Origin of the sequence: Aeromicrobium tamlense (genome assembly GCF_013408555.1) — a bacterium.
GTDB lineage: Bacteria > Actinomycetota > Actinomycetes > Propionibacteriales > Nocardioidaceae > Aeromicrobium > Aeromicrobium tamlense.
Window position 1 is genome coordinate 110797 of record NZ_JACBZN010000001.1, and the last position, 224326, is coordinate 335122.

Genomic DNA, 224326 nt, shown 5'->3' on the forward strand with positions numbered 1-224326 from the left:
GGGACTTGAGACGGCGCGTAGTCTCGGGAGGTGACTTTTGCGCGCTATGTGGCCCTGGGCGACTCGTTCACCGAAGGTGTCGGCGACGACGATCCGGCCCTGCCGAACGGCGTGCGGGGCTGGGCCGACCGGTTCGCCGCGGCCCTCGATCGGGCGCAGGGCGGCGGCCTCTCGTACGCCAATCTCGCGATCCGTGGACGCAAGCTGATGCCGATCGCGGCCGAGCAGCTGGAGCCCGCCCTGGCGCTGCGTCCCGACCTCGTCACGATCTACGCCGGCGCGAACGACATCATGCGGCCGAAGGTCGACCTCGACGCGATCCTGGCCGAGTACGACCGCGTCATCGCGCGCCTCGTCGCCTCGGGTGCGCGCGTCGTGATGTTCACCCCGGCCGACCCGGGCGGCTCGCGGATCTACGCCGTCGTGCGGGCCCGCTTCGTCCGCTACCGCGACGCCGTCCGCGAGATCGCCGAGCGCCACGGCGCGACGCTGGTGGACTACTGGAACCTCACCGACTACCGCGACGCGCGCCTGTGGGACACCGATCGGATGCACATGTCGCCCGCCGGCCACCAGCGCATGGCGATCGCCGTGCTCGACGCCCTCGGCGTGGACCACGACCTCGAGCCGCTCGTGCTGGCCGACCCGTCCCCGATGACGGCGCTCGAGCGCGTGAAGGCGCAGCTGCAGTGGGCCGTGGAGTACCTCGGCCCGTGGATCAAGCGCCGGGTCACCGGGCGGTCCAGCGGCGACGGTCTCGACCCGCGCTATCGCGAGCTGACCCCGCTCAGCGAATCAGCCGCGTAGCTCCTGCTCCACCGGGGTCCAGCGCCGGCCGCGTGCCTTGACCACGGTGGCCGCGAGGCGCCGCTCCAGGGCCTCGGCCTCCTGCTCGATCGCCTTCTCGGCGTCGGTGCCCACGTCGGCGAGCAGCCGCACGGCCACCGTGCCATCGTCGCGGATGGCCCAGCCGCCGACGATCCGGCCGTCCTGCCAGACGGTGGGACCGGCGTTGCCCGTGGTGTCGAAGACCCGCGGACCGTGCTCGCCGAGGTACCAGGAGCGGTGCTTCCACCCCATCGTCGTGGGGTCGAGCGCCGGCAGCAGCGCCACCCACGGACCGGGATCGGGCGTGGGGTCGAGGTCGTCGGCCAGGACGAGTCCGGTGCCGTCGTCGAGCTCGACCTCGGCCGTGTCGAGGGTGGCGAGCGCGGCGGTGGTGTGGCCCTTGGTCCAGCCGGTCCACCACTGCAGGTCCTCGGGGCGGGCCGGACCGAAGCGCGAGAGCCAGCGACGGGCGACGAGCGAGCGAGAATCGGCCGCGTCGGGCAGGTCGCCCACGTCGGGCAGCCAGCGCCGCATCGACGCCCAGCGGAACTGGGTGGACGCCCACGTGCCGGTGGGCCGGGCGCGCACGACGTGGCCCTCGGCCGACATGACGGTGAGCAGCCGGCTGGCGATCGACTGCTGCGTGGCGTACTTGGTGCCGGCGCCGATCTCGATGCGCGTGGACAGCAGCGGGTCGGCGGCGGCGAGCTCGGCGCTGCTGAAGACCTCGAGCCGGTCGAACGCCGCGAGCGCGGCGGCGTGGGCCGCGGCCAGCCACTCGTCGGGCGCGTCGATGCCCGAGTCGGCGATCATCCCGCGCAGCTTGCGGTACTCGGGCCCGGCGACCGAGTGCTGCGTGGAGGCGATGTAGGCGGGGGAGTCCGCGGTGGGCACCGCGAAGACGGTGCGGCGCATCGCCAGCACGCGCACGAGCGAGCGGTCCTCGTAGAGCGCCCGCTCGACCTCGGCGATGCTGGGCTCGCGCAGCCGCGCCAGGACCGACAGCACCATCGAGGCGGGATCGGTGCTGTGCAGGGCGGTGACCGCCGCGGTCACGTCCTCGGGTGAGTCGACCGGTGCCGCCAGCGCGTGCCTGACCGCGAGTCGGCGCCGCCGCTCGGCCTCGTCCATCCGCATGGGCCGACGCTACTGGCTCGCACCGACGGGGATGGGCCCCGTGGTGGACGTCGGCCATGATGGGGCCATGGTCGACGAGTCGGAGGAGCGCGCGTGATCTCGCGGGTCGGGGTGGTCAGGTACGTCACGCCGCTGCGTGAGGGCGGCAGCCTGCCCGGAGTGGTCGAGGGCGACGACCTCGGGACGTACGTCTGCAAGTTCTCCGGAGCCGGGCAGGGCGTCCGGGTGCTCGTCGCCGAGGTCATCGTGAGTGGACTGGCCACGCGGCTGGGACTGCTCACGCCTCGCCTCGTCGCGCTCGAGCTCGACCAGGCCATCGCGCGCTACGAGGCGGACGAGGAGGTGCAGGACCTGCTGAACGCCAGCATCGGCCTCAACCTCGGCGTCGACTTCCTCCCGGGCTCCTTCGGGTTCGACGGCGACATCGATGCCCGCGGCACCGATCACGGCATGATCCTGTGGCTCGACGCGTTCTGCGCGAACGTGGACCGCAGCTGGCGCAATCCCAACCTGCTCGTGTGGCACGGCGACGTGTGGGTCATCGACCACGGCGCCTCGCTGTACTTCCACCACGCGTGGAGCCGCGGGGTCACCGACCCGGCCCGCTTCGCCGCTCAGCCCTGGGACTCCTCCGACCACGTGCTGCGTCCGCACCTCGCCGAGGTCGCGGAGGCTGACGTCCGGGCCCGGCGCGTCCTCTCGCGTGAGGTCTTCGAGGAGGTCGTGTCCGAGGTCCCGGACGAGTGGCTGACCACGACGCCCGACGTCACGCCCCAGATGCTGCGCGAGGCGTACGTCGAGTTCCTCACCGCGCGGCTCGCCAGCACCGCCTGGCTCCCGGAGGTGGACGCATGAGCACCTACGCGTACCAGTACGTCGTCCTGCGCTGCGTGCCACGCCCCGAGCGGGAGGAGTTCGTGAACGTCGGCGTCGTCCTCTACTGCCAGGAGGCCGACTTCCTCGCCGTCGAGTGGGGGGTGGACCGGGAGCGGATCGCCGCGTTCGCCCCCGGCCTGGACCTGGATCGCGTCTGCGCCGCCCTGGAGTTCGTGAGCGGCGTGTGTGCCGGCGACGCTCGGGGCGGCGAGGCCTCGGACCGCCCGCTGGGACAGCGCTTCGGCTTCCTCAAGGCGCCGAAGTCCACCGTCGTCCAGCCCGGACCCGTGCACGGCGGCGTCACGGAGGACCCCGCGGCGGAGCTGTCCCGCCTGAGGTCGCAGCTGGTGGGCTGACCGTCAGGCCAGGGCGTCGCGGACGGGGATCAGCTTGGCGTCGGCCTCGGCCAGCTCGTCGGCGGGGGAGGAGTCGGCCACGATGCCGCAGCCGGCGAACAGCCGCGCACCGCGGCGGTCGGGCGCCACCTGCGCCGAGCGCAGGCCGATGCCCCACTCGCCGTCGCCCGACGCACCGATCCAGCCCACCGGGCCGGCGTAGCGGCCGCGGTCGAGCTGCTCGATCTCGGCGATGACGCGAACGGCGTCGGCCGTGGGCGTGCCGCCCACCGCGGCCGACGGGTGCAGCGAGGCGACGAGCGCCAGCACGCCGGCGTCGTCACGCAGCACGCCGGTGACGTCGGTGGCCAGGTGCATGACGTTGGGCAGGTGCAGCACGAACGGCGACTCGGGCACGTTCATGCCGGTGCAGTGCGGGGCCAGCGCGTCGGCGACGGACCGGACCGCGTACTCGTGCTCCTCGAGGTCCTTGCTGGAGCGGGCGAGCGAGGCCGCGAGCGAGAGGTCGCGGGCGTCGTCGCCGGTGCGGCGGATCGTGCCGGCGAGGACGCGCGACGTGACGAGGCCGCCCTGCAGCCGCACGAGCATCTCGGGGGTGGAGCCGAAGAAGCCGTCGACGTGGAAGGTCCAGCAGCTCGGGTAGGCCGAGGCGAGGCGGGCCAGCGGCGACCGGACGTCGAGCGGCTCCTCGAAGGAGGCGTCGACCGAGCGGGCCAGGACGACCTTGTCGAGCTCGCCGGACTGGATGCGCCGGACGGCGGCCTCGACCGTGGCCGCCCAGTCGTCGCGGCGGCCCGGCTCGTCGGCGAACAGGGTGCCGGAGGGATCGGTTGGCGTGGACGTGGAGAGCGCGGGGGACGGACCCAGCGAGAGGCCGATCGTGGTGACCCAGCAGCGGCCGTCACGGCGGCCCACGACGACCTCGGGCACGGTGAGCACCGAGCCGGGTCCGTCGGCGAACGTGAAGCTGCCGAACGCGACCAGTCCGCTGCCGGGCAGCTCGACCTCGTCGCGCACGACGGAGGCGTCGACGACCTCGGCCCACCAGTCGTCGGCGGCGTCGAAACGGTCGTCCCCGTCGGGGGAGTAGGAGGCCGCACGGCCCCAGCCGACGATGCCGTCGCCGCCGTGCACCCAGGCCAGGGCGTCGGAGGTGGGCGGCAGCAGGGCCAGCAGCGCGCCGGGATCCTCGATCTCGCGGGACCGTACGACGAGTGGCTCGGGCCGTCCGTCGGTCGCCAGCGTGCTCACCCGATCCACCCTACTCGCGGCGCGATGAGGGCGTGCGCAGCACTGGGCGCGACGTTCGCGGGGCCGTGGGCGGCGATTGGGCCCGCAAACGTCACGCCCGGCGCTTCTCCGCGCCCCACGCGCGCGCCCGGCGAGGCCCACCGTGAGAAGGTGGCGCCATGAGAGCAGGGCTGGACAAGGATCCTCGCGACGTCGCGCGCATGTTCGACACGGTGGCGGCGCGGTACGACCTCACGAACGACGTCCTCTCCCTCGGCCAGGACCGTCGCTGGCGCAAGAAGGTCGTCGCCACCGTCGATCCCCAGCGCGGCGAGCGCATCCTCGACCTCGCCGCCGGCACCGGCACCTCCAGCGCCCCGTTCGCCGAGGCGGGCGCTCACGTCGTGCCGTGCGACTTCTCGATCGGCATGCTCGAGGTCGGCAAGCAGCAGTTCCCGGGCCTCGACTTCACCGCGGGCGACGGCATGGCGCTGCCCTTCGCCGACGGTGTGTTCGACGCCGTGACGATCTCCTTCGGCCTGCGCAACATCCACGACCCGCTCCAGGGCCTGCGTGAGCTGCTCCGCGTCACGCGCCCCGGCGGCCGCATCGTCGTGTGCGAGTTCTCCACCCCCACGTGGAAGCCCTTCGAGGCGCTCTACTCCAACTACCTCATGCGGGCGCTGCCGCCGATCGCGCGACGCGTCTCCTCGAACCCGGAGTCCTACGTCTATCTCGCCGAGTCGATCCGCTCGTGGCCCGACCAGCGCGGCCTCGCGGTGCGGATGACGGAGGCCGGATGGGGCCCCGTGACGTGGGAGAACCTCTCCGGCGGCATCGTCGCGGTGCACCGCGCCGAGCGCCCCGTCTGACCCCTCCACCTCGGCGTGACGGACGCCACGCCGCGTAAGTGTTACCTAACTCACATCGTGCCCCTCGGTGTTACTAGAGTGAGGTCCACTGAGCCTGTGAAGATCTTCACAAGGTTCGTCCGAGGGTGACTGGAGGTGCCGTGAACGAGTACATCCCGATCTTGGTGCTGGGTGGCATCGCGTTCGCGTTCGCGCTGTTCAGCGTCGGCATCGCGCCGTTCACCGGCCCGGCTCGCTACAACCGGGCCAAGATGGATCGCTACGAGTCCGGCATCGAGCCGAGCCCGCTGCCCGAGGGCGGCGGCAAGGTCTCCATCAAGTACTTCTTCACGGCGATGATGTTCATCGTCTTCGACATCGAGATCGTGTTCCTCTACCCGTTCGCCGTCGCCTTCGACGAGCTGAGCTGGTTCGCGTTCTTCGCCGTCATGCTCTTCCTGCTCAACATCACGATCGCGTACGTCTATGAGTGGCGTCGCGGGGGAATGGACTGGACCTGATGGGCCTCGAGGAAAAACTCCCCAGTGGCGTGCTGCTCTCGACCGTCGAGGGCCTCGCCGGCTACTTCCGCAAGGCGTCGTTCTGGCCGGCCACGTTCGGCCTGGCCTGCTGCGCCATCGAGATGATGACGTTCGGCGCGCCACGCTACGACTCCGGCCGCTTCGGCATGGAGGTCTTCCGGCCGTCGCCGCGCCAGGCCGACCTCATGATCGTCGCGGGTCGCGTGAGCCAGAAGATGGCTCCCGTCCTGCGCCAGATCTACGACCAGATGCCCGGCCCCAAGTGGGTGCTCGCGATGGGCGTCTGCGCCAGCTCGGGCGGCATGTTCAACAACTACGCGATCGTGCAGGGCGTCGACCACGTCGTCCCGGTCGACATGTACCTGCCGGGCTGCCCGCCGCGTCCCGAGATGCTCATCGACGCGATCTTCAAGCTGCGCGACTCGATCCAGCACACGCAGCTGGGCGCCGACCGCAACGCCGAGATCCGTGAGCAGGAGGCCGCCGCCCTGGCCGCCCTGCCCACCTCCTCGCAGACGGGACTTCTCCGATGAGCGATGAGACCCAGGACGCGTCCCACGAGACGCGGGCCGAGCTGCAGAAGAGCGACGCCACCGAGCTCGAGGTCATCGAGGTCCGTGAGGGCGCCTTCGGCGTCCACGGCACCGGCGACACCAGCGGCTTCGGCGGACTGCGCCGTCCCGTGGTCATGCCCGGCGCCTCGCAGCCGCCCTACGGCGGCTGGTTCGACGAGGTCGCCGAGCGGCTCGCGTCGGGCGAGGGCCTGCACGACGCGATCGAGAAGGTCGTCGTCCACCGCGGCGAGATCACGTTCTTCATCCGCCGCGAGTCGCTGCTCCGGGCCGCCTGGCACCTGCGCGACGACGCGGGCCTGCGCTTCGAGCTGTTCAGCGGCGTCAGCGGCGTGCACTACCCGGGAGACACCGGGCGCGAGCTGCACGCGGTCTACCACCTGCTCTCGATGACCCACAACCGCCGGATCCGGCTCGAGGTCACCGCGCCCGAGGAGGACCCCACGGTCCCCAGCGTCGTCGCGGTCTACCCCACGGCCGACTGGCATGAGCGCGAGGTGTGGGACATGTTCGGAATCGTCTTCGACGGTCACCCGCACCTGACCCGGATCCTCATGCCGGACGACTGGCCCGGCCACCCGCAGCGGAAGGACTACCCGCTCGGAGGAATCGACGTGGAGTTCAAGGGCGGGTTCATCCCCGCCCCGGACAACAGGAGGTCGTACAGCTGATGACCGAGACCACCACCGACCCGTACGCGGGCACGTCCGAGTCCACCTCCGGCCCCGTCTTCAACGTCACCGGCGGCGACTGGGACACGATCGAGGCCGACGCCCTCGAGGGCGACCGCCTCGTCATCAACATGGGCCCGCAGCACCCCTCCACGCACGGCGTGCTGCGCCTCATCCTCGAGATCGACGGCGAGCAGGTCCGCGACGCCCGCGCCGGCATCGGCTACCTGCACACCGGCATCGAGAAGAACATGGAGTTCCGCACCTGGACCCAGGGCGTGACCTTCTGCACCCGCATGGACTACGTCGCGCCGTTCTCCACCGAGGCCGCGTACGTCGGTGCGGTCGAGCGGCTGCTCGACATCGAGGACCAGATCCCCGAGCGCGCCACGGTCATCCGGGTGCTCATGCTCGAGCTGAACCGCATCTCCAGCCACCTCGTCGCGATCGCCACGGGCGGCATGGAGATCGGCGCCCTCACCGTGATGACGTGCGGCTTCCGCGACCGCGAGGAGATCCTCAAGGCGTTCGAGCTGATCACGGGCCTGCGCATGAACCACGCGTACTTCCGCCCCGGTGGCGTGGCCCAGGACCTGCCCGACGGCTCGATCCAGCACCTGCGCGACCTCGTCACCCTGCTGAAGAAGCGCCTCCCCGAGTACGCGGCGCTCTGCAACGCCAACCCGATCTTCAAGGGCCGCCTCCAGAAGGTCGGCCGCCTCGACCTCGCCGGCGTGCTGGCGCTCGGCATCACCGGCCCGATCCTGCGCTCCACCGGCATGGACTGGGACCTGCGCCGCACGCAGCCCTACTGGGGCTACGACACCTACGAGTTCGACGTCGTCACCCGCGACGAGCCCGACGCCTACGGCCGGTTCATGATCCGCCAGCAGGAGATGTGGGAGTCGCTGCGGATCGTCGAGCAGTGCATCGACCGCCTCGCCGGCACCGAGGGCCAGCCCGTCATGGTCGCCGACCGCAAGATCGCGTGGCCGTCGCAGCTGTCGGTGGGCGCCGACGGCCAGGGCAACTCGCCGCAGCACATCCAGCACATCATGGGCGAGTCCATGGAGGCGCTGATCCACCACTTCAAGCTCGTCACCGAGGGCTTCCGGGTGCCGGCCGGCCAGGCCTACTTCCCGATCGAGTCCCCGAAGGGCGAGATCGCGTGCCACGCGGTGTCCGACGGAGGCACCCGGCCGTTCCGGGTCCACTTCCGCGAGCCGTCGTTCGTGAACCTGCAGGGCGTCTCGGCGATGAGCGAGGGCGGCATGCTCTCCGACGTCATCGTCGCGGTCGCCTCGATCGACCCCGTGATGGGAGGCGTTGACCGGTGACCGAGCAGATCTCCGAGACGCTGAGCGAGACCACGCTGGCCGAGCTCCGCGAACTCGCGGCGCGCTACCCGCAGTCGCGCAGCGCGCTGCTGCCGATGCTGCACATCGTGCAGTCCGTGCAGGGTCGCGTGACCTCCGAGGGCATCGAGGCGTGCGGGCAGATCCTGGGCCTCACCGAGGCCGAGGTCAGCGCCGTCGCCACCTTCTACACGATGTACAAGCGCCGTCCGATGGGCACGCACCACGTCGGCGTCTGCACCAACACGCTGTGCGCCGTGATGGGCGGCGACGAGATCTTCGAGCGTCTCTGCGGCCACCTCGACGTCGGCAACGACGAGACCACCGAGGACGGACAGGTCACGCTCGAGCGCGTCGAGTGCAACGCGGCCTGCGACTTCGCCCCGGTGATGATGGTCAACTGGGAGTTCTTCGACAACCAGACCCCCGACTCCGCGATCGACGTCGTCGACCGGCTCCGCGCCGGCGAGACCGTGCAGTCCACACGCGGCGCCACGATCACCTCGTGGCGCGAGGCCGAGCGGGTCATCGGCGGCTTCGAGGACGGTCTGGTCGACGAGGGCCCCGCCGCGGGTCCCGCCTCGCTCGTGGGTCTCGAGATCGCCGACCAGCGCGGCTGGGCGGCCCCGCCGCTCGACGCGTCCGGCTCCGAGGCTCCGCCCGAGTCGGCCACCGAGGCCGTCGTCGAGGCGGACACGAGCCGCGCCGAGTCCGAGACCGTGGCCGACCAGACGGACACCGACGTCGAGGGTGGCGCCGACCTGCAGGAGAGCGAGGACACCGAATGACCGACGTGCTGACTCCGGTCCTCACCGCCAACTGGGCCGACGACCGCGCCTGGACGCTCGACGCCTACACGCAGCGCGGCGGCTACCGCGGCCTCGAGAAGGCCCTCACGATGGACCCCGACGCCATCATCGAGGAGGTCAAGGACGCCGGCCTGCGCGGTCGCGGCGGCGCCGGCTTCCCCACCGGCATGAAGTGGGGCTTCATCCCGCAGGACAACCCGAACCCGAAGTACCTCGTGGTCAACGCCGACGAGTCCGAGCCGGGCACCTGCAAGGACATCCCGCTCATGATGGCCAACCCCCACGTGCTCGTGGAGGGCGTCATCATCGCCTCGCGCGCGATCCGCGCCCACACCGCGTTCATCTACGTGCGCGGCGAGGTGCTGCACGTGATCCGCCGCCTGCGCGCCGCGGTGCGCGAGGCCTACGAGGCCGGCCACCTGGGCCGCGACATCCACGGCAGCGGCTACGACCTCGACCTCATCGTCCACGCCGGGGCCGGCGCCTACATCTGCGGTGAGGAGACGGCGCTGCTCGACTCGCTCGAGGGACGCCGCGGCCAGCCCCGCCTGCGTCCGCCGTTCCCCGCGGTGGCGGGCCTCTACGCCTCGCCCACCGTGGTCAACAACGTCGAGTCCGTCGCCTCGGTGCCGGGCATCATCGCCGGCGGCGCCGACTGGTTCGCCTCGATGGGCACCGAGAAGTCCAAGGGCCACGGCATCTTCAGCCTCTCGGGTCACGTCGCGAAGCCGGGCCAGTACGAGGCCCCGTTGGGCATCACGCTGCGCGAGCTGCTCGAGCTCGGCGGCGGCATGCGCGAGGGCTCGGAGCTGAAGTTCTGGACCCCCGGCGGCTCGTCCACGCCGCTGCTCACGGCCGAGCACCTCGACGTCCCGCTGGACTTCGAGGGCGTCGGCGCGGCCGGCTCGATGCTGGGCACCCGCGCGCTGCAGATCTTCGACCAGACCACGTCGGTCGTGCGCTGCGTCCTGCGCTGGACCGAGTTCTACAAGCACGAGTCCTGCGGCAAGTGCACCCCGTGCCGCGAGGGCACCTGGTGGCTCGTGCAGACGCTCCGCCGCATCGACGAGGGCAAGGGTCAGTCCGGCGACATCGAGCTGCTGCTCGACCTGTGCGACAACATCCTGGGCCGCGCGTTCTGCGCCCTCGGCGACGGCGCCACGAGCCCGATCACGTCGGCGATCCAGTACTTCCGCGAGGAGTTCGAGGCCGGCATGACCACGCCGAGCCGCGAGCTGTTCCCGCCCGCCGCCTCGACCCTGTTCGCGAAGGAGGCCGTCCGATGACCGTCACCGAGCCGAACCCGACCGACACGACGCCCGTCGACCTGGTCACGCTGTCGATCGACGACGTCGAGGTCAGCGTCCCCAAGGGCACGCTGGTGATCCGTGCGGCCGAGCTCATCGGCACCGAGATCCCGCGGTTCTGCGACCACCCGCTGCTCGCGCCCGTGGGCGCCTGCCGCCAGTGCCTCGTCGAGGTGCCCGACGCCGGCAACGGCCGCCCGATGCCGAAGCCGCAGGCCTCGTGCACGCTCGAGGTCGCGCCCGGCATGGTCGTGCGCACGCAGGTCACGTCGCCGGTCGCCGAGAAGGCCCAGGAGGGCATCCTCGAGTTCCTGCTGGCGAACCACCCGCTCGACTGCCCCGTCTGCGACAAGGGTGGCGAGTGCCCCCTGCAGAACCAGGCGCTGTCGCACGGCGCCTCGGAGTCGCGCTTCATCGAGACCAAGCGCCTGTTCCCCAAGCCCCTGCCGCTGTCGAGCAACGTCCTGCTCGACCGTGAGCGCTGCGTCCTGTGCCAGCGCTGCACCCGCTTCCAGTCCGAGATCGCGGGCGACCCGTTCATCGCGCTGCTCGAGCGCGGCGCCCAGCAGCAGATCGGCATCGCCGAGGACGTCCCGTTCGGCTCGTACTTCAGCGGCAACACGATCCAGATCTGCCCGGTGGGCGCGCTCACCAGCGCCGACTACCGCTTCCGCTCGCGCCCGTTCGACCTCATCAGCGTCCCGTCGGTCGCCGAGCACGACGCGTGCGGCTCGGCCATCCGCGTCGACCACCGCCGCGGCAAGGTCATGCGCCGCCTCGCCGGCGACGACCCCGAGGTCAACGAGGAGTGGATCACCGACAAGGACCGCTTCGCGTTCACGTGGTCGCGCCAGGCCGACCGGCTCACCACGCCGCTCGTGCGCAACCCCGAGACGGGCGAGCTCGAGCCCACGTCGTGGCCCGGAGCCCTCGCCGTCGCGGCGCGCGGACTCGCGGCCGCTGCCGGCAAGGCCGTCCTGACCGGCGGCCGCCTCACGGTCGAGGACGCGTACGCGTACGCCAAGTTCGCCCGGGTCGCGCTCGGCACGAACAACATCGACTTCCGCACGCGGGCCACCGCCAAGGAGGAGACCGAGTTCCTCGCCGCCAAGGTCGCCGGCACGCCTGCGAGCGTCCGATTCGCCGACCTCGAGAAGGCGTCCACGGTCGTCCTGGTGGGCCTCGAGCCCGAGGACGAGGCCGGGGCGCTGTTCCTGCGCCTGCGCAAGGCCAGCCGCAAGGGCGTCAAGGTCGTCGCCCTCGGCACGCACACCACGCGGGGCCTGTCGAAGATGAGTGGCACGCTCGTCCCGACGATCCCCGGCCAGGAGCCCGCGGCGCTGGCCGAGCTGGCCCTCGAGCCCGGCGCGATCATCCTGGCCGGCGAGCGCCTCGCCACGGTCCCCGGCGGTCTCTCCGCCGTCGCCGCCAAGGCCACCGAGACCGGCGCCCGCTGGGCCTGGGTCCCGCGCCGCGCCGGCGACCGCTCGGCGCTCGACGCCGGCTGCCTGCCCACCCTGCTGCCCGGCGGTCGCCCGGTCGCCTCGGCCGAGGCGCGTGCCGACGTCGCCGCCGACTGGGGCGTCCCGAGCCTGCCCGACGAGGCCGGCCTCGACACCGACGCGATCATCGCGGCCGCGGCCGCCGGTGAGCTCGGCGCGCTCGTCGTGGGCGGCGTCGACCTCGACGACCTCGCCGATCCGTCGGCCGCCCGCGAGGCGCTGCGGGTCGTCGACTTCGTCGTCAGCCTCGAGGTCCGCGAGTCCGCCGTCACCGCGCTGGCCGACGTGGTCCTGCCCGTCGCGCCTCCGGTCGAGAAGGCCGGCACGTTCGTGAACTGGGAGGGTCGCCCGCGGCCCTTCGCGAAGGTCCTGATCGATTCGCCTGCTCTTCCCGACGTGCGGGTCCTGGCCGGCATCGCCGAGGAGCTGGGTCGCCCGATCGGCATCCGCACGGTCGACGAGGCCGCCGCCGAGTGGCACGAGCTCGGGCCGTGGGACGGCAAGCGCGCCGCCTTCCGCGCCCGCAAGCAGGCCGCCGCCAAGTCCACCGCGCAGAAGGTCGTGCTCGACACCTGGAAGCAGCTCGTCGACGACGGCCGCCTCCAGGACGGCGCCGACCACTACCGCCAGACCGCGCGCGTCCCGGTGCTGAGGGCCAGCGAGGCCACGCTGCTCGCTGCCGGCGTCGCCCCGGGCGCCGAGGCCACCCTGACCGGGCCCTCGGGCTCCGCCTCGTTCGTCGCGGAGGCCGCCTTCATGCCCGACGGCGTCGTCTGGGCGCCCACGAACTCCGGCGTCCACCTCGGCGCCGCCCTCGGAGCCGGGCACGGCGCCCGCGTCGTCCTCTCGGGAGGCACCGCATGAGCGAGCGCCAGCGAGCGAGCATGGGACACCTCATGCCGTCGCCGACCTATCGTCGTTTCTCTTGGGAGGTGGCGGCATGAGCGAGCTGTTCGGCAACGATCCCTGGTGGGTGGTGGCCCTCAAGGCCCTGCTGATCTTCGTGTTCCTGGTGCTCTACACGCTGTTCAACATCTGGTTCGAGCGTCGCGTCGTGGCCCGCATGCAGCACCGCATCGGCCCCAACGTGAACGGCCCCTTCGGCCTGCTGCAGAGCCTCGCCGACGGCGTGAAGCTGGGCCTCAAGGAGGAGATCTTCCCCAAGGCCGCCGACAAGGTCGTCTACTACGTCGCCCCGATCATCGCGGTGGTGCCGTCGTTCCTGGCCTGGGCGGTCATCCCGTTCGGCCCGGTGGTGAACTTCTTCGGCGAGGAGACGCCGCTGCAGCTGACCGACCTGCCCGTCGCGGTGCTCTACATCCTGGCCGTCACCTCGGTCGGCGTGTACGGCATCGTGCTGGCCGGCTGGTCCTCCGGCTCGATCTACGCCCTGCTCGGCGGCCTGCGCTCGAGCGCCCAGGTGATCAGCTACGAGGTGGCGATGGGCCTGTCGCTCGTCGCGGTGTTCATCTACGCCGGCTCGATGTCGACGTCGGAGATCGTGGCGGCCCAGGAGGACATCTGGTTCTTCATCCCGCTGCTGCCGTCGTTCATCATCTACGTCATCGCGATGGTCGGCGAGACCAACCGCGCCCCCTTCGACCTGCCCGAGGCCGAGGGCGAGCTGGTCGGTGGCTTCCACACCGAGTACTCGTCGTTCAAGTTCGCGATGTTCTTCCTGGCCGAGTACATCAACATGGTCACCGTCGCGGCGCTGGCCACCACGATGTTCCTCGGCGGCTGGCGCGCCCCGTTCGGCATCGCCCAGATCTGGGAGGGCGCGAACGAGGGCTACTGGCCCGTCCTGTGGTTCTTCCTCAAGACGCTCGGCTTCATCTTCATGTACATCTGGCTGCGTGGCACCCTGCCCCGCATGCGCTACGACCAGTTCATGCACTTCGGCTGGAAGTGGCTCATCCCGATCGCGCTGGGCTGGATCGTCGCGCTGGCGTTCATCCGCAAGCTCCAGGTCGAGGACATGCTCGACCAGAACGCCATGCTGATCGCCGCGGCGGTCGCCGGCGCGCTGCTCATCGTCACCTTCTTCCTGCCCTCGCGGGACGACGAGGACGAGGAGCCCGAGCCGGAGCCCGCGGAGTTCGACGCCTTCGCCGGCGGCTACCCGGTGCCGCCGCTGCCCTCGCAGCGCGCCACCGCTTCCTCCGCACCGACCACCTCGCAACCCACCGATGGGGGAGTGTGACCATGACGACGCTCAAGGAGACGCTCTGGGACCCGATCGCCGGCTTCGGCGTGACGTTCCGGACGATGTTCAAGAAGCCCGTCACCGAGAAGTACCCGTTCGAGAAGGTGCCCACGGCGCCGCGCTTCCACGGACGTCACCAGCTCAACCGCTGGCCCGACGGCCTGGAGAAGTGCGTCGGCTGCGAGCTGTGCGCCTGGGCATGCCCCGCCGACGCGATCTACGTCGAGGGCGCCAGCAACACCGAGGACGAGCGCTTCAGCCCCGGTGAGCGGTACGGCCGCGTCTACCAGATCAACTACCTGCGCTGCATCCTGTGCGGCCTGTGCATCGAGGCCTGCCCCACGCGCGCGCTGACGATGACCAACGAGTACGAGCTGGCCGACGACAACCGCGCCGACCTGATCTACGAGAAGTCCGACCTGCTGGCGCCGCTGCTGCCCGGCATGGTCGAGCCGCCGCACGAGATGCTCATCAGCGACGACCACACGGACTACTACCGCGGGAAGTCGCTGCCGATCGTCGAGACCACGAGCGGCACGGAGGCGACCTCGTGACGGCGTTCTGGATCCTCGCCCCGGTCATGGTGCTGGCGGCGATGGGCCTGATCTTCGCGCGCAAGGCCGTGCACGCGGCGCTGTGCCTGGCGGTCGTCATGATCAGCCTCGCGATGCTCTATGCGGCGCAGGGCGCCCCGTTCCTGTTCGCGGTGCAGATCATCGTCTACACCGGCGCGATCATGATGCTGTTCCTGTTCGTGCTGATGCTCGTGGGCGTCGAGACCGCCGACTCGGTCGTCGAGACGATCAAGGGCCAGCGCGCGGCCGCCGTGGTCGTGGGCATCCTGTTCGCGCTCGTGCTGGCCCTCGCGGTCGCGCAGTCGGTCTCCTCGGCGGTCGTCGGCATCGGCGAGGCCAACGCGAACGGCAACGTGCACGGACTCGCCTCGCTGCTGTTCAGCAAGTACGTCATCGCCTTCGAGTTCACCGCGGCCCTGATGATCGTCGCGGTGCTGGGCGCCATGGTGCTGGCGCACCGCGAGCGCCTCGTCGACCCGCCCACGCAGGCCGAGCTGCAGGAGCGCCGGATGCGCGACTACGCCGAGTCCGGCAAGCACCCCGGCAACGCGCCCACGCCCGGCGTCTTCGCCCGCCACAACGCGGTCGACACCCCGGCCCTGCTGCCCGACGGCACGCCGCTGCCCGAGTCGGTGCCCGGCACGCTCGTGTCGCGCCACCAGTTCGAGGTGCACGGCGCCGAGGACGTCACCCACGTGGTCGGCGAGATCTCGGCCAGCGACATCGATCCCGACGAGCGTCCGCTGACCACCGAGAAGCCCGACACCCGAAAGCCCGACGCTGACGACGATGAGGGGGTCACGCCATGACCGAGTACCTCACCCTGTCGATGCTGCTGTTCTCGATCGGCGCGATCGGCGTGCTCGTACGCCGCAACGCGATCGTCGTGTTCATGTGCGTCGAGCTCATGCTGAACGCCACGAACCTCGCGTTCGTCACCTTCGCGCGCCAGCACGGCAACCTCGACGGCCAGGTCGCGGCGTTCTTCGTCATGGTCGTCGCCGCCGCCGAGGTCACCATCGGCCTGGCCATCATCGTGTCCATCTACCGCACGCGTCGGACGACTTCGGTCGACGAGGCGAACCTGCTGAAGGCCTGAGGGAGACGCCGTGCTGGAACTTTCCTGGCTGCTCATCGCCATCCCCCTGGCGGGCGCAGCGCTGCTGCTGACGTGGGGCAAGGAGTCCGACCGCTTCGGTCACCTCATCGCCACCGCGTGCTCGGCCGCGTCGTTCGTGCTGGGCCTCGTGATGTTCATCGAGCTCGCCGGACGCGACTCCGGCGACCGCTCGGTCACCACGACCCTCGGCACGTGGATCGACGCGGGCCGCTTCCACGTGGACTTCTCGTTCACGTTCGACACGCTCTCGAGCCTGTTCGTCCTGCTGATCACCGGCGTCGGCACGCTCATCCACGTGTACTCGATCGGGTACATGGCGCACGACCCGCGCCGCCGCCGCTTCTTCGCCTTCCTGAACCTGTTCATCGCGGCGATGCTGACGCTCGTCCTGGCAGCGGACTACCTCGTGCTGTTCCTCGGCTGGGAGGGCGTCGGCCTGGCGTCCTACCTGCTCATCGGGTTCTGGCAGCACAAGCCGTCGGCCGCAGCCGCCGCGAAGAAGGCCTTCGTGCTGAATCGCGTCGGCGACCTCGGCATGGCCCTGGCGATCATGACGATGTTCGCCTGGTTCGGCACCAGCTCGATCGCCGCGGTGAACGCGCAGGTCCACTCGGTCTCGGGCAACGTCGCCACCGCGCTCGGCCTGCTCCTGCTGCTGGGCGCGTGCGGCAAGTCGGCGCAGTTCCCGCTGCAGGCCTGGCTGCTCGACGCGATGGAGGGCCCCACCCCGGTCTCGGCGCTCATCCACGCCGCCACCATGGTCACCGCTGGCGTCTACCTGGTGGTCCGCTCGCACGACGTCTTCGACGCCTCGGAGACCGCGCGCAGCTTCGTCATCGCGGTCGGCTTCATCACGCTGCTGGCCGGCGCCTGGATCGGCTGTACGAAGGACGACATCAAGAAGGCGCTCGCCGGCTCCACGATGAGCCAGATCGGCTACATGATGCTCGCCGCCGGCCTCGGCCCCGCGGGCTACGCCTTCGCGATCTTCCACCTGCTGACGCACGGCTTCTTCAAGGCCAACATGTTCCTCGGCGCCGGCTCGGTCATGCACGGCATGAACGACGACGTCGACATGCGCCACTACGGCGGCCTGCGCCAGGCCATGCCGATCACGTTCTACACGTTCGGCATCGGCTACCTGGCGATCCTGGGCTTCCCGGGCACCTCGGGCTTCTTCTCCAAGGACAAGATCATCGAGGCGGCCCTGGGCGAGAACATCTGGGTGGGCCTCGCCGCCCTGATCGGCGCCGGCATCACCGCGTTCTACATGACGCGCCTCATGCTGATGACCTTCTTCGGCGAGAAGCGCTGGCGCGAGGACGTGCACCCGCACGAGTCGCCCGCCGTGATGACCGTGCCGCTGATCGTGCTGGCGGCGCTCTCGCTGCTGGCCGGCGTGATGGCGTTCGGCGACTGGATCGAGAAGTGGCTCGAGCCGGCCACCGGCCACACCGAGCACCACGAGTTCGGGGTGCCGATCTTCGTCATCACGCTCATCGTGCTGGCGGTCGTGGCGGCCGGCGTGGCGCTCGCGTGGGTCCTCTACGGACGCCGCGAGATCGCCGACACGGCGCCCGCCGACTCCGAGGTCTCGATCTTCACGCGGGCCGGTCGCGCCGAGCTGTACGGCAACAACGTGAACGATGCGCTGGTGGGCCGCCCCGCGACCCACCTCACCCGAGCCCTCGTCTGGGCCGACGCGAAGGTCATCGACGGCCTCGTGTCGGGGTCGGCCGACCGCATCGGTGAAGTCTCCGGCGAGCTGCGCAAGCCGCAGACCGGCTATGTCCGTTCCTATGCACTGATGGTGCTCGGAGGTGCTCTCGTGGTCCTGCTGGGCCTGCTGGCGGTGACGCTCGCATGATGCTGTCCCTGCTGATCGCCGTCCCGCTCATCGGCGCGCTCGTCGTGGCGCTGCTGCCGCGCACGGTCGACGCCGTCCTGCCGCGGTACGTCGCGGTCGCCGTGTCGCTGCTGACCCTCGTCATGTCGCTCGCGCTGCTCGCGCGGTTCGACATCGAGAGCGGCGGCTACCAGCTGACCGAGGAGTACGAGTGGATCGGCGCGATCGGCGCCCACTGGGCACTCGGCGTCAACGGCATCGGCCTGACGATGATCTTCCTGGTCACCGTCCTCGTGCCGATCGTGCTGCTGGCCTCGTGGCGCGACAAGGAGGACGACCCCGCGGGGACGAACTCGTACTTCGCGCTGATGCTGGTGCTGGAGGCGCTCGCGATCGGCGTGTTCGCCGCCACCGACGTCTTCACGTTCTACGTGCTGTTCGAGGCCACCCTGATCCCGATCTACTTCCTGATCGGTGGTCACGGCACGGGCCAGCGCAGCTACGCCGCGGTGAAGTTCCTCGTCTACAACCTCGTCGGCGGCCTGCTCATGCTGGCGTCGGTCGTGGGTCTGTACGTGCTCTCCACGCAGCAGGGCGGCCCGAGCTTCCTGCATGCCGACCTCATGAGCCTCGAGATGTCGCAGTCCACCGAGCGCCTGCTGTTCCTGGGCTTCTTCATCGCGTTCGCGATCAAGGCGCCGCTGTGGCCGCTGCACACGTGGCTGCCCGACGCGGCCGCCTCGGCGACGCCCGGCACCTCGGTGCTGATGGTCAGCGTGATCGACAAGATCGGCACGTTCGGCATGATCCGCTGGTGCCTCGAGCTGTTCCCGGGCGCCTCGGAGTGGGCCAGCCCGGTCGTGCTCGTCCTCGCGGTCATCAGCATCCTGTACGGCGCGCTGCTCGCGATCGGGCAGGACGACCTGCGCCGCCTCATCGCGCTCACGTCGGTGTCGCACTTCGGCTTCATCATCCTGGGCATCTTCGCCTTCACGTCGGTGTCGATGACCGGCTCGGTGCTCTACATGTTCAACCACGGTCTCTCCACCGCGGTGCTGTTCCTCGTCGCGGGCATGATGATCGCCCGCCGCGGCTCGGCGCGCATCAGCGACTACGGCGGCGTCCAGAAGGTCGCCCCGGTGCTCTCCGGCGTGCTGCTCGTGGGCGGCCTGTCGAGCCTCTCGCTGCCCGGCCTGGCGCCGTTCGTGTCGGAGTTCCTCGTGCTCGTCGGCACCTTCAGCCGCTCGATCCCGATCGCCACCGTGGCGACGCTGGGCATCGTGCTGGCCGCGGTCTACATCCTGCTCATGTACCAGCGCACGATGACCGGCCCGCTCAACGAGGGCACTGCCGGGTTCACCGACCTGTCGCGCCGCGAGGTGGGGGCGCTCGCGCCCGCGCTCGTGCTCATCATCGGCCTGGGCTTCGTGCCCCAGCCGCTGCTCGAGGTGATCGATCCGGCCGTCGAGCCGGTCGTGGCCACGGTGGGGGTCGGCGATCCGCCGCAGCGCGCGCCCATCGACCTCGCAGACCAGACGGAAGGAGCCCACGAATGATCGGCACGCTCGCGTCCGTCCTGCCCGGGTCCCTGGCCGCCGACGGCCCCGACATCCCCGCGGCCGACCTCGACTACGGCCAGCTGTCGCCGCTGATCGCGATCGCCGCGGTCGCGATGATCGGCCTCGTCGTGGAGGTCGTCGCGCCCCGCCGGGCGCGCTTCGTCGCCCAGACCGTCGTCGCGGTGCTTGGCTCGATCATCACGCTCGGCCTCACCGTGTGGGTCTACCTCGGCCTCGAGGAGGTGCCCGAGGGTCGCTGGGCGGCCCTGGGCTCCGTCGGGGGCGAGGGCGCCGTCGCGGTCGACGGTCCCGGCGTCCTCACGTGGGCGATGCTGCTCATCTTCGGCATCCTGTCGTTCCTGATGTTCGCCGAGCGCAGCCACGAGGGCGGCCTCAGCGACTTCATCGGCCGCGCCGCCGATGCCCCGGGCTCGCCCGGCGAGACCGAGGCCACCTCGGCCCGCCTCGAGCACACCGAGGTCTTCCCGCTGGCGACGTTCGCGCTGGCCGGCATGATGCTGTTCGCGGTCTCGAACGACCTCATCACGATGTTCGTCGCCCTCGAGGTGCTGTCGCTGCCGCTGTACGTGCTGTGCGGCGTGGCGCGTCGTCGTCGCCTGCTCAGCCAGGAAGCGGCGATGAAGTACTTCCTGCTGGGTGCGTTCTCGTCGGCGTTCTTCCTCTACGGCGCGGCGCTGGCCTACGGCTACTCCGGCAGCCTCAACCTGACCGAGATCAACACGGCCGTCTCGGCGCGCGGCGACGAGACCGCGATCCTGCTCGCGGCCATCGGGCTGCTGCTGGTGGGCCTGCTGTTCAAGGTGGGCGCGGTGCCGTTCCACAGCTGGACCCCCGACGTCTACCAGGGCGCCCCGACGCCGGTCACGGCCTTCATGGCCGCGGCCACCAAGGCCGCCGCGTTCATCGCCATGATGCGCGTGCTGTTCGTGGCCTTCGGCGGAGCGTCGTGGGACTGGCGACCCGTGCTGTGGGTCGTCGCGGTCCTCACGATGCTCGTCGGCTCGATCGTCGCGATCAGCCAGACCGACGTCAAGCGCATGCTGGCGTACTCGTCGATCGCGCACGCCGGCTTCCTCACGGTGGGCCTCTCGGGCGCCTACCTGGGCGACCAGGAGGGCCTGTCCATCACGTCGGTCTCCTCGGTGCTGTTCTACCTGCTGGCGTACGGCGTGGCCACGATCGGCGCGTTCGCGATCGTCACGGTCGTGCGCGACTCCGCGGGCGAGACCACCCACCTGTCGAAGTGGGCCGGACTCGGCAAGGAGTCGCCGTTCCTGGCGGGCTCGTTCGCCGTGTTCATGCTGTCGTTCGCGGGCATCCCGCTCACCGCCGGCTTCATCGGCAAGTGGGCCGTCTTCAGTGCGGCGTGGGGCGGCGGAGCCTGGCTCCTCGTCGTCATCGGCGTGCTGTGCAGCGCCGTCGCGGCCTACTTCTACGTCCGCGTGATCGTGCTGATGTTCTTCACCGACCCCGTCGGTGATGGGCCGACCGTGGCCGTCGCGGGCGTGACGACTACCGTGGTGATTGCCTTGGCCGTGATCACGACGGTCGTGCTCGGCCTCCTGCCGGGTCCGATGCTCGATCTGGCCCAGAACGCCGGCGCCTTCGTGCGCTAGCGGGCATGTCGTCGGCGGTCGTGGGAAGGAAGTGGGACGTGGCCAGCGTCGGGTCGTTCGCGGATGACGCGTTGGAGCAGCGGGTCTCGGCCGGTGTGCAGCAGGTCGAGGACCTGCTCGTCACCTCGGCCCACAGCCCCGAGCCCCTCGTCGCCGAGGCCTCCTCGCACCTGCTGCAGGCCGGTGGCAAGCGCTTCCGCCCCCTGCTCACGGTGCTGTGCGCCGAGTTCGGCGACCCCACCGCTCCGGACATCGTCCCGGCGGCCGTGGTGGTCGAGCTGACGCACCTCGCCACGCTGTACCACGACGACGTGATGGACGAGGCGTCCATGCGCCGCGGTGCTCCCAGCGCGAACGCGCGCTGGAACAACTCGGTCGCGATCCTGGTGGGCGACTTCCTGTTCGCGCGTGCCTCGTCCCTCGTGGCCGACCTCGGTCCCGAGGCCGTCCGCATCCAGGCCGAGACGTTCGCCCGCCTGGTGCACGGCCAGCTGCGCGAGACCCTCGGTCCCGGTCCCGACGACGACCCGCTCGAGCACTACCTCTCGGTGGTGGCCGACAAGACGGGCTCGCTGATCGCCACCGCCGCGCGCTTCGGCGCGATGATGTCCGGTGCGGGCGAGGACGTCGAGGCCACGCTGCTGGAGTTCGGCGAGCGCATCGGCGTCGCCTTCCAGCTGGCCGACGACATCATCGACATCGCCAGCGACGCCGACGACTCGGGCAAGGTGCCCGGCACCGACCTGCGCGAGGGCGTGCCCACGCTGCCCACCCTGCTGGTGCAGTCCGCGCCGGTGGAGGGCGACGAGCGCCTGCGCGAGCTGCTCTCGGGCCCGATCGCCGACGAGGACGACGTCCAGTGGGTCATCCGCGCCCTGCGCGAGCACCCCGCGATGGACCGCGCCCGCGCCTACGTCCGTGCCGAGGCCGACGCGGCACGCGCCCTGCTCGCGAAGCTCCCGGCCGGCCCGGCCCGCGACGCCCTCGACGACATCTGCACCCGCGCCACCGACCGCCTCGGCTGACCAGCCCTCCGCCGCCGGCCGGAACCGCGCACTCGCGGGGGAGGCGGTCAGATCGCGGTCGACTCAGCCGCGCACTCGTCGGCGGTGCGCTTGGCGCGACGCCGCGTGCGCATCGCGTCGTAGGTGAAGATCACCAGCGCCGCCCACACGATCACGAAGCCGATCCAGCGCGCCGTGCCCATGTGCTCGCCGAAGATCGTCAGCCCGAAGATGAACTGCAGGATCGGTCCGAGGTACTGCAGGATGCCGATGGTCGTGAGCGAGAGCCTGATCGCGGCGGCGCCGAACATCAGCAGTGGGATCGCGGTGACGATGCCGGTGCCCATCAGCAGCACCGTGTTGAGCGCGCCCTCGTGCCCGAACGCCAGCGTGCCGTTGACCCCGAGGAACACCAGGAAGGCGATGGCGAACGGGGTGAGGATCGTCGTCTCCACCGAGAGCGCCTCGATCGTGCCGAGGTTCGCGCGCTTCTTGAGGAATCCATAGGTCGCGAAGCTCGTGGCCAGCACGAGGGCGACCCACGGCGGGCGGCCGTAGTCCACGGTCAGCACGACCACCGCGAGGATGCCCAGCCCGACCGCGACCCACTGCAGGCGCCGCAGGCTCTCGCCCAGGACGAAGACGCCGAGCAGCACGGTCATGAGCGGGTTGATGAAGTAGCCGAGGCTCGTCTCGATGACGTGACCGTTGGTGACGCCCCAGATGAACGCACCCCAGTTGATGGTGATGACCACCGAGGCGAGCGCGAGCGGCACCATGAGCCGACGCTGGCCGATGATCGCGCGGAACGCGCCCCACTTGCGTGCGATGGTCAGCAGGCCGAGGCAGAAGACGAAGGTCCAGACGATGCGGTGCGCGAGCACCTCGTACGCCGACGCGGGCTCGAGCAGGGGCCAGTAGAGGGGGAAGAAGCCCCAGCACAGGTAGGCGGCCGTCCCGTAGATCAGCCCTGCCTTGGAGTCGGAATTGGTCGTCGCCACGTGCTGAGTCAACACCCTTTCCTGCCGCCGTCTTCCCCGCGGGTGGTCCTAGAGTCGTGGCATGGGGGTGAGAGGCCGGTTCCTGCTGCTGCTCGGGCTGCGCTGGCTGGCCACCGGGCTCCTCATGCCGGTGTCCCTGCTGCTGCCTTTGGAGCGCGGTCTGACGATCGCCGAGGTCGGCCTGGCGATGGCCGCGCAGGGCGTCGTCGTGCTGGTCATGGAGATCCCCAGCGGGGCGCTCGCGGACTCGTGGGGGCGCCGGCCGGTGTTCATCGCGTCGGGCGTCGCGGCGATCGCGGCCTACGGCCTCACGCTCGTGGCGCAGTCGGTGCTGGCGTTCGCGCTGGCGTGGGCCGTCAGCGGCCTGTTCAGGGCCCTCGACAGCGGGGCGCTCGAGTCGTGGTTCGTCGACGCCGAGAACGCCCGCGGCGCCTCGGACGAGGTGCCCTCCGCGCTCGCCCTGGCCGGTGGCGTCATCAGCGGAGCCATCGCGGTCGGCTCGGTGCTCACCGCGGGTCTGCTCTACGTCGCCCCGTGGTCCGACGGGGTCGCGCTGGCCGTGCCCTACGCGCTGTCGATCGCCATCGTCGTCGTGCAGATCGGGTGCGCGCGGCTGCTGATGGAGTCGGTCCAGCACACCGAGGAGGCCGCGCCCGGCTGGCGCGCGACGCTCGTCTCGGGCGTGCGGATCGCCTTCGGCCGCCGTCTGCGCCTGCTGACCGCCGCGATGCTGCTGTGCGGTGTTGCCGTCGCGGGGCTCGAGCTGCTGATGCCGGTGCGGCTCGCCGAGTTCTCGTCCGACACCAGCAGCGCGGGCACCGTGCTCGGCATCGTGTCGTCGATCGCGTGGGGCCTGGCGGCGCTCGGTGCCACGGTGGCCTCTCGGGTGCTGCGCGAGGTCGGGCCGGGAGTCCTCGCGCCGATCCTCGGCGCCGCCGAGGCGATCGGTCTCGCGATCATGGCGATCGCCGGCGGTCCGGTCGCGCTGATCGCGGGCTTCTGGCTCTGCTACCTCGTGCACACGTCGTTCGGCGCCGCGTACAACGCGCTCGTGCACGACCGCGTCACCGAGGCGAACCGCGCCACGGCGCTCTCGGTCACCTCGATGGCGTTCCTGGGCTCGGCCTCGGCCGGGGGAGTGGCGCTCGGGTTCGTCGCGGACGAGCTCAGCGCCGCGTGGGCCCTCGTCGCGGCCGCGGCGGTCATGCTGCTCGCCGCGGTCCTCGTGGCGGGCGCCGCCCGCCAGCGCGGCGTCACGGTTCAGCGGTAGTCGGGAGGTGTGCCCCGATGCCGTCCTCCCACCGGGCACCGGGGCCTTTCCCCCAGCGCGGGCGGCCTTCCCCAACGGCCCGCGCGTTCGAATGTAGTTCAATCCTCAACGAGTTTCCGGAGAATGCGGAGACCGCGCGACACGACGGGGCGCAGGCAGAGGCCCCAGGGAGGGAGTCACCTGGGGCCTCTTCAGTGATCCGCTGCCGGGGAAGAGCGGACCTCGGGGTCGGGGGTCCCCGTGGGGAGATTCTCTACACTGCCCGGAACATGCGCCAGTGCCCCGCCACGGGACGGACGAGTAACAAGCGAGAGGCGGCGGGCGCCGCGGCCGGGGATCAGCGGTAGTTGGTGAACTGCACCGCGAAGTCGAGGTCGGCGTTCTTGACCAGCGCGATGACCTCCTGCAGGTCGTCACGGGACTTGCTCGTGACGCGCAGCTCGTCGCCCTGGATCTGCACCTTCACGCCCTTGGGCCCCTCGTCGCGGATCAGCTTGCTGACCTTCTTGGCCTGCTCGGTGCTGATGCCCTCGCCGAAGGTGCCGTTGATCTTGACGTCCTTGCCCGACTGGCGCGGCTCGTCGGCCTCGAAGGCCTTGAGGCTGATGTTCCGCTTGACCAGCTTGGTCTGGAAGACGTCGAGGATGGCGCGGGCGCGCTCCTCGGCGTTCGCGGTGATCTCCACGCCCCACTCGCCCTTCCACTCGATGGAGGCGTTGGTGTTCTTGAAGTCGTAGCGCGTCGAGATCTCCTTGACCGCCTGGTTGAGGGCGTTGTCGGCCTCTTGGCGGTCGATCTTGCTGACGATGTCGAAGGAGGAGTCGGCCATGGGGCCACCCTACGGCCTGCCGCGCCGCGCGGGAGCGGTGCTCCGAGGCGGCCCTGATTTCGGGCCCGGCGGGACGCTGGGGTAATCTTGCAGACTGTCGCGGCAGGTTGCCCGAGCGGCCAAAGGGAGCTGACTGTAAATCAGCCGGCATTGCCTTCAGAGGTTCGAATCCTCTACCTGCCACGTGACGCGAGCCCCCGACCGGAGACGGTCGGGGGCTCGTCCCTTTCCCACCCCACATCCGTCGGTGGTGGCCCCTATCGTCGGTGGCATGAGCGCCACCGACGACCGCCCGGGCGAGGACTGGACGCTGCACGCCCTCTACGACCTCGTGCCCGACGCGTACGAGCTCGACCTGCTCGAGGAGGCCCGCTGCCCCGCCGGGGGACACTCCCGTGCCGAGGTCGCGGACGCTCTCGAGGACGCCCGCCGCGAGGCGATCGCCGCGCTGGGCCACGACGCGGAGTCCGCGGCCGAGGTCGACGCCCCGGTGCCGTCGCCGGCCCAGGCGCGCTTCACGGTCGAGCGGCTGCTCGGCGGCGTGGTCGTCGACGGCGACCCCTGCTGACCCCACGAGTACGGTGAACGCGTGGCAGACACGTGGTTCGACCGGCGCACGTTCCGGCGTCCGTGGGACCTCGACGGGCTGCTCGACGCCAAGCGCGCGACGGGCACCCGCGTCAGCCTCGTGATCCCCGCGGTCAACGAGGCCGCCACGGTCGGCGACGTCGTGGGCCGGATCCACGACGCATTCGTCCGCGACTCCGACTTCGTCGACGAGCTCGTCGTCGTCGACGGCGGCTCGACCGACGACACGGCCCGGATCGCGGCGGAGGCAGGTGCCCGCGTCCACTCCCTCGCCGACATCCGCCCCGACCTCGGCCACCGTGCCGGCAAGGGCGAGTCCATCTGGAAGTCGCAGCTCGTCACCACGGGCGACGTCCTCGCGTTCGTCGACGCCGACCTCACCGAGTGGGACACGCACTTCGTCACCGGCCTGCTCGGCCCGCTGCTCACGGACCCGGGGGTCGCCCTCGTCAAGGGCTTCTACGAGCGGCCGTTCCGCGCCGGCGCCGCCGACGACCCGCAGGGCGGCGGTCGCGCCACCGAGCTCGTCGCCCGTCCGCTGCTCGCGCTGGCCCGACCGCACCTCGGCCGCGTGGTGCAGCCGCTCGCGGGGGAGTGGGCGGTGCGCCGTTCGGTCTACGAGACCCTCCACGTCCCGGTCGGCTACGGCGTCGACCTCGCGGCCCTCATCGACGTCTCCGACCGCCTCGGCCTCGACGCGGTCGCGCAGGTCGACCTCGGCCGCCGCGCCCACTCGCACCAGTCGCTGCAGGACCTCGGACCCATGGCGGTGCAGCTCACCGCGGCCGTGTTGTCGCGCTCCGACGCCCGCGTGGGGGAGGATCGCGTCGTGCTCCACCAGTTCCGCGGTCTCGAGGAGATCGCGCGCGAGGTCGACCTCTCCGAGCGCCCGCCGGCCGCGGAGGTCGCACGATGACCCTGCGCCTCGGCCGCCACACCTTCGCCGACGACGCCACGCTGATGATGGCGATCGTCAACCGCACCCCCGACTCGTTCTTCGACAAGGGCGCCACGTGGGCCGAGGACTCCGCGTTCGACCGCGTGCAGCAGGTCGTCGAGGAGGGCGCAGAGATCGTCGACATCGGCGGCATCAAGGCGGCACCCGGCGTAGAGATCGACGCGGACGAGGAGAAGCGCCGCGTCGTCGGCTTCGTCGAGCGCGTGCGATCGGCGTTCCCCGGCGTCGTGATCAGCGTCGACACGTGGCGTGCCGAAGTCGGCCGTGCCGTCTGCGAGGCCGGCGCCGACCTGCTCAACGACGCCTGGGGCGGTGCCGACCCTGGCCTGGCCGAGGTCGCCGCCGAGTTCGACGTCGCGATGGTCTGCACGCACACCGGCGGCGTCACGCCCCGCACCCGGCCGCACCGGCTGGAGTACGACGACGTGGTCGCCGACGCGATCGCCTCCACGGTGGCCCAGGCCGAGCGCGCCGTCTCGCTCGGCGTCGCCCGTGAGAGCCTCCTGATCGACCCGGCCCACGACTTCGGCAAGAACACGTTCCACTCGCTCGAGGTCACTCGACGGCTCGGCGAGATGGTCGACACCGGCTGGCCCGTGCTCGTCTCGCTGTCGAACAAGGACTTCGTCGGCGAGACGCTCGACGCGCCGGTCGGAGAGCGCCTGCTGGGCACGCTCGCGGCCACCGCCGTCGCCGCCACGGCCGGGGCGCGCGTCTACCGCGTGCACCAAGTGCCCGAGACGCGCCAGGTCGTCGACATGGCGTGGACGATCGCCGGGCGCCGTCCGCCCGCCCGGGCGATCCGAGGTCTCGCGTGATCCGCCGACTCGTCGTGCTGCCGCCCGTGCCCGCGCTGCTGCCGCGCTACGCGAGCCTCGAGGACCCCGTGGCCGAGCTCCGCGTCTCCGCCGTCGCGGCGGTGCAGGCGATCACGCGCGGCGTCGAGGCGGTCTCGGTCGTCGGTGACGACCCCTTCGCCCCCGAGGTGGCGCGAGCCCTGCTCGACGCGGCCGGCTTCACGGGTCGGGTCGAGGACGGCGCCGAGGTGCTGCTGGTCATGGCCAACGGCACCGCGAAGCGCGGCGAGAAGGCCCCCGGTCACCTCGACGAGCGCGCGCTCGACTTCGACGACACCGTCGACCTCGCGCTGCGCTCCGGCGACGGCTCGCGGCTCGCGGCGCTGGATCCGCAGCTCGGCGCCGAGCTCTGGGCGTCGGGGATCGAGCCGCTGGTGGACCTCGGCGAACAGCTGGGCGACGGCTGGCGGGTCTCCGTCCCCTATGCCGACGCTCCCTACGGCGTCCTCTGGTGGGTCGTCGCCTGGCTCCACTGACCTCCGGTCAGCCAGATCTGTAGCGGCATCCACTGGTTCGGGCGGATCCGGCGCGAAAAGGGTGGAAAGTGCCACAGATCTCGCGCACCGGAGGGGTGAGGTCGGCGGTGGCCTAGGGTGGTCGCCGTGGCCTACGACGCGCTCTTCGACACCGTCTTCGCCCGCATGGATCCCGAGCGGATCCACGAGCGTGCCTTCGCCGCGATCCGCGCAGGTCGCCCGCTGACCTCGCTGGCCTGCCGCGTCGAGCCGAGCCCCGTCACCGTCATGGGCGTCGAGTTCCCGCACCGCTTCGGCCTCGCCGCCGGCTTCGACAAGAACGCGCGCGGCGTCCTCGGCCTGCTCGCCCTGGGCTTCGGCCACGTCGAGATCGGCACGGTCACCGCCCGCCCGCAGCCCGGCAACGAGCGCCCGCGTCTGTTCCGGCTCGTCGACGACCACGCGATCGTCAACCGGATGGGATTCAACAACGACGGCGCGGCCCAGGTGGCCGCGCGCCTGCACCGCCTGCGCGGCACCGCCGCCGGGCAGCGGGCCGTCATCGGCGTCAACATCGGCAAGACGAAGGTCGTCCCCGCCGAGCGTGCCGCGCAGGACTACGTCGAGAGTGCGCGCCTGCTGTCGCCCTACGCGGACTACCTCGTCGTCAACGTCTCGAGCCCGAACACGCCCGGGCTGCGCGACCTGCAGGCCGTCGAGTCGCTCGAGCCGATCCTGGCTGCGGTCAAGGCCGTCGCTGACGGCAACCACGGCCGCCGCGTGCCATTGGTGGTGAAGATCGCGCCCGACCTCGCCGACGAGGACATCGACCAGGTCACCGACCTCGTCCTCGAGCTCGGTCTCGACGGCATCAGCGCCACCAACACGACGATCGCCCGGCCCGACGCGCTGCGCACGTCACGCGAGGTCGTCGACGCTGCGGGAGCCGGCGGCCTGTCCGGCCCGATCCTGGCCGAGCGCGCCACCGAGGTGCTGCGCCGGATCCGCGCGCGGGCCGGCGAGGGACTCACCCTCATCGGGGTCGGCGGGGTCACCCACGAGGCCGACGTGAGGGCCCGGATCGAGGCCGGCGCCGACCTCGTCCAGGCGTACACGGGCTTCATCTACGGGGGCCCGTCGTGGCCCTCCCGACTCGCCCGAGCCGCTCGATAATCCCTGCGATGCCGGGGTCGTGCGACGACGTGCCCACCCCGATTTGGGAACCCGGCACCTGACCCGGTATCTTTACTTGTCGGCTTGCCCCTTTAGCTCAGTCGGCAGAGCGTTTCCATGGTAAGGAAAAGGTCTACGGTTCGATTCCGTAAAGGGGCTCTGAGGAGCGAGGCGACTCGCAACTCCGTGGCTGGGTAGCTCAGTTGGTCAGAGCGCACGACTCATAATCGTGAGGTCGCGGGTTCGAGCCCCGCCCCAGCTACCGAACCGGCAAGTCAGCATCACATCACCCGCCCGGGAACGGGCGGGGCACCGACCAGAAGAGGCACACCGTGGCCAGCAAGAGCTCCGACGTTCGTCCCAAGATCACCTTGGCCTGCACTGAGTGCAAGGAACGCAACTACATCACGAAGAAGAACCGTCGCAACGATCCCGACCGCCTCGAGGTCAAGAAGTACTGCCCGCGCTGCGACGCCCACCAGGCGCACCGCGAGACGCGCTGAACCCGACTTCCGACGACCCCCGTGCCCCTGGGCACGGGGGTCGTCGACGTTTGTCAGGCCTCCCGAAGCCGCCTGCTAGCGTCACCGGCATGCACTTGTCCGAGGTCACCACGCTGCGCCTGGGAGGCCCGGCCCGAGAGGTCGTGGAGGCCACCACCGAGGACGAGCTGATCGCCGCCGTCCGCTCGGCCGACGAGGCCGGCGAGCCGGTGCTGCTGGTCGGCGGCGGCAGCAACCTCGTCGTCGCGGACGACGGCTTCGAGGGCACCGTCGTGCTGATCCGCACGCGCGGGATCGAGGTCTCGGCCGACGCGTGCAGCGGCGCCATGGTCACGGTGGCGGCCGGCGAGAGCTGGGACGGGTTCGTCGCCCACGCCGTCGCGCAGGACTGGGAGGGCGTCGAGGCCCTCGCGGGCATTCCCGGATCGGTCGGTGCCACCCCGATCCAGAACGTGGGCGCCTACGGCCAGGAGGTCGCCGACACGATCGTCAGCGTCCGCACGTGGGACCGCGTCGAGCAGCGCGTCCGCACGCTCATGTTCACCGACCTCGGCTTCGCCTACCGGCACAGCCGCTTCAAGGACGAGCCCGGCCGCTTCGTCGTGCTCACGGTCGCCTTCCAGCTGCGCTTCGCCGGCGCGCTCAGCGCCCCCGTGCGCTACGCCGAGCTGGCCCGCCACCTCGGCGTCGAGGTCGGCGCCAGGGCGCGCCTGGCGCAGGTCCGCGAGACGGTGCTGGCGCTGCGGCGGGGCAAGGGGATGGTGCTCGACGCCGACGACCACGACACGTGGAGCGCCGGGTCGTTCTTCACCAACCCGATCCTCTCGGCGCAGGAGGCCGCGGCGCTGCCCGAGGGCGCTCCGCGCTTCGAGCAGCCCGACGGGTCGGTCAAGACCAGTGCCGCATGGCTCATCGATCACGCGGGCTTCGAGAAGGGGTTCAGCCGGGGCCCCGTGGGCCTCTCCGGCAAGCACGTGCTGGCCCTCACCAATCGCGGGGGCGCCACCACGGCCGAGCTGCTCGACCTGGCGCGCGAGGTGCGCGACGGGGTGCAGCGGGAGTTCGGGATCCGGCTCGTCAACGAGCCGGTGCTCGTCGGCGCCGACCTGTAGCCGGCGCCGACGGCACTCAGGAGAACAGCGAGATCAGCGAGAGGTCGGAGTAGTCCGACGTGCTGGTCGAGGACGACGCGACGCCGATCATGATCAGCACGATCACGAAGACGAACACCACGACGCCGATGATCAGCAGGACGCTGCCGATGATGCCCAGGATGCGGCCGGCCTGCGCCTCGCCGCGACCGTCGTAGACGCCCGGGTTCGCATCGATCTCGGCGACGGCGCGGTTGCCCATCACCCAGGCGAAGGGCGCCAGGACGCCGCACACGATGAGGCCCAGGATGCCCAGGATGAGCACGAGGGTGGCCTTGGGGTGCTTGGGCGGGGGAGCGCCCCACTGCTGCTGGCCGGGCGCGCCCCACTGCTGCTGACCGGGGTACGGCTGGCCGGGCTGGGCGCCGTAGGGCTGCTGGCCGGGGTACGCGGGCTGTCCGGAGTGTCCGGGCTGCTCGGGGCCCGGGGTGGGGTCGTTCGGCTGCTGACCCGAGGAATCGCCGGGGTACGGCGGCTGGTTGTCGCTCATGGCGCCATCGTTCCACGTGCGTCGGTCAGCCAGGCCTCGACACCCGCGAGGGCGGAGGCGCGCAGGTCGTCCGGGGCGTGCGAGGCGCGCAGCGACCGCCGGGCCAGCTCGGCGAGCTCCTCGTCGCTGAAGTTCTGCGCGGCGCGCAGGAGGGCGTACTGGCCCGCGAGGCGGGTGCCGAACAGCAGGGGGTCGTCGGCGCCGAGGGCGACGTCGACCCCGGCCTCGAGCAGGTCGCGCACCGGGACCTCGTCGATCGTGGCGTAGACGCCGAGCGCGACGTTGGAGGCAGGGCACACCTCGAGGCCGATCCCGGCGTTCGCGATCGTCTCCAGCAGCCGGGGATCCTCGGCCGCCCGCACGCCGTGGCCCAGCCGGTGGGGCGCGAGGTGGGTGAGGCACTGGCGCACGTGGTCGGGCCCGCGCAGCTCGCCACCGTGGGGCGCCAGCACGAGTCCCGCGCGGTCGGCGATGCGGAACGCCGGGCCGAACGCGGCCGTGTCGCCCCGCCGCTCGTCGTTGGAGAGCCCGAATCCGTGCACGCCGCGGCCCGCGTACTGCGCCGCGAGGCGGGCGAGGGTGCGCGCGTCCATCGGGTGCCGCGTGCGGTTGGCCGCCACGATGAGGCTCATCCCCAGGCCGGTCGAGGCCGAGGCGTCACGCACCGCGTCCAGCACGAGGTCGGTGAACGCGGTGATGCCGCCGAAGCGCGCGGCGAAGCCGGAGGGGTCGACCTGGATCTCGGTCCACACGCAGCCGTCGGCGAGATCGTCCTCGGCGGCCTCGCGCACGAGGCGGCGCACGTCGTCCTCCGTGCGCAGGACCGAGCGCGCCACGTCGTAGAGTCGCTGGAAGCGGAACCAGCCCTTCTCGTCGGCGGCGGAGAGCTGCGGCGGCCACTCCTCGACGAGCGCCGAGGGCAGGTGCACGCCGTCGCGCTCGGCCAGCTCGATGAGCGTGCCGTGACGCATCGACCCGGTGAAGTGCAGGTGCAGGTGAGCCTTGGGAAGAGTCGTCAGGGGCCGCACGCGGCCATCGTGTCACGGCCGTGGGAGAGGGGCTCGGGGGACACCGGGGAAGCCCGGTTTCGCATTCGTGGCCCGGCCGCGTACACTTGACGAAACCGGCGAAACTCACCCTGTTTCGTCATGCCCGGAACCGGGCGAAAGGGCACTGGCGCAACTGGCAGCGCATCGGTCTCCAAAACCGAAGGTTGGGGGTTCAAGTCCCTCGTGCCCTGCAAGGTCGGCGGTGAGCCGACACCGTTCGACGAAGGAGCACCGTGAGCGAGAATCACGAACTGGCCGGGACGCGCACCAAGCGCACGTCCCCGCTCACGTTCTACCGCCAGGTGGTCGCCGAGCTGCGCAAGGTGGTGTGGCCGACCCGTCCGCAGGTCGTCAACTACTTCTTCGTCGTGCTCGTCTTCGTGCTGATCATGATGGCGTTCGTCTCCGCACTGGACTACGCGTTCGGCAAGGCCGCGTTCGCCATCTTCGCCTAGACCAAGGACTGACATCTTGACCTCCGAATTCGACGAGACCGACGCGCCCGTGGACGAGACGTCCGCGCACGAGCCGTCGTCCGACGAGACCCCCGACGCCGAGGGCGCGGACGAGGCCGCCGACGCCGACACCGACGCCGCGACCGAGACCTCCGAGGCCGACGCGGCCGACGCGGCCGACGAGGAGTCCGTCGACCCCCTGCAGGAGTTCCGCGACCGCCTCTGGAGCCAGCCCGGCGACTGGTACGTGATCCACACGTACGCCGGCATGGAGAAGCGCGTCCAGCAGAACCTCGAGAACCGCAAGGTCGCGCTCAACGCCGAGGACTACATCCACGAGATCGTCGTGCCGACCGAAGAGGTCGCCGAGATCAAGAACGGCCAGCGCAAGCTCGTCAAGCGCACCGTGCTCCCGGGCTACGTGCTCGTCCGCATGGACCTCACCGACGACTCGTGGGGCGTCGTGCGCCACACGCCGTCGGTCACCGGATTCGTCGGCAACGCGCACCAGCCGGTGCCGCTGAGCCTGTCCGAGGTCGAGAAGATGCTCGCCCCGGCCGTCGAGGCCGAGGTCGCCGCGGAGGCCACCGCCACCGCCGAGCCGCAGCAGAGCGCACCCGCCAAGGTCGAGTTCAGCGACTTCGCCGCCGGCGACTCGGTCCTCGTCATCGACGGGCCGTTCGCCACGCTGCACGCGACGATCACCGAGATCAACCTCGAGGGCCAGAAGGTCAAGGGCCTCGTCGAGATCTTCGGTCGCGAGACCTCGGTCGAGCTGCCGTTCGACTACATCCAGAAGGTTTGATCGCCCCGCGATCAAAGGTCGGTCGCCGAGCCGTTCGAGCGGTGACGGACACAGAACGCACAACCAGTTAGAAGGACCCGAAATGCCTCCCAAGAAGAAGGTCGCAGCTGTCGTCAAGGTGCAGCTGCAGGCCGGCCAGGCCAACCCGGCGCCGCCCGTCGGCACCGCGCTCGGCCCGCACGGCGTCAACATCATGGACTTCTGCAAGGCGTACAACGCCCAGACCGAGTCCATGCGCGGCAACGTCGTCCCCGTCGAGATCACGATCTACGAGGACCGCTCGTTCACCTTCATCACGAAGACGCCGCCGGCCGCCGAGCTGATCAAGAAGGCCGCCGGCCTGTCGAAGGGCTCGTCCGTCCCGAACAAGGACAAGGTCGGCAAGCTCACCAAGGATCAGGTGCGCGAGATCGCCCAGACGAAGATGCCCGACATCAACGCCAACGACATCGACGGCGCCATGAAGATCGTCGAGGGAACCGCCCGCTCCATGGGCGTCACCATCGACGGCTGAACCACCCCGAACATCCCCCGTGGAAGGGCCAGCTGGGCCCGCACCACACCTGGTACAGAGAGAGAAGCCAGTCATGACACAGCGCAGCAAGGCGTACCGCGCCGTCGCCGAGAAGATCGACCGCGACGCGCTCTACACGCCGCTCCAGGCCACCACCCTGGCCAAGGAGTCCGGCTCCACCAAGTACGACTCGACCGTCGACGCCGTCGTGCGTCTCGGCGTCGATCCCCGCAAGGCGGACCAGATGGTGCGTGGCACCGTCAACCTGCCGCACGGGACCGGCAAGACCGCCCGGGTCCTGGTCTTCGCCACCGGCGCCAACGCCGATGCCGCTCGTGAGGCCGGTGCCGACTTCGTCGGTGCCGACGAGCTCGTCGACAAGATCAACGAGGGCTGGCTCGACTTCGACGCCGTCGTCGCCACGCCCGACATGATGGGCAAGGTCGGCCGCCTCGGTCGTGTCCTCGGCCCCCGCAACCTGATGCCGAACCCCAAGACCGGCACCGTCACCACCGACGTGGCCAAGGCCGTCGGCGACATCAAGGGCGGCAAGATCGAGTTCCGCGTGGACCGTCACGCCAACGTCCACTTCATCGTGGGCAAGGCGTCGTTCTCGGCCGAGCAGCTCGCCGAGAACTACGGCACCGCCATCGAGGAGATCCTGCGTCTCAAGCCGGCCAGCTCGAAGGGCCGCTACATCAAGCGCGCCACGATCTCCACCACGAACGGCCCCGGCATCCCGGTCGACCCCTCGCGCTCGCGCAACTGGGCGGTCGACGAGGAGGCCTGAGCCTTCACGTTCACCCGACGACGCCGTCCTCCTCGCGAGGGCGGCGTCGTCGCGTTCGCATGCAGGGCTGGTGGGTCCCGCCGGGTAGGGTCGGCGGCATGAGGAAGACGCTCGGGATCTCGCTCGCCGCCGGCCTGCTGGCACTCACCTCCGCCTGTGGCGGCTCCGGGGACGGTGACACCACGCCGGCCGCCTCCGACGGCCCCAGCGCCGCGGCCGCCGCGAAGGAGCCGGCCGCGGCTCCGGCCGAGGGCGAGCTCACGCAGGACAACTTCGTCGAGCGCCTCAGCGCGGCCCAGCTCGAGGCCGGCAGCGCCCACATGGAGATGACCTCCGGCATGGGCGGCCAGTCCATCACGATGAACGGCGACGTGCAGATGGCCGAGTCGGTCACCGACTCCGCCTCGCACCTCACGATGGACATGGGCGCGATGACGATGGACCTGCGCCTGGTCGAGGGCGTGATGTACCTCAAGATGGGCGAGATGACCGGCGGCAAGTACGCCAAGATCGACCTCACCGATCCCGACAGCCCGCTGGCGAAGCAGTACGGCTCGATGGCCGACCAGGCCGACCCCACGGCGCAGCTGGAGACCTTCAAGTCCGCGCTGGTCGAGTTCGACAACCAGGGCGACGGCGGCCAGGTCGACGGCGTCGACACGACGAGGATCGAGGTCGCGGTCGACACCGCCAAGGTGCTCGAGGAGCAGGGCCAGCAGCTGCCGAAGTCGATGCCGAAGGAGCTGCGCTACGTCATGCACGTCGGCGCCGACGACCTCCTGCGCAAGATGACGATGGACCTGGCCGGCACCGAGAGCACCATCACCTGGAGCAAGTGGGGTGAGCCCGTCGAGGTCGAGGCCCCGGCCAAGGACGAGATCTCGGACATGAAGGGCCTCGGCGCGTTCCCGACCGCCGACCCCACGCGCGAGGGCTGAGCGACCCCGATTTGGAGGAACCACCGGCGGCCGCCTAGACTGGACGAGCCGAAGACCGCCGGTGGTGTCTCCCACGAGTCACCCGAAGTGCCCGAGAGGGCGACCTGCGCAGGTGCAGATCAGGGTTCGTCCCTGCGTTCACACGAGCGTCCTGTGCCAGTGGCACGGGACGCTCTTCTCGTGCAGGTGGTCTTCGCATGACAGTGAAGGAGACCCATGGCACGCCCGGACAAGGCAGCAGCCGTCGCCGAGCTCGCGGACAGCTTCCGCGAGTCCAACGGCGCGGTGCTCACCGAGTACCGCGGCCTCAACGTCAAGCAGCTGCAGGATCTGCGGCGCGCGCTTGGCGATGCCGCGAGCTATGCCGTCGCCAAGAACACGCTGACCAAGATCGCCGCGAGGGATGCCGGCCTCGAGCTCGACGAGTCGTTGCTCACCGGTCCCACCGCGATCGCCTTCATCACGGGCGATCCGGTCGATGCGGCGAAGGGTCTGCGCGACTTCGCGAAGGCTAACCCCGCTCTCGTCCTGAAGGGCGGCTTCCTCGAGGGGAAGACGCTCTCCGCCGACGAGATCAACAAGCTGGCCGACCTCGAGTCGCGCGAGGTCCTCCTCGCCAAGCTCGCTGGTGGCCTCAAGGCCAACCTGGCCAAGGCCGCGGGGCTGTTCAACGCCCCGCTGTCGCAGGCGGCCCGCACCATCGCGGCGCTGCAGGCGAAGGCCGAAGCCGATCCGTCGGTCCTGGCTGCGGGTGCTCCCGCCGCCGAGACCGCCGAGCAGGCACCCGCCGACGAGGCCCCCGCGGCCGAGTCGGACACCGAGAACGTCGAGACCGACGTCACCGAGGGCTGAACCGCCCGATTCCCATCGGGACCCCCTCGGGGTCTCATTGCAGAAAGGACGCCAATCATGGCGAAGCTGAGCACCGACGAGCTGTTGGATGCCTTCAAGGAGATGACGCTGATCGAGCTCTCGGAGTTCGTGAAGCAGTTCGAGGAGACCTTCGAGGTCACCGCCGCCGCTCCGGTGGCCGTGGCTGCCGCGGGCGCTCCCGCCGCTGGTGGCGGCGACGCCGCCGCCGCTGAGGAGAAGGACGAGTTCGACGTCGTCCTCGAGTCGGCCGGCGACAAGAAGATCCAGGTCATCAAGGAGGTCCGTGGCCTCACGAGCCTGGGCCTGAAGGAGGCCAAGGACCTCGTCGAGGGCGCCCCCAAGGCCGTCCTCGAGGGTGTCAACAAGGAGACCGCCGACAAGGCCAAGGAGGCCCTCGAGGCCGCCGGCGCCACGATCACCCTCAAGTGATCTTCGGCTGACTGCTCGCGCGAAGGCGCTCGTTCCCCTCGGGGGACGGGCGTCTTCGCCGTTTCCGGGGGAGTGTCGAATTCGCCGGGAGCAAAGGGGAAACGAATGATCGTTCCCGATCATCGCGCCGATGTCAAGACCCGGGGTTGATATCGGAGTGTCGGCGCGATAGGCTTGAGGTTCGCGCCCACTTTGTCATGCCCTGGTTCCGTCCTGCTCGCTGTGTGCAGGACTTGACGGGGCTCCCGAAGCGTGCGCGCACACGGCACCAGCCGTGTGGTGGAGCGGCACGAGCCGCTCGACGACAACTGAAGAGTACAGAACCGCCACGTTCACCGCATGCGAGTTCCTTCGGAAGGACTTCTCTTGGCCGCCTCGCGTACCGCCGCACCCACGAACACCACCTCGCGCATCTCGTTCGCGAAGATCGCCGAACCGCTCGAGGTTCCTGAGCTTCTCTCCCTGCAGACCGACAGCTTCGACTGGCTGATCGGCAGCGATGCCTGGCGCGAGCGCGTCGAGGCCGATCTGGCCGCCGGGCGCAACGACGTCTCCGGCAAGTCCGGCCTGGAGGAGATCTTCGAGGAGATCAGCCCCATCGAGGACTTCTCCGAGACGATGAGCCTGTCCTTCCGCGACCACCGCTTCGAGCCCGCGAAGTACTCGGTCGAGGACTGCAAGGACCGCGACGTCACGTACGCCGCCCCCCTGTTCGTCACCGCCGAGTTCATGAACAACGAGACCGGCGAGATCAAGAGCCAGACCGTCTTCATGGGCGAGTTCCCGCTCATGACCGACAAGGGCACCTTCATCATCAACGGCACCGAGCGTGTCGTCGTCTCCCAGCTCGTCCGCTCGCCGGGCGTCTACTTCGAGCGCACCCCCGACAAGACGTCCGACAAGGACATCTTCACGGCGCGCGTCATCCCGTCGCGCGGTGCGTGGCTGGAGTTCGAGATCGACAAGCGCGACATCGTCGGCGTCCGTCTCGACCGCAAGCGCAAGCAGTCCGTCACGATGCTCCTCAAGGCCCTCGGGTTCACCGAGGAGCGCATCGTCGAGGAGTTCGGCCAGTACGAGTCGATCCGCATCACGATGGAGAAGGACTCCGTCCGCAGCGAGATCGTGCGCGAGGAGCTCGAGAAGAAGGCCCGCGACACCGCCGTCACCAACGAGATGGTCGACGCCGAGGTCACCCGCCGCTCGCTCATCGACATCTACCGCAAGCTGCGTCCGGGCGAGCCGCCGAGCGTCGAGGCCGCGCAGACCCTGCTGGAGAACTACTACTTCAACCCGAAGCGGTACGACACGGCCAAGGTCGGTCGCCACAAGATCAACAAGAAGCTCGGCACCGACGCCGCGTTCGACCAGCAGACGCTGACGCTCGACGACATCGTCGCCACGATCCGCTACGTCGTGGCCCTCCACGACGGCGCCACCGAGCTCGAGACCCCGGCCGGCACCGTCCCGGTCGAGGCCGACGACATCGACCACTTCGGCAACCGTCGCATGCGCACGGTCGGCGAGCTGATCCAGAACCAGCTCCGCACCGGCCTGGCCCGCATGGAGCGCGTCGTGCGCGAGCGGATGACGACCCAGGACGTCGAGGCGATCACGCCGCAGACCCTGATCAACATCCGTCCGATCACGGCGGCGCTGAAGGAGTTCTTCGGCACCAGCCAGCTGTCGCAGTTCATGGACCAGAACAACCCGCTCGCGGGCCTGACGCACAAGCGTCGTCTGTCGGCCCTCGGCCCGGGTGGTCTGTCGCGTGAGCGCGCCGGCTACGAGGTCCGCGACGTCCACCCGTCGCACTACGGCCGCATGTGCCCGATCGAAACGCCCGAGGGCCCGAACATCGGCCTGATCGGCTCGCTCGCGTCGTTCGGACGGATCAACCCGTTCGGCTTCGTCGAGACGCCGTACCGCCGCGTCGTCGACGGCAAGGTCAGCGACCAGATCGACTACCTGACCGCCACCGACGAGGACCGCTACATCGTCGCGCAGGCGAACTCGGTCCTCAACGAGGACGGCACGTTCGCCGAGGACGCCGTGCTGGTGCGCCAGCGTGGCGGCGAGGCCGAGCTCCGCCCGGCCGGCGAGGTCGACTACATGGACGTCTCGCCGCGCCAGATGGTGTCGGTCGCGACCGCGCTGATCCCGTTCCTCGAGCACGACGACGCGAACCGCGCGCTCATGGGCGCCAACATGCAGCGTCAGGCCGTGCCGCTGATCCGCAACGACGCGCCGCTGGTCGGCACCGGCATGGAGTTCCGTGCCGCCGTCGACGCCGGCGACGTCACCGTCGCCAAGAAGGCCGGCGTCGTCAAGGAGGTCTCCGCCGATCTCGTCGAGATCATGGAGGACGAGGGCACGTACACCACGTACCGCCTGGCGAAGTTCCGTCGCTCGAACCAGGGCACCTGCACGAACCAGCGTCCGCTGGTGCGCGAGGGCCAGCGGGTCGAGGTCGGCACGCCGCTGGCCGACGGCCCCTGCACCGACGAGGGCGAGATGGCGCTGGGCACCAACCTGCTCGTCGCCTTCATGCCCTGGCAGGGTCACAACTACGAGGACGCGATCATCCTGTCCCAGCGCGTCGTCCAGGACGACCTGCTGACCTCGATCCACATCGAGGAGCACGAGGTCGACGCCCGCGACACCAAGCTGGGCCCCGAGGAGATCACGCGCGACGTCCCGAACGTCAGCGAGGAGACCCTCGCGAACCTCGACGAGCGCGGCATCATCCGCATCGGCGCCGAGGTCGGCAACGGCGACATCCTCGTCGGCAAGGTCACGCCCAAGGGCGAGACCGAGCTGACCCCCGAGGAGCGCCTGCTCCGCGCGATCTTCGGCGAGAAGGCGCGCGAGGTGCGCGACACGTCGCTCAAGGTCCCGCACGGCGAGTCCGGCACCGTCATCGGCGTCCGCGTCTTCGACGCGTCCGAGGGTGACGAGCTGAGCCCCGGCGTGAACCAGCTGGTCCGCGTCTACGTGGCCCAGAAGCGCAAGATCAGCCACGGCGACAAGCTCGCCGGCCGCCACGGCAACAAGGGCGTCATCGCCAAGATCCTGCCCGTCGAGGACATGCCGTTCCTCGAGGACGGATCGCCGGTCGACATCGTCCTGAACCCGCTCGGCGTGCCCGGCCGCATGAACGTGGGCCAGGTCCTGGAGACCCACCTCGGGTGGATCGCCAAGGCCGGCTGGGAGGTCCCCGACTCCACCAAGGAGGAGTGGGCCGAGCGCCTGCGCAAGATCGGTGCCGACTCGGCCGACCCGAACACGAACATCGCCACCCCGGTGTTCGACGGTGCTCGCGAGGACGAGATCTCCGGTCTGCTGTCCAACACGCGTCCGAACCGCGACGGCGACCGCATGGTCGGCCCCGACGGCAAGGCGCGCCTGTTCGACGGTCGCACCGGCGAGCGGTTCCCGGATCCGATCAGCGTCGGCTACATGTACATGCTGAAGCTGCACCACCTGGTCGACGACAAGATCCACGCGCGCTCGACCGGCCCGTACTCGATGATCACCCAGCAGCCGCTCGGCGGTAAGGCCCAGTTCGGTGGCCAGCGCTTCGGTGAGATGGAGGTCTGGGCCCTCGAGGCCTACGGCGCCGCGTACGCGCTGCAGGAGCTGCTGACGATCAAGTCCGACGACATCGTCGGCCGCGTCAAGGTGTACGAAGCCATCGTGAAGGGCGAGAACGTTCCCGAGCCGGGCATCCCGGAGTCGTTCAAGGTTCTCGTCAAGGAGATGCAGTCGCTGTGTCTCAACGTCGAAGTGCTCTCGGCCGACGGCACCGCCGTCGAGATGAAGGACTCCGAGGAGGAGTTCTTCCGCGCCGCCGAGGAGCTCGGTATCGACCTGTCCCGCCGCGAGCCGTCGTCCGTCGACGAGCTCTGAGTCCGGACTCCACACACCTTTCGAAAGGGAAAGAAGACACCGTGCTCGACGTGAACTTCTTCGATCAGCTCAAGATCGGTCTCGCGACCGCCGACGACATCCGCAACTGGTCGTTCGGCGAGGTCAAGAAGCCGGAGACGATCAACTACCGCACGCTCAAGCCCGAGCGTGACGGACTCTTCTGCGAGAAGATCTTCGGTCCCACCCGGGACTGGGAGTGCTACTGCGGCAAGTACAAGCGCGTGCGCTTCAAGGGCATCATCTGTGAGCGCTGCGGCGTCGAGGTGACCCGCTCCAAGGTGCGCCGTGAGCGGATGGGCCACATCGAGCTCGCCGCCCCGGTCACGCACATCTGGTACTTCAAGGGCGTGCCGAGCCGGCTGGGCTACCTGCTGGACCTCGCCCCGAAGGACCTGGAGAAGGTCATCTACTTCGCGGCCTACATGATCACCTCGGTCGACGAGGACGCGCGTCACCGCGACCTCGACAGCCTCGAGGGTCGGATCCGTCAGGAGATCGACCAGATCGAGAACCGCAAGAACGACGCGATCAACACTCGGGCCGTCAAGCTCGAGGAGGACGTCGCGGCGCTCGAGGCCGAGGACGCCAAGGCGGCCGAGCTGCGCAAGGTCCGCGACGCGGCCGAGCGCGAGATGGGCCAGCTGCGCGACCGTCACGACCGTGAGATCGCGCGCATCCAGGAGGTCTGGGACCGGTTCAAGAACCTCAAGGTCCAAGACCTCGAGGGTGACGAGCTGCTCTTCCGCGAGATGCAGTACCGCTTCGGCAAGTACTTCGAGGGCTTCATGGGCGCCGCGGCGATCCAGAAGCGCCTCCAGGACTTCGACCTCCAGGCCGAGGCCGAGTCGCTGCGCGAGATCATCGCCACGGGCAAGGGCCAGCGCAAGACGCGTGCCCTCAAGCGCCTCAAGGTCGTCTCGGCCTTCATGGGCAGCGAGAACAACCCGGCGGGCATGGTCCTGGACGCCGTCCCGGTGATCCCGCCGGAGCTGCGCCCGATGGTCCAGCTCGACGGTGGCCGCTTCGCGACCTCCGACCTCAACGACCTGTACCGCCGCGTGATCAACCGCAACAACCGCCTCAAGCGGCTGCTCGACCTCGGCGCGCCCGAGATCATCGTCAACAACGAGAAGCGGATGCTGCAGGAGGCCGTCGACTCGCTGTTCGACAACGGCCGTCGTGGCCGTCCCGTCACGGGTCCGGGCAACCGTCCGCTGAAGTCGATCTCCGACATGCTCGAGGGCAAGCAGGGTCGCTTCCGTCAGAACCTGCTCGGCAAGCGCGTCGACTACTCGGGCCGTTCGGTCATCGTCGTCGGCCCGCAGCTCAAGCTGCACCAGTGCGGTCTGCCCAAGCAGATGGCGCTCGAGCTGTTCAAGCCGTTCGTGATGAAGCGTCTGGTCGACCTGAACCACGCGCAGAACATCAAGAGCGCCAAGCGCATGGTCGAGCGGGCCCGCCCGGTCGTGTGGGACGTCCTCGAAGAGGTCATCACCGAGCACCCCGTGCTGCTGAACCGCGCGCCCACCCTGCACCGTCTGGGCATCCAGGCGTTCGAGCCGCAGCTCATCGAGGGCAAGGCCATCCAGATCCACCCGCTCGTCTGCTCGGCCTTCAACGCCGACTTCGACGGTGACCAGATGGCCGTGCACCTGCCGCTGAGCGCCGAGGCGCAGGCCGAGGCCCGCGTCCTGATGCTCTCGACGAACAACATCCTCAAGCCGTCGGACGGCCGTCCGGTGACCATGCCCACCCAGGACATGATCATCGGCCTGTACTTCCTGACCCTGGACCGTGACGGTCACGTGGGCGAGGGTCGTGCGTTCAGCTCGCCGGCCGAGGCGACGATGGCGTTCGAGCGTGGCGAGATCACGCTGCAGAGCAAGGTGAAGATCCGCATCGACGGCGAGATCCGCGAGACCACGCTCGGCCGCGCGATCTTCAACGACGCCCTGCCGCAGGACTACCCGTTCGTCAACTTCCAGGTCGGCAAGAAGGAGCTCGGCGTCATCGTCAACGACCTCGCCGAGCGCTACAGCAAGGTCGACGTGGCCGTCGCGCTGGACAACCTGAAGGACGCCGGCTTCCACTGGGCGACCCGCTCGGGCGTGACGATCTCGATGGACGACGTCGTCAGCCCCGAGGAGAAGGGCAAGATCCTCGAGAAGTACGAGGGTCAGGCCGCCAAGGTTCAGCAGCAGTTCGACCGCGGTCTCATCACCGAGGACGAGCGTCGCCAGGAGCTCATCGAGATCTGGACCCAGGCCACGGCCGAGGTCGCGGGCACGATGGAGGAGATGTTCAAGGCCAGCGGGGACAACCCGATCTGGATGATGGTCAACTCCGGTGCGCGAGGCAACATGATGCAGCTGCGTCAGATCGCCGCCATGCGAGGCCTGGTCGCCAACCCGAAGGGCGAGATCATCCCGCGCCCGATCAAGGCGAACTACCGCGAGGGCCTGTCGGTCGTCGAGTACTTCATCGCGACCCACGGTGCTCGCAAGGGCCTGGCCGACACCGCGCTGCGCACGGCCGACTCGGGCTACCTGACCCGTCGTCTGGTCGACGTCAGCCAGGACGTCATCATCCGCGAGGAGGACTGCGGCACCGAGCGTGGTCTGCCCAAGGTGATCGCGACGCGTCTCGACGACGGCACCCTCGTCGCCGCCGAGAACGTCGAGACGTCGGCCTACGCCCGCAACGCCGCGGTGGACATCGTCCACCCGGAGTCGGGCGAGGTCCTGGTCGGTGCGGGTGAGGACCTCGGCGACGTCGAGATCAACCACCTCATCGCGTCGGGTGTGGAGACGATCAAGGTGCGCACGGTCCTGACCTGCGACGCCAAGACCGGCACCTGCGCCAAGTGCTACGGCCGTTCGCTGGCCACCGGCAAGCTCGTCGACATCGGCGAGGCCGTCGGCACCATCGCGGCCCAGTCGATCGGTGAGCCCGGCACCCAGCTGACGATGCGTACCTTCCACACCGGTGGTGTGGCCGGTGACGACATCACGCACGGCCTGCCGCGCGTCGTGGAGCTCTTCGAGGCCCGTCAGCCCAAGGGCAAGGCCCCGATCACCGAGGCCGCGGGCCGCATCACGATCGACGACACCGACAAGGGTCGCAAGATCGTGGTCACGCCCGACGACGGCGCCGAGCCGATGGAGTACCCGGTCACCAAGCGTGCGCGCCTGCTGGTCCAGGACAACGACTCCGTCGAGGTCGGTCAGCAGCTCACGCACGGTACGCCCGATCCGCAGGAGGTCCTGCGCATCCTGGGTGTCCGCAAGGCGCAGGAGCACCTCGTGGACGAGGTCCAGGAGGTCTACCGCAGCCAGGGCGTGGCGATCCACGACAAGCACATCGAGATCATCGTGCGCCAGATGCTCCGTCGCGTGACGGTCATCGAGCAGGGTGACGCCAAGCTCATCCCCGGCGATCTCGCGGACCGCGCGATCTTCGAGGAGGAGAACCGTCGCGTCGTGGCCGAGGGCGGCACCCCCGCCTCGGGCCGTCCGGTCCTGATGGGCATCACGAAGGCCTCGCTGGCCGTCGAGTCCTGGCTGTCGGCCGCCTCCTTCCAGGAGACGACCCGCGTCCTCACCGAGGCCGCGATCCAGGGCAAGTCGGACTCGCTGCGCGGTCTGAAGGAGAACATCATCATCGGCAAGCTGATCCCGGCCGGCACCGGCCTGGAGCGGTACCGCAACATCCGGGTCGAGCCCACCGAGGAGGCGCGTCAGAACGCCTACGCGGTCACGGGCTACGACAGCTTCGACTACCAGTTCGGAGCCTCGGACGCGGCGCCGGTGGCGTTGGACGACTACGACTTCAGCTTCGACAGCTGAGTCAACGCGAAGGGGCCCTGCCGATCGGCAGGGCCCCTTCGTCATGCCCGGGCGGAGGCGCCGGGCTCAGCGGAGGTGGTGGTGACTCGGCGGCCGGTGCGCACGGCGGGGGAGGGTGCGCTCGACGCCGCGGTCCCACACGTCGGGGTGATCGCCCGGGAGGTGCTGGGTGTCCTCGCTCGGGTCGCGGAACATCCACGTCAGTCGCGGCTCGAAGACCGGGCGGAATACCGTGGCGACCGGCTTCGTCATGAGCAGGTTGGCCACGATCGTCGCGGTGGCGATGCAGCCCAGCACGGCGGTGGCGCCGTAGGGCTCGATGCGCTGCCACAGGTCGAAGTGACGGTCGAGCCACAGGATGACGAAGCCGTGCAGCAGGTAGCAGTAGAAGGTGCGCCCGCCCATCGTCGTGGTCCACGAGCGGCCCCGCGGCACGAGCGAGAGGGCGGCCAGCGTGAGCACGAAGGCGATCACGAGCAGCAGCGCCCGGATCGCGATGCCCTCGAGCGGACCCGCGCCGAGCTCGTCGTAGCGGGCCTTCCACAGCAGCCACGTCGTGAGCGGCCAGCGGTCGGCCCAGGACTGCGCGAACGCCAGGCAGACGACGAAGGAGCCGCCCAGCAGCACCGCCGCGACGATGCGGTTGCGCGCGTGACCCAGCCACAGGAAGACCTCGCGGTCGAAGTGCAGCCCGATGACGTAGAACGGCAGCAGGCCGAGGACCTTCGGCAGCGCCAGCACGTTGGGGATCTCGATGAGGCCGGCGAGCAGGGAGATCAGCACGGCGGTGGTGATCGGGTACTTCAGGGCCCGCCAGATGGGGGTCGTCAGACGCCAGATGAACAGGGCGGCCAGGAACCAGCCGAGCCACTGCGGCGACAGGATCATGAAGTGCTCGGGCTCGCCGTCGTAGTGGCGGGTGATCAGCTGCAGGCCGGTCTCGACGATGAGGTACGGCACGATCAGGGTCGACACGATGCGCCGGATCTGGCGGAAGTCGCCCACGTAGTGACGAGCCGTGTAGCCCGAGATCAGCACGAAGAACGGCATGTGGAACAGGTAGATCCACGTGTAGACGCCGCGGGCGGAGTCCATCACCACCAGCTCGGTCAGGGAGTGGCCGATGACGACCAGGAGCATGACCCAGTACCGCGCGTTGTCGAGGTAGGCGACGCGCTCCTTGGGTGCAGAGGTGCTGACCGGCAGCGGATCGAGACGACTCATCGCGCCACCGCCTCACGAAGCGCAGGGTAGGCCGGAGGCGCGATTCGGGCCTCTGCATCGTTCACTCGCTGACGCTCGCTCATCGCCTCAACCCTAGAGGCTCAGCCGTCCCTCGACAGCCCGAGCGAGCCGGGGCTCAGGACGCGGGGTTGAGGAACAGCGAGAGGTAGTTGCCGCGTGCCGACAGCGTGTGCACGGTGCGGACCTCGCGACCGTCGGCCCCGGTGCCCCACGTGGAGATGACGACCTCGTTGAGGTCGGCCATCACGTCGCGCTGGACGGTGCCCTCGATGCGCTCGCTGGTGAACCGCTCTGCGACCTCGGTGGCGATCGACGCCCGCAGCGTGGTCATCGTGGCGAACGGCGGGCGCTGCCCCGACAGCAGGACGGTGGCGCTGGACGGCGGCGAGAAGCCGTCGATGACGGGCTCGTCGACCGAGGCGTCCTCGTCCATCTTGGGCCAGATCCAGTCGGTCTTCTCGGCCGTGTCCTCGATGCGCGGCGGGTTGTCGAGGTCCTCGGGCGTCCGGTCCTCCTGGCCGGCGCGCGGGTCGCCGACGTAGGCGACGTCGAGGCGCATGACGGGGCGCTCGAGCGAGGCGAAGTTGCCGGTGCGGGTGGACACGTCGCCGGGATCGACACTCATCCGGACGCGCAGGTCGCGGCCGCCCGGCGTGGTGCCCGAGACGTCGAGCGAGCATCCGGTGACGCGGCGGTCGCTGGCCTTGCAGTAGGCCGAGAGGTCGTCGGTGACGATGCCGGCCTCCGGCAGCAGCACCGACAGCTCGGCCAGCAGCCGGCGGACCACGAGCGTGGGGTTGCCGTCGATGCGCATGAGCGACACGAAGGTGTCGGGCTTCGGCGGGTCCTCGAGGTCCTCGAAGAAGTCGCCCTCGGGCCGGTTGTCGATCGTGGGGGTGGGGGTCGGCGTCTCGGTGGCCTCGGTGCCCTGCTCCTCGGCCTCCTCCGCCTCCTCCAGCGCCTGCTCGGCGCGCACGGCATCGAGCTCGGGCTTGTACGCCGCGATGAGGCGCTCGCTGCGGTAGCGGACGAGCGGGCCCAGCTGGGTGGCGCCGGCGGGCACGCTCAGGCCGTACGCGATCGGGCTGGCCGGGCCGGACTCGTGCGAGTCGATCTCCGGCGGCACGGTCGTCCGGTCGGCGCTGGGCACGCCGGCGTCGGTGGTGCAGCTCGACAGCGTCAGGATCGCCGCCGTCGCGGCGATGGCGGCGGTCAGACGGCGCATCGATCCCCTTGCCAGGTAGTAGGAGAAGTCAAGGGTAGCCGGTGCCGTCGTATGGTTCTGTCCATGCTCGACCCCACCCCGGCGCACCCAGGCCGGGTGTGACCGTGGACACCCGCACCACCGCCACCGACCGCGTCTTCGCCCTGCTGCGCGAGCGCATCGTCGGGGGAGAGCTGGCGGCGGGCTCCCAGCACTCGATCTACCGGCTGTCCGAGCAGCTCGACGTCTCGCGCACGCCGGTCCGCGAGGCGGTGCTGCGGCTGGCCGACCTGGGCCTGGTCGAGATCGAGCGCAACCGCGGGGTCCGCATCCGCGGCGTCACCGTCGCCGACGTGCGCGAGGTCTTCGAGCTGCGGCTGCTCCTGGAGGTCCCGGCCGCCGCGGCCGCCGCGCGGCTGGCCGACCGCGACCTGCGCGAGCGGCTCGCCGCCAACGTGGCAGCCACCCGCGACCACGCCGCCGCGGGCCGCGAGACCGACTTCAGCCGCGTCGACCGCGACTTCCACGCGCTCGTCGCCTCCGCGGCGCGGAACCCGCGTCTCGAGTCCGAGGTCACCCGGCTGCGCGACTCGATCCAGGCCCGGGGCGTCTCCACCTTCGGCCGCTCGCGTCCGCTCGCCGAGGTCGCGGCGGAGCACGAGCCCGTCGCGATCGCGATCGCGGACGGCGATGCCGAGGCCGCCGGACGGGCCATGGCCACCCATCTCGAGCACACCGGCACGCTGCTCATGCACCAGGTGGCCCGGGCGGGGGACGAGGTCGACGACGGCTGGGCCGGGGACGTCCGCGCCGCGGTCGAGGCAGCGGGCAGTAGCATGCTACTGACGGAACCCGCGGACGAAGGACAGTCATGACCACGCCTCCCCTCGAGCGGCTCGAGACCGGTCGCGACGTGCTGGCCCGGCTCGAGCAGTCGGGCGTGCGCGACGTCGACGCCTCGTCGCTGGCCCGCGCGCTCTACAGCTCCGACGCCTCGCTCTACCGCGTCGAGCCCCAGGTGGTCGTCCGGCCGCACGACCTCGACGAGGTCCACGCGGTCGTCGAGGCCTGCCGGGCGTCCGGCACCCCGCTGACCTCGCGCGGCGCGGGCACGTCCATCGCGGGCAACGCCATCGGCACCGGCGTGGTGCTCGACTTCTCGCGCCACATGAACCGCATCCTCGCGATCGACGAGGCCACCCGCACCGCCGAGGTCGAGCCGGGCGTCGTCCACGCGACGCTCCAGCGGGCCGCGGCCCCGGCGGGGCTGCGCTACGGACCCGACCCGTCCACCCACACGCGCTGCACCGTCGGCGGCATGATCGGCAACAACGCCTGCGGCAACCGCGCGCTCGGCTACGGCCGCAGCGCCGACAACGTCGCCGCGCTCGACCTGCTGACGATGGCGGGGGAGCGGTTCCAGGTGGGCCGCGACGTCGCCGTGACCTCGGAGCGGCTCGAGAGCCTGCGCTCTCTCGTCGGCGCGAACCTCTCGACGATCCGCACCGAGTTCGGTCGCTTCGGCCGCCAGGTCTCGGGCTACAGCCTCGAGCACCTGCTGCCCGAGAAGGGCTTCGACGTCGCCTCCTTCATGGCGGGCACCGAGGGCACGCTCGCGGTGATGCTGGGCGCCACCGTCGACCTCGTCGCCGACGCCCCGGTGCGCCACCTCGTCGTCCTGTCGTTCCCGTCGATGGCCGAGGCTGCCGACCACGTGCCGGCGATCCTGCCCTTCGAGCCGATCGCGTGCGAGGGACTCGGTCGCCGCATCGTCGAGGTCTACCGCGCCGCGCACGGTGCCTCGGCGGTGCCGGATCTGCCGCCGGGCGACGGCTACCTCTACGTCGAGCTGGCCGGCGACGACGCGGCCGAGCTGCAGGCGCGCGCCGACCGCGTGGTGCGCGAGTCCGGCGCGATGGGGCACCGCCACGTCACTTCGCCGATCGAGCAGTCGGTGCTGTGGCGGATCCGCGAGGAGGGCGCCGGCCTGGCGTCCCGCGCCTGGGACCGCCCGGCACTCGCCGGCTGGGAGGATGCCGCCGTCCCGCCCGAGCGGCTGGGGGAGTACCTCCGCGGCTTCGAGGCCCTGCTCGACCAGCACGGCCTGCACGGCACGCTGTTCGGCCACTTCGGCGACGGCTGCGTCCACGTGCGCATCGACTTCCCGCTCGACGCGCCCGACGGCCGCCGCGGGTTCCGCTCGTTCCTCACCGACGCCGCCACGCTGGCCGCGACGCACGGCGGCTCCTTCTCCGGTGAGCACGGCGACGGCCGCGCGCGGTCCGAGCTGCTGCCCCTCATGTACTCGCCCGAGGCGGTCGGCCTGTTCGAGCAGGTCAAGCAGGTCTTCGACCCCGACGACCTCATGAACCCCGGCGTCCTCGTGCGTCCGCGTCCCCTCGACGAGGACCTCCGCGGGATGGGCGCCGGGTGGCCGGCCGGCATGCCCGAGCGGCGCCGCAGCCTGCGCCTGCTGCACGACGACGGGGACTTCGGCGCGGCGGTCCACCGCTGCACCGGGGTCGGCAAGTGCCTCGCGGCGCCGGGCGCCGGCGTCATGTGCCCCTCCTTCCAGGCCACCCGCCAGGAGAAGGACTCCACGCGCGGACGCGCGCGCGTGCTGCAGGAGATGGTGGACGGCCGGCTCGTCGACGGCGGCTGGAGCAGCCCCGAGGTCCACGAGGCACTCGACCTGTGCCTGTCGTGCAAGGGCTGCGCCGGCGACTGTCCCACGGGCGTCGACATGGCGACCTACAAGGCCGAGGTACTGCACCAGACGTACAAGGGCAGGATCCGGCCCCGGAGCCACTACGTCCTGGGGCGTCTGCCGATGTGGGCCCGGCTCACCGCGCCGGTGGCGCGGCTGGCGAACCTGGCCCTGCGCGTTCCCGGCCTGGCCCACGTCGCCCGGTGGGTCGCGGGCATCGACCAGCGCCGCAGCATCCCCACCTTCGCGACCCGCACGCTGTCGAAGGTGCTGTCCCGCGAGGAGCGGGCCGCCGGGGGCGACCCGGTGCTGCTGTGGGCCGACTCCTTCACCGAGTACTTCTCCACCGACGCGGGCCGCGCCGCCGTGCGACTGCTGGAGTCGGCGGGCTACGAGATCCGCCTCCTCGAGCGCCAGCAGTGCTGCGGCCTGACCTGGATCTCCACCGGTCAGCTGGACAAGGCGGCCGAGCTGGCGGCGGCGGCCGTCGAGCAGCTGCACCCGTACGTCGAGGCCGGCATCCCGGTGGTGGGCCTCGAGCCCTCGTGCCTGGCCGCCCTGCGCACCGACGCCCCCGAGCTCGTCGACGATCCCCGAGCGGCCGAGGTGGCGAAGGGCGTGTTCACCCTGGCCGAGCTGCTGGCCGACCGCGAGGAGCTCGAGGTCCCCGACCTGTCGGGCCGCACCCTCGTCGTGCAGCCGCACTGCCACCAGGCCTCGGTGATCGGGTTCGACGCCGACCTGCGCCTGCTGTCGCGCACCGGCGCCCACGTCGTGCGCGTCGGCGGCTGCTGCGGACTCGCCGGCAACTTCGGCGTCGAGAAGGGCCACTACGAGGTCTCGGTGGCGGTCGCGGAGCAGCAGCTCATGCCGGCCGTGCGGGAGGCCGGACCCGACGCGATCGTCGTCGCGGACGGGTTCAGCTGCCGCACCCAGCTCGACGACCTGGCCGACGTGCAGGCCGTCCACCTCGCTCAGCTGCTCGTCGGCGACCGGTAGGAAGGGCACCGTGGAAGATCCGCTGATCCTGCTGGGCCGCGAGATGGCCGGCGTCGCCTCCCTCGTCGGACGCATCGAGGGCGACGAGCCCGTGCCCGCCTGTCCCGGATGGACCACCGCCGACCTCGTGCGCCACCTCGGGTCGATCCACCGCTGGGCCGCGGCCATCGTGCTCTCGGGCCAGCGCATCGCCGAGGAGCCCGACGCGCGCGCCACCGAGCCGCTCGACGAGTGGTACGCCGGCACGGCCACGGCGCTGATCGCCGCGCTGCAGGCCGTCGACCCCGACGAGCCCGTCCCCAACTTCGCCCGCATCGACGAGGTCGCCGGCTTCTGGCCGCGCCGCCAGCTGCACGAGACGTGCGTGCACCGGGTCGACCTCGCGCAGGCCCTCGGCCTCCCGGACCTCGCGTTGGACGTCGATCCGCAGGTCGCGGCCGACGGCATCTCCGAGGTCGTGCGCGTCTTCGGCCGTCGGATGACCGAGCGGGGGAGGCGGCCGCGCGTCGACGCGCCCGTCCGCCTCGTCGCGACCGATCTCGACCGCAGCTGGATCGTCGCGCCCGACGAGGACGACCCCGACGGACCTCCGCGACTCGTCCAGCGAGAGATCGACGTCGACGGCGAGGCGGTGGGCACGGCCACCGAGCTGTACCTCGGGCTGTGGGGTCGGATCCCGGCCGCCGCGGTCGCTCCGACGGGTGCCGCCGTCGCGTGGCTGGACGGACCGCGCGTCCCCTGACTCCGGGCTGCTGCCGGCGGCCCGAGGCGATTTGTTTCGACGTGGCGGGCTCGGGTAAGATGGGGAGCCGTGCCCGACGTGAGTCGGCGCGACGTTCGAACGGACAAGGGCCCCTGGCCCGATGATCCGTGATCACGGTGGCCGGATGCCGTCCGTGGTGGAGATCGAGGAAGACCCGCGAGGCCGCATGCGCGCCCGCGATCGAACGGGAGAATTCCCAGGAAGAGGCATAGTGCCCACCATCAACCAGCTTGTCCGCAAGGGCCGCCAGAGCAAGGTCGTCAAGACCAACACCCCGGCCCTCAAGGGTTCGCCCCAGCGGCGTGGCGTGTGCACCCGCGTGTACACCACGACCCCCAAGAAGCCGAACTCCGCGCTGCGGAAGGTCGCTCGTGTGCGTCTGTCCAGTGGCACCGAGGTGACCGCCTACATCCCCGGCGAGGGCCACAACCTCCAGGAGCACTCGATCGTGCTCGTCCGTGGTGGTCGTGTGAAGGACCTCCCCGGTGTTCGTTACAAGATCATTCGCGGCTCCCTCGACACCCAGGGTGTCAAGGGCCGCAAGCAGGCTCGCAGCCGTTACGGCGCGAAGAAGGAGAAGAGCTGATGCCTCGCAAGGGTCCCGCTCCGAAGCGTGCCATCGAGACCGATCCGGTCTACGGAAGCCAGCTGGTCACCCAGCTGATCAACAAGGTGCTGTTCGACGGCAAGAAGCAGGTCGCACAGCGCATCGTCTACACGGCCCTCGAGGGCACGCGTGAGAAGTCCGGCACCGATCCGGTCATCACCCTCAAGCGCGCGCTCGACAACGTCAAGCCCGCCCTCGAGGTCAAGAGCCGCCGCGTCGGCGGTGCGACCTACCAGGTCCCGGTCGACGTCCGTCCCGGCCGCCAGACCACCCTCGCGCTGCGCTGGCTCGTCAAGTACAGCTCCGAGCGTCGCGAGAAGACCATGGCCGAGCGCCTCATGAACGAGCTGCTCGACGCCAGCAACGGCCTCGGTGCCAGCGTGAAGAAGCGCGAGGACACCCACAAGATGGCCGAAGCCAACAAGGCGTTCGCCCACTACCGCTGGTGATCGTGAGCGCGACGACCTCGCGCTCCCACACCGACCCACACCTCCGTAAAGGCTGATCCTCACGTGGCAACCGACATCACCACCGACCTGACCAAGGTCCGCAACATCGGCATCATGGCGCACATCGATGCCGGCAAGACCACCACCACCGAGCGCATCCTGTTCTACACGGGCATCACCTACAAGATCGGTGAAGTCCACGAGGGCGGCGCCACGATGGACTGGATGGAGCAGGAGCAGGAGCGCGGCATCACGATCACGTCGGCCGCGACGACCTGCTGGTGGAAGAACCACCAGATCAACATCATCGACACCCCCGGTCACGTCGACTTCACCGTCGAGGTCGAGCGCTCGCTGCGCGTCCTCGACGGCGCGGTCGCGGTGTTCGACGGCGTCGCCGGTGTCGAGCCCCAGTCCGAGACGGTGTGGCGTCAGGCCGACAAGTACGGCGTGCCGCGCATGTGCTTCGTCAACAAGCTCGACCGCACGGGCGCCTCGTTCGACTTCTGCGTCAAGACGATCCGCGAGCGCCTCGGCGCGACCGCGCTCGTCCTGCAGCTGCCGATCGGCGCCGAGTCCGACTTCCTGGGCGTCGTCGACCTCGTCGGCATGCGCGCGCTGACGTGGCGCGGCGAGACGACGATCGGCGAGGACTACACGGTCGAGGAGATCCCGGCCGACCTGGCCGACGCCGCCGCCGAGGGTCGCGAGAACCTGCTCGAGACCCTGGCCGACGTCGACGACGAGATCGCCATGGCGTACCTCGAGGGCGAGGACATCTCGGTCGAGGACCTCAAGGCCGCGATCCGTCGCGCCACCCTGGCCGCGAAGCTCAACCCGGTCCTGTGCGGCACGGCGTTCAAGAACAAGGGCGTCCAGCCCCTGCTCGACGCGGTCGTCGACTTCCTCCCCAGCCCGATCGACGTCGGTGACATCGTCGGCCTGGACCCGAAGGACGAGTCGAAGAACGACACGCGTCCCCCGTCGGACGACGCGCCGTTCGCCGGCCTGGCCTTCAAGATCGCCACGGACCCGCACCTGGGCAAGCTGACCTTCGTGCGCGTCTACTCCGGTCGCCTCGAGGCGGGCACCCAGGTGCTCAACGTCACGAAGGGCCGCAAGGAGCGGATCGGCAAGGTCTACCAGATGCACGCCAACAAGCGTGAGGAGATCGCGTCGGTCGGCGCCGGCCAGATCGTGGCCGTCATGGGCCTCAAGGACACCACCACGGGCGAGACGCTGGCCGACTCGGCCAACCCGATCGTGCTGGAGTCGATGACCTTCCCGGATCCGGTGATCCAGGTCGCCATCGAGCCCAAGACGAAGAGCGACCAGGAGAAGCTCGGCGTCGCGATCCAGAAGCTCGCCGAGGAGGACCCGACGTTCCAGGTCCACACGGACGAGGAGACGGGTCAGACGATCATCGCCGGCATGGGCGAGCTCCACCTCGACATCCTCGTCGACCGCATGAAGCGCGAGTTCAAGGTCGAGGCCAACGTGGGCAAGCCCCAGGTCGCGTACCGCGAGACCATCCGCGGCACCATCACGGGTCACAGCTACACGCACAAGAAGCAGACCGGTGGCTCGGGTCAGTTCGCCAAGGTCGTCATCGGCCTGGCTCCCAACAGCCCTGAGGCCGGTGGCGAGGGTGGCTACGAGTTCGTCAACGAGGTCACGGGTGGTCGCGTCCCGCGCGAGTACATCCCCTCGGTCGACGCGGGCGCCCAGAGCGCCATGGAGTTCGGCGTCCTCGCCGGCTACCCCATGGTCGATGTCAAGTTCACCCTCGAGGACGGCGCCTACCACGACGTCGACTCCAGCGAGCTCGCCTTCAAGCTGGCCGGCAACCAGGCCTTCAAGGAGGCCGCTCGCAAGGCCAACCCGGTCCTCCTCGAGCCGATGTTCGCCGTCGAGGTCACGACGCCCGAGGACTACATGGGCGACGTGATCGGCGACCTCAACTCCCGCCGTGGACAGGTTCAGTCCATGGAGGAGGGCTACGGCGGCGCCAAGATGATCAAGGCGCTCGTGCCGTTGTCCGAGATGTTCGGGTACGTGGGCGACCTGCGGTCGAAGACCTCGGGACGCGCGTCGTACTCGATGCAGTTCGACTCCTACGCCGAGGTCCCCAAGGCCGTGGCCGAAGAGATCATCAAGAAGGCCCGGGGCGAGTGAGCTTCGGCCCCATCGCATAGGGTGGCCTGAGGTTCGCTCCACCGCGTTCCACACGGCGTTTCAGTCAACACAAGCTAGAGAAACCAAACCAGGAGGGCCCCAGTGGCTAAGGCGAAGTTCGAGCGGACCAAGCCGCACATGAACATCGGCACCATCGGTCACATCGACCACGGTAAGACGACGCTGACCGCGGCGATCACCAAGGTGCTGCACGACAAGTACCCCGATCTGAACGAGGCCTCGGCCTTCGACATGATCGACAAGGCTCCCGAGGAGCGCCAGCGCGGTATCACGATCTCGATCTCGCACGTCGAGTACCAGACCGAGAACCGTCACTACGCGCACGTCGACTGCCCCGGCCACGCCGACTACGTCAAGAACATGATCACCGGCGCGGCTCAGATGGACGGCGCGATCCTCGTGGTCGCCGCCACCGACGGCCCGATGCCGCAGACGCGTGAGCACGTGCTGCTCGCCCGCCAGGTCGGCGTGCCGGCCATGGTCGTGGCGCTCAACAAGTGCGACATGGTCGACGACGAGGAGATCCTGGAGCTCGTCGAGCTCGAGGTTCGCGAGCTGCTCAACGAGCAGGACTTCGACGGCGACAACGTCCCCGTCGTCAAGGTCGCGGCCCACCCGGCCCTGACCGGCGACGCCAAGTGGGGCGAGTCGATCCTCGAGCTCATGGCCGCGGTCGACGAGTACATCCCGCTGCCCCCGCGTGAGACGGACAAGCCGTTCCTCATGCCGGTCGAGGACGTCTTCACGATCACCGGTCGTGGCACCGTCATCACCGGTCGCATCGAGCGCGGCATCGTCAAGGTCAACGACACGGTCGACATCGTCGGCATCCGTGACGACAAGCAGACCACGACGGTCACCGGCATCGAGATGTTCCGCAAGCTGCTCGACGAGGGCCAGGCGGGCGAGAACGTCGGCCTCCTGCTCCGTGGCACGAAGCGCGAGGACGTCGAGCGCGGCATGGTCGTGATCGCGCCCGGTTCCACGACTCCCCACACGGAGTTCGAGGGCCAGGTGTACATCCTGTCCAAGGAGGAGGGTGGCCGTCACACGCCGTTCTTCAACAACTACCGCCCGCAGTTCTACTTCCGCACCACGGACGTCACCGGCGTCGTCACGCTGCCCGAGGGCACCGAGATGGTCATGCCCGGCGACAACACCGAGATGTCGGTCGTGCTGATCCAGCCGATCGCCATGGAGGAGGGCCTGCGCTTCGCCATCCGCGAGGGCGGCCGCACCGTCGGCGCCGGCCGTGTCACCAAGATCAACAAGTGAGCTGATCCGCTGACACGCACTGCGTGAGGAACCCCCGGGGCTTCGGCCCCGGGGGTTCTGTCATGTCCGGGGTGTGACGGCGGCCGCATCGGTGCCGGGCGTCCGACGGGTAGCCTCGCGGTGTGGGACACGATCATGCGCACGGCGCCGGGGTGAGGCACCGGGGACGCCTCGTCCTCGTGCTGGCGCTCACCCTGTCGGTGCTCGTGGTCCAGGTGATCGTCGGCTGGCTGACCGGCTCGCTCGCGCTGCTGGCCGACGCCGGCCACATGCTCAGCGACTCGTTCGGCCTGGTCCTCGCGCTGGCCGCGATCGCGGTGGCGCAGCGACCCGGGGGAGCGCGCAGCACCTACGGCTGGCACCGCACCGAGGTGCTCGCAGCCGGGGCCAACGGGCTCATCCTGCTCGTGATCTGCGGGATCATCGTGCTCAGCGCCGTGGGACGGCTGTCCGAGCCGCCCGAGATCGCCGGCCTGCCGGTGCTCGTGGCCGGCGCGATCGGACTGGCCGTGAACGTGGTCGGCCTGCTGGTGCTGCGGGGAGGGGCCGAGGAGAGTCTCAACGTCCGCGGCGCGTACCTCGAGGTGCTCGGCGACGCCCTCGGCTCGGTCGCGGTCATCGCCTCCGCGGTCGTCATCCTGACCACGGGGTGGGCCCAGGCCGACCCCGTGGCCTCGCTCGTCATCGCGGCCCTCGTCGTCCCCCGCGCGATCTCACTGCTGCGCGACGTGGGGGAGGTGCTGCTGGAGAACAGCCCCCGCGACGTCGACCTCGACCAGGTCCGCGACCACATCCTCGGAGTCCAGGGCGTCGTCGACGTGCACGACCTGCATGTCTGGACGATCACCAGCGGGATGCCCGTGATGAGCGCTCACGTCGTGGTCGACGAGTCGGTCGTCGACATGGACGACGCCCACCACGTGCTGGACCACCTGTGCACGTGTCTGAGCCACCACTTCGACGTCGCCCACTCGACCTTCCAACTGGAGCCCGCGGGACACCTGCAGTCGGAGCGTCACGGCCACCACTAGCGGTCGTGTCCGAGCCCACGCGAACGTCGCGAGGACCCGATTTGTGTTCGTCGGGCGAAGTCTGTCAGAATGGTCAGGTTGCCCCGGCATGTTCGCGGTGGCGCCAGCGGTTGGGAACTCACGCCCAGCTCAACGCTCGCGCCGATCCCGAGACCATGTTGTCCGGCCAGTCGCACCGCAGCAGCGGGGCGGAGCCGGTCCAACCACCTAACTCGAGAAGTGTGCGTTTCCTTGTGCGCGTCAGCGCTCGCGACACGCCCGACCTCGGGGTACGGAGACGGGGGGCATGCCTACCCCGAACCCGGGGGCTGGCGAAGACGAACGTAAAGGACGAGCGAGAGCATGGCGGGACAGAAGATCCGTATCCGGCTCAAGGCCTACGACCACGAGGTCATTGACTCCTCGGCGAAGAAGATCGTCGACACCGTGACCCGCACCGGCGCCAAGGTTGCCGGCCCCGTGCCGCTGCCGACGGAGAAGAACGTGTACTGCGTCATCCGTTCGCCGCACAAGTACAAGGACAGCCGCGAGCACTTCGAGATGCGCACCCACAAGCGGCTCATCGACATCATCGACCCGACGCCCAAGACCGTCGACTCGCTCATGCGACTCGACCTGCCGGCCGGCGTCGACATCGAGATCAAGCTCTGAGGGAGGGACGCACACCATGAGCAGCACACTCACCGCGCGCGGCCTCCTCGGTCGCAAGCTCGGGATGACGCAGGTCTGGGACGAGAACAACCGGGTCATCCCGGTCACCGTCCTCGAGGCCTCCACCAACATCGTCACCCAGATCCGCACCCGCGAGAACGACGGCTACAGCGCCGTCCAGCTCGGCTTCGGCGAGACCGACGGCCGCAAGCTGAACAAGCCGCAGGCCGGTCACTTCGCGAAGGCCGGCGTCACGCCGCGCCGCCACGTCGTGGAGATCCGCACCGAGGCCGTCGCCGACTACACCCTCGGCCAGGAGATCTCGCCCGAGATCTTCGCCGCCGGTGACAAGGTCGACGTGACCGCCACCAGCAAGGGCAAGGGCTTCGCCGGCGTCATGAAGCGTCACGGCTTCGCCGGCGTCTCCGCCTCGCACGGCGCGCACCGCAACCACCGCAAGCCCGGGTCCATCGGCGGCTGCGCCACCCCCGGTCGCGTGTTCAAGGGCCTGCGCATGGCCGGCCACATGGGTACCGACACGGTCACCACCCAGAACCTCACCGTCCACGCGATCGACACCGAGCGCGGCCTGATCCTGGTCAAGGGCGCCGTGCCCGGGGCCAAGGGCGCCCTCGTCGTCATCCGCTCCGCCGCGAAGGGAGCCTGACCGACATGGCACAGACCATCGACGTCGACCTGCCCGTCGACATCTTCGACGCCCGCGTCAGCATTCCGCTGATGCACCAGGTCGTCACCGCACAGCTCGCCGCCGCCCGCCAGGGCACACACGACGTCAAGTCGCGCGGCGAGGTCCGCGGCGGCGGCAAGAAGCCGTACCGCCAGAAGGGCACCGGCCGCGCTCGTCAGGGCTCGATCCGCGCTCCCCAGTACGCCGGTGGTGGCATCGTGCACGGCCCCACGCCGCGCTCGTACGACCAGCGCACGCCCAAGAAGATGAAGGCCGCCGCCCTGCGCGGTGCCCTCACCGACCGGGCGCGCAGCGGTCGCCTGCACGTCATCGAGTCGTTCGTCTCCGGTGACGCGCCGTCCACCAAGGTCGCGCTGGCCGCCGTCCGCGAGCTCACGGGCCGCGCCCGCGTCCTCGTGGTCGTCGATCGCGACGACGCGCTGACGGTCAAGAGCCTGCGCAACGCCGCGTTCATCGCGACGCTGTCCTTTGACCAGCTCAACACGTACGACGTGCTGCTGGCCGACGACGTGATCTTCACGAAGGCCGCGTTCGACGCCTTCGTGGCGGCGCGCTCGGCCGAGGGCACCGACACGGTCAAGCTGAGCCAGGCGGTCGTCGAGGCCGACGCCCCCGCCGCGAAGCCGGCCAAGAAGGCCGCCCCGAAGACCGAGGCCAAGGCCGAGGTCGCCGACGAGGACGTCAAGGCGAACGCCACGAAGACCCAGCCGTACGGTCCGGGCTCGAAGGCTCCGCTCGCCAGCGGCAACGCGCCCAAGGGCCACGAGGTCAAGGCCGTCGAGGCCGACAAGACCTTCGTCGCTCCCGGCGCCGCCGCGTACGACGACACGGAGGCCACGGTCTGGTTCGACAGCGCCGAGACCGCTGAGGCCGCCGGGTTCACCGCCCAGGAGGAGAACTGATGTCCAACCACGGAACCTTCGCACGGGACGTCCTGATCGCCCCCGTGGTCAGCGAGAAGAGCTACGGCCTGCTCGACGACAACAAGTACACGTTCCTGGTCCACCCGGACGCCAACAAGACCCAGATCAAGATCGCCGTCGAGGAGATCTTCGGGGTCAAGGTCACCGGCGTGAACACGATCAACCGCAAGGGCAAGGCCCGTCGCACCCGCACCGGCACCGGCAAGCGCAAGGACACCAAGCGCGCCGTCGTCAGTGTGGCCGCGGGTCAGAGCATCGACATCTTCTCGAGCCCGAGCTGAAGGACTGACTGAGACATGGCTATTCGCAAGTACAAGCCCACCACGCCGGGCCGTCGCGGCTCGAGCGTGGCGGACTTCGCCGAGATCACGCGTACGACGCCCGAGAAGTCGCTGGTCGAGCCGCTGCCCAAGAAGGGCGGCCGCAACAACCAGGGCCGGATCACCACCCGTCACCAGGGTGGCGGCCACAAGCGCGCCTACCGCGTGATCGACTTCAAGCGCTACGACAAGGACGGCGTGCCGGCCAAGGTCGCTCACATCGAGTACGACCCCAACCGCACCGCCCGCATCGCGCTGCTGCACTACGCCGATGGCGAGAAGCGCTACATCATCGCGCCCGAGGGCCTGAAGCAGGGCATGGCGGTCGAGGCCGGAACCGGCGCCGACATCAAGCCCGGCAACAACCTGCCGCTGCGCAACATCCCGGTCGGCACCACGATCCACGCGATCGAGCTCCGTCCCGGTGGCGGCGCGAAGATGGGCCGCTCGGCCGGCGCCAAGGTGCAGCTCGTCGCCAAGGAGGGCTCGAAGGCGCAGCTGCGTCTGCCCTCCGGCGAGATGCGCTACGTCGACGTCCGCTGCCGCGCCACGATCGGCGAGGTCGGCAACGCCGAGCAGTCGAACATCAACTGGGGCAAGGCCGGCCGCAACCGCTGGAAGGGCAAGCGCCCGACCGTCCGTGGTGTCGCCATGAACCCGATCGACCACCCGCACGGTGGCGGTGAGGGCAAGACCTCCGGTGGCCGTCACCCGGTCAGCCCGTGGGGCAAGCCCGAGGGCCGTACGCGCAAGCGCAAGGCCAGCGACCAGATGATCGTCCGCCGTCGCAAGAGCGGCCGCTGAGAGAGGACCTGGAGAAAAAGATGCCTCGTAGTTTGAAGAAGGGTCCCTTCGTCGACGGCCACCTCGAGAAGAAGGTGGACGCCCAGAACGCAGCCGAGACCCACAACGTGATCAAGACGTGGTCGCGTCGCTCGATGATCCTGCCGTCCTTCATCGGACACACGATCGCCGTGCACGACGGCCGCAAGCACGTTCCCGTGTTCATCACCGACTCGATGGTCGGCCACAAGCTGGGTGAGTTCGCTCCCACCCGCACGTTCAAGGGCCACGAGAAGGACGACCGGAAGGCGAAGCGCCGATGAGTGCCACCACCCGTGACAACACGAGCGAGCGCCGCGAGCGGCTCCTGGGCGATCGCCCCGGCGCCTTCGCCGTCGCCCGCTACGTCCGCGTCACCGCGCAGAAGTCGCGCCGTGTCGCCGACCTGATCCGCGGCGCCCGCGTCGAGGACGCGCTGACCATGCTGAAGTTCCAGCCGCAGGCCGTGGCCGAGAACTTCTACAAGCTGGTCGACTCCGCTGCCGCGAACGCCGAGACCACCGAGGGCCTCGACCGCTCGACCCTGGTCATCACGACCGTCATGGTCGACGAGGGCCCGACGATGAAGCGCTGGCGCCCGCGCGCCAAGGGTGCGGCCAACCGCATCCTCAAGCGCACCAGCCACCTGACGGTGGTCGTCGAACCCGCAACCGACCAGAAGAAGGGTGGCAACTGACATGGGTCAGAAGATCAACCCGCACGGTTTCCGCCTGGGCATCTCCACGGATCACAAGAGCCGTTGGTACGCCGACAAGCTGTACTCCAGCTACGTCGGTGAGGACGTCAAGATCCGCCGCCTGCTCACCAAGGGCATGGACCGCGCCGGCATCAGCCGCGTCGAGATCGAGCGCACCCGCGACCGCGTCCGCGTGGACATCCACACGGCGCGTCCGGGCATCGTCATCGGTCGCCGTGGCGCCGAGGCCGACCGCATCCGTGGCGACCTGGAGAAGCTGACCGGCAAGCAGGTCCAGCTGAACATCCTCGAGGTCAAGCAGCCCGAGATGGACGCGCAGCTCGTCGCGCAGGGCGTGGCCGAGCAGCTGTCCGGCCGTGTCCAGTTCCGTCGCGCCATGCGCAAGGCCATGCAGAGCACGATGCGCTCCGGTGCCAAGGGCATCCGGATCCAGTGCTCGGGTCGTCTCGGCGGCGCGGAGATGAGCCGCTCGGAGTTCTACCGCGAGGGTCGCGTCCCGCTGCACACGCTGCGCGCCGACGTCGACTACGGCTTCTACGAGGCCAAGACGACCTTCGGCCGCATCGGCGTGAAGGTCTGGATCTACAAGGGCGAGGTCGCCGGCACCCGGGCCGAGCGCGAGGCCGAGCAGGCCCGTCGCGCGGCCGCTCCGGGCAGCCGTCGTCCCGGCCGTGGTGAGCGTGGCGGTCGCCGCCCCGCTCGTGACGCCGCTCCCGCCGCTGCGCCGGCCGCCGCCGAGGCGGCTCCCGCAGCCGCTCCTGCGGCCACCGAAGGAGTTGAGTCCTGATGTTGATGCCTCGTCGCGTCAAGTACCGCAAGCAGCACCACCCCAAGCGGCGTGGCGTTGCCAAGGGTGGCACCGAGCTGGCCTTCGGCGAGTTCGGCATCCAGGCGGTCGAGGGTCACTACGTGACCAACCGTCAGATCGAGTCCGCCCGTATCGCCATGACCCGTCACATCAAGCGTGGCGGCAAGGTCTGGATCAACATCTACCCGGACCGCCCGCTGACCAAGAAGCCCGCCGAGACCCGCATGGGCTCCGGCAAGGGCTCGCCCGAGTGGTGGGTGGCGAACGTCAAGCCCGGCCGCGTCATGTTCGAGCTCTCCGGTGTGTCCGAAGAGGTCGCCCGTGAGGCGATGCGCCGTGCGATCCACAAGCTGCCGATGAAGGCACGCTTCATCACCCGTGAGACAGGAGACCTGTGATGGCAAGCAACACCGCAGAGCTCCGCGACCTCAACGCCGATGACCTGGCCGCGAAGCTGAAGGAGGCCAAGGAGGAGCTGTTCAACCTGCGCTTCCAGAACGCCACCGGTCAGCTCGACAACACCGCGCGTCTGCGCACGGTCCGCAAGGACATCGCGCGCATCTACACGGTCATCCGTGAGCGCGAGCTCGGCATCATCGAGGAGGTTCAGGCATGAGCACGAAGGACACCACCGAAGTGAGCAACGAGCGCTCGTCGCGCAAGACCCGTGAGGGTCTGGTCGTCAGCGACAAGATGGACAAGACCGTCGTCGTCAGCATCGAGGAGCGCTTCAAGCACCCGCTGTACGGCAAGGTGCTGCGCCGCAACATCAAGCTGAAGGCTCACGACGAGGCCAACGAGGCTGGCATCGGCGACCGCGTTCTCCTGTCGGAGACGCGTCCGCTGTCCGCCACCAAGCGCTGGCGCGTCGTCGAGGTCCTCGAGAAGGCGAAGTGAGAGACAGATGATTCAGCAGGAGTCGCGACTCAAGGTCGCCGACAACACGGGTGCCAAGGAGATCCTCTGCATCCGCGTGCTCGGTGGCTCCGGTCGTCGCTACGCCGGTATCGGCGACACGATCGTCGCCACCGTCAAGGACGCGATCCCCGGAGGCAACGTCAAGAAGGGCGATGTCGTCAAGGCGGTCGTCGTGCGCACCACCAAGGAGCGCCGTCGTCCGGACGGCTCGTACATCAAGTTCGACGAGAACGCCGCCGTCATCCTCAAGACCGACGGCGATCCGCGCGGAACCCGCATCTTCGGCCCCGTGGGCCGCGAGCTGCGCGACAAGAAGTTCATGCGCATCATCTCGCTCGCTCCGGAGGTGCTCTGAGATGGCTCGAATTCGCAAGGGTGACCAGGTCAAGGTCATCGCCGGCAAGGACAAGGGCGTCGAGGGCAAGATCATCGGTGTCCTCGAGAACGACCGCGTCCTCGTCGAGGGCGTGAACCGCGTCCAGAAGCACACCCGCGCCGGACAGACCGGGACCGAGGGCGGCATCATCACCGCCGAGGCCCCGATCCACGTCTCGAACGTCATGCTCGTGGTCGACGCCGATGGCGGCAAGACCACGACCAAGGTCGGCTCGGGCGTCGTCGACGGCAAGAAGACCCGTATCAGCCGCAAGACCGGAAAGGAGATCTGAGATGGCCACCACCACCGCGCCCCGCCTCAAGGCGAAGTACCGCGAGGAGATCGTGACCGCGCTGCGTGAGCAGTTCGACTACGACAACGTCATGCAGGTCCCCGGCCTCACCAAGATCGTCGTCAACATGGGCGTCGGCGAGGCTGCCCGCGACGGCAAGCTCATCGAGGGTGCCATCGCGGACCTCACGGCCATCACCGGCCAGAAGCCGCAGGTCACCAAGGCCCGCAAGTCCATCGCGCAGTTCAAGCTGCGTGAGGGCATGCCGATCGGCGCGCACGTCACGCTGCGCGGCGACCGCATGTGGGAGTTCCTCGATCGTCTGCTGACGCTCGCGCTGCCGCGCATCCGCGACTTCCGCGGACTGTCGGCCAAGCAGTTCGACGGCCGGGGCAACTACACGTTCGGCCTGACCGAGCAGGTCATGTTCCACGAGATCGACCAGGACAAGATCGATCGCAGCCGGGGCATGGACATCACGGTCGTCACCACGGCCACCAACGACGATGAGGGCCGCGCTCTGCTCAAGCTGCTCGGCTTCCCGTACAAGGAGAACTGACATGGCGAAGACCGGTCTGAAGGTCAAGCAGTCCCGCACGCCGAAGTTCGGCGTCCGTGGCTACACGCGCTGCCAGCGCTGCGGCCGTCCCCGCTCCGTCTACCGCAAGTTCGGCCTGTGCCGCATCTGCCTGCGAGAGATGGCGCACCGCGGCGAGCTGCCCGGCGTGACCAAGAGCTCCTGGTAATCACCACCACCAACCCGCAGCAGGTCCCCTCCCACGGCGTCACGCCGGACGAGACGGAAACCGCGGCGAGAAACGGAACACACTGAAATGACGATGACCGATCCGATCGCGGACATGCTCACGCGTGTCCGCAACGGCAACCAGGCGTACCACGACGCCGTCACGATGCCGCACTCCAAGCTGAAGGAGGGCGTCGCCGCCATCCTGAAGCAGGAGGGCTACATCACCGACTACTCCGTGGCCGAGCCGTCCGAGGGTGAGGTCGGCAAGTCGCTGACGATCACGCTCAAGTACGGACCGCACCGTGAGCGCTCGATCGCCGGCATCCGCCGCATCAGCAAGCCGGGCCTGCGCGTGTACGCCAAGTCCAACAACCTTCCGAAGGTCCTCGGCGGCCTGGGCGTGGCGATCATCTCCACGAGCCAGGGTCTGCAGACCGACCGTCAGGCCAACAACAACGGAGTGGGTGGGGAAGTCCTCGCCTACGTCTGGTGACGAGAGGAGACTGAACATGTCGCGCATCGGCAAGCTCCCCGTCGCCGTCCCCTCCGGCGTCGAGGTCAACATCGACGGCCAGACCGTCACCGTCAAGGGCCCCAAGGGCCAGCTCTCGCACACCGTTGCCGAGCCCATCACCGTCCGCAAGGACGATGACGGCGCGCTGGCGGTCGAGCGCCCCAACGACGAGCGTCGCAGCAAGGCCCTCCACGGCCTGTCCCGCACGCTGGTCAACAACATGGTCATCGGTGTCACCGACGGCTACGAGAAGAAGCTCGAGATCGTCGGCGTCGGCTACCGCGTGCTCTCCAAGGGCCCGTCGGAGATCGAGCTGAACCTCGGCTTCAGCCACCCGGTGCCGTTCCTGGCGCCCGAGGGCATCACGTTCACCGTCGAGGGTCCGACCAAGCTGACCGTCTCGGGCATCGACAAGCAGGTCGTGGGCGAGGTCGCCGCCAACATCCGCAAGATCCGCAAGCCGGAGCCCTACAAGGGCAAGGGCGTGCGTTACGCCGGAGAGCGCATCCTGCGCAAGGCCGGAAAGGCTGGTAAGTAAGCCATGGCAATCTCGATCAAGCACGCCAAGCACACCGCGGGCCGGGTCGCGTCGCGTCAGCGCCGCCAGATCCGTGGCCGCAAGAAGATCCAGGGTTCGGCCGAGCGTCCTCGCCTCGTCGTCACCCGTTCGAGCAAGCACATCGTCGCCCAGGTCGTCAACGACCTCGAGGGCCACACGCTGGCGTCGGCCTCCACCATGGAGGCGGACCTGCGCTCGTTCGACGGCGACAAGACGGCCAAGGCGAAGAAGGTCGGCGAGCTGCTCGCCGATCGCGCCAAGGCCGCCGGCATCGGCGCCGTGGTCTTCGACCGCGCCGGCAACAAGTACGCCGGTCGCGTCGCGGCTCTGGCCGACGGCGCCCGCGAGGGCGGACTGGAGTTCTGATGACCATCACGACGAACAAGGGGAGTGCCGCATGAGCACGCGCCGACAGGGTGGCGAGCGTCGCGGAGGCCGCGGCGACCGCAACGCCGACAAGTCCAACTACATCGAGAAGGTCGTCACGATCAACCGTGTGGCGAAGGTCGTCAAGGGCGGCCGCCGCTTCTCCTTCACCGCGCTGGTGATCGTCGGTGACGGCGACGGCCAGGTCGGTGTCGGCTACGGCAAGGCCAAGGAAGTTCCGACGGCCATCGCCAAGGGTGTCGAGGAGGCGAAGAAGAGCTTCTTCCGCGTCCCGCGCATCCAGGGCACCATCCCGCACCCGGTGCAGGGTGAGAAGGCGGCCGGTGTCGTCTTCCTGCGCCCCGCGTCCCCCGGTACCGGCGTCATCGCCGGTGGCCCGGTCCGGGCCGTGCTGGAGGCTGCTGGCATCCATGACGTCCTGAGCAAGTCCCTCGGCTCCTCGAACGCGATCAACATCGTCCACGCGACGGTCGAGGCGCTGCGTTCGCTCGAGTCCCCCGAGGACGTGGCCGGCCGTCGTGGCCTGGCCGTCGAGGACGTCGCCCCCGCCGCCCTGCTGAAGGCCGGCAAGGAGAAGGCGCCCAGCGCCGCGGAGGTGACCGTCTGATGGCGAAGCTCGAAGTCACCCAGGTCCGTTCGGGCATCGGTCGTGAGCAGAACCAGCGCAACACGCTGCGTTCGCTCGGGCTCAAGCGCATCGGCGACGTCAAGGTCGTCGAGGATCGTCCCGAAATCCGCGGCATGGTCAACACCATTCCGCATCTCGTCACCGTGAAGGAGGTCGACTGATCATGGCGATCAAGTTGCACCACCTGCGTCCCGCCCCGGGCGCCAAGACCGCCAAGACCCGCGTGGGTCGCGGTGAGGGCTCCAAGGGCAAGACCGCCGGTCGCGGCACCAAGGGCACCAAGGCCCGCTACCAGGTGTCGGCCGGCTTCGAGGGCGGCCAGATCCCGCTCCACATGCGCCTGCCGAAGCTCAAGGGCTTCACGAACCCGTTCCGGGTCGAGTACCAGGTCGTCAACGTGGGCCGGATCGCCGAGCTCTTCGCCGAGGGCGGCACGGTCGACGTGCCCTCGCTCGTCGAGAAGGGCGCGGTCCGCAAGGGCCAGCCCGTCAAGGTGCTCGGAGGCGGCGACATCGACGTGGCGGTCCAGGTGACCGTCGACAAGGTGTCCGCCTCGGCCCAGGCCAAGATCGAGGCCGCCGGCGGTTCCGTCTCCGCGTCCTGACGCGGTCGTTCGGAGTCGTTCAGCGAACATCGGGCGGGTTCTCCCCATCGGGAGGGCCCGCCCGTTTCGCTCACTGTTAAAGTCAGACGGCATCGTGCCGTGAAGCTGGAGGAAGTTCGTGCTCAAAGTCTTCGTGAACGCGTTCAGGACACCTGAACTGCGTCGCAAGATCCTCTTCGTGCTGGGGATCGTCGTGCTCTTCCGGCTCGGCTCGATGCTGCCCGCGCCCGGGGTCAACGTCGCCAACGTGCGCGAGTGCGTCGACCTGGCGGCGGGCGGCGAGAACGCCGGCCTGTTCGCCCTGATCAACGTCTTCTCCGGCGGCGCGTTGCTGCAGTTGACCGTGTTCGCGCTGGGCATCATGCCCTACATCACCGCGAGCATCATCCTGCAGCTGCTCGTCGTGGTCATCCCGCGACTGGAGGCCCTCAAGAAGGAGGGCCAGTCCGGTCAGGCGAAGATCACGCAGTACACCCGCTACCTCACGGTCGGTCTCGCGATCCTGCAGGCCGCCGGCATCGTGGCCCTCGCCCGCAGCGGCGACCTCTTCCAGGGCGCCTGCAACCTGCCGTTGCTCTACAGCCCCGACAGCATGCTGTCGTACCTGCTCATCGTCACCGTCATGGTCGCCGGCACCACCGTCATCATGTGGTTCGGCGAGCTCATCACCGACCGCGGCGTCGGCAACGGCATGTCGATCCTGATCTTCACGCAGGTCGTCGCCACGTTCCCCGGCGCGATGTGGAACATCCGCCAGACGAACGGCTGGGCCACCTTCTCGGTCGTCGTGGCCGTCGGCCTCGCGGTCGTCGCGCTGGTCATCTTCATCGAGCAGGCCCAGCGCCGCATCCCGGTGCAGTACGCCAAGCGCATGGTCGGACGCCGCATGTTCGGCGGCTCGTCCACCTACATCCCGCTCAAGGTGAACCAGGCCGGCATCATCCCGGTCATCTTCGCCTCGTCGTTGATGTACCTGCCGGTCCTGTGGGTCAACTTCAACTCCGACTCCGGTGCCGCGAGCTGGATCCAGGACCACTTCGTCCAGGGCGATCACCCGTACTACATGATCACCTTCTTCGCGCTGATCGTGTTCTTCACGTACTTCTACGTGTCGATCACCTTCAACCCCGAGGAGGTCGCCGACAACATGAAGAAGTACGGCGGCTTCATCCCGGGCATCCGCGCCGGCAAGCCCACCCAGGACTACCTGGGCTACGTCCTCTCGCGCATCACCGCTCCGGGCGCTTTGTACCTGGGTCTGATCTCGCTCATCCCGATGCTCGCGATCGCGTTGGTCGGGGCCAACCAGAACTTCCCGTTCGGCGGCACGACGATCCTCATCATCGTGGGCGTCGGCCTGGACACCGTGAAGCAGATCGAAAGCCAGTTGCAGCAGCGCAACTACGAAGGGTTCCTCAAGTGACGCGACTCCTCATCATGGGTCCTCCCGGCGCGGGCAAGGGCACGCAGGCCGTGGCGCTCGCCGAGCGCATCAACGGTGCGCACATCTCCACCGGCGACATCTTCCGCGCCAACGTGGCGCAGCAGACCGAGCTGGGCAAGACGGCGCAGCGCTACATGGACGCCGGCGAGTACGTGCCCGACGAGGTCACCAACGCCATGGTCGCCGACCGTCTCGCGCAGGACGACGCCCGTGAGGCGTTCCTGCTCGACGGCTACCCGCGCACCCTCGACCAGGTCGCGAAGCTCGACCAGATCCTGTCCGATCTCGGCTCCGAGCTCGACGGCGTCGTCGCGCTCACCGTGGTCGAGGACGAGCTGATCGGTCGTCTGCTCGAGCGGGCGAAGGTCAGCGGCCGGTCGGACGACACCGAAGAGGTCATCCGGCACCGCCAGGACGTCTACCGCAACGAGACCGAGCCGCTGCTCGCGGTGTACCGCGACCGTGGCCTGCTCATCGAGGTCGACGGCATGGGCACCCCGGACGAGGTCGGCTCCCGCATCGCCGACGCGCTGTCCACGCTCGCCTGACGGACGGATCCACCATGTTCGGTGAGTCGATCGAGCTGAAGACGCCCGAGCAGCTGGCCTCGATGCGCCAGGCCGGCCTGGTCGTGGGCCGCACCCTGGAGGTGCTGCGCGCGGCCGTCGCTCCCGGCGTCAGCACCGACGACCTCGACGCGTTGGCCCGTGAGCGGCTGGCCGCCGAGGGTGCCACGTCGAACTTCCTCGGCTACCACGGGTTCACGGGCGTCATCTGCGCCTCGGTCAACGACGAGATCGTCCACGGCATCCCGGGCGACCGGGTGCTGGCCGAGGGCGACCTGATCTCGATCGACTTCGGTGCCGTCGTCGACGGCTGGCACGGCGACGCCGCGATCAGCGTGCCGGTCGGCGAGGTCGCGCCCGAGGTCGCCGAGCTGAACCGGGTCACCGAGGAGTCGCTGTGGCGCGGCATCGCCGCGGCACGCATCGGCGGCCGAGTCGGCGACATCTCGCACGCGATCGAGTCCTACGTCCGCAGCCAGGGCCGCTACGGCATCACCGAGGGCTTCACCGGGCACGGCATCGGCTCGGAGATGCACATGGCCCCCGACGTGCCCAACAGCGGACGTCGTGGCAAGGGTCCCAAGCTGCAGCTGGGCATGGCGCTCGCGATCGAGCCGATGATCACGCTCGGCACCTCGCGCGCCGCGATCCTCGAGGACGACTGGACGGCCGTCACCACCGACGGCACGTGGGCCGCGCACCACGAGCACTCGATCACCGTCACCACGGAGGGCGTGTGGGTGCTCACCGCGCTCGACGGCGGCGCAGCGCGCCTCGCCGAGCTCGGCGTCCCCTGTGCCGAGCCCACCTCCTGACCATGCGGCCGAACGACCGTGCGGGGAATCCTCGTCAGCCACGGCTCGGGTTGGCCGCGGGGGCAGACTGGAGGCATGCGCACCTCGTGGGTCGTCCCGTTCCTGATGGTGGTCGCCCTGCTCGGCGGCTGCGGCGGGGGCGCGTACGACTCGGGGGACGGCAGCGGTGACGGCTACGGTGCGTCGCCCGGCGAGACCGCAGCGCAGGACGCCGAGCGCGCCCTGCGCCGGTACCTGATGGCATCCGACGAGGGCGACTGCGAGGCCGTGAAGGAGACCGTCCTGGTCCCGGAGGACCTCGAGTGCGGCGACGTCCGCGACCAGGAGGGTCAGTGGACCGCCGATGGCGCCGATCTCGAGGAGGTGCCGATGACCGCCGAGGTGGTCGACGACAGCGCCACCGTCACGGTGCAGTGGCCCGGCGGCCTCGAGGACACCTGGGACCTCCAGCGCGAGGGCGACACCTGGCACGTCCTCACCGCGGACTCCGGCGACGGCGTCTGACCCTCGACCCTCCCGACCGCGCCTCCGGCGCGCGAGATGTGCAGCGCTGTCCACCCTTTTTGACGGCCGATCCACCGGAAAACGGTGGATACCGCTACAGATCTCGCTGACCGGAGGTCAGGCGCGGGGCTCGGCGGCGAACTCGCCGGGGGTCAGGCCGGTGACCGCGCGGAAGTCGCGGCCGAAGTGCGCCTGGTCGGCGTAGCCGAGGTCGGCCGCCACGCGGGCGAGGTCGGGTCGAGGCGCGTCGCGCAACCGCTCGGCCGCCTCGTGCAGCCGGCGCCGCTGGATCAGCCACTTCGGCGAGAGTCCGATCCGGCGGGCGGTGAGCCGCTGCAGGGTGCGCTCCGTGATCGCGAACTTCTCGCAGACCTGTCGCACGCGCTGGACCTCGGGATCGCCCTCGACGTACTCGACGATCGCGTTGACCAGCAGGCCCTCCTCGTCGACGGGCAGCAGGCGCTTCAGCGACTCCTCCATCGCAGCCACGGCGGCCCGCTGCCGCTCGGGATCGTCCGGGGCTTCGCCGGCCGCGGCGCGGATGCGGGAGACGAGATTGTCGTCCCCGAGCGGCACCGCGCGGTCGGTCAGACCCTCGACGGGGCCGCCGGCCAGCGCGATGCCCGCCGCGGGCTGCAGCATCGTGCCGAGGGCCCAGCCGCTCCCACCCAGCTCGGTGGTGGACAGGCCGCTGCTCGGGCCGACCAGCCGCGCGTACTCGTGGGAGACGACGATCAGGCAGACCGGGTACTGGAGCACGCGCTGGACCGTGACGTGGCCGTCGGGCAGGGACCAGACGGGCATCCAGTACCGACGCACCACGGACGCGAGCGCGGGGGAGGGGGCGAACCGGTGGATGGGCGGCGTGTAGCCCGACGCGTCGAGCAGGTGCGCCCGCTCGGTCGGGTCGATGCGCCGGACGTCGTCTCCACCGGTCATGTGTCGGATTCTTTCAAGAGTCGAGGCCGTCCCGCGACCACGCTGGAGTCATGAGCATCTACCTCGACGCGGCCGACCGCTTCAGCGACGTCGTCGCCGCCACCACCGACTGGTCCGCGGAGTCCCCCTGCGAGGGGTGGACCGCCGCCGACGTCGTCGACCACGTCATCGACACCGAGCGCGAGTTCCTCGCCCGGCACGAGATCGACGCGGGACCGCGGCCCTCCGGCGCTCCCGCGCAGGCGTGGGCCGAGCACCTCGCCGCCATCCGGCCCCTCGCCACGGACGACGCGGTCACATCGCGCGAGTTCGACGGCGTCTTCGGCCGCACCACGATCGGCGCGACCCTCGACGCGTTCTACGGCTTCGACCTGGTCGTGCACGGCTGGGACCTCGGCACGTCGAACGGCCGGCCCACGACCTTCACCGAGGCCGACATGGACGCGATGGAGGCCGCCTTCGAGGGCTTCGGCGACCACGCCTACGACGACGGGGTCTTCCGGTCCCCGGTCGAGGTGCCGCAGGACGCCGATCGCCAGACGCGCCTGCTCGCGCGGATGGGCCGCCGCGCGCCCGTCACCGCCTGAGCGTCAGCGGTGCAGCTCGGCGGTGCAGCACTTCACGCTGCCGCCGCCCTTGACGAACTCCGAGAGCTCGACGGGCACCGGCTCGTAGCCTCGCTCGCGCAGGGACGCGGCGAGTCCGGTGGCCTCGGCCGGCAGCACGACGTTCCGGCCGTCGCTGACGAAGTTCAGCCCGAAGGCGAGCGCGTCGGCCTCGAAGCACTCGAGGGCGCCGGGGAACATCCGTCGCAGCGTGCGGCGCGCCGCGGGGCTGAAGGCGGCGGGGAACCAGGCGATGTCGGCCGGGCCGTCACCGTGGCCGTCGTCGAGCACGCCCAGGGCGACGTCGAGGTGGTAGAACCGCGGGTCGACGAGCTCGAGCGAGACCACCGGACGCCCGAGGGCGGCCTCGGCCTCGCGGTGCGCGTCGGTCGTGGTGCGGAAGCCGTGGCCGGCGAGCACCACGTCGCGCAGGACGAGGAAGTCGCCCTCGCCCTCGTTCGTGTGGGCCGGGCGATGGACCTCGCGGCCGGCGGCGCGCAGGAAGTCGACGTGCGCGTGGGCCTCCGCCTGGCGCTGCGGGAACGCGAAGGCGGCACCGTACGTGCGGTCGGCCACCGAGACGGCACCGTTGGCCGCGAACACCATGTCGGGCAGTCCAGCGACGGGCTCGAGCAGGTCGATGCGGTGCCCGAGACCCGCGTACACGTCCTGCAGCGCCTGCCACTGGGCGCGCGCGAGCTCGCGGTCGACCGCGGTGGAGGGGTCCATCCACGGGTTGATCGAGTAGACCACGTCGAACTCGGTGGGCGGGCACATCACGTAGTGGCGCGTGCGCGCACTGCGGACGGGGGCGACCAGGGGCGTGGTCAGGATCTGCGTCATGGAGCTCCTCGGGGGACGATGACACGAGCCTAGGGAGCGTGCGATGCCACAACCAGTGGTTTTTCGCGCGCGTGGCAGGCGCTTTCTTGCGCATTCGCGGTCCTCGCACTTGATACGTTGCGCGCATGAGCCTGGACCAGATCGACCGCTCCCTGCTGGACGCCCTGACCGAGGACGGCCGGGCCAGCTACGCCGCACTCGGCTCGCGCGTGGGCCTGTCCGCGCCGGCCGTGAAGCGCCGCGTCGACCGCCTCGTCGAGTCCGGCGTCATCAGCGGCTTCACCGTGGTGGTCGACCCGCACCACCGCGGCTGGACCACCGAGGCCTACGTCGAGGTGCACTGCCAGGGGACGATCTCGCCGCACGTCCTGCGCGAGGCGTTCCTGCAGGTACCGCAGGTCCACGCGGCGGCCACGGTCTCGGGCGCCGCCGACGCGATCCTGCACCTGGTCGCCGAGGACGTGCGCGACCTCGAGCAGGCGCTCGAGCAGATCCGCATCGGTGCGGCCAGCGTGAGCCAGACCGAGACCTCGATCGTGCTGTCGCGACTCATCCACGACCGCCACGGTGTCGAGGGCTGAGCGACCTCGGCGGTCCCGCCCCGGACGGCGAGCGCGGGGTCTAGCCTGTGGCGATGGAACGAACGCGCGCGGCCTCGGTCGGAGCCGGACTCGTCGGCGCTCTCGTGTTCGTCGAGTTCGTCAGCGGGTTCCTTCAGGGGTACTACACGCCGCTGGCCAGCGACATCGCGCGCCACCTCCACGTCAACGACGCCGACGTCAACTGGTTCGAGGCGGCCCAGCTGCTGCTCTCGGCGCTGTGCGTCCCACCGCTGTCGAAGCTCGGTGACCTGATCGGGCACCAGAAGGTGCTGGTGTGGTCGGCCGTGCTGACCGCGATCGCCACGTGCGGCATCGCCTTCGCCACCACCTTCGAGGCCTACCTGGTGTTCTGGGCGCTGCAGGGCGTGTTCACGGTCTGGCTGCCCCTCGAGGTCGCGCTGATCTACCGGCGCAGCGCCGGGATGGACCAGCGCGCCGCCGCCACCCGGCGCGCGACGGGCGTCATCGTCGCGGCCCTCCAGGCCGGCGCGATCGCCGGCGCCCTGTCGGCGGGTGCGACGTCCGCCGCGTTCGACTCGCTGTGGATGGTGCTGGCGGTGCCGGGGCTGCTCACCGTCGGCGTCGTCTTCGTCATCATCGGCTTCGTCCCCGACGTCCACGAGCGCCAGTCGGGATCGCTCGACGGCGTCGGGCTGGTCCTGTTGAGCTCGAGCCTGCTGCTCGTGACCGGCGGCCTGTCCCTGGTGCGGGTGCTCGGCGTCGGCTCGCCGTGGCCCTGGATCGCGATCGCCCTCGGCGCGCTGGTCCTGGTGCCGTTCGTCGCGTACGAGCTGCAGACCGGCGACCCGATCATCGACCTGCGCGTGATGCGTCGCGCCTCGATGTGGCCGGTGCAGTTCACCGCCCTGCTGTTCGGCGTGAGCGTGCTCGGCGCGCAGATCCCGCTGTCGACCTTCGCCCAGACCGACCCCGACGTGCACGGCTACGGACTCGGCCTCAACTCCTCGACGGTGGCTCCGATCATCGGCGGCTACGTGCTCTCGATGCTGATCGGCGCCCTCGTCTTCGCCCGGGTGAGCCAGCGGTTCACGCCGCGGGCCTGCCTCATCGGCGCGGCGACCCTCGTGGGGGTCGGCTACGCCTCGCTCGTGCCGCTGCACCACTCCGTCGCCCAGATGGCGGCGTGCATGGTGGTGGCGGGGCTCGGCTCCGGCGCGCTGGTCGCCGCGCTGCCCGCCGCCGCCGCGGCCGCGGCGCCCGAGGGCCGGACCGCCGTCGCGACCGGCCTCACCAACACCACCAAGACCATCGGCGGGTCGTTCGCGTCCTGCGTCTTCGGCGTCGCCCTCGCGACGGGCGCCACGCACGCGACCGCTGCGTCCATGTCCGGCTACTACACCGTCTGGATCGTCTGCTCGGTCACGGCGTTCGTGGCCGCGATCGGACTGACGTTCGTGCCGCGGCTGGCGTTCGCCGACCCGGCCGGCATCGAGGAGGAGATCGGTCGATGAACGCCGCCGCACGCCTGGCCGAGCTGATCGCGTGTCGCACCGTCTCGGCGCCCGACGAGCGGGACGAGGCCGAGTTCGTCGCGTTCCGCGAGACGTTCGCCGGGCTCTACCCGAGCCTGCACGCGGCTCTCGAGCTGACGCAGTTCGAGGGAGGCACGCTGCTGTTCCGCTGGCCCGGACGCTCCACCGAGCGCCCCCTCGTGCTGATGGCGCACTACGACGTGGTGCCCGCCCCCGCCGAGCAGTGGGAGCGCGACCCGTTCTCGGGTGCCATCGAGGACGGCTTCGTCCACGGTCGCGGCGCCCTCGACGACAAGGGCCCGCTGGTCTGCATCGCCGAGGCGGTCGAGTCGCTGCTGGCCGAGGGGTTCGAGCCCGCCCGCGACGTCTACCTCTCCTTCGGCTCCGACGAGGAGGTCTTCGGGCACGGCGCGGCCGAGGTCGTCGACCACCTCGACTCGATGGGCGTGCGCCCGTGGCTCGTCTCGGACGAGGGCGGCGCGATCGTCGACGACGGCCTGCCGGGCGTCTCGGCCACCACCGCGATGGTCGCCATCGTCGAGAAGGGCACCGTCGACGTCGGCCTGCTGGCGCGCGGCGGGGGAGGGCACGCGTCCACCCCGTCGAAGAACGGCGCCACGGCGCGCCTGGCCCGGGCCATCGTGCGGATCGACCGGCACCCGGCCACGCCGCACCTGTCCGAGCCGGTCCTGCAGATGCTCGAGGCCCTCGCCGGCCTGGTGCCCAAGCCCGTGGCGCCCGTGCTCGCGCACGCCCGCCGCGCGAACCGTCCCGTGGCCGAGCTGCTGGCCCGGCTGGGCAAGGAGACCGGCGCGATGGTCCGCACGACGATGGCGGTGACCCAGCTCAGCGGCAGCCCGGCGCGCAACGTGCTGGCCACCGAGGCGCGCGCCAACGTCAACGTGCGGCTGGCCGTGGGGGACACCCGCGAGCAGCTGCGCGCCCGCCTCGAGAGGCTGTTCCGCGGTCTCGACGTCGAGGTGGAGCGGATGGACGGCGAGGACCCGCCTCCGGTGTCGCGCACCGACAACGACGCCTGGCGCGCGCTGGGGGAGGCCGTGAAGGCCCTCGGTCCCGACATCGCCGTCGTCCCGTACGTGCAGACCGGCGGCACCGACTCCCGGCACTTCACGCGGATCAGCGACTCGGTCTACCGGTTCGCGCCGCTGCACATGACCCGGGCGCAGCGCGACTCGATCCACGCGCCGAACGAGAAGGTCGCGATCGACACGCTCGAGCGGGGCGCGGCCTTCCACCGCGCGCTCATCACCGGGATGGACTGAAGCCGCTAGGGTCGCGTCATGGCCGTCGATCCCACCGGTGCCGACCTCAAGCGGTTCCTCGCCGAGGACCCCGGAGGTCCTGTCGTGATGCTCAACCTGCTGCAGTTCCGCGAGGACGGCGTCGCTTCCTACCGCGAGTACACGACCCGCATCGGGCCGTTCCTGGACAGGGTCGGCGGCGAGGTCGTCTACGCCGGCGACCTCGCGACGGCGCTGGTCGCACCCGAGGGCTGGGCGTGGGACGCGGTGCTGCTCGTGCGCTACCCGTCGCGCGCCGCGTTCAGCCAGATGGTGGCCGATCCGGAGTACCAGCAGATCACCGGCCTGCGCACCGCGGCGCTCGACGAGGCCGTCCTGCAGGCGGGCCTTCCCTGGCCGATTTGAGTCCGGCACCCCTTTCGACGTAGACTTGTGTGTCGGCCTTGTCGGGCCGTATCCCCATGCCCTCCGGCAGCCCGTGAACGGGCGGGGAGACGTGCGTGCCAGGTCGAACAGTCGATACGAAGAAGTTGAGGTGTATGGCGAAAAAAGAAGGCGTCATCGAGATGGAGGGTGCGGTCGTCGAGGCCCTGCCCAACGCGATGTTCCGAGTCGAGCTGGCCAACGGCCACAAGGTCCTCGCGCACATCAGCGGCAAGATGCGCCAGCACTACATCCGGATCCTCCCCGAGGACCGTGTCGTGGTGGAACTCTCGCCGTACGACCTCAGCCGCGGACGCATCGTCTACCGCTACAAGTGACAACTACACATCCCCCACGTTCAGTTCGTACCGAAGAGAGAGCTTCTCGATGAAGGTCAACCCGAGCGTGAAGAAGATCTGTGACAAGTGCAAGGTGATCCGTCGCCACGGCCGCGTCATGGTGATCTGCGAGAACCCGCGCCACAAGCAGCGCCAGGGCTGAGCAGCAACCTTCTTCAACGCAGCACCCTGAACATCTGACGGCTCATCCGGGCCCCGCCACCAGGCGGAGTCCCCGGGTGTCACCTCCGGCGCAGAGGCCGGAGCTCGATCGAGGCGATCGAGGTGCCCCAGGTGACGACACCTCTGCTTAACCGAAAGGAACTGCCAGCACATGGCACGCCTCGTCGGAGTGGATCTGCCGCGCGAAAAGCGCGTGGTGATCGGACTCACGTACATCTTCGGGATCGGCCGCACGCGTGCGGTCGAGGCCCTCGCCGCCACCGGCATCGACCCCAACACCCGCGTTCACGAGCTGAACGACGACCAGCTCGTCGCGCTCCGTGACCACATCGAGGCGAACTACCAGGTCGAGGGTGACCTGCGCCGCGAGGTCACCGCGGACATCCGCCGCAAGATGGAGATCGGCTCCTACCAGGGCCGCCGTCACCGTGCGCACCTGCCCGTTCGCGGCCAGCGCACCAAGACCAACGCGCGCACCCGCAAGGGCCCCAAGCGCACCGTCGCCGGAAAGAAGAAGTGAGGTAGCCGATGCCCCCCAAGAACTCCGGTGCCAAGAAGGTGCGCCGCAAGGAGAAGAAGAACGTCGTTCAGGGCGAGGCCCACATCAAGAGCACGTTCAACAACACGCACGTGACGATCACCGACCCCAGCGGTGCGGTGATCGCGTGGGCCTCCGGCGGAACCGTCGGCTTCAAGGGCTCGCGCAAGTCGACTCCGTACGCCGCCGGCATGGCTGCCGAGGCCGCCGGACGTCAGGCGATGGACCACGGCATGAAGAAGGTCGACGTCTTCGTCAAGGGCCCCGGCTCGGGACGCGAGACGGCGATCCGGTCGCTCAGCGGCGTCGGCCTCGAGGTCGGCACCATCTCTGACGTGACCCCCAGCCCGCACAACGGCTGCCGTCCGCCCAAGCACCGTCGTCTCTGACGCGTCGTCGACTTTTCTTCAAGGAGTAATCAACCATGGCCCGTTACACCGGACCTCTCACCAAGAAGTCGCGCCGCTACGGCGTCGACCTCGTCGGTGGGGACAAGGCCTTCGAGCGCCGTCCGTACGCGCCCGGCCAGCACGGCCGCACCCGCGTCAAGGAGTCGGAGTACCGCACCCAGCTGCAGGAGAAGCAGAAGGCGCGCTACACCTACGGCGTCCTCGAGAAGCAGTTCCGCAAGTACTACGAGCTGGCCTCGCGCCGTCCCGGCAAGACCGGTGACAACCTGCTCAGCCTGCTCGAGAGCCGTCTCGACAACGTCGTCTACCGTGCCGGCCTGGCCCGCACGCGTCGTCACGCCCGCCAGCTGGTGACCCACGGTCACTTCCTGGTCAACGGCGTCAAGACGAACATCCCGTCCTTCCAGGTCAGCAAGCACGACATCATCGATGTCAAGGCCAAGAGCCTGGAGACGACGCCGTTCATCGTGGCGCGCGAGACGCACGACTCCGACACCGTGCCCGGCTGGCTCGACGTGTCGCCCGAGCGTGGCCGCATCCTGGTTCACCAGAACCCGGTCCGCGAGCAGATCACCGTTCCGATCCAGGAGCAGCTGATCGTCGAGTTCTACTCGAAGATCTGATCCTCCACCTCTGTCCACCAACCCGGCCCTCATATAGCGGTGGGTCCGGAAAGGAAGAAACACCATGCTGATCGCCCAGCGCCCCGTCCTGTCCGAAGAGGTCGTCGACGAGTTCCGTTCGCGGTTCGTCATCGAGCCCCTCGAGCCCGGCTTCGGCTACACCCTCGGCAACTCGCTGCGTCGCACGCTGCTGTCGTCGATCCCGGGTGCGGCCGTCACCTCGATCAAGATCGACGGTGTCCTCCACGAGTTCTCGACCATCGAGGGCGTCACCGAGGACGTCACCGAGATCATCCTCAACCTGAAGAACCTCGTGGTCTCCTCGACCATCGACGAGCCCGTCGTGATGTACCTGCGCGCCGATGAGGCCGGTGACGTCACCGCCGCCGCCATCACGCCGCCGGCCGGTGTGGAGGTCCACAACCCGGACCTGCACGTCGCCACCCTGAACGACAAGGGCCGCCTCGAGATCGAGCTGGTCGTCGAGCGTGGCCGCGGCTACGTCTCGGCCGTCCAGAACAAGACCGGCGACGAGGAGATCGGCCGCATGCCGGTCGACTCGATCTACAGCCCGGTCCTGAAGGTCACCTACAAGGTCGAGGCCACCCGAGTCGAGCAGCGCACCGACTTCGACAAGCTGATCATCGACGTCGAGACCAAGGCCTCGATCCTGCCGCGCGACGCGATCGCGTCGGCAGGGTCCACCCTGGTCGAGCTGTTCGGTCTGGCCCGTGAGCTCAACGTCGAGGCCGAGGGCATCGACATCGGCCCGTCGCCGGTCGACGAGCAGCTGGCCGCCGACCTGGCGCTGGCGATCGAGGACCTGGACTTCACGGTTCGCTCGTACAACTGCCTCAAGCGCGAGGGCATCCACACCGTGGGTGAGCTCATCACGCGCAGCGAGCAGGACCTGCTGGACATCCGCAACTTCGGTTCGAAGTCGATCGACGAGGTCAAGGCCAAGCTCGCCGAGCTCGGTCTGTCGCTCAAGGACAGCCCGTCGGGCTTCGATCCCTCCGCCGTCATCGACAACTTCGACGAGGACGCCGGTTTCGCCGAGGACGAGCAGTACTGAGCTGCTCTGACACCACTGATTCAGGAGTAACGACATGCCCACCCCCACCAAGGGTCCTCGCCTCGGCGGCAGCCCCTCGCACCAGCGGCTGATCCTGGCCAACCTGGCCCAGAGCCTGTTCGAGCACGGCCGCATCACGACGACCGAGGCCAAGGCCAAGCGTCTGCGTCCGTACGCCGAGCACCTCATCACGAAGGCCAAGACCGACACGGTGGCCAACCGCCGCCAGGTCGTCAAGGTCATCCGTGACAAGGGCGTCCTGCACACGCTCTTCACCGAGATCGGCCCGGCCATGGCCACCCGCCCGGGCGGCTACACGCGCATCACGAAGATCGGTCCGCGCAAGGGCGACAACGCCCCCATGGCCGTCATCGAGATCGTGGAGACCAAGGAGTTCGACGCCAGCGCGCCGAAGGCCCCGCGTGCCGAGGCCGCCCCGGCGGTCGAGGAGGCCCCGGTCGAGGAGACCGCGACCGACGAGGCCACCGAGGCTCCGGCCGAGGAGGCCACCGAGGCTCCCGCTGACGAGGCCGTCGCCGAGGAGGCCCCCGAGGCCTCCGAGGACGAGACCAAGTAACACCTCCGCACGAAGCGCCCACCCCGCACGGGGTGGGCGCTTCGTCGTTCCCGGGAGCCTGCGGGGGCGGTGAGCTGTCAACCGAACCTGCTGGGGCCCGGTGAGGCATCAACCGCATCGAGGGTCCATGCGGTTGACAGCTCACCGCCTCCGCGCGGGAAGGGTTGACCACTCACCGCTCTGCCAGCTTGCCGATGCCGGGGAGGCGGGGGTTTCGGGATATGCTCGCGCGTGGCCCCTCGCGCATGAGGTGGCTCATTGCTTTCGGGGAAGGTCCATCCATGACGCTGCGTCTGCGCCGTCCACTCACTCTCGTCGTCCCGGTCGTGACGTCGCTCGCCCTCGCCGGCGGCGCGATGACCGCGGTCGCCCAGACCGAGCCCGCGGCCGAGGCGCCGCTCAACACCACCGACGCGCCCCAGCCGGCGCGCGGCATCATCGTGAAGCTCGCCGACGACGCGGACACCGAGGTCGGTGACCTCACCGACGAGGTCGCCGCCGAGCTGCCCGACGGCGTCGGGGTCGCGAACTCGACCGAGGGCGCGAGCGACCTCGGCGTGCTCGACCTGTCGACGCAGGTGGACGCCACCGACCTCGACGACGCGATCGAGCAGCTGGAGGACAACCCGGCCGTCGAGTGGGCCGTGCCCAACGGCGTGCGCCTGCCGTCGGCCACCGCCAACGATCCGCAGTACACGAACGGTCGCCTGTGGAACCTGACCGGCACGTGGGGCGTCCACGCGAACCGCGCCTGGGACATCACGACCGGCTCGCCGAGCGTGCGCGTCGGCGTGCTGGACACCGGCGCGCTGATGGGTCACCCCGACCTCTCCGGCCAGTTCGTCGCCGGTCGCGACTTCGTCGACGACGAGTACGACTGCATGAACGCCTCGTGCTCGCGGTACGCGTACCGCCGCACGTACATCAGCGCCAACGACCGCAGCAGCTGGGACGCCGACCCGTCCGATCCCGGCGACGGCCGCACCAGCAGCGCGCTGTGCGAGTACATGGGCCCGGACAACAGCACGTGGCACGGCACGCACGTGGCCGGCACGATCGCCGCGAAGCGCAACAACGGCATCGGCGTCGTCGGCATCGCCCCGACCGTGAAGATCCAGCCCGTCCGCGTCCTGGGCCGCTGCGGCGGCACCGACTGGGACATCGCCATGGGCATCCTGTGGGCCTCGGGCGCCAACGTGACCGCGTACGACGGTCGCCGCCACGGCACCGTGCCGGTCAACCGCACCCCGTCGAAGGTCATCAACCTCTCGCTCGGCGGATACGTCCCCAACACCACGCAGGTGCGTCAGCTCTGCCAGTTCTACGGTCAGATCGCCTCGATCGCCCGCAAGCGTGGCTCGACGATCGTGGCCGCGGCCGGCAACAACGGCTCCAACCACGCCTACAACGTCCCGTCGGTCTGCCCCGGCTTCATCGCGGTCGCCGCCACGGACACCAACGGCAACCGCGCCTCGTTCTCGAACTACGGCCGCGGCATCGACGTCGCGGCTCCCGGCGTGAACATCATGTCCACGTACAACAACGGACCGCAGGCGCCGGGCAGCCACACGTATGCCGCGAACCAGGGCACCAGCATGGCCACGCCCGCCGTGGCCGCCACGGCCGCGCTGGCGTACTCGGTGGGCATCACGAACCCCGACGTCGTGGAGCGGGTCCTCAAGGCCACGGCTCGTCGTTCCGCCAACTGCACGGCCGCGCAGTGCGGCTCCGGTGTGGTCAGCGCCTACAACGTGCTGATGGCCAAGGCCCCCACGAGCGCCCCGCGCATCAGCGGCGCCGCCCGTGTTGGTCGCACCCTCCGCGCGACCACCGGATCGTGGCGCAACGGCGCGACCGTGCGCCTGACCTGGTACCGCGGCTCGAAGGTCGTCCGCTACGGCACGACCTACCGCGTGACGAAGGCCGACCTCGGCAAGCGCGTCACCGTGCGGGCCACCGCCACCAACGGCTCGCGCGCGATCTTCCACCAGCGCTCGGTCGTGGTGAAGTCGAAGCCGAAGATGGCGTTCTCGATGCCGTCGAAGTTCAGCAAGTCCAAGAAGGTCAAGCTGCGGGTCAAGATCAAGGCCCCCTACGTGCGCGCCACCGGCACGATCCGGGTCTACGACGGCAACAAGCGCATCGCCGTCAAGAAGATCTACTCCAAGAACAAGGGCAAGGTCACGATCACGCTGCCCAAGATCAAGAAGAAGGGCAAGCACCGCATCCGGGTGATCTACTCCGGCAGCACGAAGGTGAGCGCGACGAAGAAGAGCAAGGTCGTGCGCGTCCGCTGATCCTCGTGTGATGCGAGGGGATGGTGTGACGCATGGGCCCTGCCCTATCCTGCTGAGGTCGTTCCCGTCGGGGGGAACCACCTCGAGACAGGACACCCTGTGCGTCGCACCCTCGCCCTCACCGCCCTGCCCCTGCTCCTGGTCGCCTCGGCGCTCGTGAGCACGGCGGCCTCCGCCCAGCCATCCGAGCCGGCGGGGGTCGGGAGCCCCGCGGCGAAGCAGCCGCCGCGCGTCGCGCGCGGCCTGATCGTCAAGGCCACGACCGCCACGACGGCGCGCCGGTCGTCGCTCGCGCGGTCGGCCGAGGCTCGCCTGCCCGGTGCCGACATCGGCTCGACGCGCGCCGCGCCGGCCGGTCTGTCGGTGCTGGAGCTCGATCAGCCGGTGCCCGTCGAGGATCTCGGCCCGGCCATCGACGCGCTCTCGGCCCGCGCCGACGTCGAGTGGGTCGCGCCCGACACGTTGCGCACGATCTCGAGCGCACCGCCCGTCTCCGTGAACGACCCGGACTTCCTCACGCAGGGCAACCTCTGGGACACCACGCGGGACGACGGCGGCTACACGACGAAGGCGCCGTCGCTCTGGCGCGCGACCCGTGGCAGTGCCTCCACCGTCGTCGCCGTCGTCGACACCGGCCTCGCGGCGCACCCCGACCTGGCCGGCCAGACGGTCGCCGGGTACGACTTCGTCGACGACGAGTGCACGCCAGACGAGCTCGGCGACTGCTACTACGACGGCACCTACATCAACGCCGGCGACGGTGACGGCTGGGACGCCGACCCCTCCGACCCCGGCGACTGGCTGGACGAGGACCTCGTCGCCGCCTGCTACGGCGACTCGATCGGCGACGACGACCCGGCCTGGTACACGCAGGACAGCACGTGGCACGGCACGCACGTGGCCGGCACGGTCGCCGCCAAGGCCGACAACGGCATCGGCGTGGCCGGCCTGGCGCCGGGCGTGAAGGTGCAGCCGGTCCGTGTGCTGGGGCACTGCGGTGGCTGGGACACCGACATCCTCTTCGGCATCCTGTGGGCGGCGGGCTACGACCTGAGCGAGTACGACGTGCCGGTCAACCGCACGCCGGCGCAGGTCATCAACCTCTCGCTCGGCGGCGAGTACGAGGACTCCGCGGAAGTGGAGGCGGTCTGCGCGGTCTACAGCGAGGTCGCCGGTCTCGCCCGGGACGCCGGCGCCACGCTGGTGGCCGCCGCGGGCAACGCGTCCGGCCCGACGATCTTCCCCGTCTCGCAGAACGTGCCGGCTGCGTGCGACGGCTACGTGAGCGTCGTCGCCACGAGCGACACCGGACACCGCGCCTGGTACTCCACGGCCGGCGTCGGCTCGGACCTCGCGGCCGCCGGCGGCGACCAGAACATCCTGCCGTCGCGTGAGGACCGCGGCATCCGCTCGACGCTCAATGACGGTGACAAGGAGCCGGGCGAGCCCTCGTACGGCTGGTACCAGGGCACGAGCATGGCCGCCCCGGCGGTCTCGGCCGGCGCGGCGCTGCTCTACTCGCTCGGCGTCACTGATCCCGCTCGGGTCGAGGCGCAGCTGAAGGCGGCGGTGCAGCCGTTCTCCGACGTCCCGCAGGAGCCGAAGATCCTCCTCGGCGGTGTCGAGCGCACCGTGGCCTCAGTCAACTGCGAGTCCTCGAGCGAGGACGCGGGCTACTGCGGCGCGGGCATCCTCGACCTGTCGAAGGTCACGGCACCGCTCGGCGCGCCGCTGCTCTCGGGCACGCGGGCGCCCGGGGGAGTGCTGCGCGCGTCCTCGCGCGGCCTGACGAACCCCGGCGGCACGTCGGCGATCTCGTGGTGGCGCGGGTCCACGCGCGTGGGCACGGGCGCGACGTACCGGATCACGGCGGCCGACCTCGGCCGCACCCTGACTGCGCGCGACACGGTCGCGTCGGGCAGCTTCGCCGGGATCTTCCGGACGGCCACCGTCTCGGTGCCCGCGACGAAGGCCCGCTCGCGGGTGGCGATGTCGGTGGCGTCGAGCCTCAAGCGCGCGAAGCGTGCGCGCCTCGTCGTGCGGGTGTCCGCGCCGCTGGTGCGGCCCACCGGCACGATCCGGGTCTACGACGGCCGCAAGCGGATCGCGACGAAGCGCCTGTACGCCTCGAGCGGCGGCAAGGTCGCGATCCTGCTGCCGAAGATCACGAAGAAGGGCAAGCACCGGATCCGCGTGGTCTACTCCGGCGACGCCCAGGTGACGTCGGGCCAGGTCAGCAAGGTCGTGCGGGTCCGCTGACCCTCAGGCGAAGCGGTCGCCCCGTCCGATGCGGACGGGGCCCTTCGCGGTGTTCGCCGACGCCGGCTCGCCGCGCTGGGTGACCACGACGACGCCGTCCTCGGCGAGGTCGTCCGCGAGGCGACGGACCGCGTCCATGCGGTCGCGCCACTGCTCTCCGCCGACCACGCGGGCGACGTCGCTGGGACAGATCGTCGAGCCGCCACGCTTGCGGAGCAGGGCGCGCATCGCGGCGGTCGAGCGGGCGGCGATCGAGTGGTCGGTGGGCTCCTCCCACCACGGCCGGCCTCGTTCGCCGAGGGCGACCTTGGCGTCGCCGACCCGGTCGCGGGCGTCGGGCTCGCCGGCCTTCACCGCCCGTCGCGCGCTCATCAACTCGTCGACCAGCTCCTGGCGCAGCGCATCGGGGATCTGCGGATCCGTGGCGCGCCACTTCCGCCCACCGATGACCAGGAAGTGGCCGTCGGGGGTGCGCTCCGACTCGGTGTCTCGCGGCATCGGCGTCCTCCCGTCGCCTCGACGCTAGTCGAGCCCACGGGGTGACGCAGGGTGGTCGGCGGACAGGGTGGTCAGCGGACAGGGTGGTCAGCGGACGCCGAGGGGACCGGCGAGGGGGAGTGACCACGGCAGCGCCGCGTGCTCGTCGCGCAGGAACTCCAGCGGCTTGACCATGTCGTCGGGCATCGGCGTCGTGCGGCGGGTGCTGAGGTCGACGTGCAGCTCGAGGAACTCCAGCGTGTTGGCCACGGTGCCGCGGGAGCGGTTCGCCAGGATCGTCTGGCCGTGGACCGTCTTCGGACCCACGCCGAGGATCCGCAGGTGCACCGAGAGCTCGTCGCCGACGAGGGACTCGTCGAGGAACCGGACGTGGTGCTCGACGCTGAAGACGCTGTGACCCGTGCGGTGGCGGTAGTCGTCGTCGAAGCCCAGCTCGCGGAACGCCAGGTCCGAGCCCTCCATGTGGAGCCGGTAGTAGTGGCAGACGTTGACGTGCCCGTTGCCGTCCTCGAACTCCGGCGGGGCGACGAGGCGCATCGCGGTGCCGAGGGCGTCGAGGTCGTCCACGGTGGGCCGTGCGGGGGTGGTCATGGCGGTCACTCTAACCAGAGCCGGATTCCGGATCAGACGCTCGCCCCATGGAACGGGGGTGGTCCGGACGAGGCCTGCCGGGCTATCGTGTTTAAATCTGAAACCAAGTTCACCTTGTGATGCAGGACCATGAGCCGCATCACAGCCGAGGCAATCGAAGGACACGCATGGTCAACATCGTTTCGCGGATCTGGGCCCACGCCGACTCCGAGCCGGACCGGGTCGCGCTCCGTTCGCCGCGCACCGTGACGTACGCGGAGCTGCGTGAGACGAACCGCCGCGTCGCGGGCGCCGTGCGCGCCGCCGGGCTCGCGCCGCTGGACCGCGTGCTGTTCATCGCGCCGACGATCACCGAGTTCCCCGAGGTCTACTACGGCCTCCACGCCGCCGGCGTGACCGTGACGACGATGAACGTCATGTCGACGTCCCCCGAGATCGGCTACGTCCTCGACGACTCCGAGGCCTCGCTGGTCATCGCCTGGCACGAGTGCGCCGACGCGGCGCGCGAGGCCGCCGCCGACCGCGGCGTGGAGTTCTGGCAGCTCGAGCCCGGCCTGGCCTTCGACGCCGAGCCGCTGCAGGACGCGCACGACCACGCACCCGACGACACCGCGATCATCCTCTACACCTCGGGAACGACCGGCCGTCCCAAGGGCGCCGAGCTGACCGCGCTCAACCTCGACGCCACGGTCGACTCTTTCCTGCCCGTGCTCGAGCTCACCGCCGACGACCGCTTCGGCACGGCGCTCCCGCTGTTCCACGTCTTCGGCCAGGCCGTCTGCATGAACACGGCGCTCGCGATCGGCGCCTCCTTCTCGCTGCTGTCGCCGTTCAGCGCCGAGAAGATGCTCGACATGGTCAAGAGCGACCAGCTGACCACCGTCTCGGGCGTTCCGACGATGTGGAACGCGATGCTGCACGCGCAGGGCGACTACACGCCCGAGGACTTCGCCTCGCTGCGGATGGCCTCGTCGGGCGGCGCCTCGCTGCCGGTGGAGATCATCCGCGCCTTCACCGAGCGCTTCGGCTGCACGATCCTCGAGGGCTACGGCCTCACCGAGACCACCGGTGCGGCGACCTTCAACGACATCCACCGCGAGCAGCGGACTGGCACCACCGGCCCGACCCTGCCCGGCACGCAGGTCGAGATCCGCGACTCGGAGGGCCGCGTGCTGGCACCTGGCGAGGTCGGCGAGGTCTTCATCAAGGGCCCGACGGTCATGAAGGGCTACTGGAACCGTCCTGACGTCAACGCGAAGGAGCTCGTCGACGGCTGGCTGAAGTCCGGCGACCTCGGCTCGGTCGACGCCGACGGCTACCTGACGATCGTCGACCGCGTGAAGGACCTCGTGATCCGCGGCGGCTACAACGTGTACCCGCGCGAGGTCGAGGAGGTGCTGTACGAGCACCCCGGCATCGTCGAGGTGGCGGTCGTCGGCATCCCCGACGACCACTACGGCGAGGAGATCGCCGCGGTGATCGCGTCGGCTCCCGGCCACGAGCTGAACGGCGACGAGATCCGCACGTGGGCCAAGCAGCGCCTCTCGGCGTACAAGGTGCCGCGCATCTACTCCTTCGTCGACGCGCTGCCCAAGGGCGCGACCGGCAAGATCCTCAAGCGCTCGATCGACAAGAGCGCGCTGCGCGAGCTCGCCGAGTCGGCGGCTCGCGCCCGATGAGCGACGTCGAGGTCGTCGCGTCGGCCGAGACGCCGCGCGCCGTGCTGTTCGACTTCGGGGGAGTGCTCACCGCGAGCGTCTTCGCCTCGTTCGAGCGGTTCAGTCGTGAGGTCTGCGCCGGCGACCCGCACGCCGTCGTCAACGCGCTGTCGCACGACGAGGCCGCGCAGGCCGCGCTGGTCGACCACGAGTGCGGCCGCGTGGAGGACGAGGTCTTCGAGGAGGCGCTCGCGGGCGCCCTCGCGGCCCAGGGCCACACGGTCGAGGCCGCGGGCCTGATCGCGCGGATGCAGCAGGACCTGCACCCTGATCACGCGATGACCGCGCTCGTCCGTCGCCTCAAGGAGGAGGGTGTCGCGGTCGCGCTGGTCTCGAACTCGCTCGGTCGCGACTGCTACACCGGCCACGGCCTGGACGAGCTGTTCGAGGTCCAGGCGATCTCGGGCCGCGAGGGCGTGCGCAAGCCGTCGCGCCGGCTCTACGAGGTCGCCTGCGAGCGGCTGGGCGTGCGTCCGGCCGAGGCGATCATGATCGACGACCTCGCGATGAACATCCGCGCGGCCCAGACGCTGGGCATGGGCGGGATCGTCCACAGCGACGCCGCGCGCACGATCCCGGCGCTGGCCGGACTGCTCGGACTGGACCCGGAGGCGCTGGGCGCGGAGCCCGCGACGACCGGGACTTGAACTTGAGTCCGAATTCAGATTAGGGTGTGAAGCACGTCACGGTCCCCCTCGCGGACCCGCACCGCGGGCCCCGGACCGTCCCCACTCGGAGGAGCACCATGGACATCCACGGCAAGGTCGCCGTCGTCACCGGAGCCGGTGGCGGCATCGGAGCCGCCCTCGCGGACGCGCTGGTCGCGGCCGGCGCGAAGGTCGTCGTCGCGGACCTCAAGTCCGACGGCGTCGAGGCCGTCGCGGCCCGTCTCAACGAGGCCACGCCCGGCTCGGCCGTCGCGGTCGCGGGCGACGTCTCGCAGACCGCCCAGATCGAGCGCCTGATCGCCGTCGCCGAGGAGTCCTTCGGCCCGGTCGACCTCTACTTCGCGAACGCCGGCGTCGGCGGGGGAGTGACCCTGGAGGCCTCCGAGGAGGACTGGGACCTCGCCCACCAGGTCAACGTCATGGCGCACGTGCGCGCCGCCAAGCTGCTCGTCCCCGGCTGGATCGAGCGCGGCCAGGGCTACTTCGTGTCCACCGCGTCGGCCGCCGGCCTGCTGACGCAGATCGGCTCGGCCACCTACTCGGTCAGCAAGCACGGCGCCGTCGCGTTCGCCGAGTGGCTCGCGATCACCTACGGCGACCAGGGCGTGGCCGTCAGCTGCCTGTGCCCCATGGGCGTCAACACCGACATGCTCACCGGCGGCGCCCCGATCACCAACGAGACGCAGCGCCGTGCCGCCCAGGCCGTCACCGACGCCGGTGGCGTGCTCGAGGCCGACGAGGTCGCCGCGATCGTGCTGAAGGCGATGGAGTCCGAGGAGTTCCTGATACTGCCGCACCCCGAGGTCAAGGTCTTCCAGTCCCGCAAGGCCGGAGACATCGACCGCTGGATCGCCGGCATGCGCCGCTACCAGGCCTCGCTGGCCTGACCCCCGACCCCACCCACAGCCAGCAAGGAGCTGACATGCATTTCGAACTCTCGGACACCGCCAAGGAGTACCAGGCGAAGCTGCTCGCCTTCATGGACGAGCACGTCTACCCGGCCGAGGCCGTCTACCACCAGCAGATGGCGGAGTCGGGCAACCCGAACTTCCACCCGCCGATCCTCGAGGAGCTCAAGGCCGAGGCGAAGAGCCGTGGCCTGTGGAACCTGTTCCACCCCCACAAGGACGAGGCCTGGGGCTCGCCCGGCCTGAGCAACCTCGACTACGCGCCGCTGGCCGAGATCACGGGTCGCAGCCCGTACATCGCGCCCGAGGCGATCAACTGCAACGCTCCCGACACCGGCAACATGGAGGTCCTCCAGCTGTTCGGCACCGAGGAGCACAAGGAGAAGTACCTCAAGCCGCTCCTGGCCGGCGAGATGGCCTCGGCGTTCTGCATGACCGAGCCCGCGGTCGCCAGCTCGGACGCCACCAACGTCGAGCTCAGCATGACCCCCGACGGCGACGAGTACGTCCTCAACGGCCGCAAGTGGTTCGCCTCGAACGCCCTGCACGCCAACTGCAAGGTGCTCATCGTCATGGGCAAGACCAACTTCGAGGCCGAGACGCACCGTCAGCAGTCGATGATGGTCGTCCCGATCGACACCCCCGGCGTCACGGTCGTCCGCGGCCTGCCGGTCTTCGGCTACATGGACCGCGAGGGCCACGCCGAGATCCTCTTCGAGGACGTCCGCGTGCCCAAGACCGCGCTGCTCGCCGGCGAGGGCGACGGCTTCATGATCAGCCAGGCCCGCCTCGGCCCCGGCCGCATCCACCACTGCATGCGCTCCATCGGCATGGCCGAGCGCGCCCTCGACCTGATGATCGCGCGCGCCCAGAGCCGCACGACGTTCGGCGAGCCCGTCGCGAACCGCTCGAACGTCCAGGACTGGATCGCCGAGGCCCGCATCGAGATCGAGATGATCCGCCTGCTGGTGTTCAAGACGGCGTACCTGATGGACACCGTGGGCAACCAGAAGGCCCGCACCGAGATCGCGGCCATCAAGGTGGCTGCCCCGGAGATCGCGCTCAAGATCATCGACCGCGCGATCCAGGTGCACGGTGGTGGCGGCGTCACCGACGACTTCCCGCTGGCGAGCTTCTACGCCCACCAGCGCACGCTGCGCATCGCCGACGGCCCCGACGAGGTCCACAAGCGCACCATCGCGCGGGTCGAGCTGCGCCGCATGGAGCGCGAGCTCTCGCGCGCCTGACGCCGGACCGCACGGGCGGCGGGATACTCCTCTGTCCCGCCGCCCGTGTCCACGGGTCGGACCCCGACCTGAACTTGAGTTCGACTATGACTTAGGCTGTGACGAGCAGCACAAGCAGTGCCCGCGAGCCGCCCTCGGCGCCCCGCGAAATCCCCCGAATCCCAGGAAAGATCCGACCTATGCTGATGGAGACGATGTGACATGAAATGGCGTCGGTTCCTGGTGTCCCGGCTCGTCCGGCTCGCCTTCGTGCTGGTGGCGATCACCACCCTCACGTTCCTCATGATGCACCTGGCCCCGGGCGATCCCGCCCGGCTCGTGGCCGGCATGGACGCGGACGAGCAGGCCGTGCAGGTCGCCCGCGAGCGCCTCGGCCTCGACCAGCCCATGTACAAGCAGTTCCTCGACTACATCGGCGGTCTCTTCCGCGGTGACATGGGCACGTCGTTCGCGACGAGCCAGCCCGTCACCGACGAGATCGCCCAGAAGATCGGCCCCACGGCCCAGCTGGCCGTCTTCGGCATGCTGATCATCCTGCTCGTCGGCCTGCCGATGGGCATCATCGGCGCGGTGCTGACCCGCAACGGCCACCGCGCGTTCGAGATCATGTTCAGCAGCTCCACCGGTGCGATGGCCTCGATCCCGCAGTACCTGATCGCGACCTTCCTGGCGTTCTTCTTCGCGGTGACGTGGCAGATCTTCCCCGTGGCGGGCTCCGGCTCGCTCAACGCCGCGGTGCTGCCCGCGATCGCCATCGCGATCCGCCCGGCGGCCTCGATCGCGCGCCTCGTGCGCGTCCGCACCCTCGAGGTGCTCGAGTCGCCCTACGTGCGCACCGCCCGCAGCAAGCGGCTGCCGACGCGCAAGCTCTACCTCGCGCACGTGTTCCCCAACTCGATCACGACCATGCTCGCGATGGGCGGCGTGACCTTCGCCAGCCTCATCGGCGGCGCCGTCATCGTCGAGCAGGTCTTCGCCCGGCTCGGCCTGGGCACCACCCTCGTCCACAGCGTCCTCGTCGGCGACTACCCGGTCGTCCAGGGCATCGTGCTGCTGCTCGGCTTCTCGGTCGTGCTGGTGAACGCCCTGGTGGACATCATCCTCGGGATCGTCGATCCCCGGACCATGGAGGCCGGCCGATGAAGAAGCACGAGCGCCGCAGCAGCGCGCGTCAGATGTTCGGCGCGTTCCTGGCCACGCCCACGGGCATCGTCTCGGGCCTGATCCTGCTGGGTCTCACGGTCCTGGTGATCATGGGCCCGAACGGCTTCGGCGACCAGGCCGTCGTCAGCGACATGTCCCGCTCGAGCGAGGGTCCGTCCGCGGACTACCGCTTCGGCACCGACGCCCTGGGCCGCGACATCCTCACCCGCACCCTGGCGGCGACCCGGCTCTCGATCCTCTACGCGTCGGCCGCCGTGCTGTTCGCGATGGTGGTCGGCGGCCTGATCGGCGGTCTCATCGCCGCCGGCGGCCCCCGCGTCCGCAAGGTCGGCGGCGCCGTCATCGACTCGATGATGGGCTTCGGCGACATCCTGCTCGCCGTCGTGGTCGTCGCGATCGTCGGCGTCGGCGCGAAGGGCGCGGTGCTGGCCATCGGCGTCGCCTTCACGCCGCACTTCGCCCGCTTCACGTACAGCCTCGTGGACTCGGTGATGGTGCGGGACTACATGTCGGCCGCGCGCGTCGTGGGCGTCAACAAGTCCGGCATCGGCACGCGGTACGTCGGTCGCAACGTCGCCGACAGCCTGGTGATCGTCACGTTCACGACCGTCGCCGAGGGCATCATGGCGATGTCCTCGCTCAGCTTCCTGGGCCTGGGCATCCAGTCGCCGCAGTTCGACTGGGGCCAGATGCTCACCGACGGCGTCAAGAACTTCTACCTCAACCCGTACGCGGCGCTCGTGCCCGCGACGCTCATCCTCATCACCGGCCTCGCGGTCAACCTCTTCGGCGATGCCGTGGCCCGCGCGGTCAACCCGGTGCTGTGGAACGAGCGGCCGAGCCTGTTCCGCTCGAAGCTGCGCCGCAACGGCGCGAAGGCGCTGGCGGCCGAGCCCGAGATCACCCTCGATCCCGGCATGGAGACCGAGACCAGGAAGGGACGCCCATGAACGACGACACCCTGCTCGACGTGCGCAACCTCTCGATCAGCATCGAGGGCCGGGACGACGTCCCGCCGCTGGTGCGCGACGTCTCCTTCTCGCTCAAGCGCGGTGAGATCGTCGGCATCGTCGGCGAGTCCGGCAGCGGCAAGACGCTGACCTCGCTGGCCGTGTCGCGACTGCTGCCCAAGGGCCTGTCGATGACCGCCGACCGGATCGACTTCGACGGTCACGACCTGGTGAACGGCTCCGACCGCGAGCTGCGCACCGTCCTCGGCACGAACCTGGCGATGGTGTTCCAGGATCCGATGTCGTCGCTGAACCCCGCTCGCAAGATCGGGGCGCAGATGATCGAGACGGTGCGCGAGCACAAGGGCCTGTCCAAGAAGGAGGCGCGCGACCTCGCGATCCGCAGCCTCGAGGACGTGCACATCACCGAGCCCGCCAAGCGGCTCAAGCAGTACCCGCACGAGCTCTCGGGCGGCATGCGCCAGCGCACCATGATCGCGATGGGACTCATGGGCGAGCCGAGCCTGATCCTGGCCGACGAGCCCACCACGGCGCTCGACGTCACGGTGCAGGCGCAGGTCATGCAGCTGCTGTGCGACCTCAACGACCGCAAGGGCAGCGCCGTGCTGCTGATCTCGCACAACATCTCGCTGCTGTCGGAGGTCTGCGACCGCGTGATCGTGATGTTCCGCGGCGAGATCGTCGAGGACCTCACCACGGCGAAGCTGCTCTCCGGGCCTGATCACCCGTACACGCGGGGCCTGATCCGCGCGGTCCCGGATCTCAACACGGATCGGAACGAGGACCTCGTGACGATCGAGGACGGACAGTTCGACGTCGAACGGGAGATGAACCATGCTTGAGCTGGAGAACGTCGAGGTCACCTACCCCGGACCGCCCCCGTTCACGGCGGTCAAGGGGATCAACCTGTCGGTGCCCAAGGGCTCCACCGTCGGCCTGGTCGGCGAGTCGGGATCGGGCAAGTCGTCCATCGCGCGCGCGGCCATCGGCCTGACGCCCGTGACGAGCGGCCGGATCACGCTCGAGGGCGTGGACATCACCAACCCCAAGGGCAAGGCGCTGCGCCACCTGCGCAGCCAGGCCCAGCTGGTGTTCCAGGACCCGCACGCGTCGCTGAACCCGCGCATGGAGATCGCCATGGCGGTGCAGGAGGCCGTCAGCGTCGCCACGGGCAAGCGCGTCACGTCGCAGTCGTGCGCCGCGACCGCGCTCGACCTGCTCGACAAGGTCGGCGTGCCGAAGGCGGCCGTGCGCCGCTACCCGCACCAGCTGTCCGGCGGTCAGCTCCAGCGCGTCTCGATCGCGCGGGCCCTGGCGCTCTCGCCGTCGCTGATGATCCTCGACGAGGTCACGGCGTCGCTCGACGTCTCGGTGCAGGCGCGCATCCTCAACCTGCTGCGCCAGCTGCAGCGCGAGCTCGACGTCTCGATGCTCTACATCTCGCACGACCTGTCGGTGATCCGCTACCTGGCCGATCACGTGTACGTCATGCGCCACGGCGAGATGGTCGAGGCCGGAACGGCCGACGCCGTCTTCGACGCGCCCCAGCAGGAGTACACGAAGGCGCTGCTCTCCGCCGTGCCCACGCTCGGCGGCAGCCGCTGGCGCTCGCGCCGCGATCCCGTCGCCGTCAGCTGACCCGCATCCCGTCCCGACCCGCTCCGTCCGGAGCGAGAGGAGTCCTGTCATGAACGCCGTCGACCGCCTGTGGGAGCACGCCCGGAACGCCCCCGACAGCATCGCCCTGCGGGTGGGGGAGCAGTCCTGGACCTACGGCCAGGTGCGCGACCTCGTCGCCGCCTGGGCGCAGCGCCTGACCGACGCCGGCATCGAGCCCGGTGACCGCGTCCTGCTCGTCGCCCCGACCTCGCAGGAGTTCGCCGTCGTGCACCAGGCGATCCTCGCCGTGGGCGCGATCGGCGTGACCGTGAACTCGGCCTCGACCTCGGTCGAGCTGGAGTACTTCCTGACCGACGCCGAGTGCTCGCTCGCGATCGCCTGGCACGAGACGGTCGACGTCGCGCAGCAGGCTGCCACCGCCACCGGCATCGACCTGTGGACCCTCGAGGCCGGCGACATCGAGACCGGCCCCGGTGCCGACCTCGACCTGCCGCGCTCGATGCAGCCGGACGACACCGGCGTGCTGCTCTACACCTCGGGCACCACCGGCAAGCCGAAGGGCGCCGAGCTGACCCACGGCAACATCGTGGCCTGCGCCGAGATCGTGTCCGGCACGCTCGAGAGCGACAGCTCCGACCGCGTGGGCACGGCGCTGCCGCTCTTCCACGTGTTCGGCCAGATCTGCGTCATGGTCGCCACCTTCCAGGTGGGCGCGAGCCTGTCGCTGCTGCGTCCGTTCAGCGGCGAGGGCCTGCTGCGGATGGCCGCGGCGCACCGGCTCACCGTGCTGGCCGGCGTCCCGACGATGTGGAACGCGATGCTGCACGCCGACGTCGAGGTCTCGCGCGACGACCTCGCCGGCCTGACCCACGCCCTGTCCGGCGGCGCGGCCCTGCCGCTGGCCGTGGCGGACGCCTTCCGCGAGCGCTTCGGCTGCCGCGTCCTCGACGGCTACGGCCTCAGCGAGACCACCGGCGCCGGCACCTCCGCGAAGCTCAGCCCGCGTCGCAAGGAGGGCTCGGTCGGCCCCGCGCTGAACCGTCTCGAGGCGTGCGTCGTGGACTCCGAGGGCAACCCCGTGCCGTTCGGCGAGCGCGGCGAGGTGGCCCTCGCCGGACCGGTCATCATGAAGGGCTACTGGCGCCGTCCCGAGGCCACGGCCGAGGTCATGCGTGGCAAGTGGTTCCTCACCGGCGACATCGGCAAGCAGGACGAGGACGGCGACATCTGGATCCTCGACCGCAAGAAGGACCTCGTCATCCGCGGCGGCTACAACGTCTACCCGCGCGAGATCGAGGAGGTGCTGTACACGCACCCCGACCTGCGCGAGGTCGCCGTGATCGGCGTCCCCGACGACCGCCTCGGCGAGGAGGTCGCCGCCGTCTACGCCCCGCACCCGGGCCGCGTCGTCGAGAGCTCGGCGCTGCGCGCGTGGCTGGAGGAGCGGCTGGCCCAGTACAAGGTCCCGCGGATCTACCACGAGGTCGCCGAGCTGCCCAAGGGCTCGACCGGCAAGATCCTCAAGCGCCAGCTGGACCGTGGCAGCGTGCTCGAGCACGGCATGAAGGTGACGCGGGACAGGAGCGCCTCGTGACGCAGCTGATCGAGACCGGACCCATCGCGGCCTGGATCGAGACCCTCGGCATCGACGCCGTCGGCCCGATCGAGTTCACGCGCGTCGGCGCCGGCCAGTCGAACCTCACGTTCCTGGTCACCGACGCCGCGGACCACCGTTGGATCCTGCGCCGCCCGCCGTTGGGCACGCTGCTGGCCTCGGCCCACGACGTCGAGCGCGAGCACCGCATCATGTCGGGGCTCCAGGGCACGGGCGTGCCGGTGCCGACGATCCACGGGTTCACGAAGGACCCGTCCGTCACCGACGCGCCGATCATGCTCATGGACTTCGTCGACGGCCGCGTGCTGGACACGATCGAGGCGGTCGAGTCGGTGCCTGAGGAGACGCGCCGGGAGATCGGCCTGTCGCTGGCGTCGACGCTCGGCGAGGTGCACGCCGTGGACCTCGAGAAGGCGGGACTGGTCGACCTGGCCAGCCACAAGCCCTACGCCGAGCGCCAGCTCAAGCGCTGGCACCGTCAGTGGGAGCAGTCGCGCACGCGCGACCTGCCGATCGTGGACGACCTCGCGGCGCGACTGTCCGCGAACGTCCCGCAGCACCAGGACCTCGCTCTCGTCCACGGCGACTTCCACCTGATGAACGTCATCACCGATCCCTCGGCCGGCCGCGTCACCGCGGTGCTGGACTGGGAGCTCTCGACCCTCGGCGACCCGCTGGCCGACCTGGGCGGGCTGCTGGCCTACTGGCCGCAGGCCGACGACGAGATCATCACGGGCTTCCGTGGGCCGACAATGCCCGGATTCCCGAGCCGGGCCGAGCTCGTGGAGGAGTACGCCCGCGCGACCGGACGCGACGTCTCGGCGATCGGCTTCTGGTACGTGCTGGGCCTGTGGAAGATCGCGATCATCGCCGAGGGCGTCCTGCGCCGCTCGATCGACGACCCGCGGAACACCGCCGTGACCGGCCAGATCTCCAGCGAGCTCATCGACGAGCTGATGCAGCGGGCCGATCTCGAGGCACGTGACGCAGGTCTATGACGCAGGGCACCCCCTGTAGGTAAACCTGAAATCAAGTTCATATAGAATCGTGGCAGTGCCGCGACCCCCGCCGGCACGTAGCGAGTCTGTGAGAGGTCGAGCATGAAGTTGAACTACCGAGGAGGCTCCGGTCGTCCGTCCGCGCTGCGTCGCGGACTGGGATCGGCGGCCGTCGTGGCCTTGGCCGCGTCGCTCCTGGCGGCGTGCGGCGGCGGGTCGGACTCGTCCGCCGGCACGTCCGGCGAGGCGCCCGACCAGGCCACGCTGGTGCTCCGCAACGACGTGGACACCTTCGACCCGATGCTGACGGCCGCCGAGCAGGGCGCCGTGCAGATGTACGAGGCGCTCTACGACACGCTCGTGCGCCGCAACTGGAAGACGGGCGAGTACGAGCCCGCGATGGCCACGAAGTGGGAGGCCACGCCCACCAAGATCGACTTCGAGCTCAAGACGGGCCTGAAGTGCAGCGACGGCACGGACCTCAAGCCGACCGACATCGCCAACTCTCTCAAGCGCCTCGCCGATCCGAAGACGGGCTCGATCTACACGGGCCGCTTCTTCGGCGCCGGCGGCGTGAAGGAGATCGTCGGCGACGACGCCGCGAACACCGTCTCGGTCGAGGTCAACGAGCCGCACTCGGACCTCATCGACAGCATGGCCACCGCCTTCATCGTGTGCCCGAAGGGCCTCGAGGACACCGAGAAGCTGGCCACCGAGCCGCAGGGCTCGGGCCCCTACCGCCTCGCCTCGATGAAGCGCGGCGACACGTACGAGCTCGAGGCGTGGGACTCCCCGGCGCTGGAGGATCCCGACAGCGTCCCGGCGAAGCTGACCTACCGCGTCGTGACGTCGGACTCGACCCGCGCGAACCTGGTCGACACGGGCGACGCCGACATCGTCAGCGTCGTGGGCCGTGACTCCAAGCGCCTCGAGTCGGTCGTCGAGCCGATCCAGGGCAAGGCGTTCCAGTCCGACTCGGTCGTGTTCAACCAGCGCGACGGCGCTCCGTTCGCCGACGAGGCGCTGCGCCGCGTGGTGGCCCAGGCCCTCGACGCCGAGAGCTACACGAAGGCCGCGTCCTTCGACGTGGGCGAGGCGATCGACACCCTCGCGACGCCCAACATGGACTGCTACGTCGAGAGCAACGGCGACCTCAAGCCGAAGTTCGACAAGGACCAGGCCAAGGCCGACCTCGAGGCCGCCGGCTACGGCGAGGGCGGCAAGGAGCTGACCGTCCGTCTGCTGGGCTACGACCTGCAGAACTCGGGCCCCGAGTACGTCGCCGACGCCCTGCGCGAGCTGGGCATCACGGTCGAGATCACCAACGGCACGCTGGCCCAGGCGGCCGGCATCGTCTACGGCGACTCCGGCGAGTGGGACCTGCTGGTCTTCCCGATGAACGCGCCCGCGCCGCACCTGTACCCGGCCGTGACGAAGATGAGCTCGAACCTCGGTGAGGGCGGCTCGTACAACTTCGGTCGCGTCACGAACCCCGAGTTCGACAAGTTCGCCAAGCTGGCGCCCGCGTCGACCGGTGACGAGCGGTGCGAGAACTGGAGCAAGGCCGAGGCGGCCCTGCTCGAGCGCGTCGACGTCGTGCCGATGATGTGGCCGATCGCCAACTACTTCTCGAAGGACCTGACCTTCGAGACGGGCTACCGCACGACGGACCTGCGCACCATCCGCGTCAAGGGCTGAGCCAGCGCGGAGCCTGCGCTCCGTGCGTCCGGACGGGCCGGTTCTCCTCGGGTTCCCTCAACCCGACGGGGGACCGGCCCTTCGGTCTAAATGAAACTGAATTCAGTATTGATCTTTGTGGTGACCTCGGTCACACTCTTTGCAGAAACTGAATTCGGTTTCAGACTTCCCGACGAAGGATTGACCCCATGATCTCTCCCCGAACCCGTCCCTGGCGGCGCACCGTCGGCCTGGCCGGCGCCCTCGTGCTGTCGACCTCGATCCTCGCCGCGTGCGGTGGCTCGTCCGACGAGGGCGACCGCGTCGCCGGCGAGGCTCCCGACAGTGTCGTGATGGACCTGCGCAACGACCCGGACACGTTCGACCCGTTCCTGACCGCCGCCGACCAGGGCGCGGTGCAGATGTACGAGGCCATCTACGACACCCCGGTCCGCCGTGACATGAAGACGGGGGAGTACGTGCCCGCGATGGCGACGGAATGGGAGGTCACGACGACGAAGATCGACATGACCTTCAAGGAGGGGCTGACCTGCGCGGACGGCACGAAGCTGACCGCCACGGACATCGCGAACTCGATGAAGCGCCTGGCCGACCCGAAGACGGGCTCGATCTACACCGGCCGTCTCTTCGGCGCCGGCGGCGTGAAGGAGATCGTCGCGGACGACGCGGCCAACACCGTCTCGATCGAGGTCAACGACCCGCACTCGGACCTGCTCGACAGCATGTCGACCGCGTTCGTCATCTGCCCCAAGGGTCTGCAGGACACCGAGAAGCTGGCCACCGAGCCGCAGGGCTCGGGCCCCTACAAGATCACCTCGCTCAAGCGCGGCGACACGTACGAGCTCGAGGCGTGGGGCTCCCCGGCGCTGGAGGACCCCGAGAGCGTCCCGGACAAGATCACGTTCCGCGTCATCACGAACGACGCCACCCGCGCGAACCTCTTCGAGACCGGTGAGACCGACATCGCCGGCATCCTGGGCCGCGACTCCGAGCGCCTCGAGGGCAGCCACGAGTTCATCCAGGGCAAGGCCTTCGAGGCCGACTCCCTGACGTTCAACCAGCGCCCCGAGGCGCCCATGTCCGACGAGCGCCTGCGCCGGGTCGTCGCCCAGGCGATCGACGCGGCGGCGTACACGAAGGCCGCGTCCTTCGGCGTCGGCGAGCCGGCCAACACGGTCGTCACGCCGAACATGGACTGCTACACCGAGTCCAACGGCGAGCTGGGCCTCAAGTACGACCCCGACCAGGCCAAGGCCGACCTCGAGGCCGCGGGCTACGGCCCCGGCGGCAAGAAGCTGACCGTGCGCCTGCTGGGCTACGACGTGCAGAACTCCGGCCCCGACTACGTCGCCGACGCGCTGCGCAAGATCGGCATCGACGTGAAGGTCACCAACGGCACGCAGGCCCAGGCCGGCGCGATCGTGTACGGCGACGAGGGCGACTGGGACGTCATCGTGTTCCCGTACCTCAGCGCCGCGCCGCACCCGTACCCGCTCGTGACGAAGATGAGCTCGAACCTCGGCGAGGGCGGCTCGTACAACTTCGGCCGCACCCGCAACGACGACTTCGACAAGTTCTCGGCCGTCGCGACCAGCTCGCTGGGTGAGGAGCGCTGCGAGAACTGGGGCAAGGCCGAGGCCGCGCTGCTCGAGCAGACGAACCTCGTCCCGCTGCTGTGGCCGATCGCCAACTACTACGCGGACGGACTCACGTTCAACGCGACGTACCGCACGGTCGACCTGCGGACCATCCGCGGGACCGAGTGAGACCCGGTGGGCGCCCCGCACGGTCGGGGCGCCCACCGGCCCCACGCCCCCCGAACCAGCCCGCCACCGGCCCCACGCCCCCCGAACCAGCCCGCCACCGGCGGGCCCAGCAAAGGAGAGTCATGTCAGTCGTACTCACGGAGAAGGTCCTGGACGACCGGGCCCTGCTGATCACCCTGAACCGTCCCGACGCCCGCAACGCCGTCAACGGCCAGGTGGCGCGCGAGATGGCCGCGATCCTCGACGAGCTCGACGCCGACCCCTCGCTGGTCGTCGGCATCATCCGCGGCGAGGGCCGCGGCTTCAGTGCCGGCATGGACCTCAAGGCCTTCCTCGAGGGCGACGTCCCGATGTTCGAGGACCGCGGCTTCGGCGGCTTCGCCCAGCGCGGCCCCAAGACCCCGCTGATCGCCGCGATCGAGGGCTTCGCCGTCGCCGGCGGCCTCGAGATGGCGCTGGCCTGCGACCTCATCGTCGCCGCCTCCGACGCCAAGCTCGGCCTCCCCGAGGTAAAGCGCTCGCTCATCGCCGCGGGCGGCGGACTGCTCCGCCTCGCCCAGCGCATCCCGTACCACGTGGCCGCCGAGATCGCCCTGACCGGCGACCACGTCCCCGTCGAGCGGCTGTACCAGGTCGGCCTGGTCAACCGCGTCGCCGAGCCGGGCCGCGCCCTCGAGGTCGCCCTCGAGCTGGCCGGCCAGCTGGTCGACAACGCCCCGCTGGCCCTCGAGGGCTCCAAGTACGTCCTCGAGAATGCCGCCGACTGGGGCATGGAGGAGGGCTGGAAGCAGCAGGACCCGGTCATGCTGCGCGTCAACCAGTCCGAGGACGCCCGCGAGGGCGCCACCGCGTTCGCCGAGCGTCGCGCGCCTGTGTGGCGCGGACGCTGACCCCGAGATTTCCCACCCACCCACGAAGGACAGAACCTTGACCGACACCACCCAGCTGCCCGTCCGTCCCCAGAACGTCGCCGACCTCGAAGCCCTCGTCGGGAAGGTCATCGGCCCCACCGAATGGCACGAGGTCACCCAGGAGAAGGTGAACGCGTTCGCCGACGCGACCGGTGACCACCAGTGGATCCACGTCGACCCCGAGCGGGCCGCCGAGAGCCCGCTCGGCACGACGATCGCCCACGGCCTGTACAGCCTCTCGCTGGGCCCGGCGTTCTCGTACTCGCTCATCTCGTTCGAGGCGTTCGCGCACAGCCTGAACTACGGCTACGAGAAGGTGCGCTTCCCCGCGCCGCTGCCGATCGGCTCGCGCGTGCGCATGACGACCGAGGTCATCTCGATCGATCACGTGCCCGGTGGCGTGCAGCTGCGCGCCCGCCAGGTCTTCGAGCGCGAGGGCTCCGAGAAGCCCGTGGCGGTCGCCGAGTCCCTCGGCCGGCTTGTAGAAGCCGAGTAACAACGCGTGCTGCCACGCCGTGCAGAGCCGAACCTGACGTCACCTTCCCTCTAGGATGACGGCATGAGCAGCTCCCCAGAGAACGCGACGCGCCACCGTCGCTCGGCCGGGTTCGCCGGCCCGGCGACGGAGCGCGAGCTGCCCACGACGCCTCGTGGGCTGCGCACGCGCGCCAACCTGATCGACGCGGCGCGCGTCGTGTTCGAGCGCGACGGCTTCCTTGATGCCCGCCTCGTGGACATCACCACCGAGGCGGGCATCTCGGCCGGCTCCTTCTACACGTACTTCGACAGCAAGGAGGAGATCTTCTCCGCCGTGCAGGCCGAGGTCGAGGAGGAGATGCTCCACCCGGACGTCCGCGCCGTCGACGCCGTCGGTGACGACCCCATCGCGCAGGTCCGCGCGGCCAACCGGGCCTACCTGGAGTCCTACGAGCGCTACGCGCCGTTCATGCGCCTGCTCGAGCAGGTCGCCAGCATCGACGAGGACTTCCGCGAGCAGCGCCGCAAGCGCGGCGAGGCGTTCGTGCAGCGCAACGCGCGCAGCATCAAGCAGCTCCAGGACCGCGGCGTCGCCGGGGCCGACATCGACCCGCAGCTGGCGTCCTACTTCCTCTCCGGCATGGTCGCCCGCGCCGCCTACTCGCGCTTCGTGCTGGGCGAGGACTGGACGATCGACCAGATGGTCGACTCCCTGACCCAGCTGTGGGTCAACGCGCTGCAGATCTCGCCGTCGGCCGACTGAGGCGGCTCAGCGGTTCGAGGGCTCCCGGCTGGGGGCCGGCTCCTCCGCGGCGTTCGCCGAGCGGCGCGGAATGCCGACGAGCGTGATGACGATGCTGAGCGCCATGCTCGCGGCGCCGATCGCGAAGGCGATCGTGAACACCGACTCGCGCGGGTGCTGGTCGGCCATGAGGTGGCTCGCGATGAGCGCGACCATCAGGGCGCTGCCGAGCGCGCTGCCGGCCGAGCGGGTGATCGAGGCCATCGCGTTCGCGAGAGCGGTCTCCTGCGGTCGCACCACCGAGGTCACCACGGCGGGCACGGCGGCGAAGCCCATGCTGAAGGCCCCGTTCGTGATGACGCCGCCGAGGATGACCAGCCACGCGTGCTGGTGGAACGCCAGCAGCTGCAGGTAGCCGAGCAGGCCGATGGCCGAGGCGACGAGCAGGGTGGCCCGCCCGCCGAAGCGACCCACCCACATGCCGCCCAGGGGAGAGGCGACGATGCCGATGCTCGCGGCGGGCAGGAGGTAGACCAGGCTCGTCTCCAGCACGCTGGCCGAGAAGCCGTGGCCGTGGCTGGAGGGCACCTGGACGAGGGCGGTGATGCCCAGGAACACCAGGAACATCCCGAAGCCGATGAAGAAGCCGAGCGCGTTGGCCGACGCGAGCGTGCGGTCGCGCAGCATCGCGATCGGGACGAGCGGCTCGGTGACCCGCTTCTCCACCGCGAGCCAGGCCGCGAACGTGACGATCGACCCGGCGAACGAGGCCGTGGTGGCGACGCTCGTCCAGCCCCACGCGTTGCCCTGCGTCATCGCGAGCAGCAGCAGCACGAGGGCCAGGCCGAGCAGGAAGCCACCGAGCCAGTCCACGCGGCCGGTGCTGTGGGGGCGGTCCTTCGGGATGACGATCACCGACAGGACGAGCAGGACCAGGGCCACGCAGAGGGTGAACCAGAAGATGTTCCGGTAGTCGCGGTCACCGTGCGTCAGGACGCCGGTCAGGACCAGGCCCGCACCGGCGCCGACGCTGATCGCGCCGGTGAGGAAGGACAGGCCGAGCGGCAGCCGCTTGAGCTCGAGGTGGTCGCGCAGGATCCCGACCGACAGGGGGAAGAGGCAGAACGAGGCGCCCTGGATCGCGCGGGCGAACAGCAGCATCCAGTAGGAGGACGTGGCGGCCGCGAGCAGCGAGCCGGCGGCCACGGCGCCGATGACGATCAGCACCACGCGTCGCCGTCCGTGCAGGTCGCCGGACTTGCTGAAGATCGGGGTGAGCACGGCCGCGGCCAGCAGGTTGATCGTGACGACCCAGCCGATCGCGGCGGTGGAGACGTCGAGGTCGCGGCTCATCTTGCCCAGCACGGGCACGGCCATGGTCTGCAGCAGCGCCGTGACGGTGGACAGCAGCGAGAGGACGATCACGAGGGCGGCACCGGAGGTCTGCCGCGGTCGGGCGCGGCGCCCGGTGCTCCCTGACATGCGTGTGGATCCTTCCCTGCGTCCGGCGCCTGTTGACATCAGGGGGCGGAGCGTCCAGAGTTGAAACTGAAGTAAGATTCATGTTAGCCGTTCTTCGCCGTCGGCGTAAGGACTTGGAACCCACGACTTTCGAAGGAACGCCCATGAGAGAGGCCGTTGTCGTCTCGACCGCCCGCACCCCGATCGGCAAGGCCTACCGCGGTGCGTTCAACAACACCCAGGCCCAGGAGCTCGCCGGCCACGCCATCGCCGAGGCCGTGAAGCGCGCCGGCATCGAGGGCGCGGAGGTCGACGACGTCGTCTTCGGCGCCGCGATGCAGCAGGGCAGCACGGGCTTCAACGTGGCCCGCCAGGCCGCGCTCCGCGCCGGACTGCCCACCTCGGTCGCCGGCATGTCGGTCGACCGCCAGTGCGCGTCGGGCCTCATGGCCATCGCCACGGCCGCCAAGCAGATCGTCGCCGATGGCATGGACATCACGATCGGCGGCGGCGTCGAGTCGATCTCGCTGGTGCAGAACGAGCACATGAACGGCCACCGCGCCAACGACCCGTGGCTCGAGGAGCACCGCCCCGACCTCTACATGCCGATGCTCCAGACGGCCGAGATCGTCGCCGAGCGCTACAACGTCAGCCGCGACGCGCAGGACGAGTTCGCCCTGCTCTCGCAGCAGCGCACCGCCGCCGCGCAGGAGGCCGGCCGCTTCGACGACGAGATCGTCCCCTTCGAGTCGGTCCAGCTGGTCCAGGACCGCGAGACCAAGCAGATCAGCGAGCAGCGCGTGACGCTCAGCAAGGACGAGGGCAACCGCCCGTCGACCACGCTGGAGTCGCTCTCGGGCCTGTCGCCCGTGCTGCCCGACGGTCAGGTCGTCAAGGCCTCGAGCGTCACCGCCGGCAACGCCTCGCAGCTGTCGGACGGCGCCTCGGCGTCGGTCCTCATGGAGCGCAAGGTCGCCGAGCAGCGCGGCGCGAACGTGCTGGGCGTCTACCGCGGCATGGCCGTCGCGGGCTGCGACCCGGACGAGATGGGCATCGGCCCGGTCTTCGCCATCCCGAAGCTGCTGAAGCAGCACGGCCTCAGCGTCGACGACATCGGCCTGTGGGAGCTCAACGAGGCCTTCGCGTCGCAGGCGCTGTACTGCCGCGAGGAGCTCAAGATCGATCCCGAGCGCTACAACGTCAACGGCGGCGCGATCTCCGTCGGCCACCCGTACGGCATGACCGGCGCCCGCCTCGTCGGCCACTCCCTCATCGAGGGCAAGCGTCGCGGCGTGCAGTACGTCGTGATCTCCATGTGCATCGGCGGCGGCATGGGTGCCGCCGGCCTGTTCGAAGTCGCCTGAGGAGCGCCATGCTGATCAACGGCACGAGCACCGAGGACGACGTCTACGGAGACGTCGAGGACGGCATCGGCACGATCACCCTGAACCGTCCGGACCGCCGCAACGCGCTGTCCGACGCGATGGTCGCGGGCATCGAGTCGCTGGTGGACGCGATGCAGGACTCCGACGAGGTCGGCGTCATCGTCATCACGGGCGCCGGCAAGGCGTTCTGCTCCGGCGGCGACGTCCAGGACTTCGACGCCAAGGGCGGTGAGGGCGGCGGCGCCGACGAGATCGACGCCGACGCGGTCGAGGCCCAGCGGAAGGCGCAGCGCGCCACCGTCGGCAAGCTCTACCGCAGCCGCAAGCCCGTGATCGCCGCGATCCCGGGCGCCGCGGCCGGCGCCGGCCTGGGCCTGGCCCTGGCGGCGGACTTCCGCATCGGCAGCGAGCGCGCGGTCTTCGCGACGGCGTTCGGCGCGGTCGGCCTGTCCGGTGACTTCGGCGTGGCCTGGCTGCTCAACGACATCGTCGGCCCCGTCAAGGCCCGCGAGCTCATGCTGCTGAACCCGCGCGTCCGCGCGGAGGAGGCGCGCGAGCTGGGCCTGCTCAACGAGGTCGTGCCCGAGGAGCAGTTCGAGGCGCGGGTGCGCGAGCTGGCCGAGCAGCTGGCGAACGGTCCGGCGCAGGCCTACGCGAGCATGCTCGACAACCTCGACCGCGCTCCGCGTGAGAGCCTCGAGGAGAGCATGGACGCCGAGGTTCCGCTGCACAAGGCGACGGGCCTGACCGATGACCACATCGGTGCCGTGCGCGCGTTCGTCGAGAAGCGGACGCCCGTCTTCGGCCGTCGTCGCATCGCCGAGACCGGAGGAGACCGATGATCAACGTGACCGCCGCTGTGACCGTACGTGAGGGCGCCGCCGAGGAGTTCGAGAAGGCCGTCGCGGCCGCCCGTCCGGGCATGCTCGCGGACGAGGGCTGCACCCGCTGGGACCTGCAGCGCGTCAGCGGGAGCCAGGTGGACTACGTCCTCCTCGAGGAGTACGCCGACGGCGAGGCGCTGAAGCGTCACGCCGCGGCGCCCGAGTTCGAGGCGTTCGGCGCGGTCCTGAAGGACCTGGTCGCGGGCGCTCCCGTCATCTCGGTCCTCAGGCCTGTCGGTGAGCAAGCCAAGTAGTCCCCAGGGTGACGCGGTCCCCGGGTCCCTCGTCGACGAGAGCCGCCTGCGGTCTCTCCCGGTGACGGCCCGGGGCCTGCGCACCCGTGAGTCCCTCGTCAGTGCCGCCCGCCGGGTCTTCGAGCGCGACGGGTTCATCAACTCCCGGCTGACCGACATCGCCCGCGAGGCGAACACGTCGATCGGCACCTTCTACACGTACTTCGACAGCAAGGACGAGATCTTCACGGCCGTCCTGCAGGTCGCGCAGGACGACATGATGCATCCGGGCCTGCCGCGCGTCGAGGAGGATCCCGAGAACATCGCCGCGGTCCTGGAGGCCAGCAACCGCGCGTACTTCGAGGCGTACGGGCGCAACGCCAAGCTCATGGTGCTGCTCGAGCAGGTCGCCACGATCAACCCCGAGTTCCGGGCGCTGCGCGTCCGCCGCTCGCAGCTGTTCACCGATCGCGTCGCGCGCTGGATCGAGTCCGCGCAGGAGTCCGGCCTGGCCGACCCGACGCTCGATCCGCTGATGACGGCGCGCGCCCTGGCCAGCATGGTGAGCCGGCTGGCGTACTACTCCATCGCGCTGGGGGAGAGCTGGGACGTCGACGCGATGGTCGAGACGTCGACGAGGCTGTGGTTCAACGCGCTGGGCATGACGCTGCCGCAGCCCGCCGGTGTCTGACGACCCCGGAGACCATTGCCAGAGCGACCCCTCACGCGCTATTCTGAGTTGAATCTGAATTCAAGTTTGGAGAATTGCCGTGGAATTCGCATACGACTCGACCACCCAAGACCTCATCGAGCGCCTCAACGCGTTCATGGAGGAGTTCGTGTACCCCGCCGAGGCGACGTTCTGGGAGCAGCTCGAGTCCGCTCCGGACGTCTGGTCGCCGCCGCCGGTCATCGAGCCGCTCAAGGCCGAGGCGAAGAAGCGCGGCCTGTGGAACCTCTTCCACCCCGGCGCCGAGGGCGCGGGCCTGACCAACCTCCAGTACGCGCCGCTGTGCGAGATCATGGGCCGCAGCCTGCACATCGCGCCCACCGTGACGAACTGCGCCGCGCCCGACACGGGCAACATGGAGGTGCTGAGCATGTTCGGCACCGAGCAGCAGAAGAAGGAGTGGCTCGAGCCGCTCCTCGAGGGCGAGATCCGCTCCGCCTTCGCGATGACCGAGCCGGCCGTGGCCAGCTCGGACGCCACGAACATCGAGACCCGCATCGAGCGTGACGGCGACGAGTACGTCATCAACGGCCGCAAGTGGTTCATCTCGGGCGCCATGAACCCGAACGCCAAGATCATGATCGTGATGGGCAAGACCGACCCCAACGCGTCGCGTCACCGCCAGCAGTCGCAGATCCTCGTGCCCCGCGACACTCCCGGCATCGAGATCAAGCGCGGCATGCGCGTCTTCGGCTACGACGACCGCGACCACGGCGGCCACGCCGAGGTCATCTTCACCGACGTGCGCGTCCCGGCCTCGAACCTCATCGCCGGCGAGGGCGAGGGCTTCGCCATCGCCCAGGCCCGCCTCGGGCCCGGCCGCATCCACCACTGCATGCGCCTCATCGGCATCGCCGAGCGCAGCCTCGAGCTGATGATCGCCCGCGCCAACGAGCGCGTCGCCTTCGGCAAGCCGCTGAGCGAGCAGGGCGTCGTGCGCGACTGGATCGCCGAGTCGCGCGTGAAGATCGAGCAGATCCGTCTGCTGACCCTCAAGGCCGCCTGGCTCATGGACACCGTGGGCAACAAGGGCGCGCACACCGAGATCCAGGCGATCAAGATCGCCGCTCCGCGCACGGTGGAGTGGATCGTCGACAAGGCCATCCAGGTCCACGGCGGTGGCGGCCTGAGCCAGGACTTCCCGATCGCCGAGTGGTTCGCCCAGGTGCGCACGCTGCGCTTCGCCGACGGCCCGGACGAGGTGCACAAGAACGCCCTCGCGCGTCACGAGCTGCGCAAGCAGGCCCAGCGTGACTGATGTCCGCGCCGCGGTCGCCGAGCTGGTCGGCCGCTTCGACCTCGCCACGGTCGACCCCGTCGAGTTCCTCGGCGCCCGGTTCGACGCCGGCCTGGCCTGGGTGCACTTCCCGGTCGGGCGCGGCGGCCTGGACCGTCCGCGCGAGGAGCAGCAGGTCGTCGAGCAGCTGCTGGCCGAGGCGGGCGCCCCGGCGCCCGACCTCGGGCTCAACAGCATCGGCCTGGGCATGGCGGCGCCGACGCTCATCGCGTTCGGCACCCCCGAGCAGCAGGAGCGCTACCTGCGCCCGCTGTTCACGTGCGAGGAGGTCTGGTGCCAGCTCTTCAGCGAGCCCGGCGCCGGCTCCGACCTCGCGGGCGTGACCACCAAGGCCGTCCTCGACGGTGACACCTGGACCGTCAACGGCCAGAAGGTCTGGACCTCGGGCGCGCAGAACGCGCAGCGCGCGATCCTCGTCGCCCGCACCGACCCGACGGTCGTCAAGCACGCGGGCCTGTCGTACTTCGTGGTCGACATGAGCGACCCGGGCGTCGACGTGCGCCCGCTGCGCCAGATCACCGGCGAGGCCGAGTTCAACGAGGTCTTCCTGACCGACGTCCGCGTGCCCGACACCGACCGCGTCGGCGAGGTGGGCCAGGGCTGGCGCGTCGCGACGACCACGCTCAACAACGAGCGCGTCGCGATCGGCAGCGGTGCCGACCGCGAGGCCGGCCAGATCGGCATCGTCACCGAGCGGTGGCGCAGCGATCCGTCGGTGCGCTCGGCCGCCGAGCACGACCGCCTCATGTCGTGGTGGGTCGAGACCGAGGTGACCCGCCTCGCGGGCGAGCGCCTGCGTCAGCAGCTGGCCGTCGGCCAGCCCGGTCCGGAGAGCTCCGCCATGAAGCTGGCCTTCGCCAAGCAGGCGCAGCAGATCTCGGGCTTCGCGCTCGAGCTCGATCCCGACGCCGGCCTGCAGTACGACGACTGGACGATGGTGCGCACCGCGTCGGCGAGCTTCCTGGGCCGCGGTCCGGGCTTCCGCTACCTGCGCGCCAAGGGCAACTCGATCGAGGGCGGCACGTCCGAGATCATGCGCAACGTCGTGTCCGAGCGCGTCCTGGGCCTGCCCGCCGACCACCGCCCCGACAAGGGCGTCCCCTTCAACGAGGTGCCCCGATGACTGACTTGCTGTACTCCGATGTCGAGGAGTCGCTGCGGTCGAGCGTGCGTGGCGCGCTGGGTCGCACGACGGACTCCGATCGCGTGGCGGCGCTCTACGATGCGCCCGACACCGATGTGTCCGGCGTGTGGTCTGCCCTCGCGGGCGATCTCGGCCTGGCCGGCCTGCTGGTCCCCGAGGAGTGGGGTGGCGTCGGCGCGGGTGCGCGCGAGGCCGCCGTGGTCCTGGAGGAGCTGGGGCGCACCGTCGCTCCGGTCCCGTTCCTCGAGAGCGCCGTCGTGGCCACCACCGCGCTGGTCGCCCTCGGAGCCGAGGACGTCCTGCCGCAGCTGGCCGCCGGCGAGCGCCGCGCGGTGCTGGTGCTGCCGTGGTCGGCGCGGTCCGGATCCTGGTCGGCGCCCGAGCGTGGTGCGGTCGCCCCTGTGGCGGGGGCGTGGGGCGCCGACCTGTTCCTGGTCCCGACGCTCGTCGACGGCACCGTGCGGCTCGCGCTGCACGAGTCGGCCGAGGTCGAGCCGCTCACGACGCTCGACATGAGCCGCCCGCTCGCGTCGGTCACGCCGACGGGGGAGGGTCGCGTGCTCGCCGAGGGCGACGCAGCCGTGGCGGCGATCGACGCCGCGCTGGCTGCCGGCGCGGCCCTGCTCGCCTCCGAGCAGGTGGGCCTGGCGCAGTGGTGCCTGGAGACGACCGTCGAGTACGCCAAGACGCGCGTCCAGTTCGCCCGGCCGATCGGCTCGTTCCAGGCGATCAAGCACCGGCTCGCCGACCTCTACCTCGAGGTCGCCCAGGCGCAGGCCGCGGCACGCTACGCCGCGGACACGCTCGCGACGGACGACGCCGACGCCCCCGTGGCACAGGCCGTGGCCCAGTCGTACTGCTCCGACGTCGCGGTGCACGCGGCCGAGGAGGCGCTGCAGCTGCACGGCGGCATCGGCATGACGTGGGAGCATGCGATTCACCTGTACCTGAAGCGCGCCAAGTCCGACCAGCTAGCGCTCGGCACGCCCGCGGCGCACCGGAGCGACCTGGCCGCACTCGTCGACCTTCCGCAGCACTGACCCGACCGTCCAACCATTCGGAGGTTTCATCCATGGACACCACCTCGCTGTTCAGCCTCGAGGGCCGCACGGCCCTCGTCACCGGCGGCTCGCGCGGCATCGGCCGCATGATCGCCGAGGGCTTCCTCAAGCAGGGCGCCCGCGTCTACATCTCGGCCCGCAAGGCCGAGGCGTGCGACGCCACCGCGAAGGAGCTCTCGGAGTTCGGCACGTGCGTGTCGCTGCCGGCCGACGTCTCGACGCTCGACGGCATCAACGACCTCGTCGCCCGTTACCGCGAGCACGAGTCGAGCCTGGACATCCTGGTCAACAACGCCGGTGCCGCCTGGGGCGCCCCGTTCGACGAGTTCCCCGAGTCGGGCTGGGACAAGGTCATGGACCTCAACGTGAAGTCCCTGTTCTTCCTGACGCAGGCGCTGAAGTCCGACCTCGTCGCGGCCACGGGCGACCACCTCGCGAAGGTCATCAACATCGCCTCGATCGACGGCATCAGCCTGAACCCGCAGGAGACGTACTCCTACCACGCGAGCAAGGCCGGGGTCATCCAGCTGACGCGTCGCATGGCGATCCGCCTGATCCAGGACGACATCGCCGTCAGCGGCATCGCGCCGGGCGCGTTCGCCTCGAACATGAACAAGGACGCCCGCGATCACGGCGACGAGATCAAGGGCTCGATCCCCTCGGGCCGCATCGGCACGCCGGAGGACATGGCCGCCGCCGCGATCTACCTGGCCGCCCGTTCGGGCGACTACGTGGTGGGCTCGACCATCACCGTCGACGGGGGCGTGACGCACGCTCGCTGAGTCGAGATGGGTACAGGGAGGGGCCGCGCGGAGCATCCGCGCGGCCCCTTCCATGTCCTCGTGTCCAGTATGTAGTTAAACCTGAATTCAACATTGACTTTGCTCGTCCAGCCCATCAGGATGACGGGAACGTTGTGAGGACGATCACACGCTCATCGGAGGGAAGGCTGTTCATGTCGAGACGAATCCAGGCATCGGCACTCGTGGCCGTCGCGGCGCTCACGCTCGCGGCGTGCGGCGGTGAGTCCGGAGGCTCCGAGGGCAAGGCGGGGGAGGTTCCCGACAGCATCGTGATGGACCTGCGCAACGACGTGGACACCTTCGACCCCGCGATCTCCGCCTCCGACCAGGGCGCGATGCAGATGTTCGAGGCCGTCTACGACACCCCCGTGCGCCAGGACCACCAGACCGGCGGCGTCGCCCCGGCGATGGCCGAGAAGTGGGAGGTCACCCCCACGAAGGTCGTCTTCCACCTGCGTCCCGACCTGAAGTGCAGCGACGGCTCCGACCTGCTGCCGTCGGACGTCGCGAAGAACATGGAGCGCCTGGCCGACCCCGAGTCGGGCTCGCCGTTCCGCGGCCGCCTGTTCGGCTCGGGCGGCGCCAAGTCGATCGTCGGCGACGACGAGGCCGACACCCTGATCATCGAGGTCAACGAGCCACACACCGACATGCTCGAGTCGATGACCAACGCGTTCATCGTGTGCCCGAAGGGCCTGGAGGACGTCGAGGGCCTCGCGACCGCGCCGCAGGGCTCGGGCCCGTACAAGATCACGACGCTCAAGCGCGGCGAGGAGTACGTGCTGGAGGCGTGGGACTCGCCCGGCCTGGCCGACGACGAGGAGATCCCGGAGAAGATCACGATGCGCGTGGTCACCGCGGACTCGACCCGCGCCAACCTCTTCGAGACCGGCGCCACCGACATCGCGGCCGTCCTGGGCCGTGACTCCGAGCGCCTCGAGCGGGAGCACAAGCCCATTCAGGGCAAGGCGTTCGGCGCCGACTCGGTGTCGTTCAACGAGCGCGAGGGCCGCCCGTTCGCGGACGAGCGCCTGCGCAAGGTCGTGGCGCACGCGCTGGACCCGGCCGGGTACGCCAAGGCGGCCTCGTTCGGCGTCGCCGAGCCCGCGCGCACGGTGATCACCGACAACATGAACTGCTACACGCCCGAGAACGAGAAGTTCGTGCCCGAGCTGAGCATGGACAAGGCGAAGGCCGAGCTGGAGGCTGCGGGGTACGGCCCCGGCGGCAAGAAGCTGAAGATCGAGCTGCTGGGCTACGACGTGCAGAACTCGGGCCCGGACTACATCGCCGACACCCTGCGCCAGCTGGGCATCGAGGTCGAGGTCACGAACGGCACCCTCGCGCAGGGCGCGGGCATCATCTACGGCGACGGCTCGGGCTGGGACATCTTCGTCTACCCGTATCAGACCGCGATCCGCACGCCGTACCCGATGGCGACGAAGATGAGCTCGGTGTTCGGCGAGGGCGGCGCCATGAACTGGGGCCGCGTGAAGAACGAGACCTTCGACGACCTGATCAAGAACAGCGTGTCGAGCCTCGAGGGCGACGAGCGCTGCCAGCGCTGGGGCGAGGCCGAGGCCGCGCTGCTCGAGCGGGCCGACTTCGTGCCGCTCATGACCCCGGTGGCGAACTACTTCACGAACGGGCTGACCTTCCAGGCCGGCTACCGCGTCGTGAACCTCCGCAGCATCCGCAACGCGGGCTGACGCCCTCGACCCAGCAGCCCCGCCGGATTCCTCCCCGGCGGGGCTGCTGTCGTCAGTGGGTCAGCCGGTGACGAGCGAGCGGACGGTCTCGATCGTGTCGGCTTCGGCCGGCGTCTTGTCGTCGCGGTAGCGAACGACGCGGGCGAAGCGCAGCGCCAGTCCGCCGGGGTAGCGGGTGGACCGCTGCAATCCGTCGAAGGCGATCTCGACCACCTGCTCGGGACGGACGTGCACGACGTGACCCTCGCGATGCGTCTCCAGTGAGAGGAACCGCTCGGTCTGCCACGCGAGCATCTCGTCGGTCATCCCTTTGAACGTCTTGCCGAGCATCACGAACCCAGTGGGGGAGGACTCGTCCCGCGCACCCAGATGGATGTTGGACAGCCAGCCCTGCCGCCGACCGGAGCCCCACTCGACAGCAAGGACAACGAGGTCGAGCGTGTGGACCGGCTTGACCTTGACCCATGCCGCGCCACGCCGCCCGGCGGCGTAGGGAGCCGAGAGGTCCTTGAGGACGACACCCTCGTGACCCGCAGCCACGGTCTCGGCGGCGAAGGCGTCGGCGGCCGCGGCGTCGGACGTGAGGAGTCGGCGGACGCGGTGAGGCTCGGGCACGAGCGCGTCGAGCGCGGCCAGCCGTTCATGTCCGGGAGCGTCGAGAAGGTCGCGCCCGTCGACGTGGAGGACGTCGAAGAAGTGGGGCGTGATGGCGACGCCCTCGGCCTGGGCGGTGCGGCTGGCGGTGTCCTGGAAGGCCATCGGTCGGCCGTCGTCGGTCAGCGCGAGCGCCTCGCCGTCGAGCACGAACCGTGAGGCGGGCAGCGACCGGGCGACCGCGACCACCTCGGGAAGCCGCGAGGTGATGTCGTCGAGGCTGCGGGTGACCACGAGGACGTCGTCGCCGTCGCGGTGGACCTGGATGCGGATGCCGTCGAGCTTTGCGTCGACCGCGACCTCGGTGGTGCCATCGGGGGAGAGGCCGGCCATGGCGGCGGCCACGTCGGGCGCGCTGGACGCGAGCATCGGCATGACCGGACGGCCGACCTCGAGCCCGATCGCGGCCAGCGCGTCCTCGCCCTCGAAGGCGGCGCGTGCCGCGTCGACGGTGCTGCCGGCGAGCATCGCGGCCCGGCGGACGGCCGTGACCGGCACGTCGGCGACCTGGGCGACGGCCTCCTGCGTGACGGCGTCGAGCGCGCCCTGGCGCAGGTTGCCGGTGACGATCGCGCGCAGCCACGCCTGCTCGGCGGCAGTGGCGCGCCCGAACAGGTCGGCGACGGCCCCGCGTCGCGCGCCCTGCGAGCCCGAGCCGGAGAGCAGGGCCATGGCCGCGAAGGCCTCGTCGACCTCGAGGACGCTCAAGGAGGGCTCGGCCGCGGGCGGCGCCGGCGCGCTTACGCCTCGCCAGCCCAAGCCGGTGCGACGCTGACGCAACGCGCCACCGAGGTAGGACACGACGACCTCGAGCTCGTCAGGCTCGACGCGGCCGAGCAGGCCAGCAAGCAGCGCGACCTTTGCCTTGCGGGAGCGGGTGGCGGCGACCTCCTCGGAGGTTGCGACGAGCTCGGCGAGCAGCATGAGCCCATCCTGCCGCTCGCCACCGACAGGCGCTCGTGTCCGGAACGGGCAGGATGGAACCCGTGAAGGCCGGACGGATCAGGGAGCGCTTCGAGGGTCGGATCGCCGGCGTCGGCAGCACGAGCGGTGTCCGCGTGGTCGTGGGCCGCTGGGACGCCTCGCCGTGGGGCGCGTTCGCGGACGTGATGATCGAGGACGCCGCAGGTCATCGAGTCCTGCTCGCTCCTTCGGAACGGGTGCGGGACTTCGTCGCTGCGACCTACTCGTTCGACGAGGTCGTCATCGAGCCCGTGTCCGTCGTCGACACCCCCGACGGCTGGGAGGTCTCGACGCCGTCCCTGTCACTGCGGCTCGTCGTGGGCGGCCGCACGCAACTCGGGATGCTGCTCGGTCTGGTGCCCGCACGCCTCGCGACCGCACCTGCCTGGTGCGGAGCCATCGACCCGATCGCACGGCTGGTGATGAAGGGCGTCCGCACCCGCGGAACCGCCGGCAACGACCGCCGCGAGTGGTACGGCGCGACCTCGGTCGTCTCGGTCGACGCGATTGCCGGAACCTGGCGCGGTGAGGACCTCGGAGAGCTTCGACCTGTGGACCCGCCCTGCCGTTTCGGCTTCTCCAGCACCCCGGCCCGCCCCACGGTCACCGCAGTCGTGACCACGATCGAGCGTCTCGCTTAGCCCCATGGGAACTCGGGGGTCTCGGTGCGTCGTTTGCTCCAAGCGTGTCCCTGGGCTGCCTCCGAAATCACGAGGAGGCGTCCGACAGCTCGACTCCGCCATCGCGGCATTTCGCCCACTAAGACGCACTATGCCATCTAGGCGCGCACACCGCTATCGCGTTCGACGACGACGAGGCGGAGGAGTTTCCTTTGAGAACCACAACTCATGCAGTTCGTGACCCGACCCGTCGAGATCCCTGGTGCTCTTTAGGTCAATGTGCGGCGCGGAGTTTCTTCCAGAAGTAGAAGGCGGGCGCTTCTGCGAATGGGACGCTCCAGTTCTGACCACCGAGTGGAGGAAGGGGCTGCCCCTCCGTGAGCACCTTGAAGCCAGCTCGAGCGTAGAAATGGCGCAGGGCGGCAACGTCGAGATCGGGGGTCGCGCAGCCGAACCACGTACGCACCCCACGGGAGACCAGAACCGATTCGAGAAACTCGATCATCTTCTGGCCCACGCCTTGCCCTCTGCGATCGGGCTGCACGGCCACGAGGTCGAGTTCGCTGACCCGTTCAGCGGCTCTGCTGAGTCCCTGCGGTCGCATCTGTGGAGGCAGGAGCGCCACGCCTGCAGCTTTCTGAGGGACGCATGTGAGGGCGGAGGCAACGAGCGCCCCTGTGTCGTCGCGCACCTGCGCGATCGCAGGCCGGTACAGGTGGTCGACGTGAGGCATCGGCACGGCGGTCGGAGCAATGTCGCTGAACGTGTCGAGAAACAATGCCAGGACCTCGCGGCGATGGGCTTCCGTCTCGGCAAGGGTCAATCTCACGGGGCCCGACGATAGGTCATAACTCTCCGTTCTGGCCCGGCCGCGCAGGGTTCCGTTCCTTCCTCCAGCGTCGACAGCCACGCACCAGCCGTGCAAACGAAACGACCTCGTGACGCAATAGCGCCCGGATTGGAACGCCCTGCTGAACGCGACGGAACAGCAAACCGGCGGCATCAACCAAACCAGTCGCATGTGATCCCACCATGGGTGTCGGAGGCACGCTGTCCTTTCCTGGCTGCCACGATGCGTAGACGAAGAGCCCGAGCGCTCGAAGGGAGAGCGCGGCCTCAATTCGAGGCGCAGACTCCTCGAGCCCGAAGCCATGTGCGAGGTCGTGTCGGAGGTTGCGTCCTACGGGTGAAACGAAGTAGGTCAGGAGGAAGCGTTTCCAATCCTCATCCAGGCCGTGCTTCTCCAGTAGATCTGTCAGGGCTGCGATCCCGACGTACACGCCTGGAGCGCTTTGCCGACTAGTCACGTAGGCCGCCTCGTCGAGGGCAACGGCCAGGTGTCGAGCCCCGGCCTCCACCCGAAGCGCGGAGGTCATTAGGGCACCCTCGTAGTCGCCCGCCCAGAAGCGATGAAGCGCCCTCGCCAAGGCGCCTGCTAGATCGAAGTCACCGTCCCCGTTGTGAGCGAGATGAAGCGTCAACTCCGTGACGTCGGGGACGCCGTGACTCCTCGAGATCGTTTCCAGACCCTCGGCAAGGATGAGGCCGTTGAACTGGATCGCGAACATCTCGTGGCGTGCGAGTTCGTGATCGCGTCGGTCCTCTTCGCTCGCGGCAGTCCAGCGCGGCAAGCCGTCCCGCCCGTACACAACCGTGGGCATACCGAGTTGGCTCACCAGCGCCTTGCTCGCGAGATTTTCAGCGCCTTCGCGGTTGGCCTTCGCGCTGCCGGCTGGCGAGCCCGTCTTTAGCCATGAAGTCAGCGCATCCTGCCAACTGGCACCTTCACTAGAGCGAACAATCTCCGCCGCAATCACCTCCATTTGGAGGGCGGTTTCCGTGGAGAAGGTCTGGAATCCGAGGTCCTCTCGAGAGACTCTCTGCATCTCACGGATCGCTTCGTCATGAAGGTCGCGGAGGTTGTGATCCCGCGCCAAGGAGGCGGCTCTCTCGAGGTGAATCATGCGGACTTGCGCCTGCGAGTGGGCGGCAGCAATCTCAAGTCGGACCTGGACCCTCAGTCGGTTCAGTTCTCGAGCTCGTCCGGGCACAAGAAGGATCAGTTGCCCGACTAGGCCGTCAACGACATCGTCGCGATCACGGTGTCGGGAAATCGCGGTCTCAATGAGGTCTTTCAGTACATCGGCTTGCGAGGTCGTGAGAGTTCGCCGGCTGCGGGTGAGGAGTCGAATGAGCAGAAGCAGGTCGCCAATGTGCGGTGACGGATCCTCAAGGACTTCCCGAAGTCGGCGTAGGGCGAGGCTTTGAGAATCCTCGATGAGATGAGAGAACTCGGGCGTCTTCGCGATGACGTGCCGAAGCGACAGCGCTCGGCCCATCGCCACGTTTCGGCTGTGTCCGTTCCACTGGAACTGCCGCTCTTCATCTTCCTCGCCGACAGGCACGTTGTAGTGATCGATCCTCGCCACCTCCATGTAGTAGGAGAGCGCAGTTGAGGCGTGCCGCGGAGCATCCTTCCCACCTCGTTTGAACAGCAGGTCGTGGAAGTGAGCGCGCGCCGCTGGATGCTCGACCTCGTCAGCGATCTTGCTCCAAACCTCTACGTCGCTTGCTGGTACGCCCTTGATCGACCACTTGCGGCCATCGTGCAGCCCCTTCGGGACTAGATCTACGTCGGTTCGGCCGTGCAGATGCGCGTCCAGGAAAAAGTTCAGGCTGCGGCGCAGTGGAACTAGCAGGGGGTCATTGTGATCGAACCCCTGCTCGTGGAGCAGATTGGTTAGGCGTGCGGCGATGCGGTGCCAAGTGCCCCCTACGAGAAAGGCGAGGTCGGCGGACTGGATCAGGTCTCCCCAAGTGGCAGTGCGGGTTTCGCGCTCGTTCTCGTCGTAGTCGGATCCGGCGACCAATTCGTCCTCTAGATCTGCGGTGCCCTGGTCACCAGACACCGCGTCGGTCTCGTCCTCCATCGAGTTCCCCTATCCATCGCATCAAGGCAGACCGTAGCGACACGCTCCGACGGCCGTACCCGGTCCTGTATAACGATCTGATCACGCAAGACGCCTCTGATGTCTGCTGAATCGCGTCCATGAGTCACGTAAGAGCCGGGCCGGCTGCGCCAGGGCCGGGCGCCGAGAACGGTCAACTTATGACTCCTGGAAAGAACGTCGCGACCTTCCTCGACGATGTCGTCGCTCGGCTCGCGGCCGTCACCGACTGTGTCGGGACGGCTGCGTAGGGTCTCCGGCATGGCAACAAAGCAGCAGCAAGTCGCGGAGATCGTCGAGGGCACGGCAGTCGGACTCGCCGCGCTCGGCGTGACCCACGTGTCGTCGTGGAAGCTCGACCTAGAGTTCGCGTTCTCGCATGCATGGCGGCGGTGGGCCTTCCGCGGCGACTACCCGTCAATCAACCGTGCGGCGAAGCCGGACAACGAGTTTTGGATCGGTGTCACGCGCTCCGAGCGCCGGAAGGGCGCAGCCGTGATCTGGCGTCATGACAGCGGTGAGTACGAGATCGTTCTCGGCAACGGCGGCTGGACGCCGGAAGAGGCGGTGCGCCTCATAGGCGACCGTCCGCTCGACGACTGGATCGCGCTCGCGAGCCCATTCAAGGAGCACCTCGAGCGCAAAGACGTGTGAACGACGGAAGCCCCGCCCCTTCTCGGCGTGGCACCGGAAAGGGCGGGGGCTTCGTTTGTGCGGTCTTCGATGCGTCTACGGACGAGGCCACCACCAGCCGTTGTATGTCGTCGATCTCCATAGACGTACCTGGACCTACGAGGTCTTAGGTGGCCCATGACTCGAGCAGTGGCCTAGGTGGGTCATTGCGCCGCTTAGGCGCATCCATGAACAGGTTCGGGTGCTACTAAGCGATACTCCCGTCCACCCTCAGGTCAAATGACTCCTCGAGAAGAGCCATACGAAGTTCCAGAGCGAGCACCCGGCTCGCCATCCCAGTAGAGAATTCGCCCGCAGCTTTACGCATGGTCATGGCATCGGTCGACGGATCCGATAGCGCTTCGATCAGTGCTTCACACTTACGAGCGGATTCCTCGATCTCTGCCTGCACACGCTGCTGGAATGCAGTGGGTTCAGCAACTGCTCCCTCCGACATCGCCTTGAGTTGAGCATGTGCCCGTTCGTGAGCGCTACGACGACTCGGCACCCAGGAGGCAATCGCAGCATCGACGATGCGTTGGTGAAGTGTTTTGCTGAGCCTCTGGACTCCCGTACCGGACATGAACCGGATCCTATGGCGATGGGCTGATGGTCCGTCTGCGTTTCACTCGGTTTGGCGGCGGTAAACGAGAATCGGACCAGAGCGCTACTCCGCGACTAGCCGTGCTCGCATCGTTCAACCTCCGGCTAAAAGAAGTGCGCCACTTCAACGCCGCGTCCCTCCGCCGCGAGTCGCGAGCGCCCTCGCCTGGTACGCAACCGTCAACGATGGTCTCTGGGCCGGCTGCGTTGACTATCGGGACGTGAATGGACCTATGTAGTCCGGGTTGACTTCCGCCAACTCCGCCAGCATCCGTTCGAGCCCCCAGTAGGGATCGAGGATCGGTCTCTTTGCCCACCCCGGATCAGCGTCTATCTCCGCGATGTCAGCTCGAAGCGATTCGTGGTCGGCCTCCGGCGCGAGGAGAGCCATCCACCTCTTCGGATTCCCGAGATGGTAATCGCCAACCATGCGCCACTCTCGTTCCCACCAGAACTCCTTATTGAGTCCTGGGCCGTTGGTCGGGCCCATCGTTTCAAAGTACGGGGCAATCCTGAGGAAAGGCTCATTCGCGAGGAGAGTGGGCCGGAGCTCTCCATCGACCGTTGCCCGCGCACATGCTTGCTCAACTAGATCGTTCATGTAGGACAGCGGCCATGTGCGTCCGTACTTGGTCATGTCGGTGTACCAGACCGGATTCGCCCCCGCGACGCGTGCGGCAACCTTGGTCGTGGCGAGCCCGTAGGGAGCGAACTGCACCTGTCGACCCTCGATTTGCTCGAGCATCATCCAGACGTGTTCCAGCGGAGTCTCAGTTAGACACACAACTCGCTGGGTGACACCCGTTCCTTCAAGCACGGGTTCGAGCTCCCGCGCGGGACCAAGTGGATTTCCGGCTGTGATCTGTCCGGCCGCAAGGATTGAAATCAGGTTCTCCCGCGCCGAGTGTCCCGGCCCGCCGTCGCGCGATAGGTGAACCAAGAACGTGGAGAGGTCCGTGCGTCGGTGGAGAAGGTCTTGGATCTTCACCATGGCCCATATCCTGTCGAGATCCGCCACCTTTCGTGTGCGTTTCAGTTGAAATGACCGCTGGCGGCAAGCTCGACTCGCCTGCGGCCGCTCCACACCGACCCGGCACATGTCGGCGGGGGCCTTTGAACGGCAGAAAATGCAGCAGGACGTGCGACCCGGCAGTGGGCTCGCCGATGAACCACCGTGGAGCTTGCTTCATGCGCTGGTCACCAGTCGAGGACGAAATCGAACGAGCGCGAGCTTAAGCTGGACAAAGTGCGTCATACCGCCGCGAGTCGGGGGATTCTGCGGCCTGGGTCATGTGTCCTTGGCGTCAGGTTCGAACCAGCGAAGTAATTCAGCTTGCTCGGTCTCAGGCGTGGGCCATGTCGCTGGGACCACCCACGCAACTCGACCGTGGGCGCATACCCGGGACCCCTCGTACAGTCGAAGCACGTCGGCCTCTTTGATCCCACGCCACTCGGGGTACTCAGCGACGAACAACGGCACGAAAATTGCGCGTGCACTCTCTCCCGGGCGAATCCCGGTGCGGGAGAAGCCCAGGATCGGGCCCGCTGTCTGAACCCCATCGGCCCATCCGGGCAGGCCCCAGTTCGGCCGATAGGTGAATCGCGTCGATGGGGCACGTCCACCAGGCAGAGGGGTCCTGCGACCTCCCGCCGCCGTCGGGACAAAGTCGAGATCGATTCCAATCGCGATCGTGCCAATCGGTTCCATACCCGCGATCGTAGGATCGTTGACTCCCTCTCGGACCGTCCCGCCCACATCAATCACAACTGCTCGCGTCATTCCGCCGCTTAGTTCGCACATGTTCCTTTAGCAGGTGCGACGATTCGGTCGTGAGCATCAGCGCGGCGCACGTCGAGCGCTTCTATACCGAAGCGAGTGATCGTGGCGAAGTGTGGACCATTCGAGACGCCGGAGGGTACCCAGCGCCGGAGGACGCCACTGGGCGACGGGCGATGCCCTTCTGGTCACTTCGCTCTCGAGTCGAGTTGGTCATCAGCTCCGTCGAGGCGTACGCAGACTTCGAGGCCGTACCAATTCCACTCGACGTCTGGCGTGAACGATGGCTTCCAGGTCTGGGCGAAGACAAGATGCTCGTCGGACTCAACTGGGCAGGGCCCCGTGCAACCGGGTGGGACCTCTCGCCGACGGACGTCGAAAGCCGCTTCCTGGACCGGAACGTCTAGGGAACCCGGCCCTGCGTCACTTCAACGCGAATGAACCAATCGGTTAGACCCCGACGGCGTGCTGACAACGTGCAGCCAGCATTTCTAGAGGTCGCTTCGTTGTGGGGAGATCGATGCCTTCGTCAACTCTCTCGGGGCCCTTCATGCGTCCCAAACATCCACCCACACGCGGTCGGCCGAAGGGGAGTCCTCCTTTGCCGACAGAACGCGGAGCGTCGATGACTCCGTGAGGCCTGTCATGACGACCTCATGGTCCGCGTCACCGATCCAGAGCTGGCGTGTAGGGGTGGATATCGAGCCTTCGAATATGACGCTGCGATCTGGGTCGATCGCGGGCGCGCTTGGCCAGTGGCGAACAATCACCGATGCTTCGGCCCAAGCGAAGTCTCCGTTGAGTGTCTCGACGTCCTGTGCGTGCCTGATCAGGACCACGACACCCTTGTCGTTCGCCGAGACCCGAGACTCGGGCACGACCTCTGGAATCTCTCCCCCCAGGCTTGGGTCGGAGAGGATCGCGATGCCCAATGCCAAGGTCGGGTCACAGCAACGGTGGTCAGAGCTTGCATGTCGCCACATTAAGAGAAGTGCTAGATGGGGTCGTCCAACACGCAGCGGTCATGGGTCGGAGCTTGCAAGTCCGCCGCGTGCCGGGTCAGACGAAAGTGCGGGGGAGGTCTCTCGCTGATGCCGGGAGCTGTTGTCGTTGTTCCCCGTGTGCTGCACCGACGATCCCATCAGCCGCGTGGGGGTGGAAGCTGTCGGCGCCGCAGCGAACCGTGTGGCGGTCCAGGGCGTGAGCCGCACCAGGCCGGCGCAAGCCCTTGGTTCCGGTTGCCGGATGACGAGGTCGAGCTAAGGGTCATCCGGTCAAGCGGGTAGCGAAGTCTGGGTGGTCATCGCTATGGCCGAGACGCCCCGCGCGGCTTTCGGTTACCAGCCGCCGGTCTTGATCGTTGCTAGACGAGACGTGATCTCGATACAGCGTCTCGCTTCGCTCGCCACCACTCGATCACCGGGTTGACCGTTGTTCAGTAGGTCCCGGGGAACTACCGACGTATCCAGATGACTTCTCGCTCCTAGGCTCACCAGGTGTCGACGAAGCGGTGGGAGCCCTCGCCCTGCCAGTCGCCGAGGGTGGCGACGATCCAGCGGCGGGTGTCGGCGGGGTCGATGACCTCGTCGAGCTCGAGCTTCATGGCGCCGTTGATCGCCTTGCCGGCCTCGTAGTGCTGGGCGACCAGCTCCTCGTAGCGCTCGGCGCGGGCCTGCTCGTCCTCGATCGCGGCGAGCTCCTTGGAGAAGCCGAGCCGCACGGCGCCCTCGAGGCCCATGCCGCCGATCTCGCCCGTCGGCCACGAGATCGTGGCGGTGGTCTCGGCGAAGCCGCCCGCCGCCATCGCCTGCGCGCCGAGCCCGTAGGCCTTGCGCAGCACGATCGTCGTCATCGGCACGCTGAGGTGCGCGGCGATCACGAACAGGCGGCTGAAGTGGCGGACCGTGGCGGTCTGCTCGCTCTCGGGGCCGACCATGAAGCCCGGGGTGTCGCACAGCGAGACCACCGGCAGGCCGTGCGAGTCGCACAGCTGCAGGAAGCGCGCCATCTTGTCGGCCGCGTCGGCGTCGATCGCGCCGCCCAGGTGCGCCGGGTTGTTCGCGACGAGGCCGTACGGGCGGCCCTCGATCCGGACGAGCGCGGTGATCGCGCCGGTGCCGAACTCGCGGCGCAGCTCCAGCACGCTGTCGGTGTCGACGAGCGATTCGATGACCGTGCGGATGTCGTAGACCTGCTTGCGGTTCTCGCCGATGACGTGGCGCAGGCGGCGCTGGTCGGCGGCGGTCCACTCGGGCTGCGCGCCCTGGAAGTAGGAGAGGTAGCGCTGGGCCACGCTGATCGCCTCGGCGTCGTCGGCCACGACGATGTCCACGACGCCGTTTGGGCCCTGCACCGACATCGGGCCGATCTGCTCGGGCGTGAAGACGCCCAGGCCGCCGCCCTCGATCATCGCGGGGCCGGCCATGCCGAGGTTCGCGTCCTCGGTGCCGATGATGACGTCGCAGCAGCCGAGCAGCGCAGCGTTGCCCGCGAAGCAGCGGCCCGTCACGATGCCGACCGTCGGAACGACGCCGCTGAGCGAGCCCATCGTGGCGAAGGTGCGCACGTTGAGGCCCGCGGCCAGCAGGTCGGCGGTGTCGGTGTCGCCGGGACGACCGCCGCCGCCCTCGGCGAACAGCACCACCGGCAGCTTCCGATCGCGTGCCAGCTCGAGCAGGCGGTCGGTCTTCTTGTGGTTGAAGTAGCCCTGCGTGCCGGCGAGCACGGTGTAGTCGTAGGCCAGCACGGCGCAGCGGCTCGACGCCTCGGACGTCGCGCCGTTGATCGTGCCGAGGCCCGTGATGATGCCGTCGGCGGGCGTGTTGGCCATGAGGTCCTCGAGGCTGCGGCGCTGCCGCTGGGCCGCGACGGTCAGCGCGCCGTACTCGGTGAACGTGCCCTCGTCCACGAGCAGGTCCACCCACTCGCGGGCGGTGAGGTGCCCGCGGGCGTGCCGCTTCGCGACGGCCTCGGTGCGGGCGTCGTCGCGGGTGCGGGCGATCCGGTCGTGCAGCTCGGCCAGGTCGGGACGGACGTGGTCGAGGTCGACGTCCTCGTCCTCGGCATGGTCGTGCTCGATGGAGTCGTCGGGCGCGACGACGGCCACCGTCTGGCCGGCCGCGACCTGGTCGCCCTCGGCGACGAGGACCTCGGTGACCGTGCCCGCGAAGCCCGCCGTGATCGGGTGCTCCATCTTCATCGACTCGAGCGTCGCCAGCGGGGTGCGCGGGCCGACGGTGTCGCCGACCTTCACCGACACCGCCAGGACGGTGCCGTTCATGACCGAGGCCACGGTGCCGGACGCGTCGGCGGAGCGTTCGGACTCGGCACGCTCGGCGAGCAGGCCGTCGAGCCACGCGGTGGTGACGTCGCCACGGCGGACGACGTCGGAGGTCAGCAGCTCGCGCAGCAGCGACACGTTCGTCCGCACGCCCTCGACCCGCAGCGCGGCGACGGCCTCGGCGGCGTCGGCGCACGCGGCGGCGTGGTCGCCTTCGGTGACGGTGATGACCTTCGCGAGCAGGGAGTCGAACGTGCCGTCGACGACGGCGCCGGGCGCGATGCCCGTGTCGACGCGGACGCCCTCGGGCGCGGTGAACTCGGTGACGGTGCCGGTGGTCGCGACGACCGTGCCGCCGACGACCTCCTCGGCGTTCACGCGCGACTGGATCGCGACGAGACCGGGGCGCGGGCGGACGTCGCCGGACAGGCCGACCTCGTCCAGGGACTGTCCGGAGGCGACGAGCAGCTGCGACCTCACGAGGTCGACGCCGGTGACCTTCTCGGTCACGGTGTGCTCGACCTGCAGGCGCGGGTTGACCTCGATGAAGACGGCGTCGAGCGGGCCGCCGTGGTGCAGCAGCTCGGCGTTGACGAGGAACTCCACCGTGGCCAGGCCGCGGTAGCCGAGGGGAGCGGTGAGGTCCTTGGCCCACGCGACCAGGCGCTCGCGGTGGGCGTCGGTGAGCGAGGGGCTCGGCGCGGTCTCGATGACCTTCTGGTGGCGGCGCTGCACCGAGCACTCGCGCTCGCCGAGCGTGACGACGGCCGAGCCGTCGCCGAGGACCTGGACCTCGATGTGCTTGGCGCTGGGCAGCAGGCGCTCGGCGTAGACGGCCGAGCTGCCGAAGGCGCGCTCGGCCTCGGAGCGGCAGCGGTCGTAGGCCTCGGCGAGGTCGGCCGGGTCGGTGACGGGACGCATGCCGCGCCCGCCGCCGCCGGAGACGGCCTTGATCATGATGCCGCCGGGGTGGCGCTCGAGGAGCGCGGTGACATCGGCGAGGCTCGCGTCCCGGTCCGTGGCGTCGAGGACGGGGACGCCCTGGGCGAGGGCGTGCTCGCGGGCGCGACCCTTGTCGCCGAAGAGCTCCAGCGTCGACGGCTCGGGACCGACGAACGTCAGACCCGAGGCCTCGCAGGCCCGGGCCAGCTCGGCGCTCTCGCTGAGGAAGCCGTAGCCGGGGTGCACGAGGTCCGAGCCGGTGAGCACGGCGGCGGCGACGATCGCCTCGACGTCGAGGTAGCCCGCGACGCCGGCCCGGGGGAGCGGGTGGCTGTCGGGACCGGCGGTGCCGGCCTCCTCGGCGGTGTGGACGTGCTGCGCCGTCCAGCCGAGCGCGAGCACCGCGCGTTCGATCCGCGCGGCGATCTCACCACGGTTGGCGATCAGGACCTTCATCGTGTCTCCCGACGTTGACAGGGGTGTCAATGCCTATCCTCGCGACTGTTGACACCTGTGTCAATGGTCACGCTAGGGTAAGGGCCATGACACAGGGCTGGGCGGTCCGCGAGGACCACGACCGCGCCGACGCCAGGCGCCACGGCGAGCTGCTCGTCGCCGCGCGCGAGGCGTTCGAGGAGCTCGGCTACGGCGCCACGACGATCGCCGAGATCACGCGCCGCGCGGGCGTCAGCCGAGCCACCTTCTACGTCTACTTCGCCTCGAAGGAGCAGGTCTTCGCGGTGCTCGCCGAGCAGGTCCGCGACCGCTTCCTGCGCGCGCAGGACCTCTCCGACCTCGACCGCGACGACGTCGACGGCGTCCTGCGCCGCACGATCGAGACCACGCTCGAGGCCACCGTCGAGAACCTCGCGCTGATGACGGTGCTCAACCACCAGGCCGTGGCCGACCCCGAGCTGCGCGCCCTGTGGAGCCAGATCCAGGGCGAGGCCGTGCACCGCACCGCCGTCTACGTCGGCCAGCACGCCAAGTCGGGTCGGGTGAATCCCGTCGCCGACCCCGAGGCGCTCGGCCTCATGGGCGCCGGCATGAACGACCGCTATGCGCCCCTCGTCGTCGCCGGCGAGACCACCGTGGCCGCCGCCGTCGAGGAGATGCACCGCATCTGGATGGCCTGCCTCGGCCGCTGAGTCAGGAGGGGCGCGAGGGTCCAGCAATCGCCGGTTCTGCTCCGGCGTGGGGCCGAGCGCTCACGGAGCGCGAGGCATGAGCGACTCTTGGCATCAAGCCGGTCCCATCTCGATCGCATGGGAGCGTGCGCTTCGGCCGAGGATGCTCGCCAGTTCCGCCAGCGCGGACTCTTGCATCATTTGAGGTTTGGTTGCCATGGCCTTGAGCAGGGCCGCGACTTGATCGGCCGGAAGTTCAGCGAGCGACCGCTGGAGCTCGGGCAGCCCATCGCAGTCGACGATGTTCGCGTCGTTGACGAGACGCATCTGCTCATCGCTGTATGCCTGAGCCGCCAGAGCCGCAAGGTAGCGTGCCTGCGCCTCTGCTTTCGACATGTCAGGACGCGGATCTCCCGTCGTCTCGACCGCGGTGTGGTCCGGCTGATTCTCTGCTACCTCGATCGCTGTGCCCGACTTGCGTGCCTTTCGACGAGCCCGACTCTCGCGTAGAACCTGGACCTTGCCGTCGTAGTAGGGGCGGGCCGTCTCCTGGACGAAGCGGTTGACGTGCGGCTTGAGACGAGCGATTCCCCTATCGATCAGGTTCTCGATGAGATCCGCGATGGCGGCCTCGAGCGCTTCCTGCTCGGGTGTTCGGCGACGCTCCTCGACAGGGACGTAGACCGTCTCGGTGACGATGAAGGGCTCGTCGTCGAGACTGTCGTCAGGAACGAATCGGGCGTTTCCCTTGAGATGACCTTCGCTGTCGAAGAGGTTCTGGTGGAGGCCACCTTCGCGCTTCTTGCCGGGAGTCAGATCATCGTCATCCCACTCGTAGTGCCCTTTGATTCGTCCCATGCACGCCGACTGTAGTTCGTGGTTGCCTCGCGCACGTGGATCTTCGGAAGCCCGCGACGGGAACGAGAAGGGCTTCGGCCGCTGAGTCAGGAGGGGCGCGAGGTGCCGAGCTGGTGGCTCGACGGCAGCGACCACGGCAGGGCCGCGTGCTCGGCCAGGAGGGCGTCGATGCGCTCGGCGACCTCGGGGGCGAACTCCGTCGCGCGCCGCGTCGTGAGGTCGACGTAGGCCTCGACGAACTCCAGGGTGCTGGCGATCTCGCCGGTGGTGCGGTTGGCCACGACCGTGACCGCGTGGACCGTCTTGGGGGCGCGCCCCAGGATCCGCAGGTACGCCGACACCTCGTGGCCCACGAGGATCTCGTGGTGGAACTGCACGTGGTGGGCGATGCTGAACGAGCTTTCCCCGGTGCGGTCGAGGAAGGCCTGATCGAGGCCCACCTGGCGCTCCCAGGACTCCTCGGCCGCGTCCATGTGCAGGTCGTAGTGCCCGCGCACGTTCACGTGGCCGTTGAGGTCGCGGTACCGCTCGGGGACCTCGCGCACGAACAGCGGGCCCAGCGCATCGACCTCGGCTAACGAGGGCAGTGCGCTCACGACGAGACCTTCGCGTTGAGCGCGGCCGCGTCGTCGGCGAGCTCGTTCTTGCGCACCTTGCCCGTGGCGGTCAGCGGCAGCGAGCCGAGCACCTTGACGAGCGGCACCTTGTAGGTGGCCATGTTGCCGCGGGCCCACGTCACGAGCTCCTCGGACGTGACGTCGCTGTCAGCGCGCGGGACGACGAAGGCGACCGGACGCTGGCCGGTGTCGGGATCGTCGGTGGGCACGACCGCGACCGAGTCGACCGCGGGGTGCTGTGCCAGCAGCATCTCGACGTCGGCGGGGAAGACGCTCATGCCGTTGACCTTGATCATCTCCTTGCGACGACCGAGGTAGTGCAGGAAGCCCTGCTCGTCGATGCGGCCGTTGTCGCCGGTGTGGATCCAGCCGTCGACCAGCTGGTCGCGGGTGGCCTCCTCGTTGCGCCAGTAGCCGTCGGTGACCGAGGGGCTGCGGACGATGATCTCGCCGACCTCGCCCAGTGGGACGGGGGTCTGCGTGCCCAGCTCGACGACCGCGATGTCGGTGCCGGGCACGGGGATGCCGCAGAACACCGGCTCGGAGAGCAGGTCGAAGTCGTTCTCGGCGAAGCCGTAGGGCACGCAGTCGATCGTGTGCGTCTCGGTCATGCCGTACGAGGACTCGCGCAGGGTGGAGCCGGGAACGAGCTCGGCCCAGCGGCGGCGGACCTCGGGGGTCATCTTGCGGATGAACGAGACGGCCTGGGGGTCCTCCAGCGAGCTGAGGTCGCGGGTCGTCAGGTCCTGCGTCTCCATCAGCTCGAGGTAGTTCTCGACCGTGCCGGTCATCAGGGTGACCCGCTCGCGCTCGATCGTGTCGACCACCTCGGCCGCGTTCCAGCGGGCCATGAGGATGCTGGTGCCGCCGAGGACGAACGGGATGAGGATGCCCAGGTCCTCGCCGGCGATCCAGAAGATCGGCAGGTAGCAGAGCGAGACGTAGCTGCCGTCGGCCGGCATCGCGGTGGCGGTGGCGGCGCTGGCCACGGTGTAGAGCATGTGGCGCTGGCTGTGCTGGCAGCCCTTCGGCATGCCGGTGGTGCCGCCGGTGTAGTTCAGGGCCGCGAGCGAGTCGAGGTCGCCGTCGTCGCCGGCGTACGGCTCGGCCGCGATCGCGGACTCCCAGCCGAACTCGCCCGTGCCGTCGGTCAGCAGGACGGGGATCGCGGGCACGCGGTCGGCGCAGGCCTCGAGCGTGGGGGAGAGTGCCTGGTTCGTGACGACGAGGACGGGCTCGCTGTCGAGCAGCTCGTAGGCGAGCTCGGCCGGCTGGAACATCGGGTTCACCGGCACGTGCACGGCGCCCAGGCGCAGCACGGCGAGGAAGGCGATGACGAACTCGGTGGAGTTGCCGAGGTAGATCGCGACGCGGTCGCCGCGGCCGACGCCGTGCGCGGACATCCACGTGGCGACGCGGCGGTGCGCGTCGTCGAGCTCGGCGTACGTGAAGCGGGTGTCACCCAGGGCGAGCGCGACCTGGTCGGGACGCTCGGCGGCCCAGTGCGAGACGTGGGCCGGGATCGTGATCTCGCCGGCGGGGTAGTGCACCTCGGCCGGGATCCCGGCGGGACGGAGGTCGGCCTGGAGCCGGCGGACGGTCTCCACGTACTGGTCGAGGGTCTGCGGGGTCGTCATGGGACGGCTGCCTCCGGGGGATCGAGGGAGACCGCGCGGGAGTGACGGCGGTCTCATTGACGTCGGTGTCAACCGAGTGAAGCGGAGTTTGACGTTCGTGTCAACAGGTCCCCGAAGGGGCAGGGTCAGCGGGGCACGTCAGTCGCGCCGACGAGGGTCATCGCCAGGTCCGCGTACTGGAACCCGATCTCGGCCGGCGTGCGGCGCGAGCCGTGCCGGTACCAGCGCGAGACGTCGATCGCGGCCGAGAAGATCATGATCCGGGCCCACTCGGGATCCGCCACGGTGAACGCACCCTGCGCCACGCCGGTGTTGATGATCTCCAGCAGGTGTTCGTCGACGTTGCGGCGCAGGGTCCAGATGTCGGCGAACTCCGGACCGCGGTGCAGGCGGATCTCGTACTCGATCGAGCGCGAGAGCAGGTTCATCTCGGCGTTCCACATCGCGAACGACGCGATGCCGAGCTTGAGCTGGGTGAGCGGGTCGCTGGCCCGGCGCGCGGGCTCGCTGAAGGAGCCGGTCGAGGCCCGGTGGCCCTCGAGTGCGATGTGGTGGAAGAGCTCCTGCTTGGACTCGAAGTGGATGTAGACCGCGGCCGGGCTCATGCCGGCGCGGTTGGCGATCTCGCGGGTCGACGCGCCGTGGTAGCCGAGGTCGGCGAAGGCCAGCGTGGCACCACGCAGGATGCGGCGAGAGGCGCCCGTGGCGCGCTCGTCCCAGAACTCCTCGATGCGCCGCTCGGCGCGCTCGCGGTCGATCAGGTAGGCCGGGGACACGGCCTGCTCCCGGCCCTGGCTGCTCGTCTCGGTCACCGTCGCGCTCCATCCTTCGGGAGGCGTGATCCGTCAGGCCTCTTTCCGAATCCCAGCATAAGCGTATGCTTAGTTTCCATCCAAGCCCTGAGGACTGTCGAAAGGTACTTTCATGACCGATGTGCGAGCCGAGCTGACGGCTTCGGTGTTCAAGGTGGAGGTCGCCGTCGGCGATGAGGTCGAGGAGGGTCAGCCCCTGGTGATCCTCGAGTCGATGAAGATGGAGATCCCGGTGATCTCCACGCGCGCCGGTCGCGTCGAAGAACTCCTGTTCTCCGAGGGAGATATCGTCGAGGAGGGCGCCGTCGTGGCGCGCCTGGCCGACTGATCCTGCCGCCTTCCCCTCCTGCCCGAGCCGGTTCGTCCGGCTCGGGCAGTGTCGTTCCGCGATGTGAAACTGAATTCAAGTTACCCATTGCCTTTGTGACGCCGATCACCTACGTTGGCATTCTGCACGACCTAAGCGAGTGCTTAGGTCGCGTGTGAACGAAGGCGGCACGAGCCGCCACCGACGACGTGAGGGGCACCAGTGAGCCACGTGTGGTCCGACGAGATCGACGAGATCTCGCGCCGGAAGCAGCTGGCCGAATTGCTCGGCGGCGAGGACAAGATCCGTCGCCAGCACGAGGCCGGGCGCAGCACCGTGCGCGAGCGGATCACCGATCTGCTCGACGCCGACTCCTTCGAGGAGATCGGCGGCATGGCCGGCTTCGCGACGTACGCCGAGGACGGCTCGACCGTTGCGGTGATGCCCGCGAACTTCCTCTTCGGCCTGGGTGAGATCGACGGCCGGCGCGTCGCGCTCGGCGCCGACGACTTCACGATCCGCGGCGGCGCCGCCGACGCGTCGATCATGGCGAAGCAGGTCGACTCCGAGCGCCTCGCGGGCGCGCTGCGCGTGCCGCTGGTCCGCCTCGTCGAGGGCACCGGCGGTGGCGGCAGCGTCCGGATGATCGAGGACGCCGGCTACACCTACGTGCCCGCGAACCCGGGCTGGGACGCGCTCGTCGACAACCTCTCGCTGGTCCCCGTCGTGGCCGCCTGCATGGGCCCCGTCGCGGGTCTCGGTGCCGGTCGCGTGGCGATGAGCCACTTCAGCGTCCTCATCGAGGGCATCTCGCAGATGTTCGTGGCCGGCCCGCCGGTCGTGAAGCACGCCACCGGCGAGAACCTCACCAAGGAGGAGCTCGGCGGCGCCGACGTGCACCGCCGCAGCGGCGCGATCGACCGGATCGTCCCCGACGAGAAGGCCGCGCTGCAGGCCGTCCGCGACTTCCTGTCCTACCTGCCGTCGAGCGTGCACGGACTGCCGCCGGTCGTCGAGGCCGTCGCCCCCGCGACAGGCGCCGAGGGCCTGGCCGACGTCGTGCCGCGCAACCGTCGCCAGCCCTACCGCCTGCGCACGATCCTCGACGCGATCTTCGACGGCGGCTCGAACTTCGAGTACGCCGGCTACGGCGCCTCGGTCTACACGGGCCTGGCCCGGCTCGACGGACACCCGGTCGGCGTCGTCGCCACCGACCCGTACAAGGGCGCCACCATGACGCCCAACGGCGCCGACGCGCTGACCCGCCTGATCGACCTGTGCGAGACGTTCCACCTGCCGATCGTCAGCCTCACCGACCAGGCCGGCATGATGATCGGCCTGCAGGCCGAGAAGTCGGCCTCGATCCGTCGCGGCGCCCGCGCCGTGGTCGCGGCCTACCAGGCCCGCGTGCCGATGGCCGAGATCATCGTGCGCCGGGTGTTCGGCGTCGGCGGCGCCGGCCAGATCAACCGCCACCGCTTCAACCGCCAGTGGGCCTGGCCCTCGGGTGACTGGGGCTCGCTGCCCGTCGAGGGCGGCGTCGAGGCCGCCTACCGCGCCGATCTCGAGGCCTCGGACGACCCCGAGGCGCTCATGGCCGACATCCACCAGCGACTCGAGGCCGCCCGCTCGCCGTTCCGCACGGCCGAGCGCTACGGCGTCGCCGACCTCATCGACCCGCGCCGCTCGCGCGAGGTGCTCACCCGCTGGGTGCGCGACGCCTACCGCGTGATCCCCGAGCAGGTCGGTCCGCCGTCCTTCGGAACGAGGCCCTGACATGGCTCCGTACCAGTCCGCCGCCGAGCTCGAGTCGCGCCTGGAGTTCGACTTCGCCACGGCCGTGGACGCCCTCGACCACCACGCGGAGCACGACGCCGACCGCCTCGCCGTCCTGTACGGCGAGACGGGCGAGCGCTTCACCTACGCCGAGTTCGCCGAGATCACCGACCACGCCGCCGGCAACCTCGCCGCGCTCGGCGTGCAGCCGGGGGAGCGCGTCAGCATCCTGACGACCCAGCCCCTGGTGTCGGCCGTGCTGATGTACGCGCTGTGGAAGGCCGGTGCCGTCTACGCCCCGGTGAACTTCCAGTACACCGGCGACCTGCTGGCGTACCAGCTCAACGACACCGCGCCCGCCGTGCTGTTCGTCGACCGCGCGATGCACGAGCGCGTCACGTCCCTCGGCGACCGGCTGGGCTGCGCGCCGAAGGTCGTCGTCATCGACGGCCTGCGCGACGGCGAGCTGGGCGAGCTGGTCAAGCCGGCACCACGACCGGCCGTCCACGTCGAGTTCGACGACCCGGCCAACGTCATCTACACGTCGGGCACCACGGGTCCCTCGAAGGGCGTCGTCCAGTCGCACCGCTGGGTCAACCAGTACTGCTGGGTCGGCCGCCGCACGCTGACCCGCGACGACGTCGTCTACAACGACCTGCCGATGTACCACGTCGGCGGCGCGCACTTCAACGTCGTGCGGGCGCTGTGGACCGGCGCCTCGGTGAGCCTGTGGGACCGCTTCAGCCCCAACGACTTCTGGCGCCGCGTCAAGGAGACCGGGTGCACCACCGCGGTGCTGCTGGACGTCATGACGCCGTGGCTGCTCAACGCCGAGCCGCGCGACGACGACCGTCGCAACCCGCTCAACAAGGTGCACATGCAGCCGCTGCCGGCCAACCATCACGACTTCGCGCTGCGATTCGGCATCGACTTCGTGACGTCCGGGTTCGGGCAGTCCGAGTCGGGCAACCCGCTCGTGACCCTGACCGAGCAGACCGGCCCGGGGGAGGGCACCCCGGACGACCTCTACCGGGGGCTGACGCACGCCGAGCTGCGGCAGGTGTTCGAGGACGACGGCCTGCTCGTCCTGCAGGGCACCGACCCGATGCCGAAGGGAATCATGGGCAAGCCCACCCCCTTCCTCGAGGTCGCGATCCTCGACGAGCGCGACCGCATCTGCGCCGACGGCGTGGTCGGCCAGCTGGCGATGCGTCCGCGGCTGCCCTCGCTCATCCACGAGGAGTACCTCGCCAAGCCCGAGGCGACCGTCAAGGCCTGGCGGAACCTGTGGTTCCACACCGGCGACGCGGCCGTGCGCGACCAGGACGGCGTCTTCACGTACATCGACCGCATGGGCGACCGCATCCGCGTCCGCGGCGAGAACATCTCGGGATTCCACATCGAGGAGATGCTCGTGAAGCACCCCTCGCTCGCCCTGGCCGCGGTCATCGCCGTGCCCAGCGGCGAGGGCGAGGAGGACGACGTCGTCGCCTTCGTGGAGGTGGCCGAAGGCCACACGTTCGATCGCGCCGCGATCGAGCAGCACTGTCTCGACACGATGCCGAAGTTCATGCGGCCGCGTGACGTGATCCCGGTGGAACAGATCCCCCGGACCCCCACCAACAAGATCGAGAAGTACAAGCTGCGCAAGCAGTGGACGGAAGGACAGGCATCATGAAGATTCGATCCCTCGGAGGAGCCGTCGTCGCGACGCTGCTTCTCTCCTTCGTCGCCGCCTGCGGTGGCGGAGGCGACGACTCCGGCGACTCCGACCGCGCGCTGCGCGTGGCGGCGGTGTCCGACGCGTCGTCGCTCGACCCGATCCGCGGCAACGCGGGCACGGACCACGTGCTGATCTACCCCCTCTACGACACGCTCATCTCGTACGACAAGGGCCTCGAGGCCCAGCCCGGCCTGGCCGAGTCGTGGGAGCAGAAGTCCCCGACCGAGCTCACGCTGAAGCTGCGCGAGGGCGTCACGTTCCACGACGGCGAGCCGTTCAACGCCGAGGCCGTCGTCTACAACTTCGAGCGCGCGAAGGGCGAGGGCTCCAACATCCAGGCCGACCTCGCCTCGGTCGACTCGGTCACCGCGGACGACGAGTACACGGTCACCTACAAGCTCAACGGCCCCGACGCCTCGCTGCTGCTCGTGCTGGCCGACCGCGCCGGCATGATGGTCTCGCCCAAGGCGGCCGAGGCCGCCGGTGGCGACCTGAGCACCAAGCCCGTCGGTGCCGGCGGCTGGGAGTTCGTCGAGTGGAAGCGCGGCTCCGTCATCAAGGTGAAGCGCTACGAGGACTACTGGGACAAGGACGCCGAGCGCGTCTCGGCGATCAACTTCAACATCATGCCGGACCCCAAGACCCGTGTGACCTCGCTGCGCTCGGGCCAGCAGGACGTCGTCATGGACGTCTCGCCCTCGGACGCCGACGGCCTCGAGAAGGCCAACAACGTCGAGGTCAGCGACACCCCGCGCGTCAACGTCAACCAGGTGTACCTGAACCGCGACTCCGAGGAGCTCGGCGACCCGAACGTCCGCAAGGCCCTCTCGCTGGCCATCGACCGTGAGGCCCTCCTCAAGAGCGCCTACTTCGGTCGTGGCTCGGTCGCCAACGGCGCCCTGCCGAGCGACTACTGGGCGGCTCCGCCGGAGTCGGTGAAGTCCGAGTACGACCCGGACGAGGCCAAGAAGCTGCTCGCCGCGGCCGGCAAGACCGACCTGTCGTTCCCGATGATCGTCAACGCCGACTCCGCCACCGTGCGCGTCGCCGAGATCCTCAAGCAGCAGTGGTCCGAGGTCGGCGTCAACGTCGACATCCAGCCGCTCGAGGTCGTCCAGGGCACGAGCGACTACTTCAACGACCGCAAGACGCCCGCCTACCTGTCGCAGTGGACGGGTCGCCCCGACCCGGCCATGACGTACCGCCTGCTGTTCTCGGCCGACGGCTACTTCAACACGTCGGACCAGTGGACCCCGGGTCTCGAGGCCGCGCTGGAGAAGGCCGACGAGTCCACCGAGCCCGCCGAGCGCAAGCCCGGCCTCGACGAGGCCGCCGAGGCGGTCTTCGCCGACACGTCGTTCTTCCCGCTCGTGTTCGGCAACTCCATCGTCGGTCTGAGCGACGACGTCAAGGGCTTCGAGGGCAACCTGCTCGGCAAGCCGAAGTTCATCGGGGTCACCCTCGGCTGAGCCGAGGACATCAAGGAGGTGACGGTCATGCCCTTGCTCGAGGTCGAAGGACTCCAGGTCCATTTCGGTCGTGACGACATCCGCGTCCAAGCCCTGCACGACGTCGATCTGACGATCGAACAGGGCGAGATCGTGGGACTGGTCGGCGAGAGCGGAAGTGGCAAGACCGTCACCTCCCTGGCCCTGATGGGCCTGCTCGACCCCAAGACCGCCCACATCACGGGGCGGGCGGTCCTGGACGGCAAGCCGCTGTGGGACGAGGACGGGAAGCGGCGCACCCCGCGCAGCGACGTCCCCATGGCGATGGTGTTCCAGGAGCCCATGACGGCGCTGGACCCCGTCTTCACGGTCGGGAGCCAGCTCATGGAGACCCTGCGGATCCGCCGCGGGATGGCCAAGTCGGCCGCCCGGGCCGAGGCGCTCTCGCTGCTCGACGCAGTGGGCATCTCGGACCCCAAGGCGCGCCTGCGCGCCTACCCGCACGAGCTGTCCGGCGGCATGCGCCAGCGCGTGATGATCGCGATCGCGCTGGCGTGCGACCCGAAGCTGCTCATCGCCGACGAGCCCACCACGGCCGTCGACGTCACGATCCAGGCCCAGCTGCTGGACCTGATCAAGTCGCTCGCGAAGGAGCGCGGCATGTCCGTGCTCTTCGTGACGCACGACCTCGGGGTCGTCTCCGAGACGTGCGACCGGATGATCACGATGTACGCCGGCCGGATCGTCGAGCGCGGTCCGGTCGACCAGGTGCTCAAGTCGCCCGGCCACCCCTACACGGCGGGCCTGCTCGCCGCGCTGCCCTCGACGGAGTCGCGCGGCGGGCGCCTGGCCACGATTCCCGGACGTGTCCCTCCGCCCGGGGAGCGTGTCGAGGGCTGCGTGTTCCGGCCGCGGTGCCCGTACGCCCGCGAGGAGTGCACGCAGCCGCAGGAGCTCATTCCCCTGACCGACCTGCGCGAGGTGCGCTGCATCCGTTCCCCCGAGCTCGACTTCGAAGGAGTCGCCTCATGACCACACCACTGCTGTCCCTCGAGGACGTCTCGGTCCGGTTCCCCGTGGGCCGCCGGCGTCACGTCACCGCCGTCGACGGCGTGACGCTGGAGCTGCGGGAGGGCGAGACGCTCGGCCTCATCGGCGAGAGCGGCTCGGGCAAGTCCACCGTGGCGCGCGCCGCGATGGGCCTCGTGCCGATCAGCGGCGGCACGGTGCGCTGGCGCGGCGAGGACGTCTCGACGTACAACGCCAAGCAGCGCCGGGCGTTCTCGGAGTCGGTGCAGATGGTCTTCCAGGACCCGCACAGCGCGCTCGACCCGCGCCGCACGATCCTGCAGAGCGTGCGCGAGCCGATGGACGTCATGGGCCGCGGCGACAAGAAGGACCGCGAGCAGGTCGCCGCGAAGGCCCTCGATGACGTCGGCCTGCCGTCGCAGATGCTCAAGCGCTACCCGCACCAGCTGAGCGGCGGCCAGAAGCAGCGCGCGAACATCGCGCGCGCCCTGGTCACCGATCCCAAGGTGCTCGTGTGCGACGAGTCCGTCGCCGCCCTCGACGTGGCCCTGCAGGCCGAGATCCTCAACCTGCTGCAGGACCTGAAGGCCGAGTACGAGCTCACCGTCCTGTTCATCAGCCACGACCTGTCGGTGGTCAGCTACCTGGCCGACCGCATCAACGTCATGTACCTGGGCAACATCGTCGAGAACGCCTCGACCGAGTCGCTCGTGGGCCAGGCGCTGCACCCCTACAGCGAGGCGCTGCTCTCGGCCCAGCCGCTCGTGCACGACTCGTCGGTCGGGCGCCGCATCACGCTGCAGGGCGACATCCCCAGCCCGCTCAACCCGCCGCCGGGCTGCCGCTTCAACACGCGCTGCCAGTTCGCGCAGGACCGCTGCCGCGAGACCAAGCCCGACCTGCTGCCGGTGCTGCCCGGTCACTCGTCGGCCTGCCTGCGCGTGGACGAGCTCTACGGCGAGCGCATCGGGAAGACGGTGTCGGCATGAGGATCCTGCGCGTGGTGGGCACCTGTCTCCTCTCGGCGATCCCCACCCTCATCCTGGCGACCCTGATCGTCTTCATGCTCCAGCGGCTCATCCCCGGCGACCCCGCCGTGGCGATCGCCGGCGAGTACGCGACCCCCGAGAACCTCGAGCGCATCCGCCAGGACCTCGGCCTCGACCAGTCGCTCATCACGCAGTACCTGACGTGGATCGGCGGCGCCTTCACCGGCGACCTCGGCACCTCGTACCAGACCGGCGAGTCGATCTCGGCGCTCGTGATGCAGCGACTGCCGCTGACCCTGATCCTCACGACGATGGCGCTCTTCGTGGCCGTCGCGGTCGGCCTGCCGTCGGGCGTCTGGGCCGCGCAGAAGGTCGACACGACCTTCGACCGCTTCCTCACCACCGGCGCCACGTTCGGCATCGCGATCCCGAACTTCTGGCTCGGCATGATGCTCATCATCGTCTTCGCGCTGAACCTGGGGTGGTTCCCCGGCCCGGGCGGCGTGAGTCTGCAGGACGACCCAGCCCAGGCGCTCAAGGGACTCGTGCTGCCGGCCCTCGCCCTGGGCCTGGTCGGCGGCGCCGAGATCTGTCGCCAGGTGCGCAGCGCGATGGTCGAGAGCCTCTCGACCGACTACGTGCGCACCCACCGCGCGAAGGGCCTGTCCAACCGCAGCATCGTGTGGAAGCACGCGCTGAAGAACTCGAGCCTGCCGTTCGCCACCATCATCGGCCTGCAGGTGTCGCGACTCATCGGTGGCGCCGTCGTCGTCGAGGCCGTGTTCGGCCTGTCCGGCATCGGCTCGCTCGCCGTCGAGGCGACCAACCAGCGTGACTACGGCGTGATCCAGGCGGTCGTGTTCGTCGCCGCCGTGATCGTCCTGTTGACGAACCTCATCGTCGACGTCTCGTACCGTCTGCTCGACCCGAGGATCTCCTGATGACCGCTGTCGACACCACCGCCAACCTGGCCGCGGGCAACCCCACGCCCACGCGCCGGGCCCGCAAGGCCGGCCGCCTCTCGGTCGGCGTGAGCTACGCGATCCTGCTGCTCGTCCTGATCGTCGTGCTGTTCGCCAACTTCCTGGCGCCCTACGACCCGAACAAGCAGGACCTCAACGCGATCCTGCTGCCGATGAGCGGCGACCACTGGCTCGGCACCGACGACCTCGGCCGTGACGTGTTCAGCCGGATGCTCTACGGCACCCGCGTCTCGGTGCTGGCGGCGCTCCTCGCCGTCGCGATCTCGGTCGTGATCGGCCTGCCGCTGGGCATCGCCGCCGGCTGGCTCAGCGGAGCCACCGACCTCATCGTCATGCGCGTCGTCGACGCGGTCATGTCCTTCCCGGCGATCGTGCTGGCGATCGGCATCACCGCGACGATGGGGCCCGACATCACCACCGCGATGATCTCGGTCGGCATCGTGATGTCACCGGCGATCCTGCGGCTGGCCAGAGCCCAGACCATGGCGATCCGGTCCGAGACCTACATCGAGGCCGCGAAGTCGTTCGGTGCGCGCGGACTGCGACGCATGGTGCTGCCGCACGTGCTGCCCAACATCATCCAGCCGATCCTCGTCCAGGTCGCGGTGCTCATGGGCTTCGCCCTGATCGCCGAGGCCAGCCTGAGCTTCCTGCAGCTGGGCGTGCAGCCGCCGACCGCCTCGTGGGGCGCCGTGCTCTCGCGCGCCTACACGTTCCTGGACCAGGCGCCGATGCAGATCTTCATCCCCGGCATCGCCATCGCCGCCACGGTGTTCGCGTTCAACATCATCGGCGACGAGATTCAGCGACTCCTCGACCCGAAGCGGAAGTGAGCTCATGTCCGTCGTGTTCATCGCCAACCGCGGCGAGATCGCCGCGCGCATCCTGCGCACGGTCCGCGAGCAGGGCCACCGGGGCGCGGTCGCGTTCCCCGAGGTCGACGCCGACCTGCCCTACGTGGGCGCTGCCGACATCACGGTGGAGCTGTCCGGGCCTCGCGACTTCGGCGACGTCGAGGCGATGGTCGCGGCAGCACGCTCGGCCGGCGCCGAACTGGTGCACCCGGGCTACGGCTTCCTGTCGGAGAAGGCGGCGTTCGCCCGAGCCGTGGAGGCCGCTGGCATGGTCTTCGTCGGTCCGTCGCCCGACGTCATCGAGCTGATGGGCGACAAGGCCGGCGCCCGCGCCGCCGCGGTGCGGGCTGGCCTGTCGGTCGCCCCCGGCTCGGACGGCGCGGTCGAGACCGTGGAGGAGGCCCGCGCGGCCGCCGACGCGGCGGGATACCCCGTGATGCTCAAGGCCGTCGCCGGTGGCGGCGGCATCGGCATGTCCGTCGTGCGCGACGCGGATGCCCTCGACGCCGCGTTCGAGACCGTGACGAGCCGCGCCGGGTCCGTGTTCGGCGACCGGCGGGTCATCGTCGAGCGCTACCTCGAGCGCTCGCGCCACATCGAGGTGCAGGTCATGGGCCTGCCCGACGGGCGCGCCGTCGCCCTGTCCGAGCGCGACTGCTCGGTGCAGCGCCGCCACCAGAAGGTGGTCGAGGAGGCGCCCTCCCCGGCGCTCGACGCGGCGTCCCGCGCGAGCCTGCTGGAGCGGGCCGCTGCGCTGACCGAGGCCGTCGGCTACGTCGGCGCCGGCACGATCGAGTTCATCCACGACCTCGACTCGGGCGAGTCCTACTTCCTCGAGATGAACACGCGTCTGCAGGTGGAGCACCCCGTGACCGAGGCGGTCCACGACGTCGACCTCGTGGCCTGGCAGCTGCGCATCGCGTCGGGCGACTCCACGGTGCCGGCGTTCCACGCCGAGCCGCGCGGCCATGCGATCGAGGTGAGGCTGTACGCCGAGGACTCCGAGCGCTTCCTGCCGCGCCCCGGCGCGATCGAGACGTGGGAGATGCCCTCGGGCGAGGGAGTCCGCGTGGACTCCGGCTACGCGCCCGGCACGAAGGTGACGCCCTTCTTCGACCCGCTGCTGGCCAAGGTCATCGTCTGGGGTCGCGACCGCGACGAGGCGCTCGAGCGGGCCCGCGACGCGATGGACCGCACGACGATCGTCGGGCCGGGCTCGAACGTGGAGTTCCTGCGCCGGGTCCTGGCCGAGCCGGAGTTCGTCGGGGCGACGCACGACACCGGCATCGTCGGCCGGATGACCTCGGCCGCCGTGCGCTGAGTCTCGATCGGCGCCGTCAGCCGCGGACGGACAGGACGCGGAAGCCCTTGCTGCTGGCGACGCGCTCGGTGGGATGACCGTGCTCGGTGAGCCAGCGCTGGAGCGAGTCGGCGCCGAGGTTCCTGCCGACGACGAGGCGCGCCTCGCCGCCGGGGCGCAGCCGCGGCAGCCACGTGAGCAGCAGCTCGTGCAGGGCCTCCTTGCCGATGCGGATCGGCGGGTTCGACCAGATCGCGTCGAACGTGAGGTCGGCCGGCACGTCCTCGGGCAGGGCCGGGTGCACCTCGAGGCCGCGCGCGTTCTCGGCCGTGAGCGCGAGCGCCCGCTCGTTCACGTCGACGGCCCACACGGTGCTGCCCTCGGCCGCCAGCGAGCACGCGATCGGGCCCCAGCCGCAACCGAGGTCGAGCACCGTGGAGCCCGTCGGCGGCGGATCGCTCTCCGCCAGCAGGATCGCGGTGGCCTTGTCGAGGGAGTCGCCCGAGAAGACGCCCGTGGAGGTCACGAAGTCGCGGCGGCGACCCCAGACCTCGACCGAGATCGTGCGCCGCTCGTCGTCGGTGACGGGCGCGCGGTCGAAGTAGTGGCTCATGCGTCTCCCTGCTCGGCGAGCCAGGCCTTCAGGACCGTGGGCTTCGCGGTGGCCCGCCACGCCTCGGTGAGCAGCTCGCGCAGCTCGGCCGGGTCGGCCTCGCCGGGGCGCACCAGCACGGCGTTCGTGTCGAACTTCCGGAAGTGCTCGATCGTGAAGTAGGGCGTGGACTCGTCCTCGACCAGCGCCTCGAGCTCGTCGCGATCGACCTTGAACGCCAGGGCGCCGGGGGAGTCGTCTCGGTCGCGCCACCACGCCACCAGCTTGCCGCCGGTCTTCACCCCGGGCATGCCCCACGAGAGGCTCGCCTCGGTGTCGGGGAACTCCAGCAGGAACGCCTCGACCTCGTCCCAGTCCATGGGGCCACGGTACGCCCGCGGGCGGACAGCGGAGGGTCGGGTGAGCGAGGGCATTCAGTCGGGCAGGCGGTCGAGGAAGGCGGCCTGGGCGGCGACGACGAGCTCGGCGGCCTCGTCGAGGCCGAACCACTGGACGCGGTCGAGCTCGGGGAAGGCCTGCATCTTTCCGGAGCCGGGCGGCCACTCGAGGTCGAACGTCCCGGGCACGACCGTCGCGGGGTCGAGGTCGGCCTCGACGGCCCACACGAGGACGTCCTTGCGGGACTGCCGCACGCTGCCGAGGTCCGTCCAAGGACCCTCGGGCACGGGGACGCCGAGCTCCTCGAGGAACTCGCGTCGGGCGGCCTCCTCGGGCGACTCGCCGTCCTCGAGGACGCCCTTCGGGATCGACCAGGCACGCTCGTGGCGCTTCGCCCAGAACGGCCCGCCGAGGTGTCCGAGCAGGACCTCGCGGCGGCCGTCGCGCACCCGGTGCAGCAACAGTCCGGCGCTGGTCAGGCGGGCCATCACTCGTCCCGGCGGCGGCGCGACTCCTCGACGCGGGCCGCGAGCTGGTCGTCGGCGGGGTAGACGACCTCCTCCAGCACCAGGCCGTGGGCCGGCATGACCTTGACGCGCGGGTCGCGCTCCTGCGCGGCGAGGATCTCGGCCGCGAACTCGGGCGCGTACCGGCGCTCGCCGACGGCCACGAGGCAGCCCATGAGCGAGCGCACCATCGAGTGGCAGAAGGCGTCGGCGCGCACCGTGGTGGCGATCGTCTCGCCGCCGCGGACGGTGCGCAGCGTGAGCAGGTTGCGGATCGTCGTGGCGCCCTCGCGCTGCTTGCAGAACGAGGCGAAGTCGTGCTCGCCGAGCAGGTGCTGCGCGGCCTGGTTCATGAGGTCGACGTCGAGCGGGCGCGGTGCCGCGGCGACCATGCGCCGCTGCATCGGGTCGGGCCCGGCGGGGTGGTCGGTCATCCGGTAGACGTAGCGGCGCTCGATCGCCGCGAACCGGGCGTCGAAGTGCTCGGGCGCCTCGGTGACGCGCAGGATGCGGATGTCGTCGGGCACGATGCGGCGCAGCCGCCGCTCGAGGACGCCCGGGTGGCTGTCGACGTCGACGTGGGCCACCTGGCCGCGCGCGTGGACGCCGGCGTCGGTGCGACCCGCGACGGTCAGCCGCGGCGGCTCGGGCAGCCGCAGGACCGTGCCGAGCGCGGACTCGAGCTCGCCCTGCACCGTGCGCAGCCCCGGCTGGGTCGCCCAGCCCCTGAACTCGGTTCCGTCGTAGGCCAGGTCGATCCGCATGCGCACCCCACCACGGTAGCGGGGCGTCGTCCGCCACCCGGCCCGGCTGTCGTCCCGGCGGAAAGCGCCTACCGTGGAGGAGTGCGCATCGTGACCGCGTTCGTCGCGGCCGCACTGGCGACGTCGGTGCTGCCGGCGGTCCCCGTGGCCTCCGCCGCGAGCTCGGGGATCCATCGGCTCCTGCTCACCCCCACCGCCGACCCGTCGCGATCGCAGTACGTGTCGTGGAGCCGGCCCGTCGCCGCGAGCGGCCAGCGGGTGGTCGCGGTCGGGCCCGACGGGATCACGCGCACCGTGCCCGCGCGGCGCAAGCTCGGCACGACCGAGCGCACGGCCGGCAGCCGCCAGTACCGCTACGTCGTGGCGCTCTCGGGTCTCGAGCCGTCCACGCGCTACCGCTACCGGGTGGTCGGCCGGGGCGTCGCGACCCGCTGGCGCGCGTTCACCACCGCGGGTCCCGCGAACCGCGCGTTCCGGATGCTGCAGTTCGGCGACACGCAGGTCGACAACGACGGGCCGCCCGACCGCATCATCGAGGCCGCGACCGAGCGCTTCCCCGACGCGCGGCTGCTGCTCCAGGCCGGCGACGTCGTGAACAAGCCCTGGGTCGGGCGTGAGTGGAGCGAGCTGCACGAGGCCCTCTCCCCGGCGGGGCAGTGGCGCAGCTGGGTCTCGTCGATCGGCAACCACGAGCAGTGCCGGGTGAGGTCCTCGTGCCGGTCCGGAGCGGGCCGCGGCTTCCGCTCCTACTTCCAGTTCCCGTCGAACGGCTTCACCGACCAGCGCCGCACGTGGTTCTTCCTCGACCAGGGCCCGGCCCGGATCATCGTGCTGGACACGTTCGGGTCCGACCTGCGGCGCCAGCGGTCGTTCCTCGCCCACGCGCTGCGCACGAACCCGCGGACGTGGTCGATCGTCCTCATGCACTCGGGCCCGTTCGCGTCGGTGGGCGACCGGAGGAACACCGAGATGCGGAAGTGGTTCCTGCCGACGCTGGAGCGGTACGACGCCGACCTCGTGCTCTCCGGCCACGACCACTCCTACGCTCGCGGACGCAAGGCCGGGGTCACCTACCTCGCGTCCGTCAGCGGACCGAAGTACTACGACTCCTCGATCCGGGACTGGAGGGCCGGCGGCGCCACGCGCGTGAAGGCGGCCTACCGGACCTCGACCTACCAGGTGATCAGCGTGTCGCCGACGCAGCTGAAGGTGCGCGCGGTCGTGGGCCACCGTGGGAAGGGCGCGCGCCCCGCGATCAAGGTCGGGAGGACCCTCGACGGGTTCACCCTCACCCGCTGACTCAGGACCCGACGAACTTCAGGGCGAGGGCGGAGTACTGCAGGCCGATCGAGGACGGCGACCGCTCGCCACCCTCGACGTACCAGCGGCACACGTCGATGCACGCCGACATGAGCAGCCGCCGCGTGCCGGGCAGGTCGGCGATGGAGAAGACGCCCTGCTCGATCCCGGCCTCGAGGATCTCGTCGAGCACCGCGATCGTGGCGCGCCGGACGTCGACGACCTTCTGGAAGTGGTCGTCGGTCAGCACCTGCAGGTCGTGGTGGACCGGGCGCGCGATGACGCTCCACTCGGCGTGCCAGGACGCGTAGGCGGCCATGAAGAGGCGCAGTCGCTCGGCCGGGTCGGAGCCGAGCGCGACCGCCTGCGTCAGCGACTCCAGCGACGCGGCGTGGCTGTCCAGGACGATCCGGAAGAACAGGTCCTCCTTGTTCGCGAAGTGCGTGTAGATGGTGCCGGGGCTCAGCTGCGCCCGCTGGGCGATCGCACGGGTGGACGCACCGTGGTAGCCCAGTTCGTGGAACGACAGGCAGGCGCCGACGAGGATCCGGTGCGTCGCGCCCTGCGCCCGCGGCTGCCAGAAGCCCGCCACCCGCATCGCGTCGTGGGTGGGGTCGCCGGTGGCTCGCGTGGTCAATCGTCACTCCGTCTCGGTCGCGTCACGGGGACCGAGGACGCGTGCAGGAATGCTAGGCGTCCGCTCGGCGGGGTGACAAACGCGTGCGGCTCAGGAGGGCGTGGCGTCGGCACGGAGCTCGGCCAGGACCTCCTCGTCGTGCTCGCCCACGCGCGGCACCCGCAGCCGCCGCGGCCCGTCGGCGAGACCGACCGTCGTGAGCGGTCCCGGCACGGCGACGGTGCGACCCGCGGGGGAGGTGACCCGCACGACGCTCTCGTCCTCGCGCTCGTCGAGGTGGCGCACCGCCTCGGTCAGTCCGCGCACCGGCCCGCAGGGGATCCCGAGCTCGCGCATCTGCGCCAGGATCTCGTCGCGCTCGCGGTCGCGGCACCACGCTCCGACGACCTCGTCGACCTCGTCACGCGCGACCAGCACCGCGTCCTCGTACGAGAGCGACTCGGCCCAGTCCGCGCGGCCGATGGCGCGACAGAACCGCGGCCACTTCTCGTCGCCGACGGGGGAGAGGTGGACGTGGCCGCCGCGGGCGGCCCACGTGTTGGAGATCGACACCGGCACCCGGTTGCCGTCGCGCTGGTAGGGGCGTCCCTCGAGCGACTCGTCCACGTCGTGCGCGAGCACGCCCATGTAGGAGGAGAGCATGTTGACGTCGACGAACTGGGCCTCGGGGTGGACGTCGCGCACCCGCAGCGCCATGAGGATCGACATCGTGGACCGGTAGGCGGCCAGGTGGTCGGCGACGAACGGCGCCACGAAGGTGGGCTCGCCGTCGGCGGGACCCGTCATCTGGGGGATGCCGCTCATGCCCTGGATGATGCCGTCGAAGGCGAGCAGGTCACGGTCGGGGCTCGCCGTCCCGAAGCCCGTGATGTGCACCATGATGATCGACGGGTTGACGGCCTTGAGCGCCTCGAAGCCCCAGCCGAGTCGCTCGGGCACCCGCGCGCTGTAGTTGGTGAGGACGACGTCGGACGTCTCGACGAGCCGCAGGAAGGTCGCCAGGCCGTCCGGGTCCTTCAGGTCGATCACGATGCTGCGCTTCCCGCGGTTCTGCGCGGCGAAGTACGTGCTGTCGCCGTCGACCGACGGCATCGCGTCGCGGGCCAGCTCGCCGCCTGGCGGCTCGACCTTGATGACGTCGGCGCCGTGGTCGGCGAGGATCTGGCCGGTCTGTGGGCCGGCGATGGCGTGCGTGAGCTCGAGGACGCGGATCCCCGACAGGGCGGCGGGCGTGGTCATCGCGCTCAGTGGACCGGGACCGCGGCGGCCAGCTTCTCCAGCCCGACCTTCGACACCTTGCCGGTGGGCGCGAGCGGCATCTGGTCGATGATCTCCACGCGCGGGATCTTGTAGGTGGCCATGTGGTCGCGGCACCACGCCAGCATCTCGTCGGCGGTCGCCTCGGCGCCCGGCACGAGCTGGAGGTACGCCACGGGCACCTGGCCCTTCCTCGCGTCGGGCACGCCGATCACTCCGGCGGCCGCGACCTTCGGGTGCCGGCTGAAGAGGTGCTCGAGCTCGGACGGGAAGACGCTCATGCCGTTGACCTTCAGCATCTCCTTCGTGCGCCCGAGGTAGTGCAGCGCGCCGGTCTCGTCGATCGTGCCGATGTCGCCGGTGTGGAGCCAGCCGTCGCGCAGTGTGGTCGCGGTCGCCTCGGCCCGGTGGTGGTACCCGCGCATCATGCTGGGGGAGCGCACGATGATCTGGCCCTCCTCGCCCACGGGCAGCAGCTCGCCCGTGTCGAAGCCGACGATCGCGACGTCGGTGCCGGGCATGGGCAGTCCGGTGAAGCCCGGGCGGCCCGTGAGGTCGGCGTCGTCCTTCTGCAGCCCGAGCGTGAACGTGTCCAGCGTGTGGTCCTCGGTCATGCCGTAGGAGCTCTCGCGGATGACCCCGGGCGCCCCGGTCTCGCGGGCCCAGCGCTCGCGGATCTCGACCGTCAGCTTCGTGACGAACGACATGGTGACCGGCGCCCGCAGTGAGGACAGCGAATACTCGGAGCCCCGGGCCTTGTCGAGCAGCTCGAGGTAGCTGTCCACGGTTCCCGCCATCGCGGTGACGCGGTGCTCGTGGATCGACCGCAGCACCTCGTCGGCGTCCCACCGGTAGTGCAGGACGCACGTGCCACCGGTCATCAGCGAGACCAGGAAGGCGTCCTCGCCGGCGATCCAGAACACGGGGACGAAGACCAGACTCACGGTGTCGGGGCCACCGCCGAACCCGAGCTGGCCGCCGCTCATCGCGGTGTAGAGCATGTCGAACTGGGTGTGCTCGCAGCCCTTCGGCATGCCGGTGGTGCCGCCCGTGTAGTTCAGCGCGGCGAGCGCGTGCGGGTCGTCGGGATCGGTGGGCACCGGCAGGTCGTCCCGCTCGAGGATCGTGGTGAACCGCGTGGTGCCCTCGGCGACCGGCACGTCCGCGTCCATGCCGCGGGGGAGCGCGGCGCCGTCGGGGAGGAAGTCGGTGTGGGCCGAGGCGATGGTCTCGCCGACGGCGCTGCCCTCGGCCCCGGCCCGGAACTCGTCGGCGACCTCGTCGAGGACGAACGCGACCGTGGCCCCGGAGTCGAGCAGCTCGTAGTTGATCTCCTCGCGCCGGAACATCGGGTTGACGGGCACGTGGACGCCGCCGGACTTCAGGATCGCGAAGAAGGCGATGACGAACTGCGGGCAGTTCGGCATCATCACGGCGGCCCGGTCGCCGGGCGCGAAGCCGCGGTGGGCGAGGTAGGCGGCGACGCGGTCGCTCGCCGCGTCCAGCTCGGCGTAGGTGACGGTGCGGCCGTGGTAGACGATCGCGGCGTGGTCGGGCTGGCTCGCGGCCCAGGAACGCAGGTAGTGCGTGACGGTCGACTCGCCGAACGGGTAGTCGATGGTCGGCTCGCCGACCTCCGGCCAGGCCTCGCGCCGGCGCTGCCGCAGGGCGTTCAGATAGTCGTCGATCTCCCGGTGGAACTGCTCCGACATCGTCACGGGACATGCACCTCTCGTCGCGCTGCGAACTTGAACTTGACGCAAGTTTCATCTCGACGATATGACGTAGGTCACGTCCGGTCAACCGCTGGGCCGTCCCTTGGAATCACCGGGCAAACGCAGTGAACGATCGTTCAGTCCTGAGGGCTGGCAGGAGGAGGCGGGAGCGGTCCGATCGCGAAATGTGCCCTTGCTCAATGTGATTTCCGTCTCTAGGGTCGTCGGCACACAGCCTGAACGCGCGATCAGAAGGAGCCAGCTCATGAGGATGTCGTCCCGGATCAGGGTGGGCCTGGCGGCCGCCATGCTCGTCGCGGTCAGTGCCTGTGGAGGCGGAGGATCGGACGGGGGAGACGGCGGGACGCTGCGCGTCGCGACCCAGGCGGACATCTCCTCGATGGACCCGATCCGCGGCAACTCCGGCGGCGACCACCAGATGCTCTACCCGCTCTACGACACCCTCGTCTCGTTCGACGAGGACCTGCAGCCGCAGCCCGGGCTGGCCGAGTCGTGGGAGTACGAGACGCCGACCGCGCTGGTCCTCAAGCTGCGCGAGGGCGTGACCTTCCACGACGGAGCGCCGCTGGACGCCGAGGCGGTCAAGTACAACCTGGAGCGGGCCGCGGCCGAGGGCTCGAACATCGCCGCCGACGTCGAGTCGATCGAGTCCGTGGAGGTCGTCGACGACCTGACGGTGAAGCTCAACCTGACCCAGCCGAACTCGGCGCTCGTCATGACGCTGGCCGATCGCGCCGGGATGATGGTCTCGCCCCAGGCCGCCGAGGCCGCCGGCGGCGACCTCAGCACGAACCCCGTGGGCGCGGGCGGCTGGAAGTTCGTCGACTGGAAGCGCGGCACGTCGATGACCTACGAGAAGTTCGACGACTACTGGGACGAGGACGTGGAGCGCGTCGACAAGGTCGTCATCCGGGTGATGCCCGAGCCCAAGACCCGCGCGACCTCGCTGCGCTCCGGCCAGCAGGACATCGCCTGGGACATCGTGCCGGCGGACGCCGAGTCGATCCAGGACGACGACAAGCTCACGCTGCACGAGCAGCCGCGGATGTGGACCTGGATGATCTACACGAACCGCGCCTCCGAGGAGCTCGGCGACCCGCGCGTGCGCCGTGCCCTGAGCCTGGCGATGGACCGTGACCAGCTGCTCAAGAGCGCGTACTTCGGCCTCGGCACCAAGCCGCGCGGCTTCCTGCCCGACGGCTACTGGGCCGAGCCCTCGGAGAAGGCGCAGCTCGACTACGACGTGGACGAGGCGAAGAAGCTGATCGCCGAGGCCGGCGCCGAGGGACTGTCGTTCGACATGCTGCTCTACGCCGACTCGACCTCGACCCGCGTCGGGGAGATCCTCAAGCAGCAGTGGTCCGAGATCGGCGTGACCGCCAACCTGGTCCCGCGCGAGGTCAACCAGGCCAACAGCGACTACTTCAACGACGTGAAGACGCCGGCGTTCTTCGCGGCGTGGACGGGCCGCCCCGACCCGGCGCTGACGTACCGGCTGATGTTCACGAAGGAGGCGTACTTCAACACCTCGAAGCAGTCGACGCCCGGCATCGAGGAGGCGCTCGCCGAGGACGCCGTGGCCACGACGCAGGAGGACCGCAAGAAGGCGCTCGACAAGGCCTCCGAGGCGGTCGTCGAGGACATGCCGATCATCCCGATCGTGTTCCAGCACTCCCTCACGGGTCTCGGCGAGAACGTCGAGGGCTTCGAGAGCAACCTCCTGGGCAAGCCGAAGCTGCTGGGCGTCACGTTGAAGTGAGGTTGGGCGCCGCCGGGGAGTCACTCCTCGGCGGCGACCTCCGCCAGGTCGATGCTGGTGCCGCGGAGGTCCTCGCCGCAGTGGTCGCACACGAGGACGCCGTGGAAGACCGAGCCGCACGCGCGGTGGGTCTGCACGAGAGCCGGGCCCTCGCCGGTGTCGAACCAGCGCTCGGCCCAGCCGATCGTCATGGCGATGACGGGGAAGAACGCCAGGCCCTTCTTCGTCAGGCGGTACTCGGGACGCTCGGCGGAGTCGCCCGTGACCTGCTCGAGGATGCCGTGCTCGCGCAGCGTGCTGAGCCGGCCCGAGAGCAGCGACGGCGGCAGGCCGAGGGCCGACTCGAACTCGCCGAAGCGGCGGACGCCGAGCAGCGCCGCACCCATCAGCGCCCACGACCAGCGGTTGCCGAAGATCGCCATCGTGTCGGGGTAGAACGTGTGCCCCACGGCGGTGCCGCGGGTGGAGGAGCGGCGCCGCGTGGCGACCTCGGGGACCGAGCTGCGCCAGCCGCCCGAGGGCCCCCACGCCGTGTCGAGGTCCTGGACCGTGACGGGCTGGTGGCACTCGCGGCAGGCCAGGACGGGGGTGATCTCGTTCCCGCACGTGATGTGCCGCATCGGCGGGGTCTCGTAGGAGTGCTGGTCGACCCACGTGCGCTCCCAGCCCCAGATCGCCGCGAGGATCGGCCACGTCGCGCGACCGGAGTCGGTCAGCACGTACTCGGCCCGCGGTGGGCGCTGCTGGTACTCGTGCCGCTCCATCAGCCCCGCGCGGACCAGCGCGTCGAGGCGACCGCTCAGCACGGCGTGCGAGATCGGCATCCGGCTCGAGAACTCGGTGTACCGGCGACAGCCCAGGAGGGCGAAGCGCAGCAGGAAGAGGGTCCACTCGTCCCCGAGCACGCCGAAGCCGCGGGACAGGGCGTTGGGCGCACCGGTCCACTCGGGCTCGGCGGGGGAGTAGCCACGGATGGTCACCCGGGCATCCTAGGCGCGCTTGGACGAGATGGCGCACCTTCGTGGCTTGAGTCACTCTGGTTAATGGAGTAACGTCCCGAGCGTGCTCGCGCCGGGCGGCACGATCAGGGACAGGTGGGTGCGATGACCGAGGCCTTCGTCTACGAGGCGGTGAGGACGCCGCGTGGCCGCGTGCGTCGCGACGGCGGAACGCTCGCCGAGGTGCCCGCCCACGAGCTGGCGGCCCAGCTGCTGCGCGAGATCGAGTCCCGTGGCGTGCCCGCCGACGCGGTCCAGGACGTCGTCCTCGGCGTCAGCACGGCCCACGGCGAGCAGGCGGCCGACCTCGCCCGCGTCGCCGTCATGGCGGCCGGCTGGCCCGACTCCACGCCCGCCGGCGTCGTCTCGCGGATGTGCTGCTCGGGCCTCGACGCGCTCGCGACGGCCTCGGCGCAGGTCCGGTCGGGGATGCTCGACGTCGTCGTGGCCGGCGGCGCCGAGTCGATGTCGCGCGTGCCGATGATGAGCGACCGGCCCGCCTTCGCGTTCGATCCCGGCGTCGGCGCGACCACCGGCTTCGTCACGATCGGCGTCTCGGCCGACCTCACCGCCGCGCAGCACGGCTTCTCCCGCGCCGATCTCGACGCGTGGGCGGTCCGCTCGCACCAGCGCTCGGCCGCGGCCTCGTGGGACTCGATCGTCCCCGTCACCGTGGACGGCGCGACGATCCTCAAGGCCGACGAGGGCGCGCGGAGCGACACCACCGCCGAGTCCCTCGGTGCGCTCGCGCCGCTGTTCGGCGAGGACCCGCTGTGGTCGCGCGTCGAGGACCGGTTCCCCGGCTTCACCCGCCCCGCCGAGGGCCTGCACACCGTCGGCACCGCACCGCAGCTGTGCGACGGCGCCTCCGCCGCGGTGATCGGCTCGGCCGCCGCGCAGGACGTGCTGGGTCGCGCGCCCCGTGGCCGCATCGCCTCGTGGGCGCACACGGCCGTGCGCTCGCCCGGCCTCGACGGCACCGTGGCCGCCGCGCGCCTCGCCCTCGAGCGTGCCGGCATCGGCGTCGAGGACGTCGCGGTCGCGGAGTTCAACGAGTCCTTCTCGGTCACCCCCCTGCTGCTGACCCGCGAGCTCGGCATCGACCCCGAGCGGGTCAACGTCCAGGGCGGCGCCGTCTCGGTGGGCCACCCGCTCGCCGCGAGCGGCGGCATCCTGCTGGCCAACGCTCTCGACCTGCTCGAGCGCCGCGGCGGCGGGTACGCGCTGCTCGTCATCCCCGCCGCCCTCGGCGTCTCGATGGCCCTCGTCGTGGAGGGCCTGGCATGACCTACCGGGTGGTGCAGTGGGCGACCGGCGCCATGGGCACCGCGATCCTGCGGACGATGCTCGACCACCCGGGCATCGACGTCGTGGGCACGTACGTCTACGGCGAGGCGAAGGCCGGCCGCGACGTGGGCGACCTCGCCCGCCGTGACGCGACCGGCGTGCTGGCGACCTCCGACGTCGACGAGATCCTCGCGCTCGACGCCGACGTCGTGGTCCACGCCGGCCGGATCGGGCCCTACGGCTCGCACGACGACGACATCGTCGCCCTGCTCGAGTCGGGCAAGAACGTGCTGAGCATCAACGGCTACACCGACCCGCTCGTCCACGCCGGCGAGCGGCTCGACCGGCTGCGCAAGGCCGCCGAGCGCGGCGGCGCGACGCTCATGGGCGTCGGCCTGAATCCGGGCTTCATCGGCGAGCAGGTCGCGGTCCTGGCCACGGGCGTGTGCGCGTCGGTGGACCACGTCGAGGTCGTCGAGATGGCCGACGCGCGCCTGGTGCAGGACCCCGAGTACCTCTTCGGCTCGCTCGGCTTCGGCGCCGGGCTGGGTGCGCACGACCCGAACGACCCCTCGTGGGGGCCCGTCGGCTCGCTCAACGGGATGTTCGAGGAGGTCGTCGGGGCGATGGCCCACCACCTCGGCCTGGAGCTGGACGAGATCGTCAGCGACCACGTCTGCCACCCGGCCCAGTCCGACCTCGAGATCGCCGCCGGCGTGATCCCGCAGGGGACCGTCGGGCACACGAACTGGCGCTGGCACGGGATCGTCGCTGGCGAGCGACGGATCACGATGTCGATCCACTGGTTCGTGGAGACCGCGTTCCTGCCCGAGCCCGAGCCGCCGCTGTGGCGCGTGACCGTCACGGGCCATCCCGGCGTGAAGATCGCGATGGAGGTGGAGAAGCACCCCGACGACCGCAGTCGCATGGGCGCCGAGCAGTACGCCGTCGCCGGCCAGGTGATCAATGCGGTGCCGCATGTCGTGGCGGCGGAGCCGGGCGTCATGATCCGGCCGATCGCGACGCCGTGGCGCGCCGATTACGGGACGGTCGCGCCGAACTGACCTCCGAGACGGGATTCTTCCCGCTTCCCCAGCAACTCTGATAAGTGTAGTATCGTGAACGACGCGTGAGCGCGCGTGGAAGAAGAGGTGGATCATGTCCAAGCCGTCGAACGTCTGGATCCTCGGTGGGTACCAGACCGACTTCGCCCGCAACCTGACCCGCGAGGGCAAGGACTTCGCCGATCTCGCGACCGAGGTCGTCGACGGCACCCTGGCCGCCTCGGGCGTCGACGCCGAGGAGATCGGCGTCGTTCACGTGGGCAACGCCTTCGGCCAGCTGTTCGCCGGACAGGGCCAGCTCGGCGCGATGCCGGCCACGGTCAACGACGGCCTGTGGGGCGTCCCCTCCTCGCGTCACGAGGCCGCCTGCGCCTCGGGCAGCATCGCCGTCCTGGCCGCGATGGCCGACCTGCGCGCCGGCAACTACGACTCGGCGCTCGTCGTCGGCGTCGAGCTGGAGAAGACGGTCAGCGGCGACCAGGCCGCCCATCACCTCGGTGCCGCCGCCTGGGCCGGCCACGAGGGCGACGACGCCACCTTCATGTGGCCCTACATGTTCAGCAAGGTCGCCGACGAGTACGACCGCCGCTACGGCATCGACCAGCAGCACCTGAGCCGCATCGCCGAGATCAACTTCGCGAACGCCAAGCTCAACCCCAACGCACAGACGCGCGGCTGGGACGTGCCCGACCTCGGTCCGGCCGGCGACCCCGCGCTCAACCCGCCGGTCGACGGCCGCGTGCGCCGCTTCGACTGCAGCCAGATCACCGACGGCGGCTCGGGCATCGTGCTCGTCTCCGACGCGTTCCTCGTGCGCCACCCCGACCTGCGCCCGCTGGCGCGGATGGCCGGCTGGGGTCACCAGACCGTGGGCCTGGGCCTGCAGCAGAAGCTCGACCGCGCCGCCGACCAGCCCTACGTCATGCCGCACCTGCGCCGCGCCGTGCACGACGCGTTCGACCGCGCCCAGATCGGACTGGACGACCTCGACGCGCTCGAGACCCACGACTGCTTCACCCCGAGCGAGTACATCGCGATCGACCACATCGGCCTGACCGAGCCGGGCGAGTCCTGGAAGGCGATCGAGAACGGCGACATCGAGATCGGCGGACGACTGCCGATCAACCCCAGTGGCGGCCTCATCGGCGGCGGCCACCCCGTGGGCGCGTCGGGCATCCGCATGGTGCTCGACGCGACCAAGCAGGTCTCCGGAACGGCCGGCGACTACCAGGTCGAGGGTGCCGACACCGTGGGCACGCTCAACTTCGGCGGCAGCACCGCCACCACCGTCAGCTTCGTCGTGACGGCCAGCTGACCCACGCAGGACTGAGAGGACTCTTCATGGATCTGGAACTCGTGGGCAAGCTGCTCTCCACGCTGCCCGAGGACGACGACCACCCCTACCGCACCGGACCCTGGCGCCCGCAGACGAACGAGTGGGTCGCCGACGACCTCGAGGTCGTCGAGGGCGAGGTCCCCGCCGACCTCGACGGCGTCTATCTGCGCAACACCGAGAACCCGGTGCACGCGTCGCTGAAGAACTATCACCCGTTCGACGGCGACGGCATGATCCACGTGGTGGGCTTCCGCGACGGCAAGGCCTTCTACCGCAACCGGATGATCCGCACCGACGGCTACCTCGCCGAGCAGGAGGCCGGGCACGCGCTGTGGGCCGGCCTGGCCGAGCGCCCGCAGATCGCGCTGCGCGAGGACGGCTGGGGCGCCCGCCGCCAGATGAAGGACGCGTCGAGCACCGACGTGATCGTCCACCGCGGTGTCGCGCTGACCAGCTTCTACCAGTGCGGCGACCTGTACCGGGTCGACCCGTTCTCCGCCCAGACGCTGGGCAAGGAGAGCTGGAACGGTCACTTCCCGTTCGACTGGGGCGTCTCGGCGCACCCGAAGGTCGACGACCGCACCGGCGAGATGATGTTCTTCAACTACAGCAAGGAGGCGCCGTACATGAAGTACGGCGTCGTCGACGAGAACAACGACCTCGTCCACTACGTCGACATCCCGCTGCCCGGCCCGCGCCTGCCGCACGACATGGCGTTCACCGAGAACTACGCGATCCTCAACGACATGCCGCTGTTCTGGGACCCCGAGGCGCTCAAGCAGAACGCGCACGTGGCCCGCTGGCACCGCGACATGCCCGCGCGCTTCGCCGTCATCCCACGCCGCGGCCAGACCTCGGACATCCAGTGGTTCGAGGCCGAGTCGACCTACGTCCTGCACTTCACGAACGCGTTCGAGGAGGGCGACGAGGTCGTCCTGGAGGGCTACTTCCAGACCGATCCCGAGCCCGCCGACAACGGCACCGGCACGCAGTGGGAGCGGGCCTTCCGCTTCCTCGCGCAGGACCGGATGGAGACCCGACTGCACCGCTGGCGCTTCAACCTCAAGACGGGACAGACGAAGGAGGAGCGGCTCACCGACACCGTCTCCGAGTTCGGCATGATCAACGGCTCGTTCGGCGGCGTGAAGCACCGCTACTCGTACTCGGCGACGAACAAGCCGGGCTGGTTCCTGTTCAACGGCCTGGTCAAGCACGACTCGTGGACGGGTGCCGAGGAGACGTTCGCCTTCGGCGACGGCGTCTACGGCAGCGAGACCGCGATGGCGCCCCGCGTGGGCTCGTCCTCGGAGGACGACGGCTACCTGGTGACGCTGATCTCGGACATGAACGACGACGCGTCGTACGCCGTGGTCTTCGACGCCGCACGGCTCTCGGACGGCCCGGTGTGCAAGCTCAAGCTGCCCGAGCGCATCTCGAGCGGCACCCACTCCACGTGGTGCGCCGGCGAGGAGCTGCGCCGCTGGCGCACGGAGGAGTCCGCCGCGACGGCCGTGGGGCTCTGAGCCAGACTGGACCCAGGAAGCCCGCCACCTTGCGAGAGGGTGGCGGGCTTCCGTCTGTCCTGGCTCGGGCCTCACCGTCCCGGGAGGCGGGCTCAGCGGGTCGCGAGGGCGAGGCGGGTGAAGCGCTCGCTCGCGGCGCGGTACTCCTGCTCGAGACGGTCGACCACCGTGGCGGTCGGCTCGACCGCGTGGATGGTCTGCAGGCCCTGGCCCGCGGCCCACAGGTCCTTCCAGCGGCGACCCGCGCCACCGGTGGAGTCGTAGTCGCGCTCGGCGGGGCCGGTCATCGCGTCCGGGTCGTAGCCGTTCGCGACGAGGCTCGGCCGCAGCCACGAGGCGGGGGTGCCGGTGACGCCCGCGGTGACCACGAGGTCGTCCGGGCCGTGGTCGACGACCATCTGCTTGTACTCGTCCTGGGCGAGGCTCTCGCTGGTCGCGAGGAACCGCGTGCCCATGTAGACGAGGTCGGCGCCCGCGGCGACGGCTCCGGCCACGCCGGCGCCGTCGGTGATGCCGCCGCCGACCGTGACGATGCCGTCGAACTCCTCGCGCACGGCGGAGATGAACGCGAACGGCGAGAGGTGGCCCGTGTGGCCGCCCGCGCCGGCCGAGACGCACGCCAGTCCGTCGACGCCGGCCGCGATCGCCTTGCGCGCGAGCTTCATGGACACGACGTCGGCGATGACGAGGCCGCCGTAGGACTTCACGACCTCCATGACCGGCATCGGCGAGCCCAGCGCCGTGATGACGATGTCGGGCTGGTGCTCGGCGACGAGGGCGAGGTCCTCGGGCAGGCGCGCGTTGCTGCGGTGCGTCACGAGGTTGAGCGCCCACGGCGCGGCGCCGGGCGAGCCGGCGAGACGGTCGCGGATCGTGCCCATCCACGTGTCGAGCTCGGCCGCCGTGCGGCAGTTCGGGCTGGGGAAGGAGCCCACGACCCCGGCCTCGCAGGCCGCGACCACGAGGTCGGGACCGGAGATCAGGAACATGGGCGCCGCCACCACGGGCAGGCGGAGGCGGTCGAGCACGGTGTCGGACATGGGGGTCACTCTTCTCGCGTTGCGGGGAACCAGTCCCGGGTCAGAGGGGGGAATCGTGGGGGTCGCCGCTCCAGCAGGCTGGCCAGGCCCTCACGGAAGTCGGGCGAGGACAGCACGGCGTCGAGCGTGGCGTCCACGCTCTCGACGTCGTCGCGCACCCGGTCGAGCCAGGGTGCGACGAGGCGGTGCTTGATGGTGGCCAGGGAGGACGGCGCGCAGGTCGCGGCGAGCTGCTCGGCCAGGTCGAGCGCCCGAGCGAGCGGGTCGGGGTCGGTCGCGTTCACCACGCCGAGGCGCAGGGCCTCGGTGCCGTCGAACGTGCGGGCGGTGAGGAGGAGGTCGGCCGCGGCCGCGTCGCCGGCGGCGCGGGCCAGCAGGGGTCCCATGCCGTGCATGGGCGGCAGGGCGCGCTTCGCGAAGGCCGTGGTGAGTCGCGTGTCCGGCGCGGCGATCCGCAGGTCGCACAGGAGGGCCTGGGCCAGCCCGACGCCGGCGCACATCCCGGAGATCGCGGCGACGATCGGCTTCGGGACGAGCAGCGGGAACCACTCGGGCTGCTCGATCGTCGCCATCTCGGGGTTCGTCGTGCCGGTGTCGCTGTAGGTCTGGAGGGCCTCGGTGTCGGCCCCGGGGCAGAACGTGCCGCCCGCTCCGGTCACCACGATCGCCCGCACGTCGGGGTCCGCGACCAGGTCCTCGAGGGCGCGGAAGTAGGCCCGTTGCAGCGGAACGGTCCAGGCGTTGCGGCGCGCGGGACGGTTGAGGGCGACCGTGGCGGTGCCGGGCCGATCGCGCGTCACGACGACGATGTCGGGCTGGTCCGTCATCGTTCCCTCCTCCCGATACGTGGCTTTCGCAATTGACCTTACATCCAAACGACGCCTAGAAGTCCAGTGCATAGGCGATTTATCGTGACTTCCTATCTAGTAGTTTCTGTGGGACTCGTCTAGGATCACGGCCATGGAACTGTTCGACGAGGAGCAGCGCGCCGCCTTCGCGGCCGGCGGCTGGTGGACCGGGCGCACCTGGTCGGGACTGTTCGACGCGGCCGTCGCGGCCCGGCCCGACGGGTTCGCCCTCGTCGACCCGCTCGACCGCGCCACGGTCATGGGCGGGCCGGTCCGGTCGCTCACGTGGCGCGAGGCCGCGGACGAGGTTCGCCGCGTCAGCGCCGCCCTGCACGGCCTCGGCGTGCGGCGCGGCGACGTGGTGGGAGTCCAGCTGCCGAACGTGGTCGAGCTGCCGCTGACGCTCGTCGCCATCGCCCGCCTCGGGGCGGTCGCGTGCCCCTTCCCCATCCAGTACCGCAGCCACGAGCTGGTCCGCATGAGCGAGATGGCGGGGCTCGGCGTCTTCGTCACCACGACGTCGGCCCTGGGCCGCGATCTCGCCGCCGAGGCCGCCGACTTCCGTGAGCGGGTCCCGGGCCTGCGCGCCGTCGCCGCGTTCGGCGATCCCGGCTCCGACCCCCGGCTCGCCGCACTCGACGCCACCGACGACCAGGTCGCGGCCGCCGACGCGTACGTCGCGAGCCTCGAGCTGGGCTCGGCCGACCCCGTCACGATCGTGTGGACCTCGGGCACCGAGGGCTTCCCCAAGGGCGTGCCCCGCGCCTACGGCGAGTGGGAGGTGCTCGGCACGGCGTGCACCGAGTCGCCGCGGCTGACCGCCGACGACGTCCTGCTCAACCCGTTCCCCATGGTCAACGGCGGCGGCCTGGCCGGCATGTTCGTGCCGTGGCTGCTGAACGGCTGCACGCTCGTGCAGCACCACCCGTTCGACCTCGAGCGGTTCTGCGAGCAGATCGAGCGCCACCGCGTCACCTACACGTGCGCGCCGCCGCCGGTGCTCAACGCCGTCGTCTCGGGCCGCGGCCCCGACCGCGACCTGTCGTCGCTGCGCGCCGTGTCGTCCGGGTCCGCCCCGCTGGCCGGCTGGATGATCGACGCGTGGGAGAGCGGCCGCGGGGTCGAGGTGCTCAACCTGTTCGGCTCGAACGAGGGCGGCATGCTGTTCGCCGAGCCCGAGACGGTGCCCGATCCCGCGCAGCGCGGCCGGCTGTTCCCGCGCTACGGCCGCCCCGGCCTGGCGTACCGCACGCGCGTCGCGTCGGCGATGTCCGCGCGCCTCGTCGACCTGTCCGACGGCACCGAGATCGACGCGCCGGGCCGTCCCGGCGAGCTGCGCCTCAAGGGCCCGGCGATCTTCTCGGGCTACCTCGGCCGCGGCCGCGAGGGCTTCGACGAGGACGGCTGGTTCTGCACCGGCGACGTCTTCGAGATCAGCGCCGAGAACGAGGACCTGCTGGTCCACGTCGATCGCGCGAAGGACCTCATCGTCCGTGGCGGCTACAAGATCTCGGCCGCCGAGATCGAAGCGATCGTCACGGCCGACCCCCGCGTGGCCGAGGCCGCCGCGGTCGCCATGCCCGACCCCGACCTGGGGGAGCGGCTGTGCCTGTTCGTGGTCCCGTCCTCGGCCGACGAGCCGGTCGGTCTCGACGAGGTCGTCGGGATCGTCAAGGCCGCCGACGTCGCCAAGTTCAAGTGGCCCGAGCGGCTGGAAGTGGTCCCCGCCCTGCCCCGCAACCCCGTGGGGAAGGTGCTCAAGCGCGAGCTGCGCGAGCAGCTGCGCGCGTCCGACTCGACTGGAGGTCGATGATGTCCCTGCCCCGGATCCGCCAGGTCGTGCTGATCACCGACGATCTCGCCGCCGCCTCCGCGCAGGCGCGCGAGCTGTTCGGCTTCACCGGCGGCGTGAGCCTCGACGAGGAGATGGCGAAGCTCGGCTTCGAGCACGTCATCTTCAGCTTCGCCGACACGTTCGTCGAGATCGTCTCGCCGCTGGACCCCGCGTCGCCGCACGGCCGGATGCTGGAGAAGAACGGACCGGGCGGCTACATGGTGGTCGTACAGGTCGACGACGTGCCGACTCTGGTCGACCGCGCCGCCGGCCTGGGCTTCGGGCCGATCATGAACGAGGACTACCACGGCGCCCCGCTCACGCAGTGGCACCCGAAGCACCTCGGCACCCTCGCCGAGATCGACCAGGTGAGCCCGCCCGAGAGCTGGCACTTCGCCCCGGCGGTCTTCGAGCAGTGCTCGCCCGACGTGGCCCGTGACATCGTCGCCGCGTCCCTCGTGGCCGACGACCCGGACGGGCTCGCGTCGACGTGGGCCCAGCTGCTGGTCCGCGAGGCCCCGCAGGACGGCGTCGTGCGCCTGGCCCGCGGCGAGACCCTGACCATCCTCCCCGCCGACGGCGGACCCCGTGGACTCCGGTCCGTCGACGTGGTCGCCGCGGATCCCGCGCGCGTCGGCGACGCGGTCGAGCTGTGCGGCGTGACCTTCCGGTTCGTCGCCCCGAGCCCCCAGGAGCAGTCATGACCAGCCCGCACGTCCACTACGAGGTCGAGGACGGCGTCGCGACCATCACGATCGACCGCCCGGAGAAGCGCAACGCGCTGAACTACGCGATGTACGACGCGATCCGCGACCACACGCTGGAGGCGGACGCCGACCCGGCGGTGCGGGCGATCATCCTGACCGGCGTCCCGGGTCAGTTCTGCGCCGGCACCGACCTGACCGAGCTGCGTCCGGTCGAGGAGGGCACGAGCGCGCACGACCGCGACGGGCACACCGACGGACGGCACTGGTACTTCTGGGAGGCCACGACGCCGGTCATCGTCGCCGTCGACGGCCCGGCGGCGGGCCTCGGCGTCGAGCTGTCCACGCAGGCCGACTTCCGCATCGCGTCCACGCGGGCCAGGTTCTCGTGGATCTTCGTCCAGCGCGGACTGATCCCCGACACCGGCGCCGGCACCTGGCTGCTGCCCGACCTCGTAGGACCGCAGCAGGCCAAGCGCCTGGTCTTCTCCGGTGAGTTCATCGACGCGGAGGAGGCGCGACGGATCGGCTTCGTCATGGACGTCGTCGAGCCCGAGGACCTCCTGGCCGCCGCGCGCGAGCTCGCCGCGAAGGTCTCCACGGGCTCGCCGTTCGCGATCGCCCGCGCCAAGTCGCTGCTGAACTGGTCGACCTCGCGCACCCGCGACGAGCACCTCGAGCACCACATCGAGGCGCTCACCGAGTGTCAGCTGTCGCAGGACCACGCGGAGGGCGTCGCGGCCTTCCTCGAGCGCCGTCCCGCGCACTTCACTGGCAGGTAGAGCACGGGGAAGTAGAGCACCGGAAGCCAGAGGGGCGCGCCGGTCGCCGGGTCACAGCTCGGCGATCGGCCCCTCGAACCGGATGTTCGTGCGGGTGAGCACGGCGTTGCACGCGTTGCAGGTGAACTGCGGGACGAGGTCGGACTCGCACGGGACGTGCGTGAGGTTGAGGCCCGAGCGGCCGTCCTGCGTGAGCCAGCGCTGCGCCCAGCCGTTGATCGTGGTGGTGACGTCGAAGAAGTCGAGGGCCTTGGAGGTCAGGCGGTACTCCTGGCGCTTGCCGCCGGCGACCTCCTCGCGCGACATCAGGCCGGCCTCGACGAACAGGTGCAGGCGCTGGGTCAGCGTGACCGGGGAGATGCCCAGGTTCTCCTGGAAGTCGTTGAACCGGCGGGTGCCGGTGAACGCGTCGGAGAGCAGGAAGGTCGACCAGCGGTCGCCGAGCACGCCCGACGCGTCGATCGGCGTGGTCATGGTGGGGGAGCGGCGCGAGCGGCGCTGCACGCTGTCGAGCAGCAGGCGGTCGTCGACCGAGCCGGTCACGTCGCGTGCACCGACGCCGATGGCGCCGCACGCGCCGCAGCCGAAGACCGGGCGCGTCAGGTGACCGCAGTCGAGGTGGCGCAGGCGCGTCTGCGCGTCGCGGTGCAGGTGGCCGGCCCAGCGGCGGTCCCACACCCACATCGCGACGAGGACCTGCCACAGGTCGAGGCCGGCGTCGGTGAGCACGTACTCGCGCCGCGGGGGATTGGTCTGGTACTCGCGGGCCGTGAGGATGCCGTCGTCCACGAGCGAGCTCAGCCGGCGCGACAGCACGGGGTCCGAGATCGCGAGCGCGTTGCGCAGGTCCTGGAAGCGGCGCTTGCCGTTGAACACCCACATGACGATCCGCAGGGTCCACATGTCGCCCAGCAGGATCAGGGCGCGGCCGAGGGGCGACGCACCGTTCTCGTCGGTCTCCGCGGCAGTCATTCCCCGAGCCTTTCGACGTCATAGTTTCTTGTCGGTAACCAGCGTGGGACCTGCCGAGTGTCGAGTCAAGTACCGCCGGATTCCGCTCCTCGTCATTGACAGGTAACTATGTTAGATGTAGTAACAGAGCAGACGACCCCGGAGGAGAACCATGAGGCTGCACCCGCCCGCACGCGTGGCCGAGTACGAGGCACTGGGGGTCTGGGGTGTTCCCACGTGGCCCGAGCGCGTGAGCGAGCACGTCGCGCAGGCCCCTGATCGTACGGCCCTCGTCGACGCACCGAACCTCACCTCGCTGATGGGCCTGGGCCCGCAGCGGTACACGTGGCGCCAGGTGCAGGAGCGTGCCCGCGACCTCGCCTCGCTGCTGCTCGCGGCCGGCGTGGGCCCGGGCGACGTCGTCGGCCTGCAGCTGCCCAACTGCGCCGACCTCGCCGTCTCATACGTGGCGCTCTCGTCGATCGGCGCGATCGCGACGCCCTTCCCGATGCAGTACCGCGAGTACGAGCTGACCCAGATGTGCGAGCTGGCAGGCGCGACCGCCTTCGTCGGCGCCGCGGAGTTCCAGGGGACACCGCTCGACGAGCGGCTGGCCGCGCTCGCCGCGCTGCCCTCGGTGCACACCGTGCTGACCTTCGGCCCGCGAGCCGTGGTCGACCACGTCGACCTCACGGCCGCGCTCGCCGCGCCGGTGGACCGCGCTCCGCTGGACCGCCTCGAGGTCGACCTCGACCCGAACGACGCCGTCACGATCTGCTGGACCTCGGGGACCGAGGCCACCCCGAAGGGCGTGCCGCGCTGCGCGAACGACTGGGAGCCGATGGGCCTGACCAGCGTCGACGCGATGGGCCTGACGGGGCAGGACGTCGTCCTCAACCCGTTCCCGATGGTCAACATGGCCGGCATCGGCGGGATGCTCGTGCCGTGGCTGCTGACCGGTGCCACCCTCGTGCTCCACCACCCGTTCGACGCGCCGGTGTTCTTCGGCCAGATCCGCGAGGAGCAGGTCTCCTACACCGTCGTGCCGCCGGCGCTGCTCGTGCGCGCCCTCGACCTGCCGTTCATGACGCCCGAGGGGATGCGCAGCCTGCGCCACATCGGCTCCGGGTCGGCGCCCCTGCCGCCCCCGATGATCCGCGCCTACCGCGAGCGGTTCGGCATCGACATCGTGAACTGCTTCGGCTCGAACGAGGGCCTCAACCTGGTCGGCGACCCCGAGACCGTGCCGGACCCCGAGCACCGCTCGCACCTGTTCCCGCGGTTCGGCTCGCCCGATCACAGCTGGTCGAACCGCGGTCCTCGCGGGTACGAGACGCGACTGGTCGACCCGGGCAGCGGCGCCGAGATCACCGAGGAGGGCCTGCCCGGCGAGCTGCTCGTGAAGGGTCCCGGCGTGATCGCCGGCTACCTGCCCGGGACCACCAGCTCGGACCCGTTCACCGAGGACGGCTTCTACCGCAGCGGCGACCTGTTCATGTACGTCGCGGACGCGGTCGGCGACCTGCGCTACCTCCAGTACGTCGACCGGGCGAAGGACATGATCGTGCGCGGCGGGATGAACATCTCGCCCGCCGAGCTGGAGACGCTGCTCGCGGGGCACGAGGACGTCGAGGAGGTCGCGGTCGTCGGCGTCCCCGATCCGGCGCTCGGGGAGCGCACCCGGGCCGTGGTGGTCCCGCGCGCCGGCGCCGAGGTGACGCTGTCGTCGCTGGTCGACTTCCTGAGGGAGCGGCACATCGCCAGCTACAAGCTCCCCGAGAGCCTGCTCGTGGTGGACGAGCTGCCGCGCAACCCGGTCGGGAAGGTCCTCAAGCGCTCGCTGAGGCACGTCGAGGCCTCCTGACCCACCCCTTCGCAGACCACGGCGCGCCGGCTTCCGGCGCGCCGTTCTGCTTTGTCTAGAGCAGTCTCGACGCATCAATGAGAAAAGACACTTCAAAACACAGAGTTTCTCTTGACCTGCCCCGTTTAAGGCCGTTATAAAGTGACGAGGGCCCCGGTATCGTGACTCGGGTCACAGGATATGCTCCTCCGGTCAGTCATTGAACTTCGCTAGCGAAAGGCTCCTGATGCTTCAGGTTTCGGACGTCGTTCTCCGCTTCGGCGGAGTGACCGCGCTCGACCGGGTGGGATTCGAGGTCGCGGACGGTGAGATCTGCGGACTCATCGGCCCGAACGGCGCGGGCAAGACCTCGCTGTTCAACTGCGTCACCCGCGTCTACCAGCCCGCCGAGGGCACGATCCGCTACGGCGACGTCGACGTGCTCGGTCTGCGCCGCCACCAGGTCATCCGCGCCGGTGTCGCGCGCACCTTCCAGAACCTCGCGCTGTGGCCCGAGATGACGGTCCTGCAGAACACGGTCGTCGGCGCCCACGGCGTGCAGACGCCCCACCTGCTGCCGTCGCTCGTCGGCTGGCCCGGGTCGCGCAAGGCGACCAAGCAGGTCGAGCGCGACGCCTGGGCCCTGCTCGAGCGCCTCGACCTCACCGAGGTCGCCCACCTGCCCGCCGCGGGCCTGCCCTTCGGCACCCTCAAGCGCGTCGAGCTGGCCCGCGCCCTCATCAGCCGCCCGTCGCTGCTGCTGCTCGACGAGCCCGCCGGCGGACTCACCCATTCGGAGGTCTCCGAGCTCGGTGACCTGATCCGTTCGCTGCGGGACGAGTTCGGCTTCAGCGTGCTGCTCGTCGAGCACCACATGGGCCTGGTCATGGGCGTGTGCGACCACGTCGTCGCGATGGACTTCGGCCGCACGATCGCCGACGGCCGTCCCGCCGAGGTGCAGCGGCACCCCGAGGTCGTCGCCGCCTACCTGGGGAGGTCCGCATGACCGCGCTGCTCGAGGCCACGGGCCTCACCGCCGGCTACGGCGGTGCCACCGTCCTGCGCGACGTCTCGGTGCACGTCGACGAGCACGAGGCCGTCGTCGTCCTGGGCGCGAACGGCGCCGGCAAGTCCACGCTGCTGAGCGTGCTGTCGGGCCAGCTGCCCTACCAGGGCTCGCTCAAGATCGACGGCCGCGAGGTCGCCAAGGCCCGCCCCGACACGATCCTGGCGCAGGGCGTCAGCCTCGTGCCGCAGGGACGCGGCACGCTGACCGCGATGTCCGTGCTGGACAACCTGCGCGTCGGCGCGGTCACCCGCAAGGACCGCATGGCCGTCGAGGACGACATCGAGCGCTGGTTCTCGGTGTTCCCGCGCCTGGCCGAGCGCAGCGATCAGGTGGCCGGCACCCTGTCGGGCGGCGAGCAGCAGATGCTCGCGATCGCCCGGGCGCTCATGAGCCGCCCCCGCCTGCTGATGTGCGACGAGGTCAGCCTCGGTCTCGCGCCGGTGATCGTGCAGGGCCTGTTCGACACGCTGCGCGACATCAACCGCGACTCGGGCACCGCCCTGCTGATGGTCGAGCAGAACGCCGAGCTGGCGATGGACATCGCCTCGCGGGTGTACCTGCTCGAGGTCGGCGAGGTCTCCGCCAGCGGGTCCGCGGAGGAGTTCCGCGCGGACGACAGCATCCGAGCCGCCTACCTGGGCTACTGAGGAGCACTCCATGGACATCCTGCTTTCCCGCGTCTTCGCGGGCGCCACGAGCGGCTCGGTCTACATCCTGATCGCGCTGTGCCTCGTCATCGTCTTCCGCAGCTCGTCGACGATCAACTTCGCCCAGGGCGAGTTCGCGCTGTTCACCGCCTACATCACGTGGTGGCTGACCGAGCGCGGCCTCAACCCGTGGGTCGCCATCATCCCGGCCATCCTCATCGGCTTCGCGATGGGCGCCCTCGCCGAGCGCTGGCTCATCAGGCCGGTGGCCAGACGCGACGAGACAGCCGTCCTGATCGTGGCCCTGGCGCTGTTCACCGGCCTGAACGGTCTTGACGGCTGGATCTGGGGATCGGACGACAAGGTCTTCCCGCGGATGCTGCCCAGCGGCGAGAACGACTTCGTCGAGATCGCCGGCGCCCGCCTCTACTACGACTCGATGGCGATCTGGGCCATCACGGCCGCCATCGTGTTCGGCCTCTACCTGTTCTTCACCTACACGAGCATGGGCCTGCAGATGCGGGCCGTGGCCACCAACCGGCAGTCGGCGGCGCTCTCGGGCGTCCGCGTCGGCCGGGTGCTGACCCTCTCGTGGGGCCTGTCGAGCGCGATCTCCGCCTTCGCCGGCGCCCTGCTCATCCCGATGGTCCCACCGGGCCAGCTGGGCCTCACCGGCATGTTCCACGTCCTGATCTTCGCGACGGCCGCCGCCCTGCTGGGCGGACTGGACAGCGTGAAGGGTGCCGTCGTGGGCGGTCTGGGGCTGGGCATCGGCCTGGCACTGGTGAACGGGTACGCGACGTTCCTGGGCGGCTCGATGTCGCTCACCGTCGCCCTCGTCGTGATCGTGGTCATCCTGCTGGTTCGCCCCACCGGACTGTTCGGGGCCCGACGTCTGGAGCGTGTGTGAGCACCCAAGCCAAGAAGCCCCGCGTCATCGAGCGCGGGACGCCCGTCCACCGCGCGCTCGTCGGCGCCGGGCTGGTCCTGCTGGTCGCCTCGACCCTGTGGCTCGGCGGCCTCGCGCCGTTCGAGATCGGCCAGGTCACCCGCGTCATGATCTTCGCGATCGCGATCGCCGGCCTGAACCTCGCGACCGGCTACGTCGGCCTGCTGTCGGTGGGTCACTCGGCCTTCTTCGGCATCGGCGCCTACACGACCGGCATCCTCATGGTGAAGGAGGGCTGGGAGGGCTGGGCGACCATCCCCGTGGCCTTCGCGATCAGCCTCGTCGTCGGCCTGCTGGTCGGCCTGCCGGCCCTGCGGATCCGCGGCCTGTACCTGGCGATGGTCACGCTGGCCTTCGCCGTCGCGTTCCCCGAGCTCGTGGCCCGCTTCTCCGGGCTGACCGGCGGCGCGAGCGGCATGACCATCCCGCGCACCGCGATGCGGCCGCCGGAGTGGACGGGACTCGGCCTGGGCGAGAAGTACGTCTGGCTCTTCTGGCTCTCCGTCGCGGTCATGGCCATCACCTTCTACGTGTGCTGGTGCCTGACGCGCAGCCGCTACGGCATGGCGATGTCGGCGGTGCGCCAGAACGAGATCGCCGCCTCGGCGTCCGGCGTCGACATCGCCGTCGTCAAGGTCGCGAGCTTCGGCCTCTCGGGCGCGATCACCGGTGCCGCCGGCTCGCTGTTCGCCCTCTACATGGGCAGCCTCTACGCCGAGGGCTCCTTCACCCTGATGGCGGGCATCACGCTGCTGATCGGCCTGGTCATCGGCGGTGAGCGGACCGTCCTCGGGCCGATCGCCGGCGGTCTCGCCGTGGTCTACGTGCCGTACTACACGGCCGACATCGGCAGCGGGCAGTCGTCGGCGGTGCTGTTCGCCCTCGTCCTGCTGTTCGTCATCTTCGTGGCCCCCGCCGGCATCGTCGGCTCGCTGGCCCAACTGATTCGACGCCGTGTCGTCGTCCGGGACCCGCGCCCGGTCGTCGCCACCGACGCGGCGTCCGCGGTGCCGGAAACGACCCCGCAGCCCGAGCACCAGCTCGACCGCACCTCCACCCCCATCGAAAGGTCCCGAACATGACCGCATCCACCACCATGCGCCGGCTCCGCCGGACGGCGGTGCTCCCGGCCGCGCTGCTGGCGAGCTTCACCCTCGTCGCCTGCGGCTCCTCCAGCGACGACGGCGACTCGAGCTCCTCGGGCGGCTTCGAGCTGAGCCTCGACGACTGCGAGGATCCCGACGCGGCGGCCAAGGAGATCACGGACACGATCAAGGTGGGCTACAGCGCCCCCCTGTCCGGCCCGATCGCCGGCGCGGCCGAGCTCGCCATCCAGGGCTACGACGCGCGCCTCAAGGCGGCCAACGACGCCGGCGGCATCGACGGCATGAAGATCGAGGTCAGCTACAAGGACGACGCCTTCGCGCCGGACAAGGCCAAGGCGAACGCCACCGAGTTCCTCCAGAAGGACAAGGTCGACCTCATCACGACGTTCGGCGCCGGTCAGGTCGCGGCGATCGCCGACGACCAGAACGCCGCCTGCGTCCCGATGCTGTACCCCAGCTCGAGCGACGTCCGGTTCACCGACATCGAGGCGTACCCGTGGACGCTGCAGTTCCTGCCCTCGGCCGACATCGAGACGAAGTTCATCGTCGACTTCATGAAGTCGAAGGTCGATGACATCACGCTGGGCATCGCCGAGAACGCCACCGGCAGTGGCGTGGCGATGGCCGAGGCGTTCAAGAAGTCGGCCGACGCCGGCGGGCTGGAGATCGCGGCCGAGACCGAGGACACCGACCCCGCGGCCGCCGCGACCAAGCTGAAGGCCGCCGGCGTCAACGTGCTCTACCACGGTGGCGTCACGGGCACCTGCGGCGTCCTGGACACCGCGATGGCCCGCGTCGACTTCAAGCCCGAGCTCGTCGTCAAGGCCAGCAACTGCGCCAACGCGGCGGAGTACCTCGCGGCCGGCCAGGCCGCCGACGGCGCGGTCGTGCCGAAGTACCTCAAGGAGCCGGCCGACCCGGAGGTCGCCGACGACCAGGGCATCAAGGACTACCTGGCGCAGGTTCCCGACGTCACCGACCCGAACAACACGATCACCGTGAGCGGCTGGATGGCCGCCGACCTGCTGGTCAACACCCTCCAGCAGGCCGCCGAGTCCGAGGACGGCCTGACCCGCGAGAGCATCATGAAGGCCTCGCGCGACCAGGACTACGCGTCCCCGGTGCTGCTCGACGGCGTGACGTGGAAGAGCACGGCGGATCGCTCCGGCGGCGTCAGCGGCTTCGGCCCGTTCGCCTGGTCCGCCAAGGACAAGCGGTTCGTCTCGGCGGGTGACGTGATCAGCGTCGACTGATCTCGCACATCACCACGCAGCGGGCCCGGTTCCCTCGACCGGGCCCGCTGTCGTGCGTGGGGTCAGAGGCCGAGGACGCCCGACGCGACGATGCCACGCTGGATCTCACTCGACCCGCCGTAGATCGTCACCTTGCGCAGGTTGAGGTGGGCGGCCGCGGCGCGGCGGGCCCAGCGGGTGACGCCGGGCGCGGTGCCTGCGGCCAGGAGCGCGTCCGCGCCGGCCAGGTCGAGCACGAGCTCGGCCACGCGCTGCTGCAGCTCGGTGCCGCGCAGCTTCAGGACGGACGAGGCCGGCTCGGGGCGCCCGTCGGCGGACTCCGCGGCCACCCGCAGGGACGTCAGCTCGACGGCCAGCAGCTCGCTCTCGAGCGTGACGAACCGGGCGCGGACTGCGGGGTCGTCCCAGCGGCCGTGCTCGCGGGCGTACCGTTTCGCCTGCGCGAGGCGCAGCTTCGTCTGGCCGACCTGGGCCACGCCGACGCGCTCGTTGCCGAGCAGGAACCGCGCGTACTCCCAACCGCGGTTCACCTCGCCGACGAGCTGGTTGGCGGGCACGCGCACGTCCTCGAGGAAGACCTCGTTGACCTCCGTCTCGCCGTCGATCATCTCGATCGGACGGATCGTCACGCCAGGGGAGTCGAGGTCGATCAGCAGCATCGAGATCCCGGCCTGGCGGCGCGGCGCGTCCGGGTCGGTGCGCACGAGGCAGAACATCCAGTCGGCCCAGTGCGCCAGGCTCGTCCACGTCTTCTGGCCGTTGACGACCCACGCGTCGCCGTCGCGCACTGCGGTGGTGCGCAGCGACGCCAGGTCGGACCCGGCCTCGGGCTCGGAGAAGCCCTGGCACCAGAACAGGTCCAGCGCGGCGGTCGGCGGCAGGAAGCGGCGCTTCAACTCGGGGCTGCCGAACGCGGCCAGCACCGGGCCGACGAGTCCCACGTTCGGGCTCAGCGGCGGGAAGACGCCCGCGAGATGCAGCTCCTCGCTCCACAGGTGGCGCTGCAGCGGCGACCAGTCCCGGCCGCCCCACTCCACGGGCCAGCCCGGCACGGCGAGGCCGGCGCGGTGCAGGATCCGGTGGGTGTCGACGATGACGTCGCGATCCAGCGGGGCCGCCTCGATCACGGGCTCGCGCAGGTGCCACGGGACCTCGGTCGTGAAGAACTCACGCAGGCGCAGGCGGAACTCGGTGAGCTCGGGGGTGAGGGACAGCCGCACGGTCAGTCGATCCGCTCGACCAGCATGGCCATGCCCATGCCGCCGCCGATGCACATCGTCGCGATGCCGTGCTGCTGGTCGCGTTCGCGCAGGCCGTGCAGGAGCGTCGTCATCATCCGGGCGCCGGTCATCCCGAACGGGTGGCCCAGCGCGATCGCCCCGCCGTAGGGGTTGAGCTGCTCCGTGATGTCGATCTTCAGCCCGTCCGTGACGGCCAGCACCTGGGCCGCGAAGGCCTCGTTCAGCTCGACGACGTCGATGTCGCCGATCGTCATCCCGGCGCGGTCGAGGACCTTCCGGACGGCCTCGATCGGGCCGACGCCCATGTACTCGGGCTCCAGGCCCGAGACGGCGGAGGCGACGAGGCGCGCGAGCGGCCGGTGGCCCAGCTCGCGGGCGCGCTGCTCGGACATGACGACCACCGCGGCGGCGCCGTCGTTGAGCGGGCACGCGTTGCCGGCGGTGACCCGGCCCTCGGGGCCGAGGACGGCGGGCAGCGAGGCGAGCGACTCGACCGTGGTGCCGGGGCGCGGCCCGTCGTCCTGCGTGACGACCGTGCCGTCGGCCAGGGTCACGGGCACGATCTCGGCGTCGAAGAAGCCGGACTCCTGCGCTGCCACGGCGCGGGCCTGCGACAGCGCGGCGAACTCGTCCATCCGCTCGCGCGAGACGTCGTGCCGACGGGCCACGTTCTCTGCCGTCTGCAGCATCGACTGGAAGAGGTCGGCGACGTAGTCCTCGCGGGACGGGTCGGTGAACCGGGGGTTGAGGTCGTCGTAGCCGCTCGGCGCGGGGACCTGCGAGACGCTCTCGACGCCGCCCGCCACGAAGACGTCGCCCTCGCCGGCGGCCACGGCGTGCGCGGCCGAGCGGATCGCCTGCAGCGACGACGCGCACGCCCGGCTCACGGTGAGGCCGGGCACGGTGTTCGGCAGCCCGGCGAGCAGTCCCACGGTGCGCGCGATGCCGAAGCCCTGCTGGCCCTCCGGGACCGCGCAGCCCAGCACGAGGTCCTCGACGGACTCCGGCGCGAGGCCCGGGACGGCCTCCAGCGCGGCCCGCACGGCGACGGCGCCGAGGTCGTCGGCGCGGACCGAGGACAGCGATCCCTTCCGGGCGCGTCCGATGGGGGTGCGGGCAGTGGAGACGATGACCGCCTCGGGCATGGGGACCTCCTGGATAGTGACTTGTCACAACGTATCGAAACGGAAGCACTTGGAACAGCTTGCGACGCAAGATGCCGACGATCGACGCCGTAAATCAGCGCATTCAAGGCGCGAGACAAAGCCTGTCATCGTCCGTCGAGTCACTGTTACAGTGAAAGCATGAGCGATGCAGACGTGATCGACGCCGAGGTGGCGGCCGACGACACCATCAGTTTCAGCCGGATCGGCTACGAGCGGCGCCGGCCCACGTGGGACGACGCCGACATGCAGGACGTCGCGGGGCGCACCGTGGTCGTCTCCGGCGGCACCGCCGGCGTGGGCCTGGGCGCCTCGACGAGCCTCGCGGCCCTGGGCGCGCACGTCGTGATGCTGGGCCGCAGCGCCGACCGCGGCGAGGCCGCCGTGAAGGAGGTCGTGGCCGCGACCGGCAACCAGCGCGTGGAGTGGGTGCGCCTCGACCTGTCCTCCCTGGAGTCGGTGCGCGCCACCGCGGCCGAGCTGCTCGAGCGGCTGCCGCGCATCCACGTGCTGATCAACAACGCCGGGGGCATGTGGGATGAGTGGGAGACGTCGGTCGACGGTATCGAGATGAGCTGGGCGACGAACATCGTCGGTCCGTACCTGCTCACCGAGCTGCTGCTCGACCGCCTGGCTGAGTCCGCTCCCGCGCGCATCGTCGAGATGACGTCGGGCGGCGCCTACAGCCAGCGCCTCACCCTGGGCGAGCTGCGCGGCGAGGCCGACGCGTTCGACCCGAAGGCGACCTACTCGCGCACCAAGCGCGCGCAGATCGTGCTGACCGAGCTGCGGGCCGCCGAGCTGGCCGACCGCGGGATCGTCGTCCACGTGACGCACCCCGGCTGGACCGACTCGCCGGGCCTGCGTGAGTCCGGCGCCATGCAGGGCTTCATCCGGCGCTTCGAGTCGGACTTCCGCACGCCGGAGCAGGGCGCCGACACGGCCGTCTGGCTGTCCTCGGCGCGGGAGCCCGGCGCGACCTCGGGCCTGTTCTGGCACGACCGGCGCCCGCGCGAGACGCACCGCGTCGACGCCACCCGCGAGACCGAGCAGGACCGTCGCGAGCTCGTCGAGCTGCTGCGCCGTCTCACCGGACTGGCCTGACCGCCGCCGAGCACGCGACCGCCCCGGAACCCTGCGGGTCCCGGGGCGGTCGTCCGTGCAGGGACTCAGCCGCTGAATCGGGCGGCCTCGGCGGAGTCGATGTACTCGTCGAGGCGCGCGATCCGGCCGTCCTCGTTGACGGTGACGACGACGCAGGCGTGCAGCTCGACGGGCTCGCCCGAGCGCACGTTCGTGCCGCGCAGGACGTGCTGCTGCACGACGCCGCCGTCGAACAGCTGGATCCGGCGATCGGTGTAGCGCCGGTCGGTGACGCGCTTGGCGATGCCCGTGAGCACCCGGGCGTTCTCCTCGACGGTCTGCTCGACGCCGTCGTGGTTGTGCCAGATCACGCCGTCCGGGGCGTAGATCTCGGCCAGGTCGGTCGGGTCGCCGGCCTCGGCGGCCGCGATGATGCGGTCGAGCAGCTGGACGTGGGGATGACGGTCGTTCATGGCTCTCCTCAGAGGGTGACGGGACGGCGGAGCTCGCGCTTGAGCACCTTGCCGACGGGGTTGCGCGGCAGCTCGTCACGGATCTCGAGACGCTCCGGCAGCTTGTAGGACGCGATCTTGGCCTCGCGCAGGAAGGCGACGAGCTCCTCCAGCGTCAGCGTGGCGCCGGGGTTGAGGGTGACGACCGCGGCGACGCGCTCGCCCATCTGCTCGTCGGGGTCGCCCACCACGGCCACGTCGGCCACCGCGGGGTGCTCGCCGACGAGGGCCTCCATCTCGGCCGGCGCGATGTTCATGCCGCCGCGGATGACGAGGTCCTTCGCCCGGTCGAGGTAGTGCAGGAACTGGTTCCGGTCGCCGGCGATCTCGAAGATGTCGCCGGTCATCAGCAGGCCGTCCTCGTCGAACGGGTTCGCCCGCGTCTCGGGGTCGAGGTAGCCGGCGAAGATCGTCGGGCCCCCGATGCGCAGCTCGCCGGGGACGCCGGGCTCGGTGACCTCCTCGCCCGTGACGGGGTCGACGAGCTTGATCTGGACCCAGTCGGCGACCTCGGAGGACCACGTGACGCCCGGCGCGCCGTAGCGCGGGAAGTACTGCGCGCGGTCGTCGGGATCGGGGAAGTCCTCGAGGCTCGACAGCAGGGCGATGCCCTCGTTCGAGCCGAAGAAGTTGATGACGCCGATGCCCAGCTTCTCCTGCCAGCCGCGCACCATGACGGGTTGCAGCGGCGCCGAGCCCGAGCCGATGCGGGTCAGGCTCGACAGGTCGATCTGGCCCAGCAGGTCGTCGTTGTGCAGCAGCATCCACAGCAGCGCCGGGGGAGCGACCGTGTAGGTGGCGCGCTCGACGGCGATCTGGCCGAGGAACGTCTTGAGGTCGAACGGGTGGTGCTGCACGAGCACGCCGCCGGTGCGCAGCCACGGCAGGAACATGCCGTTGATGCCGGCCATGTTGACCATGGGGAACGGGTTGAGCAGGACGTCGTCGGCCGTCACGCGCGGGGCGTCCACGGTGGCGGTGCTGATGGCGGCCCACTCGAGGTGCGCCCGGGGGACGCCCTTCGGCTCGCTCTCGGTGCCCGAGGTCCAGCAGATCGTCGCGCAGTCGTTCGCGTCGTTCGGGTCGGCGGCCCGGCGGGCCTCGATGCGGGCACGCTGGTCGCTCGTGGCGACGGTGGGCGTCCAGGCGTCGATGCCCTCGGGCAGGCCCTCCAGCTCCGTGGCGTCGCCGAACGCGACGACGCGCTCGAGGGTCGGCACGCGGTCGCGCAGCGCGGCGGCCTCCTCGGCCGGACGGCGGCCCGCGAACGCGGCTGCGGTGACGAAGGCGCGGAAGCCGGCCTGGTTCGCCATGCCGACGATCTCGTGCTCTCGGTACTGCATGGGAAGTGGCGAGACGACGATGCCGAGGAGCCACGCGGCGAGGTAGACCTCGGCCAGCTCGATGGTGTTCGGCAGCTGCACGCCGAGCACGTCCCCGCGCTCCAGGCCGAGGTCGTCGAGGCGGGCGGCGACCGCGAGGACCTCGTCGTCGAGCTCGCTCCACGTCAGCCGGCGCGGCGCCGATCCCAGCAGGTCAGCGCGGTTCGCGGGGTCGACGATGGCCAGGTGTGCGCCGCGCTCGGCCACCTGTTGGAGGTAGAACCCGTCGAGGGTCTCCTCGGTCCACCATCCCTTCGACTGGTACGCGCTGACCTTGGCCTGCGGATGCAAGCCCCGTGCGATCGCCATGGCTCTCCTCGTGACACTTCAGTTGACGGTGTGATACAGATTACTACATTAAACGTAGTGAGTAGCGCGAGGGAAGGGGTTGCCATGACACCGATGTCGGGACGTCCGGGAACGACGCAGGGGAGCCGGCGATGAGCCGCGGTCGCAGGACGCCGATCGCGGGCGCCACGCTCGTGGTGACCGGAGCCAACCGAGGCATCGGTCTGGCGTTCGTCCAGGAGGCGCTCGCCGCCGGGGCCGCCAAGGTCTACGCCGGCGTGCGCGACGTGGACGACGTGACGCCCGAGCTCGCGGACACGGGCGCCGAGCCCGTCGCGCTCGAGGTCACCGACCGCGAGCAGGTCGCCGCCGCCGCGCGCCACTGCGCCGACGCCACCGTGCTGATCAACAACGCGGGCCTCCACGCCGGCGACCGCCTCGTGCAGGCGACCGATCCCGACGCCGCGCGCCGCGAGATGGAGGTCAACTACTTCGGCCCCCTCGAGACCACCCGTGCGTTCGCGCCCGTGATCGCCGGCAACGGCGGCGGCGCGATCGTCAACGTCCTCTCGGTCGCGGCCATCGCGCCCACCGCCTTCATGGGCGGCTACTCGCCGTCGAAGGCCGCCGCGCTCTACCTCGGCGGCATCGCGCGCGCCGAGCTCGAGCCGCTCGACGTCGGCGTCACCTCGCTGATCGTCGGCTCGGTCGACACCCGGATGGCCGCGCACGTCGACGGCCAGAAGGAGGACCCGCGCGACGTCGCGCGCGTCGGCCTCAAGGCGATGGCGCGTGGCGACTGGACGTGCGACACGGACCGCATGGCGATCGAGTCGCGCGCCCGCATGGCCCTCGACCCGATCCGCTACGAGCGCGGCCTGGGCCGGCTGCTGTTCGTCGACCAGCTCGTGACGAAGCCGTGAGCACGCGCACCATCGACCTGGAGACCCACGGCGACGGCACCACGTTCCGTCGCCTCGAGGACGTGATCCGCCGCAGCGCGGCCCACGACCCCCAGGGCGTCGCGCTCGTCCAGCCCGGACGGCAGGTGACGTTCGCCGAGCTGGACGCGTCGACGAGCCGGTTCGCGCAGGCCCTCCTCGCCGAGGGCGTGCAGCCGGGCGACCGCGTGTGCCACGTCGGGGAGAACAGCGTCGCGTTCTTCGACGCGCTGTACGGCAGCGGCAAGGCCGGCGCGATCCCCGTGCCGATCAACTTCCGGCTGGCGCCGACCGAGGTCCTGCAGATCGTCGAGGACGTCGAGCCGCGCGTGGTCGTCCTGGGCGCCGGGATGGAGCACCACGCCGAGGCGCTCGCCGCGGTGCCCGGCGTCACCCGCGTCGTCACCGTGGAGCCCGTCGAGGGCCTGACCGGCCTCGCCGCGTGGGCGGGTGCGCAGTCGGGCGAGGACCCGGGCATCGCCCGCGATCCCGAGGACACGGCGGTCATGTTCTACACGTCCGGCACGACGGGCCGACCGAAGGGCATCGAGCTCGCCGGACGGAACCTCAGCTCGGCGCTCGCCGGCCCCCTCAAGGTGGTCCGCTTCGACGCGGACTCGGTGGCGCTGGCGCCCGTGCCGTTCTTCCACGTGACGGGCTTCGGCCTGGCGCTGATGGCGAACCTCAAGGGCGCGGCCGTGCTCATGATCAACCCGCAGGGCCCGGCCGACCTGCTGGACGTGCTCCAGCGGTACCGCGTCAGCCACTCGGTCATGGTGCCCACGGTCATCCAGTTCCTGCTCGGCCTGCCCGAGACGCGCGCCGGCGACTGGTCGGCGCTGCGCTGGATGATGTACGGCGGCGCCCCGATGCCCGAGCCCGTCCTGCGCGAGGCCACCGAGGTCTTCGGCTGCGACTTCTACCAGGGCTACGGCCTCACGGAGTCCACCGGCGGCGTCTCGTTCCTCGGCCCCGAGGACCACCGCGTCACGCCCGAGACGGTGCACCGACTGCGGTCCGTCGGCCAGGTACGCGGCAACAACGAGGTCCGGATCATCGATCCGGCGACGGGCCAGGACGTGCCCGCCGGCGAGCGTGGTGAGGTCCTCATCCGCGGCGGCAACGTCATGAAGGGCTACTGGCGTCGCCCCGAGGAGACGGCGGCCACGGTCGACGCCGACGGCTGGCTGCACACCGGCGACGGCGGCCGCCTCGACGCGGAGGGCTACCTCTACCTCGGCGACCGGCTCAAGGACATGATCGTGTCGGGTGGGGAGAACGTGTATCCCGCCGAGGTCGAGAGCGTGCTGACGGGCCACCCGGGCGTCGCGCAGGTCGCCGTCATCGGCGTCCCGTCCGACCGGTGGGGCGAGTCGCCCATGGCCGTCGTGGTCCGCGCCGCGGGCGACGCCGGCGAGCAGCTGACCGCCGAGGACCTGATCGGCTGGGCGCGCGAGCACCTGGCCCACTACAAGTGCCCCGTGGACGTGGCCTTCGTGAGCGAGCTGCCGCTGAACGCCAGTGGCAAGCTGCTGAAGGTCCGGCTGCGTGAGGAGTTCGCCCGGCGGTGAGGGCGACAGTCGCCGGATCCCTCCTCCCCGGCGACGCGACAGGGGCGGGACCGCGTCGGTCCCGCCCCTGTCGTTCGTCCCGGCTCAGTCCTTGAGGACGCGCAGCGTGACCTGGCCGAGGTCGATCTCCTCGGGCAGGCCGGCGCCGGCGGGCGTGGCGTGCACGTCGATGGCGCTCATCCGCGGCCGCTCGTCCTGGACGAAGCGCACGGTCCGCGAGCCGAGCTCGACGATCGGCACGCCGTCCTTCTCCAGCACGGGCACGCGGAACACCGCGGCCCACCGCTCGGCCCGCGCCTGCGGGTCGGGCGTGGCGAGGTCGACCGCGACGACGTCGTCGATGTACGGGTCGGGCGACGGCGGGTGCTCGAGGTGGTCCCAGAACCACTCGTCGGCGTCGGGGATCTCGTCCAGCTCGACGAGCAGGCCCATGTCGCCCGGGTGCAGCTGGACGATGCGACGCCCGTACGCCTCGGCCTGGATGGCCAGGCGGACGCCGGCGGCCTCGATGGCCTCGAGGTGCGGGTCGAGGTCGGGGACCTGGACCGAGACGCAGTAGCCCGCGGTGCCGCCCACGCGGTCGAGCCACGCGTTGATGGACGCCTGCTCGTTCAGCGGGCCGACCAGCTCGAGGTGGGCCTGCGGCCCGACCGGGATGGTCTCGTCGGCCAGGTGCATCTCCTCCAGCAGCGGGTCGGGGAACCCGGGCTCGAGGTGGAACGTCTCGCGCAGCTCGCGGCTGGTCGCCTCGAGGTCGCGGGCGCCGATGACGACCTGGCGCAGGATCGGGAAGGGGTGGGTCATCCGATGGTCCTTTCGGCCGCGGCCCAGTGCGGGGCGCGCAGCTCTCGCTTGAGGATCTTCCCCGACGGGTTGCGGGGGAGCATGTCGATGACCTCCACGGAGGTCGGGCACTTGTAGTGGGCGAGGTGCTCGCGACAGAACGCCACGATCTCGTCGCTCGTCACGGTCTGGCCCTGCTTCGTCACGACGACGGCGTGCGGCGTCTCGCCCCAGCGCTCGGAGGGCACGCCGATGACGGCGACCTCCTGCACGGCCGGGTGCGCCATGAGGACGTTCTCGACCTCGGCCGGGTACACGTTCTCGCCGCCGGACACGATCATGTCCTTGAGCCGGTCCTTGAGGAACAGGTAGCCGTCCGCGTCGAGGTAGCCGGCGTCGCCCGTGCGGAACCAGTCACCGTCGAAGAACGCGCCCTCGGTGGCATCGGGGCGGCGCCAGTAGGAGCGCGTGACGTTCGCGCCGCGGACGACGACCTCGCCGACCTCGCCGGACGCGACGTCCTTGCCCTCCTCGTCGACGACGCGGACCTCGGTGCCGGGCACGGCGCGGCCGGCCGACTGCAGCTTGCTGTCGGCGCCCGTGACGTGGTCCTCGGGACGCAGGATCGTGGTGACGCCGATCGTCTCGGTCAGGCCGTAGCTCTGCGAGAGCTTCGCGCCGAAGATCTCCTGCGAGCGCAGCATGACGGTCTCGGAGATCGGCGAGCCACCGTAGACGAGGTGCTCGACGCTGGAGTAGTCCGCCGCGGCGGCCGCGGGGTTGGAGATCACCATCTGCATCACGGTCGGGACCATGATCACGTGGGTGGCGCGGTGCCCGACGAGCAGCCCGAGCATGCTCTGCGGGGTCACCTCCACGAACTGGATGATCTGGCCGCCGTGGGCCAGCGAGATGAGCGACCAGCCGCCCGCCGCGATGTGGTAGTACGGCGTCGGCACGAGGCTGACGGTGTCGGGGCCCACCTCGAACTGCGCGGAGAACGCCTCGACGGCGGCCAGCATCGCGTCCGACGTCGTGGTGACGCCCTTGGGCTTGCCCGTGGTGCCGGACGAGTACATGAGGGAGAGCAGGTCGTCGCCCGCCACGTCCTGGTGCGGGTCCTCGGTGGGCTGCGCCGCGAGCCACGCCTCGTAGGCCTGCCAGCCCTCGGGCACGGTCGGCTCGCCCTCCTGGGAGAACACCAGCCGCAGCCCGTCGAAGTCGGCCGGGACGAGTGAGGTCAGGTGGTCCTCGACCACGAGGACCGTGGGCTCGGCGTCCGAGAGGATCCACGCGATCTCGTCCGCCGCGAGGCGGAAGTTCAGCGGGACCACCGCGGGCCCGGCCTTCGCCGTCCCGAAGAACAGCTCCCAGAACTCGGTGCCGTTGCGGGCGAGGTAGGCGACGCGGTCGCCGCGCTCCAGTCCGTGGGCCAGGAGCCCCGCGGCGACCTGGTTGGTGCGGGTGTCGAGGTCGCCGTACGTGACGGTCCGTCCCTCGCCCACGATCGCGGGCGAGTCGCGGTGCGACCGGCTGCTCGCGCGGAGGAGGTCCGCGACGGTGCGTGCTCCGTTCATGCTGTTCCTTCTTCGGGTGTGGTCCGGTCCTCGGTGACCGGGACGATCGTGATGGTGCCCGTGACCAGCGGCTGACGGCACTGATCGCAGGCGAGGTGCGCGACGAAGTCCTCGCCGCACGCCGTGTGGGTCTGGACGAGCGCGGGACCCTCGGGCGAGACGAACCACTTCTCGGCCCAGTGCAGCGAGAGCGCGGTGACGGGGAAGAAGGCGCGACCCTTGTCGGTCAGGTGGTACTCGGGCCGGCCGGGGTGCCGGGCGTGCTGGCGGGACTCCAGCACCCCGAGTCCGACGAACGCGCGCAGGCGCTCGGCGATGAGGGTCGGGGGAGCGCCGAGCGCGGTCTCGAACTGGCTGAACCGGACCATGCCGCGGAACGCCGCGCCGATCAGGGCGGAGGACCACCGGTTCCCGAACAGCTCCAGGGTCTGGGGGTACTGCAGCGAGTCCTGGACCGAGTCGGGTCGCCGGCGCGTGGCCGACGCCGGGACCGAGCGCTCCCAGCTGCCGCTGGGTCCCCAGGCGGCGCGGATGTCCCGGGCCTCGACCGGGTCCCCGCACGCCCGACATGTCAGCAGGGGCGCGAACTCGGTGCCGCACGTGTCGTGGCGCCGGCGGGGGAGGGCCTCCCCGGCGGGTCCGGTCCAGCGGCGCTCCCACTCCCAGATGGCCAGCATCATCGGCCACAGGGTGCGGCTGCGGGCGGTCGGCAGGTACTCGGCGCGCAGGGGATTGGTCCGGTAGATGCGCCGCTCGAGCAGGCCGTGCTCGCTCAGCTGCGTCAGGCGGTGGGTCAGCACGGAGTTCGAGATGGGCATCGCCCGGCGGAACTCGCCGTAGCGGGTCAGCCCTCGGGAGGACTGGCCGAGGATCAGCAGCGACCACTCGTCGCCGAGCAGGCCCAGCATCCTCCCCACGGAGTTCGTGCCGCCCGGCTCGAGCAGCGTGGGTCCCCCGTCGGTCATCGGCCATCCCTCGAAGTCGTGCGGCTCCCCGCGTGGGGACTTGTCATCTGCGTCACACCGTACTACAACTAACGGAGTATCTCTATCAATCGAAGTGAGGATCCATGAGTCGAGCCCTGGACGGCCGCGTCGCTGTCGTCACCGGAGGCGGCAAGGGCCTGGGACGCGCGTTCGCGCTGCACCTGGCCGAGGCGGGAGCCGCCGTCGTCGTCAACAACCGCAACCGTCAGGTCGACGAGAACGGCCTCGGCCCTGCCGACCACGTGGTCGCGGAGATCCTCGCGAGCGGAGGGCGCGCCGTGGCCAACCACGACGACGTGGCCGACCCCGCGATCGGCGAGAGGCTGGTGGCCGACGCGCTCGAGCACTTCGGGCGGCTCGACGTCCTCGTCACGAGCGCCGCGGTCAGCGCGCCGCAGATGGCGCACAAGACCAGCGCCGAGAACTTCGGGCAGGTCATGGCGATCAACGTCACCGGCACCGTCCTGCCCGCGTCGGCCGCGATGGCCCACATGCGCCAGGCCGGCTTCGGCCGCGTCGTGCTGATCGCGTCCACCGCCGGACTGCACGGCGAGACCACCGTCTCGGCCTACGCCGCGAGCAAGGGCGCCGTCATCGCCTTCGGTCGCACCGCCGCCGTCGAGGGCGCGGGCAAGAACGTGCTCACGAACGTCGTGCTGCCGTACGCCACGACGCAGATGACCGAGGCGGGCATGGACCCGCGCCACGCCGACCGCATGCGCTCCGACCTCGTCGCGCCGCTCGTCACCGCGCTGTCCTCGCCCGAGAGCACGATCAACGGCCAGGTCGTCGTCGCCGCCGGCTCCGCGCTGCGCGCCGCCGACGCCGTCGAGTGGGGCACGGTCGGCTACGACGCCGACGAGCCCCTCGACCCGCCCGCCCTCGAGCAGCTGCTGGCACGGTCCCGAGAGGGCGAGCCGCACACGTTCACCCACGCCCAGGACGCCTTCCAGAGCCTCGCCGCGGACCTCGCCGCGAGCCCGACCCCGTAAGAAGAGGACGCATGTTCGACTACCCGTGGGGCGACTTCGCCCTCAACCTGCTCGTCACCGCCGGTGCCGTGGTGGTGTTCTTCGCGATCGTCATGGCGATCGCCCAGCTGGTGAACGACCACTCCATCATCGACATCACGTGGGGCCCGTCCTTCGTGGTCATCGCGGCCGTGTCGTGGCTGATGTCCGCCGGATCCGACGGCGACGACACCCGTCGCCTCATCGTCTTCGCGCTCACCGCGATCTGGGGCCTGCGACTGGGCCTCTACATCGGCAAGCGCAACATCGGCAAGGGCGAGGACCCGCGCTACACGGCACTGCTCCGCTCGCGCAAGGGCCGTCCGCTGATCCCGTTCCTCGTGAAGAAGATCTACGGCATGCAGGCCGTCCTTGCGTGGGTCGTGTCGATCCCCGTGCAGTTCGCGGTCTACGTCTCGCGCGGCGTCGACGCCCTCGTGATCGTCGCGATCGCGATCTGGACGATCGGCTTCCTCTTCGAGGCCGTCGGCGACTGGCAGCTCTCGCGCTTCAAGGCCGACCCGGCCAACGCCGGCAGGATCATGGACCGCGGCCTGTGGGCCTGGACGCGCCACCCGAACTACTTCGGCGACGCGTGCGTGTGGGTCGGCCTGTTCCTGCTGACGCTCGGCTCGCCGTGGGGCGTCCTCACGGTCTTCTCGCCGATCCTCATGACCTGGCTGCTGACCACCTTCAGCGGCGGCAAGCTCACCGAGAAGGGGATGCGCCGCAAGCGCGGCCCCGAGTTCGAGGCGTACGTCGCGCGCACGAGCTTCTTCTTCCCGCGGCCGCCGCGCAAGGTGGCCTCGGAGCCGAAGGCGTGACCACGTCGGTGGCCTCGCTCGGGTCGATCCTCGACCTGAGCGAGGCCGGCGACGGCGCCTGGATCGGTCACGGCGACGGCGTCGCGCTGCCGCAGCTCTACGGCGGCCAGCTCGTGGCGCAGTCGATCATGGCGGCCGGTCACACCGTGACGGGGCGCCTCGTCGACTCGCTGCACACGACGTTCCTGCGGCCCGGCCGGTCCGACCTGCCGATCCGCTTCGAGGTCGAGCACCTGCGCGACGGCCGGCAGTTCTCCACCCGCGTCGTCGACGCGGTCCAGGACGACCGGCTGATCTGCCGCTCCACGATCTCGCTCGTCGAGCCCCGCGAAGGTCTGTCCCACTCGCGTCGCCGTCCCGAGAGCCTCACCGCCGAGGCCAGCACCGAGCTGCGCGAGCTGGCCGCCGCCGACGGCGGCCTGGGGGAGTACTGGGAGGGGTTCAGCGCCGTCGAGGTGCGGATCTCGCCCGAGACCGAGGAGACCCCGCCCCACTCGGCCGCACCCGTGCAGAACATCTGGATGCGGGTCGCCGAGGACCTCGGGGACGACCCGCTCGTCCACCAGGCCGCCATCGGCTACGTCAGCGACCTCATGCTGATGTCGATGGCGGTCGCGCCGCACGGCCACCGTGCCGGGCGGGAGCGGTCGCTGGCCGAGCGCTGGAGCGCGGTCTCCCTCGACCACGGGCTCTGGTTCCACCACCCGGCGCGGGCCGACGACTGGCTGCTGTTCGAGCACGCCACGCCGACGGCCCACGCGGGTCGCTCCCTGATCGAGGCCGCCGTGTTCGGCGAGTCCGACGCCCAGGCGTGCCACGTCGTGCAGGAGGCTTTGGTGCGTGAGAACTGAGCCGAGCCCGCCCACGGGCTGCTACCGCCTCGTCGACCGCGGACCGGACGGTCAGGACGGCGTGCGCGAGGCCTTCGAGCCCACGTCCGCCGCGGGCAGCCCGTGGAGCGACGACCTCCAGCACGGCGGGCCCGTCGGCGCGGTGCTGACCCGGGCGATGCGCCTGCTCCCACAAGCCGCTCCCGGGCGCATCGCGCGCACGACCGTCGAGATCCTCGGACCGGTGGCCATGGCCCCGATCGAGGTCACGGCCTCGGTCGCGCGGCCCGGGCGCAAGATCGCACTGCTGTCGGCCGTGGCGTCCCAGCGCGGGCCGTCGGGGCTGCGGCCCGTGGCGCAGGCGTCGGCGTGGTGGCTGCGCACGCAGGACTCCTCCGACGTCGTCCACACACCGGACGCCCAGCCACCCGGCCCGACGCCGGCCGAGCTCGACCGCGGCGAGCTCGGCGTCCCCGCCAGCTGGCGGCGCGGCTTCGTCGGCTCGCTCGAGTGGGCCGTGCGCACCGGCATCGGACGGATCGACGGCCCGGCGATGGCCTGGGCGTCGATGCCCTACCCGCTCGTCGAGGGCGACACGGGTGACGAGCTCGAGCGCACGATCGCGATCGCGGACGCCGCCAGCGGCGTCGGCTCGCGGCTCGACCCCGCGGACTGGGTGTTCATGAACACCGAGCTCACGATCCACCTCGCCGACGCCCCCACGGGCGCCTGGACGGGACTCGTGGCGGAGAGCTGGATCGGCCAGGACGGCGTCGGTCTCAGCCAGGCGGTCCTGCACGACCTCACCCGTCCCGTCGGTCGCGTGGCCCAGACCCTCCTGCTCGAGCGCCGCTGACTGCCCGCCCACTTCTCCACTTCTGGAACGCGTTGCACCGTTCTCGTCCACGCAACGGTGCAACGCGTTCCAGAAGTGGGCCCGGGAGGTCGGACGGCGCGCAACGCCCCCGGAACGGCGAAGGCCGCGAGCCCCTCTCGGGACTCGCGGCCTTCGCGGCGTGAGGACTCAGCTCACTTCCAGCGCTCGCTGGCCGGGGTGAAGTCCAGCTGACGGGCACCGGTGTAGATCTGCTTCGGGCGGGCGATCTTCTGCTCCGGGTCGTCGACGAGCTCGAGCCACTGCGCCAGCCAGCCCGACGTGCGGGGGATGGCGAACAGGACCGTGAACATCTCCGGCGGGAACTGCAGCGCCTCGTAGATCAGGCCCGAGTAGAAGTCGACGTTGGGGTAGAGCTTGCGCTTGACGAAGTACTCGTCCTCGAGCGCGATCTTCTCCAGCTCCTGGGCGACCTCGAGCAGCGGGTTGACGCCCGTGACCTCGAAGACGTCGTCGCAGGCCTTCTTGATGATCGTGGCGCGCGGGTCGTAGTTCTTGTAGACGCGGTGACCGAAGCCCATGAGGCGCTCGTCGCCGTTCTTGACGCCCTCGATGAACGCCGGGACGTTCTCCTTGGTCTTGATGCGCTTGAGCATCTTCAGGACGGCCTCGTTGGCGCCACCGTGCAGCGGGCCGTAGAGGGCCGCGATGCCGGCGCTGACGGCCGAGTACGGGTCGACCTGGCTGGAGCCGACCGAGCGCACGGCGTTCGTCGACGCGTTCTGCTCGTGGTCGGCGTGCAGGATGAACAGCACCTCGAGGGCCTTGGCCAGACGCGGGTCCGGGTCGTACTTCGGCTCGCTCATCCGGAACAGCATCGAGAGGAAGTTCTCGGTGTACGACAGCTCGTTGTCGGGGTAGACGTACGGCTTGCCCTGCGCGTGGCGGAAGGACCAGGCGCCGAGGGTCGGCATCTTCGCGATCATGCGCACGATCTGCTCGTGGCGGATCTGCGGGTCCTTGATGTTGCGGGCCTCGGGGTAGAACGTCGACAGGGCGCCCACGCTCGACAGCAGCATGCCCATGGGGTGCGCGTCGTAGCGGAAGCCCTGCAGCTGGCTCTTGAGGTTCTCGTGCACGAACGTGTGGAACGTGATCTCGTGCACCCACTGGTCGTGCTGCTCCTTGGTGGGCAGCTCGCCGTGGATGAGGAGGTAGGCCACCTCGAGGTAGGTCGAGGACTCGGCCAGCTGCTCGATGGGGTAGCCGCGGTACTCCAGGATGCCCTTCTCGCCGTCGATGTAGGTGACGGCGGAACGGGTGGAGGCGGTGTTCGTGAAGCCCGGGTCGTAGACGGACAGGCCGGGGTCGTCGTCGGACTTGCCGATCTTGCCCAGGTCCGCGGCGCGGATGCTGCCGTCGGTGATCTCGACCTCGTACTCCTCGCCGGAGCGGTTGTCACGAATGGTCAGCGTCTGCTTGTCGGTCACGATGCGGGTCTCCTGTGACGTCAGAGAAGTAACGGTCGCGGGGGTGAGCGACCCACTCCAACCTAGTGTCCCCCGAGACGCTGCGCGAGAGCAGGGTCACGTTCGGCCGACCCGTTTTGACCAGCGGAGGGGTCGCCGGGTAATCTGGGGAGTCGTTGTGTTGCGGCACGTCCTGCGTGCTCACCAACGCGAGTCCCGACTTCACAGATTTCGATTTGCAGCGAGAAGGTCATCCGTGCGTACGTACAGCCCGAAGCCTGCTGACATCACCCGTCAGTGGCACGTCATCGATGCCGAGGACGTCGTCCTCGGCCGTCTCTCGGTTGCCGCGGCGACCCTCCTGCGTGGCAAGCACAAGCCCACGTACGCGCCCCACGTGGACGGTGGCGACTTCGTCATCATCGTCAACGCCGACAAGGTCGCGCTGTCGGGCAACAAGCGCACGGACAAGAACGTGTACCGCCACAGCGGTTACCCGGGCGGCCTGAAGCAGATCGCCTACGGCGACCTGCTCGAGAAGGACGCGCGCAAGGCGATCGAGAAGTCCGTGCGCGGCATGCTGCCGAAGAACCGCCTCGGCCGTCAGCTCATCACGAAGCTGAAGGTCTACGCCGGCCCGGATCACCCGCACGCCGCCCAGAAGCCCCAGCCGTTCGAGATCACGCAGATCTCCCAGTAAGCGAAAAGCGCAGGTTCATCGTGGCTGAGACCACCGAAGAGACGACCGAGTTCACCACCAACTCCGAGGGTGTCGCGTACACCTCCGAGTCCGCTGGCGCCGTCGGGACGACCGAGATCAACTCGATCATCGCCCCCGGCTCCGCGACCGGCCGCCGCAAGGAGGCCGTCGCCCGCGTGCGCATCGTGCCCGGCACCGGCGTCTGGACCGTCAACGGCAAGCCGCTCGAGGAGCACCTGCCCAACAAGCTGCACCAGCAGATCGCCAAGGAGGCGCTGGCCGTCACCGGCCTCGTCGACTCCTTCGACGTGATCGCTCGCGTCAGCGGTGGCGGCATGACCGGCCAGGCCGGCGCGCTGCGCCTCGGCGTGGCCCGTGCGCTCAACAACGTCGACGTCGACGTCAACCGTCCGACCCTCAAGAAGGCCGGCCTGCTGACGCGCGACTCGCGCATCAAGGAGCGCAAGAAGGCTGGTCTGAAGAAGGCCCGCAAGGCGCCGCAGTACAGCAAGCGCTGATCTGCCGGCGCGCATGGGCCGGATCTTCGGTACCGACGGCGTTCGGGGTCTGGCCAATCGGGACCTGACCGCCGAGCTCGCGGTCGACCTCTCGGTGGCCGCCGCCCACGTCCTGGGCGAGGCCGGTGCCTTCGCCGATCAGCGCCCCACGGCAGTCGTCGCCCGCGACACCCGCGCCTCCGGAGAATTCCTGGAGGCCGCGGTGGTCGCGGGTTTGGCGTCTGCGGGGGTCGACGTCCACCGCCTCGGCGTGGTCCCCACCCCGGGCGCGGCGTACCTGACCTCGTTCCTCGAGGCCGACATGGGCGTCATGATCTCCGCCAGCCACAACCCGATGCCCGACAACGGCATCAAGTTCCTGGCGCGCGGCGGGGTCAAGCTCGACGACGACATCGAGGCGGCGATCGAGCAGCGGCTCGAGGAGCCCTGGGACCGCCCCACCGGCGCCGACGTCGGTCGCGTCGGTGACAGCCACGCGGGCCTGGGCGCCTACGTGCGCCACCTGCTCGACACGCTGCCCGCGCGGCTCGACGGCCTGAAGGTCGTCCTCGACTGCGCCAACGGCGCCACCCACGAGGCCGCGCCCGACGCGTTCGCGCGCGCCGGCGCCGAGGTCGTCGCGATCCACGCCGAGCCCGACGGACTCAACATCAACCGCGACTGCGGCTCCACCCACCTCGGCGACCTCCAGCGCATCGTCGTCGAGCAGGGCGCCCACGTGGGCTTCGCCTTCGACGGCGACGCCGACCGCTGCCTGGCGGTCGACCAGAACGGCGAGGTCGTCGACGGCGACCAGATCCTCGCGATCCTGGCCCTGCGCGGCCAGCGCGAGGGCTCGCTCGCGCAGGACACCGTCGTGGCCACCGTCATGAGCAACGTCGGCTTCACCCGGGCCATGGAGGCCGCCGGCATCACGGTGCTGCGCACCGCCGTCGGTGACCGCTACGTGCTCGAGGCGATGCGCGAGGGCGGCTACACGCTCGGCGGCGAGCAGTCCGGCCACGTCATCATGAGCCGACACGCCACCACCGGCGACGGCACCCTCACGGCGCTTCAGCTGGCCGCCGAGATGGCCGAGTCCGGCCGCACGATGTCCGAGCTCGCCTCGGTCATGCAGCGGCTGCCGCAGGTGCTGGTCAACGTCGGCGGCGTCGACCGCGCCGGCGCCGCGCGCCACGAGGTCGTGCTGGCCGAGGTGAAGGCCGCCGAGGCGAGGCTCGGCGACTCCGGCCGCGTGCTGCTGCGCCCCTCGGGCACCGAGCCGCTCGTGCGCGTGATGGTCGAGGCGCCCACCTCGCAGGAGGCGCAGGACATCGCCGACCACCTCGCCGAGGTCGTCCGCACGCACCTCGCGATCTGACCGTGGTCACCGTCGAGGCCGGTGGGCTCGAGCGCGACGACGTGCACGCGCTGCTGGCCGAGCACCTGGCCGACATGTTCGCCACCAGCCCGGCCGAGAGCGTGCACGCGCTCGACCTCGGCGCGCTGCGGCACGAGGCGATCAGCTTCTTCACGGTGCGTGAGGACGGCCGCCTGCTGGGCTGCGGCGCGCTGAAGGACCTCGGCGGCGGTCACGGCGAGATCAAGTCGATGCGCACCACCGCCGCGGCTCGTGGCCGGGGCGTGGCCACCGCGATGCTCCAGCACCTGCTGGACACCGCGCGCGCCCGTGGCCTCGAAAGGCTGAGCCTCGAGACCGGCTCGGAGCCCTACTTCGCCGCCGCTCGCCGGCTGTACGTGCGCCACGGCTTCGAGGAGTGCGAGCCGTTCGCCGACTACGTCCCCGACCCGAACAGCGTCTTCCTGACCCGGGTCGTCTGACCTGTCGCTCGGCGCCCGTGCGGTGCGAGAATGCGCGCATGGGCGCGACCATCGAAGTCCTCGACCCCACCGACCACGGCAGCTTCGTGGAGTTCCACGACGTCTACCAGCGCTCGAACGAGCGCGACATCGACCAGCCGTGGTCGGCCGACGAGCTGCGGGTGATGCTCGTCGGCGACGCCTACGAGCGCTGTGACTCGCTGCTGCTGCGCGAGGGCGAGACGCCCGTCGCCGTGGCGCTCGCGGTGTTCCCCGAGCGCGACAACGCCTCCACCGCGTTCGTCGAGGTCTGGGTGCCGCCCGAGCTGCGTCGTCGCGGCCACGGCTCGGCGCTGCTGGAGCGGATCGAGCTGCGCGTGGCCGAGGACGGGCGCGACCAGATCCTCACCGAGACACTGCGGCCCATCGACGCCGAGACCGGATCGGGCCGCGAGTTCATGCTGGCCCGGGGCTACGCGCCGGACACGACGAACGTGCAGCGCGAGCTGCGACTGCCGGCCGACGTGCCGCCGGCGGATCCGCGCGACGGCTACACGCTCGCCGGCTGGCGAGGCAGCCCGCCGCGGGAGTGGCTCGACCAGTACGCGCGGCTCCGGTCGCTGCTCAACCAGGAGGCGCCGTCGGGCGAGGTCACGCTGGAGAACGAGTTCTGGGACGCCGATCGGCTGCTGCACGAGGTCGAGCAGTGGAAGCGGCAGCGCCGCGTCGCGCACACGGTCGTCGCGGTGGCGCCCGACGGCTCGCTCGCGGGCCACACGCAGCTGCTGTTCCCGCACGAGACGCCCGAGGTCTACCAGTGGGACACGCTCGTCCTGCCCGAGCACCGCGGCCACGGCCTGGGCCTCTCCCTCAAGCGCCAGGCCATGCGCGACGCGAGCGACCTGCTCGCCGGCCGTGGCCGCATCGTCACGTGGAACGACGCCCAGAACGTCAACATGATCGCGGTCAACGAGGAGCTCGGCTACCGCGCCACCGCGTGGGCCGACCAGTGGGTCAAGCACCTCGCCTGACGCCGAGTGGGCGGTGAGCTGTCAACCCGTCCTGCCTCAGGCCGGTGCGTCATCAACCTCACGAGGTCCGGTTGCGGTTGATCACTCACCGCCACCTGGCGGGATGGGTTGACCCCTCACCGCTTCCCACGGGGTCAGAGCTTGCGGAGCCGGACCCACTGCACGCTGTGGTCGGCGGACTTGCGCAGCACGAGGTCTGCGCGGCCGCGCGTGGTGGCCACGTTCTCGCGCAGGTTGGGCCAGTTGATCGTGTCCCACAGCTCCTCGGCGCGCGTGACGGCCTCGGCGTCGGTCAGCGTGCTGTAGCGGTGGAAGTACGACGCGGGATCGGCGAACGCGGTCTCGCGCAGGCGCAGGAAGCGACTGATGTACCAGCGCCGGATGTCGCGGCTGTTCGCGTCGACGTAGATCGAGAAGTCGAAGAAGTCGCTGATCGCCAGGCCGGGGGAGCCGTCGCCGCGCAGCCGCGGGGGAGCGAGCACGTTGAGGCCCTCGACGATGAGGATGTCGGGGCGCTTGAGCGAGACGGTCGCGTCGGTGCGGTCGTAGGTCAGGTGGTCGTAGACCGGCGCCTCGATGTGCTCGGCGCCGCTCTTGGCCTGCATGACGAAGCGCAGCAGCGCCTTGCGGTCGTACGACTCGGGGAAGCCCTTGCGGTGCATGATGCCGCGGCGCTCGAGCTCGGCGTTCGGCAGCAGGAACCCGTCGGTGGTGACCAGCGCGACGTGCGCGTGGTCGTCGTGCTGGGCCAGCAGGTCGCGCAGCAGGCGCGCGGTGGTGGACTTGCCCACGGCCACCGAGCCGGCCAGGCCGATGATGAACGGCACCCGGTCAGGCTGCGGGTCGCCGAGGAACCGCTCGGTCGCCCGGTAGAGCGCCTCGGCCAGCCGCACGCGCAGGCTGATCAGCTGCGTGAGGGGCACGTAGACCTGCTGCACCTCGTCGAGGTCGAGCTCCTCGCCGAGGCCGCGTACGCGCTCGATCTCCTCGCCGGACATCGGCTGCACGGCGTCGCGCGCCAGCTCGGCCCACGCCTTGCGTTCCAGCTCCACGTACGGGGAGGAGTCGCGTGACATACCGACCATTGTTGCCAGCGGTGCCGCCAACCGCGCAGTCGGTACCCTGAACCCATGTGTGGAATCGTCGGATACGTGGGCCATCGCCAGGCGCTGGACGTCGTCATGGGTGGACTGCGACGCCTGGAATACCGCGGCTACGACTCCACCGGAGTGGGGGTCGTCGACGGTGAGCGGATCGCCTGGGCCAAGAAGGCCGGCAAGCTCGCCAACCTCGACGCCGAGCTCGAAGAGCACGAGCTCCCCGCCTCCACCACGGGCATCGGCCACACCCGCTGGGCCACCCACGGTGGACCCACCGACGCCAACGCGCACCCGCACCTCGCGCCCGACGAGCGTGTCGCGGTCGTGCACAACGGCATCATCGAGAACTTCATGGAGCTGCGCTCCGAGCTCGAGGACGAGGGCTACGAGTTCGCCTCCGAGACGGACACCGAGGTCGTCGTCCACCTCGTGCACCGCGAGCTCCAGCAGCAGGACGACCTCTCCGAGGCCGTGCGCGCGGTCTGCCGCCGCCTCGAGGGCGCCTTCACGCTGGTCTTCTCCGACGCCCTGAACCCCGACGTGGTGGTCGGCGCCCGCCGCAACTCCCCGCTGGTCGTCGGCCGGGGCGAGGGCGAGAACTTCCTCGGCTCCGACGTGGCCGCCTTCATCGACTACACGGCGCAGGCCATCGAGCTGGGCCAGGACCAGGTCGTCACGATCACGAAGGACGCGATCGAGGTCACCGACTTCGACGGCAACACCGCCCCCACCACCGAGTACACCGTGGACTGGGACGTCACGGCCGCCGAGAAGGGTGGCTACGACTGGTTCATGACCAAGGAGATCGAGGAGCAGCCGAAGGCCGTGGCCGACACGCTCCTCGGCCGCATGACCACCGACGGTCGTCTCCAGCTCGACGAGATGCGCCTGTCGGACGACGAGCTGCGCGAGATCGACAAGATCATCATCATCGCGTGCGGCACGGCCTCCTACGCGGGCCTCGTGGCGAAGTACGCGATCGAGCACTGGACCCGCATCCCCTGCGAGGTCGAGCTGGCGTCGGAGTTCCGCTACCGCGACCCGATCATCGACCGCTCCACGCTCGTCGTCGCGATCAGCCAGTCCGGCGAGACGATGGACACCCTCATGGCCATCCGGTACGCGCGTCAGCAGCGCGCCCGCGTGCTGTCGATCTGCAACACCAACGGGTCCACGATCCCGCGCGAGTCCGACGCCGTGATCTACACGCACGCCGGCCCCGAGGTCGCCGTCGCGTCCACGAAGGGCTTCCTGTCGCAGGTCGTGGCCTGCTACCTCCTGGGCCTCTACCTCGCTCAGGTCAAGGGTGCGAAGTACGGCGACGAGATCACGCACATCATCGACGAGCTCCACGAGATCCCTGCGAAGGTGCAGCGGATGCTCGACGAGGCCGAGCAGGTCAAGAAGCTCGCGGCCGAGCTCGTCGACCGGCGCTCGTTCCTGTTCCTGGGTCGCCACGTCGGCTTCCCGGTCGCGCTCGAGGGCGCGCTCAAGCTCAAGGAGCTGGCCTACGTCCACGCCGAGGGCTTCGCCGCGGGCGAGCTCAAGCACGGCCCCATCGCGCTGGTCGAGCAGGGGCTGCCGATGTTCGTCGTCGTGCCGCCCCGGGCCCGCGACCAGCTGCAGGAGAAGATCGTCAGCAACATCCAGGAGGTCCGGGCGCGCGGCGCCTACACGATCGTCCTGGTCGAGGACGGCGACGACACCGTGGTGCCGTTCTCCGACGTGGTCATCCGGCTGCCGAAGGTGCCCACGCTGCTCCAGCCGCTCGTGGCCACCGTCCCGCTGCAGATCTTCGCGTGCGAGCTGGCCGAGCTGCTCGGCCACGACGTCGACCAGCCGCGCAACCTGGCCAAGTCCGTCACGGTCGAGTGAGCTGATGCTGACCGCCCACACCGTCGCGCAGGTGCGCGCGGCGGAGGAGGTCGCCGCGGCCGACGCCGGGTGGGACGAGCTCATGCGGCGCGCCGCCGCAGGGCTCGCGCAGCACGTCGCGCGGGCCGTGCCCGCCACCGAGACGCTCGTCGTCCTCGTCGGGCCGGGCAACAACGGCGGCGACGCCCTGTTCGCGGCCGCCCACCTGTGCCGGGAGGGCCGGCGCGTGAACCTGTGCCTGCTCGACGAGGCCAAGGCTCACCCCGCCGGGCTCGCCGCCGCCCGCGAGGCCGGCGCGCAGATGGTCGACCGGCCCGAGGGCCACCGCCACGTCGTGGACGCGATCTTCGGCATCGGCGCGCGTCCCGGGCTCGCGGGCACGGCCGCCGCGTGGGCGGAGTGGATCGAGCGCGAGCGTCCCTTCGTCGTCGCGGTCGACGTGCCGTCCGGGATCGGCGTCGACGACGGCCGGCTCGACGGGCCCGCGATCCGCGCCGACCTCACCGTCACGTTCGCCACCGCCAAGCACGGCCTGCTGCTCGGTCCCGCGTCGGCGCTCGCCGGCCGGGTGGAGGTCGTGGACATCGGGCTCGACCTCGCGGGCGAGCCCGCGCTCGAGGCGCTCGACGCCGGCGACGGCGCGCGGTTCCGCGACGCGATCGTCCCCGGTCACGACGCCCACAAGTACACGCGCGGCGTGCTCGGCGTCAGGGCCGGCTCCCCGCAGTACGCCGGCGCCGCCCACCTCTGCGTCGCGGGCGCCCAGGCCGGACCCGCCGGGATGATCCGCTTCGTCGGCGCCCAGGACCTCGCCCGCCGGGTCGTCGACCGCGCGCCCGAGATCGTGGCGCGCCGCGGTCGCGTGCAGGCGTGGGTCGTGGGCTCGGGCGGCGAGGACTCGCCGGTCCCGCTCGCCTCGGCCCTGCGCGACGAGGTGCCGATCGTGGTCGACGCCACCGCCCTGCACCACCTGCCGCAGTCCTTCGAGGTCGACGCGCTGCTGACCCCGCACGCGGGCGAGCTCGCCGCGGTGCTCGGCGTCGACCGCGAGGCCGTGGAGGCCGATCCCCTCCGGCACGCCCGCGAGGCCGCTGAGCGGTACACGGCCACGGTGCTGCTCAAGGGGCCGCGCACGCTCGTCGTCGCGCCCGACGGCCGCACCCGCGTGAACCTCTCGGGAACGCCCTGGCTCGGCACGGCCGGTGCGGGCGACGTGTTGGCGGGGTTCATCGGCTCCTTGCTCGCGACGGGCCTCGACGCGTTCGACGCCGGCTCGGTCGGTGCGCTGCTGCACGGACTGGCGGCCGAGCGACTCCGCGGCCCCCTCGTCGCCTCCGACGTCGCCCGTGAGCTGGGGTCCGTCCTGCACGACTTCTGCGAGCCGCGTCGCCCCGGCGACGGGGAGGGTGAGCGCCCGTGACCGCCAACGCCGAGCTCGTGGTCGACCTCGACCGGTACCGCGCCAACCTCGCGGTGCTGCGCTCTTACGCGCCCGACGCGCTCCAGATGGCCGTCGTGAAGGCGAACGCATACGGCCACGGGATGGTGCCGATGGCGCGCGCGGCGCGCGAGTCGGTCGACTGGCTCGGCGTCGCGACGCCCGCCGAGGCGCTCGAGCTCCGCGTCGCCGGCGACCGCGGCCCGCTGCTGTGCTGGCTCGCCGTACCGGGTGCGCCCTTCGCCGAGCTCGTCGCGGCCGGCGTGGAGGTCACGGCCTCCGGCGTCGACCAGCTCGAGGCGATCGCCGCCGCCGGCGACCGTCCGCGCGTGCAGCTGAAGGTCGACACGGGCCTCTCGCGCAACGGCGCCTTCGGTCCGCAGTGGGACGAGCTCGTCGCGGCCGCCGCGCGCCTCCAAGCCGCCGGGAGCATCGAGGTCACGGGCATCTGGTCGCACTTCGCGAGCGCCGACGAGCCCGGCCACCCGGCCAACGACCAGCAGGAGGCGGTGTTCCGCGCCGCGGTCGACCAGCTCGCCGCGGCGGGCGTCGAGCCGGGGCTGCGGCACCTGGCGAACTCCGCCGCGGGCCTGACCCGACCCTCCTCGCACTTCGACCTCGTCCGCTGGGGCATCGCGTCGTACGGCATCGACCCCGACCCGGCCGTCCCCGCGCCCGGCGTCACCCCGGTGCTCACCGCGCGCACCGTCCTGGCGAACGTGAAGCGGGTGCCCGCTGGCGCCTCGGTGTCCTACGGCTGGCGCTGGACCGCCGACCACGAGACCACGCTCGGCCTCGTCCCGGTGGGGTACGGCGAGGGCATCCACCGCACCGCCTCCAACCGCGCCGAGGTGGGGTTCGCCGGGAGCCGGGCGCCCGTCCGTGGCACGATCTGCATGGACCAGTTGGTCGTCGACCTGGGCGACCGACCCGCCCGGATCGGCGATCCGGTCACGCTGTTCGGGTCCGGCGACGACGGCGAGCCGACGGCGCAGGACTGGGCGGACGCGGCGGGCACGATCGCCTACGAGATCGTCACCCGACTCGCCGGACGCTGGTCCCGGACCTACCGAGGAGAGCGATGACATCGGTCGCAGGACGCGTCGCCGCCACCGCGGGCGCCTTCGCCGCAGCGGGAGTCGCCGGCGCCGCCGCCACGGTCCTGAAGAACCGCAAGACCGAGCAGCGGCGCCTCCAGCGCGGCGAGGAGGTCGAGTTCGGCTCGGTCCGCGGCGACTCGTACTACGTCTCGGCGGCCGACGACGTCCCGATCCACGTGGAGGTCGACGAGGGTCCCGGGCCCACGATCGTCTTCCTCCACGGCTGGATGTGCGACCTCGACACGTGGCACTTCCAGCGCCTCGCGCTGCGTGGCCACGCCCGCCTCGTCTTCATGGAGCACCGCTCGCACGGTCGCTCGGGCCGCAGCGGCCCCCGCAACTCCTCGCTGCACGACATGGCCGACGACGTCCGCCGCGTGCTGGACGCCCACGCGGCCGAGGGGCCCGTGGTGCTCGTCGGCCACTCGATGGGCGGCATGGCCCTCATGCAGCTCGCGCAGCTACAGCCCGACCTGTTCGACGACCGCGTCCGCGGCGTCGTCCTCATCAGCACCAGCGCCGGCAAGCTCATGCGCCGCAGCCCCGCCCTGCGCTTCGTGATGCCGCTGGCCAAGGCCGCCACCCCGGTGCTCGACTGGGGTCGGGAGTTCAACAGCTTCTCGATCATCCGCCGCTGGGCGTTCGGGCCGCACGCGCAGCCCGCCGTGGTCGACATGGCCGACGAGATGATCCTGCGCGCGCCCACCACCGTGGTGCTGAACTTCTACGACAACTTCGTCGAGCTCGACCTCGGCGCCGGGCTGGAGACGATCTCGCGCTGCCGGACCTCGGTCGTGTGCGGCACGAAGGACGTCATGACGCCGTTCGGTCACAGCCGCTGGCTCGCCCGGCACATCGCCGGGGCCGAGCTCGTCCCCGTCAACGACGCCGGCCACATGGTGATGCTGGAGGAGCACGAGCAGGTGACCGAGGCGATCGAGCGCGTCCTGAAGGACATCGCATGAGCGAGCGTCGAGCATGACGTCGGAGCTCGACGTCGCGCTGGTCGGACCCGACCGCGCGGCCGAGGTCCTCGGGGTCATCCACCGCGCGTTCGCCGCGCGGCCCGTGCTCGACCCGCCGGCCACCGCCGGCGACGAGACGCTCGAGAGCGTCGCCGCCTCGCTCGAGCGCGACGGCGGTCTGCTGGCCACGCGCCGCGGCCATCCGATGGGCGCGATCCTGTTCGACCGGTCCCGTCCCGGGCGCCTCGGCCTGCTCCGCGTCAGCGTCGACCCGCTCGGCCGCGACCGCGGGGTCGCCTCCGCCATGGTCGGCGTCGCCGAGGACGTCGCGGAGGAGCAGGGCATGGACGGCATCTGGCTGCACGTGCGCGAGGAGCTGCCCGCGAACTTCCGCTTCTGGAACCACCGCCTCTACCTGCCGGTGCGCCAGCAGGGCCCCACGATCGAGATGGCCAAGACGCTGTGGCTCGCGCGCGAGGTGCCCGACGCCGACGCGATGCGCGACCTCGCCGCGCGCGTGGCCACGCTGCTGCGCGCGGGCGACCTGCTCGTGCTCACCGGCGGCCTCGGCGCCGGCAAGACCACCTTCACGCAGGGCCTGGGCGATGCGCTCGGCGTCCGCGGCCCCGTCACCTCGCCCACGTTCGTCATCGCGCGCACGCACCCCAGCGAGGTCGGCGGGCCGCCGCTCGTGCACGTCGACGCCTACCGGCTCGGCGACGCGGCCGAGATCGACGACATCGACCTCGACGCCACCACCGAGGAGTCGGTGACGGTCGTCGAGTGGGGCGAGGGGATGGCCGAGCAGCTCTCCGACAGCTGGCTCGCGATCACGATCGAGACGCGCGGCGCGAGCCCCGGCGACCCGCTCGGCACCGCGTGCGGCGTCCCGTCCGACGAGATGCGCGTCGTCACGATCCGCCCGCACGGCCCGCGGTGGCTCGAGGAGCCGCTGCGCTCGGTCCTGCTCGGCTGAGCGGCGGCCGCTCGAACGTCGGTCCGGGGCGGAACTAGGCTGGGCCCGTGCTGCTGCTCGCGTTCGACACCGCCACCCCGGCGATCTCCGTCGCCGTCCACGACGGCTCGTCCGTCGTCGCCGAGGCGACGGGGGAGGGCGCGATGGCGCACGGCGAGCTGCTGGCCCCCGCGATCCGCACCGCGCTCCAGCGCGCCGGCGCCGCTCCGTCCGACCTCACCGACGTCGCCGTCGGCGTGGGTCCCGGCCCGTTCACGGGCCTGCGGGTCGGTGTCGTCACCGCGCTGTCGCTGGGCCAGACGCTGGGCCTGACCACGCACGGCGTGTGCTCGCTCGACATCCTCGCGGCCGAGGCCGCCGCCGACTTCGACGAGGAGTTCGTCGTGGCCACGGACGCCCGGCGCAAGGAGGTCTACTGGGGCCGCTTCACGCCCGAGGGCGTGCGCGTCACCGGTCCCGACGTCGACTACCCCGAGACCGTGGCCGCCCTGGGCATGCCCGTGGTCGGTCGCGGCGGCACGCTCTACGCCGACCGCTTCGCGACGGTGCACGACGGTCCGCTCGACCCGTCGGCCGCCGCGCTGGCCCGCCTGGTCGCCGGCGGCACGGCCGCCGAGGTCCCGCTCGAGCCGCTCTACCTGCGCCGACCCGACGCGACACCGCAGGTCGCGACCAAGCGCGCATGATCCGCACGGCGGGCCTGCGCGATCTGGACACGCTGGAGTCCATCGAGAACGCCAGCTTCGGGCCCGACGCGTGGTCGTCCGCCCAGGTCCGCGACGAGCTCGTCGGCGACCGCATCGTCCTGGCGCTCGTCGACGAGTTCGGGGTCCGTGGCTACGCCTCGATCCGGATGTTCGCGCCCGAGGCCGAGCTCATGCGGATCGCCGTGGGGCTGGGCTCGCGCCGCCAGGGCGTCGGCTCCCAGCTGCTCGGGGCCGCCCAGGACGCCGCCCGTGCCCGCGGTGCCGAGCGGCTGCTGCTCGAGGTCGCCGACGACAACGAGCCGGCCCTCGCGCTCTACCGCCGCGCCGGCTACCGCGAGACCGGCCGCCGCCGTGGCTACTACCGCTCGGGTGCCGACGCCGTGCTCATGGAGCGTGACCTCTCCGCGCCGGACGCGACGAGGTCGTCGTGAGCGAGGTGCTCGACGCGATCCGGGCGTGGCCGTGGTTCTGGGCGTGGCTGACGTTCTTCGTGATCGTGCTGCTGCGCGCCGGCGGCACCTATGGCATCGGCCGCGCGATCGCGGCCGGCGTGCTGCGCGAGCGCGAGCCCGGCCCCCGGGTGCGGGCCGCGATGGCGCAGGTCGAGCGCTGGGGCCCGCCAGCGGTCACCGTGAGCTTCTTCACGGTCGGCGCGCAGACCGCCGTGAACCTCGGCGCGGGCCTCGCGCGGATGTCATTCCCGCGCTATCTCACCGGCCTGGTGCCCGGCGCGGTCATCTGGGCGTCGATCTGGTCGACCATCGGGATGAGTGCCTTCCTGGCCGTCTTCTCGGGCGGATCCGAGCGTCTCGGGTGGCTCTTCGTGCTGCTCGTCGTGGTCGTCGTGGCGGTGTTGCTGACCCGCTCGTTCCGGCAGTCGGCGCCCGCCCGGGACACCCGCGCGGACTGAGATCCGCCGCCCGGCGAGTGCGCCCGGTGCGTGGCAAGGTGGAGACATGAGCGATCCCCGCAACCAGCCCCCGGCCCCTTCCCAGTACCTGAGCCAGGACCAGGACCAGGACACGCTGCTCGGTCGCGAGACCCATGATCCGCTGGACGAGGGCCTGACGGCCCCGGAGCGGTGGTCCGCGGGCGAGGGCTACGGCACCACCGCCGAGGAGCAGCGTGACGGCGAGTCGTTCGAGCAGCGTCTGCGTCAGGAGCAGCCCGACGTCGACCCCGAGGCCGAGTGGAGCGAGGACGACCTCGACGATGGTGAGGTCGGCGCCAGCCGCTCCGGTCGACTGGTCGATCCCGAGGGCGGGAACGGCGTCGACCACGTCTCCGAGCTGGTCGGCGACGACGTCGGCATCGACGGCGCCGGAGCCAGTGCCGAGGAGGCCGCCGTCCACGTCGTCGAGGACGAGTGAGACGCCCTTCGGGTGAACGCGCGTGCACTAGTGTGCTCGCATGCGCGACCTGACGTACCCGCCGATCATCGGCACGGCCAAGACGCTGTTCAAGGTGCTGGGCATGAGCTTCCAGACGTCCGGCACCGAGCACATCCCGCGTGAGGGCGGGGCGATCCTGGCCTCCAACCACGTCAGCTACGTCGACTTCGTCTTCAACGGACTCGCGGCCCAGCCGGCCGGCCGGCTCGTGCGGTTCATGGCGAAGAAGGAGGCGTTCGACCACAAGGTCTCGGGCCCGATCATGCGCTCGATGCACCACATCCCGGTCGATCGCGCGCAGGGCGAGGCCTCGCTGCACGAGGCCGCCGAGTACGCGCGGCGCGGCGAGATCGTCGGCATCTTCCCCGAGGCCACCATCAGCCGCTCGATGGAGGTCAAGGAGATCAAGACCGGCGCCGTCCGCGCCGCCGCCGAGGCCGGCGTGCCGCTCGTTCCGATGGTCGTGTGGGGCACCCAGCTGCTCAAGACGAAGGACCACGACGCCGACCTGTGGGGCCGCGGCAAGACGATCGCGCTGCACGTCGGCGAGCCGATCCCCGTCACGGGCGAGGACCCGGTGGCCGAGACCGCGCTCCTGCACGAGTCGCTCACGGCGCTGCTCGACAAGGCCATCCGCGAGTACCCCGTCTCGCCCGAGGGCCAGTGGTGGGCGCCCGCGCGCTACGGCGGCACCGCCCCCACGCCCGACGAGGCCCGCCAAATGGACCTCGACGAGAAGGCGGCCCGCGAGGCCAAGCGCGCCGAGCGCGACTGACCGCCGAGGTCCGGTGGCGAGCCCGGTGGCCCGCCCACGGCACAATGGACCGGTGAGCGAACCGCTGGTCCTGGGCATCGAGTCCTCCTGCGACGAGACCGGCGTGGGCATCGTGCGGGGCACCACCCTGCTGGCCCATGCCGTGGCGTCGAGCGTGGAGGAGCACGTCCGCTTCGGTGGCGTCGTCCCCGAGGTCGCCAGCCGCGCGCACCTCGAGGCGATGGTGCCCACGCTCGAGCAGGCCTACGAGCAGGCGGGCGTCGACGTCCGCGACGTCGACGCGATCGCGGTCACCAGCGGCCCCGGCCTGACCGGCGCGCTGCTCGTCGGCGTGGCCGCGGCCAAGGCGCTGGCCCTCGCGCACGACAAGCCGCTCTACGGCGTCAACCACCTCGCCGCCCACGTGGCGGTCGACCAGCTCGAGCACGGCCGGTACACCGAGCCCTCGGTCGCGCTGCTGGTCAGCGGCGGCCACACCGAGCTGCTGCTGGTCAACGACATCGCCACCGACATCACGTTGCTGGGCGGCACGATCGACGACGCCGCCGGCGAGGCCTTCGACAAGGTCGCCCGCCTGCTCGGCCTGCCCTACCCGGGCGGTCCCGAGATCGACAAGGTCGCCCGCGACGGCGACCCGAAGGCGATCGACTTCCCGCGCGGCCTCACCACCGGCCGCGACCTCGAGCGGTACCGCTGGGACTTCTCGTTCTCCGGCCTGAAGAGCGCCGTCGCCCGCCACGTGCAGCACGAGGAGCGGATGGGCCGCGAGGTCGCCGTGGCCGACGTGGCCGCCTCGTTCCAGGACTCGGTGTGCGACGTGCTGAGCCGCAAGGCGATCAAGGCGTGCCTCGAGCACGACGTGCCGCGGCTGATCCTCGGCGGCGGTGTCGCGGCCAACGGCCGACTGCGCCACTACGTCCTGGAGCGGGCGGAGAAGGCAGGCGTCGAGGTCCGCATCCCGAAGCCGTCCCTGTGCACCGACAACGGCGCGATGGTCGCCGCCCTCGGCGCCGAGGTCGTCCGCCGCGGCATCGCCCCCAGCTCGCTCGACCTCGCCGTCGACTCGAGCCTCCCCGTCACCCGCATCGTCGCCGCCTGACCCGGCTGCCCGCCGCTCGCGACCCCGGTTTGCGCCACTCGGCGGGACGGGGAGGGCGTCAGGCGCGGTGGCGCCGGAAGCGGACCACGTCGCCCGGGCGCACCTGCGCCAGCAGGTCGGTGTCGGGGTCCACCACGACGCCGATGACCGGGTAGCCGCCGGTCACGGGATGGTCCGGGCCCAGCACCACCGGTCGCCCCGAGGTCGTCACCTGGATGCTGCCGCGCAGGACCGGCTCGCTCTCGAGCTCCCCGTCGCGGGCGCGCTCCAGCGCCGGTCCGTCGAGCCGTACCCCGATCCGGTCCGAGACGGGGTCGACCCGCCACGGACTCGACAGCAGGTCCGCGACGGCGGCCGGCGTGAACCAGTCGTCCCGCGGCCCGAGCACGACGCGCACGGTGACCTCGCCCGAGGCGAGCGCCGCCGGGTAGGCCTCGAGCGAGACGCCGTCCGCGGGCACCCCGACCCTCAGCTCGGCCCCCGAGGACAGCGGCGCAGGTCCCAGGGCGGCGAGGGTGTCGGTGCTGCGGCTGCCGAGCACCGGAGGCACGGTGATCCCGCCGCCGACCGCCACGGTCCACCGCAGCCCCAGCTCAGGAACACCCAGTCGCAGCACCTGGCCGCGGCGCAGCGCGAGCACCCGTCCGGAGTTCACCGGAGTGCCGTCCACCGTCAGTGGCCCGGCGGCTCCCGTCACCGCGACGACGTGCGCCGCGGTCGCGACGAGGGCGAGCCCGCCGCCGAGCGCCTCGACGATCGCCGCACCCTCCGGGTTGCCCACCAGGTGGTTGGCCTCGCGCAGCGCGCGCCGGTCGAAGGCGCCGGACGGGCCCACGCCCAGGTCGCCGAGCCCGGGCCGCCCGAGATCCTGCACCAGGCTCAGCGCACCCGGCTCCAGCACCCGCAGACTCATCGCGCCACCGCCTCGGAAGAGCGAAGGTAGGTCGGTGTCGCGATTCGTGGTGTGGAATGGCTCGCTCGCTGGCGCTCGCTCATCGCGCCACCGCCTCGGAAGAGCGACGGTAGGTCGGTGTCGCGATTCGTGGTGTGGAATGGCTCGCTCGCTGGCGCTCGCTCATCGCGCCACCTCCACGAACCGCACGAGGTCGCCGGGGTGCAGCAGTGCCGGGTCGTCGCGGGCGAGGTCCCACAGCGGCGCGTCGGTGCGACCGATCAGTCGCCAGCCGCCGGGGGAGGGGCGCGGGTAGACGCCGCTGAACCGCCCGGCGAGCCCCACCGATCCGGCCTCCACGCGGGGCCGAGGCCGCTCCAGCCGCGGCACCTCGAGTCGCGGGTCGCCGCCGGACAGGTAGGCGAAGCCGGGCGCGAAGCCGGCGAACGCCACGGTCCACCGCGAGGCGACGTGGCGGCGCACGACCTCGTCCGGCTCGAGCCCGCAGTGCCGCGCGACCGCGTCGAGGTCCGGGCCGTCGTAGACGACGGGCACCTCGACCTCGCGGCCCACGACGTCGGTCAGGTCGGCGGGCTCGGTGGCGCCGACGAGCGACCGCAGGTCGGCCGGGCGTCCCCGCAGCAGCACGGTGGTGGCGCCGAGGGTCGCACCGTGCTCGCGCAGGGCGGCGTGCCAGCGCCGCGCCTCGGCCGCGTCGGCGCAGTCGAGCAGCACGGCGCGATCGCCGCAGGGCAGGATCCTCATCTTCAGCCGAAGGCCTCGATCGCCACGTCGTGCGCGGCCAGCACCTCGCGCACCCGGCGCAGCAGGGCCTCGGCCTCGGGGCTGTCACTGTGCACGCACAGCGAGTCGACCGACTCGGCGAGCGACAGCGCCTGACGGGCCGCCTCGTCCGGGTCCGTGAGCACGGCGCCCGGCTGGTCGCGCGGCACGAGGCCACCCTCGGCCGTGTAGGCGCGGTCGGCGAACCCCTCGTGCACGACGCGGATCCCGGCGTCCTCGGCCATCTCGAGCGCGATCGATCCCGGCATCCCGACGAGCGGCAGCGGATTCCCGTCGGCGAGGAGGGCCTCGACGACCGCCTCCGCCTGGTGCGGGTCGCGCGCGATCCGGTGGTAGAGCGCGCCGTGCGGCTTGAGGTAGGTGACGACCCCTCCGGCGGCGTCGGCCAGCTCGGCGAGGTGGTCCAGCTGGTGACGCACCTCGTCCACGAGGTCGCGGGGAGCCAGGTCGACCTCGCGCCGGCCGAAGCCCTCGCGGTCGCGGTAGCCGACCTGCGCGCCGATCGCGACGTCGTGCGCGACGGCCGCCTCGCACGTGGCGCGGATCAGGTCGTCGTCACCGGCGTAGGCGCCGCAGCAGACGTTGGCGCTGGTGACGAGCCCCAGCAGCCGCACGTCCTCACCGGACTCCCAGCGAGCACGGTTCTCGCCGAGGTCCACGTTGAGGTCGACTCGGCGGGTCATGGCCCGACGCTACCGTGCCCGGGGCATCGCTGGCAGTGACGTTCCCGGGAGTCGGATCCGGGTGCTGTCCCCCGGAACGTCACGCTCAGGGCTGCCGCTCGACGAGGAAGGCGCGGGCCTCCCCGGCGACGCGGGTCAGCACGACGGTCGCGGTGCGCGAACCCGACAGCTTGAGGCGGGCGACGAGGCGCTCGGGCACGACGTCCACGCCGCGCTTCTTCACCGTGAGGGTGCCGATGTCGCGCTCGCGCAGCGCCGCACGCAGCTGCTTCTCGCGGTAGGGCAGCTCCTCGAGGACCCGGAACGCGCGGCCGAGCGGTGCGGCGTCGGGGGATTCGGTGGTGATCCAGGCGATGTGGGGGTCGAGCAGGTGACCGCCGAGGTCCTCGGCGAGCTCGGCCACGAGCCCGGCCCGGATCACGGCGTCGTCGGGCTCGACGAGATGCGACAGCAGCGGCCCGACCGTGGCCGGCGTGCCGCGCGCCACGAGGCTCACCCCGGCCGGGAGGACCGTGGCGACCCGGCCCTCGGGCGCCCCGAGACCGGCGCCCCACAGGCACGCCTCGACGAGGTCGCCACCGTGGGACACCCACTCGGCCTGCACGCCCGGCGGCACCGCGTCGTGCGCGATGCCCGGCATCACCTTCGCGACGGCCCGCCCGGCGAGCAGCCCCGTGACGAAGTCCCAGGGCGGCACGAGGGCGTCCAGCCGGAACGTGCGTCCCGCGCCGTCGCGACGGGCCGGGTCGACGAAGGCCACCTCGTCGGCTGCGACGGTGGTGGTCGTCGCGTCGCCGACCTCGACCGTGCCCTCCAGTCCGAGGGCGGCGAGGTTCGCGCGGGCGATCGCGGCGCGCACCTCGTCCTGCTCGACGCCGCGCACGGCCAGTCCGGCGCGGGCGCAGGCGATGAGGTCGCCGCCGATGCCGCAGCCGAGATCCACGACCCGGGTGGCGCCGAGGGCGACCAGCCGCGTGGCGCGGTGGTCGGCGACGGTCCGCCTCGTGGACTGCTCGAGCGCGTCGTGCGTGTAGTAGAGGTGGGCGGCGTCCGCGCCGAACTTCGCGACGGCCCGGCCGCGCAGGTGGTTCTGGGTGACGGCCGCGGCCACCAGCTCCACCGGGTGGTCGCGACGCAGGCGGGTGCCCAGGGCGAGGTCGGACTCGCGCCCGGCGCAGGCGGCCACCTCGGCCAGCAGCGCCTGCCCGGCCGGCGTGGTCAGGGTGGCGAAGGTCTGGGCGTCCACGCGCCCGAGTCTGCCACCGCGTGCCCCGGCTTCGGACCTAGCACTCTGTTGGGACGAGTGCCAGCCGGTGCTACGCTGACGACTGGCACTCCCAACGAGTGAGTGCCAACCGAACGTCTCTCATCGAAAGGGGAGGTCGACCAGTGTCGGTCACCATCAAGCCGCTCGAAGATCGCATCGTCATCAAGGCCGGAGAGGCCGAGCAGACCACCGCGTCGGGTCTCGTCATCCCCGACACCGCCAAGGAGAAGCCGCAGGAGGGCGAGGTCGTGGCCGTGGGCCCCGGTCGCGTCAGCGACAGCGGCGAGCGCATCCCCGTCGACGTGGCCGTCGGCGACAAGGTGCTCTTCAGCAAGTACGGCGGCACCGAGGTCAAGCACGGCGGCGAGGAGTTCCTCATCCTCAACGCCCGCGACGTCCTCGCCGTCATCGCCTGAGTCCACCCAAGCCAACCGTTAGGGAGCACTCGTGCCCAAGATTCTGGAATTCGACGAGGACGCACGCCGCGCCCTCGAACGCGGTGTCGACAAGCTCGCCGACACCGTCAAGGTGACCCTCGGCCCCAAGGGCCGCTACGTCGTCCTCGACAAGAAGTGGGGCGCCCCCACGATCACGAACGACGGCGTGTCCGTCGCGCGTGAGGTCGAGCTCGACGACCCCTTCGAGAACCTCGGCGCCCAGCTCGCCAAGGAAGTCGCCACCAAGACCAACGACGTCGCCGGTGACGGCACCACGACCGCCACGGTCCTGGCCCAGGCGATGGTCCACGAGGGCCTGCGCGCCGTCGCGGCCGGCGCCAACCCGGTCGGCCTCAAGAAGGGCATCGAGGCGGCCGTCGAGGCCGTCACGAACGAGCTGCACTCGCGCGCTCGCGCCGTCGACTCGGTCTCGGACATGTCCGCCGTCGCCACGGTCTCCAGCCGTGACGCGGTCATCGGCGAGCTCATCGCCGAGGCGTTCGACAAGGTCGGCAAGGACGGTGTCATCACCGTCGAGGAGTCCAACACCATGGGCACCGACCTCGAGTTCACCGAGGGCATGCAGTTCGACAAGGGCTACCTGTCGCCGTACATGGTCACCGACACCGAGCGCATGGAGGCCGTCCTCGACGATCCCTACATCCTCGTCAACCAGGGCAAGATCTCGGCCGTGTCCGACCTCCTGCCGCTGCTGGAGAAGGTCGTCCAGTCCGGCAAGGCCCTGTTCATCATCGCCGAGGACATCGAGGGCGAGGCCCTGTCCACGATCGTGGTGAACAAGATCCGCGGCACGTTCACGTCCGTGGCCGTCAAGGCGCCCGCGTTCGGCGATCGCCGCAAGGCCATGCTGCAGGACATCGCGACCCTCACCGGCGCGACCGTCGTGACGCCGGACGTCGGCCTCAAGCTCGACCAGGTCGGCCTCGAGGTCCTCGGCACCGCCCGTCGCGTCGTCGTCACCAAGGACGACACGACGATCATCGACGGCGGCGGCGAGCAGGCCGAGGTCGAGGGCCGCGTGGCCCAGATCAAGGCCGAGTTCGAGCAGACCGACTCCGAGTGGGACCGCGAGAAGCTCCAGGAGCGTCTCGCCAAGCTGGCCGGTGGCGTCTGCGTCATCCGCGTCGGCGCGGCCACCGAGGTCGAGCTCAAGGAGAAGAAGCACCGCATCGAGGACGCCGTGTCGGCGACCCGCGCGGCCATCGAGGAGGGCATCGTCCCCGGCGGTGGCTCGGCGCTGGTCCACGCGGTCGGCGTGCTCGACCAGGACCTCGAGCTCTCGGGCGACGAGGCCATCGGTGCTCGCATCGTCCGCAAGGGCGCGGACGCCCCGCTGGAGTGGATCGCCCGCAACGGCGGCGTCTCCGGCGAGGTCGTCGTGGCCAAGGTCCGCGAGTCGGGCGAGGGCTACAACGCGGCCACGGGCGAGTACGGCGACCTGCTCGCGCAGGGCATCCTCGACCCGGTCAAGGTCACGCGCTCGGCGCTCGCCAACGCGGCCTCGATCGCGGCCATGCTGCTCACCACCGAGACCCTCGTGGTGGACAAGCCGGCCGACGAGGACGACGCGCACGCCGGTCACCACCACTGACCGACACCGTCACGACGCAGGCCCCGGGCACCCGCCCGGGGCCTGCGTCGTGCGGTGACGGCGGGACGGGCCGGAGCCGCTCGTGAGACGAGGGACGACAGTGTCCGTCGGGCCCAATAACCTAGGGTTCGACCCGGTGTCCGCACCCGTTGATAGGACTGCCCCATGACGACGCCATCGACCACCTGCCCGTGGTGGTGCACCGACCACCGCTCCGGCGAGACGGCAGAGGACGAGCAGCACGCCCGTGTGTTCCCGGTGCCCGGTGGGGCCTGGGTGGCCATCCTGCACGGCGCGCTGCCCGGCGACCGGATCGAGCTGGCCTACGGGGCCGAGGCCTATGCGGCGTCGGCGGGGGAGGGGCGTGCGTTCGCCGCGGCACTGCAGCACGCGGCCGACGTGTTCGACCGGATCGTGTCCGAGGTCGAGCGCGTGAGGGTCAGCGGTCGGACGACTCCATGAACCGCCGCACGTCCACCAGCAGGTCGCCCAGCTCCAGTCCGAAGGCCGCCTCGAGGGCCAGGATCGTGTCCAGGCTCGGGTTGGCCGAGGAGCGGCCGGTGGCGTTGTTGTTGCGGTTGTTCTCCAGGTTCTGCACCTGGTTGCGGCTCAGTCCCGCGCGGTGCGCGAGCTCCTCCTGGGTCATGCCGGCCTGCTCGCGGCGGCGGCGCAGCCACTGGGCGAACGAGCTGGCGACCTCGGCGGTGTGAGCGGTCGGCGTCCGTTTGGGCATGCACAACAGCATGGGCCCAATCGTCGTCCGCGCGCAGCCCAATACGGTGTGGCGCGGCGTCGCATCCCCGGCGTGCGGACCGGGGATCCGGGACGGCTCCGAAAAGGTGGTGACGCGTCTCACAGTCTATGTTACATTCACAATGTCACATACCGATGACCGAGGAGATCGCATGACCGTCACCGACGATCGCGCCGCCGTCGAGTTCCGCCAGTCCATCGACATGGACTCCGAGCTGGAGCGACTGCTCGAGTCCGCCGCCGTCCTGTCGTACGACCCCGACCAGGAGATCGACTGGGACAAGCCGCTCGACCCGCACAAGTACGGCCTCAACCCCGAGTGGTCCACGCTCTACGGCACGCCGCTGTGGGACCGGATGACCGAGCAGCAGCGGATCGACCTCACCCGCCACGAGGTCGGCTCGATCATGAGCACCGGCATCTGGTTCGAGACGATGCTCCAGTCGATGGTGCTGCGCTCGCAGTACTCGGCCGACTACGGCGACCCCGAGTTCCGCTTCGCCCTCACCGAGATCGCCGACGAGTGCCGCCACTCGCTGATGTTCAGCAAGACCTGCAGCAAGATGGGCGTCCCGCACTACCGCCCGCGCCGTCTCTTCCACGAGCTGGCCCGCGTCTTCCGCACCACCGCCACCGGCGAGATGGCGTACTCCTCGATCCTCGTGGCCGAGGAGGTCCTCGACATCATGCAGCGCGACTGGATGCGCGGCGAGAACGTCCTCGAGGAGGTGCGCACCACGAGCAAGATCCACGTGGTCGAGGAGGCGCGCCACATGAAGTTCGCGCGCATGGAGATCAAGGAGTACCTCGAGGGGATCTCCAAGCCGCGCCGGCACCTGGCCGCGTTCGTCATCTCGATCGTGGCCGCGATCATCGTCGACTCGCTGGTCAACGACGACGTCTACGCCAACGCCGGCCTCGATCCCGAGGAGGCGAAGGCGGCGGCGAAGTCCAACACCCACCACCAGAACCTCATGCGGATGAGCTGCGTGCACCTCATGGACTTCCTGTCCGAGGTGGGCCTGCTGACCCCGTCCGCCATGCGGATGTACCGCACCGTCCACATGCTCTGACGGCCACGCCGACCCGAACCGAAAGCACCCGCCGTGGCCTACGCGATCACCCAGTCCTGCTGCAAGGACGCCTCGTGCGTCTCGGTCTGCCCCGTGGACTGCATCCATCCCACCCCCGACGAGCGCGACTTCGCGACGACCGACATCGTCTACGTCGACCCGAGCGTCTGCATCGACTGCGGCGCCTGCGCCGACGCCTGCCCGGTGGCGGCGCCGAAGCCGATCGACCTGCTGCGCGGACCCGAGACGATCTTCGCCGAGCTCAACGCCGCGTACTTCGAGCGGCGCCCCGAGCGCGAGGAGCCGAAGGTCCACACGTGGGAGGAGATGGGCGGCGACCTCGAGCGCTCGCTGTCGATCGCGATCGTCGGCACGGGTCCGGCCGCGGCCTACACTGCGCGTCAGCTGCTGCTGTCCACCGACGCGCGGATCACGATGATCGACCGGCTCCCCGTGCCGGGCGGTCTCGTGCGCGGCGGGGTGGCTCCCGACCACGTCGACACCAAGAAGTTCGCCGACCTGTTCCAGTGGGCCTACAAGCACCCGCGCACCTCGATGGTGATGAACGTCGAGGTCGGCCGCGACATCTCCCACCGCGACGTGCTGCGCCACCACGACGTCGTGATCTACGGCGTCGGCGCGCGCCGCGACCGCGAGCTGGGGGTGCCGGGGGAGGACCTGCCCGGCGTCTACCCCGCGCCCGAGGTCGTCGGCTGGTACAACGGCGCGCTCGACGTCGAGCCCACCGGCGTGGTGCTCCAGGGTGACCGCGTCGTGATCGTGGGCAACGGCAACGTGGCGCTCGACCTGGCCCGGCTGCTGCTGCACGACCCCGACGTGCTGGCGCGCACCGACATGCCCGACCACGCCGTGCAGGCGTTCCGCGGGCTCGACGTCCGCGAGGTGGTCCTGCTCGGCCGGCGCGGGCCGTCGGCCGCGGCGTTCACCCGGCCCGAGCTGCTGATGATGCCGCCGGGCATCGACGTCGTGGTCGCCCGCGACGAGTTCACCGTGGCCGAGCTGGAGGACGCCGAGCCCGAGACCAACGCCGCGGTCCTGGCCGCGCTGCCGCTGGTCGACGTCGATCTCACCACGCCGCCCGGCGAGCGCCGTCGCCTCGTCTTCGCGTTCGGCCGCCAAGTCGTCTCGGTCGAGGGCGACGACCAGGTAGAGGCCGTGCAGGTGGCGCCGTCGGGCGTCGCCGAGCAGGCCGTGAAGGTGCCGTGCGGCACGCTGATCCGCGCCACCGGCCACCGCGGCACTCCCGTGCCCGATCTGCCGTTCGACGAGGAGACCGCCACGGTCCCGAACGAGCACGGTCGCGTGATCGACCCCGACACGGGTCGGCCCGTGCCGGGCACCTACGTCGTAGGCTGGATCAAGCGCGGCGCCACGGGCGGCATCGGCACCAACCGCACGTGCGCCCACGAGACGATCCAGTCGATCATCGCCGACGCGAACGCCGGGCTCATCCCGCCGGCGCCGCGCCGCAGGCTCACCTTCGGACCGTTCGTGCGCACCCGCGTCGACGGCGTCGTGGGCCGTCGCCGCATGCTCGCGATCGAGAAGGCCGAGGAGAAGGCGGGCCGCCGCGAGGGCCGTCCGCGCGTGAAGTTCTCGTCGGTCGACGAGATGCTCCAGGTCAGCCCCGCGACGAGCCTGCACTGACGACGCGGATCACATCCCGCGGCCTCGGGACGGCGTCGGGGCGCGGGTAGACTCGCGCCATGGTGGGCATCCCCGACAAGTTCGCTCCTCTCGGCCTCACGTACGACGACGTCCTGCTGCTCCCGGGCGAGACCGACGTCATTCCCAGCGAGGTCGACACCACGACCCGGCTGACGCGTGACATCTCGCTGCGGATCCCGCTGCTGTCGAGCGCGATGGACACCGTCACCGAGTCGCGCATGGCGATCGCCATGGCGCGCGAGGGCGGCATCGGCATCCTGCACCGCAACCTCTCGATCGAGGACCAGGCCTATCAGGTCGACCTCGTCAAGCGCACCCAGACGGGCATCATCCCCAACCCCGTCACGATCGGCCCGAAGGCCACCCTCGAGGAGCTCGACGAGCGCTGCGGCGAGTACCGCGTCTCGGGCCTGCCGGTCGTCGACGAGGACAACACGCTGCTGGGCATCGTCACCAACCGCGACCTGCGCTTCACGCCCGTCGCCGAGTGGGCCACCACGCTCGTCCACGACGTCATGACCCACATGCCGCTGATCACCGGGCCCGTCGGCATCAGCCGCGAGGACGCCTCCGCGCTGCTGCGCCAGCACAAGCGCGAGCGCCTGCCGATCGTCGACGAGCAGGGCAAGCTCGCCGGCCTCATCACCGTCAAGGACTTCGTGAAGTCCGAGCAGTTCCCGATGGCCAGCAAGGACGCCGAGGGCCGCCTGCTCGTCGGCGCCGCGGTCGGCTTCTTCGGCGACTCCTACGACCGCGCGAGCCGCCTCATGGAGGCCGGCGTCGACGTGCTCGTCGTCGACACCGCCCACGGCCACGCCCGCGCCCTGCTCGACATGGTGCGCAAGCTCAAGGCCGACTCGGCCTTCGACGGCGTCCAGATCATCGGCGGCAACGTCGCCACCCGCGAGGGCGCCCAGGCGCTCGTCGACGCCGGCGTCGACGCGGTGAAGGTGGGCGTCGGACCCGGCTCGATCTGCACCACGCGCGTCGTCGCGGGCGTCGGCGTGCCCCAGATCTCGGCCGTCTACGAGGCCACGCTGGCCGCGGCCCCGGCCGGCGTCCCGGTCATCGCCGACGGCGGCCTGCAGTACTCCGGCGACATCGCCAAGGCGCTCGTCGCGGGCGCCGAGAGCGTGATGGTCGGCTCCCTGCTGGCCGGCTGCGAGGAGAGCCCGGGCGAGCTGATCTTCGTCGCGGGCAAGCAGTACAAGACCTACCGCGGCATGGGCTCGGTCGGCGCGATGGCCTCGCGCGGCAAGAAGTCCTACTCCAAGGACCGCTACTTCCAGGCCGACGTCACCAGCGACGACAAGATCGTCCCCGAGGGCATCGAGGGACGCGTCGCCTACCGCGGCCCGCTGTCCACCGTGGCGCACCAGCTCGTCGGTGGCCTGCACCAGTCGATGTTCTACGTCGGCTCGCGCACCATCCCCGAGCTGCGCGACCGCGGCCGCTTCGTCCGGATCACCGCGGCCGGCCTCAAGGAGAGCCACCCGCACGACATCCAGATGACGGTCGAGGCGCCGAACTACACGATCCTCTGACGTCATCGCGGCCCGATAGGCTGGGCGCGTGAGCATCGACATCGGACTGGCCAAGCGCGGCCGGCAGGGGTACCACTTCGACGACATCGCCATCGTGCCGAGTCGCCGCACGCGCGACCCGCAGGAGGTGTCGACGCACTGGCAGATCGACGCGTACCGCTTCGACCTGCCGATCGTCGCCGCTCCGATGGACTCGGTGATGAGCCCCGAGACCGCGATCGCGCTGGGCAAGTTCGGCGGCCTCGGCGTGCTGAACCTCGAGGGCCTGTGGACCCGCTACGAGGACCCGCGCCCGCTGCTGGAGGAGATCGCGCGCATCGAGCCCGCGCAGGTCACCCCGCGCTTGCAGCAGATCTACAGCGAGCCCATCAAGGCCGAGCTGATCACCGCTCGCCTCCAGGAGATCCGCGACGCCGGCGTCACCGTCGCGGGCTCGCTCTCGCCGGGCCACACGAAGCAGTTCGCCGACGCGGTCGTGAAGGCCGGCGTCGACCTGTTCGTCATCCGCGGCACCACCGTCTCGGCCGAGCACGTCTCGGGCAACGCCGAGCCGCTGAACCTCAAGGAGTTCATCTACGAGCTCGACGTGCCGGTGATCGTGGGCGGCTGCGCCACCCACCAGGCGGCCCTGCACCTCATGCGCACCGGCGCGGCCGGCGTGCTGGTCGGCTTCGGCGGCGGCGCCACCCACACCACGCGCAGCGTGCTGGGCGTCGCGGTGCCGATGGCCTCGGCCGTGTCCGACGTCGCCGCGGCGCGCCGCGACTACCTCGACGAGTCGGGTGGCCGCTACGTGCACGTCATCGCCGACGGCTCGATCGGCCGCAGCGGCGACCTCGCCAAGGCCTTCGCCTGCGGCGCCGACGCCGTGATGATCGGCTCGCCGTTCGCGCGCGCCACCGACGCCCCCGGCAGCGGCTTCCACTGGGGTGCCGAGGCCTGGCACGGCGACCTGCCGCGCGGCGAGCGCGTCGAGATCGGCACCGTCGGCTCGCTCGAGCAGGTGCTCTTCGGTCCCTCGCACGTGCCCGACGGCACGATGAACCTCGTCGGCGCCCTGCGCCGCGCGATGGCCACCACCGGCTACACGGACCTCAAGGAGTTCCAGCGCATCGAGGTCGTCCTCGGGTGACGCTCACCGTCGCGGCCGGCCAGTTCGCCTCGGCCGGCGACGTCGAGACCGACATCGCCACCGTCGTCCGCGCGGTGCAGCAGGCCGGCGGAGCCGACCTGCTGGTGATGCCCGAGCTGTTCCTCGGCGGCTACCGCCTGCCGCCGATCGTGGTGGGCGAGTCGGATCCGCGCCTGCAGCCGATCGCCGACGCGGCGGCTGCCGCGGGCACGGTCGTACTGGTGGGCGCGTGCCTCGACGGGCCCGACGGGTTCACGATCTCCACGCTCGCGTTCGGGCTCGGCGACGACCCGGCCGCTCGCCGCGTCTACGACAAGCAGAACCCCTGCGGCGACGAGGGTCAGCACGTCGTCCCCGGCTCCGAGAGCGTCATCATCGACGTCCGGGGCTGGGCCGTCGGCCTGTCCATCTGCTACGACGGCTGCTTCCCCGAGCACGCCCGCGCGGTAGCCCTGGCCGGCGCCGAGGTCTACGCCGCGTCGGTGGCGTACTTCGCCGGCAGCGCCCACCGGCGCGAGGTCTACTACCGCGCCCGTGCGGTCGAGAACGGCATGTACGCGGTCGTCAGCGGCCTGAGCGGCTCGGTCGCGGGCGCGGAGTTCGACGGCGGCAGCGCGGTCTACGACCCCGAGGGCCGCATCCTCGCCTCGGTCGAGGAGACCGAGGGCCTCGCGATCGCCACGCTCGACCGGCCGCTGCTCAAGGCCACGCGTGCGGCCCACACGATGCTGGCCGACGTGCGCGAGCCCGGCCCGGTGGTGCGGCGATGACCGCCGAGATCGTCGAGGTCGACTTCCTCGACCCCCGCGTGCTCGACCTGCGCGCTCGGATGGGCGCCGAGATGGGCGAGCTGTACGGCACGCCCCGGCACTCCGTCGGGGCCGAGGACGTCACCCCGGAGTCCGTGCTCGCGTGCCTGCTCGCGCTCGACGGCGACCGGCCGGTCGGCACGGTCAGCCTGCGCCGCCTGCGCGACCTCGTGGAGATCAAGCGGATGTTCCTGCTGCCCGAGACGCGCGGCACGGGCCTCGCGGCGCGGATGCTCGCGGCGATCGAGGACCGCGCCCGTGCGGTCACCGACCGCGTCGTGCTGCACACGGGGGAGCGGCAGCGAGCCGCGATCGCCCTCTACACGCGCTCGGCCTACGAGCCGATCGAGATCTACGAGCCGTACGACCAGGTGCCCGAGTCGCTCTGCTTCGCCAAGCGGCTGGACGACCCCGCCTTGCTGTAACCCGCGGTGACGACATGTGACAGTCGTGGTGTCACATGTCGGATTTCTTCGGTATCGTCCTGTGCATGCCTGATGTCGCCCAGATCACAGTCGCGCCCGAGCGCGCCGCCCAGCTCACCCGCCTGATCCGGGCGACGGGCACCGAGACCCGTACCACCGTGTCGCCCCTGAGCGGAGCCGACGTGGCCACCATCCCGGTCTCCACCGATCAGGACGTCCTCGACGCCTTCGCCGCCGCTCGCGTCGCCCAGCTGACCTGGGCGCGCACCTCGCTGCGCCGCCGGAAGAAGGCGCTGCTGCGGCTGCACGACCTCGTCCTGAAGCACCAGGACGAGCTGCTCGACCTCGTGCAGCTGGAGTCCGGCAAGGCGCGCGCGCACGCCTTCGACGAGGTGCTGCACACCGCGCTGACCGGCCGCTACTACGGCCGTCGCCTGGCGCGCATCCTCGGCCCGCACCGCCGGGGCGGCGTCTACCCCGTGCTCACGAGCGTGCGCCAGCACCAGCGGCCGAAGGGTGTCGTCGGCCTCATCACGCCGTGGAACTACCCGTTGTCGATGGCGCTCGTCGACGGCCTCGCCGCCGTCGCCGCCGGCAACGCCGTGGTGCACAAGCCCGACAGCCAGGCGCCACTCACCGCCCTGGCGATCATCGAGCTGATGTACCGCGCGGGCTTCCCGAAGGACCTGTGGCAGGTCGTCAGCGGCGCCGGTTCGGTCATCGGCTCGGCGATCATCGCGAACGCCGACTACATCTGCTTCACGGGCTCCACCGCCACCGGCAAGCGCATCGCCGCCCAGTGCTCCGAGCGGCTCATCGGCTGCTCGCTCGAGCTCGGCGGCAAGAACCCGATGATCGTGCTGCCCGGCGCCGACGTCGAGAAGGCGGTCGAGGGCACGGTCACGGCGGCCTTCAGCTCGGCCGGCCAGCTGTGCGTCTCGATCGAGCGCATCTACGTGCACGAGTCGATCTACGCCCGCTACCGCGACGCGCTGGCCGAGCGCCTGTCGCACCTGGCCTTCGGCGCGAACGCCGACTGGGAGGTCGAGATGGGCACGCTCGTCTCGCCCGCCCAGCTGGCCACGATCGAGAAGCACGTCGCCGACGCCCTCGACCACGGCGCCACGCTCGTGTCCGGCGGCCGGGCACGCCCCGACATCGCCCCGTGGTTCCACGAGCCCACGGTCCTGGAGGACGTGCCCCCGGCGGCGCTGTGCTTCGCCGAGGAGACGTTCGGTCCGCTCGTCTCGCTCTACCCGTACCGCAGCGTGGGCGAGGCGGTGCAGGCCGCGAACAGCACGGTCTACGGCCTCAACGCCAGCGTGTGGGGACCCACGCGCCGCGCCCGCAAGGTGGCCGAGCGGCTCCGCGCCGGCACGGTCAACGTCAACGAGGGCTTCGCCGCCACGTTCGGCAGCATCGGCGCGCCCATGGGCGGCATGAAGGAGTCCGGCACCGGACGCCGCCAGGGCGCCGAGGGCCTGCTGCGGTTCACCGAGACGCAGTCGATCGGCGTGCAGCGGCTGATGCCCGTCAGCGGACCCGCCTTCCTGTCGAGGCGGACCTTCCGCTCCCTGCTGACCGTCGGCCTCGGCCTGCTGCGCCGACTCACCACCCGAGCCTGAGAGAGGAACGACCATGACCGAGCAGGACTACGACGTCGTCATCATCGGATCGGGGTTCGGCGGCAGCGTCTCGGCGCTGCGGCTGACCGAGAAGGGCTACAAGGTCCTCGTGCTCGAGGCCGGCCGCCGCTTCGCCGACCACGAGTTCGCGAAGAACTCCTGGCACCTGCGCGAGTACCTGTGGGCCCCGCGGCTCGGCTGCTACGGCATCCAGCGGATCAACCTGCTGCGCAACTCGCTCGTGCTCGCCGGCGCGGGCGTCGGCGGTGGCTCGCTGGTCTACGCCAACACGCTCTACGAGCCGCTCGACCCGTTCTACGAGGACCCGGCCTGGAGCCACATCACCGACTGGAAGAGCGAGCTCGCGCCGTACTACGACCAGGCCAAGCGCATGCTCGGCGTCAACCCGGTCACCGAGATGAGCCCCGCCGACACGGTCGTGAAGACCACCGCCGAGCGGCTCGGCTACGGCGACAGCTTCCACTTCGCGCCCGTCGGCGTGCTGTTCGGCGAGGAGGAGGGCCGCGACGTCGGCGACCCGTACTTCGGCGGCGTCGGACCCGACCGCCGCACCTGCATCAACTGCGGCGAGTGCATGTCGGGCTGCCGACACAACGCCAAGAACACGCTCGTCAAGAACTACCTCTACCTGGCCGAGCAGGCCGGGGCCGAGGTCCGCGACCTCACCACCGTGGTCGACGTGCGCCCGGCCGCCGGCGGCTACGAGGTGCACTCGCGCTCCACCCGGAAGTGGCGCGGCAAGAACCCCGTGATCCGAGCCGAGCAGGTCATCTTCTCGGCCGCCTCGCTGGGCACGCAGCGACTGCTGCACCAGCTGCGCGACGGCGGCAGCCTGCCGCACGTCTCGAAGCGCCTCGGCCTGCTGACCCGCACCAACTCCGAGGCCCTCATGGGCTCGGTCGCGATGAACCGCGACGTCGATTACACGCGCGGCGTGGCGATCACGTCGTCGATCCACCCCAACGACACCACCCACATCGAGCCCGTCCGATACGGGAAGGGCTCCAACGTGATGATGTTCGTCCAGATGGTGCTGTCCACCGACGGCAGCGGCCAGGGCAAGCCGAGCGTGCTCACGGTGCTGAAGAACATCGTGCGGATCGCGCCGCGGCTGCCGAAGCTCTACGACGCGTTCCACTGGTCCGAGCGCACCGTCATCGCGCTGGTGATGCAGGCGCGCGACAACTCGATCACGACCTACACGAAGCGCCGGCTGTTCGGCGGTCGCAAGATGACGACCAAGCAGGGATCGGGCGAGCCGAACCCCACCTACATCCCCGAGGCGCACCGCGCGGTGACCGAGATGGCCGACTACATGGACGGCGTCCCGGGCGGCATCGTCACCGAGCCGATCGGCATTCCCATGACGGCGCACTTCCTCGGCGGCTGCGCGATCGGCGACTCGCCCGAGACCGGCGTCATCGACCCCTACCAGCGGCTCTACGGGCACGAGGGCCTGCACGTCATCGACGGCTCGGCGATCAGCGCCAACCTCGGCGTGAACCCCTCGCTCACGATCACGGCGCAGGCCGAGCGGGCCGTGGCGATGTGGCCCAACAAGGGCGAGGCCGACCAGCGTCCGGCGCTGGGCCAGGCCTACCGCCGCATCGAGCCGATCCTGCCGAAGAACCCCGTCGTCCCCGACCAGGCCCCCGCGGCCTACCGCCTCCCGATCGTCGCCGTCTCCTGACCGCTCCCGCCTCCGGCGGGCGAGATCTGTAGCGGTAGCCACCCTTTTTCGGCCGGAACCGCCCGAGAACGGTGGAGACCGCTACAGATCTCGGTCCCGGGAGGGACGAAAGACGCCCGCGGGCGTGAGCACGAGGTCGACCGGGTGGTCGTGCGGCTCGTGCGGCACGTGCTCGAGGAGCTCGTCGTCGAACACGACGGCGCACACGACGCCGGGGAAGTCCGCGAGGGCGCGGTCGTAGTAGCCCGCGCCCCGGCCGAGCCGGTTGCCGGCGTGGTCCACCGCGAGTCCGGGCACGAGCGCGACGTCGCACGTGGCCAGCGCGCCGGCGCCGAGCGGCGGACCGGTGGGCTCGGGCACGCCGAGCGCCCCCACGGCCACCGAGCCGAGCTCGTGGACGACCCAGTCCATCGAGCGGTCGGGCCGGCCGAGCGGCACCAGCACCTCCACGCCGCGTCCCGCCAGCAGGTCGATCAGCGGCTCGGTGCCCGGCTCGCTCGGCAGCGAGAGGTACGCCGCCACCCGCCGCGCACGCACCAGGGCGGGCAGCGCGGTGGCGTGCAGGGCGATCGCCTCGGCGGCTCCGGTCCGCTCCGCGGTCGTGCGATCGCGCCGACGTGCGGCCAGCAGCCGACGGAGGTTCGTCTTCTCACCCGTCACGGACGCCGACATGGCGCTAGCCTAGGGCCGATGAACGCACTGGCAGCCGCACAGGACAAGATGCGCTCGGTCGGGCTGCCCGAGCAGGCGATCGACGTCTTCACGGCGTTCTACCACCAGCTCGAGGAGGGTGCGTCCGGGCTCATCCCCGAGTCCGAGGTCGAGCCGCTCGAGGACGTCGCGAGCATCCACTCGCTCGACTACGACACCGAGACGCTGCGCCGAGCCGCCGCCGAGACGGTGGTCATCAAGCTCAACGGCGGCCTCGGCACCACGATGGGCATGCAGCAGGCGAAGTCGCTGCTGCCGATCAAGCACCGGCTGAGCTTCCTCGACCTCATCGTCGACCAGGTGTGGCACGTGCGCTCCACCCTCGGGGTCGACCTGCCGCTGCTGTTCATGAACAGCTTCCGGACGCGCGACGACACCCTCGAGGCCCTGTCGCACTACCCCGAGCTGAAGGTCGGCGACCTCCCGCTCGACTTCCTGCAGAACCGCGAGCCCCGCCTCGACGCTGAGACCCTCGCGCCCGTCGAGTGGCCCGACGATCCGTCGCTCGAGTGGTGCCCGCCGGGCCACGCCGACCTCTACACCGCCCTCGACGCCTCGGGCGTGCTCGACCAGCTGATCGAGGCCGGCTACCGGTACGCCTCGATCTCCAACGCCGACAACCTCGGCGCCGTGCCCGACCCGGCGATGATGGCGTGGTTCGCCGAGACCGGGGCGCCGTACGCGGCCGAGGTCTGCCGCCGCACGCCGGCCGACGTCAAGGGCGGTCACCTCGTGGTGCGCCGCTCCGACGGCCGCCTCATCCTGCGCGAGACAGCGCAGATCGCCCCTGAGGACCGGGAGGCCGCGGCCGACCTGTCGGTTCACCGCTACTTCCACACGAACAACCTCTGGTTCGACCTCCACGCGCTGCGTGCCGAGCTGGACCGCGCGCAGGGCGTCCTCGACCTGCCGCTCATCCGCAACCAGAAGAACGTCGACCCCACCGATCCCGACAGCCCCGAGGTGATCCAGATCGAGTCCGCGATGGGCGCGGCGATCTCGGTGTTCGAGGGCGCCACGGCGATCGAGGTCGACCGCGCGCGCTTCCTGCCGGTGAAGACCACCGACGACCTGCTGCTGCTGCGCTCCGACGTCTACGACGTGGGCCCCGACTACCAGATGCGCGCCCGCGTGGACGACGTCCCATCGGTCGACCTCGACAAGCGCTACTTCAAGGCCATCGGCGAGTTCGACAAGCGACTGCCGTTCTCGGTCGGCCTGCTGTACGCCTCGTCGCTCACGGTGCGCGGGGACTGGAGCTTCGGCGAGGGCGTCGTGGTGCGCGGCGACGTGGTCCTCGAGGACGAGGGCCGACCGCGCCACGTGGCCTCCGGAACGGTGCTGTCCGGGATCTAGCGCGGAACGGCCGTTAGGCTGGCACGCATGTCGTCAGGACAACTGCCTCCGCGGACGCGTCCCGTCAGCGTCGCCCCCGGCCGCCTGACGGTCGAGGACCACCTCGAGACCATCCTGCGGGGCGTCGGACCCCTCGCGGCCTACGACCAACCCGTCGTCGAGTCGCTGGGCCTGACCCTCCACGAGGACGTCCTCAGCGACGACGACCTGCCGCGATTCTCCGCGGCCGCGGTCGACGGCTACGCCGTCAACGCCACCGACGTCGTCGGGGCCCGCCCGGGCGAGCCCGTCGAGCTCCCGGTCGTCGCCGAGATCGTCCCCGGCCTGGGCAAGCCCTTCGCCATCAGCGGCGGCTCGTGCGTGCGGATCATGGCCGGCGCGCCGCTGCCGCGCGGCGCCGACGCCGTCGTCCCCGCCGACTCCACCGACGGCGGCCGTACGAAGGTGGCCATCGGCCGCGCCGTGCTGGCCGGGTCGGGCGTGCGGCACGCCGCCGGCGACCTCTCGCGCGGTGCCGTCGCGCTGCCCGAGGGGGCCGTGCTCGGTCCGCGCGAGATCGGCCTGCTGGCCGCGATCGGCCGCGACCGCGTGCGCGCCCGTCCGCGTCCGCGCGTCGTCGTGATGTCCACGGGCCGCGAGCTGCGCGAGCCCGGCGCCCACCTCGACGCCGACTCCGTCCACGACGCGAACTCCTCGATGCTGGCCGCGGCCGTGCGCGACCTCGGCGCGATCGCCTACCGCGTCGGCGTCGTCGACGACGATCCCGCGCACTTCAAGCGCGTGCTGTCCGACCAGCTCGTGCGTGCCGACCTCGTCATCACCACCGGCGGCATCACGGGCGACGAGCGCGCCCTCGTGAAGCGCACGCTCACCGAGGTCGGCGAGGTCACCTTCTCCGACGTCGCGCTGCACCCGGGCCGCACCCACGGCTTCGGCCGCGTCTTCGACGAGCAGACCCCGGTCATCACGCTGCCGGGCGACCCGGTCTCGGCGTACGTGGGCTTCGAGGTCTTCGTGGTGCCGGCGATCCGTCGCATGCTGGGCCGCACGCCCTACCGCCGCCCGCAGGTCCACGCGGTGCTGGCCGAGGACCTCACGTCCGACACCGGTGTGCGCGAGTACCGCCCGGCGTTCTTCGAGGTCACGCACCGCGGAGCGAAGGTCACCCCCTTGCCGCACGCCGGACCCCACCTCGTGGGCACGCTCGCGAAGGCCAACGCCCTGATCGTGGTGGGCGAGGACGAGAGCGCGCTGCACCTGGGCGACACCGTCCGCACCCTCGTGCTGGACCGCAACTTCTGATGGCACGCGGGTGGCCGGCCACGCTGTCGGACGGTCTCGTCGGCGTCCGTCCGCTGGTGCGTCGCGACGCCTCCACGTGGGCGCGGCTGCGCTCGGAGAACGCCGACTGGCTCGTCCAGTGGGAGGCCACGCTGCCGCGCGGCGAGGGCAACGCGCCCGAGTCCTACGGTGCGACGATCGCCACGCTGCGCCGCCGCGCCCGTGAGGGCTCCGCGATGCCCTTCGCCGTGACGTGGGCCGGCGACATGGTCGGGCAGGTCACCGTGAGCGGCATCACGCGCGGCTCGGCGCTGTGGGCCAGCATCGGCTACTGGGTGGCACGCAGCCACGCCGGTCGCGGTGTCACGCCCACCGCGGTCGCGCTCGTGTGCGACCACCTGTTCACCAAGGCCGGCCTGCACCGGATCGAGATCTCGATCCGTCCCGAGAACGCCGCCAGCCTACGCGTCGTGGAGAAGCTCGGCTTCGAGGAGTTCGGTCTCGCCCCGCGCTACCTGCACATCGCGGGGGAGTGGCGCGACCACCGGATGTTCCAGCTGCTCCAGGAGGACGTGCCGCACGGCGTCCTGGCGCGCCTGCGCGGGGACGGTTCCACCACCTGAGTCCGACGGGGCCTGCGTGAACTCTGGTGCGACACACCCGGCAGGCTCCCACGGATCGAGCGCGTCACGACCTACGGTTTCAAGCGTGGGTTCCAGCGGATTGATCGTCGCGTTCGTCGTCGCCTTGTGGGCGGCGTACTTCGTGCCGCTCGTCCTGCGTCGCTACGACGAGGCGGGCAAGAACTCCTCCCTCGACCAGGACGGTCCCACGCGTCGCGTGGTGGAGCCGCGCCGCACCGTGGTGGCCGCCGAGGAGCGTCCCGCGCCCTCCGTCACGAAGAAGGTGGCCCCGCCCGTGACGAAGCGCGCCGAGCCCGCCACCCCCTCGACTTCCCCTCGCGTCGACCGGACTTCTCCGGCGGTCGACGCGCAACGTCCGCGCGTCACGCGCGAGGCCGCCAGGATCGCCGCCCGTCGTCGCCGCAACGTGCTGCTGACGCTCGTGGCCGTGCTGGCGGTGCTGACCGGCGTCACCGTCGCCAGCCTCGTTCCCGTGTGGACGCCCGCGATCGGCGTCGGCCTGATCGTCGCCTGGCTGGTCCTGTGCCGCGTCATGGTGCGCCAGGAGCGCGGCATCGCCCGCGGCTCCTCGCAGGGGCGTATCGTGCGCGGGCTGCGCGCCGTGCCGTCGTCCGTCGTCCGGGCCTTCGGCTGGGCATCGGGCCGTGTCGGGTCCGACCGGTCCACCACCGTCGGGGGCACCGCCGCCGACGAGGAGATGACCATCGTCGTCTCCGACCAGGTGGAGGACCTCGCGCTCGAGCGTCGCAACGTCATGGAGACCGACGCGCCGCTGGCCGCCGACGCCCTCGACGAGCAGTTGCAGATCGCGGTGCCCAGCGTCTCGGCCACGAGCGGCGAGCCGCTGTGGGACCCGCTGCCGATCACCGTGCCCACCTACGTGAGCAAGCCGCGCGCGGGCCGGACGGTGCGCACGATCGAGTTCGGCCAGCCCGGCGCGTGGACCTCGGGCCACGTCGAGGGCGAGCAGACCGAGCTGCCCGGCATGGACGAGGGCGACGCGGGCTCCGACCAGCGCGCCGTCGGCCACTGAGCCGCTCACCCACCCCCGCAGGAGGGACACCGGGGACCGTGTTGCTATCCTGATGTACGACCTTGGGGCATTGGCGCAGTTGGTAGCGCGCTTCGTTCGCATCGAAGAGGTCAGGAGTTCGAATCTCCTATGCTCCACGTCATCGACGCCCCCGGACCCGGTCCGGGGGCGTCGCTCACTTCCCGGGCCCGCGCGCCTCATCCGAGCTTCCTACACGCGATGGTTCCTTCGGACCACCTTCGCGAGAAAGCGCGACACTCCCGCACCACGCGCCCCTAGGCTCACGCGCATGATCTCCCCGAAGACCCAGTACCGAGTCGTGTCCGGACTCCTCGGCGGAGCCCTCGTCACGAGCGCTCTCGCCTTCGCCGCACCTGTCGCCACGGCCGCCCCGGCCGCCGCGCCCGGCGCCAAGGTCGTCGTCCTCAACGACCCCAGCTTCGTCGACACCATCGCCCTGGCCGACGTCCCCACCAACGAGGGCCACGAGGCCGCGAACATGATCGTCGGCCTGCGCGCCGACGGCCACACGGTCACCGAGCTCACCACCAGCACCCCGGCCGCCATCACCGCGGCGCTGAAGGGCAAGGACACGCTGGTCGTGCCTGAGCTCGAGCGGGACGCGTGGGCGCAGAACATCGGCTCCGCGAGCCGCAGCGCCGTCAAGTCCTTCGTCCGCAACGGCGGCACCATCGTGGTCGCCTCGGACTACGAGGACACGCTCAACACGCTGTTCGGCTACAAGATCGAGACCACCGGCGACGACGGCTGGACCAAGCGCGCCCCCGCCGGCAGCCCGTTCCGTGGCGGCCCGGCCTCGCTGCCGGACAACAACGGCTCGAACTCGGCCGTGATCTCCACCCTCCCGGCCGGCGCGGTCGTCGAGTACGCCGACTCCGACAACGACAACGCCGGCGTCTTCACCAAGCGTGAGGGCAAGGGCCTGGTCGTCTCCCTCGGGTGGGACTGGTACTGGGCGGCTCCCGCGCAGGCCGACGGTCAGGACGGCGGCTGGCGCAGCATCCTGGACACCTCGGTGCGCACCGGCATCAAGCCTGCCGTCGCCCCGAGCAACGTGTTCAAGCTGCCCAAGCCCGCCGCGCACTCCCGTGCCGCCGCGGTCAAGCTGAAGCTCGACCTCCCCGGTGCCGGCAAGATCAAGGTCGGCCCGTCCAAGAAGGGCACGCTGAAGACCGTCACGAAGAAGGTCGGCGCCTCGGGCAACACGTCCGTCTGGGTCAAGCCGTCGGGCTCGACGATCAAGAAGCTGAAGAAGAAGCTCAAGGCGAGCGGCAAGTCCGCGGTCGCGACGAAGCTGCGCGTCAAGGCCACGTACACC

At 70.5% G+C, this 224326-nt stretch carries 224 protein-coding genes and 5 tRNA genes (1 of these 229 cut by a window edge); 179 read left to right on the top strand and 50 right to left on the bottom strand.

Annotation, left to right across the window (positions count from 1 at the left end):
* Positions 1–30 precede the first annotated feature (30 nt).
* Complete coding sequence (locus BJ975_RS00565) at positions 31–807, top strand: SGNH/GDSL hydrolase family protein (protein WP_179422630.1); 777 nt, start codon at positions 31–33, stop codon at positions 805–807.
* Here the strand turns inward: BJ975_RS00565 and BJ975_RS00570 are convergent.
* A complete protein-coding gene (locus BJ975_RS00570) occupies positions 796–1965 on the bottom strand; it encodes a winged helix DNA-binding domain-containing protein (protein ID WP_218845696.1) in 1170 nt (389 codons plus the stop codon). The genes BJ975_RS00565 and BJ975_RS00570 overlap by 12 nt on opposite strands.
* Positions 1966–2058: 93 nt before the next feature.
* On the opposite strand from BJ975_RS00570, the gene BJ975_RS00575 reads away from it, so the two are divergent.
* Positions 2059–2820: a HipA family kinase gene (locus BJ975_RS00575; protein WP_179422632.1), complete on the top strand. Its 762-nt coding sequence runs from the start codon at positions 2059–2061 to the stop codon at positions 2818–2820.
* Positions 2817–3197, top strand: a complete 381-nt coding sequence (locus BJ975_RS00580; protein ID WP_179422634.1) for a DUF3037 domain-containing protein — start codon at positions 2817–2819, stop codon at positions 3195–3197. Before BJ975_RS00575 ends, BJ975_RS00580 begins: the two co-directional genes overlap by 4 nt.
* A 3-nt stretch (positions 3198–3200) precedes the next feature.
* On the opposite strand, the gene BJ975_RS00585 is transcribed toward BJ975_RS00580, so the two are convergent.
* Positions 3201–4448, bottom strand: coding sequence for an isochorismate synthase (locus tag BJ975_RS00585; protein WP_317628231.1), 1248 nt, complete (start codon positions 4446–4448; stop codon positions 3201–3203).
* Between the two features lie 158 nt (positions 4449–4606).
* Between BJ975_RS00585 and BJ975_RS00590 the strand changes: the two genes are divergently transcribed.
* The 16 genes from BJ975_RS00590 (at position 4607) to BJ975_RS00665 (ending at position 22004) form a co-directional block, all read left to right on the top strand.
* Positions 4607–5299: a demethylmenaquinone methyltransferase gene (locus BJ975_RS00590; protein WP_179422638.1), complete on the top strand. Its 693-nt coding sequence runs from the start codon at positions 4607–4609 to the stop codon at positions 5297–5299.
* A gap of 140 nt (positions 5300–5439) precedes the next feature.
* On the top strand, positions 5440–5799 hold the full coding sequence (locus BJ975_RS00595; protein ID WP_179422640.1) for an NADH-quinone oxidoreductase subunit A: 360 nt from the start codon (positions 5440–5442) through the stop codon (positions 5797–5799).
* Entirely contained in the window at positions 5799–6353 is a 555-nt protein-coding gene (locus BJ975_RS00600; RefSeq protein ID WP_179422642.1) for a NuoB/complex I 20 kDa subunit family protein, read from the top strand. Before BJ975_RS00595 ends, BJ975_RS00600 begins: the two co-directional genes overlap by 1 nt.
* Complete coding sequence (locus tag BJ975_RS00605; RefSeq protein ID WP_179422644.1) at positions 6350–7063, top strand: NADH-quinone oxidoreductase subunit C; 714 nt, start codon at positions 6350–6352, stop codon at positions 7061–7063. The genes BJ975_RS00600 and BJ975_RS00605 overlap by 4 nt, the downstream gene beginning before the upstream one ends.
* Positions 7063–8400, top strand: coding sequence for an NADH-quinone oxidoreductase subunit D (locus BJ975_RS00610; RefSeq protein ID WP_179422646.1), 1338 nt, complete (start codon positions 7063–7065; stop codon positions 8398–8400). The genes BJ975_RS00605 and BJ975_RS00610 overlap by 1 nt, the downstream gene beginning before the upstream one ends.
* Positions 8397–9206 carry an NADH-quinone oxidoreductase subunit NuoE gene (gene nuoE / locus BJ975_RS00615; protein ID WP_179422648.1) on the top strand — a complete coding sequence of 270 codons (810 nt, stop codon included), beginning with the start codon at positions 8397–8399 and terminating at the stop codon, positions 9204–9206. Before BJ975_RS00610 ends, nuoE begins: the two co-directional genes overlap by 4 nt.
* Positions 9203–10513: an NADH-quinone oxidoreductase subunit NuoF gene (gene nuoF / locus BJ975_RS00620; protein ID WP_179422650.1), complete on the top strand. Its 1311-nt coding sequence runs from the start codon at positions 9203–9205 to the stop codon at positions 10511–10513. The genes nuoE and nuoF overlap by 4 nt, the downstream gene beginning before the upstream one ends.
* Complete coding sequence (locus BJ975_RS00625) at positions 10510–12900, top strand: NADH-quinone oxidoreductase subunit G (protein ID WP_179422652.1); 2391 nt, start codon at positions 10510–10512, stop codon at positions 12898–12900. The genes nuoF and BJ975_RS00625 overlap by 4 nt, the downstream gene beginning before the upstream one ends.
* 76 nt (positions 12901–12976) lie before the next feature.
* Positions 12977–14239, top strand: a complete 1263-nt coding sequence (gene nuoH / locus BJ975_RS00630) for an NADH-quinone oxidoreductase subunit NuoH (protein WP_179422654.1) — start codon at positions 12977–12979, stop codon at positions 14237–14239.
* Positions 14240–14241: 2 nt separating this feature from the next.
* A complete protein-coding gene (gene nuoI / locus BJ975_RS00635) occupies positions 14242–14796 on the top strand; it encodes an NADH-quinone oxidoreductase subunit NuoI (protein WP_179422656.1) in 555 nt (184 codons plus the stop codon).
* Positions 14793–15626, top strand: coding sequence for an NADH-quinone oxidoreductase subunit J (locus BJ975_RS00640; RefSeq protein WP_179422658.1), 834 nt, complete (start codon positions 14793–14795; stop codon positions 15624–15626). Before nuoI ends, BJ975_RS00640 begins: the two co-directional genes overlap by 4 nt.
* Positions 15623–15916, top strand: coding sequence for an NADH-quinone oxidoreductase subunit NuoK (gene nuoK / locus BJ975_RS00645; protein WP_179422660.1), 294 nt, complete (start codon positions 15623–15625; stop codon positions 15914–15916). The genes BJ975_RS00640 and nuoK overlap by 4 nt, the downstream gene beginning before the upstream one ends.
* Positions 15917–15926: 10 nt before the next feature.
* Positions 15927–17804, top strand: coding sequence for an NADH-quinone oxidoreductase subunit L (gene nuoL, locus BJ975_RS00650; protein WP_179422662.1), 1878 nt, complete (start codon positions 15927–15929; stop codon positions 17802–17804).
* Positions 17801–19339, top strand: coding sequence for an NADH-quinone oxidoreductase subunit M (locus BJ975_RS00655; protein ID WP_179422664.1), 1539 nt, complete (start codon positions 17801–17803; stop codon positions 19337–19339). Before nuoL ends, BJ975_RS00655 begins: the two co-directional genes overlap by 4 nt.
* On the top strand, positions 19336–20979 hold the full coding sequence (gene nuoN, locus BJ975_RS00660) for an NADH-quinone oxidoreductase subunit NuoN (RefSeq protein ID WP_179422666.1): 1644 nt from the start codon (positions 19336–19338) through the stop codon (positions 20977–20979). The genes BJ975_RS00655 and nuoN overlap by 4 nt, the downstream gene beginning before the upstream one ends.
* A gap of 38 nt (positions 20980–21017) precedes the next feature.
* On the top strand, positions 21018–22004 hold the full coding sequence (locus BJ975_RS00665) for a polyprenyl synthetase family protein (RefSeq protein WP_317628229.1): 987 nt from the start codon (positions 21018–21020) through the stop codon (positions 22002–22004).
* 47 nt (positions 22005–22051) lie between these two features.
* Here the strand turns inward: BJ975_RS00665 and rarD are convergent, their stop codons facing one another.
* Positions 22052–22984 carry an EamA family transporter RarD gene (gene rarD, locus BJ975_RS00670; protein ID WP_179422670.1) on the bottom strand — a complete coding sequence of 311 codons (933 nt, stop codon included), beginning with the start codon at positions 22982–22984 and terminating at the stop codon, positions 22052–22054.
* A gap of 61 nt (positions 22985–23045) precedes the next feature.
* Between rarD and BJ975_RS00675 the strand changes: the two genes are divergently transcribed.
* A complete protein-coding gene (locus BJ975_RS00675) occupies positions 23046–24254 on the top strand; it encodes an MFS transporter (RefSeq protein ID WP_179422672.1) in 1209 nt (402 codons plus the stop codon).
* A gap of 337 nt (positions 24255–24591) precedes the next feature.
* Here the strand turns inward: BJ975_RS00675 and BJ975_RS00680 are convergent, their stop codons facing one another.
* A complete protein-coding gene (locus tag BJ975_RS00680) occupies positions 24592–25083 on the bottom strand; it encodes a YajQ family cyclic di-GMP-binding protein (protein ID WP_179422674.1) in 492 nt (163 codons plus the stop codon).
* Positions 25084–25184: 101 nt separating this feature from the next.
* Here BJ975_RS00680 and BJ975_RS00685 point away from each other — a divergent pair.
* The 10 genes from BJ975_RS00685 to BJ975_RS00730 all read left to right on the top strand — a co-directional run bounded on the left by BJ975_RS00685 (position 25185) and on the right by BJ975_RS00730 (position 30729).
* Positions 25185–25266: transfer RNA gene (locus tag BJ975_RS00685), tRNA-Tyr, on the top strand.
* Between the two features lie 88 nt (positions 25267–25354).
* The gene (locus BJ975_RS00690; RefSeq protein WP_179422676.1) at positions 25355–25651 is read left to right on the top strand and encodes a hypothetical protein; all 297 of its coding nucleotides are present in this window, start codon (positions 25355–25357) and stop codon (positions 25649–25651) included.
* Positions 25652–25672: 21 nt separating this feature from the next.
* Positions 25673–26587 (top strand): glucosyl-3-phosphoglycerate synthase, encoded by a 915-nt coding sequence (locus BJ975_RS00695; RefSeq protein ID WP_179422678.1) that lies wholly within the window; start codon positions 25673–25675, stop codon positions 26585–26587.
* Positions 26584–27447, top strand: coding sequence for a dihydropteroate synthase (folP, locus tag BJ975_RS00700; protein WP_179422681.1), 864 nt, complete (start codon positions 26584–26586; stop codon positions 27445–27447). The genes BJ975_RS00695 and folP overlap by 4 nt, the downstream gene beginning before the upstream one ends.
* Positions 27444–27962 carry a class III extradiol ring-cleavage dioxygenase family protein gene (locus BJ975_RS00705; RefSeq protein ID WP_317628228.1) on the top strand — a complete coding sequence of 173 codons (519 nt, stop codon included), beginning with the start codon at positions 27444–27446 and terminating at the stop codon, positions 27960–27962. Before folP ends, BJ975_RS00705 begins: the two co-directional genes overlap by 4 nt.
* A gap of 126 nt (positions 27963–28088) precedes the next feature.
* Positions 28089–29114, top strand: coding sequence for a quinone-dependent dihydroorotate dehydrogenase (locus BJ975_RS00710; protein WP_179422683.1), 1026 nt, complete (start codon positions 28089–28091; stop codon positions 29112–29114).
* A gap of 86 nt (positions 29115–29200) precedes the next feature.
* Positions 29201–29273, top strand: a tRNA-Thr gene (locus tag BJ975_RS00715).
* 29 nt (positions 29274–29302) lie between these two features.
* A tRNA-Met gene (locus BJ975_RS00720) sits at positions 29303–29376 on the top strand.
* A gap of 70 nt (positions 29377–29446) precedes the next feature.
* A complete protein-coding gene (gene rpmG / locus BJ975_RS00725; protein WP_179422685.1) occupies positions 29447–29617 on the top strand; it encodes a 50S ribosomal protein L33 in 171 nt (56 codons plus the stop codon).
* An 89-nt stretch (positions 29618–29706) separates the two neighbouring features.
* On the top strand, positions 29707–30729 hold the full coding sequence (locus BJ975_RS00730) for a UDP-N-acetylmuramate dehydrogenase (RefSeq protein WP_179422687.1): 1023 nt from the start codon (positions 29707–29709) through the stop codon (positions 30727–30729).
* A gap of 16 nt (positions 30730–30745) precedes the next feature.
* Here the strand turns inward: BJ975_RS00730 and BJ975_RS00735 are convergent, their stop codons facing one another.
* A complete protein-coding gene (locus BJ975_RS00735) occupies positions 30746–31258 on the bottom strand; it encodes a DUF4190 domain-containing protein (RefSeq protein WP_179422689.1) in 513 nt (170 codons plus the stop codon).
* The gene (locus BJ975_RS00740) at positions 31255–32286 is read right to left on the bottom strand and encodes an adenosine deaminase (RefSeq protein ID WP_179422691.1); all 1032 of its coding nucleotides are present in this window, start codon (positions 32284–32286) and stop codon (positions 31255–31257) included. The genes BJ975_RS00735 and BJ975_RS00740 overlap by 4 nt, the downstream gene beginning before the upstream one ends.
* A 139-nt stretch (positions 32287–32425) precedes the next feature.
* Here BJ975_RS00740 and BJ975_RS00745 point away from each other — a divergent pair.
* The 10 genes from BJ975_RS00745 (at position 32426) to BJ975_RS00790 (ending at position 44886) form a co-directional block, all read left to right on the top strand.
* Positions 32426–32498, top strand: a tRNA-Trp gene (locus BJ975_RS00745).
* Positions 32499–32540: 42 nt separating this feature from the next.
* Positions 32541–32762: a preprotein translocase subunit SecE gene (gene secE, locus BJ975_RS00750; protein WP_179422693.1), complete on the top strand. Its 222-nt coding sequence runs from the start codon at positions 32541–32543 to the stop codon at positions 32760–32762.
* Positions 32763–32778: 16 nt separating this feature from the next.
* On the top strand, positions 32779–33567 hold the full coding sequence (gene nusG / locus BJ975_RS00755) for a transcription termination/antitermination protein NusG (protein ID WP_218845697.1): 789 nt from the start codon (positions 32779–32781) through the stop codon (positions 33565–33567).
* Between the two features lie 82 nt (positions 33568–33649).
* Positions 33650–34081, top strand: coding sequence for a 50S ribosomal protein L11 (gene rplK, locus BJ975_RS00760; RefSeq protein ID WP_179422695.1), 432 nt, complete (start codon positions 33650–33652; stop codon positions 34079–34081).
* Between the two features lie 73 nt (positions 34082–34154).
* Positions 34155–34871, top strand: a complete 717-nt coding sequence (gene rplA / locus BJ975_RS00765; protein ID WP_179422697.1) for a 50S ribosomal protein L1 — start codon at positions 34155–34157, stop codon at positions 34869–34871.
* Between the two features lie 98 nt (positions 34872–34969).
* Positions 34970–35809, top strand: coding sequence for a hypothetical protein (locus BJ975_RS00770; protein WP_179422699.1), 840 nt, complete (start codon positions 34970–34972; stop codon positions 35807–35809).
* 216 nt (positions 35810–36025) lie between these two features.
* Positions 36026–36661, top strand: coding sequence for a 50S ribosomal protein L10 (gene rplJ / locus BJ975_RS00775; RefSeq protein WP_179422701.1), 636 nt, complete (start codon positions 36026–36028; stop codon positions 36659–36661).
* A gap of 57 nt (positions 36662–36718) precedes the next feature.
* Complete coding sequence (gene rplL / locus BJ975_RS00780; RefSeq protein WP_179422703.1) at positions 36719–37111, top strand: 50S ribosomal protein L7/L12; 393 nt, start codon at positions 36719–36721, stop codon at positions 37109–37111.
* 366 nt (positions 37112–37477) lie between these two features.
* Positions 37478–41020 (top strand): DNA-directed RNA polymerase subunit beta, encoded by a 3543-nt coding sequence (gene rpoB / locus BJ975_RS00785; protein ID WP_179422705.1) that lies wholly within the window; start codon positions 37478–37480, stop codon positions 41018–41020.
* Between the two features lie 41 nt (positions 41021–41061).
* Positions 41062–44886 carry a DNA-directed RNA polymerase subunit beta' gene (locus tag BJ975_RS00790; RefSeq protein ID WP_179422707.1) on the top strand — a complete coding sequence of 1275 codons (3825 nt, stop codon included), beginning with the start codon at positions 41062–41064 and terminating at the stop codon, positions 44884–44886.
* 66 nt (positions 44887–44952) lie between these two features.
* Here the strand turns inward: BJ975_RS00790 and BJ975_RS00795 are convergent, their stop codons facing one another.
* Both BJ975_RS00795 and BJ975_RS00800 read right to left on the bottom strand, forming a co-directional pair.
* Positions 44953–46110, bottom strand: coding sequence for an acyltransferase family protein (locus tag BJ975_RS00795; RefSeq protein WP_179422709.1), 1158 nt, complete (start codon positions 46108–46110; stop codon positions 44953–44955).
* Positions 46111–46246: 136 nt separating this feature from the next.
* On the bottom strand, positions 46247–47356 hold the full coding sequence (locus BJ975_RS00800; RefSeq protein ID WP_179422711.1) for a hypothetical protein: 1110 nt from the start codon (positions 47354–47356) through the stop codon (positions 46247–46249).
* A gap of 104 nt (positions 47357–47460) precedes the next feature.
* Between BJ975_RS00800 and BJ975_RS00805 the strand changes: the two genes are divergently transcribed.
* The 33 genes from BJ975_RS00805 to BJ975_RS00965 all read left to right on the top strand — a co-directional run bounded on the left by BJ975_RS00805 (position 47461) and on the right by BJ975_RS00965 (position 70668).
* A complete protein-coding gene (locus tag BJ975_RS00805; protein WP_179422713.1) occupies positions 47461–48210 on the top strand; it encodes a GntR family transcriptional regulator in 750 nt (249 codons plus the stop codon).
* Positions 48207–51041 carry an FAD-binding and (Fe-S)-binding domain-containing protein gene (locus BJ975_RS00810; RefSeq protein ID WP_179422715.1) on the top strand — a complete coding sequence of 945 codons (2835 nt, stop codon included), beginning with the start codon at positions 48207–48209 and terminating at the stop codon, positions 51039–51041. The genes BJ975_RS00805 and BJ975_RS00810 overlap by 4 nt, the downstream gene beginning before the upstream one ends.
* Positions 51042–51051: 10 nt before the next feature.
* Entirely contained in the window at positions 51052–51783 is a 732-nt protein-coding gene (locus BJ975_RS00815; protein ID WP_179422717.1) for a maleylpyruvate isomerase family mycothiol-dependent enzyme, read from the top strand.
* A 232-nt stretch (positions 51784–52015) separates the two neighbouring features.
* Positions 52016–52390 carry a 30S ribosomal protein S12 gene (gene rpsL, locus BJ975_RS00820; protein WP_019143662.1) on the top strand — a complete coding sequence of 125 codons (375 nt, stop codon included), beginning with the start codon at positions 52016–52018 and terminating at the stop codon, positions 52388–52390.
* The gene (gene rpsG, locus BJ975_RS00825; protein WP_179422719.1) at positions 52390–52860 is read left to right on the top strand and encodes a 30S ribosomal protein S7; all 471 of its coding nucleotides are present in this window, start codon (positions 52390–52392) and stop codon (positions 52858–52860) included. The genes rpsL and rpsG overlap by 1 nt, the downstream gene beginning before the upstream one ends.
* A gap of 63 nt (positions 52861–52923) precedes the next feature.
* Positions 52924–55035: an elongation factor G gene (fusA, locus tag BJ975_RS00830; protein ID WP_179422721.1), complete on the top strand. Its 2112-nt coding sequence runs from the start codon at positions 52924–52926 to the stop codon at positions 55033–55035.
* Between the two features lie 102 nt (positions 55036–55137).
* Positions 55138–56331 carry an elongation factor Tu gene (gene tuf, locus BJ975_RS00835; protein WP_179422723.1) on the top strand — a complete coding sequence of 398 codons (1194 nt, stop codon included), beginning with the start codon at positions 55138–55140 and terminating at the stop codon, positions 56329–56331.
* Positions 56332–56453: 122 nt separating this feature from the next.
* Positions 56454–57362, top strand: a complete 909-nt coding sequence (locus BJ975_RS00840; protein WP_179422725.1) for a cation diffusion facilitator family transporter — start codon at positions 56454–56456, stop codon at positions 57360–57362.
* A 342-nt stretch (positions 57363–57704) separates the two neighbouring features.
* A complete protein-coding gene (gene rpsJ / locus BJ975_RS00845) occupies positions 57705–58013 on the top strand; it encodes a 30S ribosomal protein S10 (protein WP_078699131.1) in 309 nt (102 codons plus the stop codon).
* A 16-nt stretch (positions 58014–58029) separates the two neighbouring features.
* A complete protein-coding gene (rplC, locus tag BJ975_RS00850) occupies positions 58030–58680 on the top strand; it encodes a 50S ribosomal protein L3 (RefSeq protein WP_179422727.1) in 651 nt (216 codons plus the stop codon).
* Between the two features lie 5 nt (positions 58681–58685).
* Positions 58686–59624 carry a 50S ribosomal protein L4, sunset domain variant gene (gene rplD / locus BJ975_RS00855; RefSeq protein WP_179422729.1) on the top strand — a complete coding sequence of 313 codons (939 nt, stop codon included), beginning with the start codon at positions 58686–58688 and terminating at the stop codon, positions 59622–59624.
* Entirely contained in the window at positions 59624–59926 is a 303-nt protein-coding gene (gene rplW / locus BJ975_RS00860) for a 50S ribosomal protein L23 (RefSeq protein ID WP_179422731.1), read from the top strand. The genes rplD and rplW overlap by 1 nt, the downstream gene beginning before the upstream one ends.
* Before the next feature lie 15 nt (positions 59927–59941).
* On the top strand, positions 59942–60769 hold the full coding sequence (rplB, locus tag BJ975_RS00865) for a 50S ribosomal protein L2 (protein WP_179422733.1): 828 nt from the start codon (positions 59942–59944) through the stop codon (positions 60767–60769).
* A 20-nt stretch (positions 60770–60789) separates the two neighbouring features.
* Positions 60790–61071 carry a 30S ribosomal protein S19 gene (rpsS, locus tag BJ975_RS00870; RefSeq protein ID WP_078699126.1) on the top strand — a complete coding sequence of 94 codons (282 nt, stop codon included), beginning with the start codon at positions 60790–60792 and terminating at the stop codon, positions 61069–61071.
* On the top strand, positions 61068–61484 hold the full coding sequence (gene rplV, locus BJ975_RS00875) for a 50S ribosomal protein L22 (protein WP_179422735.1): 417 nt from the start codon (positions 61068–61070) through the stop codon (positions 61482–61484). The genes rpsS and rplV overlap by 4 nt, the downstream gene beginning before the upstream one ends.
* Position 61485: 1 nt before the next feature.
* The gene (gene rpsC / locus BJ975_RS00880) at positions 61486–62292 is read left to right on the top strand and encodes a 30S ribosomal protein S3 (protein WP_179422737.1); all 807 of its coding nucleotides are present in this window, start codon (positions 61486–61488) and stop codon (positions 62290–62292) included.
* Complete coding sequence (gene rplP, locus BJ975_RS00885) at positions 62292–62711, top strand: 50S ribosomal protein L16 (RefSeq protein ID WP_179422739.1); 420 nt, start codon at positions 62292–62294, stop codon at positions 62709–62711. Before rpsC ends, rplP begins: the two co-directional genes overlap by 1 nt.
* Positions 62711–62929 (top strand): 50S ribosomal protein L29, encoded by a 219-nt coding sequence (gene rpmC / locus BJ975_RS00890; RefSeq protein WP_179422741.1) that lies wholly within the window; start codon positions 62711–62713, stop codon positions 62927–62929. Before rplP ends, rpmC begins: the two co-directional genes overlap by 1 nt.
* A complete protein-coding gene (gene rpsQ, locus BJ975_RS00895) occupies positions 62926–63210 on the top strand; it encodes a 30S ribosomal protein S17 (RefSeq protein ID WP_179422743.1) in 285 nt (94 codons plus the stop codon). The genes rpmC and rpsQ overlap by 4 nt, the downstream gene beginning before the upstream one ends.
* Positions 63211–63217: 7 nt before the next feature.
* Positions 63218–63586 (top strand): 50S ribosomal protein L14, encoded by a 369-nt coding sequence (rplN, locus tag BJ975_RS00900; RefSeq protein WP_179422745.1) that lies wholly within the window; start codon positions 63218–63220, stop codon positions 63584–63586.
* Position 63587: 1 nt separating this feature from the next.
* Positions 63588–63899: a 50S ribosomal protein L24 gene (rplX, locus tag BJ975_RS00905; protein WP_179422747.1), complete on the top strand. Its 312-nt coding sequence runs from the start codon at positions 63588–63590 to the stop codon at positions 63897–63899.
* A gap of 1 nt (position 63900) precedes the next feature.
* Positions 63901–64458, top strand: a complete 558-nt coding sequence (rplE, locus tag BJ975_RS00910; protein ID WP_179422749.1) for a 50S ribosomal protein L5 — start codon at positions 63901–63903, stop codon at positions 64456–64458.
* A gap of 1 nt (position 64459) precedes the next feature.
* Positions 64460–64645, top strand: a complete 186-nt coding sequence (locus BJ975_RS00915; protein WP_078699117.1) for a type Z 30S ribosomal protein S14 — start codon at positions 64460–64462, stop codon at positions 64643–64645.
* A gap of 87 nt (positions 64646–64732) precedes the next feature.
* A complete protein-coding gene (gene rpsH, locus BJ975_RS00920; RefSeq protein WP_179422751.1) occupies positions 64733–65140 on the top strand; it encodes a 30S ribosomal protein S8 in 408 nt (135 codons plus the stop codon).
* A gap of 16 nt (positions 65141–65156) precedes the next feature.
* Positions 65157–65699: a 50S ribosomal protein L6 gene (rplF, locus tag BJ975_RS00925; protein WP_179422753.1), complete on the top strand. Its 543-nt coding sequence runs from the start codon at positions 65157–65159 to the stop codon at positions 65697–65699.
* Positions 65700–65702: 3 nt separating this feature from the next.
* Complete coding sequence (gene rplR / locus BJ975_RS00930) at positions 65703–66086, top strand: 50S ribosomal protein L18 (RefSeq protein ID WP_179422755.1); 384 nt, start codon at positions 65703–65705, stop codon at positions 66084–66086.
* A gap of 31 nt (positions 66087–66117) precedes the next feature.
* Positions 66118–66714 carry a 30S ribosomal protein S5 gene (gene rpsE / locus BJ975_RS00935; protein ID WP_179422757.1) on the top strand — a complete coding sequence of 199 codons (597 nt, stop codon included), beginning with the start codon at positions 66118–66120 and terminating at the stop codon, positions 66712–66714.
* The gene (rpmD, locus tag BJ975_RS00940; RefSeq protein ID WP_179422759.1) at positions 66714–66896 is read left to right on the top strand and encodes a 50S ribosomal protein L30; all 183 of its coding nucleotides are present in this window, start codon (positions 66714–66716) and stop codon (positions 66894–66896) included. The genes rpsE and rpmD overlap by 1 nt, the downstream gene beginning before the upstream one ends.
* A 2-nt stretch (positions 66897–66898) precedes the next feature.
* Positions 66899–67339, top strand: a complete 441-nt coding sequence (gene rplO, locus BJ975_RS00945; RefSeq protein WP_179422761.1) for a 50S ribosomal protein L15 — start codon at positions 66899–66901, stop codon at positions 67337–67339.
* Between the two features lie 118 nt (positions 67340–67457).
* The gene (secY, locus tag BJ975_RS00950; protein WP_179422763.1) at positions 67458–68762 is read left to right on the top strand and encodes a preprotein translocase subunit SecY; all 1305 of its coding nucleotides are present in this window, start codon (positions 67458–67460) and stop codon (positions 68760–68762) included.
* The gene (locus BJ975_RS00955) at positions 68759–69331 is read left to right on the top strand and encodes an adenylate kinase (RefSeq protein WP_269303726.1); all 573 of its coding nucleotides are present in this window, start codon (positions 68759–68761) and stop codon (positions 69329–69331) included. The genes secY and BJ975_RS00955 overlap by 4 nt, the downstream gene beginning before the upstream one ends.
* A 14-nt stretch (positions 69332–69345) precedes the next feature.
* On the top strand, positions 69346–70164 hold the full coding sequence (map, locus tag BJ975_RS00960) for a type I methionyl aminopeptidase (RefSeq protein ID WP_179422765.1): 819 nt from the start codon (positions 69346–69348) through the stop codon (positions 70162–70164).
* A 75-nt stretch (positions 70165–70239) separates the two neighbouring features.
* A complete protein-coding gene (locus BJ975_RS00965; RefSeq protein ID WP_179422767.1) occupies positions 70240–70668 on the top strand; it encodes a hypothetical protein in 429 nt (142 codons plus the stop codon).
* Positions 70669–70785: 117 nt separating this feature from the next.
* Here the strand turns inward: BJ975_RS00965 and BJ975_RS00970 are convergent, their stop codons facing one another.
* The gene (locus BJ975_RS00970) at positions 70786–71607 is read right to left on the bottom strand and encodes an AraC family transcriptional regulator (RefSeq protein ID WP_179422769.1); all 822 of its coding nucleotides are present in this window, start codon (positions 71605–71607) and stop codon (positions 70786–70788) included.
* Between the two features lie 50 nt (positions 71608–71657).
* Here BJ975_RS00970 and BJ975_RS00975 point away from each other — a divergent pair, with 50 nt between their 5' ends.
* Entirely contained in the window at positions 71658–72194 is a 537-nt protein-coding gene (locus BJ975_RS00975; RefSeq protein ID WP_179422771.1) for a maleylpyruvate isomerase family mycothiol-dependent enzyme, read from the top strand.
* Between the two features lie 3 nt (positions 72195–72197).
* Here the strand turns inward: BJ975_RS00975 and ddaH are convergent, their stop codons facing one another.
* Positions 72198–73055, bottom strand: coding sequence for a dimethylargininase (ddaH, locus tag BJ975_RS00980; RefSeq protein ID WP_179422773.1), 858 nt, complete (start codon positions 73053–73055; stop codon positions 72198–72200).
* Between the two features lie 125 nt (positions 73056–73180).
* Between ddaH and BJ975_RS00985 the strand changes: the two genes are divergently transcribed.
* The 13 genes from BJ975_RS00985 (at position 73181) to BJ975_RS01045 (ending at position 85135) form a co-directional block, all read left to right on the top strand.
* Positions 73181–73636, top strand: coding sequence for an Lrp/AsnC family transcriptional regulator (locus BJ975_RS00985; RefSeq protein WP_179422774.1), 456 nt, complete (start codon positions 73181–73183; stop codon positions 73634–73636).
* A 53-nt stretch (positions 73637–73689) separates the two neighbouring features.
* Positions 73690–75129 (top strand): MFS transporter, encoded by a 1440-nt coding sequence (locus BJ975_RS00990; protein WP_179422776.1) that lies wholly within the window; start codon positions 73690–73692, stop codon positions 75127–75129.
* Positions 75126–76433, top strand: coding sequence for a M20/M25/M40 family metallo-hydrolase (locus BJ975_RS00995; protein WP_179422778.1), 1308 nt, complete (start codon positions 75126–75128; stop codon positions 76431–76433). Before BJ975_RS00990 ends, BJ975_RS00995 begins: the two co-directional genes overlap by 4 nt.
* Positions 76434–76451: 18 nt before the next feature.
* Entirely contained in the window at positions 76452–76817 is a 366-nt protein-coding gene (locus BJ975_RS01000; RefSeq protein ID WP_179422780.1) for a DUF1330 domain-containing protein, read from the top strand.
* A 134-nt stretch (positions 76818–76951) separates the two neighbouring features.
* On the top strand, positions 76952–77173 hold the full coding sequence (gene infA / locus BJ975_RS01005) for a translation initiation factor IF-1 (protein WP_007078610.1): 222 nt from the start codon (positions 76952–76954) through the stop codon (positions 77171–77173).
* 49 nt (positions 77174–77222) lie between these two features.
* Positions 77223–77336 carry a 50S ribosomal protein L36 gene (rpmJ, locus tag BJ975_RS01010; protein ID WP_008361054.1) on the top strand — a complete coding sequence of 38 codons (114 nt, stop codon included), beginning with the start codon at positions 77223–77225 and terminating at the stop codon, positions 77334–77336.
* 171 nt (positions 77337–77507) lie between these two features.
* Positions 77508–77876: a 30S ribosomal protein S13 gene (gene rpsM / locus BJ975_RS01015; protein WP_179422782.1), complete on the top strand. Its 369-nt coding sequence runs from the start codon at positions 77508–77510 to the stop codon at positions 77874–77876.
* An 8-nt stretch (positions 77877–77884) separates the two neighbouring features.
* Positions 77885–78283: a 30S ribosomal protein S11 gene (gene rpsK / locus BJ975_RS01020; RefSeq protein ID WP_078699099.1), complete on the top strand. Its 399-nt coding sequence runs from the start codon at positions 77885–77887 to the stop codon at positions 78281–78283.
* Positions 78284–78318: 35 nt separating this feature from the next.
* Complete coding sequence (rpsD, locus tag BJ975_RS01025; protein ID WP_179422784.1) at positions 78319–78927, top strand: 30S ribosomal protein S4; 609 nt, start codon at positions 78319–78321, stop codon at positions 78925–78927.
* Positions 78928–78991: 64 nt separating this feature from the next.
* The gene (locus tag BJ975_RS01030) at positions 78992–80002 is read left to right on the top strand and encodes a DNA-directed RNA polymerase subunit alpha (protein WP_179422786.1); all 1011 of its coding nucleotides are present in this window, start codon (positions 78992–78994) and stop codon (positions 80000–80002) included.
* Positions 80003–80036: 34 nt separating this feature from the next.
* A complete protein-coding gene (gene rplQ / locus BJ975_RS01035; protein ID WP_179422788.1) occupies positions 80037–80579 on the top strand; it encodes a 50S ribosomal protein L17 in 543 nt (180 codons plus the stop codon).
* 281 nt (positions 80580–80860) lie between these two features.
* Positions 80861–82876: a S8 family serine peptidase gene (locus BJ975_RS01040; RefSeq protein WP_179422790.1), complete on the top strand. Its 2016-nt coding sequence runs from the start codon at positions 80861–80863 to the stop codon at positions 82874–82876.
* 99 nt (positions 82877–82975) lie between these two features.
* Positions 82976–85135, top strand: coding sequence for a S8 family serine peptidase (locus BJ975_RS01045; RefSeq protein WP_179422792.1), 2160 nt, complete (start codon positions 82976–82978; stop codon positions 85133–85135).
* Positions 85136–85138: 3 nt separating this feature from the next.
* On the opposite strand, the gene BJ975_RS01050 is transcribed toward BJ975_RS01045, so the two are convergent.
* Together BJ975_RS01050 and BJ975_RS01055 are read right to left on the bottom strand one after the other, a co-directional pair.
* Positions 85139–85633, bottom strand: a complete 495-nt coding sequence (locus BJ975_RS01050) for a DUF3253 domain-containing protein (RefSeq protein WP_179422794.1) — start codon at positions 85631–85633, stop codon at positions 85139–85141.
* A gap of 87 nt (positions 85634–85720) precedes the next feature.
* Positions 85721–86224, bottom strand: coding sequence for a thioesterase family protein (locus BJ975_RS01055; protein ID WP_179422796.1), 504 nt, complete (start codon positions 86222–86224; stop codon positions 85721–85723).
* 167 nt (positions 86225–86391) lie between these two features.
* Between BJ975_RS01055 and BJ975_RS01060 the strand changes: the two genes are divergently transcribed.
* From BJ975_RS01060 to BJ975_RS01130, 15 genes are all read left to right on the top strand, one after another.
* Positions 86392–87903: a class I adenylate-forming enzyme family protein gene (locus BJ975_RS01060; RefSeq protein WP_179422798.1), complete on the top strand. Its 1512-nt coding sequence runs from the start codon at positions 86392–86394 to the stop codon at positions 87901–87903.
* Complete coding sequence (locus BJ975_RS01065) at positions 87900–88589, top strand: HAD-IA family hydrolase (protein ID WP_179422800.1); 690 nt, start codon at positions 87900–87902, stop codon at positions 88587–88589. The genes BJ975_RS01060 and BJ975_RS01065 overlap by 4 nt, the downstream gene beginning before the upstream one ends.
* A 98-nt stretch (positions 88590–88687) precedes the next feature.
* Positions 88688–89497 (top strand): SDR family oxidoreductase, encoded by an 810-nt coding sequence (locus BJ975_RS01070; protein ID WP_179422802.1) that lies wholly within the window; start codon positions 88688–88690, stop codon positions 89495–89497.
* Positions 89498–89532: 35 nt separating this feature from the next.
* Positions 89533–90765 carry an acyl-CoA dehydrogenase family protein gene (locus BJ975_RS01075; protein WP_179422804.1) on the top strand — a complete coding sequence of 411 codons (1233 nt, stop codon included), beginning with the start codon at positions 89533–89535 and terminating at the stop codon, positions 90763–90765.
* A gap of 201 nt (positions 90766–90966) precedes the next feature.
* Positions 90967–91908 carry an ABC transporter permease gene (locus BJ975_RS01080; RefSeq protein WP_179422806.1) on the top strand — a complete coding sequence of 314 codons (942 nt, stop codon included), beginning with the start codon at positions 90967–90969 and terminating at the stop codon, positions 91906–91908.
* A complete protein-coding gene (locus tag BJ975_RS01085; RefSeq protein ID WP_179422808.1) occupies positions 91905–92879 on the top strand; it encodes an ABC transporter permease in 975 nt (324 codons plus the stop codon). The genes BJ975_RS01080 and BJ975_RS01085 overlap by 4 nt, the downstream gene beginning before the upstream one ends.
* On the top strand, positions 92876–93742 hold the full coding sequence (locus BJ975_RS01090) for an ABC transporter ATP-binding protein (RefSeq protein ID WP_179422810.1): 867 nt from the start codon (positions 92876–92878) through the stop codon (positions 93740–93742). The genes BJ975_RS01085 and BJ975_RS01090 overlap by 4 nt, the downstream gene beginning before the upstream one ends.
* Positions 93735–94538: an ABC transporter ATP-binding protein gene (locus BJ975_RS01095; RefSeq protein WP_179422812.1), complete on the top strand. Its 804-nt coding sequence runs from the start codon at positions 93735–93737 to the stop codon at positions 94536–94538. The genes BJ975_RS01090 and BJ975_RS01095 overlap by 8 nt, the downstream gene beginning before the upstream one ends.
* A gap of 49 nt (positions 94539–94587) precedes the next feature.
* Positions 94588–96114 carry a class I adenylate-forming enzyme family protein gene (locus BJ975_RS01100; protein WP_179422814.1) on the top strand — a complete coding sequence of 509 codons (1527 nt, stop codon included), beginning with the start codon at positions 94588–94590 and terminating at the stop codon, positions 96112–96114.
* Positions 96111–97133 (top strand): phosphotransferase family protein, encoded by a 1023-nt coding sequence (locus BJ975_RS01105; RefSeq protein WP_218845699.1) that lies wholly within the window; start codon positions 96111–96113, stop codon positions 97131–97133. Before BJ975_RS01100 ends, BJ975_RS01105 begins: the two co-directional genes overlap by 4 nt.
* Positions 97134–97235: 102 nt before the next feature.
* Positions 97236–98831, top strand: a complete 1596-nt coding sequence (locus tag BJ975_RS01110; RefSeq protein WP_179422816.1) for an ABC transporter substrate-binding protein — start codon at positions 97236–97238, stop codon at positions 98829–98831.
* Positions 98832–99019: 188 nt separating this feature from the next.
* On the top strand, positions 99020–100597 hold the full coding sequence (locus BJ975_RS01115) for an ABC transporter substrate-binding protein (protein WP_179422818.1): 1578 nt from the start codon (positions 99020–99022) through the stop codon (positions 100595–100597).
* 122 nt (positions 100598–100719) lie between these two features.
* Positions 100720–101487, top strand: coding sequence for a crotonase/enoyl-CoA hydratase family protein (locus BJ975_RS01120; RefSeq protein ID WP_179422820.1), 768 nt, complete (start codon positions 100720–100722; stop codon positions 101485–101487).
* Positions 101488–101524: 37 nt separating this feature from the next.
* Positions 101525–102004 carry a MaoC family dehydratase gene (locus tag BJ975_RS01125; protein ID WP_179422822.1) on the top strand — a complete coding sequence of 160 codons (480 nt, stop codon included), beginning with the start codon at positions 101525–101527 and terminating at the stop codon, positions 102002–102004.
* A gap of 63 nt (positions 102005–102067) precedes the next feature.
* The gene (locus BJ975_RS01130; RefSeq protein ID WP_179422824.1) at positions 102068–102748 is read left to right on the top strand and encodes a TetR/AcrR family transcriptional regulator; all 681 of its coding nucleotides are present in this window, start codon (positions 102068–102070) and stop codon (positions 102746–102748) included.
* Between the two features lie 6 nt (positions 102749–102754).
* On the opposite strand, the gene BJ975_RS01135 is transcribed toward BJ975_RS01130, so the two are convergent.
* Positions 102755–104209 (bottom strand): MFS transporter, encoded by a 1455-nt coding sequence (locus BJ975_RS01135; protein WP_179422826.1) that lies wholly within the window; start codon positions 104207–104209, stop codon positions 102755–102757.
* Between the two features lie 143 nt (positions 104210–104352).
* On the opposite strand from BJ975_RS01135, the gene BJ975_RS01140 reads away from it, so the two are divergent.
* The 9 genes from BJ975_RS01140 (at position 104353) to BJ975_RS01180 (ending at position 113434) form a co-directional block, all read left to right on the top strand.
* On the top strand, positions 104353–105552 hold the full coding sequence (locus BJ975_RS01140) for an acetyl-CoA C-acyltransferase (protein ID WP_179422828.1): 1200 nt from the start codon (positions 104353–104355) through the stop codon (positions 105550–105552).
* 8 nt (positions 105553–105560) lie between these two features.
* A complete protein-coding gene (locus tag BJ975_RS01145) occupies positions 105561–106415 on the top strand; it encodes an enoyl-CoA hydratase-related protein (RefSeq protein WP_179422830.1) in 855 nt (284 codons plus the stop codon).
* Complete coding sequence (locus tag BJ975_RS01150; protein WP_179422832.1) at positions 106412–106711, top strand: putative quinol monooxygenase; 300 nt, start codon at positions 106412–106414, stop codon at positions 106709–106711. The genes BJ975_RS01145 and BJ975_RS01150 overlap by 4 nt, the downstream gene beginning before the upstream one ends.
* A 61-nt stretch (positions 106712–106772) precedes the next feature.
* Complete coding sequence (locus tag BJ975_RS01155) at positions 106773–107381, top strand: TetR/AcrR family transcriptional regulator (protein WP_269303678.1); 609 nt, start codon at positions 106773–106775, stop codon at positions 107379–107381.
* Between the two features lie 79 nt (positions 107382–107460).
* Positions 107461–108678 carry an acyl-CoA dehydrogenase family protein gene (locus BJ975_RS01160; protein WP_179422836.1) on the top strand — a complete coding sequence of 406 codons (1218 nt, stop codon included), beginning with the start codon at positions 107461–107463 and terminating at the stop codon, positions 108676–108678.
* Positions 108671–109840, top strand: a complete 1170-nt coding sequence (locus tag BJ975_RS01165; RefSeq protein WP_179422838.1) for an acyl-CoA dehydrogenase family protein — start codon at positions 108671–108673, stop codon at positions 109838–109840. The genes BJ975_RS01160 and BJ975_RS01165 overlap by 8 nt, the downstream gene beginning before the upstream one ends.
* On the top strand, positions 109837–110901 hold the full coding sequence (locus BJ975_RS01170) for an acyl-CoA dehydrogenase family protein (protein WP_179422840.1): 1065 nt from the start codon (positions 109837–109839) through the stop codon (positions 110899–110901). Before BJ975_RS01165 ends, BJ975_RS01170 begins: the two co-directional genes overlap by 4 nt.
* A gap of 32 nt (positions 110902–110933) precedes the next feature.
* Positions 110934–111704, top strand: coding sequence for an SDR family oxidoreductase (locus BJ975_RS01175; RefSeq protein ID WP_179422842.1), 771 nt, complete (start codon positions 110934–110936; stop codon positions 111702–111704).
* A gap of 173 nt (positions 111705–111877) precedes the next feature.
* Positions 111878–113434 carry an ABC transporter substrate-binding protein gene (locus BJ975_RS01180; RefSeq protein WP_179422844.1) on the top strand — a complete coding sequence of 519 codons (1557 nt, stop codon included), beginning with the start codon at positions 111878–111880 and terminating at the stop codon, positions 113432–113434.
* A gap of 60 nt (positions 113435–113494) precedes the next feature.
* On the opposite strand, the gene BJ975_RS01185 is transcribed toward BJ975_RS01180, so the two are convergent.
* Positions 113495–115012 (bottom strand): ATP-dependent DNA ligase, encoded by a 1518-nt coding sequence (locus BJ975_RS01185; protein ID WP_179422846.1) that lies wholly within the window; start codon positions 115010–115012, stop codon positions 113495–113497.
* A 62-nt stretch (positions 115013–115074) separates the two neighbouring features.
* On the opposite strand from BJ975_RS01185, the gene BJ975_RS01190 reads away from it, so the two are divergent.
* The gene (locus tag BJ975_RS01190) at positions 115075–115692 is read left to right on the top strand and encodes a hypothetical protein (protein ID WP_223302975.1); all 618 of its coding nucleotides are present in this window, start codon (positions 115075–115077) and stop codon (positions 115690–115692) included.
* A gap of 253 nt (positions 115693–115945) precedes the next feature.
* Here the strand turns inward: BJ975_RS01190 and BJ975_RS01195 are convergent, their stop codons facing one another.
* Together BJ975_RS01195 and BJ975_RS01200 are read right to left on the bottom strand one after the other, a co-directional pair.
* Entirely contained in the window at positions 115946–116500 is a 555-nt protein-coding gene (locus tag BJ975_RS01195; protein WP_179422850.1) for a GNAT family N-acetyltransferase, read from the bottom strand.
* Between the two features lie 16 nt (positions 116501–116516).
* The gene (locus BJ975_RS01200) at positions 116517–118601 is read right to left on the bottom strand and encodes a hypothetical protein (protein ID WP_179422852.1); all 2085 of its coding nucleotides are present in this window, start codon (positions 118599–118601) and stop codon (positions 116517–116519) included.
* A gap of 279 nt (positions 118602–118880) precedes the next feature.
* Between BJ975_RS01200 and BJ975_RS01205 the strand changes: the two genes are divergently transcribed.
* Positions 118881–119273 (top strand): hypothetical protein, encoded by a 393-nt coding sequence (locus BJ975_RS01205; RefSeq protein WP_179422854.1) that lies wholly within the window; start codon positions 118881–118883, stop codon positions 119271–119273.
* 226 nt (positions 119274–119499) lie between these two features.
* On the opposite strand, the gene BJ975_RS01210 is transcribed toward BJ975_RS01205, so the two are convergent.
* The gene (locus BJ975_RS01210; protein ID WP_179422856.1) at positions 119500–119874 is read right to left on the bottom strand and encodes a hypothetical protein; all 375 of its coding nucleotides are present in this window, start codon (positions 119872–119874) and stop codon (positions 119500–119502) included.
* A 231-nt stretch (positions 119875–120105) separates the two neighbouring features.
* Entirely contained in the window at positions 120106–120885 is a 780-nt protein-coding gene (locus tag BJ975_RS01215) for an abortive infection system antitoxin AbiGi family protein (protein WP_179422858.1), read from the bottom strand.
* Between the two features lie 839 nt (positions 120886–121724).
* On the opposite strand from BJ975_RS01215, the gene BJ975_RS17215 reads away from it, so the two are divergent.
* Positions 121725–122078, top strand: a complete 354-nt coding sequence (locus BJ975_RS17215; protein ID WP_179422860.1) for a DUF2750 domain-containing protein — start codon at positions 121725–121727, stop codon at positions 122076–122078.
* 141 nt (positions 122079–122219) lie between these two features.
* On the opposite strand, the gene BJ975_RS01225 is transcribed toward BJ975_RS17215, so the two are convergent.
* Entirely contained in the window at positions 122220–122609 is a 390-nt protein-coding gene (locus tag BJ975_RS01225) for a hypothetical protein (protein ID WP_179422862.1), read from the bottom strand.
* 551 nt (positions 122610–123160) lie between these two features.
* Entirely contained in the window at positions 123161–126349 is a 3189-nt protein-coding gene (locus tag BJ975_RS01230) for an acetyl-CoA carboxylase family protein (protein WP_179422864.1), read from the bottom strand.
* Between the two features lie 86 nt (positions 126350–126435).
* Here BJ975_RS01230 and BJ975_RS01235 point away from each other — a divergent pair, with 86 nt between their 5' ends.
* A complete protein-coding gene (locus tag BJ975_RS01235) occupies positions 126436–127041 on the top strand; it encodes a TetR/AcrR family transcriptional regulator (protein ID WP_179422866.1) in 606 nt (201 codons plus the stop codon).
* A 93-nt stretch (positions 127042–127134) separates the two neighbouring features.
* On the opposite strand, the gene BJ975_RS01240 is transcribed toward BJ975_RS01235, so the two are convergent.
* The 4 genes from BJ975_RS01240 to BJ975_RS01255 all read right to left on the bottom strand — a co-directional run bounded on the left by BJ975_RS01240 (position 127135) and on the right by BJ975_RS01255 (position 130944).
* Entirely contained in the window at positions 127135–127878 is a 744-nt protein-coding gene (locus tag BJ975_RS01240; RefSeq protein WP_179422868.1) for a hypothetical protein, read from the bottom strand.
* A gap of 86 nt (positions 127879–127964) precedes the next feature.
* A complete protein-coding gene (locus tag BJ975_RS01245) occupies positions 127965–128474 on the bottom strand; it encodes an acyl-CoA thioesterase (protein ID WP_179422870.1) in 510 nt (169 codons plus the stop codon).
* Complete coding sequence (locus BJ975_RS01250) at positions 128471–130132, bottom strand: AMP-binding protein (RefSeq protein ID WP_179422872.1); 1662 nt, start codon at positions 130130–130132, stop codon at positions 128471–128473. Before BJ975_RS01250 ends, BJ975_RS01245 begins: the two co-directional genes overlap by 4 nt.
* A gap of 125 nt (positions 130133–130257) precedes the next feature.
* Entirely contained in the window at positions 130258–130944 is a 687-nt protein-coding gene (locus BJ975_RS01255) for a TetR/AcrR family transcriptional regulator (protein WP_179422874.1), read from the bottom strand.
* 112 nt (positions 130945–131056) lie between these two features.
* Here BJ975_RS01255 and BJ975_RS01260 point away from each other — a divergent pair, with 112 nt between their 5' ends.
* The 9 genes from BJ975_RS01260 (at position 131057) to BJ975_RS01300 (ending at position 141374) form a co-directional block, all read left to right on the top strand.
* A complete protein-coding gene (locus BJ975_RS01260; protein ID WP_179422876.1) occupies positions 131057–131272 on the top strand; it encodes a biotin/lipoyl-binding carrier protein in 216 nt (71 codons plus the stop codon).
* Positions 131273–131473: 201 nt separating this feature from the next.
* Positions 131474–133027, top strand: coding sequence for an acyl-CoA carboxylase subunit beta (locus tag BJ975_RS01265; protein WP_179422878.1), 1554 nt, complete (start codon positions 131474–131476; stop codon positions 133025–133027).
* A 1-nt stretch (position 133028) separates the two neighbouring features.
* On the top strand, positions 133029–134705 hold the full coding sequence (locus BJ975_RS01270; RefSeq protein WP_179422880.1) for a class I adenylate-forming enzyme family protein: 1677 nt from the start codon (positions 133029–133031) through the stop codon (positions 134703–134705).
* The gene (locus BJ975_RS01275; RefSeq protein ID WP_179422882.1) at positions 134702–136219 is read left to right on the top strand and encodes an ABC transporter substrate-binding protein; all 1518 of its coding nucleotides are present in this window, start codon (positions 134702–134704) and stop codon (positions 136217–136219) included. Before BJ975_RS01270 ends, BJ975_RS01275 begins: the two co-directional genes overlap by 4 nt.
* Before the next feature lie 27 nt (positions 136220–136246).
* Positions 136247–137230 carry an ABC transporter ATP-binding protein gene (locus BJ975_RS01280; protein ID WP_179422884.1) on the top strand — a complete coding sequence of 328 codons (984 nt, stop codon included), beginning with the start codon at positions 136247–136249 and terminating at the stop codon, positions 137228–137230.
* Positions 137227–138216: an ABC transporter ATP-binding protein gene (locus tag BJ975_RS01285; protein ID WP_179422886.1), complete on the top strand. Its 990-nt coding sequence runs from the start codon at positions 137227–137229 to the stop codon at positions 138214–138216. The genes BJ975_RS01280 and BJ975_RS01285 overlap by 4 nt, the downstream gene beginning before the upstream one ends.
* Positions 138213–139157, top strand: coding sequence for an ABC transporter permease (locus tag BJ975_RS01290; protein ID WP_179422888.1), 945 nt, complete (start codon positions 138213–138215; stop codon positions 139155–139157). Before BJ975_RS01285 ends, BJ975_RS01290 begins: the two co-directional genes overlap by 4 nt.
* On the top strand, positions 139157–140032 hold the full coding sequence (locus BJ975_RS01295) for an ABC transporter permease (RefSeq protein ID WP_179422890.1): 876 nt from the start codon (positions 139157–139159) through the stop codon (positions 140030–140032). The genes BJ975_RS01290 and BJ975_RS01295 overlap by 1 nt, the downstream gene beginning before the upstream one ends.
* A gap of 4 nt (positions 140033–140036) precedes the next feature.
* Complete coding sequence (locus BJ975_RS01300; RefSeq protein ID WP_179422892.1) at positions 140037–141374, top strand: acetyl-CoA carboxylase biotin carboxylase subunit; 1338 nt, start codon at positions 140037–140039, stop codon at positions 141372–141374.
* A gap of 16 nt (positions 141375–141390) precedes the next feature.
* On the opposite strand, the gene BJ975_RS01305 is transcribed toward BJ975_RS01300, so the two are convergent.
* Genes BJ975_RS01305 through truA form a run of 4 tightly spaced genes read right to left on the bottom strand, consistent with a single transcriptional unit; the run spans position 141391 to position 143614 of the window.
* The gene (locus BJ975_RS01305; protein ID WP_179422894.1) at positions 141391–141966 is read right to left on the bottom strand and encodes a class I SAM-dependent methyltransferase; all 576 of its coding nucleotides are present in this window, start codon (positions 141964–141966) and stop codon (positions 141391–141393) included.
* Positions 141963–142325: an MmcQ/YjbR family DNA-binding protein gene (locus BJ975_RS01310; protein ID WP_179422896.1), complete on the bottom strand. Its 363-nt coding sequence runs from the start codon at positions 142323–142325 to the stop codon at positions 141963–141965. Before BJ975_RS01310 ends, BJ975_RS01305 begins: the two co-directional genes overlap by 4 nt.
* Positions 142326–142379: 54 nt before the next feature.
* Positions 142380–142832 (bottom strand): NUDIX domain-containing protein, encoded by a 453-nt coding sequence (locus BJ975_RS01315; RefSeq protein ID WP_179422898.1) that lies wholly within the window; start codon positions 142830–142832, stop codon positions 142380–142382.
* On the bottom strand, positions 142832–143614 hold the full coding sequence (truA, locus tag BJ975_RS01320; RefSeq protein WP_179427927.1) for a tRNA pseudouridine(38-40) synthase TruA: 783 nt from the start codon (positions 143612–143614) through the stop codon (positions 142832–142834). Before truA ends, BJ975_RS01315 begins: the two co-directional genes overlap by 1 nt.
* Before the next feature lie 81 nt (positions 143615–143695).
* Between truA and BJ975_RS01325 the strand changes: the two genes are divergently transcribed.
* A complete protein-coding gene (locus BJ975_RS01325; protein WP_179422899.1) occupies positions 143696–144913 on the top strand; it encodes a fibronectin type III domain-containing protein in 1218 nt (405 codons plus the stop codon).
* Position 144914: 1 nt separating this feature from the next.
* Here the strand turns inward: BJ975_RS01325 and BJ975_RS01330 are convergent, their stop codons facing one another.
* From BJ975_RS01330 to BJ975_RS01340, 3 genes are all read right to left on the bottom strand, one after another.
* Positions 144915–145550 carry a TetR/AcrR family transcriptional regulator gene (locus BJ975_RS01330; RefSeq protein ID WP_179422901.1) on the bottom strand — a complete coding sequence of 212 codons (636 nt, stop codon included), beginning with the start codon at positions 145548–145550 and terminating at the stop codon, positions 144915–144917.
* Positions 145551–145640: 90 nt separating this feature from the next.
* Positions 145641–146789, bottom strand: a complete 1149-nt coding sequence (locus BJ975_RS01335) for a CaiB/BaiF CoA transferase family protein (protein WP_179422903.1) — start codon at positions 146787–146789, stop codon at positions 145641–145643.
* Between the two features lie 5 nt (positions 146790–146794).
* A complete protein-coding gene (locus BJ975_RS01340; RefSeq protein WP_179427929.1) occupies positions 146795–148519 on the bottom strand; it encodes an AMP-binding protein in 1725 nt (574 codons plus the stop codon).
* A 268-nt stretch (positions 148520–148787) separates the two neighbouring features.
* Here BJ975_RS01340 and BJ975_RS01345 point away from each other — a divergent pair, with 268 nt between their 5' ends.
* Positions 148788–150302 carry an ABC transporter substrate-binding protein gene (locus BJ975_RS01345; RefSeq protein WP_179422905.1) on the top strand — a complete coding sequence of 505 codons (1515 nt, stop codon included), beginning with the start codon at positions 148788–148790 and terminating at the stop codon, positions 150300–150302.
* A gap of 20 nt (positions 150303–150322) precedes the next feature.
* Here BJ975_RS01345 and BJ975_RS01350 read toward each other — a convergent pair whose 3' ends face one another.
* The gene (locus BJ975_RS01350) at positions 150323–151282 is read right to left on the bottom strand and encodes a winged helix-turn-helix transcriptional regulator (protein ID WP_218845701.1); all 960 of its coding nucleotides are present in this window, start codon (positions 151280–151282) and stop codon (positions 150323–150325) included.
* Positions 151283–151405: 123 nt separating this feature from the next.
* On the opposite strand from BJ975_RS01350, the gene BJ975_RS01355 reads away from it, so the two are divergent.
* From BJ975_RS01355 to BJ975_RS01370, 4 genes are all read left to right on the top strand, one after another.
* Complete coding sequence (locus tag BJ975_RS01355; RefSeq protein ID WP_179422907.1) at positions 151406–152587, top strand: thiolase family protein; 1182 nt, start codon at positions 151406–151408, stop codon at positions 152585–152587.
* Positions 152584–153651 (top strand): NAD(P)H-dependent amine dehydrogenase family protein, encoded by a 1068-nt coding sequence (locus BJ975_RS01360; RefSeq protein ID WP_179422909.1) that lies wholly within the window; start codon positions 152584–152586, stop codon positions 153649–153651. The genes BJ975_RS01355 and BJ975_RS01360 overlap by 4 nt, the downstream gene beginning before the upstream one ends.
* Before the next feature lie 94 nt (positions 153652–153745).
* Positions 153746–154966, top strand: coding sequence for an acetyl-CoA acetyltransferase (locus tag BJ975_RS01365; protein WP_179422911.1), 1221 nt, complete (start codon positions 153746–153748; stop codon positions 154964–154966).
* A gap of 26 nt (positions 154967–154992) precedes the next feature.
* Complete coding sequence (locus tag BJ975_RS01370) at positions 154993–156510, top strand: carotenoid oxygenase family protein (protein ID WP_179422913.1); 1518 nt, start codon at positions 154993–154995, stop codon at positions 156508–156510.
* Between the two features lie 92 nt (positions 156511–156602).
* Here BJ975_RS01370 and BJ975_RS01375 read toward each other — a convergent pair whose 3' ends face one another.
* Together BJ975_RS01375 and BJ975_RS01380 are read right to left on the bottom strand one after the other, a co-directional pair.
* Positions 156603–157550: an NAD(P)H-dependent flavin oxidoreductase gene (locus tag BJ975_RS01375; protein WP_179422915.1), complete on the bottom strand. Its 948-nt coding sequence runs from the start codon at positions 157548–157550 to the stop codon at positions 156603–156605.
* 5 nt (positions 157551–157555) lie between these two features.
* The gene (locus BJ975_RS01380; RefSeq protein WP_179422917.1) at positions 157556–158377 is read right to left on the bottom strand and encodes an enoyl-CoA hydratase-related protein; all 822 of its coding nucleotides are present in this window, start codon (positions 158375–158377) and stop codon (positions 157556–157558) included.
* Positions 158378–158510: 133 nt separating this feature from the next.
* Here BJ975_RS01380 and BJ975_RS01385 point away from each other — a divergent pair, with 133 nt between their 5' ends.
* From BJ975_RS01385 to BJ975_RS01395, 3 genes are read left to right on the top strand one after another with little or no spacing between them, the layout of a single operon-like run.
* Positions 158511–160211, top strand: a complete 1701-nt coding sequence (locus BJ975_RS01385) for a class I adenylate-forming enzyme family protein (protein WP_179422919.1) — start codon at positions 158511–158513, stop codon at positions 160209–160211.
* Positions 160208–160936, top strand: a complete 729-nt coding sequence (locus BJ975_RS01390; protein WP_179422921.1) for a VOC family protein — start codon at positions 160208–160210, stop codon at positions 160934–160936. Before BJ975_RS01385 ends, BJ975_RS01390 begins: the two co-directional genes overlap by 4 nt.
* Positions 160933–161718 carry an enoyl-CoA hydratase/isomerase family protein gene (locus BJ975_RS01395; RefSeq protein WP_179422923.1) on the top strand — a complete coding sequence of 262 codons (786 nt, stop codon included), beginning with the start codon at positions 160933–160935 and terminating at the stop codon, positions 161716–161718. The genes BJ975_RS01390 and BJ975_RS01395 overlap by 4 nt, the downstream gene beginning before the upstream one ends.
* Positions 161719–161769: 51 nt before the next feature.
* On the opposite strand, the gene BJ975_RS01400 is transcribed toward BJ975_RS01395, so the two are convergent.
* The gene (locus BJ975_RS01400; RefSeq protein ID WP_179422925.1) at positions 161770–162690 is read right to left on the bottom strand and encodes a winged helix-turn-helix transcriptional regulator; all 921 of its coding nucleotides are present in this window, start codon (positions 162688–162690) and stop codon (positions 161770–161772) included.
* A gap of 151 nt (positions 162691–162841) precedes the next feature.
* Here BJ975_RS01400 and BJ975_RS01405 point away from each other — a divergent pair, with 151 nt between their 5' ends.
* The 6 genes from BJ975_RS01405 (at position 162842) to BJ975_RS01430 (ending at position 169536) form a co-directional block, all read left to right on the top strand.
* Positions 162842–164533, top strand: a complete 1692-nt coding sequence (locus BJ975_RS01405) for a class I adenylate-forming enzyme family protein (RefSeq protein ID WP_179422927.1) — start codon at positions 162842–162844, stop codon at positions 164531–164533.
* A gap of 226 nt (positions 164534–164759) precedes the next feature.
* Positions 164760–165518 (top strand): ABC transporter ATP-binding protein, encoded by a 759-nt coding sequence (locus tag BJ975_RS01410; protein ID WP_179422929.1) that lies wholly within the window; start codon positions 164760–164762, stop codon positions 165516–165518.
* On the top strand, positions 165515–166228 hold the full coding sequence (locus tag BJ975_RS01415; RefSeq protein WP_179422931.1) for an ABC transporter ATP-binding protein: 714 nt from the start codon (positions 165515–165517) through the stop codon (positions 166226–166228). The genes BJ975_RS01410 and BJ975_RS01415 overlap by 4 nt, the downstream gene beginning before the upstream one ends.
* Before the next feature lie 10 nt (positions 166229–166238).
* The gene (locus tag BJ975_RS01420) at positions 166239–167138 is read left to right on the top strand and encodes a branched-chain amino acid ABC transporter permease (RefSeq protein ID WP_179422933.1); all 900 of its coding nucleotides are present in this window, start codon (positions 166239–166241) and stop codon (positions 167136–167138) included.
* Positions 167135–168259, top strand: coding sequence for a branched-chain amino acid ABC transporter permease (locus tag BJ975_RS01425; RefSeq protein WP_179422935.1), 1125 nt, complete (start codon positions 167135–167137; stop codon positions 168257–168259). Before BJ975_RS01420 ends, BJ975_RS01425 begins: the two co-directional genes overlap by 4 nt.
* Positions 168256–169536, top strand: a complete 1281-nt coding sequence (locus BJ975_RS01430) for an ABC transporter substrate-binding protein (RefSeq protein ID WP_179422937.1) — start codon at positions 168256–168258, stop codon at positions 169534–169536. Before BJ975_RS01425 ends, BJ975_RS01430 begins: the two co-directional genes overlap by 4 nt.
* A 62-nt stretch (positions 169537–169598) precedes the next feature.
* On the opposite strand, the gene BJ975_RS01435 is transcribed toward BJ975_RS01430, so the two are convergent.
* Together BJ975_RS01435 and BJ975_RS01440 are read right to left on the bottom strand one after the other, a co-directional pair.
* A complete protein-coding gene (locus BJ975_RS01435; protein ID WP_179422939.1) occupies positions 169599–170756 on the bottom strand; it encodes an acyl-CoA dehydrogenase family protein in 1158 nt (385 codons plus the stop codon).
* Positions 170757–170758: 2 nt separating this feature from the next.
* Complete coding sequence (locus tag BJ975_RS01440) at positions 170759–171922, bottom strand: acetyl-CoA C-acyltransferase (protein WP_179422941.1); 1164 nt, start codon at positions 171920–171922, stop codon at positions 170759–170761.
* Positions 171923–172081: 159 nt separating this feature from the next.
* On the opposite strand from BJ975_RS01440, the gene BJ975_RS01445 reads away from it, so the two are divergent.
* Positions 172082–173044 carry an SDR family NAD(P)-dependent oxidoreductase gene (locus BJ975_RS01445; protein ID WP_179422943.1) on the top strand — a complete coding sequence of 321 codons (963 nt, stop codon included), beginning with the start codon at positions 172082–172084 and terminating at the stop codon, positions 173042–173044.
* A gap of 65 nt (positions 173045–173109) precedes the next feature.
* Here BJ975_RS01445 and BJ975_RS01450 read toward each other — a convergent pair whose 3' ends face one another.
* Both BJ975_RS01450 and BJ975_RS01455 read right to left on the bottom strand, forming a co-directional pair.
* Positions 173110–173496: a nuclear transport factor 2 family protein gene (locus BJ975_RS01450; RefSeq protein ID WP_179422945.1), complete on the bottom strand. Its 387-nt coding sequence runs from the start codon at positions 173494–173496 to the stop codon at positions 173110–173112.
* A gap of 8 nt (positions 173497–173504) precedes the next feature.
* Positions 173505–175226, bottom strand: coding sequence for a class I adenylate-forming enzyme family protein (locus tag BJ975_RS01455; protein WP_179422947.1), 1722 nt, complete (start codon positions 175224–175226; stop codon positions 173505–173507).
* Positions 175227–175357: 131 nt separating this feature from the next.
* On the opposite strand from BJ975_RS01455, the gene BJ975_RS01460 reads away from it, so the two are divergent.
* Both BJ975_RS01460 and BJ975_RS01465 read left to right on the top strand, forming a co-directional pair.
* Positions 175358–176128 carry an SDR family oxidoreductase gene (locus BJ975_RS01460; RefSeq protein WP_179422949.1) on the top strand — a complete coding sequence of 257 codons (771 nt, stop codon included), beginning with the start codon at positions 175358–175360 and terminating at the stop codon, positions 176126–176128.
* Positions 176125–177717: a long-chain-fatty-acid--CoA ligase gene (locus BJ975_RS01465; protein ID WP_179422951.1), complete on the top strand. Its 1593-nt coding sequence runs from the start codon at positions 176125–176127 to the stop codon at positions 177715–177717. The genes BJ975_RS01460 and BJ975_RS01465 overlap by 4 nt, the downstream gene beginning before the upstream one ends.
* Positions 177718–177801: 84 nt before the next feature.
* On the opposite strand, the gene BJ975_RS01470 is transcribed toward BJ975_RS01465, so the two are convergent.
* Genes BJ975_RS01470 through BJ975_RS01480 form a run of 3 tightly spaced genes read right to left on the bottom strand, consistent with a single transcriptional unit; the run spans position 177802 to position 181042 of the window.
* Positions 177802–178521: a VOC family protein gene (locus BJ975_RS01470; protein ID WP_179422953.1), complete on the bottom strand. Its 720-nt coding sequence runs from the start codon at positions 178519–178521 to the stop codon at positions 177802–177804.
* On the bottom strand, positions 178518–180077 hold the full coding sequence (locus tag BJ975_RS01475) for a long-chain-fatty-acid--CoA ligase (protein WP_179422955.1): 1560 nt from the start codon (positions 180075–180077) through the stop codon (positions 178518–178520). The genes BJ975_RS01470 and BJ975_RS01475 overlap by 4 nt, the downstream gene beginning before the upstream one ends.
* On the bottom strand, positions 180074–181042 hold the full coding sequence (locus BJ975_RS01480) for a winged helix-turn-helix transcriptional regulator (RefSeq protein WP_179422957.1): 969 nt from the start codon (positions 181040–181042) through the stop codon (positions 180074–180076). The genes BJ975_RS01475 and BJ975_RS01480 overlap by 4 nt, the downstream gene beginning before the upstream one ends.
* A gap of 104 nt (positions 181043–181146) precedes the next feature.
* On the opposite strand from BJ975_RS01480, the gene BJ975_RS01485 reads away from it, so the two are divergent.
* The 4 genes from BJ975_RS01485 to BJ975_RS01500 are packed head-to-tail and all read left to right on the top strand — an operon-like array spanning position 181147 to position 184583.
* Complete coding sequence (locus BJ975_RS01485; RefSeq protein WP_179422959.1) at positions 181147–182055, top strand: SDR family NAD(P)-dependent oxidoreductase; 909 nt, start codon at positions 181147–181149, stop codon at positions 182053–182055.
* Between the two features lie 11 nt (positions 182056–182066).
* Positions 182067–182897, top strand: coding sequence for a DUF1295 domain-containing protein (locus tag BJ975_RS01490; protein WP_179422961.1), 831 nt, complete (start codon positions 182067–182069; stop codon positions 182895–182897).
* On the top strand, positions 182894–183748 hold the full coding sequence (locus BJ975_RS01495) for an acyl-CoA thioesterase (protein WP_179422963.1): 855 nt from the start codon (positions 182894–182896) through the stop codon (positions 183746–183748). The genes BJ975_RS01490 and BJ975_RS01495 overlap by 4 nt, the downstream gene beginning before the upstream one ends.
* A complete protein-coding gene (locus tag BJ975_RS01500; protein WP_179422966.1) occupies positions 183738–184583 on the top strand; it encodes a thioesterase family protein in 846 nt (281 codons plus the stop codon). Before BJ975_RS01495 ends, BJ975_RS01500 begins: the two co-directional genes overlap by 11 nt.
* A 173-nt stretch (positions 184584–184756) precedes the next feature.
* On the opposite strand, the gene BJ975_RS01505 is transcribed toward BJ975_RS01500, so the two are convergent.
* The gene (locus BJ975_RS01505) at positions 184757–186052 is read right to left on the bottom strand and encodes a citrate synthase (RefSeq protein WP_179422967.1); all 1296 of its coding nucleotides are present in this window, start codon (positions 186050–186052) and stop codon (positions 184757–184759) included.
* 235 nt (positions 186053–186287) lie between these two features.
* On the opposite strand from BJ975_RS01505, the gene rplM reads away from it, so the two are divergent.
* Genes rplM through BJ975_RS01530 form a run of 5 tightly spaced genes read left to right on the top strand, consistent with a single transcriptional unit; the run spans position 186288 to position 190080 of the window.
* Entirely contained in the window at positions 186288–186731 is a 444-nt protein-coding gene (gene rplM / locus BJ975_RS01510) for a 50S ribosomal protein L13 (protein WP_179422969.1), read from the top strand.
* Between the two features lie 20 nt (positions 186732–186751).
* A complete protein-coding gene (gene rpsI / locus BJ975_RS01515) occupies positions 186752–187249 on the top strand; it encodes a 30S ribosomal protein S9 (protein ID WP_179422971.1) in 498 nt (165 codons plus the stop codon).
* A 13-nt stretch (positions 187250–187262) separates the two neighbouring features.
* Positions 187263–188609 carry a phosphoglucosamine mutase gene (gene glmM, locus BJ975_RS01520; protein WP_179422973.1) on the top strand — a complete coding sequence of 449 codons (1347 nt, stop codon included), beginning with the start codon at positions 187263–187265 and terminating at the stop codon, positions 188607–188609.
* 2 nt (positions 188610–188611) lie between these two features.
* Positions 188612–189070 carry a GNAT family N-acetyltransferase gene (locus tag BJ975_RS01525; protein WP_317628224.1) on the top strand — a complete coding sequence of 153 codons (459 nt, stop codon included), beginning with the start codon at positions 188612–188614 and terminating at the stop codon, positions 189068–189070.
* Between the two features lie 38 nt (positions 189071–189108).
* Positions 189109–190080 (top strand): GNAT family N-acetyltransferase, encoded by a 972-nt coding sequence (locus BJ975_RS01530; protein WP_179422975.1) that lies wholly within the window; start codon positions 189109–189111, stop codon positions 190078–190080.
* Positions 190081–190214: 134 nt separating this feature from the next.
* Here the strand turns inward: BJ975_RS01530 and coaA are convergent, their stop codons facing one another.
* Entirely contained in the window at positions 190215–191165 is a 951-nt protein-coding gene (coaA, locus tag BJ975_RS01535; protein WP_179422977.1) for a type I pantothenate kinase, read from the bottom strand.
* Between the two features lie 45 nt (positions 191166–191210).
* On the opposite strand from coaA, the gene glmS reads away from it, so the two are divergent.
* From glmS to tsaD, 11 genes are read left to right on the top strand one after another with little or no spacing between them, the layout of a single operon-like run.
* The gene (gene glmS / locus BJ975_RS01540; protein ID WP_179422979.1) at positions 191211–193055 is read left to right on the top strand and encodes a glutamine--fructose-6-phosphate transaminase (isomerizing); all 1845 of its coding nucleotides are present in this window, start codon (positions 191211–191213) and stop codon (positions 193053–193055) included.
* A 4-nt stretch (positions 193056–193059) separates the two neighbouring features.
* Entirely contained in the window at positions 193060–194475 is a 1416-nt protein-coding gene (locus BJ975_RS01545; protein ID WP_179422981.1) for an NAD(P)H-hydrate epimerase, read from the top strand.
* The gene (gene alr, locus BJ975_RS01550) at positions 194472–195578 is read left to right on the top strand and encodes an alanine racemase (protein WP_179422983.1); all 1107 of its coding nucleotides are present in this window, start codon (positions 194472–194474) and stop codon (positions 195576–195578) included. Before BJ975_RS01545 ends, alr begins: the two co-directional genes overlap by 4 nt.
* Entirely contained in the window at positions 195575–196558 is a 984-nt protein-coding gene (locus BJ975_RS01555) for an alpha/beta fold hydrolase (RefSeq protein WP_179422985.1), read from the top strand. Before alr ends, BJ975_RS01555 begins: the two co-directional genes overlap by 4 nt.
* Positions 196559–196571: 13 nt before the next feature.
* On the top strand, positions 196572–197534 hold the full coding sequence (gene tsaE, locus BJ975_RS01560; protein WP_179422987.1) for a tRNA (adenosine(37)-N6)-threonylcarbamoyltransferase complex ATPase subunit type 1 TsaE: 963 nt from the start codon (positions 196572–196574) through the stop codon (positions 197532–197534).
* 47 nt (positions 197535–197581) lie between these two features.
* A complete protein-coding gene (gene tsaB, locus BJ975_RS01565; protein WP_179422988.1) occupies positions 197582–198220 on the top strand; it encodes a tRNA (adenosine(37)-N6)-threonylcarbamoyltransferase complex dimerization subunit type 1 TsaB in 639 nt (212 codons plus the stop codon).
* A complete protein-coding gene (gene rimI / locus BJ975_RS01570) occupies positions 198217–198672 on the top strand; it encodes a ribosomal protein S18-alanine N-acetyltransferase (protein WP_179422990.1) in 456 nt (151 codons plus the stop codon). Before tsaB ends, rimI begins: the two co-directional genes overlap by 4 nt.
* A complete protein-coding gene (locus BJ975_RS01575) occupies positions 198669–199151 on the top strand; it encodes a DedA family protein (protein WP_218845702.1) in 483 nt (160 codons plus the stop codon). The genes rimI and BJ975_RS01575 overlap by 4 nt, the downstream gene beginning before the upstream one ends.
* A 46-nt stretch (positions 199152–199197) precedes the next feature.
* Positions 199198–199611, top strand: coding sequence for a DUF5709 domain-containing protein (locus BJ975_RS01580; protein ID WP_179422992.1), 414 nt, complete (start codon positions 199198–199200; stop codon positions 199609–199611).
* A gap of 40 nt (positions 199612–199651) precedes the next feature.
* A complete protein-coding gene (locus BJ975_RS01585) occupies positions 199652–200407 on the top strand; it encodes a lysophospholipid acyltransferase family protein (RefSeq protein ID WP_179422994.1) in 756 nt (251 codons plus the stop codon).
* Between the two features lie 52 nt (positions 200408–200459).
* Complete coding sequence (tsaD, locus tag BJ975_RS01590) at positions 200460–201506, top strand: tRNA (adenosine(37)-N6)-threonylcarbamoyltransferase complex transferase subunit TsaD (RefSeq protein WP_179422996.1); 1047 nt, start codon at positions 200460–200462, stop codon at positions 201504–201506.
* Positions 201507–201564: 58 nt separating this feature from the next.
* Here tsaD and BJ975_RS01595 read toward each other — a convergent pair whose 3' ends face one another.
* From BJ975_RS01595 to BJ975_RS01610, 4 genes are all read right to left on the bottom strand, one after another.
* The gene (locus BJ975_RS01595; RefSeq protein ID WP_179422998.1) at positions 201565–202419 is read right to left on the bottom strand and encodes a 5-oxoprolinase subunit C family protein; all 855 of its coding nucleotides are present in this window, start codon (positions 202417–202419) and stop codon (positions 201565–201567) included.
* A gap of 162 nt (positions 202420–202581) precedes the next feature.
* Positions 202582–203163 carry a 5-oxoprolinase subunit B family protein gene (locus BJ975_RS01600; RefSeq protein ID WP_179423000.1) on the bottom strand — a complete coding sequence of 194 codons (582 nt, stop codon included), beginning with the start codon at positions 203161–203163 and terminating at the stop codon, positions 202582–202584.
* Between the two features lie 2 nt (positions 203164–203165).
* A complete protein-coding gene (locus BJ975_RS01605; RefSeq protein ID WP_179423002.1) occupies positions 203166–203885 on the bottom strand; it encodes a LamB/YcsF family protein in 720 nt (239 codons plus the stop codon).
* An 85-nt stretch (positions 203886–203970) separates the two neighbouring features.
* On the bottom strand, positions 203971–205131 hold the full coding sequence (locus BJ975_RS01610) for a THUMP-like domain-containing protein (protein WP_179423004.1): 1161 nt from the start codon (positions 205129–205131) through the stop codon (positions 203971–203973).
* A 143-nt stretch (positions 205132–205274) separates the two neighbouring features.
* On the opposite strand from BJ975_RS01610, the gene groES reads away from it, so the two are divergent.
* From groES to BJ975_RS01625, 3 genes are all read left to right on the top strand, one after another.
* A complete protein-coding gene (gene groES, locus BJ975_RS01615) occupies positions 205275–205568 on the top strand; it encodes a co-chaperone GroES (RefSeq protein ID WP_078698994.1) in 294 nt (97 codons plus the stop codon).
* 31 nt (positions 205569–205599) lie between these two features.
* On the top strand, positions 205600–207201 hold the full coding sequence (gene groL, locus BJ975_RS01620) for a chaperonin GroEL (protein WP_179423006.1): 1602 nt from the start codon (positions 205600–205602) through the stop codon (positions 207199–207201).
* Between the two features lie 165 nt (positions 207202–207366).
* Entirely contained in the window at positions 207367–207663 is a 297-nt protein-coding gene (locus BJ975_RS01625; RefSeq protein WP_179423008.1) for a hypothetical protein, read from the top strand.
* On the opposite strand, the gene BJ975_RS01630 is transcribed toward BJ975_RS01625, so the two are convergent.
* Entirely contained in the window at positions 207641–207934 is a 294-nt protein-coding gene (locus BJ975_RS01630) for a helix-turn-helix transcriptional regulator (protein ID WP_218845703.1), read from the bottom strand. The genes BJ975_RS01625 and BJ975_RS01630 overlap by 23 nt on opposite strands.
* Positions 207935–208106: 172 nt before the next feature.
* On the opposite strand from BJ975_RS01630, the gene BJ975_RS01635 reads away from it, so the two are divergent.
* The 8 genes from BJ975_RS01635 (at position 208107) to BJ975_RS01670 (ending at position 217962) form a co-directional block, all read left to right on the top strand.
* Complete coding sequence (locus tag BJ975_RS01635; RefSeq protein WP_179423012.1) at positions 208107–209027, top strand: AurF N-oxygenase family protein; 921 nt, start codon at positions 208107–208109, stop codon at positions 209025–209027.
* Between the two features lie 33 nt (positions 209028–209060).
* Entirely contained in the window at positions 209061–210695 is a 1635-nt protein-coding gene (locus BJ975_RS01640; RefSeq protein WP_179423014.1) for a 4Fe-4S binding protein, read from the top strand.
* 59 nt (positions 210696–210754) lie between these two features.
* Positions 210755–212260: an IMP dehydrogenase gene (guaB, locus tag BJ975_RS01645; protein ID WP_179423016.1), complete on the top strand. Its 1506-nt coding sequence runs from the start codon at positions 210755–210757 to the stop codon at positions 212258–212260.
* Positions 212261–212294: 34 nt separating this feature from the next.
* Complete coding sequence (locus tag BJ975_RS01650) at positions 212295–213392, top strand: GuaB3 family IMP dehydrogenase-related protein (protein ID WP_269307067.1); 1098 nt, start codon at positions 212295–212297, stop codon at positions 213390–213392.
* Positions 213389–214162: a carbon-nitrogen hydrolase family protein gene (locus BJ975_RS01655; protein ID WP_179423020.1), complete on the top strand. Its 774-nt coding sequence runs from the start codon at positions 213389–213391 to the stop codon at positions 214160–214162. Before BJ975_RS01650 ends, BJ975_RS01655 begins: the two co-directional genes overlap by 4 nt.
* Positions 214159–214626 (top strand): GNAT family N-acetyltransferase, encoded by a 468-nt coding sequence (locus tag BJ975_RS01660; protein ID WP_179423022.1) that lies wholly within the window; start codon positions 214159–214161, stop codon positions 214624–214626. Before BJ975_RS01655 ends, BJ975_RS01660 begins: the two co-directional genes overlap by 4 nt.
* 65 nt (positions 214627–214691) lie before the next feature.
* Positions 214692–216251 (top strand): succinic semialdehyde dehydrogenase, encoded by a 1560-nt coding sequence (locus BJ975_RS01665; RefSeq protein WP_218845704.1) that lies wholly within the window; start codon positions 214692–214694, stop codon positions 216249–216251.
* 13 nt (positions 216252–216264) lie between these two features.
* The gene (locus tag BJ975_RS01670) at positions 216265–217962 is read left to right on the top strand and encodes an FAD-dependent oxidoreductase (protein WP_179423026.1); all 1698 of its coding nucleotides are present in this window, start codon (positions 216265–216267) and stop codon (positions 217960–217962) included.
* 81 nt (positions 217963–218043) lie between these two features.
* Here BJ975_RS01670 and BJ975_RS01675 read toward each other — a convergent pair whose 3' ends face one another.
* On the bottom strand, positions 218044–218634 hold the full coding sequence (locus tag BJ975_RS01675; RefSeq protein ID WP_179423028.1) for a 5-formyltetrahydrofolate cyclo-ligase: 591 nt from the start codon (positions 218632–218634) through the stop codon (positions 218044–218046).
* An 18-nt stretch (positions 218635–218652) separates the two neighbouring features.
* On the opposite strand from BJ975_RS01675, the gene BJ975_RS01680 reads away from it, so the two are divergent.
* From BJ975_RS01680 to BJ975_RS01705, 6 genes are all read left to right on the top strand, one after another.
* The gene (locus BJ975_RS01680) at positions 218653–220029 is read left to right on the top strand and encodes a UTP--glucose-1-phosphate uridylyltransferase (RefSeq protein WP_179423030.1); all 1377 of its coding nucleotides are present in this window, start codon (positions 218653–218655) and stop codon (positions 220027–220029) included.
* 27 nt (positions 220030–220056) lie between these two features.
* On the top strand, positions 220057–221331 hold the full coding sequence (gene glp, locus BJ975_RS01685; RefSeq protein ID WP_179423032.1) for a molybdotransferase-like divisome protein Glp: 1275 nt from the start codon (positions 220057–220059) through the stop codon (positions 221329–221331).
* Entirely contained in the window at positions 221331–221933 is a 603-nt protein-coding gene (locus tag BJ975_RS01690; protein ID WP_179423034.1) for a GNAT family N-acetyltransferase, read from the top strand. The genes glp and BJ975_RS01690 overlap by 1 nt, the downstream gene beginning before the upstream one ends.
* Positions 221934–222018: 85 nt before the next feature.
* Positions 222019–222987: a divisome protein SepX/GlpR gene (gene sepX, locus BJ975_RS01695; RefSeq protein WP_179423036.1), complete on the top strand. Its 969-nt coding sequence runs from the start codon at positions 222019–222021 to the stop codon at positions 222985–222987.
* Positions 222988–223051: 64 nt separating this feature from the next.
* A tRNA-Ala gene (locus BJ975_RS01700) sits at positions 223052–223124 on the top strand.
* Positions 223125–223276: 152 nt separating this feature from the next.
* Positions 223277–224326 carry the 5' portion of a hypothetical protein gene (locus tag BJ975_RS01705; RefSeq protein WP_179423038.1) on the top strand. Its footprint extends 60 nt past the window's final position, so the window shows 1050 of its 1110 coding nt (coding positions 1–1050); it begins with the start codon at positions 223277–223279; its stop codon lies beyond the right edge, outside the window.

Bases quoted from the DNA above. Each gene is read 5' to 3' on its own strand.
- tsaE (WP_179422987.1), top strand. From the start codon at position 196,572: ATGACGTCGGAGCTCGACGTCGCGCTGGTCGGACCCGACCGCGCGGCC.
- BJ975_RS00730 (WP_179422687.1), top strand. From the start codon at position 29,707: ATGCACTTGTCCGAGGTCACCACGCTGCGCCTGGGAGGCCCGGCCCGA.
- BJ975_RS01200 (WP_179422852.1), bottom strand. From the start codon at position 118,601: ATGGAGGACGAGACCGACGCGGTGTCTGGTGACCAGGGCACCGCAGAT.
- BJ975_RS00990 (WP_179422776.1), top strand. From the start codon at position 73,690: ATGGAACGAACGCGCGCGGCCTCGGTCGGAGCCGGACTCGTCGGCGCT.
- BJ975_RS00590 (WP_179422638.1), top strand. From the start codon at position 4,607: ATGAGAGCAGGGCTGGACAAGGATCCTCGCGACGTCGCGCGCATGTTC.
- rplN (WP_179422745.1), top strand. From the start codon at position 63,218: ATGATTCAGCAGGAGTCGCGACTCAAGGTCGCCGACAACACGGGTGCC.
- nuoI (WP_179422656.1), top strand. From the start codon at position 14,242: ATGACGACGCTCAAGGAGACGCTCTGGGACCCGATCGCCGGCTTCGGC.
- BJ975_RS01120 (WP_179422820.1), top strand. From the start codon at position 100,720: ATGTCAGTCGTACTCACGGAGAAGGTCCTGGACGACCGGGCCCTGCTG.
- BJ975_RS01450 (WP_179422945.1), bottom strand. From the start codon at position 173,496: ATGAACGACCGTCATCCCCACGTCCAGCTGCTCGACCGCATCATCGCG.
- BJ975_RS01380 (WP_179422917.1), bottom strand. From the start codon at position 158,377: ATGACGGACCAGCCCGACATCGTCGTCGTGACGCGCGATCGGCCCGGC.
- rpsE (WP_179422757.1), top strand. From the start codon at position 66,118: ATGAGCACGCGCCGACAGGGTGGCGAGCGTCGCGGAGGCCGCGGCGAC.
- glmM (WP_179422973.1), top strand. From the start codon at position 187,263: ATGGGCCGGATCTTCGGTACCGACGGCGTTCGGGGTCTGGCCAATCGG.
- rpsC (WP_179422737.1), top strand. From the start codon at position 61,486: ATGGGTCAGAAGATCAACCCGCACGGTTTCCGCCTGGGCATCTCCACG.
- BJ975_RS01070 (WP_179422802.1), top strand. From the start codon at position 88,688: ATGGACATCCACGGCAAGGTCGCCGTCGTCACCGGAGCCGGTGGCGGC.
- rplR (WP_179422755.1), top strand. From the start codon at position 65,703: ATGGCAATCTCGATCAAGCACGCCAAGCACACCGCGGGCCGGGTCGCG.
- rplF (WP_179422753.1), top strand. From the start codon at position 65,157: ATGTCGCGCATCGGCAAGCTCCCCGTCGCCGTCCCCTCCGGCGTCGAG.
- rplJ (WP_179422701.1), top strand. From the start codon at position 36,026: ATGGCACGCCCGGACAAGGCAGCAGCCGTCGCCGAGCTCGCGGACAGC.
- BJ975_RS01390 (WP_179422921.1), top strand. From the start codon at position 160,208: ATGATGTCCCTGCCCCGGATCCGCCAGGTCGTGCTGATCACCGACGAT.
- BJ975_RS01365 (WP_179422911.1), top strand. From the start codon at position 153,746: ATGTCCAAGCCGTCGAACGTCTGGATCCTCGGTGGGTACCAGACCGAC.
- BJ975_RS00570 (WP_218845696.1), bottom strand. From the start codon at position 1,965: ATGCGGATGGACGAGGCCGAGCGGCGGCGCCGACTCGCGGTCAGGCAC.
- BJ975_RS01345 (WP_179422905.1), top strand. From the start codon at position 148,788: ATGAGGATGTCGTCCCGGATCAGGGTGGGCCTGGCGGCCGCCATGCTC.
- rpsJ (WP_078699131.1), top strand. From the start codon at position 57,705: ATGGCGGGACAGAAGATCCGTATCCGGCTCAAGGCCTACGACCACGAG.
- BJ975_RS00800 (WP_179422711.1), bottom strand. From the start codon at position 47,356: ATGCGCCGTCTGACCGCCGCCATCGCCGCGACGGCGGCGATCCTGACG.
- BJ975_RS01305 (WP_179422894.1), bottom strand. From the start codon at position 141,966: ATGAGCCACTACTTCGACCGCGCGCCCGTCACCGACGACGAGCGGCGC.
- BJ975_RS01480 (WP_179422957.1), bottom strand. From the start codon at position 181,042: ATGACCGACGGGGGACCCACGCTGCTCGAGCCGGGCGGCACGAACTCC.
- BJ975_RS01605 (WP_179423002.1), bottom strand. From the start codon at position 203,885: ATGACCCGCCGAGTCGACCTCAACGTGGACCTCGGCGAGAACCGTGCT.
- BJ975_RS00985 (WP_179422774.1), top strand. From the start codon at position 73,181: ATGAGCCTGGACCAGATCGACCGCTCCCTGCTGGACGCCCTGACCGAG.
- BJ975_RS01210 (WP_179422856.1), bottom strand. From the start codon at position 119,874: ATGTCCGGTACGGGAGTCCAGAGGCTCAGCAAAACACTTCACCAACGC.
- BJ975_RS01280 (WP_179422884.1), top strand. From the start codon at position 136,247: ATGCCCTTGCTCGAGGTCGAAGGACTCCAGGTCCATTTCGGTCGTGAC.
- rplC (WP_179422727.1), top strand. From the start codon at position 58,030: ATGAGCAGCACACTCACCGCGCGCGGCCTCCTCGGTCGCAAGCTCGGG.
- rpmD (WP_179422759.1), top strand. From the start codon at position 66,714: ATGGCGAAGCTCGAAGTCACCCAGGTCCGTTCGGGCATCGGTCGTGAG.
- rplO (WP_179422761.1), top strand. From the start codon at position 66,899: ATGGCGATCAAGTTGCACCACCTGCGTCCCGCCCCGGGCGCCAAGACC.
- BJ975_RS00995 (WP_179422778.1), top strand. From the start codon at position 75,126: ATGAACGCCGCCGCACGCCTGGCCGAGCTGATCGCGTGTCGCACCGTC.
- BJ975_RS01315 (WP_179422898.1), bottom strand. From the start codon at position 142,832: ATGGCCCGCCTGACCAGCGCCGGACTGTTGCTGCACCGGGTGCGCGAC.
- BJ975_RS01250 (WP_179422872.1), bottom strand. From the start codon at position 130,132: ATGACGACCCCGCAGACCCTCGACCAGTACGTGGAGACCGTCCGCCGG.
- rplX (WP_179422747.1), top strand. From the start codon at position 63,588: ATGGCTCGAATTCGCAAGGGTGACCAGGTCAAGGTCATCGCCGGCAAG.
- guaB (WP_179423016.1), top strand. From the start codon at position 210,755: ATGGTGGGCATCCCCGACAAGTTCGCTCCTCTCGGCCTCACGTACGAC.
- BJ975_RS01595 (WP_179422998.1), bottom strand. From the start codon at position 202,419: ATGAGTCTGCGGGTGCTGGAGCCGGGTGCGCTGAGCCTGGTGCAGGAT.
- BJ975_RS01275 (WP_179422882.1), top strand. From the start codon at position 134,702: ATGAAGATTCGATCCCTCGGAGGAGCCGTCGTCGCGACGCTGCTTCTC.
- BJ975_RS00795 (WP_179422709.1), bottom strand. From the start codon at position 46,110: ATGAGTCGTCTCGATCCGCTGCCGGTCAGCACCTCTGCACCCAAGGAG.
- BJ975_RS01030 (WP_179422786.1), top strand. From the start codon at position 78,992: ATGCTGATCGCCCAGCGCCCCGTCCTGTCCGAAGAGGTCGTCGACGAG.
- BJ975_RS01230 (WP_179422864.1), bottom strand. From the start codon at position 126,349: ATGAAGGTCCTGATCGCCAACCGTGGTGAGATCGCCGCGCGGATCGAA.
- BJ975_RS01370 (WP_179422913.1), top strand. From the start codon at position 154,993: ATGGATCTGGAACTCGTGGGCAAGCTGCTCTCCACGCTGCCCGAGGAC.
- folP (WP_179422681.1), top strand. From the start codon at position 26,584: ATGACCCTGCGCCTCGGCCGCCACACCTTCGCCGACGACGCCACGCTG.
- BJ975_RS01555 (WP_179422985.1), top strand. From the start codon at position 195,575: ATGACATCGGTCGCAGGACGCGTCGCCGCCACCGCGGGCGCCTTCGCC.
- ddaH (WP_179422773.1), bottom strand. From the start codon at position 73,055: ATGACGCAGATCCTGACCACGCCCCTGGTCGCCCCCGTCCGCAGTGCG.
- BJ975_RS01485 (WP_179422959.1), top strand. From the start codon at position 181,147: ATGAGTCGAGCCCTGGACGGCCGCGTCGCTGTCGTCACCGGAGGCGGC.
- BJ975_RS01260 (WP_179422876.1), top strand. From the start codon at position 131,057: ATGACCGATGTGCGAGCCGAGCTGACGGCTTCGGTGTTCAAGGTGGAG.
- BJ975_RS01135 (WP_179422826.1), bottom strand. From the start codon at position 104,209: ATGTCAGGGAGCACCGGGCGCCGCGCCCGACCGCGGCAGACCTCCGGT.
- truA (WP_179427927.1), bottom strand. From the start codon at position 143,614: ATGCGGATCGACCTGGCCTACGACGGAACCGAGTTCAGGGGCTGGGCG.
- BJ975_RS01000 (WP_179422780.1), top strand. From the start codon at position 76,452: ATGGCCGTCGATCCCACCGGTGCCGACCTCAAGCGGTTCCTCGCCGAG.
- rpmJ (WP_008361054.1), top strand. From the start codon at position 77,223: ATGAAGGTCAACCCGAGCGTGAAGAAGATCTGTGACAAGTGCAAGGTG.
- BJ975_RS01205 (WP_179422854.1), top strand. From the start codon at position 118,881: ATGGCAACAAAGCAGCAGCAAGTCGCGGAGATCGTCGAGGGCACGGCA.
- rplV (WP_179422735.1), top strand. From the start codon at position 61,068: ATGAGTGCCACCACCCGTGACAACACGAGCGAGCGCCGCGAGCGGCTC.
- coaA (WP_179422977.1), bottom strand. From the start codon at position 191,165: ATGGTCGGTATGTCACGCGACTCCTCCCCGTACGTGGAGCTGGAACGC.
- BJ975_RS01110 (WP_179422816.1), top strand. From the start codon at position 97,236: ATGAAGTTGAACTACCGAGGAGGCTCCGGTCGTCCGTCCGCGCTGCGT.
- BJ975_RS01680 (WP_179423030.1), top strand. From the start codon at position 218,653: ATGAACGCACTGGCAGCCGCACAGGACAAGATGCGCTCGGTCGGGCTG.
- BJ975_RS00605 (WP_179422644.1), top strand. From the start codon at position 6,350: ATGAGCGATGAGACCCAGGACGCGTCCCACGAGACGCGGGCCGAGCTG.
- BJ975_RS00965 (WP_179422767.1), top strand. From the start codon at position 70,240: ATGCGCACCTCGTGGGTCGTCCCGTTCCTGATGGTGGTCGCCCTGCTC.
- BJ975_RS01600 (WP_179423000.1), bottom strand. From the start codon at position 203,163: ATGAGGATCCTGCCCTGCGGCGATCGCGCCGTGCTGCTCGACTGCGCC.
- BJ975_RS01430 (WP_179422937.1), top strand. From the start codon at position 168,256: ATGACCGCATCCACCACCATGCGCCGGCTCCGCCGGACGGCGGTGCTC.
- BJ975_RS01440 (WP_179422941.1), bottom strand. From the start codon at position 171,922: ATGCCCGAGGCGGTCATCGTCTCCACTGCCCGCACCCCCATCGGACGC.
- BJ975_RS01060 (WP_179422798.1), top strand. From the start codon at position 86,392: ATGGTCAACATCGTTTCGCGGATCTGGGCCCACGCCGACTCCGAGCCG.
- BJ975_RS01475 (WP_179422955.1), bottom strand. From the start codon at position 180,077: ATGAACGGAGCACGCACCGTCGCGGACCTCCTCCGCGCGAGCAGCCGG.
- BJ975_RS01580 (WP_179422992.1), top strand. From the start codon at position 199,198: ATGAGCGATCCCCGCAACCAGCCCCCGGCCCCTTCCCAGTACCTGAGC.
- BJ975_RS01660 (WP_179423022.1), top strand. From the start codon at position 214,159: ATGACCGCCGAGATCGTCGAGGTCGACTTCCTCGACCCCCGCGTGCTC.
- nuoH (WP_179422654.1), top strand. From the start codon at position 12,977: ATGAGCGAGCTGTTCGGCAACGATCCCTGGTGGGTGGTGGCCCTCAAG.
- BJ975_RS01665 (WP_218845704.1), top strand. From the start codon at position 214,692: ATGCCTGATGTCGCCCAGATCACAGTCGCGCCCGAGCGCGCCGCCCAG.
- rpsD (WP_179422784.1), top strand. From the start codon at position 78,319: ATGGCCCGTTACACCGGACCTCTCACCAAGAAGTCGCGCCGCTACGGC.
- BJ975_RS01675 (WP_179423028.1), bottom strand. From the start codon at position 218,634: ATGTCGGCGTCCGTGACGGGTGAGAAGACGAACCTCCGTCGGCTGCTG.
- BJ975_RS01115 (WP_179422818.1), top strand. From the start codon at position 99,020: ATGATCTCTCCCCGAACCCGTCCCTGGCGGCGCACCGTCGGCCTGGCC.
- BJ975_RS01290 (WP_179422888.1), top strand. From the start codon at position 138,213: ATGAGGATCCTGCGCGTGGTGGGCACCTGTCTCCTCTCGGCGATCCCC.
- BJ975_RS01385 (WP_179422919.1), top strand. From the start codon at position 158,511: ATGGAACTGTTCGACGAGGAGCAGCGCGCCGCCTTCGCGGCCGGCGGC.
- BJ975_RS01490 (WP_179422961.1), top strand. From the start codon at position 182,067: ATGTTCGACTACCCGTGGGGCGACTTCGCCCTCAACCTGCTCGTCACC.
- BJ975_RS00735 (WP_179422689.1), bottom strand. From the start codon at position 31,258: ATGAGCGACAACCAGCCGCCGTACCCCGGCGATTCCTCGGGTCAGCAG.
- BJ975_RS01150 (WP_179422832.1), top strand. From the start codon at position 106,412: ATGATCAACGTGACCGCCGCTGTGACCGTACGTGAGGGCGCCGCCGAG.
- glmS (WP_179422979.1), top strand. From the start codon at position 191,211: ATGTGTGGAATCGTCGGATACGTGGGCCATCGCCAGGCGCTGGACGTC.
- BJ975_RS01630 (WP_218845703.1), bottom strand. From the start codon at position 207,934: ATGCCCAAACGGACGCCGACCGCTCACACCGCCGAGGTCGCCAGCTCG.
- nuoK (WP_179422660.1), top strand. From the start codon at position 15,623: ATGACCGAGTACCTCACCCTGTCGATGCTGCTGTTCTCGATCGGCGCG.
- BJ975_RS01090 (WP_179422810.1), top strand. From the start codon at position 92,876: ATGAACGACGACACCCTGCTCGACGTGCGCAACCTCTCGATCAGCATC.
- BJ975_RS01340 (WP_179427929.1), bottom strand. From the start codon at position 148,519: ATGTCGGAGCAGTTCCACCGGGAGATCGACGACTATCTGAACGCCCTG.
- BJ975_RS01130 (WP_179422824.1), top strand. From the start codon at position 102,068: ATGAGCAGCTCCCCAGAGAACGCGACGCGCCACCGTCGCTCGGCCGGG.
- BJ975_RS01180 (WP_179422844.1), top strand. From the start codon at position 111,878: ATGTCGAGACGAATCCAGGCATCGGCACTCGTGGCCGTCGCGGCGCTC.
- BJ975_RS01360 (WP_179422909.1), top strand. From the start codon at position 152,584: ATGACCTACCGGGTGGTGCAGTGGGCGACCGGCGCCATGGGCACCGCG.
- BJ975_RS01055 (WP_179422796.1), bottom strand. From the start codon at position 86,224: ATGACCACCCCCGCACGGCCCACCGTGGACGACCTCGACGCCCTCGGC.
- BJ975_RS00610 (WP_179422646.1), top strand. From the start codon at position 7,063: ATGACCGAGACCACCACCGACCCGTACGCGGGCACGTCCGAGTCCACC.
- glp (WP_179423032.1), top strand. From the start codon at position 220,057: ATGTCGTCAGGACAACTGCCTCCGCGGACGCGTCCCGTCAGCGTCGCC.
- BJ975_RS01295 (WP_179422890.1), top strand. From the start codon at position 139,157: ATGACCGCTGTCGACACCACCGCCAACCTGGCCGCGGGCAACCCCACG.
- BJ975_RS01455 (WP_179422947.1), bottom strand. From the start codon at position 175,226: ATGGCGATCGCACGGGGCTTGCATCCGCAGGCCAAGGTCAGCGCGTAC.
- BJ975_RS01085 (WP_179422808.1), top strand. From the start codon at position 91,905: ATGAAGAAGCACGAGCGCCGCAGCAGCGCGCGTCAGATGTTCGGCGCG.
- BJ975_RS01310 (WP_179422896.1), bottom strand. From the start codon at position 142,325: ATGGACTGGGACGAGGTCGAGGCGTTCCTGCTGGAGTTCCCCGACACC.
- BJ975_RS01080 (WP_179422806.1), top strand. From the start codon at position 90,967: ATGAAATGGCGTCGGTTCCTGGTGTCCCGGCTCGTCCGGCTCGCCTTC.
- rpsS (WP_078699126.1), top strand. From the start codon at position 60,790: ATGCCTCGTAGTTTGAAGAAGGGTCCCTTCGTCGACGGCCACCTCGAG.
- BJ975_RS00970 (WP_179422769.1), bottom strand. From the start codon at position 71,607: ATGACCGGTGGAGACGACGTCCGGCGCATCGACCCGACCGAGCGGGCG.
- BJ975_RS01095 (WP_179422812.1), top strand. From the start codon at position 93,735: ATGCTTGAGCTGGAGAACGTCGAGGTCACCTACCCCGGACCGCCCCCG.
- nuoF (WP_179422650.1), top strand. From the start codon at position 9,203: ATGACCGACGTGCTGACTCCGGTCCTCACCGCCAACTGGGCCGACGAC.
- BJ975_RS01240 (WP_179422868.1), bottom strand. From the start codon at position 127,878: ATGGGACGAATCAAAGGGCACTACGAGTGGGATGACGATGATCTGACT.
- BJ975_RS01335 (WP_179422903.1), bottom strand. From the start codon at position 146,789: ATGACCACGCCCGCCGCCCTGTCGGGGATCCGCGTCCTCGAGCTCACG.
- BJ975_RS01405 (WP_179422927.1), top strand. From the start codon at position 162,842: ATGAGGCTGCACCCGCCCGCACGCGTGGCCGAGTACGAGGCACTGGGG.
- rplD (WP_179422729.1), top strand. From the start codon at position 58,686: ATGGCACAGACCATCGACGTCGACCTGCCCGTCGACATCTTCGACGCC.
- BJ975_RS00580 (WP_179422634.1), top strand. From the start codon at position 2,817: ATGAGCACCTACGCGTACCAGTACGTCGTCCTGCGCTGCGTGCCACGC.
- rpmC (WP_179422741.1), top strand. From the start codon at position 62,711: ATGGCAAGCAACACCGCAGAGCTCCGCGACCTCAACGCCGATGACCTG.
- BJ975_RS01235 (WP_179422866.1), top strand. From the start codon at position 126,436: ATGACACAGGGCTGGGCGGTCCGCGAGGACCACGACCGCGCCGACGCC.
- BJ975_RS01420 (WP_179422933.1), top strand. From the start codon at position 166,239: ATGGACATCCTGCTTTCCCGCGTCTTCGCGGGCGCCACGAGCGGCTCG.
- BJ975_RS00680 (WP_179422674.1), bottom strand. From the start codon at position 25,083: ATGGCCGACTCCTCCTTCGACATCGTCAGCAAGATCGACCGCCAAGAG.
- rplQ (WP_179422788.1), top strand. From the start codon at position 80,037: ATGCCCACCCCCACCAAGGGTCCTCGCCTCGGCGGCAGCCCCTCGCAC.
- BJ975_RS01395 (WP_179422923.1), top strand. From the start codon at position 160,933: ATGACCAGCCCGCACGTCCACTACGAGGTCGAGGACGGCGTCGCGACC.
- nuoN (WP_179422666.1), top strand. From the start codon at position 19,336: ATGATCGGCACGCTCGCGTCCGTCCTGCCCGGGTCCCTGGCCGCCGAC.
- BJ975_RS01145 (WP_179422830.1), top strand. From the start codon at position 105,561: ATGCTGATCAACGGCACGAGCACCGAGGACGACGTCTACGGAGACGTC.
- BJ975_RS01175 (WP_179422842.1), top strand. From the start codon at position 110,934: ATGGACACCACCTCGCTGTTCAGCCTCGAGGGCCGCACGGCCCTCGTC.
- BJ975_RS00600 (WP_179422642.1), top strand. From the start codon at position 5,799: ATGGGCCTCGAGGAAAAACTCCCCAGTGGCGTGCTGCTCTCGACCGTC.
- BJ975_RS01445 (WP_179422943.1), top strand. From the start codon at position 172,082: ATGAGCGATGCAGACGTGATCGACGCCGAGGTGGCGGCCGACGACACC.
- BJ975_RS00690 (WP_179422676.1), top strand. From the start codon at position 25,355: ATGAGCGCCACCGACGACCGCCCGGGCGAGGACTGGACGCTGCACGCC.
- rpsH (WP_179422751.1), top strand. From the start codon at position 64,733: ATGACGATGACCGATCCGATCGCGGACATGCTCACGCGTGTCCGCAAC.
- rpsG (WP_179422719.1), top strand. From the start codon at position 52,390: ATGCCTCGCAAGGGTCCCGCTCCGAAGCGTGCCATCGAGACCGATCCG.
- BJ975_RS00655 (WP_179422664.1), top strand. From the start codon at position 17,801: ATGATGCTGTCCCTGCTGATCGCCGTCCCGCTCATCGGCGCGCTCGTC.
- rplK (WP_179422695.1), top strand. From the start codon at position 33,650: ATGCCTCCCAAGAAGAAGGTCGCAGCTGTCGTCAAGGTGCAGCTGCAG.
- BJ975_RS00675 (WP_179422672.1), top strand. From the start codon at position 23,046: ATGGGGGTGAGAGGCCGGTTCCTGCTGCTGCTCGGGCTGCGCTGGCTG.
- BJ975_RS01470 (WP_179422953.1), bottom strand. From the start codon at position 178,521: ATGACCCACCCCTTCCCGATCCTGCGCCAGGTCGTCATCGGCGCCCGC.
- BJ975_RS01530 (WP_179422975.1), top strand. From the start codon at position 189,109: ATGGGCGCGACCATCGAAGTCCTCGACCCCACCGACCACGGCAGCTTC.
- BJ975_RS01300 (WP_179422892.1), top strand. From the start codon at position 140,037: ATGTCCGTCGTGTTCATCGCCAACCGCGGCGAGATCGCCGCGCGCATC.
- BJ975_RS01075 (WP_179422804.1), top strand. From the start codon at position 89,533: ATGCATTTCGAACTCTCGGACACCGCCAAGGAGTACCAGGCGAAGCTG.
- BJ975_RS01285 (WP_179422886.1), top strand. From the start codon at position 137,227: ATGACCACACCACTGCTGTCCCTCGAGGACGTCTCGGTCCGGTTCCCC.
- BJ975_RS01545 (WP_179422981.1), top strand. From the start codon at position 193,060: ATGCTGACCGCCCACACCGTCGCGCAGGTGCGCGCGGCGGAGGAGGTC.
- BJ975_RS01410 (WP_179422929.1), top strand. From the start codon at position 164,760: ATGCTTCAGGTTTCGGACGTCGTTCTCCGCTTCGGCGGAGTGACCGCG.
- rplE (WP_179422749.1), top strand. From the start codon at position 63,901: ATGGCCACCACCACCGCGCCCCGCCTCAAGGCGAAGTACCGCGAGGAG.
- infA (WP_007078610.1), top strand. From the start codon at position 76,952: ATGGCGAAAAAAGAAGGCGTCATCGAGATGGAGGGTGCGGTCGTCGAG.
- rimI (WP_179422990.1), top strand. From the start codon at position 198,217: ATGATCCGCACGGCGGGCCTGCGCGATCTGGACACGCTGGAGTCCATC.
- BJ975_RS01215 (WP_179422858.1), bottom strand. From the start codon at position 120,885: ATGGTGAAGATCCAAGACCTTCTCCACCGACGCACGGACCTCTCCACG.
- BJ975_RS00810 (WP_179422715.1), top strand. From the start codon at position 48,207: ATGACCACGCCTCCCCTCGAGCGGCTCGAGACCGGTCGCGACGTGCTG.
- rplA (WP_179422697.1), top strand. From the start codon at position 34,155: ATGACACAGCGCAGCAAGGCGTACCGCGCCGTCGCCGAGAAGATCGAC.
- BJ975_RS01170 (WP_179422840.1), top strand. From the start codon at position 109,837: ATGACTGACTTGCTGTACTCCGATGTCGAGGAGTCGCTGCGGTCGAGC.
- BJ975_RS01690 (WP_179423034.1), top strand. From the start codon at position 221,331: ATGGCACGCGGGTGGCCGGCCACGCTGTCGGACGGTCTCGTCGGCGTC.
- BJ975_RS00625 (WP_179422652.1), top strand. From the start codon at position 10,510: ATGACCGTCACCGAGCCGAACCCGACCGACACGACGCCCGTCGACCTG.
- BJ975_RS01635 (WP_179423012.1), top strand. From the start codon at position 208,107: ATGACCGTCACCGACGATCGCGCCGCCGTCGAGTTCCGCCAGTCCATC.
- map (WP_179422765.1), top strand. From the start codon at position 69,346: ATGTTCGGTGAGTCGATCGAGCTGAAGACGCCCGAGCAGCTGGCCTCG.
- rpsM (WP_179422782.1), top strand. From the start codon at position 77,508: ATGGCACGCCTCGTCGGAGTGGATCTGCCGCGCGAAAAGCGCGTGGTG.
- rplL (WP_179422703.1), top strand. From the start codon at position 36,719: ATGGCGAAGCTGAGCACCGACGAGCTGTTGGATGCCTTCAAGGAGATG.
- BJ975_RS01625 (WP_179423008.1), top strand. From the start codon at position 207,367: ATGACGACGCCATCGACCACCTGCCCGTGGTGGTGCACCGACCACCGC.
- BJ975_RS00770 (WP_179422699.1), top strand. From the start codon at position 34,970: ATGAGGAAGACGCTCGGGATCTCGCTCGCCGCCGGCCTGCTGGCACTC.
- BJ975_RS01460 (WP_179422949.1), top strand. From the start codon at position 175,358: ATGAGCCGCGGTCGCAGGACGCCGATCGCGGGCGCCACGCTCGTGGTG.
- BJ975_RS00975 (WP_179422771.1), top strand. From the start codon at position 71,658: ATGAGCATCTACCTCGACGCGGCCGACCGCTTCAGCGACGTCGTCGCC.
- BJ975_RS01585 (WP_179422994.1), top strand. From the start codon at position 199,652: ATGCGCGACCTGACGTACCCGCCGATCATCGGCACGGCCAAGACGCTG.
- BJ975_RS01185 (WP_179422846.1), bottom strand. From the start codon at position 115,012: ATGCTGCTCGCCGAGCTCGTCGCAACCTCCGAGGAGGTCGCCGCCACC.
- BJ975_RS01400 (WP_179422925.1), bottom strand. From the start codon at position 162,690: ATGACTGCCGCGGAGACCGACGAGAACGGTGCGTCGCCCCTCGGCCGC.
- BJ975_RS01100 (WP_179422814.1), top strand. From the start codon at position 94,588: ATGAACGCCGTCGACCGCCTGTGGGAGCACGCCCGGAACGCCCCCGAC.
- rplP (WP_179422739.1), top strand. From the start codon at position 62,292: ATGTTGATGCCTCGTCGCGTCAAGTACCGCAAGCAGCACCACCCCAAG.
- BJ975_RS01355 (WP_179422907.1), top strand. From the start codon at position 151,406: ATGACCGAGGCCTTCGTCTACGAGGCGGTGAGGACGCCGCGTGGCCGC.
- rpsQ (WP_179422743.1), top strand. From the start codon at position 62,926: ATGAGCACGAAGGACACCACCGAAGTGAGCAACGAGCGCTCGTCGCGC.
- BJ975_RS01670 (WP_179423026.1), top strand. From the start codon at position 216,265: ATGACCGAGCAGGACTACGACGTCGTCATCATCGGATCGGGGTTCGGC.
- BJ975_RS01270 (WP_179422880.1), top strand. From the start codon at position 133,029: ATGGCTCCGTACCAGTCCGCCGCCGAGCTCGAGTCGCGCCTGGAGTTC.
- BJ975_RS00915 (WP_078699117.1), top strand. From the start codon at position 64,460: ATGGCGAAGACCGGTCTGAAGGTCAAGCAGTCCCGCACGCCGAAGTTC.
- BJ975_RS01040 (WP_179422790.1), top strand. From the start codon at position 80,861: ATGACGCTGCGTCTGCGCCGTCCACTCACTCTCGTCGTCCCGGTCGTG.
- rplB (WP_179422733.1), top strand. From the start codon at position 59,942: ATGGCTATTCGCAAGTACAAGCCCACCACGCCGGGCCGTCGCGGCTCG.
- BJ975_RS01050 (WP_179422794.1), bottom strand. From the start codon at position 85,633: ATGCCGCGAGACACCGAGTCGGAGCGCACCCCCGACGGCCACTTCCTG.
- BJ975_RS01375 (WP_179422915.1), bottom strand. From the start codon at position 157,550: ATGTCCGACACCGTGCTCGACCGCCTCCGCCTGCCCGTGGTGGCGGCG.
- BJ975_RS01140 (WP_179422828.1), top strand. From the start codon at position 104,353: ATGAGAGAGGCCGTTGTCGTCTCGACCGCCCGCACCCCGATCGGCAAG.
- rpsK (WP_078699099.1), top strand. From the start codon at position 77,885: ATGCCCCCCAAGAACTCCGGTGCCAAGAAGGTGCGCCGCAAGGAGAAG.
- rplW (WP_179422731.1), top strand. From the start codon at position 59,624: ATGTCCAACCACGGAACCTTCGCACGGGACGTCCTGATCGCCCCCGTG.
- BJ975_RS01415 (WP_179422931.1), top strand. From the start codon at position 165,515: ATGACCGCGCTGCTCGAGGCCACGGGCCTCACCGCCGGCTACGGCGGT.
- BJ975_RS01065 (WP_179422800.1), top strand. From the start codon at position 87,900: ATGAGCGACGTCGAGGTCGTCGCGTCGGCCGAGACGCCGCGCGCCGTG.